General features: G+C 66.7%; 218 protein-coding genes, 3 tRNA genes, 1 rRNA gene and 1 pseudogene (1 of these 223 running past the window's edge). 124 read left to right on the forward strand and 99 right to left on the reverse strand.

What is annotated here, in order from left to right; genetic code table 11:
• The first annotated feature begins 193 nt into the window (after positions 1-193).
• From WD430_RS12130 to WD430_RS12140, 3 genes are all read left to right on the forward strand, one after another.
• Positions 194-550: a hypothetical protein gene (locus tag WD430_RS12130; protein ID WP_339102707.1), complete on the forward strand. Its 357-nt coding sequence runs from the start codon at positions 194-196 to the stop codon at positions 548-550.
• Between the two features lie 62 nt (positions 551-612).
• Entirely contained in the window at positions 613-2,388 is a 1,776-nt protein-coding gene (locus WD430_RS12135; protein ID WP_339102708.1) for a ferredoxin--nitrite reductase, read from the forward strand.
• A gap of 188 nt (positions 2,389-2,576) precedes the next feature.
• Entirely contained in the window at positions 2,577-2,861 is a 285-nt protein-coding gene (locus tag WD430_RS12140) for a DUF6360 family protein (RefSeq protein ID WP_339102709.1), read from the forward strand.
• Between the two features lie 7 nt (positions 2,862-2,868).
• On the opposite strand, the gene rqcH is transcribed toward WD430_RS12140, so the two are convergent.
• Complete coding sequence (rqcH, locus tag WD430_RS12145) at positions 2,869-5,040, reverse strand: ribosome rescue protein RqcH (protein ID WP_339102710.1); 2,172 nt, start codon at positions 5,038-5,040, stop codon at positions 2,869-2,871.
• A 286-nt stretch (positions 5,041-5,326) separates the two neighbouring features.
• Here rqcH and WD430_RS12150 point away from each other — a divergent pair, with 286 nt between their 5' ends.
• Together WD430_RS12150 and WD430_RS12155 are read left to right on the forward strand one after the other, a co-directional pair.
• A complete protein-coding gene (locus WD430_RS12150; RefSeq protein ID WP_339102711.1) occupies positions 5,327-5,989 on the forward strand; it encodes a hypothetical protein in 663 nt (220 codons plus the stop codon).
• Positions 5,990-6,078: 89 nt separating this feature from the next.
• Positions 6,079-6,276, forward strand: a complete 198-nt coding sequence (locus WD430_RS12155) for a cold shock domain-containing protein (RefSeq protein ID WP_339102712.1) — start codon at positions 6,079-6,081, stop codon at positions 6,274-6,276.
• Between the two features lie 232 nt (positions 6,277-6,508).
• On the opposite strand, the gene WD430_RS12160 is transcribed toward WD430_RS12155, so the two are convergent.
• Together WD430_RS12160 and WD430_RS22615 are read right to left on the reverse strand one after the other, a co-directional pair.
• Positions 6,509-7,228: a DUF2270 domain-containing protein gene (locus WD430_RS12160; RefSeq protein ID WP_339102713.1), complete on the reverse strand. Its 720-nt coding sequence runs from the start codon at positions 7,226-7,228 to the stop codon at positions 6,509-6,511.
• Between the two features lie 194 nt (positions 7,229-7,422).
• Positions 7,423-7,698 (reverse strand): HalOD1 output domain-containing protein, encoded by a 276-nt coding sequence (locus tag WD430_RS22615; RefSeq protein WP_407067120.1) that lies wholly within the window; start codon positions 7,696-7,698, stop codon positions 7,423-7,425.
• A gap of 228 nt (positions 7,699-7,926) precedes the next feature.
• Between WD430_RS22615 and WD430_RS22620 the strand changes: the two genes are divergently transcribed.
• Positions 7,927-8,280: an Lrp/AsnC family transcriptional regulator gene (locus tag WD430_RS22620; RefSeq protein WP_407067145.1), complete on the forward strand. Its 354-nt coding sequence runs from the start codon at positions 7,927-7,929 to the stop codon at positions 8,278-8,280.
• Here WD430_RS22620 and WD430_RS12165 read toward each other — a convergent pair.
• Positions 8,250-8,558, reverse strand: coding sequence for a translation initiation factor eIF-1A (locus WD430_RS12165; RefSeq protein ID WP_083870274.1), 309 nt, complete (start codon positions 8,556-8,558; stop codon positions 8,250-8,252). The two genes, WD430_RS22620 and WD430_RS12165, sit on opposite strands and share 31 nt — an antisense overlap.
• A gap of 104 nt (positions 8,559-8,662) precedes the next feature.
• Positions 8,663-9,175, reverse strand: coding sequence for a YkgJ family cysteine cluster protein (locus WD430_RS12170; protein ID WP_339102714.1), 513 nt, complete (start codon positions 9,173-9,175; stop codon positions 8,663-8,665).
• A 249-nt stretch (positions 9,176-9,424) separates the two neighbouring features.
• On the opposite strand from WD430_RS12170, the gene WD430_RS12175 reads away from it, so the two are divergent.
• Positions 9,425-9,673 (forward strand): hypothetical protein, encoded by a 249-nt coding sequence (locus WD430_RS12175; protein ID WP_339102715.1) that lies wholly within the window; start codon positions 9,425-9,427, stop codon positions 9,671-9,673.
• A gap of 31 nt (positions 9,674-9,704) precedes the next feature.
• Here the strand turns inward: WD430_RS12175 and WD430_RS12180 are convergent, their stop codons facing one another.
• Positions 9,705-10,730, reverse strand: coding sequence for an amidohydrolase family protein (locus WD430_RS12180; RefSeq protein ID WP_339102716.1), 1,026 nt, complete (start codon positions 10,728-10,730; stop codon positions 9,705-9,707).
• Positions 10,731-10,851: 121 nt separating this feature from the next.
• Here WD430_RS12180 and WD430_RS12185 point away from each other — a divergent pair, with 121 nt between their 5' ends.
• Entirely contained in the window at positions 10,852-11,403 is a 552-nt protein-coding gene (locus tag WD430_RS12185) for a nucleoside-triphosphatase (RefSeq protein WP_339102717.1), read from the forward strand.
• Positions 11,404-11,621: 218 nt separating this feature from the next.
• Here the strand turns inward: WD430_RS12185 and WD430_RS12190 are convergent, their stop codons facing one another.
• Together WD430_RS12190 and WD430_RS12195 are read right to left on the reverse strand one after the other, a co-directional pair.
• Positions 11,622-11,834 carry a hypothetical protein gene (locus tag WD430_RS12190; RefSeq protein WP_339102718.1) on the reverse strand — a complete coding sequence of 71 codons (213 nt, stop codon included), beginning with the start codon at positions 11,832-11,834 and terminating at the stop codon, positions 11,622-11,624.
• A gap of 128 nt (positions 11,835-11,962) precedes the next feature.
• Positions 11,963-12,385 carry a hypothetical protein gene (locus WD430_RS12195; RefSeq protein WP_339102719.1) on the reverse strand — a complete coding sequence of 141 codons (423 nt, stop codon included), beginning with the start codon at positions 12,383-12,385 and terminating at the stop codon, positions 11,963-11,965.
• 211 nt (positions 12,386-12,596) lie between these two features.
• Between WD430_RS12195 and WD430_RS12200 the strand changes: the two genes are divergently transcribed.
• Positions 12,597-13,319, forward strand: a complete 723-nt coding sequence (locus WD430_RS12200) for a ZIP family metal transporter (protein WP_193366259.1) — start codon at positions 12,597-12,599, stop codon at positions 13,317-13,319.
• A 128-nt stretch (positions 13,320-13,447) separates the two neighbouring features.
• On the opposite strand, the gene WD430_RS12205 is transcribed toward WD430_RS12200, so the two are convergent.
• The 7 genes from WD430_RS12205 to WD430_RS12235 form a co-directional block, all read right to left on the reverse strand.
• Positions 13,448-14,215, reverse strand: a complete 768-nt coding sequence (locus tag WD430_RS12205) for an adenosylcobinamide amidohydrolase (RefSeq protein ID WP_339102720.1) — start codon at positions 14,213-14,215, stop codon at positions 13,448-13,450.
• Positions 14,212-15,309, reverse strand: coding sequence for a threonine-phosphate decarboxylase (locus WD430_RS12210; RefSeq protein ID WP_339102721.1), 1,098 nt, complete (start codon positions 15,307-15,309; stop codon positions 14,212-14,214). Before WD430_RS12210 ends, WD430_RS12205 begins: the two co-directional genes overlap by 4 nt.
• The gene (cobT, locus tag WD430_RS12215) at positions 15,306-16,376 is read right to left on the reverse strand and encodes a nicotinate mononucleotide-dependent phosphoribosyltransferase CobT (RefSeq protein ID WP_339102722.1); all 1,071 of its coding nucleotides are present in this window, start codon (positions 16,374-16,376) and stop codon (positions 15,306-15,308) included. The genes WD430_RS12210 and cobT overlap by 4 nt, the downstream gene beginning before the upstream one ends.
• 1 nt (position 16,377) lies before the next feature.
• Positions 16,378-17,022 (reverse strand): NTP transferase domain-containing protein, encoded by a 645-nt coding sequence (locus WD430_RS12220; protein WP_339105818.1) that lies wholly within the window; start codon positions 17,020-17,022, stop codon positions 16,378-16,380.
• A complete protein-coding gene (gene cobS / locus WD430_RS12225; RefSeq protein ID WP_339102723.1) occupies positions 17,022-17,783 on the reverse strand; it encodes an adenosylcobinamide-GDP ribazoletransferase in 762 nt (253 codons plus the stop codon). Before cobS ends, WD430_RS12220 begins: the two co-directional genes overlap by 1 nt.
• Positions 17,780-18,931 (reverse strand): CobD/CbiB family cobalamin biosynthesis protein, encoded by a 1,152-nt coding sequence (locus WD430_RS12230; RefSeq protein WP_339102724.1) that lies wholly within the window; start codon positions 18,929-18,931, stop codon positions 17,780-17,782. The genes cobS and WD430_RS12230 overlap by 4 nt, the downstream gene beginning before the upstream one ends.
• A gap of 67 nt (positions 18,932-18,998) precedes the next feature.
• On the reverse strand, positions 18,999-19,679 hold the full coding sequence (locus tag WD430_RS12235) for an HAD family hydrolase (protein WP_339102725.1): 681 nt from the start codon (positions 19,677-19,679) through the stop codon (positions 18,999-19,001).
• A 112-nt stretch (positions 19,680-19,791) separates the two neighbouring features.
• Between WD430_RS12235 and WD430_RS12240 the strand changes: the two genes are divergently transcribed.
• A complete protein-coding gene (locus WD430_RS12240) occupies positions 19,792-20,448 on the forward strand; it encodes a helix-turn-helix domain-containing protein (RefSeq protein ID WP_339102726.1) in 657 nt (218 codons plus the stop codon).
• A gap of 18 nt (positions 20,449-20,466) precedes the next feature.
• Here the strand turns inward: WD430_RS12240 and WD430_RS12245 are convergent, their stop codons facing one another.
• Both WD430_RS12245 and WD430_RS12250 read right to left on the reverse strand, forming a co-directional pair.
• Complete coding sequence (locus tag WD430_RS12245) at positions 20,467-21,078, reverse strand: translation initiation factor IF-2 subunit beta (protein WP_339102727.1); 612 nt, start codon at positions 21,076-21,078, stop codon at positions 20,467-20,469.
• Positions 21,079-21,183: 105 nt separating this feature from the next.
• On the reverse strand, positions 21,184-21,570 hold the full coding sequence (locus WD430_RS12250; RefSeq protein ID WP_339102728.1) for a hypothetical protein: 387 nt from the start codon (positions 21,568-21,570) through the stop codon (positions 21,184-21,186).
• Positions 21,571-21,730: 160 nt separating this feature from the next.
• Between WD430_RS12250 and WD430_RS12255 the strand changes: the two genes are divergently transcribed.
• From WD430_RS12255 to WD430_RS12270, 4 genes are all read left to right on the forward strand, one after another.
• On the forward strand, positions 21,731-21,907 hold the full coding sequence (locus WD430_RS12255) for a hypothetical protein (RefSeq protein ID WP_339102729.1): 177 nt from the start codon (positions 21,731-21,733) through the stop codon (positions 21,905-21,907).
• Positions 21,908-22,016: 109 nt separating this feature from the next.
• The gene (locus WD430_RS12260; RefSeq protein WP_339102730.1) at positions 22,017-25,223 is read left to right on the forward strand and encodes a PAS domain S-box protein; all 3,207 of its coding nucleotides are present in this window, start codon (positions 22,017-22,019) and stop codon (positions 25,221-25,223) included.
• A 149-nt stretch (positions 25,224-25,372) separates the two neighbouring features.
• Positions 25,373-29,149 carry a PAS domain S-box protein gene (locus tag WD430_RS12265; RefSeq protein ID WP_339102731.1) on the forward strand — a complete coding sequence of 1,259 codons (3,777 nt, stop codon included), beginning with the start codon at positions 25,373-25,375 and terminating at the stop codon, positions 29,147-29,149.
• A 208-nt stretch (positions 29,150-29,357) separates the two neighbouring features.
• Positions 29,358-30,407 carry a glycoside hydrolase family 88 protein gene (locus tag WD430_RS12270; protein ID WP_339102732.1) on the forward strand — a complete coding sequence of 350 codons (1,050 nt, stop codon included), beginning with the start codon at positions 29,358-29,360 and terminating at the stop codon, positions 30,405-30,407.
• Between the two features lie 137 nt (positions 30,408-30,544).
• Here the strand turns inward: WD430_RS12270 and aroE are convergent, their stop codons facing one another.
• The 3 genes from aroE to WD430_RS12285 form a co-directional block, all read right to left on the reverse strand.
• Entirely contained in the window at positions 30,545-31,345 is an 801-nt protein-coding gene (gene aroE, locus WD430_RS12275; RefSeq protein WP_339102733.1) for a shikimate dehydrogenase, read from the reverse strand.
• A gap of 165 nt (positions 31,346-31,510) precedes the next feature.
• The gene (locus tag WD430_RS12280) at positions 31,511-31,786 is read right to left on the reverse strand and encodes a PIN domain-containing protein (RefSeq protein WP_339102734.1); all 276 of its coding nucleotides are present in this window, start codon (positions 31,784-31,786) and stop codon (positions 31,511-31,513) included.
• Between the two features lie 214 nt (positions 31,787-32,000).
• Positions 32,001-32,074 (reverse strand) — tRNA-Tyr (locus WD430_RS12285).
• 194 nt (positions 32,075-32,268) lie between these two features.
• Between WD430_RS12285 and WD430_RS12290 the strand changes: the two genes are divergently transcribed.
• The 3 genes from WD430_RS12290 (at position 32,269) to ftsZ (ending at position 34,446) form a co-directional block, all read left to right on the forward strand.
• The gene (locus tag WD430_RS12290; protein ID WP_339102735.1) at positions 32,269-32,874 is read left to right on the forward strand and encodes a double zinc ribbon domain-containing protein; all 606 of its coding nucleotides are present in this window, start codon (positions 32,269-32,271) and stop codon (positions 32,872-32,874) included.
• Between the two features lie 196 nt (positions 32,875-33,070).
• Positions 33,071-33,250 (forward strand): ribbon-helix-helix domain-containing protein, encoded by a 180-nt coding sequence (locus WD430_RS12295; RefSeq protein WP_008894261.1) that lies wholly within the window; start codon positions 33,071-33,073, stop codon positions 33,248-33,250.
• A gap of 2 nt (positions 33,251-33,252) precedes the next feature.
• Positions 33,253-34,446, forward strand: a complete 1,194-nt coding sequence (gene ftsZ, locus WD430_RS12300) for a cell division protein FtsZ (protein WP_339102736.1) — start codon at positions 33,253-33,255, stop codon at positions 34,444-34,446.
• A 287-nt stretch (positions 34,447-34,733) separates the two neighbouring features.
• Here the strand turns inward: ftsZ and ncsA are convergent, their stop codons facing one another.
• The gene (gene ncsA / locus WD430_RS12305; RefSeq protein WP_339102737.1) at positions 34,734-35,693 is read right to left on the reverse strand and encodes a tRNA 2-thiolation protein NcsA; all 960 of its coding nucleotides are present in this window, start codon (positions 35,691-35,693) and stop codon (positions 34,734-34,736) included.
• Between the two features lie 348 nt (positions 35,694-36,041).
• On the opposite strand from ncsA, the gene WD430_RS12310 reads away from it, so the two are divergent.
• Positions 36,042-36,935, forward strand: a complete 894-nt coding sequence (locus WD430_RS12310; RefSeq protein ID WP_339102738.1) for a HAMP domain-containing sensor histidine kinase — start codon at positions 36,042-36,044, stop codon at positions 36,933-36,935.
• 86 nt (positions 36,936-37,021) lie between these two features.
• Here WD430_RS12310 and WD430_RS12315 read toward each other — a convergent pair whose 3' ends face one another.
• Positions 37,022-37,762: an alpha/beta fold hydrolase gene (locus WD430_RS12315; protein ID WP_339102739.1), complete on the reverse strand. Its 741-nt coding sequence runs from the start codon at positions 37,760-37,762 to the stop codon at positions 37,022-37,024.
• A 141-nt stretch (positions 37,763-37,903) separates the two neighbouring features.
• Here WD430_RS12315 and WD430_RS12320 point away from each other — a divergent pair, with 141 nt between their 5' ends.
• From WD430_RS12320 to WD430_RS12330, 3 genes are all read left to right on the forward strand, one after another.
• Positions 37,904-38,569, forward strand: coding sequence for a hypothetical protein (locus WD430_RS12320; protein ID WP_339102740.1), 666 nt, complete (start codon positions 37,904-37,906; stop codon positions 38,567-38,569).
• A gap of 430 nt (positions 38,570-38,999) precedes the next feature.
• The gene (locus WD430_RS12325) at positions 39,000-39,206 is read left to right on the forward strand and encodes a DUF2196 domain-containing protein (RefSeq protein WP_012943957.1); all 207 of its coding nucleotides are present in this window, start codon (positions 39,000-39,002) and stop codon (positions 39,204-39,206) included.
• A gap of 127 nt (positions 39,207-39,333) precedes the next feature.
• Positions 39,334-40,194 carry a YhjD/YihY/BrkB family envelope integrity protein gene (locus WD430_RS12330; RefSeq protein WP_339102741.1) on the forward strand — a complete coding sequence of 287 codons (861 nt, stop codon included), beginning with the start codon at positions 39,334-39,336 and terminating at the stop codon, positions 40,192-40,194.
• 98 nt (positions 40,195-40,292) lie between these two features.
• Here the strand turns inward: WD430_RS12330 and WD430_RS12335 are convergent, their stop codons facing one another.
• Together WD430_RS12335 and WD430_RS12340 are read right to left on the reverse strand one after the other, a co-directional pair.
• Entirely contained in the window at positions 40,293-40,499 is a 207-nt protein-coding gene (locus WD430_RS12335; protein ID WP_339102742.1) for a hypothetical protein, read from the reverse strand.
• Positions 40,500-40,646: 147 nt separating this feature from the next.
• Positions 40,647-41,309: an ERCC4 domain-containing protein gene (locus tag WD430_RS12340; RefSeq protein WP_339102743.1), complete on the reverse strand. Its 663-nt coding sequence runs from the start codon at positions 41,307-41,309 to the stop codon at positions 40,647-40,649.
• Between the two features lie 109 nt (positions 41,310-41,418).
• On the opposite strand from WD430_RS12340, the gene WD430_RS12345 reads away from it, so the two are divergent.
• The 4 genes from WD430_RS12345 to WD430_RS12360 all read left to right on the forward strand — a co-directional run bounded on the left by WD430_RS12345 (position 41,419) and on the right by WD430_RS12360 (position 46,894).
• Positions 41,419-44,400 carry a bacterio-opsin activator domain-containing protein gene (locus WD430_RS12345; protein WP_339102744.1) on the forward strand — a complete coding sequence of 994 codons (2,982 nt, stop codon included), beginning with the start codon at positions 41,419-41,421 and terminating at the stop codon, positions 44,398-44,400.
• 91 nt (positions 44,401-44,491) lie between these two features.
• Complete coding sequence (locus WD430_RS12350; RefSeq protein ID WP_339102745.1) at positions 44,492-44,632, forward strand: rubrerythrin-like domain-containing protein; 141 nt, start codon at positions 44,492-44,494, stop codon at positions 44,630-44,632.
• 17 nt (positions 44,633-44,649) lie between these two features.
• Positions 44,650-45,975: a glutamate dehydrogenase GdhB gene (gene gdhB, locus WD430_RS12355; protein WP_339102746.1), complete on the forward strand. Its 1,326-nt coding sequence runs from the start codon at positions 44,650-44,652 to the stop codon at positions 45,973-45,975.
• 121 nt (positions 45,976-46,096) lie between these two features.
• The gene (locus tag WD430_RS12360; protein ID WP_339102747.1) at positions 46,097-46,894 is read left to right on the forward strand and encodes a TraB domain-containing protein; all 798 of its coding nucleotides are present in this window, start codon (positions 46,097-46,099) and stop codon (positions 46,892-46,894) included.
• 9 nt (positions 46,895-46,903) lie between these two features.
• Here WD430_RS12360 and WD430_RS12365 read toward each other — a convergent pair whose 3' ends face one another.
• Complete coding sequence (locus WD430_RS12365) at positions 46,904-47,533, reverse strand: phosphoribosyltransferase family protein (RefSeq protein WP_339102748.1); 630 nt, start codon at positions 47,531-47,533, stop codon at positions 46,904-46,906.
• Positions 47,534-47,864: 331 nt separating this feature from the next.
• Here WD430_RS12365 and WD430_RS12370 point away from each other — a divergent pair, with 331 nt between their 5' ends.
• The 3 genes from WD430_RS12370 to WD430_RS12380 all read left to right on the forward strand — a co-directional run bounded on the left by WD430_RS12370 (position 47,865) and on the right by WD430_RS12380 (position 49,821).
• Positions 47,865-48,638: an NAD(P)H-hydrate dehydratase gene (locus WD430_RS12370; protein ID WP_339102749.1), complete on the forward strand. Its 774-nt coding sequence runs from the start codon at positions 47,865-47,867 to the stop codon at positions 48,636-48,638.
• Between the two features lie 72 nt (positions 48,639-48,710).
• Complete coding sequence (locus WD430_RS12375; protein ID WP_339102750.1) at positions 48,711-49,406, forward strand: class I SAM-dependent methyltransferase; 696 nt, start codon at positions 48,711-48,713, stop codon at positions 49,404-49,406.
• 136 nt (positions 49,407-49,542) lie between these two features.
• Entirely contained in the window at positions 49,543-49,821 is a 279-nt protein-coding gene (locus WD430_RS12380) for a hypothetical protein (RefSeq protein WP_339102751.1), read from the forward strand.
• Positions 49,822-49,881: 60 nt separating this feature from the next.
• On the opposite strand, the gene WD430_RS12385 is transcribed toward WD430_RS12380, so the two are convergent.
• Positions 49,882-50,718 (reverse strand): biotin/lipoate A/B protein ligase family protein, encoded by an 837-nt coding sequence (locus tag WD430_RS12385; RefSeq protein ID WP_339102752.1) that lies wholly within the window; start codon positions 50,716-50,718, stop codon positions 49,882-49,884.
• 363 nt (positions 50,719-51,081) lie between these two features.
• Between WD430_RS12385 and WD430_RS12390 the strand changes: the two genes are divergently transcribed.
• Both WD430_RS12390 and rrf read left to right on the forward strand, forming a co-directional pair.
• Complete coding sequence (locus WD430_RS12390) at positions 51,082-51,993, forward strand: RIO1 family regulatory kinase/ATPase (RefSeq protein ID WP_339102753.1); 912 nt, start codon at positions 51,082-51,084, stop codon at positions 51,991-51,993.
• 569 nt (positions 51,994-52,562) lie between these two features.
• A 5S ribosomal RNA gene (gene rrf, locus WD430_RS12395) occupies positions 52,563-52,684 on the forward strand.
• A gap of 408 nt (positions 52,685-53,092) precedes the next feature.
• Here rrf and WD430_RS12400 read toward each other — a convergent pair.
• Positions 53,093-53,956, reverse strand: coding sequence for a helix-turn-helix domain-containing protein (locus WD430_RS12400; protein ID WP_339102754.1), 864 nt, complete (start codon positions 53,954-53,956; stop codon positions 53,093-53,095).
• Between the two features lie 257 nt (positions 53,957-54,213).
• On the opposite strand from WD430_RS12400, the gene WD430_RS12405 reads away from it, so the two are divergent.
• Both WD430_RS12405 and WD430_RS12410 read left to right on the forward strand, forming a co-directional pair.
• The gene (locus WD430_RS12405) at positions 54,214-54,747 is read left to right on the forward strand and encodes a hypothetical protein (protein ID WP_339102755.1); all 534 of its coding nucleotides are present in this window, start codon (positions 54,214-54,216) and stop codon (positions 54,745-54,747) included.
• A 208-nt stretch (positions 54,748-54,955) separates the two neighbouring features.
• Positions 54,956-55,546, forward strand: coding sequence for a 50S ribosomal protein L15e (locus WD430_RS12410; RefSeq protein WP_339102756.1), 591 nt, complete (start codon positions 54,956-54,958; stop codon positions 55,544-55,546).
• Between the two features lie 112 nt (positions 55,547-55,658).
• Here the strand turns inward: WD430_RS12410 and WD430_RS12415 are convergent, their stop codons facing one another.
• On the reverse strand, positions 55,659-57,197 hold the full coding sequence (locus WD430_RS12415) for a S8 family serine peptidase (protein ID WP_339102757.1): 1,539 nt from the start codon (positions 57,195-57,197) through the stop codon (positions 55,659-55,661).
• Between the two features lie 356 nt (positions 57,198-57,553).
• On the opposite strand from WD430_RS12415, the gene pdhA reads away from it, so the two are divergent.
• Entirely contained in the window at positions 57,554-59,665 is a 2,112-nt protein-coding gene (gene pdhA, locus WD430_RS12420; RefSeq protein ID WP_339102758.1) for a pyruvate dehydrogenase (acetyl-transferring) E1 component subunit alpha, read from the forward strand.
• Between the two features lie 61 nt (positions 59,666-59,726).
• Positions 59,727-60,161: a universal stress protein gene (locus WD430_RS12425; protein WP_339102759.1), complete on the forward strand. Its 435-nt coding sequence runs from the start codon at positions 59,727-59,729 to the stop codon at positions 60,159-60,161.
• 106 nt (positions 60,162-60,267) lie between these two features.
• Here the strand turns inward: WD430_RS12425 and glmS are convergent, their stop codons facing one another.
• The 3 genes from glmS to WD430_RS12440 form a co-directional block, all read right to left on the reverse strand.
• Complete coding sequence (glmS, locus tag WD430_RS12430) at positions 60,268-60,717, reverse strand: methylaspartate mutase subunit S (RefSeq protein ID WP_339102760.1); 450 nt, start codon at positions 60,715-60,717, stop codon at positions 60,268-60,270.
• A 169-nt stretch (positions 60,718-60,886) separates the two neighbouring features.
• Entirely contained in the window at positions 60,887-61,597 is a 711-nt protein-coding gene (locus tag WD430_RS12435; protein WP_339102761.1) for a phosphoribosyltransferase family protein, read from the reverse strand.
• 104 nt (positions 61,598-61,701) lie between these two features.
• Positions 61,702-62,427, reverse strand: coding sequence for a helix-turn-helix domain-containing protein (locus tag WD430_RS12440; protein ID WP_339102762.1), 726 nt, complete (start codon positions 62,425-62,427; stop codon positions 61,702-61,704).
• 183 nt (positions 62,428-62,610) lie between these two features.
• Here WD430_RS12440 and WD430_RS12445 point away from each other — a divergent pair, with 183 nt between their 5' ends.
• Entirely contained in the window at positions 62,611-63,231 is a 621-nt protein-coding gene (locus WD430_RS12445; RefSeq protein ID WP_339102763.1) for a PEMT/PEM2 methyltransferase family protein, read from the forward strand.
• Positions 63,232-63,237: 6 nt separating this feature from the next.
• Here the strand turns inward: WD430_RS12445 and thrS are convergent, their stop codons facing one another.
• Positions 63,238-65,193: a threonine--tRNA ligase gene (gene thrS / locus WD430_RS12450; RefSeq protein WP_339102764.1), complete on the reverse strand. Its 1,956-nt coding sequence runs from the start codon at positions 65,191-65,193 to the stop codon at positions 63,238-63,240.
• A gap of 306 nt (positions 65,194-65,499) precedes the next feature.
• On the opposite strand from thrS, the gene WD430_RS12455 reads away from it, so the two are divergent.
• The gene (locus tag WD430_RS12455) at positions 65,500-66,234 is read left to right on the forward strand and encodes an HAD family hydrolase (protein WP_339102765.1); all 735 of its coding nucleotides are present in this window, start codon (positions 65,500-65,502) and stop codon (positions 66,232-66,234) included.
• Positions 66,231-66,863 (forward strand): class II aldolase/adducin family protein, encoded by a 633-nt coding sequence (locus tag WD430_RS12460; RefSeq protein WP_339102766.1) that lies wholly within the window; start codon positions 66,231-66,233, stop codon positions 66,861-66,863. The genes WD430_RS12455 and WD430_RS12460 overlap by 4 nt, the downstream gene beginning before the upstream one ends.
• 26 nt (positions 66,864-66,889) lie before the next feature.
• Here the strand turns inward: WD430_RS12460 and pyrE are convergent, their stop codons facing one another.
• Positions 66,890-67,417 (reverse strand): orotate phosphoribosyltransferase, encoded by a 528-nt coding sequence (pyrE, locus tag WD430_RS12465; RefSeq protein WP_339102767.1) that lies wholly within the window; start codon positions 67,415-67,417, stop codon positions 66,890-66,892.
• Between the two features lie 114 nt (positions 67,418-67,531).
• Here pyrE and WD430_RS12470 point away from each other — a divergent pair, with 114 nt between their 5' ends.
• The 3 genes from WD430_RS12470 to aglJ all read left to right on the forward strand — a co-directional run bounded on the left by WD430_RS12470 (position 67,532) and on the right by aglJ (position 71,214).
• A complete protein-coding gene (locus tag WD430_RS12470) occupies positions 67,532-68,488 on the forward strand; it encodes an alpha/beta hydrolase (protein WP_339102768.1) in 957 nt (318 codons plus the stop codon).
• A gap of 283 nt (positions 68,489-68,771) precedes the next feature.
• A complete protein-coding gene (aglM, locus tag WD430_RS12475) occupies positions 68,772-70,061 on the forward strand; it encodes a UDP-glucose 6-dehydrogenase AglM (RefSeq protein WP_339102769.1) in 1,290 nt (429 codons plus the stop codon).
• Between the two features lie 130 nt (positions 70,062-70,191).
• Positions 70,192-71,214 carry an S-layer glycoprotein N-glycosyltransferase AglJ gene (gene aglJ, locus WD430_RS12480; RefSeq protein WP_339102770.1) on the forward strand — a complete coding sequence of 341 codons (1,023 nt, stop codon included), beginning with the start codon at positions 70,192-70,194 and terminating at the stop codon, positions 71,212-71,214.
• Positions 71,215-71,220: 6 nt separating this feature from the next.
• Here the strand turns inward: aglJ and WD430_RS12485 are convergent, their stop codons facing one another.
• Entirely contained in the window at positions 71,221-71,550 is a 330-nt protein-coding gene (locus WD430_RS12485; protein WP_339102771.1) for a hypothetical protein, read from the reverse strand.
• A gap of 214 nt (positions 71,551-71,764) precedes the next feature.
• Here WD430_RS12485 and WD430_RS12490 point away from each other — a divergent pair, with 214 nt between their 5' ends.
• A complete protein-coding gene (locus tag WD430_RS12490; protein ID WP_008894315.1) occupies positions 71,765-71,974 on the forward strand; it encodes a ribbon-helix-helix domain-containing protein in 210 nt (69 codons plus the stop codon).
• 440 nt (positions 71,975-72,414) lie between these two features.
• Here the strand turns inward: WD430_RS12490 and WD430_RS12495 are convergent, their stop codons facing one another.
• Positions 72,415-72,840, reverse strand: coding sequence for a hypothetical protein (locus tag WD430_RS12495; protein WP_339102772.1), 426 nt, complete (start codon positions 72,838-72,840; stop codon positions 72,415-72,417).
• 149 nt (positions 72,841-72,989) lie between these two features.
• A complete protein-coding gene (locus WD430_RS12500; RefSeq protein ID WP_339102773.1) occupies positions 72,990-73,673 on the reverse strand; it encodes a hypothetical protein in 684 nt (227 codons plus the stop codon).
• 73 nt (positions 73,674-73,746) lie between these two features.
• On the opposite strand from WD430_RS12500, the gene WD430_RS12505 reads away from it, so the two are divergent.
• A complete protein-coding gene (locus WD430_RS12505; protein ID WP_339102774.1) occupies positions 73,747-74,430 on the forward strand; it encodes a VOC family protein in 684 nt (227 codons plus the stop codon).
• A 35-nt stretch (positions 74,431-74,465) separates the two neighbouring features.
• Here the strand turns inward: WD430_RS12505 and WD430_RS12510 are convergent, their stop codons facing one another.
• Positions 74,466-76,073 carry an ATP-binding protein gene (locus WD430_RS12510; protein WP_339102775.1) on the reverse strand — a complete coding sequence of 536 codons (1,608 nt, stop codon included), beginning with the start codon at positions 76,071-76,073 and terminating at the stop codon, positions 74,466-74,468.
• Between the two features lie 226 nt (positions 76,074-76,299).
• Between WD430_RS12510 and WD430_RS12515 the strand changes: the two genes are divergently transcribed.
• Entirely contained in the window at positions 76,300-76,797 is a 498-nt protein-coding gene (locus tag WD430_RS12515) for a DUF892 family protein (protein ID WP_339102776.1), read from the forward strand.
• Between the two features lie 48 nt (positions 76,798-76,845).
• On the opposite strand, the gene WD430_RS12520 is transcribed toward WD430_RS12515, so the two are convergent.
• Together WD430_RS12520 and WD430_RS12525 are read right to left on the reverse strand one after the other, a co-directional pair.
• Positions 76,846-77,136 carry a DUF5779 family protein gene (locus WD430_RS12520; protein ID WP_339102777.1) on the reverse strand — a complete coding sequence of 97 codons (291 nt, stop codon included), beginning with the start codon at positions 77,134-77,136 and terminating at the stop codon, positions 76,846-76,848.
• Between the two features lie 227 nt (positions 77,137-77,363).
• Positions 77,364-77,819: a ferritin-like domain-containing protein gene (locus tag WD430_RS12525; RefSeq protein WP_339102778.1), complete on the reverse strand. Its 456-nt coding sequence runs from the start codon at positions 77,817-77,819 to the stop codon at positions 77,364-77,366.
• A gap of 503 nt (positions 77,820-78,322) precedes the next feature.
• On the opposite strand from WD430_RS12525, the gene WD430_RS12530 reads away from it, so the two are divergent.
• The 8 genes from WD430_RS12530 (at position 78,323) to WD430_RS12565 (ending at position 86,844) form a co-directional block, all read left to right on the forward strand.
• On the forward strand, positions 78,323-79,531 hold the full coding sequence (locus WD430_RS12530; RefSeq protein ID WP_339105819.1) for a 2-isopropylmalate synthase: 1,209 nt from the start codon (positions 78,323-78,325) through the stop codon (positions 79,529-79,531).
• A gap of 347 nt (positions 79,532-79,878) precedes the next feature.
• Positions 79,879-81,699 carry a biosynthetic-type acetolactate synthase large subunit gene (ilvB, locus tag WD430_RS12535; protein ID WP_339102779.1) on the forward strand — a complete coding sequence of 607 codons (1,821 nt, stop codon included), beginning with the start codon at positions 79,879-79,881 and terminating at the stop codon, positions 81,697-81,699.
• Positions 81,696-82,361 carry an acetolactate synthase small subunit gene (gene ilvN, locus WD430_RS12540; RefSeq protein WP_339102780.1) on the forward strand — a complete coding sequence of 222 codons (666 nt, stop codon included), beginning with the start codon at positions 81,696-81,698 and terminating at the stop codon, positions 82,359-82,361. Before ilvB ends, ilvN begins: the two co-directional genes overlap by 4 nt.
• On the forward strand, positions 82,354-83,412 hold the full coding sequence (ilvC, locus tag WD430_RS12545) for a ketol-acid reductoisomerase (RefSeq protein WP_339102781.1): 1,059 nt from the start codon (positions 82,354-82,356) through the stop codon (positions 83,410-83,412). The genes ilvN and ilvC overlap by 8 nt, the downstream gene beginning before the upstream one ends.
• A gap of 13 nt (positions 83,413-83,425) precedes the next feature.
• Positions 83,426-83,692, forward strand: a complete 267-nt coding sequence (locus WD430_RS12550; RefSeq protein ID WP_339102782.1) for a hypothetical protein — start codon at positions 83,426-83,428, stop codon at positions 83,690-83,692.
• Positions 83,689-85,110: a 3-isopropylmalate dehydratase large subunit gene (gene leuC, locus WD430_RS12555; protein ID WP_339102783.1), complete on the forward strand. Its 1,422-nt coding sequence runs from the start codon at positions 83,689-83,691 to the stop codon at positions 85,108-85,110. The genes WD430_RS12550 and leuC overlap by 4 nt, the downstream gene beginning before the upstream one ends.
• A complete protein-coding gene (gene leuD / locus WD430_RS12560) occupies positions 85,107-85,742 on the forward strand; it encodes a 3-isopropylmalate dehydratase small subunit (RefSeq protein ID WP_339102784.1) in 636 nt (211 codons plus the stop codon). Before leuC ends, leuD begins: the two co-directional genes overlap by 4 nt.
• 187 nt (positions 85,743-85,929) lie before the next feature.
• On the forward strand, positions 85,930-86,844 hold the full coding sequence (locus WD430_RS12565; RefSeq protein WP_339102785.1) for an EamA family transporter: 915 nt from the start codon (positions 85,930-85,932) through the stop codon (positions 86,842-86,844).
• 61 nt (positions 86,845-86,905) lie between these two features.
• Here the strand turns inward: WD430_RS12565 and WD430_RS12570 are convergent, their stop codons facing one another.
• Complete coding sequence (locus WD430_RS12570) at positions 86,906-89,650, reverse strand: glycoside hydrolase family 3 N-terminal domain-containing protein (RefSeq protein WP_339102786.1); 2,745 nt, start codon at positions 89,648-89,650, stop codon at positions 86,906-86,908.
• Positions 89,651-89,941: 291 nt separating this feature from the next.
• Here WD430_RS12570 and leuB point away from each other — a divergent pair, with 291 nt between their 5' ends.
• From leuB to WD430_RS12615, 9 genes are all read left to right on the forward strand, one after another.
• On the forward strand, positions 89,942-90,922 hold the full coding sequence (gene leuB, locus WD430_RS12575) for a 3-isopropylmalate dehydrogenase (protein ID WP_339102787.1): 981 nt from the start codon (positions 89,942-89,944) through the stop codon (positions 90,920-90,922).
• Positions 90,923-91,206: 284 nt separating this feature from the next.
• Positions 91,207-91,980 carry an HTH-type transcriptional regulator GlpR gene (gene glpR, locus WD430_RS12580; protein WP_339102788.1) on the forward strand — a complete coding sequence of 258 codons (774 nt, stop codon included), beginning with the start codon at positions 91,207-91,209 and terminating at the stop codon, positions 91,978-91,980.
• A complete protein-coding gene (gene pfkB / locus WD430_RS12585; RefSeq protein ID WP_339102789.1) occupies positions 91,970-92,878 on the forward strand; it encodes a 1-phosphofructokinase in 909 nt (302 codons plus the stop codon). The genes glpR and pfkB overlap by 11 nt, the downstream gene beginning before the upstream one ends.
• Positions 92,879-92,989: 111 nt before the next feature.
• Complete coding sequence (locus WD430_RS12590; protein WP_339102790.1) at positions 92,990-94,168, forward strand: PTS fructose transporter subunit IIC; 1,179 nt, start codon at positions 92,990-92,992, stop codon at positions 94,166-94,168.
• A gap of 45 nt (positions 94,169-94,213) precedes the next feature.
• Positions 94,214-94,684, forward strand: a complete 471-nt coding sequence (locus tag WD430_RS12595; protein ID WP_339102791.1) for a fructose PTS transporter subunit IIA — start codon at positions 94,214-94,216, stop codon at positions 94,682-94,684.
• A complete protein-coding gene (ptsH1, locus tag WD430_RS12600) occupies positions 94,684-94,968 on the forward strand; it encodes a phosphocarrier protein HPr (protein WP_339102792.1) in 285 nt (94 codons plus the stop codon). The genes WD430_RS12595 and ptsH1 overlap by 1 nt, the downstream gene beginning before the upstream one ends.
• A gap of 4 nt (positions 94,969-94,972) precedes the next feature.
• Positions 94,973-96,694, forward strand: a complete 1,722-nt coding sequence (ptsP, locus tag WD430_RS12605; RefSeq protein ID WP_339102793.1) for a phosphoenolpyruvate--protein phosphotransferase — start codon at positions 94,973-94,975, stop codon at positions 96,692-96,694.
• Entirely contained in the window at positions 96,691-97,149 is a 459-nt protein-coding gene (locus WD430_RS12610) for a PTS fructose transporter subunit IIB (protein WP_339102794.1), read from the forward strand. Before ptsP ends, WD430_RS12610 begins: the two co-directional genes overlap by 4 nt.
• A gap of 107 nt (positions 97,150-97,256) precedes the next feature.
• Positions 97,257-98,342, forward strand: coding sequence for an alpha/beta hydrolase (locus WD430_RS12615; protein ID WP_339102795.1), 1,086 nt, complete (start codon positions 97,257-97,259; stop codon positions 98,340-98,342).
• A gap of 24 nt (positions 98,343-98,366) precedes the next feature.
• On the opposite strand, the gene WD430_RS12620 is transcribed toward WD430_RS12615, so the two are convergent.
• The 4 genes from WD430_RS12620 to WD430_RS12635 form a co-directional block, all read right to left on the reverse strand.
• Positions 98,367-99,221 (reverse strand): hypothetical protein, encoded by an 855-nt coding sequence (locus WD430_RS12620; protein ID WP_339102796.1) that lies wholly within the window; start codon positions 99,219-99,221, stop codon positions 98,367-98,369.
• Between the two features lie 675 nt (positions 99,222-99,896).
• The gene (locus WD430_RS12625) at positions 99,897-101,123 is read right to left on the reverse strand and encodes an MFS transporter (protein WP_339102797.1); all 1,227 of its coding nucleotides are present in this window, start codon (positions 101,121-101,123) and stop codon (positions 99,897-99,899) included.
• Positions 101,124-101,410: 287 nt separating this feature from the next.
• Entirely contained in the window at positions 101,411-101,926 is a 516-nt protein-coding gene (locus WD430_RS12630) for a universal stress protein (RefSeq protein WP_339102798.1), read from the reverse strand.
• 136 nt (positions 101,927-102,062) lie between these two features.
• Positions 102,063-104,162, reverse strand: coding sequence for a glycoside hydrolase family 3 C-terminal domain-containing protein (locus WD430_RS12635; protein ID WP_339102799.1), 2,100 nt, complete (start codon positions 104,160-104,162; stop codon positions 102,063-102,065).
• Between the two features lie 260 nt (positions 104,163-104,422).
• On the opposite strand from WD430_RS12635, the gene WD430_RS12640 reads away from it, so the two are divergent.
• Both WD430_RS12640 and WD430_RS12645 read left to right on the forward strand, forming a co-directional pair.
• Positions 104,423-104,785: a hypothetical protein gene (locus WD430_RS12640; RefSeq protein WP_339102800.1), complete on the forward strand. Its 363-nt coding sequence runs from the start codon at positions 104,423-104,425 to the stop codon at positions 104,783-104,785.
• Positions 104,786-105,560: 775 nt separating this feature from the next.
• Complete coding sequence (locus WD430_RS12645; RefSeq protein WP_339102801.1) at positions 105,561-107,816, forward strand: glycoside hydrolase family 3 N-terminal domain-containing protein; 2,256 nt, start codon at positions 105,561-105,563, stop codon at positions 107,814-107,816.
• Between the two features lie 24 nt (positions 107,817-107,840).
• Here WD430_RS12645 and dph5 read toward each other — a convergent pair whose 3' ends face one another.
• The 3 genes from dph5 to WD430_RS12660 form a co-directional block, all read right to left on the reverse strand.
• A complete protein-coding gene (dph5, locus tag WD430_RS12650; RefSeq protein WP_339102802.1) occupies positions 107,841-108,629 on the reverse strand; it encodes a diphthine synthase in 789 nt (262 codons plus the stop codon).
• Positions 108,630-108,695: 66 nt separating this feature from the next.
• A complete protein-coding gene (locus WD430_RS12655) occupies positions 108,696-108,899 on the reverse strand; it encodes a hypothetical protein (protein WP_339105846.1) in 204 nt (67 codons plus the stop codon).
• A gap of 90 nt (positions 108,900-108,989) precedes the next feature.
• Positions 108,990-109,448 carry a Rieske (2Fe-2S) protein gene (locus tag WD430_RS12660; protein WP_339102803.1) on the reverse strand — a complete coding sequence of 153 codons (459 nt, stop codon included), beginning with the start codon at positions 109,446-109,448 and terminating at the stop codon, positions 108,990-108,992.
• A gap of 126 nt (positions 109,449-109,574) precedes the next feature.
• On the opposite strand from WD430_RS12660, the gene WD430_RS12665 reads away from it, so the two are divergent.
• Together WD430_RS12665 and WD430_RS12670 are read left to right on the forward strand one after the other, a co-directional pair.
• The gene (locus tag WD430_RS12665; protein ID WP_339102804.1) at positions 109,575-110,555 is read left to right on the forward strand and encodes a class I SAM-dependent methyltransferase family protein; all 981 of its coding nucleotides are present in this window, start codon (positions 109,575-109,577) and stop codon (positions 110,553-110,555) included.
• 94 nt (positions 110,556-110,649) lie between these two features.
• Positions 110,650-110,723, forward strand: a tRNA-Thr gene (locus WD430_RS12670).
• Between the two features lie 352 nt (positions 110,724-111,075).
• On the opposite strand, the gene WD430_RS12675 is transcribed toward WD430_RS12670, so the two are convergent.
• Positions 111,076-111,840 (reverse strand): ABC transporter permease, encoded by a 765-nt coding sequence (locus WD430_RS12675; protein ID WP_339102805.1) that lies wholly within the window; start codon positions 111,838-111,840, stop codon positions 111,076-111,078.
• Positions 111,841-111,965: 125 nt separating this feature from the next.
• Here WD430_RS12675 and WD430_RS12680 point away from each other — a divergent pair, with 125 nt between their 5' ends.
• From WD430_RS12680 to WD430_RS12710, 7 genes are all read left to right on the forward strand, one after another.
• Positions 111,966-112,352, forward strand: coding sequence for a ribbon-helix-helix protein, CopG family (locus WD430_RS12680; RefSeq protein ID WP_339102806.1), 387 nt, complete (start codon positions 111,966-111,968; stop codon positions 112,350-112,352).
• Between the two features lie 434 nt (positions 112,353-112,786).
• Positions 112,787-113,311 (forward strand): Lrp/AsnC family transcriptional regulator, encoded by a 525-nt coding sequence (locus WD430_RS12685; RefSeq protein WP_339102807.1) that lies wholly within the window; start codon positions 112,787-112,789, stop codon positions 113,309-113,311.
• 157 nt (positions 113,312-113,468) lie between these two features.
• A complete protein-coding gene (locus tag WD430_RS12690) occupies positions 113,469-113,609 on the forward strand; it encodes a hypothetical protein (protein ID WP_339102808.1) in 141 nt (46 codons plus the stop codon).
• A 652-nt stretch (positions 113,610-114,261) separates the two neighbouring features.
• The gene (locus WD430_RS12695) at positions 114,262-114,480 is read left to right on the forward strand and encodes a MarR family transcriptional regulator (protein ID WP_339102809.1); all 219 of its coding nucleotides are present in this window, start codon (positions 114,262-114,264) and stop codon (positions 114,478-114,480) included.
• Complete coding sequence (locus WD430_RS12700) at positions 114,467-115,078, forward strand: HTH domain-containing protein (RefSeq protein ID WP_339102810.1); 612 nt, start codon at positions 114,467-114,469, stop codon at positions 115,076-115,078. The genes WD430_RS12695 and WD430_RS12700 overlap by 14 nt, the downstream gene beginning before the upstream one ends.
• A complete protein-coding gene (gene fabG / locus WD430_RS12705) occupies positions 115,075-115,875 on the forward strand; it encodes a 3-oxoacyl-ACP reductase FabG (protein ID WP_339102811.1) in 801 nt (266 codons plus the stop codon). The genes WD430_RS12700 and fabG overlap by 4 nt, the downstream gene beginning before the upstream one ends.
• 386 nt (positions 115,876-116,261) lie before the next feature.
• Complete coding sequence (locus WD430_RS12710) at positions 116,262-117,683, forward strand: FAD-dependent oxidoreductase (RefSeq protein ID WP_339102812.1); 1,422 nt, start codon at positions 116,262-116,264, stop codon at positions 117,681-117,683.
• A gap of 93 nt (positions 117,684-117,776) precedes the next feature.
• On the opposite strand, the gene WD430_RS12715 is transcribed toward WD430_RS12710, so the two are convergent.
• The 3 genes from WD430_RS12715 to WD430_RS12725 all read right to left on the reverse strand — a co-directional run bounded on the left by WD430_RS12715 (position 117,777) and on the right by WD430_RS12725 (position 119,880).
• Entirely contained in the window at positions 117,777-118,304 is a 528-nt protein-coding gene (locus WD430_RS12715) for a helix-turn-helix domain-containing protein (RefSeq protein WP_339102813.1), read from the reverse strand.
• 194 nt (positions 118,305-118,498) lie between these two features.
• Positions 118,499-118,855, reverse strand: a complete 357-nt coding sequence (locus tag WD430_RS12720; protein ID WP_339102814.1) for a DsrE family protein — start codon at positions 118,853-118,855, stop codon at positions 118,499-118,501.
• A gap of 443 nt (positions 118,856-119,298) precedes the next feature.
• Entirely contained in the window at positions 119,299-119,880 is a 582-nt protein-coding gene (locus WD430_RS12725; protein WP_339102815.1) for a carbonic anhydrase, read from the reverse strand.
• A gap of 299 nt (positions 119,881-120,179) precedes the next feature.
• On the opposite strand from WD430_RS12725, the gene WD430_RS12730 reads away from it, so the two are divergent.
• Both WD430_RS12730 and WD430_RS12735 read left to right on the forward strand, forming a co-directional pair.
• Complete coding sequence (locus tag WD430_RS12730) at positions 120,180-120,485, forward strand: putative quinol monooxygenase (protein ID WP_339102816.1); 306 nt, start codon at positions 120,180-120,182, stop codon at positions 120,483-120,485.
• Between the two features lie 379 nt (positions 120,486-120,864).
• Positions 120,865-122,733, forward strand: coding sequence for a glycoside hydrolase family 15 protein (locus WD430_RS12735; RefSeq protein WP_339102817.1), 1,869 nt, complete (start codon positions 120,865-120,867; stop codon positions 122,731-122,733).
• Here the strand turns inward: WD430_RS12735 and WD430_RS12740 are convergent, their stop codons facing one another.
• The 6 genes from WD430_RS12740 to WD430_RS12765 form a co-directional block, all read right to left on the reverse strand.
• On the reverse strand, positions 122,734-124,167 hold the full coding sequence (locus WD430_RS12740; protein WP_339102818.1) for a hypothetical protein: 1,434 nt from the start codon (positions 124,165-124,167) through the stop codon (positions 122,734-122,736). It abuts the gene before it with no gap.
• 292 nt (positions 124,168-124,459) lie between these two features.
• Positions 124,460-124,816: a hypothetical protein gene (locus WD430_RS12745; protein WP_339102819.1), complete on the reverse strand. Its 357-nt coding sequence runs from the start codon at positions 124,814-124,816 to the stop codon at positions 124,460-124,462.
• A 92-nt stretch (positions 124,817-124,908) separates the two neighbouring features.
• Entirely contained in the window at positions 124,909-126,387 is a 1,479-nt protein-coding gene (locus tag WD430_RS12750) for a dihydrolipoyl dehydrogenase (protein ID WP_339102820.1), read from the reverse strand.
• A 155-nt stretch (positions 126,388-126,542) separates the two neighbouring features.
• Positions 126,543-127,247 (reverse strand): energy-coupling factor transporter transmembrane component T, encoded by a 705-nt coding sequence (locus WD430_RS12755; RefSeq protein WP_339102821.1) that lies wholly within the window; start codon positions 127,245-127,247, stop codon positions 126,543-126,545.
• A 100-nt stretch (positions 127,248-127,347) separates the two neighbouring features.
• Entirely contained in the window at positions 127,348-128,052 is a 705-nt protein-coding gene (locus tag WD430_RS12760; protein WP_339102822.1) for an ABC transporter ATP-binding protein, read from the reverse strand.
• 40 nt (positions 128,053-128,092) lie between these two features.
• The gene (locus WD430_RS12765; protein WP_339102823.1) at positions 128,093-128,680 is read right to left on the reverse strand and encodes a biotin transporter BioY; all 588 of its coding nucleotides are present in this window, start codon (positions 128,678-128,680) and stop codon (positions 128,093-128,095) included.
• 502 nt (positions 128,681-129,182) lie between these two features.
• On the opposite strand from WD430_RS12765, the gene WD430_RS12770 reads away from it, so the two are divergent.
• Positions 129,183-133,628 (forward strand): lamin tail domain-containing protein, encoded by a 4,446-nt coding sequence (locus WD430_RS12770; RefSeq protein ID WP_339102824.1) that lies wholly within the window; start codon positions 129,183-129,185, stop codon positions 133,626-133,628.
• A gap of 103 nt (positions 133,629-133,731) precedes the next feature.
• On the opposite strand, the gene WD430_RS12775 is transcribed toward WD430_RS12770, so the two are convergent.
• A complete protein-coding gene (locus tag WD430_RS12775) occupies positions 133,732-134,022 on the reverse strand; it encodes a hypothetical protein (RefSeq protein WP_339102825.1) in 291 nt (96 codons plus the stop codon).
• A 124-nt stretch (positions 134,023-134,146) separates the two neighbouring features.
• Here WD430_RS12775 and WD430_RS12780 point away from each other — a divergent pair, with 124 nt between their 5' ends.
• Positions 134,147-134,290 carry a hypothetical protein gene (locus WD430_RS12780; RefSeq protein WP_339102826.1) on the forward strand — a complete coding sequence of 48 codons (144 nt, stop codon included), beginning with the start codon at positions 134,147-134,149 and terminating at the stop codon, positions 134,288-134,290.
• 38 nt (positions 134,291-134,328) lie between these two features.
• Here WD430_RS12780 and WD430_RS12785 read toward each other — a convergent pair whose 3' ends face one another.
• A complete protein-coding gene (locus WD430_RS12785; RefSeq protein ID WP_339102827.1) occupies positions 134,329-134,799 on the reverse strand; it encodes a DUF5799 family protein in 471 nt (156 codons plus the stop codon).
• A gap of 198 nt (positions 134,800-134,997) precedes the next feature.
• Between WD430_RS12785 and WD430_RS12790 the strand changes: the two genes are divergently transcribed.
• On the forward strand, positions 134,998-135,171 hold the full coding sequence (locus WD430_RS12790; protein WP_339102828.1) for a hypothetical protein: 174 nt from the start codon (positions 134,998-135,000) through the stop codon (positions 135,169-135,171).
• A gap of 38 nt (positions 135,172-135,209) precedes the next feature.
• Here WD430_RS12790 and WD430_RS12795 read toward each other — a convergent pair whose 3' ends face one another.
• The 4 genes from WD430_RS12795 to WD430_RS12810 all read right to left on the reverse strand — a co-directional run bounded on the left by WD430_RS12795 (position 135,210) and on the right by WD430_RS12810 (position 138,094).
• On the reverse strand, positions 135,210-135,710 hold the full coding sequence (locus tag WD430_RS12795) for a gamma carbonic anhydrase family protein (protein ID WP_339102829.1): 501 nt from the start codon (positions 135,708-135,710) through the stop codon (positions 135,210-135,212).
• Between the two features lie 307 nt (positions 135,711-136,017).
• Entirely contained in the window at positions 136,018-136,359 is a 342-nt protein-coding gene (locus WD430_RS12800) for a DUF3006 domain-containing protein (RefSeq protein ID WP_339102830.1), read from the reverse strand.
• Complete coding sequence (locus WD430_RS12805; RefSeq protein ID WP_339102831.1) at positions 136,356-137,489, reverse strand: MBL fold metallo-hydrolase; 1,134 nt, start codon at positions 137,487-137,489, stop codon at positions 136,356-136,358. The genes WD430_RS12800 and WD430_RS12805 overlap by 4 nt, the downstream gene beginning before the upstream one ends.
• A gap of 209 nt (positions 137,490-137,698) precedes the next feature.
• A complete protein-coding gene (locus WD430_RS12810) occupies positions 137,699-138,094 on the reverse strand; it encodes an OsmC family protein (protein WP_339102832.1) in 396 nt (131 codons plus the stop codon).
• A gap of 248 nt (positions 138,095-138,342) precedes the next feature.
• On the opposite strand from WD430_RS12810, the gene WD430_RS12815 reads away from it, so the two are divergent.
• Positions 138,343-138,939, forward strand: coding sequence for a metal-dependent hydrolase (locus WD430_RS12815; protein ID WP_339102833.1), 597 nt, complete (start codon positions 138,343-138,345; stop codon positions 138,937-138,939).
• Between the two features lie 85 nt (positions 138,940-139,024).
• On the opposite strand, the gene WD430_RS12820 is transcribed toward WD430_RS12815, so the two are convergent.
• On the reverse strand, positions 139,025-139,747 hold the full coding sequence (locus WD430_RS12820; protein ID WP_339102834.1) for a metal-dependent hydrolase: 723 nt from the start codon (positions 139,745-139,747) through the stop codon (positions 139,025-139,027).
• Positions 139,748-139,905: 158 nt separating this feature from the next.
• On the opposite strand from WD430_RS12820, the gene WD430_RS12825 reads away from it, so the two are divergent.
• From WD430_RS12825 to WD430_RS12855, 7 genes are all read left to right on the forward strand, one after another.
• Positions 139,906-140,169: a hypothetical protein gene (locus WD430_RS12825; RefSeq protein ID WP_339102835.1), complete on the forward strand. Its 264-nt coding sequence runs from the start codon at positions 139,906-139,908 to the stop codon at positions 140,167-140,169.
• Positions 140,170-140,246: 77 nt separating this feature from the next.
• Positions 140,247-142,454: an OB-fold nucleic acid binding domain-containing protein gene (locus WD430_RS12830; RefSeq protein ID WP_339102836.1), complete on the forward strand. Its 2,208-nt coding sequence runs from the start codon at positions 140,247-140,249 to the stop codon at positions 142,452-142,454.
• A gap of 295 nt (positions 142,455-142,749) precedes the next feature.
• A complete protein-coding gene (locus WD430_RS12835) occupies positions 142,750-143,235 on the forward strand; it encodes an SHOCT domain-containing protein (protein WP_339102837.1) in 486 nt (161 codons plus the stop codon).
• A 163-nt stretch (positions 143,236-143,398) separates the two neighbouring features.
• Entirely contained in the window at positions 143,399-143,617 is a 219-nt protein-coding gene (locus WD430_RS12840; RefSeq protein ID WP_339102838.1) for a HalOD1 output domain-containing protein, read from the forward strand.
• A 133-nt stretch (positions 143,618-143,750) separates the two neighbouring features.
• Positions 143,751-144,662 carry a hypothetical protein gene (locus tag WD430_RS12845; RefSeq protein WP_339102839.1) on the forward strand — a complete coding sequence of 304 codons (912 nt, stop codon included), beginning with the start codon at positions 143,751-143,753 and terminating at the stop codon, positions 144,660-144,662.
• Positions 144,663-145,655: 993 nt separating this feature from the next.
• Positions 145,656-146,000, forward strand: a complete 345-nt coding sequence (locus tag WD430_RS12850) for a hypothetical protein (protein WP_339102840.1) — start codon at positions 145,656-145,658, stop codon at positions 145,998-146,000.
• A gap of 365 nt (positions 146,001-146,365) precedes the next feature.
• Positions 146,366-146,626, forward strand: a complete 261-nt coding sequence (locus tag WD430_RS12855) for a hypothetical protein (protein WP_339102841.1) — start codon at positions 146,366-146,368, stop codon at positions 146,624-146,626.
• 182 nt (positions 146,627-146,808) lie between these two features.
• Here WD430_RS12855 and mnhG read toward each other — a convergent pair whose 3' ends face one another.
• The 12 genes from mnhG to WD430_RS12915 form a co-directional block, all read right to left on the reverse strand.
• Positions 146,809-147,174 (reverse strand): monovalent cation/H(+) antiporter subunit G, encoded by a 366-nt coding sequence (gene mnhG / locus WD430_RS12860; RefSeq protein WP_339105820.1) that lies wholly within the window; start codon positions 147,172-147,174, stop codon positions 146,809-146,811.
• A 2-nt stretch (positions 147,175-147,176) separates the two neighbouring features.
• Positions 147,177-147,470, reverse strand: a complete 294-nt coding sequence (locus WD430_RS12865; protein WP_339102842.1) for a cation:proton antiporter — start codon at positions 147,468-147,470, stop codon at positions 147,177-147,179.
• Positions 147,463-148,068, reverse strand: coding sequence for a Na+/H+ antiporter subunit E (locus WD430_RS12870; RefSeq protein WP_339102843.1), 606 nt, complete (start codon positions 148,066-148,068; stop codon positions 147,463-147,465). Before WD430_RS12870 ends, WD430_RS12865 begins: the two co-directional genes overlap by 8 nt.
• Positions 148,068-149,762, reverse strand: coding sequence for a proton-conducting transporter membrane subunit (locus tag WD430_RS12875; RefSeq protein WP_339105821.1), 1,695 nt, complete (start codon positions 149,760-149,762; stop codon positions 148,068-148,070). Before WD430_RS12875 ends, WD430_RS12870 begins: the two co-directional genes overlap by 1 nt.
• A gap of 23 nt (positions 149,763-149,785) precedes the next feature.
• Complete coding sequence (locus tag WD430_RS12880; RefSeq protein ID WP_339102844.1) at positions 149,786-150,139, reverse strand: sodium:proton antiporter; 354 nt, start codon at positions 150,137-150,139, stop codon at positions 149,786-149,788.
• Positions 150,136-150,600: an MnhB domain-containing protein gene (locus WD430_RS12885; protein WP_339102845.1), complete on the reverse strand. Its 465-nt coding sequence runs from the start codon at positions 150,598-150,600 to the stop codon at positions 150,136-150,138. The genes WD430_RS12880 and WD430_RS12885 overlap by 4 nt, the downstream gene beginning before the upstream one ends.
• The gene (mbhE, locus tag WD430_RS12890) at positions 150,597-152,957 is read right to left on the reverse strand and encodes a hydrogen gas-evolving membrane-bound hydrogenase subunit E (protein WP_339102846.1); all 2,361 of its coding nucleotides are present in this window, start codon (positions 152,955-152,957) and stop codon (positions 150,597-150,599) included. Before mbhE ends, WD430_RS12885 begins: the two co-directional genes overlap by 4 nt.
• Before the next feature lie 238 nt (positions 152,958-153,195).
• Positions 153,196-153,528 (reverse strand): hypothetical protein, encoded by a 333-nt coding sequence (locus tag WD430_RS12895; protein WP_339102847.1) that lies wholly within the window; start codon positions 153,526-153,528, stop codon positions 153,196-153,198.
• Between the two features lie 71 nt (positions 153,529-153,599).
• A complete protein-coding gene (gene tenA / locus WD430_RS12900; protein WP_339102848.1) occupies positions 153,600-154,259 on the reverse strand; it encodes a thiaminase II in 660 nt (219 codons plus the stop codon).
• A 435-nt stretch (positions 154,260-154,694) separates the two neighbouring features.
• Positions 154,695-156,356: a tRNA uridine(34) 5-carboxymethylaminomethyl modification radical SAM/GNAT enzyme Elp3 gene (locus WD430_RS12905; protein ID WP_339102849.1), complete on the reverse strand. Its 1,662-nt coding sequence runs from the start codon at positions 156,354-156,356 to the stop codon at positions 154,695-154,697.
• Positions 156,357-156,540: 184 nt separating this feature from the next.
• Complete coding sequence (locus tag WD430_RS12910; protein WP_008894235.1) at positions 156,541-156,738, reverse strand: cold-shock protein; 198 nt, start codon at positions 156,736-156,738, stop codon at positions 156,541-156,543.
• A gap of 179 nt (positions 156,739-156,917) precedes the next feature.
• Complete coding sequence (locus WD430_RS12915) at positions 156,918-158,789, reverse strand: formate/nitrite transporter family protein (protein WP_339102850.1); 1,872 nt, start codon at positions 158,787-158,789, stop codon at positions 156,918-156,920.
• Positions 158,790-158,932: 143 nt separating this feature from the next.
• Between WD430_RS12915 and WD430_RS12920 the strand changes: the two genes are divergently transcribed.
• The 4 genes from WD430_RS12920 (at position 158,933) to WD430_RS12935 (ending at position 162,647) form a co-directional block, all read left to right on the forward strand.
• Positions 158,933-160,429 carry a phytoene desaturase family protein gene (locus WD430_RS12920; RefSeq protein ID WP_339102851.1) on the forward strand — a complete coding sequence of 499 codons (1,497 nt, stop codon included), beginning with the start codon at positions 158,933-158,935 and terminating at the stop codon, positions 160,427-160,429.
• Positions 160,430-160,442: 13 nt separating this feature from the next.
• The gene (locus WD430_RS12925) at positions 160,443-161,315 is read left to right on the forward strand and encodes a prenyltransferase (protein WP_339102852.1); all 873 of its coding nucleotides are present in this window, start codon (positions 160,443-160,445) and stop codon (positions 161,313-161,315) included.
• On the forward strand, positions 161,308-162,264 hold the full coding sequence (gene cruF, locus WD430_RS12930; RefSeq protein WP_339102853.1) for a bisanhydrobacterioruberin hydratase: 957 nt from the start codon (positions 161,308-161,310) through the stop codon (positions 162,262-162,264). The genes WD430_RS12925 and cruF overlap by 8 nt, the downstream gene beginning before the upstream one ends.
• A 221-nt stretch (positions 162,265-162,485) precedes the next feature.
• Positions 162,486-162,647: a hypothetical protein gene (locus WD430_RS12935; RefSeq protein WP_339102854.1), complete on the forward strand. Its 162-nt coding sequence runs from the start codon at positions 162,486-162,488 to the stop codon at positions 162,645-162,647.
• Between the two features lie 33 nt (positions 162,648-162,680).
• On the opposite strand, the gene WD430_RS12940 is transcribed toward WD430_RS12935, so the two are convergent.
• The 3 genes from WD430_RS12940 to WD430_RS12950 form a co-directional block, all read right to left on the reverse strand.
• The gene (locus WD430_RS12940; RefSeq protein WP_339102855.1) at positions 162,681-162,833 is read right to left on the reverse strand and encodes a hypothetical protein; all 153 of its coding nucleotides are present in this window, start codon (positions 162,831-162,833) and stop codon (positions 162,681-162,683) included.
• Between the two features lie 82 nt (positions 162,834-162,915).
• Positions 162,916-163,866, reverse strand: coding sequence for a phytoene/squalene synthase family protein (locus WD430_RS12945; RefSeq protein WP_339102856.1), 951 nt, complete (start codon positions 163,864-163,866; stop codon positions 162,916-162,918).
• 129 nt (positions 163,867-163,995) lie between these two features.
• Positions 163,996-165,651, reverse strand: coding sequence for a bacterio-opsin activator domain-containing protein (locus WD430_RS12950; RefSeq protein ID WP_339102857.1), 1,656 nt, complete (start codon positions 165,649-165,651; stop codon positions 163,996-163,998).
• 125 nt (positions 165,652-165,776) lie between these two features.
• Here WD430_RS12950 and WD430_RS12955 point away from each other — a divergent pair, with 125 nt between their 5' ends.
• From WD430_RS12955 to WD430_RS12970, 4 genes are read left to right on the forward strand one after another with little or no spacing between them, the layout of a single operon-like run.
• Positions 165,777-166,775 (forward strand): hypothetical protein, encoded by a 999-nt coding sequence (locus WD430_RS12955; RefSeq protein ID WP_339102858.1) that lies wholly within the window; start codon positions 165,777-165,779, stop codon positions 166,773-166,775.
• Positions 166,753-167,226, forward strand: coding sequence for a hypothetical protein (locus tag WD430_RS12960; protein ID WP_339102859.1), 474 nt, complete (start codon positions 166,753-166,755; stop codon positions 167,224-167,226). Before WD430_RS12955 ends, WD430_RS12960 begins: the two co-directional genes overlap by 23 nt.
• Positions 167,223-168,176 carry a hypothetical protein gene (locus WD430_RS12965; RefSeq protein ID WP_339102860.1) on the forward strand — a complete coding sequence of 318 codons (954 nt, stop codon included), beginning with the start codon at positions 167,223-167,225 and terminating at the stop codon, positions 168,174-168,176. The genes WD430_RS12960 and WD430_RS12965 overlap by 4 nt, the downstream gene beginning before the upstream one ends.
• Entirely contained in the window at positions 168,173-171,700 is a 3,528-nt protein-coding gene (locus WD430_RS12970; RefSeq protein WP_339102861.1) for a carboxypeptidase regulatory-like domain-containing protein, read from the forward strand. Before WD430_RS12965 ends, WD430_RS12970 begins: the two co-directional genes overlap by 4 nt.
• A gap of 72 nt (positions 171,701-171,772) precedes the next feature.
• Here WD430_RS12970 and WD430_RS12975 read toward each other — a convergent pair whose 3' ends face one another.
• On the reverse strand, positions 171,773-173,101 hold the full coding sequence (locus WD430_RS12975; RefSeq protein ID WP_339102862.1) for a PQQ-binding-like beta-propeller repeat protein: 1,329 nt from the start codon (positions 173,099-173,101) through the stop codon (positions 171,773-171,775).
• A gap of 165 nt (positions 173,102-173,266) precedes the next feature.
• Complete coding sequence (locus WD430_RS12980) at positions 173,267-174,499, reverse strand: TIGR00300 family protein (protein WP_339102863.1); 1,233 nt, start codon at positions 174,497-174,499, stop codon at positions 173,267-173,269.
• A 160-nt stretch (positions 174,500-174,659) separates the two neighbouring features.
• Here WD430_RS12980 and WD430_RS12985 point away from each other — a divergent pair, with 160 nt between their 5' ends.
• From WD430_RS12985 to msrB, 3 genes are all read left to right on the forward strand, one after another.
• Entirely contained in the window at positions 174,660-175,232 is a 573-nt protein-coding gene (locus tag WD430_RS12985) for an HTH domain-containing protein (RefSeq protein ID WP_339102864.1), read from the forward strand.
• 206 nt (positions 175,233-175,438) lie between these two features.
• On the forward strand, positions 175,439-175,600 hold the full coding sequence (locus tag WD430_RS12990; protein ID WP_339102865.1) for a hypothetical protein: 162 nt from the start codon (positions 175,439-175,441) through the stop codon (positions 175,598-175,600).
• A 105-nt stretch (positions 175,601-175,705) separates the two neighbouring features.
• Positions 175,706-176,143, forward strand: a complete 438-nt coding sequence (gene msrB, locus WD430_RS12995) for a peptide-methionine (R)-S-oxide reductase MsrB (RefSeq protein WP_339102866.1) — start codon at positions 175,706-175,708, stop codon at positions 176,141-176,143.
• A 60-nt stretch (positions 176,144-176,203) separates the two neighbouring features.
• Here the strand turns inward: msrB and WD430_RS13000 are convergent, their stop codons facing one another.
• The gene (locus WD430_RS13000) at positions 176,204-176,569 is read right to left on the reverse strand and encodes a hypothetical protein (RefSeq protein WP_339102867.1); all 366 of its coding nucleotides are present in this window, start codon (positions 176,567-176,569) and stop codon (positions 176,204-176,206) included.
• Positions 176,570-176,784: 215 nt separating this feature from the next.
• On the opposite strand from WD430_RS13000, the gene WD430_RS13005 reads away from it, so the two are divergent.
• From WD430_RS13005 to WD430_RS13020, 4 genes are all read left to right on the forward strand, one after another.
• Positions 176,785-177,312 (forward strand): winged helix-turn-helix transcriptional regulator, encoded by a 528-nt coding sequence (locus WD430_RS13005; protein ID WP_339102868.1) that lies wholly within the window; start codon positions 176,785-176,787, stop codon positions 177,310-177,312.
• A gap of 149 nt (positions 177,313-177,461) precedes the next feature.
• Entirely contained in the window at positions 177,462-178,391 is a 930-nt protein-coding gene (locus WD430_RS13010; protein WP_339102869.1) for a branched-chain amino acid transaminase, read from the forward strand.
• Between the two features lie 153 nt (positions 178,392-178,544).
• Positions 178,545-179,624 (forward strand): hypothetical protein, encoded by a 1,080-nt coding sequence (locus WD430_RS13015; RefSeq protein WP_339102870.1) that lies wholly within the window; start codon positions 178,545-178,547, stop codon positions 179,622-179,624.
• A gap of 71 nt (positions 179,625-179,695) precedes the next feature.
• Positions 179,696-180,400 (forward strand): phosphoglycerol geranylgeranyltransferase, encoded by a 705-nt coding sequence (locus WD430_RS13020; protein ID WP_339102871.1) that lies wholly within the window; start codon positions 179,696-179,698, stop codon positions 180,398-180,400.
• A gap of 24 nt (positions 180,401-180,424) precedes the next feature.
• On the opposite strand, the gene WD430_RS13025 is transcribed toward WD430_RS13020, so the two are convergent.
• The gene (locus tag WD430_RS13025; RefSeq protein ID WP_339102872.1) at positions 180,425-181,267 is read right to left on the reverse strand and encodes a Sir2 family NAD-dependent protein deacetylase; all 843 of its coding nucleotides are present in this window, start codon (positions 181,265-181,267) and stop codon (positions 180,425-180,427) included.
• Positions 181,268-181,469: 202 nt separating this feature from the next.
• On the opposite strand from WD430_RS13025, the gene aspS reads away from it, so the two are divergent.
• A complete protein-coding gene (aspS, locus tag WD430_RS13030; protein ID WP_339102873.1) occupies positions 181,470-182,774 on the forward strand; it encodes an aspartate--tRNA(Asn) ligase in 1,305 nt (434 codons plus the stop codon).
• A gap of 387 nt (positions 182,775-183,161) precedes the next feature.
• Here the strand turns inward: aspS and WD430_RS13035 are convergent, their stop codons facing one another.
• Entirely contained in the window at positions 183,162-184,043 is an 882-nt protein-coding gene (locus WD430_RS13035) for an alpha/beta hydrolase (RefSeq protein ID WP_339102874.1), read from the reverse strand.
• Between the two features lie 303 nt (positions 184,044-184,346).
• Here WD430_RS13035 and WD430_RS13040 point away from each other — a divergent pair, with 303 nt between their 5' ends.
• From WD430_RS13040 to WD430_RS13050, 3 genes are all read left to right on the forward strand, one after another.
• Positions 184,347-185,180, forward strand: coding sequence for a pantoate kinase (locus tag WD430_RS13040; protein WP_339102875.1), 834 nt, complete (start codon positions 184,347-184,349; stop codon positions 185,178-185,180).
• Positions 185,181-185,499: 319 nt separating this feature from the next.
• The gene (locus tag WD430_RS13045) at positions 185,500-188,406 is read left to right on the forward strand and encodes a DUF1508 domain-containing protein (protein ID WP_339102876.1); all 2,907 of its coding nucleotides are present in this window, start codon (positions 185,500-185,502) and stop codon (positions 188,404-188,406) included.
• 111 nt (positions 188,407-188,517) lie between these two features.
• Positions 188,518-189,174 carry a helix-turn-helix domain-containing protein gene (locus tag WD430_RS13050; RefSeq protein ID WP_339102877.1) on the forward strand — a complete coding sequence of 219 codons (657 nt, stop codon included), beginning with the start codon at positions 188,518-188,520 and terminating at the stop codon, positions 189,172-189,174.
• 345 nt (positions 189,175-189,519) lie between these two features.
• Here the strand turns inward: WD430_RS13050 and WD430_RS13055 are convergent, their stop codons facing one another.
• Complete coding sequence (locus WD430_RS13055; protein ID WP_339102878.1) at positions 189,520-190,218, reverse strand: methyltransferase domain-containing protein; 699 nt, start codon at positions 190,216-190,218, stop codon at positions 189,520-189,522.
• A gap of 170 nt (positions 190,219-190,388) precedes the next feature.
• On the opposite strand from WD430_RS13055, the gene WD430_RS13060 reads away from it, so the two are divergent.
• Positions 190,389-191,168 (forward strand): 4-phosphopantoate--beta-alanine ligase, encoded by a 780-nt coding sequence (locus tag WD430_RS13060; protein WP_339102879.1) that lies wholly within the window; start codon positions 190,389-190,391, stop codon positions 191,166-191,168.
• Between the two features lie 9 nt (positions 191,169-191,177).
• On the opposite strand, the gene WD430_RS13065 is transcribed toward WD430_RS13060, so the two are convergent.
• The gene (locus tag WD430_RS13065; protein WP_339102880.1) at positions 191,178-191,834 is read right to left on the reverse strand and encodes a hypothetical protein; all 657 of its coding nucleotides are present in this window, start codon (positions 191,832-191,834) and stop codon (positions 191,178-191,180) included.
• Between the two features lie 119 nt (positions 191,835-191,953).
• On the opposite strand from WD430_RS13065, the gene WD430_RS13070 reads away from it, so the two are divergent.
• Positions 191,954-192,241, forward strand: coding sequence for a HalOD1 output domain-containing protein (locus WD430_RS13070; protein WP_339102881.1), 288 nt, complete (start codon positions 191,954-191,956; stop codon positions 192,239-192,241).
• Between the two features lie 218 nt (positions 192,242-192,459).
• Positions 192,460-193,455, forward strand: a complete 996-nt coding sequence (locus WD430_RS13075) for a tyrosine--tRNA ligase (RefSeq protein ID WP_339102882.1) — start codon at positions 192,460-192,462, stop codon at positions 193,453-193,455.
• 28 nt (positions 193,456-193,483) lie between these two features.
• Here the strand turns inward: WD430_RS13075 and WD430_RS13080 are convergent, their stop codons facing one another.
• Positions 193,484-194,191: a bacterio-opsin activator domain-containing protein gene (locus WD430_RS13080; protein WP_339102883.1), complete on the reverse strand. Its 708-nt coding sequence runs from the start codon at positions 194,189-194,191 to the stop codon at positions 193,484-193,486.
• A gap of 144 nt (positions 194,192-194,335) precedes the next feature.
• Here WD430_RS13080 and WD430_RS13085 point away from each other — a divergent pair, with 144 nt between their 5' ends.
• Together WD430_RS13085 and WD430_RS13090 are read left to right on the forward strand one after the other, a co-directional pair.
• Entirely contained in the window at positions 194,336-195,475 is a 1,140-nt protein-coding gene (locus WD430_RS13085) for an acyl-CoA dehydrogenase family protein (RefSeq protein WP_339102884.1), read from the forward strand.
• Between the two features lie 365 nt (positions 195,476-195,840).
• The gene (locus tag WD430_RS13090; RefSeq protein WP_339102885.1) at positions 195,841-196,779 is read left to right on the forward strand and encodes a biotin--[acetyl-CoA-carboxylase] ligase; all 939 of its coding nucleotides are present in this window, start codon (positions 195,841-195,843) and stop codon (positions 196,777-196,779) included.
• 114 nt (positions 196,780-196,893) lie between these two features.
• Here the strand turns inward: WD430_RS13090 and WD430_RS13095 are convergent, their stop codons facing one another.
• Positions 196,894-197,373, reverse strand: coding sequence for a universal stress protein (locus WD430_RS13095; protein ID WP_339102886.1), 480 nt, complete (start codon positions 197,371-197,373; stop codon positions 196,894-196,896).
• 133 nt (positions 197,374-197,506) lie between these two features.
• Positions 197,507-198,538, reverse strand: a complete 1,032-nt coding sequence (locus WD430_RS13100; protein ID WP_339102887.1) for an amidohydrolase family protein — start codon at positions 198,536-198,538, stop codon at positions 197,507-197,509.
• Positions 198,539-198,778: 240 nt separating this feature from the next.
• Between WD430_RS13100 and katG the strand changes: the two genes are divergently transcribed.
• The 3 genes and pseudogenes from katG (at position 198,779) to WD430_RS13115 (ending at position 202,050) form a co-directional block, all read left to right on the forward strand.
• Positions 198,779-200,941 (forward strand): catalase/peroxidase HPI, encoded by a 2,163-nt coding sequence (gene katG, locus WD430_RS13105; RefSeq protein WP_339102888.1) that lies wholly within the window; start codon positions 198,779-198,781, stop codon positions 200,939-200,941.
• Between the two features lie 96 nt (positions 200,942-201,037).
• Positions 201,038-201,472: pseudogene (locus WD430_RS13110) on the forward strand (DNA protection protein DPS); the annotation flags it as partial.
• Positions 201,473-201,606: 134 nt separating this feature from the next.
• On the forward strand, positions 201,607-202,050 hold the full coding sequence (locus tag WD430_RS13115) for an SRPBCC domain-containing protein (protein WP_339102890.1): 444 nt from the start codon (positions 201,607-201,609) through the stop codon (positions 202,048-202,050).
• Between the two features lie 27 nt (positions 202,051-202,077).
• Here the strand turns inward: WD430_RS13115 and WD430_RS13120 are convergent, their stop codons facing one another.
• The gene (locus tag WD430_RS13120) at positions 202,078-202,731 is read right to left on the reverse strand and encodes an HAD-IA family hydrolase (protein ID WP_339102891.1); all 654 of its coding nucleotides are present in this window, start codon (positions 202,729-202,731) and stop codon (positions 202,078-202,080) included.
• Between the two features lie 257 nt (positions 202,732-202,988).
• On the opposite strand from WD430_RS13120, the gene WD430_RS13125 reads away from it, so the two are divergent.
• On the forward strand, positions 202,989-203,639 hold the full coding sequence (locus WD430_RS13125; RefSeq protein WP_339102892.1) for a DUF6735 family protein: 651 nt from the start codon (positions 202,989-202,991) through the stop codon (positions 203,637-203,639).
• Here the strand turns inward: WD430_RS13125 and WD430_RS13130 are convergent.
• Positions 203,636-205,423, reverse strand: a complete 1,788-nt coding sequence (locus tag WD430_RS13130; RefSeq protein WP_339102893.1) for a MutS-related protein — start codon at positions 205,421-205,423, stop codon at positions 203,636-203,638. The genes WD430_RS13125 and WD430_RS13130 overlap by 4 nt on opposite strands.
• A 111-nt stretch (positions 205,424-205,534) precedes the next feature.
• Positions 205,535-206,926, reverse strand: coding sequence for an SLC13 family permease (locus WD430_RS13135; protein WP_339102894.1), 1,392 nt, complete (start codon positions 206,924-206,926; stop codon positions 205,535-205,537).
• 506 nt (positions 206,927-207,432) lie between these two features.
• Here WD430_RS13135 and purF point away from each other — a divergent pair.
• Positions 207,433-208,905, forward strand: a complete 1,473-nt coding sequence (gene purF / locus WD430_RS13140; protein ID WP_339105822.1) for an amidophosphoribosyltransferase — start codon at positions 207,433-207,435, stop codon at positions 208,903-208,905.
• Between the two features lie 183 nt (positions 208,906-209,088).
• Here the strand turns inward: purF and WD430_RS13145 are convergent, their stop codons facing one another.
• Together WD430_RS13145 and WD430_RS13150 are read right to left on the reverse strand one after the other, a co-directional pair.
• Positions 209,089-209,652 (reverse strand): DUF420 domain-containing protein, encoded by a 564-nt coding sequence (locus WD430_RS13145; protein WP_339102895.1) that lies wholly within the window; start codon positions 209,650-209,652, stop codon positions 209,089-209,091.
• A 258-nt stretch (positions 209,653-209,910) separates the two neighbouring features.
• Positions 209,911-209,995, reverse strand: a tRNA-Leu gene (locus tag WD430_RS13150).
• A 146-nt stretch (positions 209,996-210,141) separates the two neighbouring features.
• On the opposite strand from WD430_RS13150, the gene WD430_RS13155 reads away from it, so the two are divergent.
• The 6 genes from WD430_RS13155 (at position 210,142) to WD430_RS13180 (ending at position 216,525) form a co-directional block, all read left to right on the forward strand.
• A complete protein-coding gene (locus tag WD430_RS13155; RefSeq protein ID WP_339102896.1) occupies positions 210,142-210,666 on the forward strand; it encodes a multiprotein-bridging factor 1 family protein in 525 nt (174 codons plus the stop codon).
• Between the two features lie 87 nt (positions 210,667-210,753).
• On the forward strand, positions 210,754-211,611 hold the full coding sequence (locus tag WD430_RS13160; protein ID WP_339102897.1) for an alanyl-tRNA editing protein: 858 nt from the start codon (positions 210,754-210,756) through the stop codon (positions 211,609-211,611).
• 147 nt (positions 211,612-211,758) lie between these two features.
• Entirely contained in the window at positions 211,759-212,997 is a 1,239-nt protein-coding gene (locus WD430_RS13165; protein ID WP_339102898.1) for a mandelate racemase/muconate lactonizing enzyme family protein, read from the forward strand.
• A gap of 376 nt (positions 212,998-213,373) precedes the next feature.
• The gene (locus WD430_RS13170) at positions 213,374-214,432 is read left to right on the forward strand and encodes a TrmB family transcriptional regulator sugar-binding domain-containing protein (protein WP_339102899.1); all 1,059 of its coding nucleotides are present in this window, start codon (positions 213,374-213,376) and stop codon (positions 214,430-214,432) included.
• 153 nt (positions 214,433-214,585) lie between these two features.
• Entirely contained in the window at positions 214,586-215,236 is a 651-nt protein-coding gene (locus WD430_RS13175; protein ID WP_339102900.1) for a bifunctional 4-hydroxy-2-oxoglutarate aldolase/2-dehydro-3-deoxy-phosphogluconate aldolase, read from the forward strand.
• Between the two features lie 122 nt (positions 215,237-215,358).
• On the forward strand, positions 215,359-216,525 hold the full coding sequence (locus WD430_RS13180; protein ID WP_339102901.1) for a trypsin-like peptidase domain-containing protein: 1,167 nt from the start codon (positions 215,359-215,361) through the stop codon (positions 216,523-216,525).
• Positions 216,526-216,682: 157 nt separating this feature from the next.
• On the opposite strand, the gene WD430_RS13185 is transcribed toward WD430_RS13180, so the two are convergent.
• Positions 216,683-216,880, reverse strand: a complete 198-nt coding sequence (locus WD430_RS13185) for a hypothetical protein (RefSeq protein WP_339102902.1) — start codon at positions 216,878-216,880, stop codon at positions 216,683-216,685.
• A gap of 131 nt (positions 216,881-217,011) precedes the next feature.
• Between WD430_RS13185 and WD430_RS13190 the strand changes: the two genes are divergently transcribed.
• Both WD430_RS13190 and WD430_RS13195 read left to right on the forward strand, forming a co-directional pair.
• A complete protein-coding gene (locus WD430_RS13190; protein ID WP_339102903.1) occupies positions 217,012-217,191 on the forward strand; it encodes a protein translocase SEC61 complex subunit gamma in 180 nt (59 codons plus the stop codon).
• Positions 217,191-217,628 carry a transcription elongation factor Spt5 gene (locus WD430_RS13195; protein WP_008894454.1) on the forward strand — a complete coding sequence of 146 codons (438 nt, stop codon included), beginning with the start codon at positions 217,191-217,193 and terminating at the stop codon, positions 217,626-217,628. Before WD430_RS13190 ends, WD430_RS13195 begins: the two co-directional genes overlap by 1 nt.
• A 200-nt stretch (positions 217,629-217,828) precedes the next feature.
• Here the strand turns inward: WD430_RS13195 and WD430_RS13200 are convergent, their stop codons facing one another.
• On the reverse strand, positions 217,829-218,116 hold the full coding sequence (locus WD430_RS13200; protein ID WP_339102904.1) for a hypothetical protein: 288 nt from the start codon (positions 218,114-218,116) through the stop codon (positions 217,829-217,831).
• A gap of 349 nt (positions 218,117-218,465) precedes the next feature.
• On the opposite strand from WD430_RS13200, the gene WD430_RS13205 reads away from it, so the two are divergent.
• Positions 218,466-219,236, forward strand: a complete 771-nt coding sequence (locus WD430_RS13205) for a PHP-associated domain-containing protein (RefSeq protein WP_339102905.1) — start codon at positions 218,466-218,468, stop codon at positions 219,234-219,236.
• Between the two features lie 89 nt (positions 219,237-219,325).
• Complete coding sequence (locus tag WD430_RS13210) at positions 219,326-219,535, forward strand: dodecin family protein (RefSeq protein WP_339102906.1); 210 nt, start codon at positions 219,326-219,328, stop codon at positions 219,533-219,535.
• A gap of 12 nt (positions 219,536-219,547) precedes the next feature.
• Here WD430_RS13210 and WD430_RS13215 read toward each other — a convergent pair whose 3' ends face one another.
• Genes WD430_RS13215 through WD430_RS13225 form a run of 3 tightly spaced genes read right to left on the reverse strand, consistent with a single transcriptional unit; the run spans position 219,548 to position 222,253 of the window.
• Positions 219,548-220,024 (reverse strand): Mut7-C RNAse domain-containing protein, encoded by a 477-nt coding sequence (locus WD430_RS13215; RefSeq protein WP_339102907.1) that lies wholly within the window; start codon positions 220,022-220,024, stop codon positions 219,548-219,550.
• Positions 220,025-220,060: 36 nt separating this feature from the next.
• The gene (gene polX, locus WD430_RS13220) at positions 220,061-221,812 is read right to left on the reverse strand and encodes a DNA polymerase/3'-5' exonuclease PolX (RefSeq protein ID WP_339102908.1); all 1,752 of its coding nucleotides are present in this window, start codon (positions 221,810-221,812) and stop codon (positions 220,061-220,063) included.
• The gene (locus tag WD430_RS13225) at positions 221,813-222,253 is read right to left on the reverse strand and encodes a DUF5788 family protein (protein ID WP_339102909.1); all 441 of its coding nucleotides are present in this window, start codon (positions 222,251-222,253) and stop codon (positions 221,813-221,815) included.
• Between the two features lie 264 nt (positions 222,254-222,517).
• On the opposite strand from WD430_RS13225, the gene WD430_RS13230 reads away from it, so the two are divergent.
• Positions 222,518-223,443: the 5' portion of a rhomboid family intramembrane serine protease gene (locus tag WD430_RS13230; RefSeq protein WP_339102910.1), read on the forward strand. Its footprint extends 4 nt past the window's final position; the window shows 926 of its 930 coding nt (coding positions 1-926); it begins with the start codon at positions 222,518-222,520; its stop codon lies off the right edge, out of view.

Genomic DNA, 223,443 nt, shown 5'->3' on the forward strand with positions numbered 1-223,443 from the left:
CGACACCGGCGACACGAAGTCGGATCGTTCTCTCCCGTCTGCCGCATAACAGAAAGAATAGCCGCTATCTCGGACCGCACCGTCGCCGTTGGATCGACCGCCGTCGCGTGATTTTCGTCCAGTCCGGCGTTCTCGAATCGGTAAGCGTTGCCCTGGCCGACGGATGGAGATCCGTCGCGACCCGATCGGTCGTATGACGATCGCACTGCGAACGCTCGACGACGGCGCGTGGATCAGCGTCAACGACAGCCGCGAGGTGAGCGTCAGCGACGTCTGGACCCTCTCTCGAGGCGTGTTCTGTGACTGTGAACCCGCGTACGTCCTCCTGGAGGGGTTCGTCGACGTCGGCGTTGACGGACCGATCGTGACCGTGGACGCCGTCGGACAGTGTCTCGAATGCGGCACTCGAGACTCGATCGATCGGTTACCCGTCGGTCGGATCGTCGATGGCGAGTTCGAACCGTACGATCCCGAGAGCGTCCAGTCGCTCGTCGAGCCCGACGCTGAGACGGGAGCGAACGATAGCGGCAACGATGTCCGAGAGACGTGAGCGCCGGGGAGAACTGACGGCAGACGGAGTTGCTTATACGTTCCCGCCATATAACGGACTCAATGGCAAGTGACGTCGAGCAGTGGAAGGACGAACTCTACGGAACCGATATTCGCGACGCGATAGAACGCTTCGCCGAGGAGGGATGGGAGTCCATCCCCGACGACGAACACGACGCCTGGTTCGAGCGGTTCAAGTGGTACGGCCTGTACCACCAGCGAGCCGGCCAGGAATCGTATTTCATGATGCGGATCGGTCCGCCGGGGGGCGTCCTCGAGCCCGGCCAGTTCCGACGCATCGTCGAAATCGCGGACGAGTTCTCCCGCGGGCCCGTCGAGAACCCCGAGTTCGGCAACGGCTGGCTCGACGTCACGACTCGTCAAGCGATCCAGCTCCACTGGATCCGTCTCGAGGACGTCCCCGAGATCTACGAGCGACTCGAGGACGTCGGTCTCTCGACGGTCCAGGCCTGCGGTGACTCCTGGCGGAACATCGTCGGCTGTCCGGTCGCCGGCAAGGACAAACACGAGCACGTCGACGCCGACTGGCTCGCGAACGAGCTCCACGACACGTACAAGCAGAACGAGGCCCACTCGAACCTCCCGCGCAAGTGGAAGGTGTCGGTGACGGGCTGTGACGAGGGCTGCGGACAGGGCGACATCAACGACCTCGCGTTCGAGCCCGCCGAGAAGGAGATCGACGGGGAGCGCGTGACGGGCTACAACGTCCGCGTCGGTGGCGGCCTCTCGCGCAACGAACCGCGCTTCGCACGCGACATCGACGTCTTCGCGACGCCCGAGCAGGCCGTCGACGTCGCCGGGGGTCTCTCGGCGCTGTTCCGCGACCACGGCGACCGGGAGGACCGATACAACGCGCGTATCAAGTTCCTCGTCGACGAGTGGGGGCCCGAGAAAGTGCGCGAGACGCTGCAGGAAGACTACGTCGACTTCGAACTCGAGACCGCGGGCGACGACCTTCGAGACTCGTACTCGTACAACGCGGGCGAGGCCGACGGCAAGCACGACCACGTCGGCGTTCACGAGCAGGTCGACGGCGACTACTACGTCGGACTGAACGTCCTCGTCGGTCGAATCGGCGTCGACGACGGCTACGCGATCGCCGACGCGGCGGAGGAGTACGGCTCGGGCGAGGTTCGCCTGACTCAGCGCCAGAACATCATCCTCACCGACGTGGCCGAGGAGAACGTCGACGACCTGCGCGCGGAACCGGTGCTCGAGGACTACAGTCCGGATCCCCACCCGTTCCAGCGCGGCTCCATCGCCTGTACGGGCACCGAGTTCTGTTCGCTCTCGATCGTCGAGACGAAGAACCGTCAGGTCCGCTTCGGCCGCTGGCTCACCGACAACGTCGAGCTCCCCGACGGCGTCGAGGACTTCCACATCCACCTCTCGGGCTGTACGGCGTCGTGTGCCCAGCCGCAGATCGCCGACGTCTCCCTGCGCGGGATGAAGACGCGAAAGAACGGTAACCCGGTCGAGGCGCTCGACATCGGACTCGGCGGCGGTCTCGGCGAAGAGCCCCAGTTCGCCTCGTGGGTCACCGAGCGCGTTCCGGCGGACGAAGTCCCCGGTGCGATCGCGAACCTGATCGAGAACTTCGCCGAGGCTCGCGACGGCGAGGAGAGCTTCCGGGAGTTCGTCGCCGCGCGCGACGACGAGGAACTCGCCGAGCTGGTCGAACCGGAGGAGACGGACTACGACGACCCGTACATGCACAACACGAAGCGAACGTGGTACCCCTACGCCGAGGACGACGAGCTCGACGAGAGTCCCGCGCCCGCTCGCGCCGACGGCACGCCGATCACGTCGGACGACTGACCGCGAATCCGACTCCCCGTTCGAACCCTCGTGGTACCGTTCTGCGGACCTCCATTCCCGTCTCGAGGAGCAGTATCGAGCGCCCTGGGAGTCACTGCAACCGAGACGCGTCGCCGACCGGCGTCCGCTCCGTACTCCGCCGGTCGACCGTCGAGTCGCCTAAGTGCGTTCGACGGCTCTCCGGAGACATGACCGATCGACTGATGAAAGTCAACGCTTACACGACGCTCGACCTCGTCGACGCCGTCGCGACGGGACGGGACTTCGAGACCGAGGCCTTTGCCGTCGCGAACGCGACTTCCGACAAGGAGAACCCCGATCGCGTCCGGTTGCAGTTCGAACTCGACAACATGACCGAGGAACACCTCCCCGCGCATATGGAAGCGCTCGAGTTGACGCCCGATCAGGCGCGGACGCTCGCGGCCGACCTCGAGAAACACGCGGATCGCGTCGAGGACGCGAGCAACGAATAGCGAACAGTCACTCCTCGCTGATCCGACTCCCGCCCGGCGGCATGAAGTGCTGGATGCGGTCTGGGCTGGCGATCTTCCGGACGAACGACTCGTCCTCGAACCGCTCGCGGAACCGCCGGTAGAGCCGCTTGGCCGCGTCGGCCTGCGCGTAGCGACCCGGCTCGAGGTCGATCGTCGTCTCCGCCTGGCCCTCGATGGCCGACGGCGGGCCGCCGATGACCCGGGTGTAGGGCTCGCACTGAATGCCGACCGCGACGCCGACCGGCGTGTCCCGGTAGTAGGTGCGGTCGCCGCGGACCGCGAACCCGCCCTTCTCCAGGTACTCGCCGCTCTCGGGGGTCTTGGTGACCTGGTCGGAATCGACGGCGTAGACGTCGCCGGCGTAGCGGCCGTCCTTCCAGACCGACGAGTAGGAGACCGCGAACTGCGCGGCCTCCTCGATGCTCGACTCCGGTAACTCGATGTCCGACGATGAGGCCTCGCTGGGATCGGTCGCCTTCAGCACGGTGACGGGACCGCCGTGGGCCTGCGTGTGGAGGACCTTGTCGCCGGGCTCTAAGTACTTCTTGACGAGTTCCTCGTTCTGGTCGGCGTTTCGTCCCCCGATCACGAGGTAGCCGTCGCTGGTGTGGAACCAGCGGAACCGGTCGAACCACGGCTCGTTCTCCCGGATCGGGACGGAGGGCTCCGAGAGCCAGTCGCGTTCCTCGCTCTCGTCGTCTTCGTCCTCGTCGCCCTCGTCGGCGGCGTCCTCGGCCTCCCACCGCTCCTGGCGCGCCTTGGCCTCCTCGAGATCATCTCGGGTGTCCTCGATGGCCGCCAGCGCGCCCTCCTTCTTCTCCTCGACGCGCTTGGCCTCGGTGTAGAGGCGGTCGGCGTTCTGCTCGACGCCCCGCTGGGCCACGAGGTCGATGCGCTCGCCGTCGATCTCGACGGTGACGATCCCCTCGCTGCCGTCGACGTCGACGACGGCCTCGGCGGCCGCGATGCCGCGGTCGGCCCCCTCCGCGAAGCGTTCCTCGATCTCGTCCCAGGGGCGATCCTGCGCGCGGGCCTCCTGGACCGTCGAGAGGATGTCGTCGACCAGCCCGTACTCGGCGTACAGCAGTTCCGCCTGCTCGCGGAGGGCGTCGGCCTCCTGCTCGAACCCCTCGATCGCCCCCTGCTGTTGCTCGATGATCCGCTCGTACTTGGCGATCTCCTCCTCGAAGTCGGGCCGCTGGGCGGTCGGATCGGTCTCCTCCTCGTCCTCGGCGAGCTCGAGCCGGTAGAAGTAGTCGTCCAGCGCCGCGAGGAAGGAGTCGTACGGCTCCGAGGCCAGTTCGACGTGCTCCTCGAGCGGGAACGGCGTCGCGTCGACGACCCGGTCGGGGCTCGAGTCCTCGTCCACGTCCTCATCGTCATCGCTGCCCTCGTCCCCGTCGTCCTCGTCCGCGACGTACAGCCGCGGATCGAAGTTCCCGTTTCGCAGGTCCAAGGCGAGCCGTTCGATGGCACCGTAGATGCGGTCGTAGACGTCCTCGTCGGCCTCGGCGATGTCCATCGCCTTCTCGACGCCGGCGCGGGTACAGATCTCCTCGGCGTAGAGCCCCCCGAAGTTGAGCTGGGTCGCTAGCGTCCGAACGACGTCGGTGTCTGAGTCTTCCATCTCGCGATCGAACGCCTCCCGGGAGACCGTCAGCGGGTTCGTCCGACTGTCCGGGAACTCGTAGCGCGAGCCCGGCACGACGGTCCGCGATTTGAGGCGGACGGTCTCGAGGCAGTCGATCACCTCGTACTCGCCGTCGGTGACGGCGACGTTCCCCTGGCCGAACAGTTCGACGATGATCCGGGTGGTGCCGTCGTCGCGCTCGAAGACGAACTCGAGGATGCGGTCGAACTCGTACTGTTCGACGCCCGCGAAGTCGGCCCCGGAGAGCCGGTTGCGGAGCATCATCGCGAACTGCGGCGGTCGGCCGGGGGCGTCGGGCACCCGCTCGGGGGCGACCGTGTGCGCCCGCTTGGTCTCGCCGACCTCGAGCAGCAACTCGACGCGGCCCCGGTCGAAGTCCCGCATCTTGAGCCGGACGAGATCGTCGCCGTAGAGATAGGCCTTGTCGACCTTGGCCCCCTCGTAGGCACCGAGTTCCCCGACGAGGGCGGCGAGGTCGACGCTGGTAAGCTCCCGCTTTGGATCCATACCCCAAACTGCCCGGCGCTGTCAAAAAGGAGTGTCGCTCCGCCCCGGTCGGCTCGCGCCCTCGCTGCGGTCGGAACCGGTCCGCGACGCGGGCGACGACCACCGTCGCCAACGTCCGTCGAAGGCGGTCAGAAAGCCTAATCCGCGCCGAGGCCCACCGTACGCCTATGTACGACAGCGTCGACGCGCGCCGTCGGGGCCGACGCCCGACCGCCGCGGCCGTTCGGCACCGCAGCGACGACCGACCCGTGGTCCCATGCGGATACCGGCCCGCCGGAGGTCGCCGATGAGTCAGCCGGGCCCGGACTCGAGCCCCGACCCCGACGACCGGCCGTGGGACGACGTCTCCCGGTTCCCCACGTTCGTCGACCACCTCGAGAACGAGGGAGCGTTCTCCGTCCGGGAGATCGTCGCCAGTCTGGACGCGGACATTCCCGTCGACGGCATCGTCTACCACGACCGGGGGATCCGCGTCCCCGGCTACGACGCGACGTTCGTCCACGAGCCCTCCCGCGGGCGGCCCGCCTTTAGCCTCGAGGTGGACACGGTCGGGCCGCGAAACGCGTGGGCCGTCTTCGACGCCCAGCTCGGCTGGGACCTCTACCTCCTGCAGACCGACGGCGTGGCGGCACTGGCCTGGGTCAGCGACGAGGAGTACAAGACCGAGGAGGCGACGCACTTCCGGACGAAACACGACGCGCTGGCCGCGGGCCGGTTCTCCTTCGGCGTCTTCTGCTACTCGGGCAGCGACTGGGACGAACGGGTCGCCCGGATCGAAGGCACGGACGCCCCCGCCTACCTCAAAAGCGACGACGGGACGCCGGTGATCCCTCAGAACCCCTCCGAGTTCTACGACTACATCGGCGCGAGCGCCACCGATCTTCGCCAGACCGGCGGCGGTGCGCCGCCCCACCTCGGGCTTCTGGAACTCGAGATCACGATCAACTGACCGAGAGAAACGGGCCCTCGGACCGCGACTCCCGTGGTATCACGACCCTCGGAACCCTTATTCGTGGGCTGACCCTACAATTGTTCGTAATGGCAAACGGCAAGGTTGATTTCTTCAACGACACAGGCGGCTACGGTTTCATCTCGACTGCGGACGCGGACGATGACGTGTTTTTCCACATGGAAGACGTCGGCGGCCCGGATCTGGAGGAAGGCGAGGAGATCGAATTCGACATCGAACAGGCCCCCAAGGGGCCCCGCGCGACGAACGTCGTCCGCAATAACTGATCGCGACGGCTTCGTCGCCAGCGGGCGACGCTGACTGTCGCTGTGCTTTTCTCGCGTTCCGTGCTGAGCGATCGCTCCGTGCGTTCGGTAGCGCGGTCGATACGGAATCGACCAGCGCCGACTCGAGACCCATGTCAGTAGATCGGAGAACGGGGTTCTTCTCAGTAGTCGGTAATACGGTTTATTCGTCCCATCTAGGAGTCACAATTCGCGTTCAGTATCGGGAACGGATTTATCCGTCTGTCTCTTTCCAGTCGTCCGGTTCCCCTTCGCGGAATTCACCCTTGGCATGGCGCTCGTGGGGCCAGAAGGTGACGCCCAGCAGTACGACGTAGAACACACCCACAACGGCAACCACAGCAATCCCGGGGATACTGGCGATTCCAGCGGTTGTCAGCCAGTCCTGGCGCGGCGCGAACGCTGTAATCCTGAAGACCCATGCGACCAAGAGGACACTGAGCAGAGCAAGGTACACACGCCGGAGCCGGTTTGCGAGCGCTTCGTATACCGAGACTTTCAGCGTCGGCCTGCGATAGTCCCTGCTCAGTTCCGCTCGCCAGTCGTGACTTTCAGTGCCTTGAGACGGATCGAGGGCGTTTGCGAATAAGTTCTCTTGGATGACTCGTGCGCGAGAGCGAAAGACGTCGTAGTCCCGGTACCGCCGTGCTTCGATGCCCAGAAAGACGGTGACGACAACGATCCCGATCAGCAAGAGATAGTGTGGGTTATCGGTACTCGAAAACCCCCACGTCAAGATCGCTGCCATCAGCGTCACCGCCCACGTCGTCGTCTCGTCGAGGCGCTGTCGCCACGTCCCCACTCGGTCTATCTCTCCGCGATAGGCGTGGGCCATCACCGAACCGAGTCCCGTACTGTCGTCGACCATTTCGCGGCCGATCTCCCGTTGGTCCGGTGCTGTTGGGTCGAACTCGTCGCTACTCGAATCGGTCATAGCGGAGAGACATCTCCTCGCTCCATAAGCAGTTGTGGTGACGGCGTAATCTGAATGTCATGTACTGGAGAACATCGAATAGTACGCATACGTAGTTGCCGTACGAGACAGGCAGTCAAGTAACCGATTCGAGGAGACAGATAGCGATCACAGCGATAAAAATGCACGCTTAGATATTCGGATAAAACTGACAGTTACTCCCGGTCTGCTGGTTGAAGTAGAAGAAACTTGCCTCTCTCAACGGTAATGTGGAAGTCGTTGAAGACGAATTTGACTGTCCCATTCCGTTGTGACTCACACAGCATATCCAACAGTTCAGGATCTATTGTCTCATACAACGGGGGCAACTCCCAAGGCTCACACTGTTTCAATGAGCTTACAGCGTGGATGGCTGCTCTACTCACGGATTCGTCTTCCGGAATTTCGTATTCCACCACCAAACGAGGTTCCGGATCTTGGGTTTCCATCATCAGGTACAGTGGCCGTACTCGGATAAATCCCGACTTTGAAATGTAATTGGTCGCTGGGTTAGCATCTCTGGTTGCCCTTCAGCGCAGATGAGGAAGTTATCGCAGCAGTTGGAGGAGAGAAAGAGCTGTCAGCAGAGGGAAGCAATCGAGTAGAAGTTCCGACTGGAACAGAAAATCCGCTTTCATGGGTTGTAACTCCGTGGAGCTGTGCGTGGAATGAGCGTAGACATGGGTTCGTCCGAACTGGATGACCGGAATCGGCAAATTCTCCATCTCCTCCAGCAGAACGCTCGCAGTATTAGTACCGAGAATATCGGTAGGCAGATCGGTATCGCGGCCCTTACTGTCCGAAACCGTCTCAAGAAGATGGAAGGTGCTGGGATCATTCGAGGCTATCATCCTGAAATCGACTACGATAACTGGTGCATCGAGATCGATCTCACTCGGTCGGGACTAGCTTTCGACGAGAACGGCCGTCATCCGCCGCGAACGCTGTCGCTCGAGGGCAGTAGTAATCGGCGAGAAATGCGATCAGTTCGAGTTACCGAGGTTCAATCGATGTGGCCTTCGCGACGCAGTTGATCTGCGTCCTGGCTGGTGTAGCGCCACTCGATCGTCGCCTTCTCGTCCTGCCAGTCCCAGGGTTCGGCGACGACGATGTCGTCTTGTTCGATCCACGTGCGGTATTTCATCCGACCGGGGATGCGGCCGAGGCGTTCCTCGCCGTCGGCACAGCGCAGTTGGACGTGGTTGCCACCGAGGTGTTCGGTCACGACGGCGAATACTTCATCGTTGTTGGGCATACGGAGGTTCCGGCGCCCGGATTCTTCTGTCACAACTGTACTACGGGCGGGAGACATTTAAAGGATTGGAGGGACGTGGTAACATCTGGCTCGATCGGACAGTGGGGACGCTAGACAGATAGCCGCGCCGACGCTCGCGATCGGCGAACGGCGACTGATGGCTACAGTTCCCGATCCGAATCCGGATTCTCGAGTTCCCACAGCAGTTCCGGCAGGAAGGCCTCGAGGTTGTCGATGACCCGTCGCTCGCTGACGTTCAGCCCCTCGCAGTGTTCGTGGGCCGAGTCGCGGATGTCGACGTGGAGGTCGCCGTCCTCGAGGAAGACCCCGAGCGGGAAGACCGAACATCGGGTCGGTTTCCAGTCCTCCTCGAGGTGGAGCGCACAGAGGCCGTCCTCCCGGAGGAAGGCGCAGGCACAACCGTCGTCGCTGACGTGGTCGTCCCGGTCTTTCTCCTCGCGGGTGACGAACTTCTCGCCGCGGAAGTCCGTCGTCGTCTCGGCGAGATTCGCCCGCTGGGCCAACTCGAGGAGGTCCTCGTCGTAGAGGAGCACGCCGTGGTGACAGCACCACGTGCAGTCGTCGACGCACTCGAAGGTAAGCTCCGGATCGAACTCGACGACGACCTCGCGGTCGGGATAGACCTCGACGCGTCGCCGCTGGTCAGCGCTCACGAGTCGGGGGAGGGGCCTCGTCTTCAAGTGCCTTTCTACCTGTTTTTCAGTTCCGCCCGGTGGCCGACGGATCGGCCTGCCTCGCACGCTCGACGGCGAGACCGCGCGCGGATCGTCTCAGAAACCGAACGACCGACCGCGGATCGACGATCGACTCGAGGACGTCGTCACTGAGCCGCACCGCTCGAGACCCCGACACAGGCACATGGAGGGCCGACGTATACCCCGATCCCCGGGCAACGAAGGGATATGTGCGCTAACCTCACCGTCGACGAGGAAGGGAAGCGAGTCGTCAACACGAACGGCGAGGAGATCGGCGTCATCGACGAGGTCGGTGCGGGGGTCGCGTACGTCGAACCCGGCGCGGAGATGAGCGATTCGATCAAGTCGCGGCTCCACCGCGACCGGGACGTCGCCGACGGTATGGAACGGTTCCAGCTCGACGAGGACTACATCGACGAGATCACCGGCGACGAAGTGCGGCTACAGCGGTTCTGAGCGGGCCGGGAACCGGCCGACTGTCGATTACTCATCCCTGCTCCAGCAGCCCCTCGAGGGTCCGGTAGCGAACGTTCGCCCGCGCCTCGGCCGAGAGGTCGAACCGATCGAACAGTCCGAGCTGTGGAACCGCCTGATCCGGATGGAGGTAGTCCGTCCCGAAGAGGAGTTTGTCGTGGTAGGTCTCGAGGAACGCCCGTCCGTACTCGGGATCGCGGGTGAGCGCGGTCCAGCCGGAGAGTCCCGAAATGTCGCCGTAGACGTTGTCGTATGCGCCGAGAAGCTCCGGAACCCGACCGCCGGGTTCGACCGGTCGTTCGGGGTACCGACCCAGATCCGCTTCCTCGACGTCCGCGGAGATGTGCGCCCACCAGCCGTGGGCGTGGCCGACGAAATCGACGTCGGGGAACGACGCCAGCACGTCCTCGAAGCGCGGCAGGCCGACCGCGTCGAGCATCGCCTTGTCGTCGAAGTGGAGGACGACCGGGAGCCCGTGGTCGGCACACAGTTCGTACAGCCGCTCGTGTCGCGCGTCGTCGACCGGCAAGCCGGCCTTCAGTTCGCCGAAGCCCCGCGCGCCCCGCTCGACGTAGCGCTCGAGCAGGTTCGTGACGGCCGAGAAGTCTTCCTCGTAGACCAGCGTCCGCGGGTCGACCGTACAGAAGGGAACGAGTCGATCGGGGTAGGCGGCGACCTGCTCGAGGATCCACCAACTCGGCGCCTGAACCGGATAGCTCTCGGGCGAATCGAGCGCCAGCACGACCGCGCGGTCGATGCCGACCGCGTCCATCCACGACACCAGGTCGTCCGCGTCCAGCGGATCCCTGTCGAGGGTCTCGGTGGGGATCAGATGTGTGTGGACGTCGAACAGCGGCTGTCCGCTGTCGGACTCTTCCTGGCTCGATCCCGCGTTCGGTTCCGTCTCGGCCGTCGCACTCGCCCCCGCGCCGATGGCGCCGGCGGCTCCGAGGAGTCCGGCGCTCGCCCTCGAGAGCACGCGTCGCCGGGACGCGCTCGTCATCGATCGCTCTCGGTCGCTCGCTCGCGCTCGAGGCATGCTATTACTCCCCACAATCAGGACAAAAACGGTACGGGGGACCGATCAGTCGGGCGACGGGTCGCGGAGGCTTTTAGTCCCGAGGCGGTCGAACGATCCGATTACGAACGTCGAAGTACCGATGTCGGACGCGACCACCGCCCTCGTCACCGGACCGCCCCGCAGCGGCAAGACGACCGCCCTCGAGCGGACCGTCTCGCGCCTGCGCGGGGACGGCTACACGGTCGGTGGACTCTCGAGCCCCGAACGCCGCGCGGACGGCCAGCGGGTCGGGTTCGATATCGTCGCTCTCGGGAGCGGTGAGCGTGCGCCGATGGCCCGCGTCGATTTCGTCGACGGTCCCAGCGTCGGCACCTACACCGTCGACGTCTCGGCCGTCGATCGTCTCGCCGGGAGGGCGCTGCCGCCGGCCGTCGACGACGCCGACTGCGTGGTGATCGACGAGATCGCGCCGATGCAACTCGAGAGCGACCGGTTCGTTCGGGAAACGAGGCGCGCCCTCGAGTCGTCGACGCCGGTGCTGGCCGCGATCAAACTGGACGCGACGGACGGATTCCTCGGCGCGGTGAAAAATCGGTCGGATACGGAGCGGTTCGTGATCGAGCCGGACGCGCGAGACGCGCTTCCCGAGACCCTCGCCGCGTGGGTCCGGTCCCGAATCCGGCCTCGATAGTCTATCGGCCCCAATCCCAATCTCAGTTCCTATTTCGAGCTCTCGTAGCGTGTGACGGCTGTTCCGCCGGACCGTGACAGGCGTTCCAGCGGAGCGGGTGACAGGGATGCCGCCGAACCGTGTGACAGGCGATTCGGCGGCGCGTGTGACAGGGGAACCGTCGGCGTCTGACAGGGACGCCGGCGGAACGCGTGCGTGTGCGAATTCAGCTACCGACGTTACTCCTCGATGACGAGGTACGTCCGGTCGAGGCGGTGCTCGAGCGAGACGTCGTCGGCGTCGACACTCGATTCGACGAACTCCTCGATGCCGGCGGCGTGGAGATCGGTGACGTCGATGCGACGTCGCTGGGGGTCGAACTCCAGCGCGGTGCCCTCGTCTCTGGTGGTCGGCTCGGATCGGTCATCGGTTCGGTCGACGATCAGTGCCATACGTATCGATGAGACGGAAAGTACGTTAAACCGATCCGCCCGGAGTGAAAGTGAAAGTGCAGGACAGCGGGAGTGTGACGTGGGATCTGTGGATTGACGTCGCGGCGATGGTGGCGCGAGTCTCCGGCCTACCCGAGGCGTTTGACGTCGACGCGGTGGGGTCCCGCGTCGGTCTCGAGTTCCACCGCGTCGACGATCGCCGCCTCCGCTCGCGCCTGCCAGTCCTCGACGGCCTCGGCGTGGCGCTTGCGGATCCGGTCCGTCTCGGACGGGTCGGCGTCCTCGAGTTCCCCCTCGAGGTCGGGGTAGTCGGCGACGACGTCGTCCGCGATGACGTCCCCGGGCGGGACGTGGACCGCGCCGGTCAGTTCGGTGTCGTCGCGCCGGTAGACGTGGATCCGCGCCCGCATCCGTCCGTGGAACGGCGGCGTCACCCGGAGCACGGCTGCGCCGGGGTTCTCCCGCGTGTACGCGTAGGCGTTGACCGCATCCTCGGCCGAGAGCGCGAGCGAGCGAATCGCCGTCGGATCGTCTTCAGTGTCCCCCGCCATTGCCCGTTCGTTAGGCTCGAGACGGGTAAAAGGTGTATATCGGTCGGACTCCGGGGTTCGAAACGGGCTCGAGGGTCGTCTGATGCGTCTCAATTATTTGCGCTATTGGAATCGCTCTCCCGTGCCCAGTCCCGTTTCGGGTAGCGGATACGGTATATCCAGGTCTCGTGGAAATAGCATTCAACTGTATCCAGACGCAAGCGGTAGTCAGATGGCTGGTACCCTGGTACAGGCCCTTTCGTACACGATGTTGGCGGTCGTCGCCGCGCTCATCGGCGGACTCGCGGCTGTCTACCGGACGCCGGGACCGCAAATGGAGAGTAACGTCCAGCACTTCGCGGCCGGCGTCGTGTTCGCCGCCGTCGCCGCCGAACTCCTCCCGGACGTCCATACGCGGGCTCCGACCGTGGTCATCGTCGGATTCGCGATCGGTGTCGCCACCATGCTCGGCATCCATCGCCTCAGCAAGTACGTCGAAAAGCGGGGCATCGGCGGAAAGATGGCGGGCGCCGCTGGTCTGCTGATCACCGTGAGTATCGACATGCTGATCGACGGCGTTCTGATCGGCGTGGCGTTCTTGGCGGAGGCGGCCACGGGCGTTCTCATCGCGGTGGCGCTCGCGATCGAGGTCCTCTTTCTCGGCGTGACCGGCGTCATCGCGCTCCCGGAGGAGACGAGCACGCCGAAGAAACTGGCCGTCCCCGCCGGGTTCGGGCTGCTACTGCTGAGCGGAGTGACCGCCGGCGTCCTCCTGTTCGACGGCGTTACGGGCACGCCGATCGCGCTCGTGCTCGCGTTCGGATCCGCCGCCCTCCTCTATCTGGTGACCGAGGAACTCCTCGTCAAAGCCCAGAAGGTCCCGGAGACGCCGACGTCGACGACGCTGTTCTTCGTCGGCTTCCTCCTCATCTTCCTCCTCGACATGCTACACTGAGGGTCTGCTGAGAGTCGAAAGACGAGGTTCTCCGTATTCGAGGGCACGAAACAACAGTCGTCGTGACTGATCGTCAACTCGGACGGTACACGACTACATAGTCGCGTGAGGCGACACTCGAGAATCGGCTATCGCTCCTCGAGCGTCGGTCGAAAGACCTCGGCCCGGACGTCCGTCGAGACGCCGTGGGTCGCGTCGGCGGCCGACTCGGGGAGGCTCTCGTCGCGGTCCGCGTAGCGGGCCCGCAGCGACGCGCGCACGGCCTCGCGGACGCAGGCTCGAGTCGCCGAGCCGACGTCGGTCCCGCTGCCAGAGAACGCGGTCCGTTCGCCGGTCGGATCGTGTCCGACGACGATCGCGTCCGTCGTAGTCCCCGGAAACCCGGTCTCGGCGAGCAGCGTCGCGGCCTTCGCCTCCGCGGCGACGGCGACCAGGTTCGCCAGCGCGCCGGGGGCGAGCGCCCGTGTCGTGCCGACGACGATATTGACGGTGCCGCGGCCCGGTGTCGCGTCGCCGTCCCCGGTCGTCGAGTCGGGGTCGACGGTACTCGAGTCCGAGTCGTCCTCCGGGTCCATCGGCAGCGCGGCCGGGTTCGAGATACCGGCGGTCGCGTAGGCGGTCACGGAGCCCCGCCGCGCGCCGCGGGCGTCGGCCTGCTCGACGCCGGTCAGGAGGGTCGGTCCGCCGGCGTCGAAGTCCGCGCGCTCGAGGCGCTCGTCGACGTACGCCTCGAGATCGGTCCGGTCCCAGCCGTCGGGGACGGTGACGTTGTAGGCGCAGTCCGCGGTCCGGCGGCCGCCGTTCCAGCCGGTCGAGAGCCACTCCGTCCCCGAGCGAGCCGCCCGGAGGACGCCGTCTCGACGCACGGCCTCGTACGCGGGGCCAGTCGCGGTCATCTCCGGCGGCGGTCATCCTCGGTGTCGGTGGTCTCGCGCCCGGCACCCGAGTCGTCGGATCCCGATCCGTCGGCGACGCCGAGGGCCGCGAGCAGTCGACCGTTCGCCGCGCGGTCCTTGACGGCGACGCGGACGTGCGAGTCGAGGCCGCGGAAGGTCCGCGCGTCGCGGATCGCGACGCCGTCCGCGCGGGCCGCGGCGATCACGCTGTCGACGTCCCGCTCGCCGACGTCACACAGCAGGTAGGGCGCGTCCGACGGCCGGACGTCGAACCGCGAGGCGAGCGCCTCTCGCATTCGCTCGCGCTCGCTGGCGACCCGCTCTCGCGTCTCGCGCACGAACGCGTCCTGTCGAAGACAGTACGCGCCGACCCGAGCCGCCGGCGTGCCCAGCGACCAGGCGCGGCGGGCCGTCTCGAGGGCCTCGCAGTGCTCGCCCGTCGCGACCGCGAACCCGGCCCGCAGCCCCGGCAGCCCGAACAGTTTGGTCAGCGAGCGGGCGACGATCACGTCCTCGGACTCGAGGCGGGCAGCCGACGGCAGGTCGGTAAAGCCCAGGAAGGCCTCGTCGACCAGCAGCGTCGTTCCCGTGGCTCCACAGCGGGTTGCGAACTCGGCCAGCGCGTCGGGATCGGCCGCGTCGCCCGTCGGATTGTTCGGCGTGCAGACGATCGCCAGCGCGCAGTCCTCGAGCACCTCCCTCTCTGCCTCGAGAATCCCGTCGTGCGGAACGAACCGCGGCGAAGCCCCTTGCAGGCGGACTTCGCGGGCGTACTCGCCGAAACTCGGAAACGGGACCAGCGCCTCGTCGCCGGCCTCGAGCGCGCTCTCCATCGTCAGTCGGATCGCGGCCAGGCCGCCGGGCGTCGGGATCACGCGCTCGGGGTCGCAGCCGACGAACGCCCCCGCGGCGGCCCGGAACTCGGGGTAATCGTCGTCCGGATACCGGCGGGAGTCCTCGAGGGCGTCCGCGTAGACCGCCTCGACGCCGTCGGGCGAGTACGGATTGGTGTTGGCCGAGAAGTCGATGACGTCACGGTCGGTCTCGCCGCCGTGCGGGACTCGCTCACCGGTGCGCATCGCGTCGGGGTTCACGGATCTCCCTCCGTCCGCGTCTCCGCTTCGGTCCGCGCCTCCGTTTCGGTCCCCGTTCGCGTCTCCGGTCCCGGTGCGCCGTCGGCGTCGATGCCGAGGCGAGCGCAGACGGCCTCGAGTCGATCCAGCACCTCGTCCGTCCGGCCGTCGGGGACCAGCGAGAGCGCGCCGCCCATCGCGACGCCTTCCTTGGCCTCGCCGGCGCAGTAGCGCGCCATTGCGACGTGGTCGCGCGCGTCGAAACCCGGGTCGGTGACCGTGAGGTCGCAGTTCAGGCGGTAACAGGCCTCGCCGAGTTGATCCCCCCGCTCGTCGGCGACGAACGAGGTGGTCGCGATCGACAGCGGATCGTCGACGCCGGCGTGGCGCAGGGCCGTCGCGACGGCCACCATCTGCGTGCCGCCGGCCAGCGTCACGTCGGCGCCCGACTCGAGCGCGCCGGCCGCGATTCCCGCGACGGTCGCCTGGACGGGGTCGCCGACCGCACGGACGGCCTCGAGCGGCGCCCCGGCGCAGTCGCCGGCCGCGAGGTCGCTCGCGGCGAGGGCCTCGTCGACGACCCGCCGCTTGCGTTCGATCGGGTTCTGCGGGAGCGACGAGGAGACGCCGGTCGGCACGCCCAGCGCGGTGAGCACGCCCAGCGCGGTCGTCGTGCCGCCCGGCACGGTCTCACCGATCAGGAGGTCGTCGTCGGGGAGGCTCGCGCCGAACGCGCGGGCGCGGTCGAAGATCGCTTCGGCGCCGGGGACGGCCTCGGGCTCACGAACGTCGGCACCGGGATCGACCTCGAGATCGACGGTGGGCGCACCGGTCGGCCGGGCGAGGCCGGCGTCGACCACGGTCGTATCGAAGCCGATTACCTCTCGCACCGCGCGGGTCACCGCGGCCGGCGTCGGACAGCCGTTCGGACTCACCGGCGTCACGGGAGCCGTCGTCGGCCTCCCGTACTCGAGGATCTCGACGTCCGCGGAGGGGGTGTGCTCCATCAGCTCCGGGGCGGCCCCGGCGGCGCTGATGCCCTCGATCAGGGCCGTCTCGGTCGTCCCGGCGGGGAGGATCACGCGCATCTCAGCGGACCTCCGTGGCCACCGCGGACAGCTTCGCTGTCGCGATGCGGGCGTCTTCGCGTCGATTCACGTTGATCGCGAGTCGCGGGTCGTAGTGTACGCGTGTCATGGATTCGTCCGAATCGCCGACTACGTTGACCCCGGTCGGCGCGAGGTGGTCGTCCGCCTCGAGCGTCGCGTCGACGCTGACGCCGAGGCGGCGCTTGAGTGCGACGGGGACGGCGACGGTCAGCGACGGGACAGCGCTCCCATCGCCGTCGCTGGCGTCGGTGGCGACGGCATCGATGCCGGAAGCGGCGTCGGCGGCACTGCCGTGAACCGCGAGCACTCGATCGATCGCGGCCTCCGCGAGCAACGGAACGTCGGCCGCGACGGTCAGGACCGGCGGCTCGAGTTCGGGTCGCTCGAGCAGTTCCACCAGGTCGGCCACGTAGCCGTCGCCGGCCGTCTCGACCGTCGCGACGCCGTCGGTCGCCTCGAGGTGTGCCCGCGTCTCGGGCGCGTTCGGCGAAACGGCGGCGTACACGGCGTCGGCGCGGCTCTCCTCGAGACCAGCGAGCACGCGGTCGACCATCGCGACCCCGTCGATCGGGTGCAGCGGTTTCTCGTGGGCGCTCTCGAGGCGGGTCCCCTTCCCGCCGCACATCACGACAGCGTCCACGCGATCACCCCCAGATGGATGCCGGCGACGCGGCCGATCTCGTTGGCCGCGCCGAAGATGTCGCCGTTGATGCCCCCGAGGTGTCGATCCGCCCAGTACCACGGGAGCGCGATCCCTCCGAGGGCCCCGCCGAGGGCGACCGCCGCCGTCGGACGCGGCCAGGTCAGCGCGGCGGCCGGGAGAGCGACCGCGGCGGGCGCGACGAACGAGCGGGAGTCGGATGCCGTCGTGAACTTGTTTCCCATCCCCTCGTAGCTCGCCGTTCCGAGACAGGCCATCGCGGCCATGCCGAGTTTCGTCCCGACTTCGGCGGCGACCGCGACGCCGATCGCGCGACGGGGAGGGAGTCCGGCGAGGGCGAGCCCCCCGAGCGCCAGCGCGACGACGACGAGGGAAACCGCCAGCAGCGCGCCGACGCCGGTCGTCGTGTCTTTCAGTACCTCACGACGGCGCTCGCGGTCGCCGTGGACGACGAGTGCGTCGCCCAGGTCCGCGACGCCGTCGAGGTGGTGGATCCCGAGGACGGCGTAGACGGCCAGCAGGTAGCCCAGCGCGACGGTCGGGGCCGGGAGCGCCCCGGCTGCGAGCAGGGGGACGGCGGCCAGCGCGCCCGCGACGTAGCCGACGACGGGGAACGTCGCCGGACTCGAGCGAAACGCCGCCCAGTCGCCGTCGCGGTGGCCGACCGGGAGCCGCGTCAGAAATCCCAGCGCGCCGCGGACGGCGGCGATTCCCCGCCCGATCACGCGGTCACCACCTCGAGGGTCGGGAGCGCCCCCATCGGCCAGGCGATCGCGTCGGTGAGGGACGCGACGCCCGCACCGAGCGCGACGCCGACGCCGGTCGTCGGATCCGTCGGAACCGGCTGTGGCCCCTGCGGCGGGCTCATCGCCGTCACGGCCGCCGCGAGGAGGACGGCGATGACAACCGCGACGACGGCGGCCCGGCCGACGACGGTGACGGCCCGCTCGCCGTCCGCGACGGTCGGCAGGTCGGCCCCGGGATTCAGGTCGTAGACGCCCACCTTGCGGAGTCGAACCGAGAGGACGCAGGCGAGGGTGGCCATGGGCCACCCGGAGTTGGGCGAGGGCGGGTCGCGCGCCCACTCGCCCGCCCGCCGGAGCGCGAGGGGATCGGCCCTGGCGACGGCGACGGTGACCGCGGCCAGCCGCGCGGGGAGCCACATCACGAGGTCATCGAGTCGCGCGCTCGCGGTGCCGTGGGGCTTCGCGGGGTAGCCGAGCATCGAGTCCAGCGTGTTGACGCCCTTGACCCACGCCGCGGCGGCCGCGGCGGCCGGCAGCGACAGCGGCGCGAGGACGGCGAAGGGAACGAGCGTCGCGACCAGCCCGTCCGCGAGGTTCTCGCCGGCGCTCTCGACCGCCGCGCTGCGGATCTCGGCCGCCGAGAGCGTCGACGTATCGCGACCGACGAGACCCCGAACCCGCTCGCGGGCCGTCTCGAGGCCGTCGTCGGCTCCGGGATCGGCAGCTGAATCGGTCTCGGCACCGTCCGGTCCGGCGGTCGCCGCGGCGGCCGTGGCGGTCGCAGTGGACGCAGTGGCGTCCACGACCGCCCGGGTCAACTCGAGCAGCGATCGCAGACTGGTCGTCAGGAAGAGGACGAGCCCGGCGGCGACGGCCCCGGCGAGCGGCGACAGGGCGCCCGCCAGCGCGACGGCGCCGCCCGCCACGACCGCGGGACACAGCGGCGCGAGAAGGGCAATTCCGACGCCGGCCAGTCGCTGCCCGCGCTCGGTGGCGGCCCACTCCCGGTCGAGCGCGCCGACCAGCCGGCCGAACCACGCGACCGGATGGAGCGCGTTCGGCGGCTCGCCGACCAGCAGATCGAGGCTGAAGGCCAGTCCGAGCAGCGCGAGCGTCGTCAGTAGCACGATCGTCCCTCCCGGCCCCGAGCGCGGGTCCGCGTTCCGTTCACGCCCTCAACGTTCCGCCGCGTAGTCATGGTTCCCGTGACTCCCCGTGGGATTCCCGCGACTCCCTGCCGGGTTCCTGTGACTCCTCGAGGGCCGACAGGCGGTCCGGGACCGACTCGAGCGGGTGGTCTTCGAGCAACAGCGCCGTTCCGCCGACGGCCTCGACGCCGCCGTCGGCCCGGGGGTCGTCGCCGACGTGGACGAGGTCGCCCGGGTCGACGCCGAGTCGGTCGGCGGTGAGCTCGAAGATTTCGGGCGCGGGCTTGCGCCAGCCGCAGCCGACGCTGGTCACGACGGCGTCGAAGTCGTCGCGCTCGAAGGCCGACCTGACGAGGGTGCGGCCGACCAGTTCGGGGACGCTGCAGTTCGAACAGATCGCGACGGGTCCCCGTTCCCGGGCGGCAGCGACCGCCTCGACGGCGCCCGGCCTGGTCTCGACCGTCGGGTCGAACGCCGCGACGACCGCGCGCCGGGCCGCGTTTCGCTCGTAGTCGACGCCGCGGCTCGCGAGCGCGCGCGAGACGTGGGCCGGCAGCGGTACCTCGGCGCCCTCGGGGGCGTCGACGTGGGCCTCGGCGTAGGCCTCGCCCCAGTCGTCGGGGACCGCGACGTCGCGGTCCGCGAGTTCCCGGGCGACGGCAGCGGCCGGGTCTGACGGTCTCTCGGCGGTCACGAGCGTTCCGAAGAGGTCGAACGATACTCCCACACGTACGTAACTAACGCAAACTGACTTTACTTTCGCGATCGGGAGAACGGACGGTCGGCCGTGGAAAAGATTTGTAACGGCTACGGTCAGGGTAGTGATCGAGGTTTCCCCGATGTCCAGACGACCCCCCTCCACCCCCCGATTCGTCCACCGCGTCCGGCGCACCGTCCGAGCGAGTCTCGATACGCTCCGCTCGCTGGTTCGTATTAGCCACCGCTCCGAGGCCGCCGACAGCGGGTCCCGGATCGACGACGATCCGCACCGCACCCAGCGCGACCAGCACGATCGAGTCGATCGATACGACCGAATCGACGAGCAGGGCCGAACCGACCGGTACGACCAAACCGATCGGCTCGGTCGATCCGATCGCGACCGCGGTACCGGGACGCGACTCGAGTCTCGCCCGGATCCGAATTCGCGTCCAGTCGAACCGCGCCCGAATCCGAGTTCGCGTCCGGGATCGAAAGCCGATCTGCTCGACCCCGACAACGGCCCCACGAGTTGCAGCGAGATCCTCGAGCACGGCTGTCTGCCGGCCCAGTACGTCCGGGCCGTCCTGGCCGAACACGGCGGCCGACTCAAACAGCGGCGCTTCGTCGACGAGTACGGCTGGTCGCCGTCGACCGTCAGCGAACTCCTCTCGACGCTCGAGGACGACGGCGCGATCGAACGCTATCGGATCGGGCGCGAGAAGGTGATTCGACTCCCCGACGAGGAGCGACGACCGGCTCCGATGGCGGGGGGCAGTCGCGAAAATAACGGTCGGTAACCGAACGGACGATCGCCCTCAGTCGAGGCGAGCGAACGCGAGGTTGCCGGAGATGTTCTTGATGTAGATGTCGACGACGTCGCCCTCCTCGGCGCCGGGGACGAAGATGGTGTACTCGCCCTTCTCGGCGACTCCGTCGCCCTTGCGGCCGGTGCCGGTGATCTCGACGGTGTAGGTCTTGCCCTCTTCGACGGCCTCCTGCTGTTGTTGCTGCTGGCTGCTCGTCGAGCGCTTGGTGACGGGGCGGAACGCACCGCAGGCGTCACAGCGCAGCATGGGCGTGCGGTCCTCGCGGACGAGTCGCGTGTCCGGCAGGCCACACTCCGAACAGAGAACGTACTCGTCGACGTAGGCGTCGACGGCCGCGTTGAAGTCCTGCTCGGAGAAGGTCCCGTTGTACCGGCCCCGGCCGTCCTCGAGTTTGCCGCTGGTACCCAGTTCGCGCTGGATGAACCGGTGGAGGTGTTCGTCGTCGCGCGAGAGCGTATCGGCGATGTCGCCGAGGTTCGTGAATCGGGTGAACGCGCCGTCCTTCTGGGGGACGGCGTCGGGGATCTGCAGTCGCTGTTCGTCGCCACCGATGTCCGGAACGTCGTCCATCGCTCGGTCGAGACTCGCTTCGTAATCCATACGCGAGAACAGGGGACCGTGACGTAAATCCGTTCTGCTATGACAATCAGGAGACGGCGCAGCGATGGCTCGAGCCCGGTTCGGACGCCGACGGCGTCGAATCGGCTACGGCGAGCCGCCGCCGCTCTCGCCGAGCGAGCCCCCCTTCTCCTCGTCGAGACTCGAGAGGTCGCGCTCGGCGTTGGCCTCGTTGGGACTGCCGGCCTCGCCGGTGACCTCGCCGTAGACCGCCTCGCGGACCTCCTCGGGGTCGTCGAACTGCTCGCCGGCCAGGCGATCGAAGACGCTGCCCAGCGACTCCGTCTCGTTCGGCATGTCGATCGCCTCGTTGGCGTACTCCGTGGCGAGCTCCTCGCTCGTGACCGGATACTCGATCTCGCCGAGGTCACGGCCGACCTCCTCGAGGATCGACTCGGTCGTCTCGGCCCGCCGTGATTTCCGCTGTTCGGCGCTGTCCTGTGCCCGGTCGCGGCTGGGACCGTCCTCGCTCATACGCCGTGCTATCGCCGGCCGGAGGAAAAACGACCGGCCGGCGATCGCCTGTGCCCGCCACCGATCGACGCCGATCCGTTGTCACAGCCGTAACAACAGTCCTGTCGTTACGACTGTTCTCACAGAGGATACTTGCGTTCTCTCTCGAGAGGGACGACGCATGTCTGAGGAGAACCGACGAACGATCGCGATGTGCGAGGAGTGCGGTGCCCTCTACGCGGCATTCGAGATCACCGACGGCGAGTTTCGGCCGATCGGACAACGCGACGGCTGTCAGTGCGGGTGTGTGGAGTTCACGCCCGTCGACGACGACGTTTCGGGGTTCTCGCTCGATTGAGTGGCGCGGACCGAGGCCGATCCCGACGACTCGGTGATCGCGACCCGACTCGCGGCCGGTTCTCCGCCGTACGTGGCACTTTTCCGATCGGAGCCGGTCTACTGGGTATATGAGTGACCGAGCGGCGGCCGCGGGCGGGGACTTCTGGGGCGACGCGGACGAGGACACTGCCCTCCGGCGCTACCGGACGCTGGTGAACACGATCGACGACGGCCTCTACCAGCTCGACGCCGACGGCGACTTCGTCGCGGTCAACGACGTGATCGTCGACCGGACGGGCTACGAGCGCGACGACCTGATCGGCGAGCACGTCTCGCTGATCCTCGACGCGGCGGACGTCTCGCGCATCGAACGCGCGATTCGCGAGGGGCTGTCCACCGGTGGAGACGCCGACGGCGTCTTCGAAGTGACGATCGAGACGGCCGACGGCGAGCGCGTGCCGACCGAGCTCCGAGTGAACCCGCTGCTCGAGGACGGCGACTTCCGCGGGACGGTCGGCGTCGCCCGCGACGTCACCGACCGGAAACGCAGCCGGGAGCGAGCGGAGACGGCGATGGAGTCCTACGAGACGATCACCACCGTTCTCGACGAGGCCGACGTGGGCGTCTTCGTCCTCGACGACTCGTTCGACGTCGCCTGGGCCGACGAGACCGCGGGCGAGTACTTCGGATTCGACCGTGACGCGGTCATCGGTCGCGACAAGCGCGAACTGGTCGAAGAGACGATCCGCCACCGCGTCGCCGACGGCGACGCGTTCGCCGACACCGTCCTCGCGACCTACGAGGACAACAGCTACGACGAGCGCTTCGACTGTCGCGTCACGGCCGGTCCGGAGGGGGAAGAGCGCTGGCTCGAGCATCGGAGCCGACCGATCGACTCCGGGCGGTACGCCGGCGGCCGGATCGAGCTCTACTACGACGTCACCGACCGGCACCGCCGGGCGATCCAGTTGCGGCGACTGAACGAAGCCGTCGGCGAGTGGCTCGAGGAGTCCTCGCGCGAGGCGGTGGCCGAGCGAGCCTCGGACCACCTCCGCGACATCCTCGGGATGACGCTCAACGGGATCTACCTCTACGACGCCGATGCGACGGCGCTTCGGCCCGCGAGCTGGACCGAGGCGACCGAGCGCCTGCTCGGCGACCTGCCGACGTTCGAGCCGAACGAGGGGATCGCCTGGCGCGTCTTCGAGTCCGGCGAGCCGGCGTTCCACGCCGACGTGAGCGCGGCGCCGGACGCGTACGATCCCGACACGCCGATCGGCAGCGAGATGATCCTGCCGATCGGGGACCACGGCGTCGCCTTGATCAGCTCCGAAGAGCGCGACGCCTTCGACGAGGGCGACCGGATGATCGCGCGGGTCGTCATCTCCAGTCTCGAGGCGACCTTCGACCGACTCCGCCACGAGCACCGCCTCGAGCGCGAACGGGACCTGACCGACCGGATCCTCGATACCATCCCCGCGGGCGGCCTCGTGCTGGACGCCGACGGGGAGATCACGCGGATCAACGACCGCGCCGCCGAACTCCTCGGGATCGAGGAGCCGGAGGCGTTCTCCCCGTGGGACGAGCCGATCTACGACGAGGACGGCCGGCGACTGTCGGCCGAGGAGTACCCGTCGTCCCGAGCGCTCGCGACGGGAGAACCGGTGTACGACCGCGTGTTGCAGATCGAACGCCCGGACGGGGACGGGACGCGCCGCTGGCTGTCGATCAACGCCGTCCCGATCACCGACGACGACGGCGCGATCGACCGCGTCGTCACCGCGGCGGAGGACGTCACCGACCTCAAGGAGCGCGAACGGGCGCTCGAGAGCGAACTGCGCGAGGTGTTCGGGCGGGTCTCGGACGCGTTCTACGCGGTCGACGAGGAGTACCGATTCACGCACGTCAACGAGCGCGCGGCGGAACTCCTCGACGTCACCGAGGACGAACTGCTCGGCCGGCGCCTCGACGACGTCTATCCGGAGACTGAGGAGCTGGAGCGGGTCCGGTCCCACTTCGACGAAGCGATGGAGACGCAGGAATCGGTCGGCCTCGAACACTACTCGGAACTCCTCGGGTTCTGGCTCGAGGCCACCATCTACCCCTCCGAGAGCGGCGTCTCGGTCTACTTCCGCGACGTCACCGAGCGCAAGGAGCGCGAGCAGGCGCTCCGGGAGAGCGAGGCGAAGTTCCGGACCCTCGCGGAGAACTTGGACGAGACCGTCTGGATGTCGACGCCCGACGCCGAGGAGATGGTGTACATCAATCCGGTCTACGAGGACGTCTGGGGCCGCAGTCGCGAGTCGCTCTACGACGAGCCGCGCTCGTTCCTCGAGGCGATCCACCCGGACGACCGAGAGCGGGTCCGGGAGGCCTACGCGGCCCTGCCCGAGACGACGTACGACGAGGAGTTCCGCGTCGTCCAGCCGGACGGCGACGTCCGGTGGGTCCACTCTCAGGCCGTTCCGGTCCGCAACGACGGCGAGATCGTCCGCATCGTCGGGATCGCGACCGACGTCACCGAACGCCGGGAGTACCGGCGCAGACTCGAGGAGTCCAACGAGCGCCTCCAGCAGTTCGCCTACGCCGTCTCCCACGACTTACAGGAGCCCCTGCGAATGATCACGAGCTACCTGCAACTGCTCGAGCGGCGGTACGAGGACGAACTGGACGAGGACGCCGCGGAGTTCATCGACTTCGCGGTCGACGGCGCCGACCGGATGAAGGCCATGATCGAGGGCCTGCTCGAGTACTCCCGCGTCGAGACGCGGGGCGATCCCCTCGAGCCGGTCGATCTCGAGCGGGTCGTCGACGAGGTCCTCGCGGACCTGCAGTTCAGGATCGAGGAGGAGAACGCCGAGATCTCGACCGAGCCCCTGCCCCGCGTCGAGGGCGACCCCGGCCAGTTGCGCCAGGTGTTCCAGAACCTGCTGGACAACGCCATCGAGTACAGCGGCGAGGAACCGCCGCGGATCCGTATCGAGGCCGAGCGACGCGAGGCGCGACACGCGCCCGCGGACGGTTCGACCGAGCAGCACCCGCGGGCGGACGGTATCGCCGCGGAGCGCGGCGACGAGTGGGTGATTTCGGTCGTCGACGAGGGGATCGGGATCGATCCCGACGACGCCGACCGCATCTTCGAGGTGTTCGAGCGGTTGCACACTCGGGAGGAACACGAGGGGACGGGGATCGGACTGGCGCTGTGCCAGCGGATCGTCGAGCGCCACGGCGGCGACATCTGGGTGGAGTCGGAACCCGGCGAGGGAGCGACGTTCTCGGTGACGCTACCGGCCGCCGCCGAGGCTAACGGCGACGAAACTGACGACGGCGAGTGAGCGCGCGGCGATCGGTTCGAAAGGGACCGACCACGCCGACACGAACGTCACGCGCGCCGGCAGAACGTCTCGGCGGGTCATCGAGGTCACCGCCGATGCGAGCGGCTCGCACGTGAAACTTATCCGACGCGACGGCCTTTTCAGATTATATGAGTGAACGAGTGGAGGCCTCTGACGCGGACTGGGGTGGGGAGGCAGAGGCCCTCCAGCAGTTTCGAACGCTGGTAGCGACCGTCGACGGCGGCGTCTACCGGCTCGACACTGACGGTCGGTTCGACGCGGTCGACGACGACTTCCGCGACCTGATCGGCTACGAGCGCGACGACCTCCGCGGCGAGCACGTGTCGCTCGTGCTCTCCGAGACCGATACCGAACGGCTCGAGGAGCGACTGGCCGAGCGACTCGCGACGGACGACCGGCGACTCGAGCCGTTCGACCTCGAGGTGACGGTCCGCACCGCCGGGGGCGAATCGATCCCGTGCGAGGTCCGGATCGGCCCGCTGACCGACGACGGCGAGTTGCGGGGGACCATCGGCGTCGTCCGGGACGTCAGCGAGCGGCGGCGTCGCCGACAGCGCGACCGCGAACTCGAACAGTACCGCGCGATCACGGAGGCGGCCAGCGACGTGATCGTCACGATCGACGCGGAGAGCACGGTTCGAACGGTCAACCCCGCGGTCGAGACCGTCTTCGGCTACGAGCCCGACGAGCTGATCGGCGAATCGCTGACGACGCTCATGCCCGACGGACTGGCCGACGAGCATCGCGAGGCGCTGACGCGGTATCTCGAGACCGGCGACCGGACGCTCGACTGGGAGTACGTCGAACTCCCGGGGGTTCGCGCCGACGGCACCGAGATCCCGCTGGGGGTCTCGTTCAGCGAGGTCGAGTACGATGGCGAGCGATACTTCACCGGCATCATCCGCGACATCTCCGAGCGAGAGGCCCGCGAACGGGAACTCCGACGGAAGGAGCGCCGGTACGAGGCGGTTTTCGAAGATCCGAACATCCTCGTCGGGCTGCTCGAGCCCGACGGCACGGTTCTCGACATCAACGGGACGGCGATGGAGTACATCGACGCCGATCTCGCGGACGTGACCGGCGAGCCGTTCTGGGAGACGCCGTGGTGGGGCGAGGGCGACGACGTCGGGGACGACGTGAAACGGTGGACCGAGCGGGCCGCGGCCGGCGAGTACGTCGACTTCGAGACCGACCTCACTCGCCCCGACGGGCAGGGATATACCCTGAGCGGTTACTTCAGACCCGTCACGAACGACGACGGCGAGGTCGTTTCGATCATCGTCTCCGATCGCGACGTCACCGAGCGCAAGGAACACGAGCGCGAACTCGAACTGTTCCGAACCCTGGTCGATCACTCCACCGACAGCGTGCTGGTGATCGACCCGGAGACGGGCCGGTTCCTCGACGTCAACGACACCGCCTGTGAGCGACGAGGCTACTCGGAGGCGGAATTTCTCGACCTCACGGTCCCCGATATCGAAACCGAAATCCCCGACCACGAGGCGTGGCGGTCGTTCGTCGAGGAGCTGCGCGCCGAACGCTTTCGCACCTTCGATGGCTCCCATCGGCGCAAGGACGGCTCCACCTACCCCGTGGAGGTCAACGCCTCCTACGTCGAACTGGATCAAGAGTACGTCTTCGCCGTCGCTCGCGACGTCACCGAGCGCCGCGCGTACGAGCGCAAGCTCGAGGAACGCGAGCGTCAGCTCTCGACGCTGATGGACAACGTCCCCGGGATGGTCTATCGCTGCGAGAACGAACCCGGCTGGCCGATGGAGTTCGTCAGCGACGCCTGCGAGGAGGTGACCGGCTACGACCCCGGCGCGCTCGAGCGCGGCGAGCTCAGCTGGGGCGAGGATATCATGCTCGATGCGGATCGACAGGGGCTGTGGGAGACCGTCCAGCAGGCGGCAGGCGAGTCGGAGACCTTCTCGGAAACGTACCGCATCGAGACCGCCGACGGCGAGCGGCGATGGGTCAGGGACTACGGCCGCGGCGTCGTCGACGACGGGGACCTCGTCATCGAGGGAATCATCGCCGACGTCACCGAGCGGAAGGAACGCGAGCGCGAACTCGAGCAGTACCGTCGGATCGTGGAGACGATCGACGAGGGGGTCTACGTCCTCGACGGCGACAACCGGTTCATCACGGTCAACGAGGCGTTCGCGTCGATGCTGGGGACCGACCGGGAGTCGCTGATCGGCGCCCACGCGTCGGTCGCGTTCGGCGAGGAGCAGGTCGCGAAGGGCGACGACCTCCAGCGGGAGATGCTCGCGGGCGAGACCGACGTCGCCGAACTCGAGGAACAACTCCTGACCGACGACGAGCCGATCCCGGTCGTGAGCCGGTTCCGGCCGCTGGCGATCGGCGACGACGTCGGTCGCGTCGGCGTCGCCCGCGACGTCACCGAACGCGAGGAGCGCAAGCGCGAACTCGAGCGGTACGCGGAGCAACTCGAGACCCTGTTCGACGTGCTGCCGGTCGGCGTCGTCGTCGCGGAGGCCGACGGCGAGATCGTCGAGGCCAACGACGTCGCCCACGAGATCTGGGGCGGCGACGTGTTCGACGCCGGCTCCGTCGACGAGTACGAGCGGTACCCGGTGCGGTGGGCCGACTCGGGCGAGCCGGTCGAACCCGAGGAGATGACGCTGGCGCGGGTCACCGCTGGCGAGGAGGTCACCGAGCCCGACGTCGTCGAGATCGAGGCCGTCGACGGCGAGCGCCGGATCGTCGAACTCGAGGGGATGCCGATCCGCGACGAGAACGGCGACGTGAGCCGCGGGGTCGTCACCGTGAGCGACGTCACCGAGCGCCGGGAGGCCCAGCGGCGGCTCGCGGAGTCCGAGCGGCTCTACCGGACGCTGGCCGAACGCTTCCCGAACGGAACGGTCGGCGTCTACGACCACGAGCTCCGATACACGCTGGCGGCGGGCGAGAAAGTGGGCGGTCCCGCGCCCAGCGCGGCCGAGGTCGAGGGGACGAGGATGCCGGACCTCTACCCCGACGACGCCGTGGACGACCTCGAGCCGCTGTTCCGGGCCGCCGTCGAGGACGGGGAGACCGGCAGCACCCGGACCGAAGTCGTCGGTCGCCACTGGAAGGTGTGGGCGACGCCGCTGCGGGACGCCGACGGGGAGATCTTCGCCGGCCTGAGCTACGCACAGGACATCACCGAACGGATCGAACGCGAGCGGCGGCTCGAGGAGCTGGTCGATCGACTCGAGGAGTCAAACGAGCGCCTCCAGCAGTTCGCCTACGCCGCCAGCCACGACCTGCAGGAACCGCTGCGGATGGTCTCGAGCTACCTGCAACTGCTCGAGAGCCGGTACGCGGACGAGCTCGACGACGACGCCGCGGAGTTCATCGACTACGCGGTCGACGGCGCCGAGCGAATGAAGGCCATGATCGATGGCTTGCTCGAGTACTCCCGCGTCGATACGCGGGGCGACCCCCTCGAGCCGATCGAACTGGACGACGTGCTCGAGGACGTCCTCGCGGACCTGCAGCTCACGATCGAAGAGCACGACGCCGAGATCCGCACCGAACCGTTGCCCCGCGTCGAGGGCGACGCCGACCAGTTGCGGCAAGTGTTCCAGAACCTGCTGGACAACGCCATCGAGTACAGCGGCGACGAGCCGCCGCGGATCGAGATCACCGCCGAACGACGCGGCGAGCGATGGACGGTTTCGGTCGCCGACGAGGGGATCGGCCTCGAGGCCGACGATCAAGAGCGGATCTTCGACGTCTTCCAGCGCCTCCACAGCCGCGAGGAACACGCCGGGACCGGGATCGGACTGGCGCTCTGTGAGCGCATCGTCGAGCGCCACGGCGGCGAGATCTGGGTGGAGTCCGAGCCCGGCGAGGGCTCGACGTTCGCGTTTACGCTGCCCGCGGTCGACGAGTGACGGCGCTCGCTCGCCGGCACTGCTCGAGACGCGTGGCCGCGTACGAGCGCCGGCATCGGTCGAACCGGCGTCGGCCAGTTCCGGCGCGTCGGGCCGCTGCCGTCGATCCTGCATCGCGTGCGGCCTGGTAGGAATAGGATTGGTACACGGTGACAGTCGCGGAAGCGATTCACACGGTCTTATATGTCATCGGATCTCACGGTACCGTATGCCTACCGAACGATCGCTGAACGAATTGCTTCCGAACGTCGCCTCGTACACGCTCGAACTCGATTTCGAGGAGTTCATCCAGGGCGAGCGGCCGATGGTCATCCGCGGCCTGCTCGCGACCGACGACGAGGAACACACCGAGATCGCCGAGGAGTACATCGACAAGGCGGTCCGCTCGCAGTCGACCAAGGGCCAGTTGGCCTACGGCTCGATCGACGTGGTCCCCGAGTGGGACGAACACCGGATCTTCCGTCCGGTCCCGGACGCCGGCGCGTTCGGCTACCTCGTCCTCGAGTCCTACGAGGACGACGGTCCCGAGTACTTCCTCGACGCCGCCCGGCGGCAGTTCGAGTACTTCCACGAGGACGCCCCCCGGAGCGAGGCCGGCGGCATCTCTCACCACATCGACGACACCGAGCTGTGGATCGACGCCGTCTACATGATGTGTCCGTTCATGGCCCGCTACGGCCAGCTCACCGACACGCCCGAGGCGGTCGAGGAGGCCGTCGACCAGATCCTCGTCCACCACGACCACCTCGTCGACCCCAAGTCCGACCTCTATCGGCACATCTGGCGCGAGACGCCGGACAGCTACCCCGACGGCTCGCTGTGGCTGCGCGGTAACGGTTGGATGGCCAACGGCATCCTCGACACGCTCGAGTACGTGCCCGAGGATCACCCCGAGCGCGACCGCCTGGAGGAGATCGTCACCGACCACCTCCTGAGCATGGCGGAGTACCAGGACCGCAGCGGCTTCTGGCACCATCTCATCGACGACCCGTCGATGTACCTCGAGACCTCCGGGACGATGCAGTACGCCTACGCCTTCACCGAGGCCGTCGACCGCGGACTGCTCGACGAGGAGTATCGAGAGCACGCCGAGCGGGCGATGAGCGCCGCCAAGACGGCGGTGACGGCCGACGGCGCGGTCCAGCGCAACGCCGCGATGCCGGGCGGCCCCGAGGCCCCGCAGGCGGTCAACCTCTACGGCCAGGGCTGGTTCCTGATCGCCGGGACGCGGCTCCAGGAGTCCGAAGACAGGGATTGAGAACCTAACTATCGGTTCCGAAACAGAATTGCTCGAAAGTCACTACACTGTCGTACAGCTATCGAGGCGCGAAGCGCCGGGCGGGTTACCGGAACCGAGCGGAGCGCCCCTCCGAGAACTCCGATCGAAAAGACGGGTTAGAGGTGCTCTCGGAGCGCCTCGTTCATCGTCTCGACCGGCGCGTCCTCACCCGTCCACATTTCGAAGGCCTCGACGCCCTGGAAGAGCAGCATCCAGGCCCCGCCGATCGTCTGGGCGCCGGCGGCCTGTGCGTCCTTCAGGAACCTGGTCTCGAGCGGCTTGTACACCGCGTCGAACGCCGTCAGATCCTCGTGCCAGGCGTCGGCCGGTGCGACCGACTCGTCGGACTCCAGACCGACGCTGGTGGCGTTGGCGACGACGTCCGCGTCGGCCATCAGGTCGGGGAGTTCGTCGAGTCCGTGCCCGCTCGCTCCGGGAACGTCGTCGGCGAGGTCGTGAGCCTTCTCGACAGTTCGGTTCGCGATCGAGACGGTGGCGCCCGCTTCCTCGAACCCGAACGCGATCGCTCGCGCGGCCCCGCCGGCGCCGACCACGACGGCGTCGGCGCCCTCGAGGTCGACGTCGTGGTGCTCGAACGCGCGGAGGGTTCCGGAGAGATCGTAGTTGTACCCCACCGGCCCGTCCTCGGTGAAATCGATCGTGTTGACCGCGCCGACGCGTCGCGCCCGATCGTCCGGCTCGACGAACTCGAACGCGTCGTGTTTGAACGGCAGCGTGACGGTCAGGCCGTCGATGCCGAGCGCCTCCGCGCCGCGGAAGGCCTCCTCGATCCGATCGGGATCGGCCTCGAAGGTGACGAACTCGGCGTCGAGCTCGCGCTCGCGAAACGCGGCTTGGTGCATCGGCGGTGACAACGAGTGCTCGACCGGGTTCCCGATAATGCCGTAAACGTCCATACGTATACCCCTCGAGACAGGTAAATAAATGATTACGATTCGATGCTCGTGGTACGCCGAGCTCGCGGCGCTGTCAAATTTGTACGGACGAGTCCGTCTGCACCGCTAGTCGCTCCCGACTTGTCGCCGTTCCCGTGCCACACCCGAGCACCTCGCGGACAGGGCTCACTCTTCCCGAAGCGTTACCTGCAGTGTGGACTCGAGCGCGTCCGTTTGAAAGGCCGAATCCGCGACGACGAGGTGATCGCCGGTCGAGCGGGCGGTCGCCGCGATCATCAAATCGCGAACGGCCATCCGGTCGCCATCGGTGCGGAGTTCGTCTCGCAGCCGAGCCGCCTCGAGCGCGATCTCCTCGCTGAACTCGAGGGAACGGACGCCGCCGAAGTGCTGTCGCTCTGCACGGAGATCGGTGTCGCCCCTGCCGAGCGCGTTTTGAGACACGTTCCGCTCAGAATTTGTGGTCGTCTCGAGAGGGATGAAATCGCAAGATTGCGGGTTATTCGGGGTCTGCTCGGAATCGACGAGGAAGGAAGTCCGCCCTCCCCGATTTGAACAGATGCCAGACGGTCGCGCTCACTGCGTTCGCGCGCTGCGACTGGCGTGTTCAAATCGTGGAGGGTAGATTTCTCACTGCTCACGTTGTTCGCAGAAGAAATCCGCCCTCCCCGATTTGAACGGGGGACAAGTCGATCTACAGTCGACTGCTCTACCAGTCTGAGCTAAGGGCGGTCGCATTTCAACGTAGTCGGCGAGGATCACATAAGGGTTATTATTCGCGTCGCCGAGTGACGCGTGTCTTACAGAAAATCGCCGTCCGACTGCGGGTCGGTTCCGACAAGTGGGACGATCTCGCTGGGAGTGATCTCCGGCTGACTAGCAGCATGATTGAAATAGGTGGCGTGTCAATACCAGTGTAACTCCGAATGAGTAAGATCACGTTCCGCGCCGACGACGACCTCGTCGACGAACTCGAGGCCCTCGAGATCTCCAAGAGCGAAGCGATGCGGGAGGCGCTGCGCTCGTATCTCGGGGCCGAAGAGCGAACGGAACGCGCGCCCGCGGACGGCGAGACGGGCGCGATCGACGACCTGATCCGCCAGCGCGTCGACGAGCGACTCGACGAACGCCTTCGCGAACTGGATCGCGATCGCGGGGGAGCACACGCGCGTGAGAAACGCCCCGAGGAGGTCACCGTCACGGTCTCGCTCGGGGACGACGCCCGCGACGATTCCGGACGCGGGATGTCCGACATCACGCGCGACGCGGAGCGTCGGACGAGCGCGCCGGTGACCGATGCCACACCGGACGACGACGAGCGACTGGCGACCGCGGACGATGCGGACGGGCAGTGCGGGCAGTGTGGCGAAGCGGTCGCAGACGATCACGTCTTCTGTCCCAACTGCGGCGAGAAGACCTCGCGACGACTGTTCTGCGAGTGCGGCGACGAGATCCGTTCGGACTGGTCGTTCTGTCCCGGCTGCGGTCGTCGGACGCCGGCAGCGGACGTCCTCGGTGACACTCCGTCGTAGCGACCTATGTAAGACACGGATAGTCGCGTCCGACGAAAGTTTTATTGTGTATGCCAGTATTCCACTTATTCGCGTAAGACGGTCGTCTTACAACGGTCGGCAAACGCCGAAAACCGCCCGATGTCGGGCGGCTCCGTGTAAGACACGTCGCGTCTGACAGGGGCGCGCGCCGTCTTACCCCAAGGGGAATACAACCATGGAGCGTGTGACACTGCGAATTCCGAAACAGCAGATCGAGGAGGTCGAACAACTGGTCGACTCGGGCGAGTTCCCGAACCGGAGCGAAGCGATCCGGTCGGCCGTCCGCGAGATGATCAACGAACAGAGCGACGGACCGAGCGAGCAGTCCGGTAAACACAACTGGGCCAAGGTGTAACGATGCAGGATATCGTTCAAGACGCACTCGAGAACGCCGAAGAGGAGTCCCGGGAGATGGAAGACATGGACGACGACGAGTTCGGCGACCCTCGAATCGTCATCGTCGGTGCGGGCGGTGCGGGTAACAACACCATCAACCGGCTGTACAACATCGGCGTCGACGGTGCCGACACCGTGGCGATCAACACGGACAAGCAGCACCTCAAGATGATCGAGGCCGACACGAAGATCCTGGTCGGCAAGTCGCTCACCAACGGACTCGGCGCTGGCGGCGATCCGTCGATGGGCGAGCGCGCGACCGAGATGGCCCAGAGCACGATCAAGGAAGTGCTCGGCGACGCGGACCTCGTGTTCGTGACCGCCGGGATGGGCGGCGGGACCGGGACCGGTGCCGCCCCCGTCGTCTCCAAGATCGCCAAGGAGCAGGGCGCGATCGTCGTCGGCATGGTCTCGACGCCGTTCAACGTCGAGCGCGCCCGCACGGTCAAGGCCGAGGAAGGCCTCGAGAAGCTCCGCGAGCAGGCCGACTCGATCATCGTGCTCGACAACAACCGACTGCTCGACTACGTTCCGAACCTCCCGATCGGCAAGGCGTTCTCGGTGATGGACCAGATCATCGCCGAGACCGTCAAGGGGATCTCGGAGACGATCACCCAGCCCTCGCTGATCAACCTGGACTACGCCGACATGTCGACGATCATGAACCAGGGCGGCGTCGCCGTCATGCTGGTCGGCGAGACCCAGGACAAGAACAAGACCGACGAGGTCGTCAAGGACGCGATGAACCACCCGCTGCTGGACGTCGACTATCGCGGCGCCTCCGGCGGGCTGGTCCACATCACCGGCGGCCCCGACCTCACGCTGAAAGAGGCCGAGGGGATCGCGGACAACATCACCGAGCGCCTCGAGGCCTCGGCGAACGTCATCTGGGGCGCCCGGATTCAGGACAACTACAAGGGCAAGGTGCGGGTCATGGCGATCATGACCGGCGTCCAGAGCGCACAGGTGCTCGGCCCGACCACCCAGAAACAGGCCGACAAGTCCCGCAAGAGCATCGAGGGGTTCAACGAGGCCGACTTCGACGCGAGCAACAACGTCGAGGAGGCGGGTGCACGAACGCGATCCGGAAACGCGCACAGCGACGGCGGCCGCGAAGAGGTCGAGAAACAGCACGGCGTCGACGTGATCCGGTAATCGCGACGCGCGCGATCCCGCTCGAATCGACACCGCTGTGACGGCATCGACACACCTGACACACCAGTCGCCGTCCGCGGCAGGCAGTCCGCGATACGACACACCACTACTCGCGGATCGATCGACGGATCGGATCCGTTTTTCAGCGTTCGTCTCGAGTCTCGACGCTAATCACGCGGCCGCATTTGTATGACTGGTAGTTTGTACCGCTGACAGACGCGTTTACGGCCGTATACGGGCGCGAAACTGCAAGCCGTAGCAGTCCCGAGTCTCGTACTCGAGTCGGCTCAGGCCAGCGACTCGAGCAGCGAGCACTTCCGACAGACCTCGCGGGTCGTCGTCGAGCCGCACTCGACGCACTCCCGGAGGTCGGCGCCGTCGTCGCCGCTGAACTCGTCTGCGGCGATCGAGGCCAGATCCTCGTAGCCCGCGAGAATGGAGTGGCGGGTGCCGGGATGGTTCTCCTCTAAGTCGTAGAGCAACTGCTGAATCTCGCCGCGGTAGGCCTCGCTGGCGTGGGGACACTCCGTGATGTGGGCCGGGAGGTCGTTGATGTGCGCGTAGAGAGCGACTTCCTTCTCGGGGACGTCCCGCAGCGGTTTCGCGCGCGGGACGAACTCCGCCTGGTCCTCGCGCTCGGAGAGGGCGCCGAGGCTGGCGTCGAAGTGTTTCGCGATCTGTTCGACGTCGCCCTCGAGGAAGTTCATCAGCGCCGTCTGGGCCTCGTCGTCTAAGTTGTGGCCGGTCAGCAGGAGATCGGCCTCGAGCTCTTCGGCGTAGTTCGAGAGCAGGTCCCGCCGGAAGACGCCGCAGTAGGCACAGGCGGCCATGTTTTCGGGATCGTCCTCGACGACGTCGTCCATCCGGACGCCGAACTCCTCCTCGTAGGAGACGAGTTCGTGGCGGATGTCGAGGTCGTCGGCGAGTTCGACGCAGGCCTCGACGGACTTGTCGCGGTAGCCCTCGATCCCCTCGTGGATCGTTAGCCCGACGAGTTCGATGCGCGGGTCCTCGGCGAACGTGTCGTGGAGGATCTGCGTGAGGACGACGCTGTCCTTGCCGCCGGAGAGGCCGATCACCCACGTCTGGGGGTTCTCGGGCGTCGCGTCTCGCGGGACCAGATCGTCCCGCCGCACGCGGCGGCGCACTCGCTTCTCGACCGACTCGCGGAAGTGATCCGCACAGAGGTGTGCCCCGGAGTAGGCGGCGTGCATGACCGCCTCCTCACCACACCGGTTACAGTCCATTAGCGGTCCGTTGTCGGCCGCCGCCCATCACGGTTTCGTTGACGGGAGGGTGATCGTGCTCGAGGCGCCGCGGTCGCGGTCGAACTCGAGCGTCGAGCCGAGGTCGCGGGCGCCATCGTCTGTTCGAACGCTCACGTCCGCGACGCATCGGCGTTCGCCCGCCGCTCCGACGGACGGCTTCGGCCCTTCGTGGCTCGAGCGGGTTGCCGATCAATCGGCTGCCGCCGCTGTCGATACCGCCGATTCGGCCGACGGCGACGGGGAAAGCCTTTTAATACTAGTGAGATAGTCACAAACACAGAAGAGTGAATCGCCGACGAGTGCCGTCGATATCAGTCCGGACACACAATGGTACCGAGGATCGGTCGACTCCGAAGCGCCGCCGGAATCGCGTTCACCTACCTTCTCGTCGGGGTGGCGTGGATCGTCGTTACCGACTACGTCGTCCTGGAGTTGGTCGGCGATCCGCAGGCGACGGCCCGACTACAGACCGCGAAGGGGTGGATCTTCGTCGTCGGATCGACCGGCCTGGTCTACGCGCTGGTGCGCTCGAATCAGCGACGCCACGACCGGACGACTGACCGACTCGAGCACGCGCTACAGCAGACGAGCGTCCTGCACCGACTCCTGCGGCACAACCTGCGGAACAACTGTAACGTCATCCGGGGCAACGCCGAACTCCTCGAGGCGAACGACGAGATCCCGGCGGAGGCCGACCCGTACCTCGCGGAGATCAAGTTTCAGACGGATCGACTGGTCGAACTCGGATCAAAGACGCGGTATCTCCGGGACGCCGTTCTCGACGGTGAGGAGGGGATTCGTCGTCTGAACCTCAGCGCGGCGATCGACGCCGTCGTCGAGTCCGCCCGCGACCGCCACCCGAACGCGACGATCGAGGTCGACCGACCCGAGAGCTGTCGCGTTCGGACGACGCCGAAGATCGAACGCGCGCTCCGGGAACTGCTCGACAACGCCGTCGAACACAGCGAGCGGGCCGAGCCCGCGGTCCGCATCGCGGTTCGGCGAACGGACGAGGGCGTCGACATCACCGTCACCGACGACGGACCCGGACTGCCACCGGTCGAGCGAACCGTCCTCGAGAACGGAATCGAGTCGCCGATGATCCACTCGGAGGGATTGGGCCTCTGGATCGTCCGGACGATCGTCGTCCAGACCGGCGGCAGCGTCGAACTGGTCGACGAATCCCCGGGCACGACCGTCGTGCTCTCGCTACCGGACTGAGCGAGCCCGAGAGCCCGGAGCGGTCATCGGTCCGTCGTTCGTTGTCCGTCGTCTGTCGTCCGTCGTCGTCGGCCGATCGCGCCCCCTCAGGCGGGGACCGGATCCGTCTCTTCTTCGGACTCGTCGTCCGCCTCGACGGCCTCGGCGCCGTCCGCGAGGGCGGCCAGCAGGATCTCGACGTAGCGCTCGCGGCTCGCGGAGGAGAACAGTTCGTGGCCGCCGTCGTAGAGCACGACGTGTTCGGCGGGGACGCGCTCGCCGATCGGACGCAGGCTGACGACCGGATCGCGAAGCGAGCAGAAGACGACCGCGTCGTGATCGATCGTCAGCAGTTCCTCCTGGGCGCGGCGCGTCTCGCGGACGAACGCCGGCGAGATCCAGTTCGGCGTCGTCTCGAGCTGGTGGTCGGTGGCCTCCTCGCCGATCGCCTCGCGGTCGAGCCCGCGCACCGGGATACAGGGCAGCGTCGTCGACAGCTTCGAGACGGCCTCGAGCAGCGGGTCGGGGAACGCCTCGCCGTACCCCCACCACGGGCTCAGGTAGACGTGGTTGTCCGCGCCGTCTAAGGCCTGGGCGACCAGCGCGCCCGCGCTGTGGCCGAGCAACTGGTACTCCTCTAAGTCGCGCACGTACTCCGCGATCGGCTCGAGCCAGTCGGCTTTGAAGTCGTCGATGTTCGTGGGGAGTTCGAAGGCGTGCACCCGGTAGCCGGCCTCGGTCAGTGTGCCGATGAGCCAGCTGACGTTCTCGTGGGTCCAGCGGTTGCCCCAGCCCATGACGAACACGAGTTCCTCGTCGCCGTCCTCGTTGAAGATCCGGTGTCGCATGGGATTCCGTTCGCCGGGAACCGATAAAAAAGGTGCTCTCCTGACACGTGAGCTCGTGACACGGGTCGGCGACCGGCGGGACAGCGCCGTATGGCACGCCCGAAGAAACCGTTTTGCGCCTCGAGTCCCCACGTACGCGTCATGAGTGGATTCCCCCGCCGCGACGCGGTCGACCGCCTCGAGGAACTCGTCGACACCGTCGCGAGCGAGCGCATGCCGGTCCCGGTCCGGGAGGTCTGGGCCTTCGGCGACGTCGCGCTCGGGCTCGACCCCGTCGAGCGACTGGACGTCTACGTGACGAAGGACGTGCTGATGCGCGACGACAGCGACGGCGATGGGATCGACGCCGACGCGATCGAAGACGAGTACGGCGTCGAAGGGATCGGGAAGTCGGTTCGCGCCGACTGGGCCGCCGAGCATCCCGACTCCCTGCGGGCCAACGCGAACGGCCACGCCGCCCCCGAACAGTGTCTCGCCGCCCACCTGCTGGGCGACGACGAGCCGATCCACCTCGAGGTCTGTAACTCGCCGTTCGAGGACAACGTCACCCAGCGGCTGCGCGGGGCGCAACTGCGCGAGGATTACACCCAGTTGCTCGACCCCCGCGGCGTCTGCCTCTGGGCCGAGGGAACGACGAGCGAGGAGGCCTTTCGCAAGCTGCGGGAGAGCGAGTTGGCGCTCCCGACGCTCTCGCAGGCCCTCGAGATGCTCGGGCTGGACGATGAGGAGGCCGAAGACGCCGCGCAGGAACTCCACGCGTGGCGCGAGCAACAGGACGGCGTGACCGTCCGCGGCGACGTCGTCTGAACTCGATCGATTGAGGGTTTCGTTCGAACTCGATCATCGCTCGGATCGATTGGAAGTGCGACTGGAGGATTGAACTTCGACTACTGTAGTGAACCGAACGAAACCGGACGGACGCTGCTACCCCACCGTGGCAACAGGGGATCGCCACTCCCTCCCCAGCCGATTCGCTCGTTCGCTCCGCTCACTCGCTCATCCCTCGCGCAGTTTCGTCGATCCATCCTCGCTTTCGCTCACGGTTCACTCCGTTCACTGTTCGCTTTTCGAGGTGCTCGCATGGCTCGCACCTCGCTCTGCTCGGCCCGATCGACAGCGCGCGCCACCGCTCGCCGGGTGTTCGGTCCGGCGTCGTCCATCGATCGATGCGCTCGAGCGCGCGGGTCAGACGACTGCAGGCACTACCCTTTTCGACGCGACCGACCCACCATCGCCTATGTCCAACGAACGACCGACAGCCGAGGAACTGCGCCAGGGCGTCACCGTCGAGATCGTGCAGGGCGATCAGGACGTCGAGTCGACGGACACGGAACCGATCGTCGGCGAGGTCGGAACTATCTACGGCGACGATCCCCAGGGGCCGGAGGTCGAACTGAAAAGCGGCGTCGTCGGCCACGTGCAGTCGATCCGCCACGACGAGTAACGCTCGAGTCCCCGTCGTCGCGATCCGTTTTCGTCGCGACCCGTTTTACCGCACTGTCCCCTGGTGTACTCCGTGGGACGCAGTCTGCCGGCCAAATCCATTTCCGACCGATCGTTGAGGACAGTACATGACCGACTCGAGCCACCTCGCGCTCGTTCGCGACGTCGTCGCGGTCGCCCACGAACGCCAGCTCAGCGTCACGGCCGCGGGACTGGCCTACCACGCGTTCAACACGCTCGTCCCGCTGGTCATCCTGACGCTGGTCGGCGTCTCGCTCGTCGACGGCCTCGAGCCATTGGTGTCGACGCTCGAGACCGCAGTCGGACTCGAGGGGACGGTGACCGGCGGCGGCCTCGAGGGGGCGATGGGCGGCAGCGGCGCCCGAACCCGCGCGGCGCTGCTGGCCGTGGCGGTCCTCCTCTGGAGCGCGTTCCGGTTGTTTCAGGCGATCAACAGCGCGTTCACTGACGTGTACGGCGCCCGGAGTGACGAGTCGTACGTGACGACGGCGGCGACGGTCACGCTCGTGACGGCCCTCTACACCGTCCTCGTGACGGCGACGATCGCGGTCGGCGTCGCACTGGTCACCGTCGTCGGCGTCAGCCTCTCGGTGGTCGTCGGCGGCGGCTGGACGGCGGCCGGCAGCACCCTCCTGCTGGCCGGCCTGCTGCTGGCGGTCTTCCTCCCGATGTACTACCTGTTCCCCCAGCCCGACGTCTCGGTCGGCGAGGTGCTTCCCGGGACGGCCTTCGCGGCGGTCTCCTGGACCGTCTTGGCCGTCGGCTTCCGGTTCTACGTCTCGGCCTCCGAGAGCGTCGCCCTGTTCGGGATCGCCGGCGCCGTCCTGTTGATCCTGACGTGGGTGTACCTGGGCGGGCTCTGTCTCCTGCTCGGGGCCGTCCTCAACGCCGTCCGCGCGGATCACGTCGACCCCGAAGAGGAGTGGGTCCCGATGGAGACGGCGTGGCCGGTCGATCGAACCGACTAGGCTCCAGCGATTCGGTTCGGCGTCGTCCGGTGCTTCTCACCCTCGAGTCCGACGGCTAGTGATAGTCGACTAGAGCCGGCGTCAAACCTCCGTAGCCGTCACGAGTCGGATCGACGCTCCTGCGATTCGTACCATCCTGCGGCGATCAGCGAGAGCACCAGCAGCGAGATGCCCGTGACGACACCGGAACCCACCCGGTCGCCGAGTCCGACGTCGACGAAGCCGCTGCTGGTCAGGACGGCACCGATCGCGATCACGGTCGCGCTACCGGTCAGTAGCAGTAAGCGATCTCGAAAACCAACCATCGCGTCAGTCCGTACCCAGTCGCTCGGGATAAGGGACCGGCCTGACGTTGAACGGTCCGTTCGACGCGTTAGAACGTCGCACACCGGTGGTTCCGACGCGATCGGTCCGCTCGAGCCTGCGCACCTGACCGCCGCTCGCTGCGCGCGTTAGTCCGGGCGTCCGTCGCTGCGAAACGCGGCGTCGATCGTCCGCGCCCGCGTCTCACCGATCCCCTCGATCTCCGTGAGGTCCTCGAGCGAGGCCTCGAGCAGCGCCTCGACGGTGGGGTACCGCTCGTAGAGCGTCGCGGCGAGTTCGGGACCGATCCCCTCGATACAGCCGTACATGCGCTTGGTCGTGGGTTCGCGGCGGCTCGCGACGGAGCCCACCGGAAGTCGGCGAGTCGAGGGTTCCTCGAGGTGCTTTCGGCCGAGCCGAATCGCGTAGTCGACGAGGTGCGCGCGGTCCGTACAGGGGACGACCGGCACCTCGTGGCGGGCCGTGATCGAGGCCATCGAGCCCCGGACCGACTCGGGGGAGACGGCCGTCCGCAGGGTCGCGAGGTCGGCGAAGTCGCCCTCGAGGAGGACGTAGGAGTGGTCGTAGGCGGCGGCCATGCGCTCGACCTGATCGGTGAGGTCAGACCCCGATCGCCCCATCGCACTGTTGACGTAGTCTCGCAGGGTCTTGCGTTCGATGCCGACGGAATCGATCGCGAGGTCGCCGGTCGACAGTCGGTCGACGACGACCTCCGTCACGTCGGGGTGGTCGCGGACCGCCTCGACGAGGCCCGCGGGCTCCCGATCGTCGACGGTGACGGCGACGCGCATACGCGGTCGAAGGGCCTCGAGACGGGTACGGATATCGGTTCGCCGGCGTCGTCTCGCGAACCGAACCGAAGCGATGGGTTCTATCCCTCCGAGCCCCTACACACGGCGAATGGATTCCGAAGGGATCGTCGACGGCGCGACGGTGCTCGTCGTCGACCCGACCGAGGGCGCCGCCGGGTCGCTCGCCGACTCGAGCAGCGCCGGACGCGCAGCACGAACCGGTCCCGAGGTACAGCGCGTCTCGAGCGCGACTGCGGCGCTCGAGGCCGTCGAAACGCAGTCCGCTGACTGCGTCGTCACCGCACAGGCGCTGTCGGACGAGACCGGCCTCGATCTCGTCGAACGGATTCGCGAGCGGGATCCCGACCTTCCGATCGTCCTCGCGCCTCGCGACGGGAACGGCGACGAGCGGCTCGCCGGCGAGGCGATCGCCGCGGGCGTCTCGGAGTACGTGCCGGCCGATTGCGCTGACTCGGACCTCGAGGCGGCCGTCGAACGGGCGATCGAGGCGGGCTGCGACCGGCGCGAGCGCCGCCAGCGCGCCCGCCAGTTCGGGGCAGTGTTCGATGATCCCGAGACGTACGTGTGGGTACTGGAGCCGGACGGACGGGTGAGTCGGGCCAACGAGACCGCACTCGAGGCGATCGGAGCGACGGACGCGGTCGAGTCACCGCCCGACGCCGACGTGCGCGGGCGGCCGTTCGCGGACCTGCCGCTGTGGCGCCGTCTGGAGGAGGACCGATCGACGATCCGGACTGCGGTCGAACGAGCGGCCGACGGGACGATCGTGCATCGGGAGGTAACCCTCGCGGTCGGCGGTCGGACGAACGGCGCCGGTTCCGGCGTCGAACTCGAGGACGACGAGGGCGGTAAGTCGCGGACGCTCGAGGTAACGGTCCGGCCCGTTCGCGACGAGTCGGGGACCGTCGTCTCCCTGCTCGCGCGGGCGAGCGACGTCACCGAGCGCGCCCGCCTCGAGCGCGAACTGCGCGAGTCGGAGGAGCTCCACCGGGTGACACTGAACAACATGACCGACACCGTCCTCATCACGGACGACGACGGGGCGTTCACCTACGTCTGTCCGAACGTCCACTTCATCTTCGGCTACACCGACGACGAGATCCACGAACTGGGCTCGATCGACGAACTCCTCGGCCCGGACCTCTTCGACCGCGAGGAACTGGAACGGGAGGGCGTCCTGACCAACATCGAGTGTACGGCGACCGACAGGGCCGGGCGGGAGCACACGCTGCTGGTCAACGTCCGCGAGGTGTCGATCCAGGGCGGGACGACCCTCTACAGCTGTCGCGACGTCACCACGCGCAAGCGCCGCGAGGAGGCCCTGACCGCCCTCCACCGGACCGCGCGCGAACTGCTCTACGCCGAGAGCGACCGCGAGATCGCCGACCGCGTGGCGGCCGACGCCGCCGACGTGCTCGGCCTCGAGGCCAGCGGCGTCTACCTCTTCGACGGCGACGAGAACGTCCTCGAGCCGGTCGCCGCCTCGCCGGGGATGAACCGCCTCCACGGACCGCTCTCGAGCCACCGGGTCGGCGAGGACAGCGTCTCGGGACGGGCCTTCGTCGACGGCGAGTCCCGCTTCTTCGCGGACGTCCGCGACGCCGAGGCGCTGGCGGATCCGACGACCGATATCAGGGGTGCGGCGGTCGTCCCGCTCGGCGACCACGGCGTCTTCCTCGCGGGGTCGTCGGAGATCGACGCGTTCGACGACGTCGACCGCGAACTGACCGACCTGCTGGCGGCGACGGCCGAGGCGGCGCTCGATCGGGTCGAACGGGAGCGGTCCCTCCGCGAGCGCGACCGGGAACTCAAGCGCCAGAACCGCCGGCTCACGCGGCTCGACCGGATCAACGAGATCATCCGCGAGATCGACGCGGCGCTGGTCCGGGCCGAGACCCGCGAGGAGATCGAGACCGCCGTCTGCGAGCGGCTGACCGCCGCCGACCGGTTCGCGTTCGCCTGGATCGGGACGACCGACGCGCCGGGCGAGCGACTCGAGCCGAGCACCCACGACGGGACCGGCCGCGGCCGGGACTACCTCGACGGCGTCTCGCTCTCGCTGGCCGAGGCGGCCGAACCCGCGGCCCGCGCGGCGGCCGACGGCGAGACGACGGTCGTCTCGAACGTCGCCGACCGGCTCCGCGAGGAGTCGTGGCGCTCGGAGGCCCTCGCGCGGGAGTACCAGTCCGTCGCGGGCGTGCCGCTGGCCTACGACGAGTTCACCTACGGCGTCCTGGCCGTCTACGCGGATCGACCCGACGCGTTCGACGAGGTCACGCGGAGCGTCCTCGCGGAACTCGGCGAGACGATCGCCTCCGCCATCGCCGCCGTCGAGCGCAAACGGGCGCTGCTGACGGACTCCCGGACCCGCCTCGAGTTCGACGTCGGCGACGACGGGTTCGTCTTCTCCCGGCTGGCCCGGCGGGCCGACTGCGTCCTCTCGTTCGACGGCGGCGTCCGCCTCCACGAGGACGGCGCCGCGGTGTTCGCGACCGTCGAGGGAGCCCCGGTAGATGCCGTCGCGGACGCGGCCGCCGACCTCGTGGCCGTCGAGGGCGCTCGAGCGGTCGGCGCCGGAGACGGCGGGGCGGACGCCGCGGACGACCGCGGCGGAACGGTCCTCCTCGAGCTGGCGCCGCCGTTTCTGGCGCTGCGCCTCGCGGATCACGGCGTCGTGCTCCGCAGCGTCGAAGCGTCACCGGACGGTGCGCGCGTCGTCGTCGACGTGCCGCCGACCGTCGACGCGGGCAACAGCGTCGATATCGTCTCCAACGCGTTCGCCGACGTCGAACTCCGCGCCAAGCGGACCGTCGAGCGAACGACCGCGCGCGACCTCCGGACCGAACTGCTCGAGCGACTCACCGAGCGGCAACTCGAGGTGGTCCAGTTGGCCTACTACGGCGGCTACTTCGAGTCACCTCGAGAGCAGTCGGGCGAGGAGATGGCCGACGCGCTCGGCATCTCCTCGGCCGCGTTCTACCGCCACGTCCGTGCCGTCCAGCGGAAACTCTTCGTGCTCCTGTTCGACGAACTCGGTCTACCGGCAAACACTGCGTCGGGGGTTGAATAGTGAACCCCAGTCGGTCGCCGACGCTAGCTATCCTACGGATATTCCTATCCTAATATCCTTATTATTCCTAAGTGCCGTGACCGACCTTTCCATGAAAGACGTTCCGTTCGACCCCGACGAGGAATCGACGTACGAGTGCTTCGACTGCGGGACCGTCGTCCGCGCGGCGACGGCGACGACCTGCCCCGATTGCGGCGGCGATCTGCGCAATCGAGGCACACCGATCGAATAACCTCGCCCTCGATTCACATGGCCTCGAATCAGCAGTCGACGGTACCCGCCGAGGAGCACCGCTCGGCCGACTCGACCGAACCCGAAACCGCCCTCGAGACCGCGCGCAGGCAACTCGAGCGGGCCGCGACCCACCTCGAGATCGACGACGCCGTCCTCGAGCGGCTCAAACACCCCGCGGCGGTCCACGAGGTGGCCGTTCCGCTCGAGCGCGACGACGGGAGCGTCGACGTCTTCACCGGCTACCGCGCCCAGCACGACAGCGTGCGCGGGCCGTACAAGGGCGGGCTCCGCTACCATCCCGAGGTCACGCGCGACGAGTGCGTCGGCCTCTCGATGTGGATGACCTGGAAGTGCGCCGTGATGGATATCCCCTTCGGGGGCGCGAAGGGCGGCGTCGTGGTCGATCCCAAGTCGCTCTCCGACGCCGAGACCGAACGGCTCACGCGCCGCTTCGCACAGGAGATCCGCGACGTGATCGGACCGACGACGGACATCCCGGCGCCCGACATGGGGACCGGGCCGGAGACGATGGCCTGGCTGATGGACGCCTACAGCATGCAGGAGGGCGAGACGATTCCGGGCGTCGTCACCGGGAAACCGCCCGTCGTCGGCGGCTCCCACGGCCGCGAGGAGGCGCCGGGCCGCAGCGTCGCCATCGTCACCCGGGAGACCTGCGACTACTACGGCTACCCGCTCGAGGACACGACCGTCGCCGTGCAGGGCTTCGGCAGCGTCGGCGCCAACGCGGCGCGCCTGCTCGAGGACTGGGGCGCGACCGTCGTCGCCGTCTCGGACGTCAACGGCGCGGTCTACGATCCCGACGGAATCGACGTCGCCGCCATCCCCTCCCACGACGAGGAGCCCGAGGCGGTCACCAGCTACGCGGCCGACCTCGATCCCGACGCCGACGTCGACCGACTCTCGAACGAGGAACTGCTGGAACTCGACGTCGACGTGCTGATCCCGGCGGCCGTCGGCAACGTCATCACCGCCGACAACGCCGACGCGATCGCGGCCGATATCGTCGTCGAGGGCGCCAACGGCCCGACCACGTTCGCCGCCGCCGCTATTCTCGAGGAGTGTGGGATCCACGTCGTCCCCGACATCCTCGCCAACGCCGGCGGCGTCACCGTCTCGTACTTCGAGTGGCTCCAGGACATCAACCGCCGCGCCTGGAGTCTCGAGCGCGTCCACGAGGAACTCGAGACCGAGATGGTCGACGCCTGGTCGGCCGTCCGCGACGTGGTCGAGGCGAAGGACCTGACGTGGCGCGACGCCGCCTACGTCGTCGCGCTCTCGCGGGTCGCCGAGGCCCACGAAGCGCGCGGGCTCTGGCCCTGAACGGCGCGCTCCTCGCTTCTCGGTTCCGCATCGACCTCCGTCGGCCGGCGACTCTCCCGCGGGGACCCCCGGCGCGGTCGGGTCACCGTTTCAAGGCCGTGGCGAGCGTACCACGACGAGCATGTCCGCCCAGGGAACCATCACGATCGTTCCGAGCGTCCACTTCTCGCCGACCCACCGGCGTCGAGTCCGGTCGACGATCCGCGAGACCGAGCCCGACGTCGTCGCCGTCGAACTCGACGAGCGGCGGTACGACCGCCTCGAGGAGCGAAGCGGCCGAAGCCCCCTCGAACTGGCCCGGGAGTTGCCGCCGGCGACGGCGGCGGCCTACACCGTTCTGCAGGCGATCCAGCGGACCGTCGTCCGGCTGTACGGGCTCGACCCCGGGCAGACCGACATGGAGGCGGCCGTCGAGACCGCGGCCGAACTGGAGCTCGACGTCGCGCTGATCGACGATCCGATCGCGGAGACGCTCTCCGCGCTCGCCGACCGCGTCGGACCGGAACTGCTCCCGAAACTGGTCGCCCGCACCCAGCGGATGGGGCCGGGCCAGCAGGCCCAACAGCTCGACCTGCTGACGACGTCGTTCGAGGAGATCACCAGCGGCGAGGACGTCCAGCCGGCGATCGAACAGATGCGGCTGCTCCTCCCGGAACTGACTGAGGTCATGATCGACCGCCGCGATCGATCGATGGGCCGGCGGCTCCACGCGCTCCGCCGCGAGGGTCACGACGTCGTCGCCGTCGTCGGCGCGGGCCACCATCTGGGCATCAAGCGGACGCTCGAGGACCTCGAGACGCGGGATCGCGAGTCGGAGGCCCTCGAGTCGGCGGCCGCCGAGACCCGGAACGTCGACGCCGACGCGGTCGTTCCGATCCGGTCGCCCACCCGGAGCGTCACCCGGATCCCGATCGAGTGACCGCCGCCGTCAGCGCTCGAGGTAGTCGATCGCCTCGCTGTCGCTGACCTGCCCGAACTCGCGGTAGAACTGGCCGACCGCGCGGAACGAGTCGGGCGTCTCGAGCGCGATCACCTCGTCGGCCTCGCGCTCGAGGTCGGCGACGCCGCTGGGCGATCCGACCGGGACCGCCAGGGCGACGGAGTCGGCGCCCGCCTCCCGTACCTGCCGGAGACAGGCCGTCGCGGTCGCCCCGGTCGCGACGCCGTCGTCGACGACGACGACGCGTTTCCCCTCGAGATCGGGCAGTCCCCGCCGATCTCGCGGCCGGTAGCGATCGGCCTTCTCGCGCGCGTTTTCGGCCTCCTCCTCGCGGACCTCCTCGAGGTACGCCTCCGAGACGTCGAGTCGGTCGAGGAGGTCGTCGTTGTACCAGACGCTGCCGTCGCTGGCCACCGCGCCGATCGCCAGTTCGGGGTTCTCCGGCGCGCCCAACTTCCGCGCGACCACCACGTCGAGGTCGGCCTCGAGCGCGTCCGCCACCGGCCGCGCGACGGGTAAGGCGCCGCGGGGAATCCCGAGGACGACGTCGGCCTCGAGGCCCCGGGACTCGAGTTCGGCGGCGAGCCGTTCGCCGGCGTCGGTTCTGTCGTCGAACATGGCCCTAGCTAGGACGGCCACATACTATGCCTTAGTGTGGCACACGACGGGATCGACGACGGTGAGGAGACCACCTGCGGTGGCGCGCGCTGAAGACGCACTCGAGTCTCTGCGAGAGTGCGTCGTCGACACCGTGCGAGGGATGAGCGAACAACGTGAGCGAATCGGCTGGGGAGGGTGTGGCAATTCCCCGTCGCCAGTCGTCGCAGAACGCTCGAGGGCGTGGTGTCGGATACCGATTCGAGTCCGGCACCGAACGCGATAGTCTCGTCCGTATAGAACCAGAATTCGCCTGCCGAACGGCTACCCGTCGCGGGTCTGGACCTGCGGTATGGGACGGCTCCAGCGAACGCTCTCGAACATCTCCGAGGAAGAGATCGACAACGGCCGGATCGGTATCGTCGCCGGCGCGATCGAGTACCCCAACCAGCCGGTGCTCGTCGGTCGCGCGGCGCTCCGAACGGGCTCCGACCACGTCCGGACGTTCGTCCCCGATCCGATCTACGAGATCGTCGCGGGTCAGGACCCGAACCTGCTGGTCGACCGCTACGCGGGCGAACAGTTCGAGGAGAGCGCCGTCGAACGCACCCGCGAGATGAGCGAGTGGGCCGATGCGCTCGTCATCGGCCCCGGGCTGGTCGACGCCGATCCCGAAGCCGTCTGCGAGGCGATCGACACCATCGACGTCCCGATGGTCGTCGACGCTCTCGCGCTCGAACCGTCGCTCGACGCCGACCTCTCGAACGCCGTGCTCACGCCGAGCAGCAAGGAGGTCGGACCGATCACCGACGAGTACGGCTCGCTCGAGGCGTTCTCGGAGGAGACCGGCGCCGTCGTCACCCTGACCGGCGATATCGACGAGATCGTCGCCGGCGGCGAGCGGCTCGAAAACGAGACGGGGACGTCGGCGATGACCGTCGCCGGGACCGGCGACACGATGGTCGGCATCGTCGCCTCGCTGCTCGGACAGGGGATGGACCGGCGCGAAGCGGCCGAACTGGGCGCGTGGATCCTCGGGAAGACCGGCGAACTCGCGACCGCCGACCACGGGCCGGGCGTCGTCGCGACCGACGTGATCGAGCGGATTCCGGACACGATCCGCTGAGGACCGCACGGATTCCGACTCCCCCCGCCACGGGAAAGCATTACTTCTCGCTCCGTCGTCACTTCGAGTGAGATGCCCGACTCGAGCGCCGAACCCGCGACGCGGACGGAACAGGAGCACCGCCACGAGATCGCCCACCCAGTCTTCGCCGCGTGCTACGATCTGTGTCCGGAACCCGAGGAACTCGAGGCCCAGCGCGCGTACCTGGCGCGCGACCTCTCCGGACGCGTGCTCGAACTGGGCTGTGGAACCGGCGACATGTTCCCGTACGTCGTCGACGGCGCCGCCGGCGACCGCGACGACCTTGAGTACCACGCGATCGAACCGGACCCGCACATGCGAAAGCGGGCGGCCGACGCCGCTCGCGATTCGGGACTCGCGGTCGATCTCCGGGACGCCCGCGCCGAGTCGCTGCCCTATCCCGACGAGAGCTTCGACGTCGTCCTCGCCGGCGTCGTCTTCTGTACGATTCAGGACCCCGACGCGGCCCTCGAGGAGGTCGCCCGCGTGCTGAAACCGGGCGGCGAGTTCCGCTTCCTCGAGCACGTCCGCGCCGACGGCTGGCGCGGGAGCGGGCAGAAACTGCTCGATCCGCTCTGGCAGCGCGCGGCGGGAGGCTGTCACCTCACCCGCGAGACGGTCGAACGCTTCGTCGGTCACGAGGCGCTGGCCGTCGAGGAGGTCGATCGCCTCGACGTCGGCGTCTTTCCGGCGACGCCAGTCGTCCGCGGGACGCTCCGCCGGCGACGGAACGGGGTTCTCGAGTAACGCACCGCTATCGGCCGCTCGAGACCCGAGAACGACACCTCGGCGGTCTCGATCGAATCCGACGTCCACAGACGGAACCGTTTCCCCGGAGTCTGCAGGTGGAACCGTTTCCCGCGCGTCCGTGGTAGGTGCAACTATGTCCGAACCGGATCGAGAGCCGACGGAGAAACCGACGACCTCCAAGGAGGAGGCCGAGTCGGAGACGAAGTCGATGACCCGCAACTGGATCGGGATCGCGGTCGTCTCGATCCTGGCGCTGTGGCTGCTCGTGCTCGGGGCGATGCAGGCGACGGGGCTGGTCGATATCCTCGCCCCGATCGCCGACTCCGGAGCCACGCAGTGGGGCGTGTTCTTCGCCATGGCGATCGTCCTGATCGTCCTCGCCGGCTGGAGCTGGAAGGCCATCGCCAACTGAGGGCCGCGGCCGACGCGGCGACCGATCCGCACTGTTTTGCGGCCCGTCCGTCTCTCGCAGTCACTCCCCGTCCGCTTCCAGCACCTCTCGGTTCCGAATCCACGCGTCCGCGCCGAACTTGCGATCGGCGAGGTCCCGGGCCGCCTCGACCTCGGCCTCTCGCCACGTCGATTCGTCGGCGTCACACCACTCCCCGAGCGCCGTCGCGAGCGTCTCGACGGCCTCCTCGCGGTCGATCCCCGCCTGTTCGCGGACGCTCGTCACGCGGTCGGTGAACGTCGCGGGCTCGAGATCGGTCTCGAAGACGCCGACGTGACGCTCGGCCTCGAGATCGTAACTGATCGAGCCGTGCTGGATGACGACGTCGCGCTGGCGGTACTGGGCGTTGCCGCTGATCTTCCCCGCGTCCGCGCCCGCGCTGGCCGGTGCGACCACGTCGTGGGCCGGGTTGATGTCCCGCAGGTAGCAGGAGGGCTGATAGATCGACGCCTGCTCGACCGCGGCGAAGTCGGCGTCGACGCCCATGCGCCGAAGGCCCTCGAGGACCGGCTCGCAGAACAGTTCGTAACAGTCCATCAAGTTACCGGGAACCTCGTCGGCGGGCGCGACGATCGTGTACGAGATGTCCGCGTACCGATCGTGGTAGATCCCGCCGCCGCCGGTCTGGCGACGGGTGACGTCGATCCCCTCGCGCTCGCAGTAGTCCCAGTCGACGGTGTCGGCGTCCTGGCGGTACCCCAGCGACAGCGTGCTCGGCTCCCACGAGTAGACTCGAACCGTCCGCAGGTCGTCCTCGAGAGCCGTTTGTGCCGCGATTTCCTCGGCGGCCATCTGGACGGCCCCTTCGCGGGGCTCGTCCCGAATCAGCCGCCACTCCCGATCGGCGAGGTCGTTCATACGCCATCGGTCGCCGGCGACCGTGTTAGTGGTTGCGACGGGAGGGACGGGGACTCGCGTCCGACGGCACGGGTCGAAGCCGCGGGGTCTGCTCACCTCTGCACTGGCCTCAGCGGCGTCCCGCTCGAGCAGGTCCGCATCTCGTCTCCTCGCCGCGCGAATCGGCTGCGCTCGAGCCGGTCTCGGCTGGAACACGTGCATTTGATATCGCGGTATCTGATTTATCCCATGGTGGTCTGCCGAGTATCCTTCTGGAGGATTTCGAACGGACGCTCGACTACGGGAACTGGACGACCGGGTTCTCGTACCATCCGGGAGCAGCACGTCACGACGTTTTTACGTACCCACCGGCTATCCCGGGCTATGGTGCGGAACGTCGCCGGGGAACTCCCGGAGCTCGAGGACGAGGACTTCTATCTCCTCTCGGGGGTCGAACAGGGGATGCGCTTCTCCGAGTGGGTCCAGCGGGAGAAGCTCCCGAAGTTCGCCAGCCTGACCGAAGAGGAGGTCGACTACCGCCTCGAGCGCTGTCTGAAACGCGGATTGATCGAGAAGAAGACGATCCAGTACGAGGGCTACACCCTCCAGTTCGAGGGCTACGACGCGCTCGCCCTGCGCGCGCTCGTCGAGCGCGACACCATCGGCGAGTTCGGCTCGCCGCTCGGCGTCGGCAAGGAGAGCGACGTCTACGAGGTGCGCTCGTACAAGCCCCTGGCCCTGAAGTACCACCGCGAGGGGTACACGAACTTCCGGGAGGTCCACAAGGAACGCGACTACACCTCGGAGAACGACCACGTCTCCTGGATGTACACCGCCCGGAAGGCCGCCGAGCGGGAACACGAGATCTTGGAGGAGCTCTACCCGGACGTCTCGGTGCCCCAGCCGATCGACCAGAACCGCCACGCCATCGTCATGGAGAAGATGGACGGCGTCGAACTCTCCCGGACGAGACTCGAGGCCGATCAGGTACTGGGCGTCCTCGATCTGCTCGTCTCCGAGATCGCCAACGCGCACGCGAACGGGTACGTCCACGCGGACATGAGCGAGTACAACGTCTTCGTCAACGAGGCGGGCGTGAAGATCTTCGACTGGCCCCAGGCCGTGCCGACCGACCACGAGAACGCCGGCGAGTTCCTCCGCCGGGATCTGACGAACATCGTGGGCTACTTCCGCCGAAAGTACCCCCAGCACGTTCCCGACGACATCGACAGCGACGACCTCGCCGATTCGATCGAGCGCGAGTCGTTCGAGACGATCACCGAGTTCGTCGCCTGACGACCGCGGTCGGGCTAGACCGTCGGAGACGCGGTACGCTCGAGCAGCGTCGTCGGGTTTCTTCCCGCAGTTCTCGTGTTCTCGTGAGCGTGTTCTGTGAGCGGCAGTTCCCAGTTGCGCGAGCCGCGCCGTACGCCGATTCTGTCGGTATCGCGATCGAATCCGGCTCGCTGGAGAGCGACAATCGGCCGATTCGGGCCCGGATAGACATGATTCGGTCGGTCGCACCCATCTTCGGAATGCCGTTCCGGCACGAGGCGATCTTGACTGATAAATTCCATATGAATATACAGAACATCGATTTCGCGAAACGATCCGTTTTGAGCCGAACGGAGTCACTACGGGACGAGAAGGAAGGCTAGCGTCAGCGTCTCGAGCGGCGCTCGAGTCGAGTTCTCCGACTGGCTCGAGCGATCCGTCCGTACAGGTTCGTGAGAAGCCGGAACGGACGGCGTTGCGCTGTGCGTTCGCGCGGCCGAAGATCGGAAGTGATAAAGTAGTCAACCCCGGATATCGACGTGAACACACCGACGCCGGCTGTACCGCGGTTCGATTCCGTGGGTCGGAATTACGGCGGCCACAGCGGTGGGGTTCCACCCGTACCCATCCCGAACACGGACGTTAAGCCCACCTGCGTTTCGGCGAGTACTGGAGTGCGCGAGCCTCTGGGAGACCCGATTCGCCGCCCCCACTCATCCTTCATTTCCACCGATACGCAGAGTCGCGTAGTTGGCCGGGCGTCGCTTGTAGCCAGTGCATTCCTTTTCTGTGGTTCGGCTCGAGAGACGGTACGTTCGAACCGTATCGCGATTCCGGAATCGTCGCTGACGGTGCTCCGAGTCGCTCGAGCGATCGGACCGGATCCAGAGCGGCGACGCGCTAGCGGTCGTCGTTGAGCGGCTCCAGCGGCGTGATCTGCACTCCGTGCTCGCCGGTCGAAACCGCGCCTCGATCTCGAAGACGTCGGCCAGTAGGTCTCGAGTGACGATCGTGTTCCGTCCCGTCGGCTGGAGGTGTCGTCCGAGCCCGTCTCGAGAGCGAAAATAGCGGAGTCGACGACCGGTCCGTCGATCGCGGTACGAGCGAGCCGGGAACCCTTCTACGCGGTCGGTTCGCCGTCGATCCGGTGTCGCTCGAGCGGGACCGCCGCGGACCGCTTCTCGCGGAAAAGGTCCGTCGCCCACTCGACGACGGCGGGGTCGGTACACCGGAGCACGTCGAATCCGCTCCCGTCGGCGATCGAGAGGAAGACGGTGTCGTCGGCGATATCGACGTTACAGGGGATCGTCCCGTCGGCGCTGTAGTAGACCGGCCGGTCGGTCCGGGCTTCGATTTCCCGCCACCGGTCGACGAGGTCCGGGTTCTCGAGCGCGACGGCGGTCGCGTTCCGGTCGAAGACGACCTCGCCGTCCGCCGCGTTACCGTCGGACAGGTCCTCGGAGAGGTCGTACATCGGGAGGGTCGCGAACGAACCGACGACGGCCCGGACGGTCGACGCTCGGCTGAGAGCATCGGTTACGACGCGCATTCCGGCCAGCGGATCGGCGCTGTCGGCGGCGACGAGGTCGGCGTCGGCCAGACGTCGGAGATCGAAGTCGAACCACGCCGTCGGAAGGGCGTCGATGATATCGGGATACCGCTGTCCGACGGCGATCGTCTCGAGGAGGCGGTCGAACTGGTCGTAGATGTCCCGGCCCGTGTTCGTGATCGTGTACCCGCCATCGGCGTGATCCCGTTCGACCCAGCCGCGGTCGGTCAGGTCCCCGAGGATTCGGCTCAGCGTCACCCGCGTCACGCTCGTCTCCGCCGACAACTCCTCGCGCGCGTGTCGCCCGTCCGCGAGCAACTCGAGGACGCGGACGCGGTGCTCCGAGCGCGCGAGAAACGCCGCTGCTTCGATAGCGTCGCTCGACGCGTTCGCCCCCACGCGAGACGGTGTGTCCGTCGGTACGTTCTCGCTCATTGTCGTCTCTCCCTATCACTCTCTTGTTTAGGCCTACCTAAAAACTGTCGTCTGGTGAGGCGGTACGAATCGATTCGGCTACGTGCTACCGACCGATTCATCGGTCGAGCGATTCACCGAGTCCGGAGAGGCGCCGCAGTTCCGATCGAATTCACCTGAAAGCGTGATGGGGAACCGACGAAATATCCGTTTGCGAGAACCTCGCACGAACGGACCGATGGTCGGTTTAATTACACCTGCGTTCGTACCCGTTATATATGGGTGAGAATAACACCCACGACCTCGACGGCGTCGGCGTCTGGGGTGGCGGCTTCACCGGCGGACTGGTCGGCGGCATCGCCATGGGGCTGGTCCTCCACCTCGGCGCGGGCCAGATCGAACTGCTCGGCGCGCTGATCGCCGACTCCGGAACGGCGGTCGGCGTCGGCTGGACGGTCCACATGATCCTCAGCGTCCTGTTCGGACTGACGTTCGCCGCCCTCGCCTCGCGGCGAACGGTCCAGGACCTGGTGGACTCGTTCAGCGACTACGTCGTCATCGGACTGGCGTTCGGGACCCTCCTCGGCCTCTTCGCCGGCGGGCTCCTGTTTCCGGTGGCGATGCAGCAGGCGGGCGTCGCGGCGTTGCCGCTGCCGTTCCTCCCCGTTCCGGGCGTCGCGGGGGAACTGGTCAGCGCGCTCCTGTTCGCGATCGGTCACCTCGTCTACGGCCTGGTCCTCGGTGCCGTGTTCGCGACGGTCAACGGCGTCGTCCCCGGCGGCGTCGGCGAGCACGTCCCGCTCGAGCGGTGATCGATCCGCGTCCGCCCCTCGTTTTTCGGCGCATCGTCGGCCCCGCAGTTCGAAGCCCTTATACTCGAGAGTTGGGAAGTGAAGGTAGACTCGCTGGGTCGCGGGCGCCAGCGGGCACCTGTACGGCACCGCCGCCACAGGTCGGGATGTGATCCGCGGGGACCGTCCCCGGTCGGGATTGAACCAGGAAACGCCCGCGGTGATACACATGGCAGAAAGCTTCTACTCCCACATCAAGGACGCATGGAAGGACCCCGGCGACGGCAAGCTCGGGGAACTGCAGTGGCAGCGAAAGCAGGAATGGCGCGACCAGGGCGCCATCGAGCGCATCGAGCGCCCGACCCGACTGGACAAGGCGCGCGAACTCGGCTACAAGGCCAAACAGGGCATTATCGTGGTCCGCGTGGCGGTCCGCAAGGGGACGGCCCGAAAGGAGCGGTTCACGGCCGGTCGCCGATCCAAGCGCCAGGGTGTCAACCGCATCGGGCGGCGCAAGAACATCCAGCGCATCGGCGAGGAGCGCGTCTCCCGGAAGTACCCCAATCTGCGGGTGCTCAACAGCTACTGGGTCGGCGAAGACGGCTCGCAGAAGTGGTTCGAAGCGATCCTCGTGGATCCGAACCACCCGGCGATCGAGAACGACGACGATCTCAACTGGATCTGCGACGACGACCACACGAACCGCGCGTTCCGCGGCCTCACCAACGCGGGCAAGGCCAACCGCGGCCTCAACAACCGCGGCAAGGGCGCCGAGAAGGTCCGTCCGTCCAACAACGGCGGACAGGGCCGCGCGAAGTAACGGCCGGTCGGCTTCGGCGATCCGAGCCTCGATTTTTCTGCGACTCGCCTCGAGAGCGACGGCCCCGCGAATCGACGAGCGACGCCGTACGCTGCCTATCGAGACCGATAGCTCACTGCTCGGCGGCGCTCGGCGCGATTTCGATCTCGTCGAACGTCGCGAAATCGCCGGTCTCGGCGCGTTCGACGGCCGCGTGGACGTCCACGTACCCCGCACCGACGGATTCCGCGGTGTACGACTCGCGTCGGCGCTCGTCCGCGGTCGCCTCGAGCGTCGCGAGCACGTCCGTCGGAGCGGGCGCCTCGCCGCCGTTTTCGATGGCGGCGTCGTACACCAGCGCGGCGCAGCCGGCGGTGACGGGACAGGACATACTGGTTCCGGACGCGGGACCGTAGTAGCGTTCGCCGTCCGGTTGGAGCACGTTTATGAGGTCGAACCGCTCGAGCGTACTCATCACGGCCTCGCCCTTGGCGGCGACGCCGTTGCGGTAGATCCCCAGCGGCCCGTCGATCTCGTCCGCGGAGGCGCCGTCGTGGAACGCGGCGAGGTTCTCGTAGGCCGTCGCGCGGTCGTAATTGGCCGCGTCGAACGAGCCGTCCCGCGGGCGACCGCGGGAGGAGAAGTCCGCGACCGCACCCTCGGCGTCGGTCGCCCCGACGCCCAGCACGTGTGGCGCCTTCGCGTACTGGTTCAGCGTTCCCCGATCGGGACCGTCGTTCCCCGCCGCGAACACCGAGAGGATCCCCTCCTCGTGAGCGTGCCACGTCGCGACGTTGAGGGGATCGTCGGGGAGGAACGGGCGGCCGATCTGTCCCGAGCCGTACGAGTTCGAGACGATCTGGATATCGTGCTCGCCCTCCCGCTGCCGGCGGATCAGATCGTCGTACGCGGCGACGGTGAACGCGATCGCCGGACCCGCGCTCGTCGAGTACATCGTCAGATCGACGTCGGGCGCCATTCCCGAGTACTCGCCGTCGCTCTTCGATCCGGTTCCGCCGATGCTTCCCGCACAGTGGGTGCCGTGACCGTTCACGTCGGTATCGACGGTGTCGACGTCCTGCCACCAGAGCGGTTCGTCCTGAATTCCCGGGACCCCTACGTACTGATAGTTCGCCTCGAGGTTCGGTTGCAGATCGGGGTGTCCGCCGCCGATCCCCGAGTCGATGACTGCGACGTGGACGTTCTCACCGGTGTAGGGCGTCTCGAGTCCCGAACCGGCCTGTACGGCGTCGGCGTTCGTGTCCTCGCGGGCGTCGTCGTTGTGAAACTCCAGGTCGTAGTTCGAGGAGACGTACCGCACCGGCTCCCAGTCGGCGACGGTCTCGACCAGCGACCCCGGCAGTTTGGCGTACCCGACGGGGAGGGTATCGAAGCCGATCGCGAACTCGACGTCGAGTTCCTCGAGGCGGACGACGGCCTCGGTGTCCTCGAAGACGATCACGACCTCCTGGAGGGCGTCGCTCTCGGGGTCGAGCGCGTCGTCGACGAGGGCGCCGCCGGCCTCGAACACGCCCTCGAGGGCCTCGCCGACGGACTCGCCGTCGACGGCCGCGCCGGTTCCGGAGAGCGCGACCGAACCGACGACACCGGTGCCGACGCTCTTGAGGACCGTCCGCCGCGTCGCTCGTTCGGTGGAATTTTCCTCAGCCATTGTCTTTCACGAATGCCTGAAGCATCTATTATCTAAGTAGTATAATACACAATAAAAAGGTATTGGAGATCTAACCTTCCGCGCGCTACGAGCGCCGTTCCGCAGGCAGGATCCGATCTGCGGCCCGGTCGGAAATCGAGTGGCAGCGCCCCGTGATTCTGGGGTATCGAGCACCGTCGGCGGATCGTCGACGCCGGCGGCGGTGGGTGGCCACGCCGGAGTCGATCGGCACGATATCTGTTCGGACGTTCCGAGACCGGCCGGCGATCGGCGAGGAACACGATACCCGCCGCGAGCACCGCGGAGCGTGCGATAGCCGACTCGAGCACTAAGTGGCCGTCCGTGGTACGGGGCGTATGCCACGATCGACGGTCGCTGATTTCTCGATCGAGCGCGTCCAGATCCTCGATCAGGACGGCCGCGTCGACGAGTCCATGGAGCCGGACCTCGAGGACGAGCGGTTGCTCGAGTGGTATCGGACGATGAAGCTGTCCCGTCGCCTCGACGAGCGGACGATCGCCCTCCAGCGCCGGGGCGAACTGGGGACCTTCGCGCCCGCGACGGGACAGGAGGCCGCGCAGGTCGGCAGTACCGGCGCGCTCGCCGGGGACGACTGGACGGTGCCGGCCTTTCGCGAGCACCCCTCGGCGCTGGCCCGGGGACTCTCGCCCCAGGGGATCTTCGAGTACGCGATGGGACTCGAGGAGGGCGCCGAACCGCCCGACGACGTGCCGATCATGCCGCCGTCGATCGCCGTGGGCTCCCAGCCGCTCCACGCCGCGGGGATCGGCTGGGCCGAGGCGATGAACGACAGCGACCGGGTCGCGCTGACCTACTTCGGTGACGGCGCGACCAGCGAGGGCGAGGTCTACGAGGCGATGAACCTCGCGGGCGTCTACGAGGCGCAGACGGTCTTCGTCTGCCAGAACAACCAGTACGCGATCTCGACGCCGCTGTCGAAGCAGACGCGGGCCGCGACGCTCGCCCAGAAGGCCGTCGCCGCGGGCATCGAACCGATTCAGGTCGACGGCAACGACGTGCTGGGCGTCTACGCGGTCACGAAGGAGGCCAGGGAGCGCGCCCTGCGGGGCGTCCCGACGCTGATCGAGGCGACGACCTACCGCCGGGAGATGCACACCACCGCGGACGACCCCTCCGTCTACCGCACGACCGAGGAAGAGGAGGAGTGGGAGCCGCTGGACCCAATCTTGCGGTTCGAGCAGTATCTCCGCGAGCGCGGCGTTCTCGACGACGAAACGGTCTCCTCGATCGAGGACGCGATCGAGACCGAACTCGAGGAGGCCCTCGAGGCGGCCCGCGAGACCGAGGCGAACGCCGATCCCGTCGACATGTTCGACACGGCCTACGCGGAACTCCCCGACTACCTCGAGCGCCAGCGGGAGGCGTTCACCGGCGACGCCGACGGCGAGATCGCGCCGCCTCGAGCGGCGGAGGGGACCCTCGGTGACGGCGGGACGGCGACCGAGTCGGGGGTCACGGAGGGCGTCGACCGACTGAACATGGTCGAGGCGATCCGCGAGACCCTGCACGCCGAACTGGACCGCGACGACGACGTGCTCGTCTACGGTCAGGACGTCGGCGTCGACGGCGGCGTCTTCCGGGCGACCCAGGGGCTGCTCGACGCCTTCCCGGGCCGCGTCCACGACGCGCCGGTCGCGGAGGCGGGCATCGTCGGTCTCGGCGTCGGCCTCGCGGCCGCGGGCTACCGACCGGTCGCGGAGATCCAGTTCGCCGGCTTCACCTTCCAGGCGTTCGATCAGATCCACCAGCACGTCTCGCGGCTCCGCAGTCGCTCGCGCGGCGAACTCTCGTGTCCGATGGTGATCCGCGCGCCGTACGGGCTGGGCGTGAAGGCCTTAGAGCACCACTCCGAGAGCTACGAAGCCGGCTACGCCCACGTTCCCGGACTGAAGATGGTGATCCCGTCGACCGCGCGGGACGCGGCCGGACTGCTTCGGTCGGCGATTCGCAGTCCGGATCCCGTCCTGTTCTTCGAGCCGATGGCGCTGTACCGGGCGGCCCGGCGACCCGTGCCCGCCGATCACGAGGTCCCGCTGGGCGAGGCCCGCGTCGTCGAGGAGGGCACGGACGTCACCGTCGTCACCTGGGGCGCGATGGTCCGCGAGGTCGAAGGCGCCATCGAGGAGAGCGAGGCGTCGGCCGACGTGATCGACCTGCGGACGATCAGTCCGATGGACACCGAGACGGTCCGCGAGTCGGTCCGGAAGACCGGCCGGTGCGTCGTCGTCCACGAGGCGCCGCGGACGGGCGGGTTCGGCGCCGAGGTCGCGGCCCGCATCTCCGACGAGGCGGTCTGGCACCTCGAGGCGCCGATCGAGCGCGTCGCCGGCTACGACGTCCCGGTGCCGCTGCCGGGCCGCGAGGAGGCGTACCGGCCCGACGAGGAGCGCATCCGGGAGACGATCGAGCGCGTCACGTCGTCGTAGGCACCGATTTCGGCCCGGCGGCGGCCCGACGTTTATTTCGCCGGACGGCGTAGTGGCGCCCATGATCGATCACGTTCTCGTTCCCGTCGACGACTCGAAGCAGTCGACCGAAGCCCTCGCGTTCGCCTGCGAGGAGTACCCCGACGCCCGTATCACGGCGCTGCACGTCCTCGATCCGGGCGACTTCTACGCCGCGACCGGGATCGAAGGCGGCGCCGTGGCGAACTACGACGAACTCCAGGAACACCACCAGGATCGCGCGGACGCGATCCTCGAGTCGGCGCGCGAACAGGCCGCCGAGCACGGCGTCGAGCTCGAGACGGACCACGTCGTCGGCGGCATCTCGCGGTCGATCGTCGACTACGCCGCCGACCACGACGTCGACCACATCGCGATCGGGAGCCACGGTCGCACGGGCGCGAGTCGGATCCTGCTTGGCAGCGTCGCCGAGAAGGTGGCCCGCCGCTCGCCCGTCCCGGTGACGATCGTCCGCTGAGCGATCGGGGGAGAACGACTCGAGTCGCGACGTTTCGAGCCGAGCGTCCGCCGTTGCAGTCGCTCCGCAGCGTAGCGAACGACGAAAACGGCGACTGGCGGTCGATTCAGGCGGAGACGGTCTGGCTCTCCCGCTCGGACTCCGCGGAGCGCATATCCAGATCGGCCCGCAGCGCCTCGATCGCGTCCTCGGGATCGGTCTCGGAGTCGAAGACGCGGTCGAACCCGAGCTCGCGGAAGAACGCGCGGGTCTCCTCGAAGTCGTCCTGACCGACGGCGAGGTTGCCGCCGATGTAGGTCGTGACGTCCTCGAGGCCGGCGTCGGCGAACCGCTCGTGGAAGCCCTGACAGTCCTGTTTGGCGTGACCGTAGAGCGATGAGACGAGTACGGCCGCGGCGTCGTGTTCGGTCGCGGCGTCGACGAACTCCGCTTGAGAGGTCTGAACGCCGAGGTTGACGACGTCGAATCCGGCCGCCTCGAACGCTTGTTCCAGGATGGTGATCCCGACGACGTGGGCGTCGGACCCGATCACGCCGAGGATGACTGTCTGCGTCATGGTCGTACCACCACAAACTGGCGGGAGCACAATAAACCTAATGATTAATCATGTGGTAGTGATTCACACGGTTTCCCTGCGGTGGGAGACGCTTCGGTCACCGACCGACGAATGCGGGACGCGGTCACCGAACGACGAACGGAACGACTCGAGACGACTGCGGAATCGCTCAGACCGTCGTGAGGGCGTCGACGGGTGCGTCGGTGTGGCTCCGGGCCCGCCGGATGCCGTTCTCGCCGGCCGCGATGAGCGCGAAGACGCCGGCGACGTCGGCGTCGGCGGTGTCGACGATGTCCAGCAGGAGCTCCTGGGTCTCGCCCGAGCGGATGAGGTCGTCGACGACCAGCACCGACTCGCCGGCGTCGATGGCCGACTCGGGGAGGTAGTAGGTGAGTTCGATCCCCGACTGGAGGCGCTCGCGGGCCTCGATGAACTCCTCGACGGCGGTCTCCTTGCGCTTCTTCGCGTACGCACAGCGCGTCCCGTAGTAGCTCGCGAGCGAGGCGGCCAGCGTGATCCCGTCGGTCGCCGCCGTGAGGACGACGTCGGGTCGATCGAAGTCGAACGCGTTGGCCACGACGGGCGCGACGAGGTCGAGAAACGACTGGTCGAAGACCGCTGCGCTGTTGTCGACGTATCCCTCGTCGTCGACCCGGATGCGAGCCTCGAGTTCGTCGGCCAGCGCCTCGCGACCGAGGTCCTCGACGACCTGGCGCGCGCGTTCGGTTCCCGGCAGCACGTGGCCGTTGACGTACCGGTTGAGATCGCCCGCCGGAAGCCCCGTCGTCTCGGCGAGTTCGTCGTAGGTTCGGGTCTCCTTCAGCATCCGCAACACGTCGACGGCCCGTAACTGGAGGGCTGCCTTCTCGGCTCTGTTCATGGTGAATATGCACGATTCTGCAAGTATGGGGGTTTCGATCGTATTCCGCGCTCGAGATAGCCACGTCCGTGATCAGCGGCCGCAAGTCGGTCGAACCGACCAGATCACTTCTGTTTCTCCGCATCGAGGGCGGTCGCGTTCGTCTCGTCCTCGAGGAGACCTCGCCCGCGCTGTCGGACGAGTCGCTGCATCACCCGCGCCTGCGCCTTCTGGAGGAGCGTTCCGGCCGTGCTCGCGGCACAGTTCAGCCGCTCGGCGACGGCCTCGAGTCCCGCCTCGCGCGGAACCGCGTAGTAGCCGACCTCGACCGCGGCCGCGACGGCCTCGAGCTGGCGCTCGGTGAGATCACCGGTCAGCGGCGCGTGCCGACGGTCGTACTCCCCGATCGCGCGGACGGTGACGTCGATCTCGTCGGGCAGCCCCTCGAGCATCGCCTGCAGGTCCTCGCCGGCGCCGACGACGGTCATGTAGAACGCGGCCTCGGAGTCGTAGATCACGGGCGGGACGATGACGAGATCGAGCGCGGCGAACGATTGCCGCCAGCGCACGTCTTCCTCGCGGGTCTCCTGGCAGATGTAGACGTAGAACGAGTCGCCGTCGATCGGCGTCAGGTCGTACCAGCGGACCGAATCGACGGCCTCGATGGCGTCGACGTACGCCTCGCGGTCTGCCTCGGCGTAGAACAGTTCGTACTCGCGGTCGCCCTCGGGGCCGAGGATGTTCCACGTGCGAAGTTCCTCGTAGCGGACCGCGTCTCCCTCGCGGATGAACCGTTGCATGGGATGGAGCATCCGGTCGGGCTGGCGGAGCCGGACGTCGAGGTACTTCATCGCGGTGTGTCGACGGCAGGACGGGGTAGCATATAAATCACCTAGTGTATCCGTGAGAAGCGACAGTGCGATCGTCGGCCGACGTAAGCGTATGATGATAGTCGATAGAGAACGGCTACCCGCAGTCGATCCGGTACAGTTGCAGACGCTCGAGTCGCTGACGGCGACGGCGGTGATGCACCGATGACCGACGGGCCGACGAGTGCCGTCTTCGTCGCGGGCGTGGGCCTCGCACTGGCGAACCTCGCGGGAATCGTCGCCAGCGCGTCGGGGCTGGTCTCGTACTGGCCGCCGGGCGAACGAGACTGGACCTACTACGTCCACTGGGGGATCTCGCACTCGCTCAACGTCGTCGTGCTCGCGCTCACGTACCTCAGCTGGAACAGTCTCGGCCTGCCCCGCGGCCCGTCGCTGGCCGTCGGCGCCGCCCTGTTCGTCGTCGGCTACGCGGTCGCCATCGCGGCCGGACTGGACCTCGGCGTCGAGGAGACGAAGGGACTGGCCGGCGACCTGCGAACCGGCGGCTGGTATCGCTACTCGAGAAATCCCCAGTACGTCGGCTACGTCGTCGCGACGGTCGGCTTCGCGTTGCTGGCGAACTCCGAGCTGGTCGCCGTCGTCTGCGTGATCTACTTGGGCTGGTGGCTCTCGCTGCCGTTCGCCGAGGAGCCGTGGCTGCGCGAGCGGTACGGCGAGGAGTACGAGCGATACGCCGAGCGCGTGCCGCGATTCGTGGGGAGACGGACCGTTCGCGCACTCGTCGGGAATCGGGCAGACGAAACGGCGGTCAGCGACGGCGGGTGACCGCGATCAGTCCTGCAGGAAGTCGGGCCGGGTCCGCTGCTCCTCGATTTCGTCCTCGAGGTGCTGTTTGAACTCCTCGATCTCGACGTCGTACTCCTGGTCCTCGAAGCGATCGCGGACGGAGATGTTGCCGTCTTCCTCCTCGTTGTCGCCGACGATGATCTGGTAGGGGACCCGATCGTCGTGGGCCGCGCGGATCTTCCGCTCCAAGGTGGAGTCGCGGCCGTCGACCTCGACGCGGAAGTCGTCGAACTCGTTGGCGACGCGGTGGGCGTAGCCGAGGTTGTCGTCGGAGATCGGCAGCACGCGGACCTGTTCGGGCGCGAGCCACAGCGGGAACCGACCCTCGTAGTGCTCGATGAGCATCATGAAGAACCGCTCGTAGCTGCCGTACAGCGCGCGGTGGATCATGACCGGGCGGTGCTCCTCGTTGTCCTCGCCGACGTAGTTCAGGTCGAACCGCTCGGGCATGTTGAAGTCGAGTTGGACCGTGGGGCCGTCCCACGAGCGACCGATGGCGTCCTCGAACGCGAAGTCGATCTTCGGCCCGTAGAACGCGCCGTCGCCCTCCTCGACCTCGTAGTCGTGGGCGCGGTTCTCGAGGACGTTCTCGAGTTGCTCCTCCGCGCGGTCCCAGATCTCGTCGGAGCCGACCGACTTCTCGGGCCGGGTGGCGAGGGCCATCTCGTAGTCGAGGTCGAACGTCTCGAGGACGTCGGTGATCATGTCCATGATCTCCTCGACCTCCTGTCTGATCTGGTCGGGCCGGATGAACAGGTGGCCGTCGTCGATCGTGAAGGCCCAGACCCGCGAGAGGCCCGACAGCTCGCCGCGTTGCTCCTTGCGGTAGACCTTCCCGTTCTCCGCGTAGCGAATGGGGAGGTCGCGGTACGACCAGGACTGGTCCTGGAAGATGGCGGCGTGGCCGGGACAGTTCATCGGCTTCAGGCCGAACTCGTCGTCGCCCACGTCGAAGATGAACATGTCGTCGGCGTAGTTCTCGTAGTGGCCCGAGCGGTGCCAGAGATCCGTCTTGAAGACGTGGGGCGTCTCGACGTAGTCGTAGCCCGCGTCCTCGTTGAGGCTCTCCACGAAGTCCTCGAGCTCCTTGAGGACGGTCTTCCCCGGCGGGTGATACAGCGGCAGTCCGGGGCCGGTGACGTCCTGAATCGAGAACAGGTTCATCTCCGATCCGATCCGACGATGATCGCGCTTCTCGGCTTCCTGTTTGCGCTCGAGGAACGCCTCGAGGTCGCTCTCGTCCTCGAAGGCGGTGCCGTAGATGCGCGTCTGCATCGTGTTCTCCTCGTCGCCGCGCCAGTAGGCGCCCGCGATTTCCAACAACTCGACGGCGCCGATCTCGCCCGTCGAGTCGACGTGCGGGCCGGCACAGAGGTCCTCCCACTCGCCCTGTTTGTAGAAGGAGACGGTGTCGTTCTCGTCGGCGAACTCCTCGAGCAGTTCGAGCTTGTAGGGCTCGCCCTCGAGGCGTCGTTCGGCCTCCTCGATCGAGACGTCCTCGCGCTCGATCTCGTAGTCCTCGGCGATGATCTCCTCGATCTCCGCTTCGATCTCCGCGAGGTCTTCCTCGTCGATCTCGAGGTTATCGAAGTCGTAGTAGAAGCCCTCGTCCGTCGGCGGGCCGATGGCGAGTTTGACCGCGTCCTCGTCGAACAGCCGCTCGACGGCCTGGGCGAGACAGTGGGCCGCGGAGTGGCGCATGACCTCGAGGTACTCGTCCGACTGGTCGGTGACGATCTCGAGTTCGACGCCGTCGTAAACCGGCTGCTCCTTGGCGACGAGTTCGCCGTCGAGTTTGCCGGCGACCGTGTCGCGGCCGAGGCCGGGACCGATCTCGTAGGCGCAGTCCTCGACGGTCGCGTCGGCGTCGACCTCGAGTTCGGATCCGTCGGGCAGTACGACCGTTATCTGTTCCTGTGACTGGGAATCTGATTCTGACATGGGTCTGGGTGTGGCTGTGGGTAGTGGTGTGGCTGTCGCTGATCTGGGAACTTCGGTGAGAAGTTCGGTCGGGCGTCCGCCGCGGCCGCTCGGCTGCGGGTCCGTTCCGACACAGCGAGCGGTAGGTGTGGGTTAGAAGCGGGCGTAAGCCCCTGTAAAGCGGACACCTACCATCGTGGATGCGAATTGTCTCGAGCGGGCTAAAAACCTTCTGATGGTGTGGCGGCCGGTCAGAACTGGTCGATCGGTTCCGTGGTCGACCGAAGCGACCGATACTCGTTTTTCGCTCCCCGTTGACGAGCGGATATGACCGTCAACGCGGTCCTCTTCGACCTCGATAACACGTTCTATCCCTACCCGCCGTGTCACCGGGCGGGGAGCGACGCCGCCCTCGAGACCGCTCGCGACCGCGGCTACGACGTCGATCGCGACTCCTTCGAGGCCCTGTACCGAGACGGGCGCCGCGAGGTGAAACGCGAACTCTCCGGCACGGCCGCCACGCACAACCGATTTTGCTACTTCAAACGCGCCCTCGAGCGGCGCGTCGGCGAGCCGCGGCCGGCCGACGCGCTCGCGCTCGGCGAGGCGTACTGGGAGGCGTACGTCGACGCGATAGCGCTCTTCCCCGGCGTGACGGAGACCCTCGAGACGCTGCGCGAACGGGGGATCGATGTCGGCGTCGTCACGAACCTCACGACGCGCGTGCAACTCGAGAAACTCGCCGCGCTGGGTCTCGAGGAGTCGATCGATCTGCTGTTGACCTCCGAGGAGACGGGCCGCGAGAAGCCCGGATCGGTGATGTTCACGCTCCCACTATCGCGGCTCGGGAGCCGCCCGTCGGAGGCGGTGATGGTCGGCGACGACATCGAGGCGGACGTCGCCGGCGCCAACGCGGTCGGCCTCGAGACGGTGTTGTTCGATCCCGACCTCGACACCGAGAGCGACGGCGACCCGGCGGGCGGCGTCGACCCGCTCGCGGGCGACCGCGAGCCCGACCACCGGATCGACGACTTCGCCGCGGTGCTGGAGGTGATCGAATGATCCTCGAGTCCGAGCGACGAGCGGTGGTCGATCACGCGCCGGAGCTGGCGGCGCTGACGCCCGGACGGACGGGGAACCTGAGCGTCCGCGACGGCGACGCCTTCGCCGTTACGCCGACCGGCGTCCCGTACGATAGTTTCGACGTCGAAGACGTGCCGGTCGTCGGCGTCGACGGCGAGCACCGCGAGGGGCGGATGGCGCCCAGCAGCGAAGTACCGATGCACGCCGCCATCTACCGGCGCGCGGACGTCGGGGCGATCGTCCACACCCACTCGCCGTGGGCGACGGCGATGGCCGTCGCGCGGGAGCCGCTGCCGCCGATCCACTACATGATCGTCGCCGTCGGCAAGCGGGTGCCGGTCGCCGAGTACGCGCCCTACGGGACCGACGACCTCGCCGCGAACGTCGTGGCGGCGATGGACGAGGCCGACGCGACGGCCGCACTGATCGAAAACCACGGGCTGGTCGTCACCGGTGCGGACCTCGAGACCGCCCTCGAGAACACCCACCACGTCGAGAGCCTCGCGCGCCTCTACCTCCAGACGCGCGCGGCCGGCCTCGAGCCGCGGACGCTGTCGGACGCGCAACTCGAGGCGGTCCTCGAGCGGTTCGAGTCCTACGGACAGTAACGGACGAAGGGGATGCCGATCGCGGCTCAGTCCCGGTCGGCCAACAGGTCGCTCGCGGTCACTAGCGCCTCCATCTCCACGCCGGCGTCCTCGACGTTCTCGCGGCCGCCCTCCTCGCGGTCGACGACGACCAGCGCGCGCTCGACGGTCGCGCCCGCCTCCCGCAGCGCCTCGACGGCCTCGACGAGGCTCGTCCCCGTCGTCACGATGTCCTCGACGACGACGACCTCCTCGCCGTCCTCGAGTCGGCCCTCGATCAGGTTGGCCGTCCCGTAGTCCTTGCGCTGTTTCCGTGCGATGACGTAGGGGACGCCGGCCGCGACGCTGGTCGCCGCGGCGAGGGGAACGCCGCCGAGTGCGACGCCGCCGAGTTTGTCGTCCGCGTCGAGTCGCTCGGCGAAGGCCGCGGCGATGGCCTCGAGACAGTCGGGATCGGTCTCGAAGAGGTACTTGTCGACGTAGTACTCGCTGGTGCCGCCGTGGGAGAGTTCGAACTCGCCGAACTTGACCGCCTCCGCCTCGCGCAGGGCCGCGATGAGTTCCTCGTTCGTCATTGCTCGAAGGGCCGCGCCGGACCGAAATAAGCGGTGTGGAACGGAGCGACGCCGAGCGCGCGTCGCGCTTCCGATGCGCGTACCTTTTTGTTTCGCCGACGACTGTTTCGCGATATGACACCGACCCGCGCGCCAGAGCCCCATCCGGACCTCAGACCGCTCCTCGAGATGCTCGACTCGCAGGAGGCACCGGCGCTGCACGAGCTGCCGGTCGAGGAGGCGCGCGCGGCGGTCGCCGACATGTTCGCCGACGACGGCGACCCGATCGCCGTCGAGTCGGTCGAGGATCGAACCATCGACGGCCCGGCCGGCGACCTTCCGATCCGCGTCTATCGGCCCGCGGGCGAGACGCCGCGGCCGACGATCTGCTTCTTCCACGGGGGCGGCTTCGTCGTCGGGAGCGTCGACGGCTACGACGAGACGTGTCGGAAACTCGCCGCCGAGACCGGATACACCGTCGCCAGCGTCGAGTACCGGCTGGCGCCCGAACACCCGTTTCCCGCCGCGCTCGAGGACTGCTACGCCGCACTGGAGTGGGCCGGCGAAGAGATCGAGACGCTGGGCGGCGACCGGGATCGCATCGTCCTCATGGGCGACAGCGCCGGCGGCAACCTCGCTGCGGCGACGGCCCTGCTGTCGCGCGACCGCGGCGGCGTCGAACCCGCACACCAGCTGCTGATCTATCCCATCACCGGCGATATCACCGAAACCGAGTCCTACGAGGAGAACGGCGAGGGCTTCCTCCTCGAGCGGGACACCATGGAGTGGTTCGACGAGTGTTACTTCGAGCGCGAGATCGACCGCGGGAACGTCTACGCCCGCCCGCGGCTGGCGGCCGACCTCTCGGACCTCCCGCCGGCGACGGTCGTCACCGCCGGCTTCGATCCGCTGCGCGACGACGGCGCGCGCTACGTCGACCGCCTCGAGGCCGACGGCGTTCCGGTCACACACTACCACTACGACGACATGATCCACGGCTTCTTCGAGCTGTTCACCGAGCCGGTCTCCCTCGAGCGGGCCCAGGAGGCCCACGAAGACGTCGCGCGAGCACTCGAGCGGGCGCTCGAGTGAGGAACCGATCGGTAGAACTTAGACCTGGACTCGAAACGAAGCGCTCTGCTATCGTTTGGGACGCTATCGGGCGGTTCACTATCGTGGCAACGCGGAATTGCCGCCCCCACCCAGCCGATTCGCTCGCGCAGTATTGTCGAGAGCCCTCGCTATCGCTCAGACACCCGACAGCGCGCCATCGCACGGCAGCCCCTCGGTCCGGAGTGGAACACTCCTGTGCAGACTGATCGATCGACCGTGTAAATCCAAAAGCATGTAACGACGGCCGAGAGTTCAATACAGCATGGACGTCTCTATCATCGGCAGCGGCTACGTCGGCACCACCATCGCCGCCTGCCTCGCCGACCTCGGCCACGACGTACTGAACGTCGAGATCGACGAGGACATCGTCGCGACGATCAACGCCGGGGAAGCGCCGATCCACGAGTCGGGCCTCGAGGAGCGCATCGCCGAGCACGCGGGGACGACCCTCCGTGCGACGACGGACTACGACGAGATCCGCGGGACGGACGTCACCTTCCTCTGTCTCCCGACGCCCCAGACCGACGACGGCGGCCTCGATCTGGCACCGATGCGGGCCGGGGCCGAATCGCTGGGGCGGACGCTCGCGGAGAAGGACGGCGACCACCTCGTGGTCGTCAAGAGCACGGTCCTTCCCAGCACTACGGAGGAGGTCGTCGGGCCGATCCTCGAGGAGGAGTCGGGCCGCCGAATCGGCGACGGACTCGAGATCGCGATGAACCCCGAGTTCCTGCGGATGAGCACGGCCGTCGAGGACTTCCTCGAGCCCGATAAGGTCGTGATCGGCGCCTCGAGCGAGGACGCCGCGGCGACCCTCCGGGAGCTCTACGCGCCCATTCTCGGGCGCGAGGAAACGGACCTCGTCGAGACCGATATCCGGGAAGCGGAACTCATCAAGTACGCCAACAACGCCTTCCTCGCGTCGAAGGTCTCGTTGGTCAACGAACTCGGGAACATCGCGAAGGAGTACGGCGCGGACGCCTACGAGGTGCTCGAAGCCGTCGGGCTCGACGACCGCATTTCCGACCGCTTCATGCGCTCCGGGCTGGGCTGGGGCGGCTCCTGTTTCCCGAAGGACGTCAACGCCCTGCGGGCCGGCGCCCGCGAGCAGGGGTACGACCCCGACCTGCTCGACGCCGTCGTCTCGGTCAACGACGAGCAACCCCGCCGGCTCGTCGCCCTGCTCGGCGAGCACGTTCCGCTCGAGGGGGCCCGCGTCGCGGTACTGGGGCTGTCGTTCAAGCCAGGCACCGACGACGTGCGCAAGTCCCGCGCGCTCGACGTGATCGAACACCTGCGCGAGCGCGGCGCCGAGGTCGTCGCCTACGACCCGGTCGCGATCGAGAACGTCCGGCCGGACTACCCCGAGATCGAGTACGCCGACTCCGCGGACGCGGCCCTCGAGGGGGCCGACGGCGCGGTCGTCGCGACCGACTGGCCGGAGTTCGACGACCTCGCGTTCGACGGGATGGCGAACCGGGTGCTGGTCGACGGCCGCCGGATCGACGTCGACCGAGACGCCCTCGAGGTTTACGAGGGGCTCACCTGGTAGCACCGATGCCGGAGTCGCTCGAGTCGGACCGGCGGACCGCGACGCGCGACGAGCCGTCTACGGTCGCCGTTATAACACGCGTATTACGCAATCAGTATCCTTTTGCGGCCGCGCACTGGAATGATCGTCGATGGGAAATGACGCGGTTCGCGCGGATGCGAGGCTCTCAAGCGGCGACGGTGAGGTCATCGCTATGAGCCCCGAGACGCGGGAGATCGCTCCCGACGAAGTTTGCGTTCTCATTCCGACCCTCGACGAGGCGGCGACGATCGGCGACGTCATCGACGGCTTTCGCGAACAGGGCTACACGAACGTGCTCGTCGCCGACGGCGGAAGCGACGACGGCACCCGGGAGATCGCCCGCGACCGCGGCGCCCACGTCTTCGTCCAGTCGGGCGAGGGGAAAGGCCAGGCCGTCCGCGAGGCCATCGAGTACGTCAACGTCCCCTACGTGGTGATGCTCGACGGCGACGGGACCTACGATCCCGCCGACGTCGACGCCATGATCGAGCCCCTCTCGCGGGGGTACGAGCACGTGATCGGCAACCGGTTCGCCGATATGGACGACGACGCGATGAAGGCGTTGAACGGCTTCGGCAACCGGATGATCAACCGCTCGTTCAGCGTCATTCACGGCGCCGACTACGAGGATATCCTCTCGGGGTACCGAGCGTTCACCGTCGACTCGTTCGACCGGCTCTCGATCGACTCGGACGGCTTCACCCTCGAGACGGAGCTCGCCGTCGAGTGCGTCAAACACGGCGTCGACACGACCGTCGTGCCGATCAGTTACGGCGCCCGCCCCGACGAGTCGGAAACGAACCTCCACCCGATCAGGGACGGCGGCACGATCATCCTCGCACTGTACTCGCTGGCCAAGACGAACAACCCGCTGTTTTACTTCGGCAGTTTCGGCGTCGGGGGAATCCTCCTGGGCGGTGCGATCGCGTCGTACGTCCTCTGGGAGTGGGTGCAGTATCAGATCGGCCACGAGATCATGGCGCTGGTCTCCGCGGCCGCGATCTTGCTGGGCGTCCAGTTGCTCATCTTCGGCGTCCTCTCGGATATGCTTCTCTCGCTCCACCGCGAGCAGCGGCGCCGTCTCGAGCAGATCACCCGCAAGAGCCGCGAGCGAGACGACGACGGACGATAGCGCGTCTCAAAAGGGCAACATCGAGCGGACCTGCTGGAAGACGCCGTTCGAGTTGTTCCGACGATACTCCTCGAACGGCCCGTGTAGAGCGTTCAACAGTTCCTGACGCGAGCGAAACTCCTCGGTGTCGACTTCCGCGAGCATCTCGCTCAGCGCGACGTCGTTTCCGTGGACGTTGTACGGAATCCGCTCGTGGCCGAGTTCGGCCGCGACGTCGTCTTTCGTTGCCGGAAACGTCAGGTCAGCGTCCTTGAGACGAGCGTCGACGGCTGCGATACCGAATTCGATACTCTCGGGTTCGTCGTCGTCTCCGCTCGAGGGTGGCCGGACTCCCATACGGTCGCGTAGCACGTCCGGCCGCAAAACCGCTACGAAGACGCCGGTGCAGTCGCGCTCTCAATCGCGACCGAACTCGCTGCTGAATCGGGGCAGAGCCGCGCTGCTGACCAGCGGCAGAGCCGCGCTCCTCATCCGCGGCAAGGCTCCGCTCCCGACTCGTCGCAAACGACGCTCCCGACACGCATTTGTCGCCGGCGATGAAGACACCTGTATGACCGAATATACCACGGTCTCGATCCCGAAGGATCTGGCAGACCGCGTCGAGGAGACGATCGACGGCACCAGCTTCCAGAGCACGAGCGATCTCGTCCGGTTCCTGCTCCGGAGCATCGTCATCCAGCACCAGAAGGAGGGCGAACTCACCGAAGCCGAGTTCGAAGAGATCACCGAACAGCTGCGCGGACTCGGCTATCTCGAGTAGCCCTCGTCGTCGCTCTCGAGTCTCGGGTTTCGCTCCTCGCGCCTCGAGCTTCGGATCTCGAGTCACGGCTGTTACGTCCACACGCCTCGAGACGTCGCGCCACCGCTCGCTCGGTAGTCCCTCGAGGGCGAACAGCACGAGACGGATCGTGGAACCGCGATTACCACTACCCCGTCAGAACAGGCACGGTTATTATCAGCTTCGAGGCGGTAGCTAGCGTCGGAGGTCGAAGACAGATGCCACACGTCCCGGACTTCCCATCGCCGTCGAACGACGACGATCGCGAGCCGGAGCGTCGAAGCATCATCGATCGAATAATCGGCAACGGACACGGGCCGACGAGCGCCGCACCGCGACCGGAACCGGTTCCGGCCTCGTTCTGGTAGCGGTCGCGGACCCGCGGAGCGTTCGGATTCGATTTTTCTCGCCGACTGTCGCAGCTACTCGGTCAGCGACTGGTCCGGCGGTCGCGCGTCGACGATCTCGAGGGGCTGGCGCTGACCGCGCCGATCGAAGGCGCCGAACGACCGCTCGTCGAGTTCCCACGGCGGGACGGCGACGAAGATCACTGCCGCGAGATCGTCCCGCTTTGTGACCTCGAGTTCCCGGAGCGGGTGCGAGACGAACTGGCCCTGCGCCTGGCGGGCCGGCGTCGTGAGGTTGACACCGAAGACGGCGTTGAGGGCGTTGTCGGGATCGGGAAGGAAGAAGTCCGTAAAGACCGGCGTCTCGGGCGACAGATCGGCCGTGGTCCCCTCGAGCTCGTCGGCGGGGGCGACCGAGACGCCGGTCGTCACGCGGTCCGGATCGGCGTCGCTGGCCAGATCGAGGAGAACGTCGACGAGCGCCCGCGTGATGTAGACCATGTATCCCTCGTAAGCACCGACCGTAGTTAGTTGTACGCCCCGCGGGCGTCCCGGTAACCGACGCTGAAACGCCGTGCAGTCGATCTACCCGCCGTGATCGGCCGGGAGAGCCCCGTCTCACGGAACGCTCGTACTTCGCTCGCACTCGCCTATATCGGGAGCAGCTGCCACGCCATCCCCGCGTACACCTGCGGCGCGCGCCGCCGGGCGTTCTCGAGGGCGTCCGCGAGCGCCGCCGGGGCGTCGGTCGCGATCCCGGGGCCGTGGCCGACGAGGATCCGCTCGGGCGAGAAGCCGCCCAGTTCCTCCCGCGGCGGGCGGAGTCGAGACACCGGGTGGACGCCGAGGCGTTCGTTCCCGGCGCGGAAGAACTCGGCCGTGCCGACCGACTCGGGGACGACGAGCGTGCCGTCGTCGGGATCGTAGAGGGCGACCTCCTTCCAGAAGCGATTGTCGACGATCGTGTGTGCCTCGAGGCCGCTGTCGGAGAGCTCGTCCGAAAAGCGAGCGACGGGCGCGTCGAGGTCCTCGGTGACGCCCTCGAAGATCTGCGGGAGATAGACCGGCACGTTGTGCCGGTCGGCGATCGCTTCGGCGTCGCGCGTGTGGCGATCGAGCAGGACGACGACTCCCCGTACGTCGCCGAATTCGGCGACCAGTTCGTCGAGGCCCGCGGTATCGACGGGATCGACGAGCCAGACGTCGCCGTCGCGCTCGAGGGCGTGGCTCGCGCGTTGCATCTCCTCGTCGGGATGGGCGATCCAGCCGACGCCGCCGTCGAATCGGTCGATCTCCCGGAACTCGGTCGCGCGCTCGTCGACCTTGAGTGGCATAGCGACGGCTACGGCCGCTGCGCGTAAAAGCGTAGGCAACGCCTCTATGTCGTCGCCCCGCGTACGTCCGGCCATGCTCACCGGGCTGTCCTGGCTCGCCCTCGAGGCGAAGTACCTCGAGCCGGCGCGGTCGTTCTACGAGGAGACGCTGGCACTGTCCTGCACCGAGGAGCGCGCGGAGGAATTCGTCTTCGCCGCCGGCGAGACGGACCTCGTGGTTCGCCGGCCCGAGGCCGTCCCGCGGGGCGGGCTGCACACCCACTACGCGTTCTCGATCCCCGACGACGAGTACGACGACTGGTGGGACCGCCTGAGCGCCCAGTACGACCTCGAGGAAGCCCAGTTCGGTCCCGCGAAGTCGCTGTACCTGTACGATCCCGACGGCAACTGCGTCGAACTCGGCCAGCAGGGCGTCGAGGGGCCCGGTATCGACGGCATCTTCGAGGTCGTCCTCGAGGTCGAGGACCTCGATCACGCGGAGTCGTTCTACGCCGCGCTGGGGTTCGAGACGGTCGACGACGGCGACGCCCGCAAACGGGTCCGAATGAACGGTCCGATGGCCCTGGAGCTCTGGGAGCCCCACCTCGGCATCGCCGACGCCCGCGGCGGCGTCCACGTCGATCTGGGGTTCGAGAGCACCGAACCGACCGCAGCGCTCGAGGCGGTCAGCGACCGCGTCAGTCACGTCGATCGCGTCGACGACGAGGAAGTCGTCGTCAGGGATCCCGACGGCCATTTCCTGACGTTCACGACGTAGGGACGTGAGACCGTCGTGCGAGCCGACAGCGACCGCTACGCTCGACTGTCTGGCGGTTCTTCGCTGTCGGCTCGAGGCGGGCGAGTCAGTTCCGACTCCCGGGCCTCGGTGCGCGGAAGCGTGAAGTAGAACGTCGCGCCCTCGCCGGGTTCGGAGTCGACCCAGATGTCGCCGCCGTGGCGTTCGATGATTCGCTGACACAGCGCCAGTCCGATGCCCGAGTCCGATCCCTCCGCTGACGTGTGGGCGGTTTCGAAGACGTCGAAGATCCGCTCGGACTGCTCGGAATCGAGGCCGATTCCCCGGTCGGCGACCGCGAACTGCCACTCGTCGTCCGTCCGTTCGACGCTCACGTCCACGCGCGGGGGCTCGTCCCCGCTGTACTTGAGCGCGTTCGAGACGAGATTTCTGAACACCTGCGCGAGCTGATCCGCGTCCGCAGTCACCGTCGGGAGGTCGTCGACGGTGATCGTCGCGTCGGTCTCCTCGATCCGCGGGCGGAGGTCCGTGAGAACGTCGTCGAGGACCCCTTCGGCGTCCGTCGGCTCCAGCGGGTCCCCGCGAGTGGTGACGCGCGAGTATTCGAGGAGGTTATCGATCATCGCTCGCATCCGGTCGGCGCCGTCGACCGCGTAGTCGATGAACTCCTCGGCGTCCTCGTCGAGGTCGTCCCGGTAGCGATCCTCCAGCAGCTGGAGGTAGCTCGAGACCATTCGCAGCGGTTCCTGCAGGTCGTGGGAGACGGCGTAGGCGAACTGCTCTAAGCGCTCGTTCGACGCCTCGAGCTGTTCGACGCTCTCCGCCAGCTCCTGTTGGGTCCGTCTGAGCTCCGTCACGTCGGTGTACAGCGCGAACGCCCGCTCGCCCTCCTTCCCGACTTCGTACGGGATCACGCGAAGCTTGTAGTGCCCTCGCCCGTCGGGTCGGTCGACGGTGACCTCTCCCTGATAGATCTCGTTCTCCGCGACGTGGGTCGCCACCGCCGCTTCCGTCTCCGTCTCCCGGAGCGGGACGACCTCGAACAGGTTCTTGCCCTGGGCGTCCGCGCTCGTGTGGTCGACGAGGTCCTCGAAGACGGTATTGGCGCGATCGATCGTCGGCTCGCCGTCCGTGTACTGGATATCCGCGGCCGCGGACGGCGCGTTCTGGAACAGCGACTCGAACCGCTGCTTCTCGGTCCGGATCTCGTCCTCGATCGACTCGAGTTCCCGCGTCGTCTCCTCGAGGTCGGCGATAGATCGTTTCCGGCGGGCGGTTTCGAAGCCGACGAGGACGCCGGCCGTTCCCCCGACGAGCGCCACGAAGATCGCCTGGAACAGGACCACGTCGAACTCGATCATCGCCTCCGGTACCAGATACTGATGCGACGCGTATCCCCCGGATGCCAGCCCCGCGAGTACGTACCCGGCAACGGTATAGCGACCGATGATGCCGGCCCCGTTCGGCGCGTCGACGTTCGCGAGCGCGTAGTAGCCGATGCAGCCGAACGCGATCGAGAGCGCGACCAGCGACCACTGTCCGAGTATGGTCAACGCTAACCGCGCTTCGTGAATCCACACGTGATACGCGGAGACGACAAGCGAGAAGACGAAAATCGTCGCGACGACCGCGGTTCCGAGCCAGCTCGGAAAACGCCAGTCCATACGATTGTTTGCCACCTGTATCAGTTATAAATTGGGACGAACGCCCCGCAGAGACTGTTTCACTCGGTTCCATGTCCCATACGAGCCGGATCCGTCGAATCCGCGGACCCCCGTCTCCGACGTCCGGAGCGCTCCGACGAGCGCGCCCGCTGCCGGTCGGACGCTCCCGCAGACTGCAAGCCCGCTATTTATCGAATCCAGTGCTGTCCCAACAAACGGATCGCTCATGAGCATCGACTCAACTGAAGACCTCTTCGTATCCGGCCTCAAGCACGCGTACCACACCGAACAACGCCTCGTCGACGCCCTCGACGAACTCGAGCAGACCTCCTCGAACGAGGAACTCAAGAGCGGGTTCGCCGAGCACCGCGAGGAAACGAAGACGCACATCGATCGCATCGAGCAGGTGTTCGAACAGCTCGACGCCGACGCCGAGGCGGAGGAAGACCCCGTCGTCGAGGGGATGATTCAGGCCCACGAGGAGTTCATGGATCAGGACCCGAGCGACGAGGCCTGCGACCGGTTCAACATCGCCGCCGGCCAGAAGTCCGAACACTACGAGATCGCCACCTACGGCAACCTCATCCCGATGGCCGACCAGCTCGGGATGGACGACGCAGCCGACATGTTGGAGGAGACGCTACGCGAGGAGCAGGACGAACTCGACAGTCTCTCCAAGATGGGCGAGGAGTTCGACTACGGCGAACTGGAAGCGTCGAACTGACGGCGTCGACCCGACCCGCGTGACCCGCGCTTTTTCTCGACCGCGAGACTACAGCCGATCCGTGTCCACGTCGACGCCCGGCGGCGTCACGAGCAGGAATCCGCGGAAGTGAACGAGGTTCCCGCCCGACTCCCTGATGTCGCGGGCGAAGCCGGCGGCCAGTTGGTTGACGTCGCCCTCGACGTTGAGGACGAGCACGTTCCCCTTCGAGACCGCCTCGAGCCACTCGTCGGCGGGCGTCGACCCGTCGAGCACCCCGAGGACGATACTGCCCTCGATCTCGAGTTCCTCGTCGATGTGTTCCTCGACGGTCCGGAGGTCGAGGTCGAAATCGCTCATAGGGGGTCGGTCGAACCGGGACGAGAAAAACGTTCGCCATCAACCTTTTACTCTGCGGTCTGTCGCGCTGGCGGCAGCATAGCTGCCCCACAGCGCACCGTCCCTCGGTAAAAGGTTGATCAAAAGCACGTCGTCACCCCCTCGCCGCGCCGGTGGCGCGGTTTCGAGGGTTCCTCGGCCCGCTCGCTCACTCCGTTCGCTCGCGGTGACTATCGAATACGGACGGATCAGTCCATCGGGAACTCCTTCTGGAATCCGCGGAACTCGGTGCGGTGGGCCTCCTCGTCGGTGAGGATCGTCACCGCCACGTCCTCCGTGACGGGGTCGTTCGCGTCGTCGGCGGCCTCGATCAGCGATCGATACGTCTCGATCGCGTCGTTCTCGGCCTCGAGGACGCCCTCGATGACCGACTGGACGTCGGTGGTGTCTTCGGGGGGTTGGAGACTGTGTTGCTTGGCTTCGAACTGCTCGGAGCCCGGCGGCGACTCGTCGAGTTGCTTCAGGCGCTCCCCGAGTATCCGCGCGTGGTCGAGTTCCTCCTGGATGTCCTCCTCTAAGCTCTCTTTGACCTCCTCGGCGTGGATCCCGTCCAGCACGATCGCGTTCGAGAGGTAGTTCATCACGGTCTCGAGTTCGTCGTTGTAGGCCTCCGTCAGGAGGTCCGTGATCTCGTCGGTCGTCATGCCGGCCGACCTACCACAGCGAGCGGTAAAGACCTGCTACGCGCGCCTGCATGACGCGTTTATGGACCCCCGACCGTTCGTCGCTGATCCACAGCGGTGCGCTGCGTTCGCCCGCACGATGCAACGCGACCGACGCACAGTTACGGACATAGACGAATGGGCGCTAATAGGTCGGTATAATCGAAATGTTCGTCTCGGTTCCGATCAGGAGAGCGAGTTCTACCCAACTGTCAACCGACGAGCGCGCGCCAGCGATTCTCGAGCGTCAACGACTCGCGATCGGGGTCGACTCGGGTCGATCGCGGTCTCGCTGGCTCCCGATCGAAGTATGATAATAGGAGGTAATAGGACGAGGAAGGCCGTTGATGTCTTGCGGTTTTCGACCCCCGTCCGTTGACGTGGGTTGTGATGACTTCACACTCGAGGGTCGAGACAGCGGTAGCTTTATATACCTCGTCGCCCGTCGAATTCAGATACAATGTCTTCACAAGACGATTCGTCCTCTGACACCAGTCAGGGGGGTCGAGTTCTTCCAGGGCACGTTAGATTCCACTGACGAAATAGAGTCAGCACGTGTCTTCGATACGACCCTCCGGGACGGCGAGCAGTCGCCCGGAACTTCGTTCTCCTACGACGACAAACGGCAGATCGCGTCCATCCTGGACGACATGGGAACCCACGTTATCGAGGCGGGCTTCCCGGTCAACTCGGACGCGGAATTCGAAGCCGTTCGCGATATCGCGTCGTCGACGCAAACGACGACCTGCGGGCTAGCCCGCGTCGTCGATGCGGACATCGAGGCCGCACTCGATTCGGGTGTCGAGATGGTGCACACGTTCGTCAGCACCAGCGACGTCCAGATCGAGGACTCGATGCACGCGACGCGAGACGAAGTCGTCGAACGCGCAGTCGAATCGGTCGAGCGCGTCACTGAGACGGGAACCACCTGCATGTTCTCGCCGATGGACGCGACGCGAACTGACGAGCAGTTCCTGATCGAGATCATCGAGGCCGTCAGCGAGGCCGGCGTCGACTGGATCAACATTCCGGACACCTGCGGCGTCGCCACGCCGACCCGGTTCCGGGCCATGATCGAGAAGGTCTGTGCCCACACCGACGCGCGGATCGACGTCCACACCCACGACGACTTCGGGCTGGCCACCGCCAACGCCTTGGCCGGCATCGAAGCGGGGGCCGATCAGGCGCAGGTCTCGGTCAACTCCATCGGCGAGCGCGCGGGCAACGCCGCCTACGAGGAGTTCGTGATGGCCGTCGAGTCGCTCTACCAGACCGACACGGGGATCGACACGACGCGCATCACCGAGCTCTCGAACGTCGTCGAGGAGAAGAGCGGGATGGCGACGCCGGGCAACAAGCCCGTCGTCGGCGACAACGCCTTCTCCCACGAGAGCGGCATCCACGCCGCCGGCGTCATCGAGAACTCCGACACCTTCGAGCCCGGCGTCATGACTCCGGAGATGGTCGGCGCCGAACGCCGCCTGATCCTGGGCAAACACACCGGCACCCACTCGGTACGGGAGCGCCTCGACGAACTGGGCTTCGAGCCCACCGACGAGCAGGTCCGGGCGGTCACCCGCCGAGTCAAGGACTTCGGCGCCGAAAAGCGCCGCGTCACCGTCGACGACTTAGAGCGCTTCGCCGAAGAGGCCGGCGTCGAGCGCGAGTCCGGAGAGGAGGAGGTGCGCGTCTAAGGGATGTCCTCCCCGTTTGCCACCCACCGCGAGCCCCTGCTGTCGCGCTCGAGCCGATCGACCAGCAAGACTTGCAAGCGCGCGAAAACTCGCAAGGGTTATGTCACTCGAGCGTCCTACGAGAACGATAATGACGGTCCGCGCTTCGCTGTCGGCTCGCAGTCCGGTCGACACCAGCGCGCTCGCTCCGATTCGTATTGTAGGGGCGCCGACGCCCCACCTCTAGTACCTCGTAGCTCCGGACCCGAATTCGTCGCATCGTTCTCACAGCGACAGCAAATCCAGCAGATGACAGCATACCCGACATCCACAGCGATCGACAGCCGCCACGCGGCGGGAGGTAATCGATGAGCGAACGCGCAGCAAAGGTCACACAGGCAGACGAGGAGGAACAGGCCGACGATCAGATCACTGACAGCGCGGCTCCGGACGCGGCCCAGGAGATCGACGCCGAGTCCGAGTCGGAAACGACGCCCGAGCCCGTCACCAGCGGTGCCGAGGCGGTCGTCCGCGCGCTCGAGAACGCGGGCGTCGAGCACGCCTTCGGCGTGCAGGGCGGGGCGATCATGCCCGTCTACGACGCCCTCTACGACTCGGACATCTACCACGTGACGATGGCCCACGAGCAGGGCGCGGCCCACGCGGCCGACGCCTACGGCATCGTCTCGGGGAAGCCGGGCATCTGCCTGGCGACCTCCGGACCGGGCGCGACCAACCTCGTCACGGGACTGGCGGACGCCGACATGGACTCGGATCCGCTCGTCGCCCTGACGGGGCAGGTTCCGACGGAGTTCGTCGGCAACGACGCCTTCCAGGAGACCGACACGACGGGCGTCACGACGCCGGTCACGAAGAACAACACCTTCGCGAGCGACTCGGATCGCGTCGGCAACGACGTCAGCGAGGCGTTCGCCCTCGCCAGCGAGGGTCGACCGGGCCCGACGCTGGTCGACCTGCCCAAGGACATCACCAACGGCGAGACCGACCGCGAGCCCGACGCGCCCGCGGTTCCCGACACCTACGAGGTCCAGGAGCGGGCCGACGAGGAGCTCGTCGACGCCGCGGCCGAGCGGCTCGAGAACTCGAACAGACCCGTCATGCTGCTCGGCGGCGGCGTCATCAAGGGCGAGGCCAGCGAGGCCTGCCGGGAGTTCGCCATCGAACACGAGATTCCGGTCATCACCACGATGCCCGGTCTCGGCGCGTTCCCCGAGGATCACGAGCTGTCGCTCGAGATGGCGGGGATGCACGGCACCGGCTACGCCAACATGGCGATCACCCACTGCGACACGCTGATCGGGATCGGGACTCGGTTCGACGACCGCCTGACCGGCGGGATCGAGACCTTCGCGCCCGACGCGGAGCTGATCCACGTCGACATCGATCCCGCGGAGATCTCGAAGAACATCCACGCGGACTACCCGCTGGTCGGCGACGCCGAAACCGTCGTCGAGCAGCTGGCCGCGGCCGTCGACGAGTCGCCCGAGGCGACGAAGTGGCGCGCTCAGTGCCAGCAGTGGAAGTCCGACTACTCGATGGCCTACGACGCGCCCGAGGACGAGCCGGTCCAGCCGGAGTTCGTCGTCGAAGCCTTGGACGAGGCGACCGACGACGACACCATCGTGACGACCGGCGTCGGCCAACACCAGATGTGGGCCTGCCAGTACTGGACGTTCACCGAGCCCCGCACGTGGGTCTCGAGTCACGGGCTCGGGACCATGGGCTACGGGCTGCCGGCGGCGATCGGCGCCCGGATCGCGGCCGACGACGATCAGGACGTCGTCTGTATCGACGGCGACGGCTCGTTCCTGATGACGATGCAGGGGCTCTCCGTGGCCGTTCGCGAGAATCTGGACATCACGGTCGCCGTGCTCAACAACGAGTACATCGGGATGGTCCGACAGTGGCAGGACGCCTTCTTCGAGGGCCGCCACTCCGCGTCGGACTACCACTGGATGCCCGAGTTCGACAAGCTGGCCGAGGCCTTCGGCGCGGCCGGCTTCCGCATCGACGACTACGACGAGGTCGCCGACACCATCGAGGACGCGCTGGCCTACGACGGCCCCTCGGTGATCGACGTCCACATCGATCCCGAGGCCAACGTCTTCCCGATGGTGCCAAGCGGCGGCGACAACGGACAGTTCGCACTGACGGAGGATCAGCTATGAAACGCGGATTAGAGGGCCCACCGCCGGAGGACCGACCGACCCCCGCGGGTCGACGCAACAAGCAGGGCATTCGCATCGACCCCGAGGTCGAAGCGACCCACGAGCCCCGGCGCACCGTCATCTCCGCGCTGGTCGAACACGAACCCGGCGTGCTCTCGGACGTCTCGGGACTGTTCTCGAGGCGGCAGTTCAACATCGAGAGCCTGACCGTCGGGCCGACGAAAGACGAGGACCGCGCGCGGATCACGGTCGTCGTCGAGGAGCCCGATCCCGGCATCGACCAGATCAAGAAACAGCTGCGAAAGCTGGTGCCGGTGATCTCGGTGCGCGAGCTCGAGCCCGACGCGATGCAGCGGGAGCTGGCGCTGATCAAGGTCGACGCCGACGATCCCGCACAGGTCCACGCCGTCGCGGACATGTACGACGCGACGACCGTCGACTCGAGTCCGGAAACGGCGACCTTCGAGATCACGGGCGCCCGCAAGAAGATCGAGGCCGCGGTCGAGACGTTCGGCCAGTTCGGCATCCGCGAGATCTCGCGGACCGGGACGACGGCGCTCGCTCGCGGCACCGAGGAGACCGCGGCGCCCGTGAGCGCGACGGAATCGGCCGCCGACGAGGCGAACCACGACGAACCATACCAGACAGCTGACGATGACTGACGAATTCACCACCGACATCTACTACGACGACGACGCAGACGTATCGACGCTCGACGACGAGACCGTGGCCGTGCTGGGCTACGGGAGCCAGGGCCACGCCCACGCGCTGAACCTCCACGACAGCGGCGTGGACGTGGTCGTCGGCCTGCGGGAGGGGTCGTCCTCGCGCTCGGCCGCCGAAGCCGACGGCCTCGAGGTCGCGACGCCGGCCGACGCCGTCGCCCAGGCCTCCTACGTCTCCGTGCTGGTCCCCGACACCGTTCAGGCCGACGTCTACGAGAACGACATCGAACCCAACCTCGAGGAAGGAGATACGCTCCAGTTCGCCCACGGGCTGAACATCCACTACAACCAGATCCAGCCCCCCGAGGGCGTCGACGTGACGATGGTCGCGCCGAAGAGCCCAGGCCACCTCGTCCGCCGCAACTACGAGAACGACGAGGGGACGCCCGGCCTGCTGGCGATATATCAGGACACGACCGGCGACGCCGAGGAGCGCGCCCTCGCGTACGCGAAGGGAATCGGCTGTACCCGCGCCGGCGTCATCGAGACGACGTTCCAGGAAGAGGTCGAGTCCGACCTCTTCGGCGAGCAGGCCGTCCTCTGTGGCGGCGTCACCTCGCTGGTCAAACACGGCTACGAGACGCTGGTCGACGCGGGCTACTCGCCCGAAATCGCCTACTTCGAGTGTCTCAACGAGCTCAAACTGATCGTCGACCTGATGTACGAAGGCGGGAACATGGAGATGTGGAACTCCGTCTCCGACACCGCCGAATACGGCGGTCTCACCCGCGGTGACCGGATCGTCGACGATTCGGTTCGGGAGAACATGGAAGAGGTCCTCGAGGAGGTCCAGAACGGCGAGTTCACGCGCGAGTGGATCGTCGAGAATCAGGCCGGTCGACCGAGCTACACCCAGCTTCGGAACGCCGAGCAGAACCACGACATCGAGGAGGTCGGTGAACGGCTGCGCGGCCTGTTCGCCTGGGCCGAGGAGGAAGCGGAAACGGAAGAAGAAGACGAGTCCGTCCAGGTGGAGGCGGACGACTGATCGACAACGACCAATGAGCAACAACGAACCGACGACAGACACGATGGCTGACGTCAGCCACACGAACCCCTACACCGGAGAGACGGTCGGGCGGCTGTTCAGTCGCGGTCCGACGGTCGCCACCGACGGTGGCCGAGACGCGACGGAGCCCACCGAACGCACAGACGACGAACCGAACGACACGATGGCGGACGTGGATCACACGCCGCCACAGGACGCCGAGGACGCGAACCGCGTCTTCGAGCGCGGACGGGACCACCCCGTAGAGGACGAGGAATGAGCGAGGGCACACTGTACGACAAGGTCTGGGATCGACACAAAGTTACGACGCTGCCGACCGGACAGGACCAACTGTTCATCGGCCTCCACCTCATCCACGAGGTGACGAGCCCGCAGGCGTTCGGGATGCTCCGCGAGCGCGACCTCGAGGTCGCCTACCCCGAACTGACCCACGCGACGGTCGACCACATCGTCCCGACGGCCGACCAGTCCCGGCCCTACGAGGAGGACGCGGCCGAGGAGATGATGGCCGAACTCGAGGAGAACGTCCGCGAGGCGGGCATCGAGTTCTCCGACCCGACGACGGGCGATCAGGGGATCGTCCACGTCATCGGACCGGAGCAGGGACTGACCCAGCCCGGCAAGACGATCGTCTGCGGGGACTCCCACACCTCCACCCACGGCGCCTTCGGCGCGCTCGCGTTCGGCATCGGGACCTCCCAGATCCGGGACGTGCTCGCGACGGGGACCGTCGCCATGGAGAAACAGAAGGTCCGCAAGATCCAGGTCGACGGCGAGCTCGGCGACGGCGTCGAGGCCAAGGACATCATCCTCGAGATCATCCGCCGACTCGGCACCGAGGGCGGCGTCGGCTACGTCTACGAGTACGCCGGCGAAGCCATCGAGTCGCTGGGTATGGAGGGTCGGATGTCGATCTGTAACATGTCCATCGAGGGCGGTGCCCGCGCGGGCTACGTCAATCCCGACGAGACCACCTACGAGTGGCTCGAGGAGACGGACTACTTCCAGGAGAACCCGGAGAAGTTCGAGGAACTCAAGCCGTACTGGGAGTCCATCCGCTCCGACGAGGACGCCGAGTACGACGACGTCGTTCACATCGACGCGAACGAACTCGAGCCGGTCGTCACCTGGGGGACCACGCCCGGACAGGGCGTCGGTGTCACCGACCCGATTCCGGCACCCGAAGACCTGCCCGAGGAGAAACAGGACACGGCCCGACGCGCCCAGGAACACATGCGCGTCGAGCCCGGCGACACGATGGAAGGCTACGACATCGACGTGGCCTTCCTCGGCTCCTGTACGAACGCCCGCCTGCCGGACCTGCGACGCGCCGCCCGGATCGTCGAGGGCCGAGAGGTCGCCGACGACGTCCGCGCGATGGTCGTCCCCGGCAGCCAGCGCGTCCAGGAGGCCGCCGAAGAGGAAGGGCTGAAGGACATCTTCGAGGAAGCCGGCTTCGAGTGGCGCAACGCCGGCTGTTCGATGTGTCTCGGCATGAACGAGGACCAACTCGAGGGCGACGAGGCCTGCGCCTCCTCCTCGAACCGGAACTTCGTCGGCCGCCAGGGCTCGAAGGACGGGCGGACCGTCCTGATGAACCCGCGGATGGTCGCCGCGGCGGCGATCACCGGCGAGGTCTCTGACGTGCGCGATCTGAAGGAGGTGAACCTGGCGTGAGCGACGAAGTCGAGATTCCGGAAGTGAACTACGTCTCCGGCTCGGGCGTCCCGATTCGGGGCAACGACATCGACACCGACCAGATCATCCCGGCGCGGTTCATGAAGGTCGTCACCTTCGACGGACTGGGCGAGTTCGCGTTCTTCGACGTCCGGTTCGACGACGACGACAACCCCAAGGACCACCCGATGAACGAGGAGCGCTTCCAGGACTCCTCGGTGATGGTCGTCAACAGCAACTTCGGCTGTGGCTCCTCGCGCGAGCACGCGCCCCAGGCCCTGATGCGCTGGGGCATCGACGCGATCATCGGCGAGAGCTTCGCCGAGATCTTCGCCGGCAACTGTCTGGCCCTCGGCATCCCGACCGTCACGGCCGACAGCGAGACGATCCAGGACCTGCAGGACTGGGTCGACGAGCACCCCGACGGCGAGATCGACATCGACGTCGAGGCCGAGGAGGTCACCTACGGCGGGCAGACGATCGACGTCACCGTCGACGACGCCCAGCGCAAGGCCCTCGTTGAGGGCGTCTGGGACACGACGGCGCTGATGAAGTCCAACGCCGGCGCGGTCGCCGAGTTGGCCCGGGAACTGCCGTACGTCGACGACGCGGCGATCCCCGAAGCCGAGTAACGCGCTCGAGGCGCTCGTTCGCCGTTTTTCCGTTTACGAAAACCGGACAGAGACGTCTCGACCGTCCGTTCGTCCGGCAGGGGTCCTCGCTCGAGCGTCCGAAGTCGAGCGATTCGCTATCATACCGGAAGCGGCAGACCCGTGCCGGCACCGCTACCGCTTTCGGCGCCAGTCCGCAACGTCAGGTATGTCTCGGAACCGCGATATCGCGATGTTTCTGTCCTTGGCCGTCCTGTGGGGATTCTCCTTTCCGGCGATTTCGGTCGGCCTCGAGTCGCTCCCGCCGTTGCTCTTCGCGGCGGCTCGGTACGATATCGCAGCGGTCCTGCTGCTGGCCGCGGCCGTCGTCCGGGTCGAGCGGTGGCGCCCGACCGCACGGAACGATCTGGCGGCCGTCGCGGGCGGCGGCGTCTTCCTCATCGCCGGCAACGGCCTCCTCTTCCTGGGCCAGCAGACGGTCCCCAGCGGCGTCGCCGCGATCCTGCAGGGACTGGTCCCGATCCTGACCGCGCTGTGGGCGATTCCGCTGCTGGGCGAGCGGCTCACGGGGCTCGGAGCCGTCGGCGCCGCCGTGGGCTTTCTCGGCGTCGGACTGGTCGTTCAGCCCGATCCCGGTAATCTACTGGCGGGCGACACCGCCGCGCGGCTGCTCATCGTCGGCCAGGTGTGCAGCGTCGCGCTCGGCGGCGTCCTCATCCAGCGGGCCGGCCCGACGCTCGAGCAGCTCCCGCTGGTCGGCTGGTCGATGCTCGTCGGGGGCCTCGTCCTGCACACCGTGAGCCTCGGTACCGGCGAGTCGCTCGGCGCCGCCGTGATCGGTCCCGTCTCGCTGACCGCCCTGCTCTACCTCGGCGTCTTCGCGACCGCCCTCGCCTTCATGCTCTACTTCACGATCCTCGAGGAACACGGCGCGTTCGAGGCGGCGCTGATCGGCTACCTGGTGCCGATCGTCGCGACGATCGCCGGCGTCGTCCTGCTCGACGAGTCGGTCGGCTCGCTGACGGTCGCCGGCTTCGCGCTGGTCGCCGTCGGCTTCGCCCTGCTCAAGCGCCGAACCATCGCCGACGCGGTGGGGCTCTCGAGCGGCGTCGGCAGTCCGTGACGCGTCGTCGCGTAGGGGCTCGTCGAGCGGACTCGCGTCGCTGATGCCGTAGCGGCGCCGCCTATCGGTCGTCAGTGGCTCCCGCGTCGGCGTCCGCGACGAATCGCCCGGCAGTCAGTATTCCGCCGATCGTTCCCGCGATTCCGGCCGGGACGCCGAAGCCGGGGGTGCCGTCGTCTGCACCGGTATCGCCGCCGGCTTCGTCCGTCTCGTTCGTCTCGTCCGTCTCGTTTGAATCCTCCTCGTCATCCACGCCGTCCTCGTCGTCCGTCCCGTCCGTTTCGTTCTCGGTGACGATCGCCAACTCGTCGTCGACCTCGAAGGAGCCCTCGAGACGGAGATCGCGAGACGATCGGCCGACGGCGACGTCGAAGGCTCCGGGTTCGACGACCCACTCGCCGTCGTCCGCGTCGTAGAACGCGAGATCGTCGCGGTCGACGCGGAGCGTCACTCGCTCGCTCTCGCCGGCGGTCACGGAGACCTTCTCGATCGCGGCGAGCTCTCGCTGCGGGCGGTCGACGCTCGCGTCGACGTCACTGACGTACAGCTGGACGGCCTCTCTCCCGTCGCAGTCGCCGTCGTTTGCGACGGTGAGGGAGACGTCGAGGCCGTCGTCGTCCGCCGCCAGCTCGAGGTCCGAGTACGCGAACTCGGCGTACGACTCGCCGTGGCCGAAGGGGAACAGCGGCTCGATGTCGCGTTCGTCGAAGTGACGGTAGCCGACGAAGACGCCCTCGTCGTAGTGCACCGTCCCGTCGACGCCGGGGTACGCCCGCGCGTCGTTGGGGACGACGTCGATCTCGCCCGGAAGGTAGTCCTCGAGGTCACGCGCGAACGTTACGGGCGACTTTCCGGACGGCGTCACGCGTCCGAACAGGAGGTTCGCGACGGCCGTTCCGGCCTCCTGACCGGGGAACCAGAGCTGGAGGATCGACGGGACCGAATCGACCCACGGCATCGCGACCGGCGATTCGGTGTTGAGGAGGACGACGGTCTCGTCGTTCGCGTCGGCGACCCGCTCGACGAGCGCGTTCTGGTTGCTCGGGAGCGCGAACTGCACGCGGTCGTCGCCGTAGGTGGTGTTCGACTGCGCGAGAACGACGGCCACGTCCGCGTCGCCGGCGGCCGCGACCGCGTCGTCGAGGGCGGCGGGCGGGTTCCACTCGAGCCGGACGGGCGAGCCGCCGACCGCTTCGACGCGGACGTCGTATTCGACCCCTTCCTCGAGGTCGACCGCGGTCCGGACGGTGTTCGGACCGGCGAACCCGCCGCCCAGGTTCTCCGTCACGACGTCACCGTCGACGAAGAGGGTACTCTCCCCCTGGCTGGTGAGCGCGAATCCGAACGAGCCCGACTCGGGTGCGGTTACCGTCCCTTCCCAGACGGCGGCCCCGGCGTCGCCGTCGAAGTCGACGGCCGAGACCGATCCGGTCTCGGTCGGTTCGCCGTCGACGTCGTCGCCGTCGTAGTACTCGGAGGCGAACCCGTCGTCGGCTTCGATGAGCTCTCGACGGTCCGTCTCGACGGCCGTCACGTCGACCTCCGTCCCGACGACCTCCTCGATCCCCGCGACGGGCCCGCGACGGCGGATAGCTGGGACGGCGTCGCTCCCGCCGACGCTGTTCTCGAACTCCTCCGGGGACGGCCCGACGAGCGCGATGTCGTCGATCTCGGCCTCGTCCAGCGGGAGGACGTCGTCCTCGTTTTGCAGGAGCACCGTCCCCTCCTCGGCCATCCGCTCGGCGAGGTCGAAGTGCTCGTCGGTCCCGTGGGCGGGCTCGCTCCCGATCCGGTCGCCCTCGAGCGCGCCGATTTCGGCCTGCGACCGCAGCGTGCGACGGACCATCTGGTCAACGACGGACTCGTCGAGGTCGCCGGCTTCCACGGCCTCGGCTAGCGTCTCTCCGAAGTACTCCGCGCTCGGCATCTCCACGTCCAGACCGGCCTCGGCGGCGTCGACCGTGCTGTGGGTGCCTCCCCAGTCCGAAACGACGAACCCGTCGAATCCCCACTCGTCTCTGAGCACGTCGGTCAGCAGTTTCGGGTGTTCCGAGGAGAACGTCCCGTTGATCCGGTTGTACGCCGGCATGACCGCACCGGCGTCCCCCTCCGTGACGCCGGCCTCGAACGGCGGGAGGTAGATCTCGCGGAGCGCCCGTTCGCCGACGCGCACGTCGTGTTCCGACGTCGAATAGTAGTCGTAGACGTCCCCCGTCGACCGCGTCTGGTTGTACGCGACGAAGTGTTTCAGCGTCGCGACGACCCCCTCCGACTGCACGGCGCCGGTGTACGCCGCGGCCATCCTCGAGGCGAGGTACGGGTCCTCGCCGTAGGTCTCGCCGGCGCGGCTGTGCAGCGGGACTCTGAAGGTATCCATCGACGGCCCGAGGAGCACCGAGACGTCGAGGGCCTTCGCCTCGCGGGCGATCGCTCTCCCCTCCGATTCGATCAGCGTCGGATCGAACGTCGACGCCGCCGCGATCGGATGCGGAAAGTCCGTCGCGGGCTCGGCGGCGACGACCCCGGTCGGCGAGTCCGCCATCCCCATTCCCGGGACGTCGAGCCGTTCGACGCCCTGCAGATAGCCGGCGATCCCCTCCGGACCGCCGTCGGCGCCATGGGTCCGACTCACCTTCTCCTCGAGCGTCATCTCCTCGACGATCGATGCTGGGTCGTCCTCACCGGCCGCGACACTCCCTGCACCGACCGTCCCGAATAACAGGCTCGTCGATGCCAGGGCGCCGGTTTTCAGTGCGGTTCGTCGGGTAAGTCGCGCGTCCGAACGCGATCGATCATCCTCCATCATAGTTCAACCGCGATCGTTTACAAGGATGTTAATAAAAATTCATGGTGGGTTGAGCATAGTTGACAATAGTCGCGGAGATATCGATCCGCTGCCGACATGATTTAAGGTAGCCGGGGAGTTATTTGACGGAAATCGCGGGTATCGGCGGCGGCCGAACGTCCGATATTCCGCGGGCCGCGGGTCGGGCGCGCGGTGGCCGAGTCGGGGACGCCCGCCGGAGCACCGATCGCCGGCGGTCTCCCGGGTCGCGGTATCGATACCCTCTTTTCGGCCGGCCAGAGACTATCTGTCATGACTCACGAAATCGCCGTCATCCCGGGCGACGGAATCGGGCAGGAAGTCACCCCCGCCGCGGTCGAAGTCCTCGAGGCCCTCGAGATCGACTTCGAGTTCGTCGAGGCGGACGCGGGCGACGCAGTGAAGGAGGAGACGGGCGAGGCGCTCCCCCAGGAGACCTACGATCTGGCGGCGTCGGCCGACGCGACGCTGTTCGGCGCGGCCGGCGAGACCGCGGCCGACGTGATCCTGCCGCTCCGGACGGCGGTCGACTCGTTCGTCAACATTCGACCCGCCAAGGCGTACCCGGGTATCGACGCCGTCCGACCCGAGACGGATCTGGTCTTCCTCCGCGAGAACACGGAGGGCGTCTACTCGGGAATCGAGGACCGACTGACTCGGGACGTCTCGACGCTCACTCGCGTCGTCACCGAGTCCGCTTCGGAGCGACTCGCCGAGTTCGCCTGCGACTACGTCTCGGGCGACGAGCACGACGGCTTCACGATCGCCCACAAGGCCAACGTCATGCGCGAGACGGACGGCCTCTTCCGCGACACCGTCAAATCCGTCGCCGACGAGAACGGCGTCGAGACCGACGAGGTGCTGATGGACGCCTTCGCGACGCGGGTCTGTCTCGACCCCGAGCAGTTCGACGTCGTCGTCTGCCCGAACCTCGCGGGCGACGTGCTCTCCGATCTGGCCGCGGGCCTCGTCGGCGGTCTCGGCCTCCTGCCCTCGGCCAACGTCGGCCCCGAGCGCGGCCTGTTCGAACCCGTCCACGGCACCGCGCCCGACATCGCCGGCGAGGGCGTCGCGAACCCGGCCGCGACGATCATCTCCGCCGCGATGCTGCTCGAGTATCTCGGCTACGACGAGGAGAGCGAGGCCGTCCACGCTGCCGTCGAGGACACGCTCGAGAACGGCCCCCGGACGCCGGATCTGGGCGGCGACGCCTCGACCGAGGACGTGACCGAGGCGATCATCGAACGACTCTAGCGGCGACGCGGACGGATCCGATCGTCCCGACCGACAAATCGATCAGATTCGATCAGAGTCCGGCATATTCTTACTCGGGTGCGAATTAGTCGTTCGGAACTGGCGTCGATCAGGGATTTTTTGGCCGTACGATCGAGCTACCGGTCGCGATTCGAGGCCTAGGGCGATCCGAACTTCCGCCTTCGAGTTAAATACTCTCTATCTACGCAGAAACAAACGGCTATTACAGCATAAACAAATAAAACCGTGCAGAACGCAGAGAGATCCGAAGACCAGCCAGGCACATGTTACCCGAACAGCGCAAACGGACGATCGTCGAGCTCGTGTCGGACCGGGACGGCTGCTCCGTCGAGGAACTGGCCGCCGAACTCGACGTCTCGAAGGCGACGATCCGGCGGGACCTGGACGATCTCGAGGAGGAACGCCTCGTCGAGCGGTCCCACGGCGGCGCCGTCCCGGTGACGGCGGTCGGACGCGAGGAGACGTACGTCCAGAAGGAAGTCCAGAACCTCGAGGCGAAGGCCGCGATCGGCGAGCGCGCCGCGACCGAGATCCACGACGGCCAGGTCGTCTTCTTCGATTCGGGGACGACGACGATGCAGGTCGCGAAGCGATCGCCGGCCGACACGGCGTTCATTCCGGTGACGAACTCGCCGCTGCTGGCCCTCGAGCTCGGGAAGAACGCCGACGACGTCAAACTCACCGGCGGGACGCTTCGCCACCGGACGCGGGCGCTCGTCGGCCCGAGCGCGGAGGCGTTCATGGACCGGACGAACTTCGATCTGCTCTTTCTGGGGACCAACGGCGTCACCGGCGACGGGAGTCTGACGACGCCGAACGAGGACGAAGCCCGAATGAAGGAGCTGATGGTCGAGGGGGCCGAGCGGGTCGTCCTCGTCACGGACGAGACCAAGTTCGGCGAACAGAGCTTTATCCAGTTCGCGTCGCTCGACGACGTGGACGTGCTGGTGACCGACGCCGAGCCGACCGGCGAGGTCGCGGAGGCCTGTGCGGCGGCCGACGTGACCGTCGGCGTGGAGGTGCCGGATGATCGCTAGCGTGACGCTCAACCCCGCGGTCGACTACACGGTCGAACTCTCCGAACCGCTGACCGACGGGGCCGTCGCCCGCTCCGACGAGCACCGCTACGACGCGGGCGGGAAGGGGATCAACGTCTCGAAGTACCTGAGCGAACTCGGCATCGAGACCGTCGCGACCGGCGTCGCCGGCGGCTTCCTCGGTCGCTTCCTCCTCGAGCGACTCTCCGCGACGGCGATCGAGGCCGACTTCGTCGAGATCGACGGCGAGACGCGGCTCAACACCACGCTCCTCGGCCCCGACGGCGAGTACAAGATCAACCAGAACGGTCCCCGGATCGCCTCGCCGGCGATCGAGGAGATCGTCGACACGCTCCGGGAACACGACCCCGAGACGGTCGTGATCGCCGGCAGCCTGCCGCCGGGGACCGGTCCCGAGACGATCGACCGCGTGGCCGCGGCCGGCCCCTGGGAGACGGTCGTCGACGTCGGCGGAGCGACCCTCGCCGACCTCGAGGCCGAGTACGCGCTCTGCAAACCCAATCACGAGGAGCTCGCGGCGGCGACGGGATGGCGAGTGGACGACGTGCAATCGGCGATCGCGGCCGCTGAGGAGCTTCAGACGGCCGGGTTCGACCGCGTCGTCGCCTCGCTGGGCGCCGACGGCGCGATCATGGCGACGCCCGACCGGACGCTGCACGCGCCGGCGGCGGACGTCGAGGTGGTCGACACCGTGGGCGCGGGAGACGCCCTCCTGTCGGGCGTGCTCGCCGCTCGCGCCCGTCAGGAGTCGGACGCGGTCGCGCTCAGATCGGGCGTCGCCGTCGCCTCCCGCGTGGTCTCGGTGTCGGGGACGCGAGCGCCGCCGTTTACGGGATTCCGGGACGAACGCGAGTCGATCAGCGTCTCCGCGTACTGACTGCTACCCCGAATATCCGATCGTAACTATGTTTCGAATACGTTCGATCTAAAACAAACATATTCGAAACCACTTTTGCAGGCGCTGTCGAAGGACTTCGGCAGAGATAGCATGGAAAACGATGTAGAATCACGACTCCGCGCCCATCTCCTCTCGGTCAAGGAGGACCTGATGACGGGCGTGTCGTTCATGATCCCGTTCGTGACGATCGGCGGGATCTTCCTCGCGCTCGCGTTCATGGTCGCGGAATTACCGGGAACGGCCGGTAGTACCGAGACGGTGTTCGAGGAGACGGGCTCGCTCGCGTGGTACCTGGCCCAGATCGGCGACCTCGGGCTGACGATCATGATCCCCGTGCTGGGCGGTTACATCGCGTACGCGGTCGCGGACAAACCCGGACTCGCACCCGGCTTCATCCTCTCGTGGGTGATCCAGCAGGAAGCGGTCATCGAGGCCGCCGGGCTGGTCATCGGCTTCGAGGCCGACGGGGCGGTCGCCGGCTTCCTCGGGGCGATCGTCGCCGGCCTGCTCGCGGGCTACGTCGCCCGCTGGATGAAGGGCTGGTCGGTGCCGTCGGTCGTCGCACAGATGATGCCGATCCTCATCATCCCCGTCTTCACGACGCTACTGCTCGCCCCGGTCGTCATCCTCGGTCTCGGGGTCCCGATCGCCATCCTCGACGACGCGCTGACGTCCGCGCTCGAGGGCATGCAGGGGTCGAACGCCCTCCTGCTCGGGGCGATCCTCGGCGGGATGATGGCGGTCGACATGGGCGGCCCGATCAACAAGGTCGCCTACGTGTTCGGGACCGTCCTCGTCGCGGACCAGATCTTCGCGCCGATGGCCGCCGTGATGATCGGCGGGATGGTCCCACCGCTGGGCCTCGCGCTCTCGAACTTCATCGCGCCCGAGAAGTACTCCGCGGAGATGTACGAGAACGCGAAGGCGGCCGTTCCGCTCGGCCTCGCGTTCATCACGGAGGGGGCGATCCCCTACGCCGCCGCCGATCCGCTCCGGGTCATCCCGTCGGCCGTCCTCGGCAGCGCGACGGCCGGCGCGGCCGCGCTCTGGTTCGGCGTGACGATGCCGGCGCCCCACGGCGGTCTCTTCGTCGTGATCCTCTCGAACAGCGCGCTGCTGTTCCTCGCCTGCATCGCGCTCGGTACGATCGTCACGGCGACGGTCGCCACGCTGATCAAGCCCGACTACCACGAGCGCGTCGCCGGCGCCGAACCCGCGAAGTCCGCGACCGACGCGAGCCAGACGAACGCAGGACAGACGAACGACTGACTACCCGACGCGATCCCCACCGTTCAACACCATAGCGATCATACCATGACTGTGTCCGAACCCGCAATCGACGCCGTACTGACCCGCGAACTGATCACGCTCGAGGAACCGCCCGCAGAGAAGGCGGCCGCGATCGAGTTCCTGCTCGACCTCGCGGTCGACGCCGGCCGCGTCGACGACCGCGAGGCGGCCCTCGAGGCACTACTCGCCCGCGAGGAGGAGACGACGACCGGCGTCGGCATGGGAATCGGCATCCCGCACGCGAAGACCGACGCGGTCGCCGAGCCGACGATCGCCTTCGCCCGCTCCTCGGCCGGCATCGACTTCGACGCGATGGACGACCAGCCGGCGACGCTGCTGTTCATGCTGCTCGTCCCCGCCGAGGGCGGTGAGGACCACCTCGAACTCCTGAGTTCGCTCTCGCGGGCCCTGATGCACGACGACGTCCGCGAGCGCCTCCACGAGGCCGAGTCGAAGGCGGCGATCGAGGAGACGATCACGGAGGCGGTCGCGTGATGGAGCGCACCGTCACCGTGGTCCCCGAGGACGGGCTCCACGCGCGACCGGCCGCGAAGTTCGTCGAAACGGCGACCGAGTTCGACGCCGACGTGCGGGTCGCCCCGACCGACGGGGACGCGGTCGACGCGGCGAGCATGCTGGCCGTGACCAGCCTCGGCGTCGCCAGCGGCGAGGACGTCCGGCTGATCGCCGAGGGCGACGACGCCGAGGCGGCGCTCGACGACCTCGAGGAACTGCTCTCGACGCCCGAGACCGAGTCCGAAGCCGAACCGGAGACCTGAACCGATGGCCGCCAACGAGTCCGCACCGCGATCGCACGAGGGAACCGGCGTCACGCCGCTGTCCGGCGTCGGCAGCGCCGTCTGGTACGATCCGAACGCCGACCTCGAACTCGAGGCGCCGCCGGCGGCCGAGGCCGTCGATCCGGACGCCGAACGCGAGCGGTTCGCGGACGCCCGCGACCGCGCCCGAGCGGAACTCGAGCGCGAGCGCGAGCGGACCGCCGAGCGCGTCGGCGAGGAGGAGGCCGCGGTGTTCGACGCCCACAAGCAGTTCGTCGACGATCCGCAGATCACCGACGGCGTGGAGGCGGCCATCGACGACGGCCTGCCCGCCGAACACGCGGTCGAGGACGCCTTCGAGGACCCCATCGCGCAGTTCGAGGGGATGGACGGCCGGATGGCCGAGCGCGCCGACGATCTCCGCGACGTCCGGGACCGACTGCTGCGGCTGCTCACCGACGCGGATCGCGTCGACCTCGCCTCGCTGTCGACCGGCTCGATCCTGCTCGCCGAGCGGCTGACGCCCAGCGACACCGCCCAGCTCGATCCCGACCGCGTCGCCGGCTTCGCGACGGTCGAGGGCGGCCGGACCTCTCACGCCGCGATCTTCGCCCGTTCGCTGGGGATCCCCGCCGTCGTCGGCGTCGGCGACGACCTCGAGTCGATCGACGGCGGCGCCGACGTGCTGGTCGACGGGGAGGACGGCGCGGTGATCGCCGATCCGACGCCCGACCAGCGCGAACGCGCGGCCGGCGGCCGCGACGTCGACGTTCGCGAGGAGCCGGTCGAGACGGCCGACGGACGCTCCGTCGAGGTCGCCGCCAACGTCGGCACCCTCGCGGAACTCGAGGGCGCCGTCGCGCAGGGCGCGGACGGGATCGGCCTCTTCCGAACCGAGTTCCTCTTTCTCGACCGCGAGGCGCCGCCCGACGAGGACGAGCAGTTCGAGGTCTACCGCGAGGCGCTCGCGGCGTTTCCCGAGGGCCGAGTCGTCGTGCGGACGCTCGACGTCGGCGGCGACAAACCGATCCCCTACCTCGAGACCCCCGACGCGGAGAACCCGTTCCTCGGCCAGCGAGGGATCCGACGCTCGCTCGGCCCGGACGCCGACCTCTTCGAGACGCAGCTCCGTGCACTGTTGCGGGCGGCCGCCGCCGAGCCGGGGACCCTCTCGGTGATGTTCCCGATGGTGGCGACCGTGCCGGAGCTCGAGGCGGCCCTCGAGACGGTCGAGAGCGTCGCCGCCGACCTCGACTCGGCGGGCGTCGAGTACGAGACGCCGGAACTGGGCGTGATGATCGAGACGCCCAGCGCCGCCTTTACGGCCGAGGAACTGGCCGAGCGCGTCGACTTCCTCAGCATCGGCACGAACGACCTCACCCAGTACGTGATGGCCGCCGCCCGGGAGAACGAGCGCGTCGCCGACCTCCGCGATCCCTGCGAGCCGGCGGTCCTCCGCGCGATCGAGCGCACCGTCGCGGCCGCGGCGGCCGGCGACGCCTGGGTCGGCATGTGCGGCGAGATGGCCGGCGACCCCGACCTGACGCCGCTGCTGGTCGGGCTGGGGCTCGACGAACTCAGCATGAGCGCCGTGACGATCCCCGAAGTGAAGGCCGCGATCGCCGACCTCGAGACCGACGACGCCGAGTCGCTCGCGAACCGGGCGACGGACGCGGCCACGAGAACGACCGTTTCCGAGCACGTCAACACCACCACAGACCAATGAAATTCGTCGCAGTAACGTCCTGTCCGACGGGTATCGCACACAGCCAGATGGCGGCCGAAAACTTGGAACAGACCGCGACCGATCTCGGCCACGAGATCGACGTCGAGGTCCAGGGCGCCATGGGCCAGGAGAACGAGCTCTCGAGCGACGCGATCGCCGAGGCGGACGCGGTGATCATCGCCGCGGACACGTCGGTGAACCGGGACCGCTTCGAGGGCAAACCCCTCGTCAAGGCGCCGGTGAAAGACGCCGTCAACGACGTCGAGAGCCTCATCGAGCGAGCGATCGCGGAAGCCGACGGCGGGAGTGCGGCCTCGACCGCCGAATCGACCCAGCCGACGGCGTCGACCGACGCGAGCGATTCCGGCGCCGAGTCGACCGAGTCCGGGACCCCCCGTCGCGGCGGCGATCCCTCGAAGGGACTGTTCGCCAGACTCAAGCGACTCCTCTCCTGAGCGGGGCCGAGCTGTCGGTCAGTCGCCGTCGTTCGTTTCGACGATCCGCCGCGGGGACGGCTTCTGCAACACCGACACCTATCACACTCGCCGTGATATCCCGGCTCATGCCTCGAGACGACACCCTCACCGGTATCGAATCGCACGTCGCCGACACCGACCGCCTCGAGACCCACTACCTCGAGACGGCGACCCCGAACGGGGTCGCCGAGGCCGACGGAACCGTCGTCTTCATCCACGGGAACGTCTCCTCGTCGCGGTTCTTCGAGGACGTGATGACGGACCTACCGTCCGGATATCACGCCATCGCACCGGATCTGCGGGGGTACGGCGATTCGGAGGCGAAAGGGGTCGATGCGACTAACGGCCTCGGAGACTTCGAGGGGGACCTCCGCGCGCTGTTTTCGGAACTCGACCTCGCCGACCCCCTGACGCTGGTCGGCTGGTCGAACGGCGGCGGCGTCGCGATGCGATACGCGATCGATAACCCCGACGCGGTCGCGAACCTCGTCCTGGTCAACCCGCTCTCGCCGTACGGCTTCGGCGGGACGAGAGACGAGGAGGGAACGCCGTGTTTCGACGACTACGCCGGCTCCGGCGGCGGGCTGGGCAACGAGGAGTTCGTCGCCGGACTCGCCGAACGGGACCGCGGCGAGGAGGGACAGTCCTCGCCGCGGAAGGTCCTGCGGACGTTCTACGTCGATCCGAGCTACGTCTTCGACGAGGAGCGCGAGGAGTCGTATCTGACGGGGATGCTCGATACCGTCACCGGCGACGAGAACTACCCCGGCGACGCGACCGAGAGCGAGAACTGGCCCGGCGTCGCGCCCGGCGAGAACGGCGTGAACAACGCCATTTCGCCGAAGTACTGCTCACTCGAGGAGATCACCGACATCGATCCGGAGGAGAAACCGCCCGTCCTGTGGATCCGCGGCGACTCGGACCAGATCGTCTCCAACGAGTCCGTCTTCGACGTCGGGACGCTCGGCCGAATGGGGCAGATTCCCGACTGGCCCGGCGAGGACGTCTTCCCGCCCCAGCCGATGGTCGACCAGACCCGCGCCGTCCTCGAGGACTACGCCGATTCGGGCGGCGAGTTCGAGGAGGTCGTCTTCGGGAACACCGGGCACGCGCCCCACGTCGAAGTGCCCGGGGACTTCCGCGACGAACTCGAGGGCGTTCTGGAGGGGTAACGGCGGGGAGTCGAGCGGATCCGTCTAGGCTTCCGCCTCCGCTTCCACTCCGTCGGCTTCCGCTTCGTCCGCTTCCGCCTCGTCGCGTTCGCTGCGCATCGTCCGGAGCGTCGAGAGGCCGCGTTTTCGGGTGACCCCCTTCGAGAGGCGGACGCCGTCGAAGGTCCCCGCCCAGGATTCCTCGCTCACGCCGAGATGGTCCATGTAGTAGGCGAAGGCGCCGAGCCACGCCAGGACGGCCGAGAGGACGAGAAACGAGAGCACCGAGACGACCGTCGACGGGCCGACGGCGCCGGCGGTGATCCCGGCGGTAACGTAGACGAGCGCGGCGATCACCATGAGAACGGTGATCGTCGCGAACATGTCGTTGACGGCCGTCACTCGCGCGTTGTACTCGATCCAGCGGCCGTAGCTGCGGAGCAGGCGCTCCTCGAACGGCGCCGTCTCGGCTCGCGCCTCGGGGGCGACTCGAGCCGACGCGAGCCCGACCTCGACGGCGTCGGTGTCGATACCGCCCCGGAGGTTCGACGCGGTATAGGTCACCCCGGCGAGCCCCGTCGAGACCAGCAGGAGCACCCCGCCCGCGATCGTAAAGAGGTTCACGAAGGCCATGACGTGGATATCGGTCTGGAAGACGATCGAGCCGCCGGTGACGACGAGCCCGATCAACAGGAGGTTCGCCTTCAGGATCTCGATGGCCTTGGCGTCGATCTCCTGGAAGCGCTCGACCTGATAGTCGAAGGTCCGCTGGAGCTCCTCGCGGGCCACGGCGACCGTCTCCGCGTCCAGTTCCCCACCGTCGCGATTCGCATCGGTCGTCGGAACGCCGATCGCTCCCTCGGGCTCGTCCGATCCGTCCGTCCCCTCCCGACCGCTCATGGGACAGGGCATCCACCGGAACCCTAAATAGTCACGCGTTCCCGCTCGGTTCGTCTCGCACTCCCGCGATTCGTTCCGTCGGGCTCGAGAACGCAGTCAGACCGACGCGTTCTGACCGCGCTCGTCGACTCCAGCAGCGGCTAGGAAATTATGCTAAGTCGCGTATGTGTAGACAATACTAACGGATTACTATCATAAATGGGTGCCAGTATTCGATACCTCGAAGAACCTCTTGTGATTCCATTCACGCTCGAGCGCTCTGACCGATCCGTACCCGAATTGTGCGACGGAAAGCGGTTTGACGGCCGCAACGATGGCATAGCGGAACGGATAGATCTTCGGAACTCAGTCGCGATCGGTCGGTTCTGTTCGACTTGCTCGTCGTCGATTGAAACCGGAATAGAGGGGCTGGGGCGCCAGGTAAGGGCGTTCCGTCCGTTTTCGATTGCGGGGAGCTGAGAGTTTAGCCGCGACTGACGATCCCAGCGCTCGGCGAACCAGCGTCGAGTAATCTGAATAGATCGTATCGTATTCGAATGATAGTATAGGATCTATCATATCGTGCACTATTTGTCACTCAATCGGCCGATGCGTGATCGCGATGTGAACGCGAGCGACGCCACCGAAGACCGGAGAACGGACCGCGGTCGACCGTCGACCTCGCTGATTCCGGAATCAGTCGTTCGGCTGCGTCGCGGACGGCGCGTCCGGCGTCGCGCGCCGTCGCAACGCGACGAAAGCGAACAGGGCCATCAGCGCGAACCCGAGGACGCCGATCGCCAGCAGCGCCTGTCCGGTTCCCAGCCGCGAGATCAGCGGCTCGGCCGCGATCGGCGAGACGAACATACCGAGGAACTGCGTCGTCGTGACGCCGCTGAGGGCCCGTCCGCGGTACCGTTCGGTGACCCGCGCCGCCACCCAGTAGTTTATCGTCGGCGTGAGCAGTATGAGCCCGGCGCCCGCGATGACGATCCCGACGACGATGATCCAGTAACTCTCGGTCACGCTGGCGACGACGAACCCGATCCCGGCTGCGGCGAAGATACCGGCGATGATCCCGATGGGACTGAACCGCTCGCGGAGGCGATCGAAGTTCAGCGACACGAGGCCGGCGACGACCGAGACGATCGCGATCGCGATCCCGGTCATCGTGCCGCCGACCGACGTCACGGTCTGCAGGTAGAACGGGATCTCGACGTTGATCTGGTTGTATCCGATCATGCCGATGAACATTGTCAGGTAGACCCCGGTCAGGAACGCGAGCGGCAGTTCGGCGAGAATCTCCCGCAGTTCGGCGACCGACGGCAGCGAGGAATCGCTCGCGGTGTCGACCTCCGGTTCGTCGACGAAGCGGACGACGAGCGGAAGCATGAGGAGCGCGACGAGGTACGTGAGAAAGACGATCCGCCAGTTGAAGTCGGCCAGAACCCCGCCGGCGACCATGGCGACTGCGGCGCCGAACGGCATCATGGCTCCCTGCCAGCCCATCACGGTCTCCCGACGCTTGCCCGAGAAGTAGTCCGCGATGAGCGTCGTGACGCTGACCATGATCCCGGCGACGGCGATACCGAGGAAGACCCGGGTCCCGAGGATCAGGTACAGCGAATCGAGGAAGTAGGCCGAACTGGGCCCGATTCCGTAGATGATCATCGAGACGATCAGAACGCGCTTTCGCCCGTAGCGGTCGACGAGCACGCCGATGATCGGCGCGAAGATGGCGATGATCAGCCCGGTCAGCGTACTGACGAGCTGGGCGAGGACGCCGGCGTTAGACACCGACGAGAACGCCGCTTCGATCGCCGGTAACACCGGATTGACGATGCCACCGGAGAGCGCGGGCAACGTCGCCGCCAACAGGAGCGTCGCGATCGTCGCCCACGGCGTCGCATCTCGGTTCGTCATGACCGCATCACTCCGTCAGGTAGCGTCCAGCCGATCGATTGCGCGTCAGGTCGTTCCGAGTCGCTCCGACGGCGAACCGGTCGTCCGTTTGAACAGCTATTCGATCCGATAGCAATCGCTTCAGTAGTCGTATCTGACATTGTTGGATCCCCCGTGTGCCTGGTACTCTATCCCAGCGTGTAGAAAACAATTAACATTAACTATAGTAAAGCATTACGGTTGCGGAGAACCGATCCGTTAGCTGCGTGTCCCAGGCAGTGCCGTTCGATCCGTCCGTGCGCAGCCCCTCAGTCGTCGCGAACGAACGTGACCGGACACGGCGCCGAGAGCAAGACGTCCTGCGCGACGCTCCCGAAGACGACTTTGTCCGTCGGCGACCGGTGTCGGCCGCCGATAACGATCCGGCCGGCGTCGATTTCGGTCGCGAGCGTGACGATCGTGTCTCCGGGCTCACCGACGACACCGCGTACCTCGGCCGTGACGCCGGCGTTCTCGAGACGATCGACGGCGGCCCGGACGGTTCGGTGTCGGGCGACGACATCGTCGACGTCGCCCTCCGCGTCGCCGATTTCGGAGCGATTCAGGACGTCGTCGTACTCGTCGTCCGAGAGTACGTACGGTCGGTGTCGTCCGGCGATCGGGAACGCGCTCTCCGAGGTCGGCGTCGCTTCCTCCGGAATCGCGTGTGCGACCGTCACGGTCGCATCGGCCGGTTCGGCGATCTCGATTGCGGCGGCCGTCAACTGTTCGATGCGGGCCTCGTCGCGATCACTGACCGCGAGGAGTATCCGTTCCAGTGGCACGGACCGTCGTACTCAGTTCGACGGCAAAAGGGTACGCTTGGTCACAAACGATGCCGCAGAGAGGGATGTCGGATCAGTGCGGACGTCGCGTCGCGGAGAGCGACGCCGAACTGTGGCCGGGAGTCGGGACTCGAGACTACACGTCCACGTCGAACGTCGCCCGCACGTCCCGCGAGGAACGGCCGACGAGAACGGTGTTCGTTCCCTCCGCGACCGTCCAGCCGTCGCTCTCGTCGTAGTACGCGAAGTCGTCGCGCTCGACCGAGACGCGGACCGTCGTCTCCTCGTCGGCCTCGAGCGAGACCGTCTCGAAGCCGACGAGCTCGCGCTCGGGCGTCGGAACCGGTGCGGCCGATCTGTCGGCGTACACCTGAACGACCTCCGTGCCGGCTCGCTCGCTCGTATTGCGGAGGTCGACGGCGACCTCGAATCCGTCGGCGGTCTCGCTGAGAGTCGCGTCGTCGTACTCGACGGACGCGTACGACAGGCCGTGTCCGAACGGGAACAGCGGGTCGACGTCGTGCTCGTCGAAGTAGCGGTAGCCGACGAAGACGCCCTCGTCGTACCTGGCCACTCCGTCCACGCCGGGGAACGCTTCCGCCTCGGCCGTCGGGTAGTCCGCGGGCGAGCGACCGAACGTGACCGGGAGCCGACCGCCCGGATCGGCGTCGCCGTACAGGACGGCCGCCAGCGCCTCGCCGTCGGCCTGACCCGGATACCAGGTCTCGAGGACGGCGTCGACCGACTCGAGCCACGGCATCTCCACGGGACCGCTGGTTCGGAGGACGACGACGGTCCGGTCGGCGACGTCGGCGACGGCCGAGACGAGTTCGTTCTGGTCGCCGGGGAGTTCGATGTGCTCGCGGTCTTTGAACTCCGTGGCGTCGTCCTGGGCGACGATCACCGCGCAATCGGCGTCGTCGGCGGCCGCCACCGCGTCGTCGATGCTCGCGCTCGCGTCCGCGCCGTCGTCGCTCTGCCCGTCCCCGTCGTCGAAGAACGACGATTCGACGATCGGGGGCACGCCGCGTTCGAACGCGAGGTCGGCCGCTCGCTCGGCCAGCCCCTCGCGCGGACTGGTCTCGGTGATCGGCGTCACCTCCGAGGAGCCGCCGCCGCCCAGCTTGGCGGCGTCGGCGTTGGGACCGATCAGCGCGATCGAGTCGGACTCCTCGAGGGGCAACGCGCCGTCGTTGGTCAACATAACGGTCCCCTCGACCGCGATGTCGCGGGCCAGACGGCGATGTTCCGGCGTGTCGAGTTCGCCTTCGCGCGCGTCGTCGTCGAAGCGTCCGACCGACTCCATCAGCTTCAGGAGGCGCTCGATCTTCTCGTCGAGAACCGCCTCGTCGACCTCGCCGGCCTCGACTGCCTCTCGGAGCGGCTCGCCGAAGTAGGCCGGCACGTCCGGGAGGGGCGGCAGTTCTCCGCCCTCGTCGTCGGGCGCGTCTATCTCGTCCGCGGTCTCGCCCGGCAGATACGCCTCGAGTTCGACGCCCGGCATCTCGATGTCGAGGCCGGCCAGCGCCGCGTCGACGGTGCTCCGGGTGCCCCACCAGTCGGAGACGACCGCGCCGTCGAACTCCCACTCGTCTTTCAGCACGTCCGAGAGGAGTCGCTCGTGATCGCTCATGTGAACGCCGTTGACGCGATTGTACGCGGTCATCAGCGACGAGACGTCGGCCTCTTCGACCGCCGCCCGGAACGCCGGCAGGTAGATCTCGTGCAGCGCCCGCTCGCTCAGTTCGGCGCTCACCTCGTAGCGGTTCGTCTCCTGGTTGTTCGCGACGTAGTGTTTGACCATCGCCGCGACGCCCGCGGACTCGATTCCCTCGATGGTCCCGACGCCCATCCGGGCAGTGAGTCGCGGATCTTCGCTGTAGTATTCGAAGTTCCGGCCGCCCTGCGGCGTCCGAACGATGTTGACTCCCGGACCGAGCACGACGTCCTGATCGTGGGCGGCCGCTTCCCGACCGAGTGCGGTGCCGAACCGCCGGGCCAGGTCTGGGTTCCACGAGGACGCGAGTGCGATCGACGAGGGGAACGCGGTCGCCGCTTCGCCCATCGCTCGCACGCCGAGGGGGCCGTCGACCATCGTCAGCGGCGGGATGCCGACCCGGTCGTTGCCGGGCACGTAGCCGGTCGCCTTCCCGTCCGGATCGAGCGATCCGTGGACGAGTTCGATCTTCTCTTCGAGCGTGAGCTCGTCGACGAGTGACGTACGCTGAGACTCCATTCCTATCGCTCCTCCGTGTGGTGCATACAGTACGTACGGAATCGATTCATGATTTATAATACTACGTCCTCCGGGAAATATCTCCCGTTCGCTCCGGGACGCGATCGCGGACACCGAAGCGACACCGTTCACGCGTTGTTCCCCGTGGACGCAACCTATTTGGATCGTCACGATAACACTGTATTGATGGTACAACGAGCAGTACTCGAGTTCCGAGCGCGTTTCGGGCAGCGACGGGCCGACCGGAGAGGTGGGCGAGCGTGACTGACGACGATCCCGACCGATCGACCCCGGACGACGGTTCCGAGTCGACCGACGCGGAGTACGCGAAGTTCTGGGTGAACACGGAGGACGACGAGTACGAGCCCGTCGACGTCACCAACGTCAAAGAGGAGTGGGAGAACCTCACGATCTATCTGCCCGAGGAACTCCGCGACGAGATCGAACTGGCCTTTCGGGAGACCAGCTACGAGTGCATGCGCGCCGAGAACTACGATCTCCAGAAACTGCGCGACTTCTATCCGCTGTTGATGGTGCTCGGACTCGAGAGTCTCGAAGGTATTGAAGGTACTGACATCACCGATATCCTCGCCTACAGCGCCGCCGAATACGAGTTCGAGTGAACTCGAGCGGCTCCCGACGCGGCGTCGATCCCGGCCGTAGCGACACCGTCTCAGCTAGTCCCGCGATCCGCCACAGAGTCTTACGAGCGTATGTTTGTAAATTACAGTACGCTCGTCGTCGATGGGACACCGAGACGGATCTGTGAGTACTGAACGAAATACTCTCAATACCGCGGTGGTCAGCCCGATCTCGCGGCGGACCGTCGTCGAGGCTGTCCGATTATTATCTGATATACGCTTATATCGGGAAAGATATGATATCTAAACGTTATTTACTAGCTTAGATCCCAAAGCGGGGACAGATGGGAGTATACTCCGCAATAAGGAGATAATAGAAAGCACTCCCGTTTACTACCTGCGTATTTATATTTTCGATATAGAAGTGAAATAATAGTCTACTGGCGTCTGAACGATGATATATGCTCTTAGATCGGGTTTTAGTGGGCTCCATCAACTACAACTATTTGTATTCTGAGTATATCGATCTACTCTATCTTATCTTACTATTATTCACTGGGGTGGCACCGATGAAGCGCGGGTTCGCCACTTGCCCGTGGCTGGTGTCGGACCGACGACGTCGACGGGCCGGTATCGATCGCGATGAGTCAGCGGCGAGGGTGGTCCGCTCGGAACTGGCGAGACCGACCCTCCGCTTCGGGCTCATCGACGGACCGCGTCGGAGACTCTCGAGGACGCGCGACACTGCGTATCGTTCCACTGCGCCGGTAACGCGTGCCAACAACTGTTAATAGGCGACTCACGAACGTGCGCTCGAATGGTCGACGAGGGGACTCCGACGTACGAAGACAGCGACGCGTCCATCGACGAGCGAGTCACTGCGCTGCTCGAGCGGATGACGCTCGCGGAGAAGACGGGACAGTTGACCGGCGTCTTCTCTTCCGACGCGCGTGCCGACCCCTACGGGAGTCACACGCTCAAGGACCTCGAGTCGCTCGTGCGCGAGCGGGGAATCGGGTGGGTCACGCCGTTCGCGACCGGCTTCTCGAGGCACAACAGTCCGGCCGTCGTGCCGCGGATCGCGAACCGGTTGCAGCGGATCGCCCGCGAGGAGACCAGGCTCGGAATTCCGCTGCTCGTTCCGGTCGACGCGGTCCACGGGCACGCGAACGTGGCGGGGGCGACCGTCTTCCCGCACAACCTCGGCATGGCGGCGACGTGGAGCCCGGACCTGGTCCGGCGGGCCGCCCGCGTGACGGCGACCGAGATGCGCGCGACCGGCGCGACGGTCAACTACTCGCCCAACGCGGACGTCGCCAGGGAGCCGCGGTGGGGGCGCACCTACGAGACCTACGGCGAGGCTGCCCACCTCGTCGGCGACCTGGCGAGCGCGGAGATCGAGGGACTGCAGGGCGGCGACGGCGCCGGGCTCGCGGACCCGACGGCGGTCGCGGCGACCGCCAAGCACTTCCCGGCCTACAGCACTCCTCGGCGGGGCGAGGACGCGGCCCCGAACGACGTCTCGATGAGCACGCTCCGCCGCGTGTTCGTCCCGCCGTTCGAGCGCGCGATCGACGCCGGTGCGACCGCAGTGATGCCGTCGTACAGCTCCGTCGACGGCGAGCCGATCCACGGGTCGCGGCGCTTCCTGACGGGGCTGCTGCGCGAGGACCTCGGCTTCGACGGACTCGTCCTCTCGGACTGGCACGGCGTCGCCTTCCTCCACGGCCAACACGGGACCGCGCCGTCGCTGCGGGACGCGGTCGACCAGGCGACGCGGGCGGGGCTCGACGTGGCATCGATCGGCGGCCGGGAGTACGCGGACCTGCTGGTCGACCTGGTCGAGGACGGCGCGATCGACGAGGCGCGACTCGACGAGAGCGTCCGCCGAGTCCTCGAACTCAAGTTCCGGCTCGGGCTGTTCGACGACCCCTACGTGAACCCGAGCGAGGGCCGAACCGTGGTCGGGCGGGACGCCCACAGAGACCTGTCGCTGGCGTGTGCGCGCGAATCGATCGTCCTCCTGCAGAACGACGGTGAGACGTTGCCGTTCGGCGACGGCGTCGACGAACTGTTGGTGACGGGACCGAACGCCGACTCCCTCGACGCCCTCTGTGGCGGCTGGACCGTCGCCGGCCTCTCGGCCGACCACGGGACGACGGTCCGCGACGGTCTCGAGACGGTCACCGACGCGGCGACGACGGTCGAATTCGAGCGGGGCGCGTCGATCGGAGCGACCACTGATTCGGACCTCGACGCGGCAGCGGACGCCGCGTCGACCGCGGACGCGGCCGTCGTCGCGCTCGGCGAGAACTGGTACGTCCACGAGTTCGGGCCCGAATCCGTGACGGGGCCGACCGACGAGTTCCCGACGCGGAGCCGGCTCGAACTCCCGCGGGCGCAGACGCGACTGCTCGAGCGCGTCGCCGAGACGGGAACGCCGACCGCGCTGGTCGTCGTCGCCGGACGGCCCGTGGCGATTCCCGAGGAGTCACGGCTCGCCGACGCCGTAGTGATGGGGTTCTATCCGGGGTACGAAGGCGGCCGAGCGATCGCCGACGTCCTCGTCGGCGAGACGAACCCCGCCGGGAGACTGCCGATCTCGATGCCGAAATCGGTCGGCCACCTACCGACGGTTCACGACCACGCTCCGTCTCCGCGGCCGCTCGGCGAGGACGCCCACCCGCCCGCGTACGATCCGCTGTTCGCGTTCGGGCACGGACTGAGCTACACCGAGTTCGAGTACGAATCGATCTCCTGTGCGACCGATCGCCTCGACCCCGCGGACGATCTCGAGGTGTCGGTGACCGTCGCGAACCGCGGCGACCGCGCCGGCACGGAGGTCGTCCAGGTCTACCTCCGCGACGTCGTCAGCTCCCGGGTGACGCCGGTTCGAGAACTGGTCGGATTCGAACGACTCTCGATCGAACCCGGCGAGCGGCGGGACGCGACGGTGACGCTCACCCCGTCCGATCTGGGCGTCGTTCACTCGGACGGGACGACCGCCGTCGAACCGGGCCGATTCGAGGTGACGAGCGGGGGACGCTCGCTCGAGTTCACCGTCACGGACTGAGCCGAGCCGACCGCTCGCACCGACTCAGACGATCTCGAGCGCGTCTCGATCGGCGCCGGCGAGTTCGACCAGGGCGTCGGCCTCGAGCGGGTGACACTCGCCGGGAACGACGAGCAGGTGCAGCGGATCGCCGAACTCCCGCTCGGCGAGTTCCGACATGGTTCCGGCTGCGACGAGCGGGTCGGGGCTGCCCGCGCGGGCGACGACGACGCCGACGAGGTCCGGGTACTCCGCCGCGAGGAGTTCGGCGCCGACGTCGGCGGTCATGTACTCGTCCTCGTCGGTCAGTTCGTGTCCGACCTTGATATCGAGGTAAACGACCGTGTGGTGGCCGTCCTCCCGGTTCGCGTCGATGGTGTCCGTGACGCTGGCGGGGAGGCCGTCCGCGCCGTGGGCGTACGGGAACGGGAGGGTCGTCGCCTTCCCGAAGCGGTAGTTCTGGAGCCCGGTCAGGGAACTGGCGGCCGTCTGGGCCGTGACGCCGTGGACTACCCGCGTCTCGATCCCGCGGTCGTGGGCCCGCAGGCGCAGATCGACGTGGGTCGTCGAGATCATCGTATCGCCCGCGGTCAGAAAGACCACGTCCTCGCTCTCGGCGGCCTCGAGGATGTTGTCGGGGTGCTGTTCGACGCCCGCGCGGTCGCGGACCTCGATTTCGACGTCGTGGGCGGACTCGAGGTCGTCGACGGTCGCGCCGAGCAGCTTGCTGGTGTAGAACTCGGCGTAGGCGCGGTCGGCGTTCCGGAGGGCGTCCCGGCCCTCGACGGTGATCGACTGTTCGTCGTAGAGGCCGAGGCCGATGAAGGTGAGCATGGGCGCTCGTAGTATCAGCGTCCGGAATACGCTTTCGAGACGGCGATCGTCGATCGCGACGTCCGCTCAACGGAGCCGTCGGTACGCCCGCAGGAGCAGCGACGCGACCGTTCCGATGCCGGGGATCCGCGAGGAGAGGGCGGCCGCGACGAGGAGCACCAGGCCGCTCCCGCGGTGGCCCTTCGAGAACTCCCGTACCGCGTCTATCAGGGTCGTCACGACGCCGACCTTCTTCATCAGTCCCGATCGATCGCCTGTTGTCGACGACATGGTATCGGGCTGGACGACGCTCGCGACGGGGAAAATACGGCGGGTTGCGCCTGCCACGCAGCGGGCGGATGCGCTCCTACTGACTGGGCTTCAAAAGCCGATGTGGGACGTCGAGGCGGGACCATCGTCACCCTCGTTGTCGTCGATCCCGCCCTCGCCGACGAACGTGAACTCGTCGTCGGTGAGCACGACCCTGCCGTCGTCTCGCACCGAGATCTCGACCGACGGGAGCGTCGTGTCGGCGGCCTCGCCGTTGTCGCAGTAGCCCGAACAGGAATCGAACATCGAGCCGTGTTTCGGACAGATAATCTGGCCGTCGCGCATCGGGACGCCGCGACCCGTATCGAAGCGCTGGGCTTCGTGCGTACAGCGGTTGATCCACGCCTCGACGCCGCCGTCGGTCGCCGGCCGACCGCTCGTCGAGCCGTGCTCGCCGCTGTCCTCGCAGGGAACGAGAATCACTTCGTCCAGTTCGCCGTACCGGTCCCGCACCGTGAACAGCCACGATCCCTCCTCGCGGACCGTCTCCGCGGTCGTCAGCTCTCGCATACCGACCAGTACCGGCGGCGACCTGAAAACCTTCACTCCGACGGTCGCGGCTCGAGTCTCGATCGACGGCGTCCGGCGGCGCGGCGAAACGTCAGCGTTACGGCGACTCGTCGGCTTCGTCCGGGTATGGAAGTGCCGTGCGTCCGCGTGCCGCGCGAGGAGGGGGAAGCCACGCGTCAGCGACTCGCGGACGCGGACCTGATCGACGACGAGTACGAACTGACCGTCGACGACGGCAGTCTCTATCTCCCGGTCACCGATCCCGACGCGGTTCCCGAGGGGTTCGCGGTCGTCGCCCGACCGCTCGAGGAACGCGAGACGCAGACGACGCCCGCCGACCTGCTCGGCTTCGAGCCGTCCTACGAACGCCTGGGCCGCGCGGCGCTGCTCGACGAGGACGACGACGGGCGCGCACGCGAGATCGCCGACGCGATCGTCGCGTCGGATCTGCCCCTCGAGACGGTCCTGAACAAGCAGTCGAAGGTGAAAGGGGAGACGCGGATCCGCGACTGGGCCCTGCTGGCCGGCGAGAACACGGAGGTCGTCCACCGCGAGTACGGCTGCGAGTTCCTGCTGGACCTCGCGGAGGTGTACTTCTCGCCGCGACTCGCGACCGAGCGCAACCGAGTCGTCGAACAGGTGACCGCGGGCGAGCGCGCCTTCGACATGTTCGCCGGCGTCGGCCCGTTCGTGATCCCCGTCGCGAAACGCGGCGCGGACTGCGTCGGCGTCGACGTCAACGACGCGGCGATCGACTACCTGCGAGAGAACGCGCGCCGCAACGGCGTCGAAGACAGGGTGACGGCGATCCGTGATGACGTCCGCGAGGTAGCGCCCGAGTACGAGGGCTGGGCCGACCGTATCGTGATGAACCTCCCCCACAGCGCCGACGAGTTCCTCGAGGCCGCCGTCACCGTCGCGGGCGACGACTGCGTGCTCCACTACTACGACATCCAGCACGAGGACGACCCGTTCGGCCCGGGCGAGCGGGCGATCCGCGAGGCCGCCGAACCGGCGTACGACGTTTCAGTGGAGACGGAACGGGTCGTTCGCTCCTACGCGCCCCACGAACTGAACGTCTGTCTGGACGTTCGACTCGAGCGCTGACTCGAAGGTACGGGAGTCAGTCCCACGAGAAGATCGATTCGCAACCCTTATGGCTGGTATCGGCCCTACGAATAAACGCGCACTCCGAAGGTGTGCCGGTGTAGCTCAGACTGGCAGAGCGAATCCTTCGTAAGGATTAGGTCGAGGGTTCAAATCCCTCCACCGGCTTTTTGCTGCGAACAACACGTGAGCAGCAACAGCCGTCGAGGGATTTGAATCAGGGAGAGCTTCGCTCTCCCAGTGGTCCTCACAATCCCCCCACCGGCTTGTCTTCTGCGACGAGCGTCACGTGCGGAGCGACGCACGTCTTCTCCACTGGCTTTCTTCCTTCGGTTCAGTTCGGATTCCGATATCCACCACAGTCGAACCCTCGTCGGCGAACGTCTCGGCACTGCCAGTTGCTCCTCTCGAGTGCGCGGTACGTCCCGCATGCTGCGGTTTTGAGAATACGTTCAGCGAGTATCGCGACGAACGAACGCGGACTGACGCCGGAGAGTACGGTGGTCGGGATCGGGAGTTCTCAGAGGACCCCAATGATGAACGCCAGCCCCATGCTCACCAGCACCGTCGCTGTCAGCAACGGTAGGTACGGCGTGTATCGCTCGACCGTTTCGCGGTGGCGTTCATAGCCCGCGATCAAGAGGAGCGTCGGAATGAGGATTGCGATGATAACTACCAGCGAGTAAACCAGCATCAATTCCACGCAGTAGGCCGTCCCCGTACAGATCGCCAGAATTTGAATCGGCTCCTCGTGGGCAAAGCCCAGAAGGAGGGCGGTCGTCCCGAGGGCCATCAATCCCCGGTCAGCGTCTTCGTCGCTCAAATGGCGATGTCCGCCGCTGAACAGTCGCTCCCGTATCCGAGTCAGTATCCCGCGCTGGGAGGGGGCTCCCGAACGGCCGTAGTCGCGTGAACGATCGTGTTCGTGCGTGTGCGTATGGGCGTGCTCGCGGTGAGACCCGTCGTGAGCGTGATCGCGTGCCGTTCCGTGCCCGCCGGTCCGATACTCGTGAATTCCCAGTAGAACGAGTAGCGTTCCTGCGAGATATCGCATCCACGGGCCTTCGGCGAACGCAGCGAAGCGACTGAACCAAAAGTACGCCAGTACCAGTACGACGCTACTAATCAGATGTCCGACCCCGAGAATGAGGCCCGCTACCGTCCCGTAGAGCCACGTCGGCGAGCGATTCAACCCGTAGGTCGCAGCGATCGGCCACCCGTGGTCCGGGAGCACGCCGTGGACGAATCCGATCGTAACGACACCCGCAACGAGGCCGATATCCATACGGAATTCTCCGGAGAGACGGCACAAAAATGCTGTTAGCACCGATTGGCGGGAATCGTAATACCCAGTCAGCGTGACAAACCACAGCGCCCATTCGTTCACCCCGCTAACTCCGGTGTAAACAGATGCGTACCAGTTTCAATATTCCGGATGACTTGCTCGCGGAGTTCGATCAGACGTGGCAGACTGAGGGCTTCGACTCTCGCTCGCGAGCAGTCCGGGAAGCGATGCAGGAGTATATCGAGGCCCATATCGAACTCGAAACGGTCTCGGGTGACGTGACTGCTGCACTCGCGTTCGATTATCAGCACGAGCGCGTAATCCGCGAGCTCCACGACGTTCAACACGACTTTCAGGACGTGATTACGACGACAAGCCACACGCACGAAGGGGATTGGTGTCTGGAAACGGTTTTCTGTCGCGGCGAGGCGGCTCGAGTTCGCAAACTCGCGTATCGACTCCGCGATTTTGACGCTGTGGGGCAGGTGAAAGTCCTGTTACTTCGGTCTTGAATAGACCCGTCGTTCCCGTTCAGAGTGATCGGTCGCCGGTGTGAACGATCGCTCGATGGGATTTTCGGAACCGCTTCCACCGCGTCGTGAACGGCCAGAGTGAGGAGGTTGAACGCATTCCAGAGCGCTGACGGGGTCGGAAGCGGGTCGTCTCGGTCGAAGACGACGGAACCGGTATCGGACTCGCGTTCTGTGAGCGGATCGTCGAACCACACGAGGGGAAAGATGAGTCGAAAGCGAACCGAACAGCGGCTCGACGTTCACGGTTCCGCTGTCGCCGGCCGAGTGACACGCAAAGCCTCCAGATACTGCCGTCTCCGAACCCGGTACCCGTCGCATCCCGTGACAGCGACCGCGTTCGGACGGCGGACTCGAGGAATCCAAACCCGCGTGAAGGCAGAGACCACAAGGCACGTCGGATCGTTGCACGGTTTATGTGTGCGTCGTCGGAATACACCCCGCTCGACGAGACCGACCGCGAAATCCTCCAGATCCTGCAGCGTGACGCGCGCAACAAGACGGCGGTCGCGATCGGAGAGCAAATCGGCGTTTCGGACGGGACCGTTCGAAACCGGATCGGCAACCTCGAGCAGCGAGGGATCATCGAGGGCTACGTTCCGATCATCAACTACGAAGAAGCCGGCTATCAACTCGAGATCCGTATCACGTGTACGTCCCGGATCGTCAACCGGCAGGAATTGGCGGACGAGGCGCTCCAGATAGAGGGTGTGGTCGAAGTGCAAGAGTTGATGACCGGTCGAGAGAACATCGAGGTGACGGCGGTCGCCCCGAAACACGACGACGTAACGCGCGTCGCACAGACGCTCGACGAACTCGGCCTCCAGGTGGAGAGCGAAGAACTCATTCGACACCACTACTTTCGACCGTTCAACCACTTCGGGACCGAATCCGTAGTCGACGACGAAGGTGAGGCCGACGCAGACCACGAACTCTCCTGACCGACTCGCTCAGTGCCGGTTTTGATACGCGTAACCCAATGCGATTTAGATAACCGAATCCGAATGCGCTTAGATAATCGGAATGGATGGCCCAAATCGATGAGATAATAGAATCGTACAGAAAGAGTTTATAACGGCTGAACGGATTGATGGTGGTATGGAACGTCGCCAGCACTCGCTTATGCGGACCATCGTACATCCGGGCCACTCGGTTGCCGTCGAAAGCGACGAGGCTGTTCGGGCTTCCGAGGGGACTACCGACGAGTTCGCGGAGATCGAACCAGCGACGGCCGACTGATCGGTAGTCGTATGAACACGTACATCGAGTGTGACGAGTGCGGATTCGTGCTCCTCTCGGAAAGCGCTTCCAGTCCGCTCCCGAAGCGGGTCGATTCGTGCCCGGGCTGCGGTGGAACGAGTTTTCGATTCACCGCGGACTGAGCGCCAGTCCGGCGGCACCCGTGGCCGGAATACCGATACGATGCGACTCGAGTGAGTGTCTCTGTGCCTATTTGCGTCACGTTCGTGCGCCATCGAACACTAAACACCAAACTTGTTTGGGATTACAATCTTCCCGATCGGGGGTCTAGAAGTGATCGCCGGCGATCCGGACGGAAAATCCGGGTTCGCTCATCACGACTGGCCGCTCGCAGCGGTCACTCGTGGACATCATCCACTTCTGACCGATCAGTGACGCGACCCCTGCGTCGAGAGCGATCGCTCCCGTCTCGAGTCGTCGGTTCGTCTCCGGGTGTTCGTCTCCGATACCCCCTCTATCGCTCCATCAAGGTTTTGATAAATTAGCCGAACGCGCGAAATCATGTCACTTTCGAGATGGTGCCATTACCTGTGAATAATGATTAGAAATACCGCCGGCTGCGCCCGGTCTGTGGTGTGTGAGACCGCATCTCAATTACCTTTATATCTCGGTTCGTTGGCGTCGTCCATGGATGATGTCCACGAGCGAACACCAGCCGACAGTACCGGAGGAAATCGACGCGCCGCAGACTAAACTCGTCTATCTCTCACTTCTGGTACTCGAAGAGGCGACGGTGTCCGAACTCCAGCGACTGCTCGGATTATCGAAACTTACGCTCCTCCCGATTCTCCGATCGCTCGTCGCAGACGACCGCGTTCGGTCCACGGAGGTCGGATATGCCTGTCGGTGAGTTCGAATCCCCCTTCGCGCCGATCGTCGATACCGATCCGGACGCGAGTCTCCGGATCGACTGTTACGTCCGTGCGACCGTTCCGCCGGCCATCACGGCGACCATCGACGAGGTCGTCGAACGGCTCCGGACTCTCGACGAACGCGACGTGATCGACGACCATCGAGTGACCCACTGGCCGCCCGAGTACCGCTCGGCCACCGACTCGACCGGTGAAAACGGATCGTCCCGCGACGAACTCGTCGCCGAGTTCGAACGCTGGGCCGCCCGTAACGGCCACTCGCTCGAGCCGGCCTTCCGTCGGCAGGCGGTTCCGCCGTCACCGCTCGACGTCGGGGCCGACGAACCGCGGGAGCGAGTCCGGGTTCCGGTCATCGCACTGGCGATCACCGAGGACGACGCGGCGCCCGCGGACGCCGTCGAAGCGGACGCGGCGTCGCTTCGGGGCGTCGTCCCGTACACGGAACGGCCGTCGGCGGAGCGTTCGCGGACGTACACCGTCAACGATCTGCTCGCGACCGTCGAAACGAGCGCGGACGCCTCTCGCCCGGAGACGCGCCAGCGCGAGGGGCCGACACCGGTGGAGGGGCGCCAATGAGCGCGGAGACGACCAACCGGCCGGCCGACCTCGAACTCCCGGCCCGCCAGCCGCTCGCGGGGCGAACGTGTCTGGTGACCGGCGGCTCGCGCGGGATCGGACGCGGCATCGCTCGCGAGCTCGGTCGGTACGGCGCGACCGTGATCGTCAACTACCGGTCCTCGGAGGCCGACGCCCACGCGGTCGCCGACGCGATCACCGAGGCCGACACCGACGGGACGGCCCATCCGGTGCAGGCCGACGTCACCGATCGCGACGCGGTCGACGAGATGCGCGAGGCGGTCGTCGACGCGTTCGGCTCGATCGACGTCCTCGTCAACAACGCGGGAATCACCGCCGATCGCACGTTCGCGAACATGACCGCCGAGGACTGGCACCGCGTCGTCGACGTCTCGCTCAACGGCGCGTTCAACTGCACGAAGGCGTTCTACGACGACCTCGCGGCCACCGACGACGGCCGGATCATCAGCGTCTCGAGCGTGATCGGCAAACAGGGCAACGTCGGCCAGGCCAACTACGCCGCGGCCAAGAGCGGTCTCTTCGGCTTTACCCGGTCGCTCGCGCTCGAGCTGGCCGGGACTGGAACGACGGCGAACTGCATCGCGCCCGGCTTCACGCGGACGGAGATGGTCGAAGCGCTCCCCGAGGACGTTCGGGACGACCTGCGCGGGGACATCCCGCTCGAGCGGTTCGCGACCGTCGAGGAGATCGCCGGGCTCGTCCGCTATCTCGCTCGCGAGGAGTCCGGGTACATTACCGGCGAAGTGATCGACGTCAACGGCGGCATCGACCTCTGAGCGGCGGGTCGGTATCGGATCGGTTGCTCTGGTGGGTGGCCGTCCGATCCCGACGACCGATCGCCGACCGGACGGCGATCCCCGCGGCCCGTGCCTCGATGACCGCGGGGCAGTACCGCCGTTCCCGTTGCAACCCGGCGAACCGCGATGTCACCCCGCGACCGCGACGGCCGCACACCGGAGCTACCGGTGCAGTCGGAGCTAGCGCAGGCCCCTTCAAAGCGCTTGAGAGCGTGTGCACGAGGGCTGCACAGTCGCGGCGATCGGCCGTCCGAGCGCGAGTCTGCTGTCGAACTCCCGAGCACCGCTACTGGCGGGGACCGCTGTGGAGCGCGAGACGGGATTCATCGGCACTTATTACAACGCGGACGATGGTCTAGCGGTCCATGACGGACACCTTTGTGATCGTCGGCGGCGACGCGGCGGGAATGGCCGCGGCGAGCAAGGCTCGACGCGAGGACTCCGACCTCGAGATCGTCGTCTTCGAGAAGGGGGAGTGGGTCTCCTACGGCGCCTGCGGGCTGCCCTACTACGTCAAAGGCGAGATCCAGTCGCTCGAGGCGCTGGTCTCGGTCACGCCCGAGGAGTTCCGCGAGGAACGCGACATCGATCTCCGGACCGGTCACGAGGTCGTCGCGATCGATCCCGACGACCGGACGGTCACCGCCGTACGCGACGGCGACGAGGTCGTCCAGTCGTACGATCACCTGCTGCTCGCGACGGGCGCGGAGTCGATCGTCCCGCCGATCGACGGCGTCGATCTCGAGGGCGTCTACACGCTCGGGTCGATGAGCGACGGGAAGGAACTCCGGGAGTACGTCGCGCGAGCGCGGGACAGCGAGGACCTCCAGCAGGCCGACCGGGGGCCGGCCTGTCGGTACCTCGAGGACTGTACCGGCCCGGTCGGCGTCGTCGGCGGCGGCTATATCGGCATCGAGATGGCCGAGGCGCTGGCGGCGAACGGATTCGAGGTCCACCTGTTTCAGCGCAGCGACCGCGTCCTGACGGGGTTCAGCGAGGCGACCAGCGAGGCGGTGGCCGACCACCTCCGCGACCGCGAGGTCGTCGTCCACCTCGGCAGCGAGGTGCGGGAACTCGCGGACGACGGCGACGGTACCGTCGAGGCGGTCGTCACTGCGGCCGATCGAGTACCGGTCGAGGCGGCGTTGATCGGCACCGGCGTGCGACCGCGGACGGGTCTCGCCGAGGACGCCGGGATCGAACTGGGACCGACGGGCGCAATCGCGGCCGACGCCTATCGGGAGACGAACGTCCCCGACGTCTACGCCGCGGGCGACTGCGCGGAGGCGACCCACGTCGTGACGGGCGAATCGACCTACGTCCCGCTGGCGCTGACGGCCAACCGACACGGCCGCGCGGTGGGACAGACCGTCACCGGAACGCCAACGGAGGGCGGCGGCGTCGCCGGCACGGCCGCCGTCAAGGCCTTCGACGTCGAGGCGGCCCGGACCGGTATCCTCGATCGCGACGAGGCCCGCGAGGCCGGGTTCGATCCGGTCAGCGAGACGATCACGGCGAAGTCCCGCGCGGGCTACTATCCCGACGGCGGCGACGTGACCGTCACGCTGACCGCCGACCGCGATTCGGGGCGCGTGCTCGGCGCCAGCCTCGTCAGCGAGTACGGCGAGGGCGCCGTCCACCGGAGTCACGCGGTCGTCGGCGCCCTCGAGGCGAGTGCCACCGTCTTCGAACTGGAGAACTACGACCTCGCGTACGCCCCGCCGTTCAACACGACGTGGGATCCCGTGCTCGTCGCCGCGAAGGTCCTCGGCGGGGAACTGCGGTGACGCGCCGGAGAAGCGGCGGTGGTCGCCCGAGAGAGTCAGTAACAGTGAATCCGTGCCTTCGAGTGGCGGTCGTTCGCTGCCGTCGCGGAGACGTCACTCGTCTCCTTCGACGATGACCGGACCGCGATCGCTCTCGTCCGTTCCCCCGACCAGTCGCTCGATCTTGTCCTCGCTCAAGTCGTCGATGACGTCCACGGCGTCGCTCATCCACGTGTACAGCCCGAGTTTGAACTGTCGACGGACCGCGTCCGCCGATCGGTGCGAGTAGACGTTCACCCGGCCGCCGTTCGAGAGCACGCGGGAGCGCTTCTCGATCATCCCCAGATCGACCAGGTGGTTGAGGTGGCGGGTGACGACGCTTCGGTCTCGATCGACCAGCCCCGTGAGTTCGTCGACCGTGAGCTCGTCCTCGGACATCAGGTGTCGACAGACCTCGAGCTCCGTCTCGGAGATATCGAACACGGCCCGCATGAGATGCGTTTCGTCGGGCGATTCGACGGGAACCCTGTCCTCGACCTCGTCCATCGAATCCCCGCAACAGGTCGGCGCCGCCGACGCCAGCTGATACTCGCCGCACGACTGGCAGGTGTAGACGGCGGGTTCGGGCTCGGGAGATGCCATCGGTCTCGATACATCGCCCCCGAAGTAAAGCCTTTCAACCGCCGCTGAGTGGAGCGGCGGAACGTCGCTCCGACCGATACGTTCCGTCGATTCGCCCGTCTCATGCGGTCGGTATCGGTGACTGGCTCCCCGTTTTCAGCGAACGTTTGCTACCTGCCCACAGTCAACAGGGGATCGATAGAGCACGAGCGGTCTCAGAACGTGATGACCTCGTACCCGTCGTCGACGAGCGTTCGAACGCTCGGATGTCCCTCGTTCTCGTCGATGCGCACGACCCCGGCGTTTTCCACGGCCTCGTCGGCCCCGAACGCGCCGGCGCAGTAGTCGCAGACGGCCACTTCGTCGTGAACCGACCGATAGAGATCGTGGTAGTCGTGGTCCTCGTCCTCGAGCGCTTCGATCCACCGCGTACCGGCGCCATCGAAGATCAGCGCCAGATCGTCGCCGGCCGTCTCGGCGAACTCCCTGGCCGCCTCGAGGCCGTTGACCATCCGACCGGTGTCGGCGTGCGATTCGGTGCCCGCGAGGATGATTACTGCTGCGTCGACCATTTCCTCTCTGCCTATTGCGTGGCGGCATAAAACGGGACGGCGGGAGTGTGCGCGCGGTGCCGAACGGCCTGAACGTGACCGTCTCGAGGGACTTCACGGGATCCGCCGGCGACCGACTTCCGAGAGCGGTATCGCGCGTTCCGTCCGCGAGCCGTCGATCCGTCGGTGGTGCCGGGACTCGCCCTTCTCGACCGTCGATTCCGTCGTCCCGCGCCTCCTCATCTCGATGGGTCGTGGAGTCAGTACCGGTCGGTCTCCCTTCCGTTCGTAATCAAATACGCGACGATCGACCGGGATTAGTCTCTAAGTCCGGTGAAGAGGAGAGTCATCGCTACGATCGTATCGTGATCGTAGCGCCGTCCCGAAGACAGAGGCGGATTCAGCGCGGTTCGAGGCTTCGCTCTAGTGGTCTTCGGAGACGGAAATCGGAGCGGAGTTGTTCGTTATTCCGAGACACGCGTATTGACTTGCTCGGATACTCGTTCACCGGGACGGCGGAGAGCGCCGCTTTCGACTTCGTAGACGTACCCGTGGACGGCGACCTCGTCGGGGATGAGCGGATGGTCCTCGAGGTAGTCGATCTGGGCCCGGCACGCCTCGTCGATGTCGTCGGTCATCGAGACCCACTCGGCGATCGAGGCGTCGCCGATATCCAAACCGGGAAGTGCGGGATTGAGATCGATATCGTCGAGACTCCCGCCGGCGGCGGCCTCGAGCCCGTCGACGACGGCCTCGTCGGGTGCGCTCATCATGCCGCAATCGGTGTGATTGACGACGATGATCTCCGTCGTGTCGAAGAAGTTCGTCGTCAGCGCGGCGCTCCGGACGACGTCGTCGGTCACTTTCCCGCCGGCGTTTCGGAAGATCTGGGCGTCGCCGAGGGAAATTCCGAGCGCTTCTTCGATCGGAATTCGTTCGTCCATGCACGCGATGACCAGCAGCTGCTTGTCCGTGGGGATCCCGTGCCGGCGGCGGCGCGCCCAGTCGTCCCGCCGATCGACTCGCTCTTCGATCGATTCGAACACCTGTCCGGATTCCGGCTCGGAGCGGTCAATCGGGTCCCCATACGGTATGTGTTACACTATATCACCCATCACGGTTGGCGTTACGGCAACCACCGCCACCACATCACCGAGGGGAATGTCCCGCTGAGTGAACAGCGGTCGTTTCGGAGGCCCCAATCGGTCGCGATCCGCGTCCATCCGACCCTCCCGGAAGTCGTCACCTCCGCGGCAGGCGGAGCACACAATCCACCGATCACGTAATGTGCGACCGGTGCACGACCGGGACAGAACTTTGTGGCTCGTCGGTCGAGGTGAGTGCGATGCTCGTTATCCACGCGACGTTTCCGATCGATCCGGATCGACGCGACGAGGCCCTCGAACTCGTCGAAGAGTTGGCCGAAGACTCCCGTGAGGAAGACGGCGTCGTCGACTATCGGGTCGCGACGGACGTCGGGGATCCGAACGTGTTTCGATTCTTCGAACGATACGAGGACGAAGCCGCCTTCGGTTCGCACGCGGAGACCGACCACTTCGAGGCGTTCGAGGCGGCGCTCCCGGATCTGCTCTCGGGCGAACCGGACGTCACCCGATTCGACGTCGAGTCGGCGTCGTCAGTCGAACTGTGACCGCCGAGACGCGTCGCTCTCGCTCCCGATCGGGATCCGTAGCCGCGACGGACTCGTTACGCTCTCCCGGCCGTGACAGCGGCCAGGTTCCCGGATCGGGTTCCCGAACACCGGCACGGTCGTCGGCCGGATGAAAGCGGGATGCCGATCCTCGGCTGTTCCCGCGAGGATCGGCCGGCGTGCTCTTTTCCACCGGCCTCCGCCGCCCTCGAGTACGAACCCGAATTCGTTTGGTCGTTATCGAACAGTGTATTCAGGCATCGATCGAGCGTTTCACGCTATGCGCGGGCCGCTTTTTTCCCGCTAGTACCCGAACGATGCGGTATGTGCAACGGGTCACCTGTCGGTTCCGCCGCCGTCCGCACCGCGGGTGATATCGATGGCTGAACCTGACGCGTATCCGCCGATCGAATCCTACGGCGTCGTCGGAAACCTCGAGACCTGTGCGCTCGTCGGGCCGAACGGATCGATCGACTGGTTCCCGTTCCCCCACCTCGAGTCGCCGAGCGTCCTCGCGGCGGTCCTCGACGCCGAGCGCGGCGGGCGGTTCCGGATCGCCCCGACCGATTCGTTCGAGACGGACCGGCGGTACGTCGACGACACGAACGTCCTCGAGACGGCCTTCGACACCGACGACGGGATCGTGACGGTAACTGACTTCCTGCCGCCGGCCGGCCGAACCGACCACCCGAAGAAGGTCCTCTACCGCAAGCTCGCCTGCGCGGACGGAACCGTCGACCTCGAAGTCGACCTCGAGCCTCGATTCGATTACGGGCGCGCGGAGACGTCGATCGAGTCCGTCGAGAAGGGCGTCCTCGCCGAGGGCGACGAGGAACGGACGCTGCTCGAGAGCCCGATCGACCTCGAGATCGAAGAGGGCCGAATCACCGGCCAGCTCTCGCTCGAGGCCGGCGAGACGGCGTGGTTCCTGCTCCGGTGTACGGGCGCCGAAGAGGCGAACACGGACCCCGAGGCCGCGCTCGAGGAGACGCTCGAGTTCTGGACCGACTGGGCGCACAGCTGTGGTCCGGGAGACGACTGTGCCTTCGAGGGGCCGTGGCACGACGTCGTCGTTCGCTCCGAACTCGTCCTCAAACTCCTCACGCACGCCGAGTCGGGGGCCATCGCCGCCGCGCCGACGACCTCGCTGCCGGAGGACATCGGCGGCGTTCGGAACTGGGACTACCGATTCAACTGGCTGCGCGACGCCGGCTTCACCGTGCAGGCGCTGATGAACCTCGGCACCGTCGAGGAGGCCACCGACTACTTCGACTGGTTCATGGATCTCTGTCAGGCCGACGATCCGGCGGCGATCCAGCCGCTGTACGGCCTTCACGGCGATTCCGATCTCGAGGAGCGGGAACTGGAGCACTTCGAGGGCTATCGCGGCTCCCGTCCCGTCCGGATCGGGAACGAGGCCGCCGATCAGCGCCAACACGACACCTACGGGGAACTCCTGTTGGCCGTCGACGAGATGCACCGGCACGGGCGGGAACTGGACGCCGACGAGTGGGATCGGATCCGCGATATCGTCGAGTACGTCCGCGAGATCTGGGACGAACCCGATGCGGGCATCTGGGAGGTCCGCGGCGGGAACGACCACTTCGTCTTCTCGAAAGTGATGTGCTGGGCCGCCCTCGATCGGGGGATCGCCATCGCGACCGACGGCGACCACGACGCGCCGCTCGAGGACTGGCGGGAGGGCCGCGAGCGGATCAGGGACGACGTCCTCGAGAACGGCTACGACGAGGACGTCGGCGCGTTCGTCCAGTCCTACGGGTCGGACGCGCTCGACGCGACGGGACTGTTGCTTCCGCTCGTCGGCTTCCTCCCCTTCGACGACGATCGCGTGCGGGGAACGATCGACGCGACCGAGGCGACGCTGGTCGAGGACGAGGTGTTCGTCCGGCGGTACGACGGCGACGACGGGCTCCCGGGCGACGAGGGCGCGTTCGTCCTCTGCTCGTGCTGGCTCGTCGACGCGCTCGCGCTCTCCGGGCGCATCGAGGAGGCGCAGTCGCGGTTCGAGACGCTGCTCGAGTACCTGAACCCCCTCGGTCTGGTCGCCGAAGAAATCGATCCCGAAACGGGTGCCCACCTCGGGAACTTCCCGCAGGCGTTCAGTCACATCGGGATCGTCAACAGCGCCCTCTATCTCGGCTATATGCGAGGCCACGAGACGCCCGGTCCGGCGCCGATGGGGATTCGCCTCGGCGAGCCGATCGGGCTCCCGAGCGAGATCCCCTAGTCAGCCCTCGATTTCGATTCCGCCCCGCATGCTCCGGGGATGGACCTGACAGTAGTACTCGCTCATCTCCTCGCTGGCGGTGAACGTCACTGACTGCGTGGCCCCCTGTTCGCGGACGAGTTCGGACGCGAGGAGGTCCTCCCCGTTCGCGTCCTCGATCGCGAAGTTGTGCTGGAGCCCGTCGCCGTTCTCCCAGACGAGCGCGCACTCGGTTCCCGCCTCGAGTTGCAGCGTCGGGTTCGCCTCGCCCGCGATGGCGTCGGGCGCCGCGCCCTGCCACGCCGACGCCTCGCCGATCAACTGGAAGTCGGCGTCTCCGCCCGCTGATTCCGCGGCGTCCGACGCCTCCCCCTCGGCCTGTCCGGGGAACTCCCAGTCGTCGAACGGCCCCGCGACGATCTCGTCCTGTTCCCACATCGCGTGGATGAACGGCTGGGTCTCGCCGTTCGGCAGTTCCATCGCGGTCGGCACTGGGTCGTAGACGGGGCCATCGGGGGTCGGCCTGATCGGTAGGACGACGCCGTGGGTGTGGTGGACCTGCCCCGCGATCGTCCCGTCCGGCGCGAGCGGCAGCTCCTCGTCTACGGCCATGCGGTATCGCTCGTCGCGGACCGTCTGGGTCGTCATGAAGTGGATGACGCGGAACCCGTCCTCGGTGGCCAACTCACCGTTGACGTGGACGTTACCGACGCCCCACGACGCGCCGTAGGTGTACACTCGGGGAAACAGCGGCGATCCGGTCCCCGTGATCCCGTGGAGCCAGCCGCCCGACAGCACGCCACCGCCCGTCTCGTAGCCCGGAATCGGTGGTTGCACGACGTGGTCGTGGTCGATTTCGTACTCGTTGCCCGCCGGATCGGTGAACTGCGCCTCGATGGTGACCGCGTCGGACGTATCGCCCGGCTCCCCGGGGAGGTCGTACGGCTGTCGGTCCCCGTAGGTGACCTCGAACGCGCCGCTGGTCACCTCGGCCTCGTCGCTGTACAGCGTCGGTTCGGTGAACGTCTCCCGGGCGATTCCGTCGGACGCTTCGATCGGTTCGCGGGCCGCCTCGGGCGCCGCGACCAGCGGCGGGAGGTCCTGCAGGAGCTGCGGGATCGCCTCGTCGAGCGGTTCCGGCAGTCCCTTCGCCCGTTCGATGCGCGCCTCGAGCAGGTCAGTCCCTCGCCGCGGATTATCGGGCGTTCCGAACACCTGCGGGCTCAGTCGCCGCTCGCCAGGCAGCACCCAGTAGACGGCGTTGCCCGGCTCCTGTCGCACCGTGACGTCGCGACCCGTGTCGGCGGTTCCGTCGCTCTCAGTCTGCTGACCGACCGTCGATCTGTTCGATGCCGCCCCGACGCCGCTCACGAGCGCACCGAGGGTCGTCGCGCCGCCGGCCGCGAGCACCGATCGCCGCGCCACGCTATCGTTCGACGCGTTCTCTCTCGTCATTTGTTACCACACCTAGTCCGTGGGAATCGGCGGAATGAAAGGGACGAATCGTTGTGGCACGGCAAGCGCTCACTCCCGTAAGGCTTTAGACGGAGTTTCGCGCGAGCGGGCGACCTAAGTCGCGATTGGAACGACTAATCCGATCTTATCGGTTCGAACGTCGGTGGGATCGACGTTCCGGGAGACGGTTCAGAACGCGACGAACAGTGACGATGGCGTCGAACGAACGTCGATCCGCGCCCGTCGCGCTGGACCGAAGTGCGCCCCGAAAACGGTGCCCTCGATGGCGGCGTCAGTACGTGATGATCTCGTAGTCGTCGTCGACGAGCGACCGTATACTGGGATGGCCGTCGTTCTCGTCGATGCGCACGAGGCCCGCGTCCTCGACTGCGTCGTCGGCATCGAACGCACCGGCGCAGTAGTCACAGACGGCGGCTTCGTCCTGGACGGACTGATAGAGGTCGTGGTAGTCGTGGTCCTCGTCCTCGAGTTCTTCGACCCACTGCGTGCCGGCGCCGTCGAAGATGAGCTCGAGTTCGTCCGCCTCGTTGTCGGCGAACTCCTTGGCCGCCTCGAGGCCGTTGACCAGTCGACCGGTGTCCGAGTGCGATTCGGTGCCCGCGAGAATAACGATGGCTGCGTTTACCATTGCACCTGAACGCAGGCCACCTGCGCGTAAAACGGGCCGGCGACCGTGTGCGTGCAGTGCAATATCGCCGCCGGTACCGCGTACCGCTCCGTCTAGTGGTCGTGATTGTGATCGTGATCGTGACCGCCGCGGGTGAACTGCCCCGAGAACGCCCGCTGGACGACCTCCGAGAGCGCGGGGTGGATATGGACCGACTCGCGGATGTCGCGGACCGTCCCCGAGCCGGCCGTCATCGCGACGACGACCTCCTCGATCAGGTTCGACGCGTCGGGACCGACGATGTGACAGCCCAGGATCTCGCCCTCGAGGGAGACGAGCGGCTTGACGACCCCCTCCGCCTTCATCGCGCTCCCGCGTGCGGTGTCCCCGTATCGGTAGGTCCGCTTGGCGTACTCGCGGTCGGCGGCCCGCAGTTCCCGTTCGGTCGCACCGACGCCGGCCACCTCGGGCGAGGAGAAGACGGCGAAGGGAATCGCCGAGTAGTCGACCGGCTCGAGGTCGTCGCCGAAGAGATTGCGCGCGACGGCCTGCGCTTCGTGATTGGCGTTGTGTTTGAGGAGGTACTCGCCGACGATGTCACCCAGCGCCCAGACGCCCTCGGCGCTCGTCCGCAGGTACTCGTCGGTCTCGACGAACCCCAGGTCGTCGGTCTCGATCCCCGCCGCGTCGACGTTCAGCGTGTCGGTGTTCGGCACGCGCCCGGTGGCGACGAGCAGTTCGTCGCCGGTGACGGTGACGCGCTCGGCCGTCCCCTCCCCGCTCTCGGGCTCCGGATACGGGGTCGGCTCTGCTTCCGATTCCGGTTCGGCGTCGGGATACGGTCGCGCTTCGACGGTCACCTCGCCGTCCGATTCCGAGACCGCGGTCGCCTCGCACCCCGTGTACACGTCGAACCGATCGGCGAAGCGGTCGGTGAATTCGGCGGCCACCTCCTCGTCGGCGTCGGGCAACAGGTACGGTCGCCGCCCGATCACCGAGACGTCACTGCCGAACGTCCCGAAGAACTGGCCCAGTTCCGCGGCGATGTAGCCGCCGCCGATCACGACGAGGTGGTCGGGTCGCTCCTCGAGCTGCAGCGCCTCGCGGCTGGTGAGGTAGTCGACGTCCTCGAGGCCGTCGACCGCCGGGACGCCGGGCCGAGTCCCGGCCGCGACGAGGACCGTCTCCGCGGTCAGGCGCTGCCCACCGTGGTCGTCGCCCGAGAGTTCGATCGTTCGGTCGTCGACGAACCGACCCTCCGCCTGATAGAGATCGTGCCGCGAGGACGACTCGAGCCCCCGGCGGATCGATTCGGAACTCTCCTCCACGTCCTCGTTGACCTCGCGGACGATCTCCTCGAAGGCGACGTCCTCGACCGACGCCTCGATGCCGAACTCCTCGGCGCGCTCGACGGTCTCGAGGACCTCCGCGCGGTACAGCAGCTGCTTCGAGGGGATACAGCCGCGGTTGAGGCAGGTGCCCCCGAGCCGTCCCTTCTCGACGACGGCGACCGACTGCCCGCGCTGGGCGGCCGCGTTCGCGACGTCGAGTCCCGACCCCGAACCGATGACCAGGAAATCGTACTCCTCCATGTCTCGGAGTGGGGCTCCGGTCGTAATGAAGGGCCGGCCGGAATGCACGGAGAATGCACACGCAGTCGGACCTCGACTGAGCGTGCGTCGTGTCGCTAGCGCATCGAACCGGTCGCGGAGAGGGTCGCCGAGACCGAGGCCGACACGCTCGAGCACTACACCAGCGCCGAGAGCGCGAGGGCGACGGCGACGCCGAAGACGGGGTAGTCCAGCCGCGAGAGCGACAGCGCGGGCAGCGTCGGATTCCAGGCGAAACACCGCGCCTGCATGGCGAGCGCGAGGCGATCGGCCCGGTCGAACGCCCGCGAGAGACCGAGCAGTCCCAGCGTGCTCGCCCGCTCGGTCGCGCTGCGCTCGTCGCCCAGCCGCGCCGCCATCGCGTCGCGGATCGTCCGCAGGTCCGCCTGCAACACCGGGAGAAAGCGGAAGACGAGCGCGACGCCGACGCCGAGCAGCTGGCCGGGCTTCCCGGGGATCGTCCGCTGGATCGCGGCTCGAGAGTCCCGGACCGTCGTCGAGCGGACGTACGCCGCGCTGACGAGCAAGACGAGCAGGACGCGGTAGCTCGCCCGCGCGGAGGCGAGGCCGTCCGCGGGGTCGATCCAGGGCGGACCGAACGTGAGCGCCGCGAGCACCGGCGCGAGCGCGAGAAAGCCCAGTGCAAAGCGATAGGCGGAGAGCGTCTCGAGCAGCGGGACTCGAGCGGCGAGCAGGATCGCCGCGGTGACGGCGGTGAGCGCGACCAGCGCCCGTGGGCTCGTGTGGGCCAGCGCGGTCGCGGCGAACCCGAACTGGACGGCCAGCTTCGAGCGGGGATCGAGCCGGTGGGCGAGCGTGTCGTCGGGATCGTAGCTGAGCATCGTCGGTAGCGGTGGCGGTTGCGATGGCGGTGACGGCGACGGCGATCGTCGTCGATAGCGGTAGCAGTGGCAGTGGCGGTGATCGTCGCTCTGCGGGCGGTCAGACGTCCGGCACTCGAACCTCGAGGGCCGACAGCGCCTCGAGCGCGCGGTCGGGCGCGTCGTCGACGGCGACCGCGCCGTCCCGCATGGCGACGATGCGGTCGGCCGGGTCGAGCACGTCCCGGAGGTCGTGAGTCGCGAGCAGGATTCCGGTCCCTTCCCCGGACAGCGCCTCGAGTCGCGAGAGGACCGATCGTCGAGCGGGATCGTCGAGCCCGGTGAACGGTTCGTCCAGGACGAGATGGGTCGGTTCCATCGCGAGCGCGCCGGCGATGGCGACGCGGGACTGCTCGCCCCCCGAGAGCGCGTCGATCCGCTCGTCGCCGCGGCCGGTCATGTTCACGGCCTCGAGCGCGTCCGCCACGCGGCGGTCGATCTCGTCGCGCTCGAGGCCGAGGTTCTCCGGGCCGAAGGCGACGTCGGCGCCGATCGTCGCGGCGACGAACTGGTCGCGCGGGTGCTGGAAGACCATGCCGACGCGCGAGCGGGCGGCGACGAGGTCCTCGGTGACCGGTGTGCCGTCGACCAGCACCGCGCCCGAGTCGGGCGTCACCAGCCCGTTGCAGTGGCGCAGCAGGGTCGTCTTGCCGCTCCCGTTGGCGCCCGCGAGGACGACGAACTCGCCGTCGTCGATGGTCAGCGAGACGTCCTCGAGGACCGGGACCTCGTCGAAGGCGTAGGTGACGGACCGAAACTCGATCATCGCGCCCTCGCTGACGGGGTCGACGGCGTCGCTCGAGCGATCACGATCCGACCGGCTCGAGTCGCCCGCTCTTCACGATCGCGATCGCGGCGGCCATCTTGACCAGTTCGGCGGGGACGAACGAGAGCGCGTAGACGGTGATCGCCTCCCAGGGCTCGAGGGCCTGGAGCCAGGCCGCGTAGGCCGTCCCCATGGCGTAGATGAGGATCGTCCCGGCGACGAGCGCGCCGACGACGATCGGCAGGGGGACGTCGGCGGGGTTCTGGAGGTCGGTGCCCCGGTGAACGACGGCGCCGATCAGCGCCGCCGCGAGCGGGTACGACCAGAGGTAGCCCGCGGTGTTTCCGACGAGGGGGCCGAACCCAGCCTCCATCCCCGAGAAGATCGGGAGTCCGGCCGCACCGGCGGTCAGATAGCAGAGCATCGAGATCGCTCCCCAGACCGGCCCCAGCACGAGGCCGGCGAGGAAGACGAACAGCACTTGTAGCGTGATCGGCGCTGGCGAGAACGGGTACGGGATCGTCACGAATATCGACGCCCCGACCAGCGCCGCCAGCACCGCCGCGCGAGCGAACTGGCGGACGACGTCCCCCTCGACGAGATCGACGGACTCTCGGTTCGTTGCCATACCACACCGATTCTCGTAAACCAAGTTCAACACTTCGGTTTCCGAGACGGGGCCGATCCGCTGTCGTCTCCGCGGAGCGGGACGGATGCCGATCGGGCGGGAGGAGCCGAAACAGTCCGCTTCCTATTTGGAAACAGACACTCCGAGCTGGATCCGTCGCGATCGCGGGCGAAGCGCGTCCGAAATACCCGCCCCGTCGAGAGCGCCGCTCCGGCGGAATACGCCCCGCTCGAGGCGGAGTAATCGTGGATTGTATTCGATTCCTAACCGAAACGACCCGCGGGCCTTATGCGCTCTTTCGCTCCCGTGATAGAAAGCTGATGTCATCCGTACGTAGGCGGTTCGGACCACGGCGCGATCGGGAACCGAGACGAAGCCAGCGATCGACTCGCGAACGGTGGGGACGCGACGGTCGCACGGACCGTTCGAACCGCGATCGCCGCTCGGACCGGTGGGAGCGCAATCGCCGCTCGAGGGGACGGGGCGGCGGGAGCGTCGAGCCATGAATCGGCGTCGAGGAGCGGCCGTTGCAGTGCTCGCCGTCGCCGCGCTGCTGGTCACGAGCGCGGTGGCGCTGCCGCTGCTCGGCGGCGGTGTCGTCCCGTTCGAGGGCAGCGAGAGCGCTCCCGGCGGGGGAGACGGCGAAACGACGGATATCGCCGCTGCAGACAGTGTAGCCGCCAGCCAAGACGATGGCAGCGGAAGTACGGATTCCACCGCCGCGGACGCGGCGGATCGAGAACCCGTGCGTGCGAGCCAGTCGGCCGCGGACGGCGAGTTAGTGTCGTTCGACGCTGCGACGGAATCGGCCACGACCGACGCGGAGGCGACCGCCGACGCTGACGCGAGCGCCTCGCTCGCACAGGAACAGACGACGGCCGTCGAGGCCGGCGTCGACGAGGGGATGGAACTGGCCCAGCAGCAGGGCGTCGAGGTGACCCAGGAACAGCGCGCGGCGGCCGTCGAGGCCGCCAGTCAGTCGGTCGCCCAGCACCAAGCGGCCGACGCCGAGCAGATTCAGGCCGCGACGGCCGGCGCGGTCCACGGCTCGCTGATCCAGTCCCAGGACGCCGAGATCGAACAGCTCCAGTCCGCGATCGGCGGCGCGACCGACGGCGCGCTCGCCCAGTCGCAGACGGTCTCGGCGAGCCAGATGCAGAGCGCGACGTGGGGGGCGACCCACGGCGCCCTCGCGCAGAAACAGCACGCCGACGTCGACCAGATTCAGGTCGCCACGCGCGGGGCCGCAGCGGGGGCGTGCCGGGAAGCGGGCGATAGCGACGTTCGGGACCCCCCGAAGACCCAGGAGGCCGCGCAGGGGGCGGCCTACGGCGTCCTCGAGCAGTATCAGAAGATCACCGTCGAACAGCGCCAGCGGATCACGCTCGAGCACGTCCAGCACGCGGCGGCCGGCGCGTCCGCGGGCGCACTCGAGGGGAGCACCGCGGCGGCCCTCGAGGGCGAACAGGGCCAGGAGATCACCGTCGAACAGCGCCAGCGCGTGAACATCAAGCAGGTGCAGAAGGCCGCCACGGGCGCCGCGAAGGGCGCGCTCGTCCAGCGTCAGGAGGTCACCGTCGAGCAGACCCAGGCCGCGGCCCGCGGGGCGGGCAGGGGTTCGCTGACGCAGCTCCAGACCGTCAGCGTCGAACAGGTCCAGCGGATCTCGATCAGCCAGATCCAGGAGGCCTCCTTCGGCGCGGCCAAGGGCTCGATTTACCGGAGCCAGTCGGCCACGGTCGAGCAGATTCAGGCGGCGGCCGACGGGGCCGCGGGCGGCGTGCTGGTTCAGCACCAGGAGATTTCGATCAGCCAGATCCAGTACGCCGCGGTCGGCGCGTCCCAGGGAGCGATCGAGTCGGCGGTCCAGTACCAGATCGCCGATATTCAGCAGATTCAGGCCGCCGCGTTCGGCGCCGGCGAGGGGTCGGTGCTCCAGCAGCAGGTCGTCGATATCACGCAGGTCCAGCGGCTGGCGTCCGGCGGTGCCAGCGGCGCGCTGAGCCAGTATCAGTCGGCGACCGTCGAGCAGATCCAGATCGCCGCCAGCGGCGCCACGCAGGAGACGGCCCGCGTCGTCCAGTACCAGCGGATCAGCGTCACGCAACTGCAGGTCCTGACCCAGGAGACCGCGTCCGACGCCACCGCGTACGCGGTCCAGCAGGAGATCGACGATATCACCGAAATCAGGCAGTACGTCGAGGACGCGGCCGAGGATCGCGCCGACGAGATCGACGAACTCGAGGGAACGGCGTCGATTACGTTCGCCGACCGGGAAGGCGACGGCGAGACGGTCGCCGTCGACGAGGTCGACCTCTCGGAGGGCGGCTTTGTCGCGATCTACGCGGCCGACGCCGTCGCCGATCCGGGCGCCGTTCTCGGGACCTCGAGCGCCCTCGAGGCCGGGACCCACTCCGACGTCGAGATCGACCTCGAGGAGCCGATCGAGGAGGACCAGCCCCTCACCGCAGTGGTCCACCACGATACGAACGACGACGGAACGTTCGAGTACGGCGATACCGACGGGGCGGAGGACGTCCCGTACGTCACCGACGCCGGCGTGCCGGTGCTCGATACGGCGTTCGTCTCGGTCGGCGACGAAGTACAGGGACCGCAGGAACCGGCCGAGCCGAACGCGACGCTCTCAGTGAGCGATCAGACCGGCGACGGCGAGACCCTGACCGTCGACGAAGCGAGCGCGACCGTCGACTACACCGTAACGGCGACGGCCAATGAGTCGACGGCCGAGAGCCAGTCCTTCGAGGCCAACGAGACGGTGACGGACCTCGAACTCGACCTCGAGCCGCCGCTCGAGGCAAATGCGACGGTCGACGTGGCCGTCATCGACGAGAACGGGACACCTCTCGAGAACGAGACGGTCGAGTACGCGGTCGACGGGGCGGGCGACGATGTCGCCGACAACGCTGACGAGGCCGAGGGAATGCTCGCGGTCACGGACTACGAAATCGACGTCGGCGAGGGTAACGCCGGAGACGAATACGTCACGATACAGAATAACGGCGACATCGCGATCGATCTCTCCGGCTGGACCATGCAGGATCGCTTCGAAGACGGCGTCGTCGATTCGCTCGGCTGGGAGCCATTGACGTTCCCGGATGGCTTCGTCCTCGAGCCCGGTGAGGAAGTAACGATCGTAACAGGTCCAGGCAACGACACCGCTGATACGCTCTACTGGGGCCACGAGTCGCCAGTCTGGAATACCTCCAGCGACGAGGTCATCGTTCTCGACGAAGACGAAGATGTCGCCCTGCAGGAACAGATCGAAGCCGACCAGCCGAACGAATCGGCGGCCACGCTCAACGTGTCGGATCAGACGGGCGACGGCGAGACGCTCGTCGTCGACGAGGCGAACGCGACCGTCGACTACCGGGTCACCGCGACCGACGAGAACGGCACGCAACGCGGGGAGAGCGATCTCTTCGAGGCCAACGAGACCGCCGAACTCGAGTCGCTCGACCTCGAGCCGCCGCTCTCCGAGAACGCGACGCTCGAGGTCGCCGTCACTGACGAGAACGACACGGCACTGGCGAACGAATCCGTCGAGTACACGGTCGACGGCGATCCGGCGACGTTCGAGGCGACGTTCCCCAGTTGTTCGCAGGCCGAGGTGACCGGTTCCTTCGAGGAGGGCGACACGATCATCGTCGGGACCGCGTTCTACGAGAGCGGCGGCTTCGGCAACTCGATGGGCGAGTACGCCGTCACCGTCGGCGAGGACGTCCCGGCGCCGTTCGAGGGGACGCTCACCTACGAGACCGGTGACGACTTCACCGTCGCCGAGACGGCCGACGGCGCGACCGTCACGGTCCCCGAGGGCGATACGGGCGCCGTGATCACCGGCTTCGCGTCGCCCGACGCGACGCCGGGATCGATCGACCACCCGAACCCCAATGCGAGCGAGTGCCTCGAGGAGATCCGACCCGAACGGCCGAACGTCAGCGTCGCGGAGACGACGCCGACCGCGGACGGCATCGCGGTCACCTTCGCGTACGAGAACCCGAACAACGAATCGCTGGTGGTCGGCAGCGAGTTCGTCGAGGGGACGACCGCCGACGAGCCGCCGTCGGAACTCGAGCCCGGCAACGACTCGTTCACCGTCGACTGGACTCCCGAAAACGACAGCGAACGACTCGTCTGGGAGGTCGACATGAGCAACTACGACTACGAGGAGCCGCTGACTGCCGAAACGCCGCCGGCAGGCGAGATCGATTCGACCGAACCCGCCGCGTTCAACGTCTCGATCACGGAGGCGAACGGTTCGGTCGAAGCGGGCGAGCCCCTCGAGGTCGACGCCGCGATCGAGAACACCGGCGGAGAGAACGGCACGCAGGACGTTCAACTGGCGATCGACGGCTCGGTCGTCAACGAGACGCCCGTCTCGCTCGAGCCCGGCGCGTCGGAATCGGTCACGTTGACGGCCGACACGACCGACCTCGAGCCCGGCGACTACCCGGTCACGGTCTCGAGCGAGAACGAGACCGCTGAGACGACCGTGACGATCGAGGAAGCCGAGCCCGCGGAGACGCCGACCGGCACGGAGTCGACGACCGACGGACCAGCGGACGCGGAACCGACTGAGGAGGGGCCGTCGGAAGCGGAGCCAGCCGAGGAGGAACCAGCTGAGGAGGCGCCGACGGAAGCACCTGCCGAACCGTCAACGGAGGAACCGACCACGTCTGAAGACAACGTCTCGTCGGAATCGACGGATTCGGCCTCGACGACGAACGGTTCCGAGTCCGACCCGCTGGCACCCGAGACGTCGCCGGAAACGGACACAGCGGCGGAGGAATCATCGACAGAATCCGAACCGGAAGCGCCGACGGAACCGGAGACGACCGAATCGCCCGCCGGAGCGGACGAGCCGTCCGTCTCCGATGAATCCGGTTCGGGAGCCGACGCGAACGACTCCGCGGTCGCTACGGAGTAACGACGGCAGGACGGAAGCGGAGCGCTACCGATGCGTTCGTCGTCTTCGAAAAACACCTCGAGTCGATCGCGATCGATCGGCGACTCGAGCGCAGTGGTCGCGGTTAGTGCTGGTGGCCGGTCGCTTCGCCGTAGGTCACGCCGAAGCGCTCCTCGAACAGGTCCATGATGCGGGCTTCCTGGGCCTCGAGTTCCTCGTCCGCCTCCTCGCCGTGGTGGACGATGTGGTGTGCGCGGCTGGCGAAGGACAGCAGGGTGACGTCGCCGACCGTCTCGGCGTCGGTCTGGTCGCCTTCCGCGACGAGGTCGAGGAGTCCGCTGGGGACCGTGACTTCGTCTGTCGTGCCGTCGTCGGCGCTGATCTCGAAGGTCGTCGTGTCGACTTCCTCGGTCATACCCCTACCGTAGTGAACTGTCCCTAAAGATGCTGTGGCTTGTATCGCAGCGGGACGGGGCCTCATGCTCCGGGTCCCTCCCTACCCCGTGGCGTTTTTGCTGATCGCCGTCGAAGCGTCTCGTATGCCATCCGTCGAACTCGAGGAGGAGACGATCGAGCGACTGGATGCCCTGCGCGTCGACGACGAGTCCTACGACGAGCTCGTGAACGAACTCATCAACATCTACGAGACGAGCGAGTACACGCTCTTTCACGCCGGCGACTGATCGGGCCGCGACCGGCGCTCGATCCGATCGTCCCGCCGCTACTCGTCCGCGGCGGCCTTCCGAACCGACTGCCACCGTCCCTCGGACTCGAGGTGGGACTGGAGTTCCTCGGCGTACTCCTGGGCGAGCCGCTCGGCCGCGCGTCGCTTTTCGGCGTGGTCGTCACCGCCGTCGTCGCCCAGCCCGAGGGCGCCCATGATCGAGTCGAAGACGCCGCCGCTCGAGGAGCCGTCCTGATTGCCCGCGCCCGGACCCGGACCGCCCATTGCGCCCATGCCGCCGCTGGGAACGTTCTCGAGTTCGGGGATGACCTGCTCGACCTGCTCGGTATCGGCGACGAGCCGCGCGCTGTCGGGATCGTCGGGGTCTTCGATCTCGAACTCCGTGGCGGTCATGATCAGGCTCCACTGCTGGTTGGAAAACTGCGAGTCCGCGATCCGCGAGGAGAACTGCTGATCGACGGTCATGCGGGCACCGACGATCCGGTCCGTCCACGGTGAGTCGCTCATGGCTCTCGCTTGGGACGGCGGCTGTATCAGCGTTTTCATCGGGTTCGCGCTCGGGTCACCGGGAGACCTCGGACGACACCGTTCGTCGCCTGCGTCGTCCGTGGTCCCGCTCACGGCGAGCATCCGCTACGACGAGCGTCCAGTACGGAGATAGAACTATGGCGTGCGGGCGGCCACGTCAGGTGAAGAGCACGTAGCATGGATCAGCTCACAGCACACCGTCTCAAGTTGGCGGTCGGGATCGCGATCCTCGCCGGCGGATTGCTCTGGATTGCGGTCGACGGACGAACGACGAGGAACACCTTCGTGGTCATCTGCGGTATAGGAACGCTCGTCGAGGAGCAGTACCGGTGGAGCAAAGCTGGCTCGTAGCTGACTCTCGGGACGGACGGTCCTCGAGTCCGACCCGCTCAGTCGAGTCGCTCGGCCGTTTCGGCGTACCGCCGCGAGAGTTCGACGTATCGGTCGGCCGTCGCCTCGAGGTGGGGGTCGTCGATCTCGGTCTTCGGCTCGGCGGGCGCGCCGGCGACGAGCGTCGAGGGCGGAATCTCGGTCCCCTCGGTGACGACGCTGCCGGCCGCGACGACGGCGCCCTCGCCGACGCGGGCGCCGTCGAGGACGGTCGCGTTCATCCCGACCAGGGCGCGCTCGGCGACGGTCGCGTCGTGGACGATCGCGCTGTGACCGACCGTCGAGTAGGGCTCGAGTGCGGCGTCCTCGTGGAGCACGGCGTTGTCCTGGACGTTGGCGCCCTCGCCGACGACGATCCGTCCGTGATCGCCCCGCAGCGTCGTGTTCGGCCAGACGCTCGCCTCCGCCTCGACGACGACGTCGCCGATGACGACCGCGGCCTCGTCGACGTACGCCGAGTCGGCGACCCGCGGTTCCGTTCCGTCGAACGATCGTAACATGCTCGCGTCTGCTTCGAGCAGCGCCTTGAACCTACTCATCGGCGGGGAGACCGTATCGCGGCCCGCTCGTCAGGGGCGGACGAAGTACGATCACGACGTTCGGAACGTTCAGTCCCAACGTATTTTGGCGTCACTGCTATTTACAACTCGGATGAAGAGGTAACTGCAGCGGCATTCACTCCCGATCGAAGGCACCCCGCTGCTGTGTCATCCCACACATCCCGAACCACCAGTGGGGGTTTTCACCCCCGACACCTGCCTTCGTTCCATCTCTCCGACCACACTCACCCGAGAGCGCCGCGCTCGACTACTCGTCTGAGAGGCGCTCGGAGAGTCGATCGAATCGATCCTGCGCCTCGTTCCGTCGGTCCCGCTCGAGCGACGGGCGATAGCTCACCGACTCGAGGTCATCGCCTGCCTCGAAGCGGTCGTCGTCCGCCTCGAGACTGTTATCGTCGTCCGCCTCGAGACTGCCGTCGTCGTCCGCGAGTTCGACGTCGAAGACGGCGCCCTCGTGCCGGCCGTCCTCGGGGAGTCGCCCGACGTCGAGGACGCGCTCGTCGACCACCGTTCCGTCGTCCTCGAGCAGGAGCACGGCCGTCTCGCCGTCGACGATGCGGTCGAGGACCGCGGTGTAGTGCTCGGTCATCGCGCGGGGATACGCGGCGCGGCACTATCAACCACCGGTGCGGGCGGGTGTCCGAGCGACGCGTGCGGCTGGATCGATACCGGCTGCTCGGGCGACGACGATCGCTCGGACGGCGACGGCTGCCCGGGCGCCGCTTCCGACAGCGATTCGGCGTCCGACGTCGACTGAGCCCCCTTCTTTCGCTCGAGCAGCGCCGCCGGATCGGTCGGCCCCTCGGTCTCGGTCGTCACCGCGACGTCTTCGCCGTCGGTCTCGAGGACGACGTCGCCGTGGACGCCGGTCCAGTAGGTCTCGACGTCGCGGTCGGTGAGGGCCGCGAGCACCTCGTCGTGGGGATGGCCGTACTGGGAGTCGAGCGCGCTCGAGATCACCGCGATCTCGGGGTCGACGGCGTCGAGGAACGGCTCGCTCGAGGAGGTCGAGGAACCGTGATGACCGGCCTGATAGGCGTCGGCCGCGAGGGCGTCGCCGCGCTCGTCGACCAGTCGCCGCTCGGTCCCGTCCTCGATGTCACCTGTCGTCAGATACGAGAACTCCCCGTACTCGACGCTGAGAACGGTGCTGTAGGCGTCGATGTTGCCCTCGTCGTCGTCGGGCGGGTTCAGCACGGTCGCGTCGACCGACTCGTCCTCGAGGGGCAACCGATCGCCCGCGGCGACCTCGAAGAGCCTGACGTCGTGGTCCTCGATCGCGTCGAGGTAGCGCTCGTACGTGGCGCTCGTGGACGCGACGCCGGGATCGTAGACCGCGCCGACGCCCTCGCCGCGCTCCTCGAAGTGCTCGATGACGGCCGCGTGACCGCCGACGTGGTCGGCGTGGCCGTGGGTCGTGACGAGGTGGTCGATCCGGTCGATGCCCTCGTCCTCGAGGTGCTCGATGACGCCCCGTCCGTCGGCCTGCCAGGTGCCCGTATCGATCAGCACCGTCTCGCCGGCGGGCGTGACCAGCAGCGTCGAGTCGCCCTGTCCCACGTCGATGTGGTGGATCTCGAGGTCGCCGTCGACGTCGTCGGTGTCATCGCCGTCGCCGGGGTCCTCGGATCCGTCGCTCGGAACGAACCCGACGAGACACCCCGACAGAACGAGTAGTCCGACGACTGACACGGCTACGAGACCGCGGTGGCGTCGCATACCCGCTCCGACGACCCCGCGGCGTATGGTGGTTCGGATCGTTCGGCCGCCGCTACTATCGCTCTCGGAAACGTATCGCGTACACGAGGTGACACGCTGCGTCCCTCGAGCGGACGTCGTTTCGGATGTGAGTCGGAATCGACGTTCGAACGGTCGAACCGACAGAAGAATCGCGGATTCGATATCGAGACTGCTCGTTTCGCGGCCCGTTAGACGGCGTCGCCCTCGAAACTCGTCTCCGCGTGGAGACTGTCCTTCAGCGCGTCGTGGACCTTGCAGAGCTCGAAGGCGCGCTCGATGACCTCCTCGCCGGTGTCCTCGTCGACGTCGCCCTCGACGCGGATGTCGAACTGGACCGACTCGAGTTTGTCGTCGTCGTTCAGATCGCCGGTGATGTCGATCTCGATCTTGCCGAGGTCGCCGGCGTCGCGCTGTTGCGCGCCGACGCGCAGCGCCGGTACGTAACAGGAGCCGTACGCGGCCAGCAGCGCCTCGAGCGTGTCCGGCGCGTCCTCGCCGTTGGCGTCGATCGTCGTTTCGAAGTCGCGGATCTCGTTCGTCGCACTGTATCCCTCCTCGGAGACGGTGGTGACCTGCTTCGCCATAGCACTCGAGTCGTCCACGGGCGGTGCTGTAAACGTTTGGTGGTGCGATCGCCGGGACGGCGATCGCGAACCCGCGTTTCGAGCGCGGGCCGCCGATCGGACGGTCGCGTGGCGGTCGGGTCTCGGCACCCTGCGTTTGCAGCGCGATCCGATTTATCAGTTCCCGCGAAAGATTCGCGGACGAACGATGGTCAGTTCCGATACGCGACCGGCGAACGAGCACGACGGTATCGTCCCTCCGAGTACCGATGGTTGACGTCACCGGTCACTTCGGCATGGCGCTGCTGTTCGCCGCACCGGCGTGGATGCTCTGGGGCCGGCGAGGGGCGCTCGGATTCACGGCGTTTACGCTGGTGACGGCGATGCTCCCGGACGTCGATCTGGTCCTGCAGGGCTACCTCCCGATCACCCACCACGGCGTGACGCATACCCTGCTGTTCGTCGGGGTGACGAGCGCCCTCGTCGGGACGGTCGCCGCCCGGTATCTCACCGACTGGTTCAACGACTATCGCCGCATTCGGAGCACCCACATCACGGCCGAAACGGTGTTCGTCTTCGCGACGGCGGGACTGATCACCGGCGGCGTCAGCCATCTGTTCGCGGACGTCCTCTCCGCGCCCGATATCGCGGCGCCGCTCTCGCCGTTCTGGCCGGTCTATTCGGAACCGGTGATCGTCGACGTGATTTACTACGACTCGCCGGTCTGGAACTTCGGACTGCTCGCCGTCGCCGTCGGCCTCCATCTGGTGCTGGCCCGATACGAACGCTATCCGCTCGAGACGCGCTACCGAATCGGCGGCCGCTCCGAGGGCGATACCCAATACGGCGCGAGCGGTAACGATTGAAGGGCGCGGCACCGGTCACCGTCCCGAAAAGATCGATTCGCGGTGATCGACGGTCTCGTCGCCGGCCGACGCGCCGGCACTCACCTCAGATCTCGTACGTCTCGTCGCCCTCGAGCGCGACGACCTCGGCGTCGCTGCCGGTGCCCGCGACCTCGCTCTCGAACTCCTCGGGATCCTGCTCGATCGGCGGGAAGGTATCGTAGTGTTGGGGAAGGGCGACGTCGACGTCGAGCCAGTCGACGGCGATGGCGGCCTGCTGGGGCCCCATCGTGAAGTGGTCGCCGATCGGGACCGCGGCGACGTCGGGCTCGAGATACGGGCCGATGACCTCGCGCATCTCGGTCATCAGCGAGGTGTCACCGGCGTCGTAGAAGGCCGTCGACTCCTCGTCTTCGACCTGCGTCGGTTTCGTGTCCGAGACGACAAAGCCGGCGGGCATCCCGCCGCTTTTGTCGTTCTCGGTCATGATCCCGTTTGTGTGGTCGGCACGGACCATCGTGACGTACGCGTCGCCGCACTCGACGGTGCCGCCGAGGTTCATCCCCATCCCGCCGACGGCGTCCTCGAAGCCGAACTCGTCCTCGCAGTAGGAGACGAGCTCCGGCGTCGCGACCAGCGTCGCGTCGGAGAACTCGCCGGCGTGGGCGATGTGGTCGGCGTGGCCGTGCGTCAGCAACACGTAGTCGGGCGCGTCGATGTCGGCCGGCTCGAGGTCCGTCTTCGGATTGTCGAAGAACGGATCGATCAGCAGCTCCGTCTCCCCTACGGTGACGTGCCACGTCGAGTGGCCGTGCCAGGTGACTTGCATTGCGTGCGACCGATTGGGTCGAATGCAACTTAAAGGTGGTCGAGCCGGTCGGTTTCGGATCGTCGATCGGCGAATCGAACCGCCGAACACCGAACACCGCGCGACCGCGCCGCCGTTCAATGCCGTGCGGTTTTTTAGCCGGGGCTCGTACGGCGACTATGCTCTCACTGACGCTCGAGGACTTCATGGTAGAGCTGAACGACGGATCGATCAAGAACGTCGGTCCGGCGAACAAGTCGGCGACGGTCAAGATGTTCGACGTCGAGTCCGCCGAGGCGCGGGAGTTCGGCGACAAGCGCGTCAAACTCGTCTTCGAGGACGAGGACGGCAGCGAGGTGCAGGTCTCGCTGTTCCCCGAGGACGTTCGCAAGCTCGCGAGCGACATCGAAACGCTCGAGGAGGAGTCCCCGGCCTTCGACTGAGACCGGTCGGTAGCGGTCGCCGAGTACCGAACGCATTTCGACAACCGTTTTAGGACGAAACCGCTTGGTTCGAGTAGATGGGTAACTGTATCATCTGTGGCACAGCTGTCGACGGTGAAATCTGCGAGAGTCACGAGGAGGACGCGGTCTTCGAATTTCGCGGCACGTCCGCCTCGGAACTCACCCCCGGTCGCTACTACCGGGGCGTCGTCGACGGCTACGCCGACTTCGGTGTCTTCGTCGACATCGGAGACCACGTAACCGGTCTGTTGCATAGAAGCGAACTCGATCGACGACTGGAGAGCCTCGACTGGGAGTCCGGCGACGAGGTCTTCGTCCAGGTGCTCGACGTTCGAGACAACGGCAACGTCGACCTCGGCTGGTCGATCCGCCAGCGCGAACGCGAGTTCCGCGGGCACCTGATCGACACGGGCAGCGACGAGGTCCGTCCCGAGGAGCTCGAGGACGACACCGATTCCGGATCAGCCGCCGATTCCGGGTCCGAACCCGAGTCCGGGTCCGAATCCGACACCGACGCGGGAGCCGAATCCGGCACCGATACCGAATCGGAACCGAGCGAGGATCCCGCCGCCGGCGACCTGCAGGCGGCCGCCGACGACACGGGGCCGTCCGACGACACCGGCGCGCCGAACGCGAGCGAAACCGTCGCTGCCGGCAGCGGCGGCGTCGCTACCGAGACGGCCGCGACCGGCTCGACGGCGGCGACCGACGACGCGGCCGACGCCGAACCCGAGGCCGAACCGGCGCTCAAGCGCACGACGGTCGAGGCCATCGAGAACCAGGTCGGCAGCGTCGTTCGCCTCGAGGGCGAGATCACCGGCGTCCGCCAGACCAGCGGTCCGACCGTCTTCGAGCTCCGCGACGAGACGGCCACCGTCGAGTGCGCCGCGTTCGAGGAGGCCGGCGTCCGCGCCTACCCCGACGTCGACGTCGACGACGTCGTCGCGCTCGAGGGCGAAGTCGAGCGCCACCACGGCGACCTCCAGATCGAAACGGAGACCCTCGACGTCCTCGAGGGCGAGGACCGCGAGGCCGTTCGCGACCGCCTCGAGGAGTCCATCGAACGCGAGGCCCGACCGGCCGAGATCGACCTGCTGGCCGACCACGACGCCGTCGCCGCCGTCGAGGACGGACTCTCCGACGCCGCGACCGCGATCCGACGCGCCGTCGTCGAGGCCCGCCCGGTCGTCGTCCGTCACGGCGCGACCGCCGACGGCTACGTCGCCGGCGCCGCCATCGAACGGGCCGTCCTCCCGCTGATCCGCGAGAAGCACACCCGCGAGGACGCGGAGTACCACTACTTCGAGCGACGCCCGCTCGACGGCCGCGTCTACGACATGGACGCCGCCACCAGCGACGTCACCTCGATGCTCGAGGCCCGCGACCGCCACGGCGAGCAACTGCCGCTGGTGGTCGTCGTCGACGCCGGCTCGACCGAGGAGTCGATCGACGGCTACGACCTGCTCTCGCTGTACGACGCCGAGACGGTCGTCATCGACGACAGCCGCGCCGACGAGGAGATCACCGACGCCGTCTCGGTGGCCGTCGCGCCGTCGCTGACCGGTGCCGACGTCACCGACCTCACGTCGACGGCGCTCGCCGCGAACGTCGCCGCCCACGTCAACGGCGACGTCCGCGACGACCTCGTCCACCTCCCCGCGGTCAGCTACTGGGACGACACCCCCGAGGCGTACGTCGACCTCGCGACCGAGGCCGGTTACGACGAGACCGCGGTCTCGGACCGGCGGGAAGCCGTCGCCCTCGAGGCCTTCTACCAGTCGTACAAGGACAAGCGCGAACTCGTCATCGACCTGCTGTTCGGCGACGAGGAGACGGGTCGAAACGGCGATCTGGCCGCCCACGTCTCCGAGCAGTTCCGGGCGAAACTCGGAACCGAACTCGAGACGGCCCGGGAGAACTTAGAGACCGAGGACGTCGACGGTGTCACCGTCGCCGTGCTCGACACCGACGCGTTCACGCATCGGTACAACTTCCCGACGACGACGCTGCTGCTCGACGCGCTCCACCGTCGACAGCGCGACGAGGGGCCGTTCGTGACCCTCGGCGTCGGCGACGACGAACTGCACGTCCGCGCGACCGAGTCGCTGAACGTCCGCGCGCTCGGTGCCGCGATCGACGACGCGGTGCCCAACGCGGGGGTCAGCGTCGTCGGCGGTCAGGACGGTCACGTGGAGTTCCTGCCCGGTGAACGCGACGCCGTTCGCGAGGCCGCACTCGAGGCGCTCGGCGAGACGCTCGCGTAACACGCGCACTTCTCCGCTGTCTCCGACGGTCCGTAGCGGCGGCGCCGTTTCTGGCCCCAGTACTGTGAGAACAAGCGTTCTGCTATCGTGGCAACAGGGAATAGCCACACCCTCCCCAGCCGATTCGCTCACTCACTGCGTTCGTTCGCTCATCCCTCGCACGACGTCATCGACCGGCCTCGCGTTCGCTCGGCCGGTCGATAGCGCGCGCCATCGCATACGTTGTGTCACTCAGCCTCAGCCGGGAATCTCTCGGACCGATAACGTATTTCCGGTACCGATCGAATGGACGCGTATGGACGGGAGCGAGGGGACCACTCGCGGGCGTACCGGGGACGATCTGGGGACGCGACTCCGCGAGAACGCGGTCGGCATCGCGTCGATGCTCGTGACGGGGATCTGGCTCGCCGGGTTGCTCACCGGCCAATCGTGGTGGCTCCCCGTGCTGATCGTCGGCTACGCCGCCGTCATCCCGATCGTCGCGACCCTGTTCGGCGACGAGGAGGATCGCCGCGAGTGGGCCGACGAGTACACGACGGCCGAGACGAGCGCCGAATCGGCCGCGGACACTGCGGATACGGACGCTCGAGACGCCCTCGAGACCCTCCGCGAGCGCTACGCCGCCGGCGAGTTGACCGACGACCAGTTCGAGCGCAAACTCGAGCGGTTGCTGGAAACGGGAACGCTCGAGGACGCCGACGAGTGGGTCCGAGACCGCGAACGCGGCCACGACCGCGATCGAGGAACGGACAGAGAGAGCGACCTCGAATACGAGCGCTGATGCGACTCTCGCAGTGATATAGCACTCTCTTTATTCGGAAGAACACGCGAAATCCGATATCGGGGCGGGGAGAAGAATCACGAACGATCACAGACCCGCACCTTTGATCATCGTCTACTTTCATTCGCGCAGCGCTTATAAACAAGAGCAGCGAAGGACTGCTATGGGGAATCTCATCCAGCGTTCACAAACACAATTCGTTACCGAGATTGTGACGAGAGTGTCCGAGATGGAAGGGACCGACCCTCTGGACTTGCCACCGCTCTACGACAGTATCGATCCCGAGGCGCTCGACCGGCTCGCCGATTCGAGTGATATCCGATTCGAATACGCGGGATACAGTATCGCGATTGAGAACGGAACGATCGCTATCGATCAATAAGCACACACAGTTACCGTTCAATACAGGGGGCACAGAGATCGTTCGTAATCGGAGGATCAAATCCTGATACGGAGAGAAGGTGGAGAGAGGCACCACACCTTTTCCGGCCGACCAGTAAAGTCCCAATCAACGAATGGACGACCGATTCAGTCGATGGTTGCTCCTCTCAGGGGATCGGTTCAGCGTCGCCACTGGGATACTCTTCGCCATGGCTGTGGTGGTGCTTATCCCTCTCTTCTCTCGGTTCGCCATCCGCAATCTCACGCCGGTGATCTATATCGCAAGCGCACTGGTCGGGGGGAATATCACGCTCATCACCCTTGTGGTCGCGATCAACCAAGTGATTCTCTCCCAGGAACTGAAGTCACCGGGGTCGCTCCGAGACGAGATCGACCAATCAGACGACTATCGGCAGGCAGCACTTGACCAGCCGGCACCACCGACCGATCCAGCCGACTTCCTGCAACAGCTCCTTCAGCAGACCCAAGAACGCGCCAGTTCGCTCGCGGACTTTCTCCCTGACTCGAGCAGTGAACCGGATACCCACCTTATCGATGAGCTACCGAAGGAATGTGACCAAATCGGCGAGGAACTCGGAACGGGATCGGATAAGCTCTCTTCGGTGATCGTTCCCCTCCTCGGTATCGAATACGCGACCCACATTCACGAATGTCATCAGCTTGAATCGGCTTACGAGGGGGATGAGCATGACCAGTTGCTCTCCACGCTCGATGCCTTGAGCGCGGATTTGAAGAATCTCGATATCGCTCGACAGTACTTTACGACCGCGTTCATGAAGGAGGAACTCGCACAGCTCTCTCGCTCGCTCCTGTATGTCGGTGTGCTGGCGATTTCGCTCCCAGTCGCGTTACTCATCCAGCTCGCTACCTTTCCCACGGCGGCTGCCCCTATGCCAATGCTACTCGTTTTCACACTCCTGACGGCTGTGGTTGGTCTCATCCCTCTTGCGCTCCTGATAGCGTTTATTCTCCGGGTAGCAACAGTGGCCCAGCATATCGCGTCAATCACCCCGTTCATGACGTAGCGACAACCGCGACTGGGATCGATTTCGTCGCCGTACGGGAGGACGAGGGAGTTGTATCACGCTTACCAAGAGAGAAGACATCAGATTGTTAATAGCACGGCTTTCGATCAGTAAGCAGGTGTAGTGATTTCCAATCTCGAGTTCCGAAACAACGTGGCGGGCACTACCATCATAATCGACGAGTCGATCGGCGACCAGCTGTCAGGCTCCTCGCGATAATTCTGGATCGACGTCTTCGTAGTGCACGCTAAACTCTGTCAGTGAGACGGCCTCGAGCAGGTTGTCGCGGCGATCGTTTAGAGGTATCACTGCCGCTGGTCGCGGCTTCCACTAAAAAGTCTCGGTGATCCTCTACAGGGGCACGTGAAAACGCCGGGGATGGCCGGCGTCGGAGCCCCCCTCCGACTGGTCAATGGGTGAATCGGGGAGGGGGTGGCGACCGAGGATGCAGTGTCAGATGGATGGGTGACGGTGGAACGATCCTCGATCAGTGGCGGGCGTTTCCGAATGTCTCAGTTCGGACGGAACGAGTGGGAACGGCTCTCTTCCGTTCGCCCGCCGACTGGTGCTTCCAACCATTGGCAATTAAGTCTGTTGGCTCATTGACTTGATCCCGCGCGGCCCTTTCCGAGACGGTCAATACGCGCGATTTCTGAACTCGAGTGTAATCCGTCACCATCCTACTCGCAATGCTGCGTAGGGATACTGCCCGATTCGATCACTCAGATTCGCACGTTCCCGTGAGAACAATCGGCAAAAGACGCCACTATCAGATTACGGGTATAGCATCTGTGGCCTCGAGTCGGTCGCAAGGAGAGGTACAGAGGCCGCTGCAGATATCGAACCGAACCGCTGCAGATATCGAACCGAACCGCTGCAGAGTTGCGTTCGGTGCCCGATTTAACCGGCATCCTTGAATGTGCAAGTGAAACCGGAAATACTACAACGCACTGAGACCACAAAATATTCAACAGATTGCGCAATTGGCATCATATGTATACTATAATGATAGGACTATTCAACAGAGGTGCGACCGGTGAACGCGAGACGACCGAAGTCATTGATGCTGGGGAACTCTCGTTCGATGAGGCTGGCCTCGAGACACCCGCTGAGTTCATCGGGTACGAAGGAAGTCTCGTCGTGAAACTGCCGTCATATCACAAACTGGTAACCGATATTGGAGCGATCGATGAAGAGACGAAACTTGCGAATACCTTCCCGGATACTCCCGACTTCGTGACGCGGCAGTATTGTCCAACCGGATACGTTCAGATCTATCCGAAAGGCGAACAACCGCGTCAATACCGTGTTCTCGATGAGCGAAACGGGGATGAGTGACGAGAGTACATGACTCCGATTCAATCGGATCGAGTTAATGGGGCGTTCTCTCTTTAAGTGGTTCTGATCACAAGGTGAAGCTATGACGGAAGGACGCCGTTCTCCTCCTCAGTATCCTTACCTCCGAGAGAGTTAGCTTAGCAGTAGTTGGAAAGACGATTTCTTTCTTCAAAGTTGGTCAGGAAACCCGCGCTCAGTACAGGTGAGGGATGTACCGCTCCGAATTGTAACCTCTCCGTTTTCTATCAGGAATAGTGTCCTGGATACAAATGCTAAATTCAGCGCGTATATCGAGTCGATTCGAAAATCAAGGATAAAATAATGGGTGGTGAAAACTTATTAGTTATGATACAATTGGATGTAATATGGACGCAGAAGGCGGTGGAATATCTGGACTCGGAAGCGAGAGTACGGAATACGAGTCGGAGTCTTCAGAGGAAGTCCTCCAGTCGATGGGATACAGACATAGTGAAGCCGAAATAGACAGGACGAATGGGAACTCTACAGGTTCTTGGACTGAAGTCCTCCAGCAAGTCATGATCCTGGCACTGGTAGGATTCCTCGGGGTTTCCTTCGCGTACTTCCTCCTAACAGGGATATTAGCTATCTTTGGTGTGAACGTCTAGTCGCCGTTCAGTACGTCGGTAATCTCGTCCCCGTCTCGATGAAGGTGACGCGCTCGTAGCTACCGCCTCCTGTTCATCCCATTGCATAGTCAGAGACGTTGTCTGCGCATCCCTAGTTACCGGGTCGAACGCTTCATTCTCACACCGAGTTCCGGATACCAAAACCGTGTGACAAACGACCGTTAATCGTCGGACTGCTCGGTGCGCTCGGATCGATCGGATCGGTCGACGGCACCGGGATCGGGCCAGGTGACGCTACCCTCGAAGAGGACGCCGATCTTCTCGGCGGCGCGGGCGATCATGTGGGCGCCGGTCGGGACCGTCAGGAAGAGGAAGACGATCCCGATGAGCGCGGTCAGCCCCTCGTTGCCGGGGCCGAACTGGACGAAGCCGGCGAGGAAGATCGCCGCCGTACCCAGCGTCGTCGGCTTGCTCGTCGCGTGCATTCGGTTGTAGACGTTCGGCAGGCGGAGCATGCCGATAGTGCCGACCGCCAGGAAGAAGACGCCGACGACGATCAGTCCGATGACCAGCCACGCTCGGATCATCATCAGTCGATCACCTCCCCCTCGGTGACGAACTTGGCGCCGGCGACCGTCGCGATGAAGCCGATGATCGCGAGCACCAGACTGACCGTGATGAAGAGGCCGCGGTCGGTCTGGACGGCGAAGAGGACGGCGATAGCGACGACGTTCGTCGCGATAGCGTCCAGCGCGACGACCCGGTCGGGGTTCGTCGGCCCGCGGATGACGCGGTAGCTACAGAGCACGCAGAGGGCGCTGACCACGATCAGCGCCCCGCGAACGACGGCGTCGAGCAGCGCCGGATCGGCGGCTTCACTCATCGTCCTCACCTCCGCGTTCGTGGCCGGGCCTCCTGTCTCTTTCCCCGCCGGAGACGACGATCCGCGGTGCCGGGTCGTCGGGCGAGGCGTCCTCGTCGAACATCTCGAGGGCGTAATCCTCCCACCGCCGGATCGGCGCGACGATCGCCTCGGGATCGCGGCCGTCGACGGCGTGGACGTACAGCGAGTTAGTCTCCTCGTCGTGGTCCAGCGTGACCGTCCCGGGCGTGATCGTGATGCTGTTGGCGATGGTCGTGACCGCCAGATCGGTTTCGACCCGCAGCGGCACGAGGATCACCTCCGGTTGGATCGGCATCCCGGGCGAGAGCACTCGGTAAGCGACGTCCAGGTTCGCGCGGACGATTTCCCAGAGGAAGGTCGCCAGATAGAGCCCGGCGGCGGGAAGCGCACGCACGCCTCGGGCGACGTCGACCCGCTCGATGTACAGCCGTCGGAAGACGAACGCCGTCGGGAGGCCGACGACCAGCCCGAAGAGGAACTGGCCGAAGAGCGCCGACGGCGACAGCGACGGTCCGCCGACGAAAATCCAGAGGACGGCGAAGACGACGCCGGCCAGCGGCCAGGTCTTGATCCGCATCAGTGCTCACCCCCCTCGAGTTCGCCCGGTTCGACGGGATCGACGGCCTCGATGTACGCCTCGCTGTCCAGCGCGGCCGACGCGGCGGCGTCGGCGAACTCGTAGACGGGTTCGAAGCCGACGCCGACCGCGACGATGGCCGTCGCGAGGGCGAGGACGACGCCGACCTGCACGGCGTCGACGGACGCCGCCTCGACGGCGTCGGTCTGGGCCCCCCAGAAGCTCCGGTTCCACGTCCGCGTCGCGTAGGCGATGGTCAACAGGGAGCCGACCAGCAGGAGGACGAGCAGCGGCGCCGACTCGGCTCGAGCCGCCGCGTCGAAGACGAGGAACTTGCCGAAGAAGCCCGACAGCGGCGGGATGCCGACGAGCGCGAGCGAGCCGACGAAGAAGCCGATCGCCAGCGGCGGGGACCGCCCCGCCAGCCCGCCGAGATCTGAGAGCCGGCTCGTTCCGGTCGCCGATCGGATGGCGCCGACCGCCAGGAACAGCAGTCCCTTCGCCAGCGTGTGGTTGAGCGCGTACACCAGCGTGGCGACGATCGCGAGGTGGCGCAACTCGGCGCTCGCGGTCGTCGCCGCGATGGCGACCGGGAGGGCGATGAAGCCGACTTGCCCGATGCTCGAGTAGGCGAAGACGCCCTCGATGGAGTCCCGGCCGACGGCGCCGATCCCGCCGACGAGGATGCTGGCTGCGGCCATGACGAACAGGACCGCGCCGATGAACGCGAGCGGAGAGTCGCCCGCGATGACGGTTCCGACGCCCGGCGCGGCGAGTTCGACCGGGACGTCCGCGTCGGCGAGGACGGTAAACGAGAGTCGGATGATCGCGTAAATGCCGACCTTCTTGGTCGCGCCGGCCAGCAGCGCGCTGATCTGTGGCGGTGCGGCCCGGTAGGCCGTCGGGATCCAGAACTGGAAGGGGACCAGCCCGGCCTTGATCGCGAACACCGACAGCAACAGGGCGAAGAGACCGACGACCGGCGCGGGCTCGAGCCCGTAGGCTCCGGGGTCGGCGAGTCGCTGCGAGAGATCGGCCATGTTCAGGGTCCCCGTCGTCGCGTAGATACCGCCGACGCCCAGCAGGAAGACGGCGCTCGCGAGCAGGTTCAACGCGACGTACCAGAAGGCCGCGCGGGTGTGCTGGGGGCCGCCGTAGTAGGCGACGAAGATGTAGCTGGCCATCAGCATCACCTCGAACCAGACGAACAGGTTGAACAGATCGCCGGTGAGGAAGGCACCGGTGACGCCCAGCGCCAGGAAGTGAAACAGCGGGAAGTAGTAGCTGCGCCGGTCGATCTCGGGCAGCACGCGCGTCGAGAAGACCAGCGACGCGATCCCGAGGATCGCGACCATCGTCAGCATGAACGCGGAGAGGCCGTCGACGACGAGCGTGATTCCGAACGGCGCCGGCCAGTCGCCGACCTGGTAAGTCGCGACTCCCGGCGCGTCGGGCGCGAGGACGACGTACCAGTCGATCGCCGCGACGACGACCGCGTAGGCCGCGCCGCCCGCGAGGCTCACGCCGATTCGGAGCCGCGGCCACCGGCCGAGCAGCAGGCTCCCGACGGCCGCGACGAGCACGACGAGCATCGGCGCGATCACCAGTTCCGATTCGGAGCCGACCGGCAGCGCCGCGAGCGGCGTCGTCGGCTCGATTCCCGCACCCGTTGCCAGCGTCGACTCGAGTCGCATCATTGTCGGTAGGAGCGGCGTCGTCATTCGCGATCACCCAGCTCGGAGACGTCGAGCGTGTCGTGTTCCTCGTAGACTCGATACGACAGCACGAGCGCGAAGGCGGTCATCCCGAACCCGATGACGATCGCGGTCAGCACGAGCGCCTGGACCAGCGGATCGGCCGTCTCGGGGACGTGGTCGCCGTGGCCCGCGAGGATCGGGACCGAGTCGGCGGTCCCCGCCGCGATGCCGCCCATCGACAGCAGGTAGACGTTCGCGGCCTGACTGATGATTGCCAGCCCCCAGACGACCCGGATCAGATCCCGTCGGAGCAACAGGAACGTCCCGAGCGCGAAGAGCGCGCCGACCACGGCCGCGAGGACGACGGCAGTCATTCGGCTCCCACCACCGAGAGGATCGTCAGGAGGCCACCGACCACGACGCAGTAGACCCCGAAGTCGAAGGCCAGCGCGCTGGCGATCTCGACGTGGCCGTAGATCGGGACGTGCTCGAAGATGACGAACGTCTGGGTCAGGAACGGCAGGCCGAACAGCAGCGGCACCAGGCCGCTCAGGACCGCGATCGCCAGCCCGTACTCGAAGAGCCGGCGGTAGGCCACGACGACGCGGTCCCTCGAGGGCTCCTTGCCGGGGTCGACGTCGCGACCGAGCACCCCGCGCTCTAAGAAGTCGAGTCCGAACGCGAGGTAGATGACCGCGAAGGCCGTCGTCGTGAGGACGCCGCCGATGAAGCCGCCGCCGGGGAGGTTGTGGCCCTCGACGAACAGCGAGATCGAGACGACGAGGATGATCGGGACGACCACGCGAGCGGTCGTGCGCATGACGACGGTCGTCACTCGTCGTCACCTCCCGACCGCATCACGATCAGCGTCAGGATCGAGATCGCGGCCATCGCGACCACGACGAGTTCGCCCATCGTGTCGAACCCGCGGAAGTCCACGAGGGTCACGTTGACGATGTTGGTTCCGCCGCCCTCCGGGACGGCCTGTTCGGCGTAGACGCGGGCGATATCCGTCCTCCCCTCGGGCCGGGCGTCGGTCGTGACGAGCACCGTGATGAAGGCGGTCGCGCCGACGGCCAGCGAGACGACGGCGTCGCGGGCGTACTTGCCGAGGCTGATCTCGTAGTACTCGGGGATCTCCTCGATCACCAGCAGGAAGATCAGCAGCACGAGCGTCTCGACGACCAGCTGGGTCAACGCGAGATCGGGCGCGCTCGCGAGGATGTAGAAGATGGCGATCATGAACCCGAGGATCGACAGCGTGAGGATGCCGGCGATGTGTGACTCCGAGCGTACGACCGCGAGTCCCGCGACGACCGCGACGAGCAGGACGAGCGCGACCGCGGGTGTGGCGTCGAAATCGATGAGCTCCGACGAGGCGACGGTGCCGGCCGCGGCGAAGCCCGCGAGCGCCAGTCCGCAGGTCCCCAGTAGCGTCCACGTCGCGTACGTCCGGAGCAGTCCGTTGTGGATTCGGTCGCCGATCCGGGCGCCGCCGCCGGTGAGGTTACCGACGACGGCGTCGTACCACCAGTTCGCGGCGATCGGCGGAGCCGCGGCCAGCGCCGCGTTAATTCCGCCGTGGATCCGGCCGTAGAACGGGTACGCGGCCAGTCCGAGCGCGATCGTGACCGCGCTCATTCCGACCGGAGTGGAGTAGCTAGTCGGAAGCTCGACGTGCATCTCGTGGTGCTCGAGAGCGGTCGCGTCGAGGCCCGACTGGACGATGACGTCGACGGCGAGCTGCGGTTCGACGCTGACGACGGCGGCCAGCACCGCCAGCACGCCCGGCGCGATGACCAGTGTGGTCGACGGGCGGTGGATGTGGCCGAGCTCTTCGGGTCGGTCGCCGAAGAACAGCGAGAGAAAGCGCAGCGAGTAGAGGACGGTGAAGACGCTCCCGAAGACGGCGACGGCGGGGTAGAGCCAACCCAGCGCGCCGATGTCGTGGTGGTGACTCGCCTCGACGGCCGCCTCGAACAGCAGTTCCTTCGAGTAGAAACCGTTGAACGGCGGAATACCGGCCATACTCAGCGCGACGATCACCGTGATGATCGCCGTGATCGGGAGGTCCTGCCGGAGGCCGCCGAGCTTGTCGATGTTGCGGGTGCCGGCCTCGTGGGCGACGATCCCGGCCACGAGGAAGAGCGTCGCTTTGAACAGCGCATGATTGAGGAGGTGGAAGACGCCGGTCTCGGCGCCGTAGATCGACGTGAAACCGAAACCGGCGACCATCAGCCCGAGGTGACTCGCCGTCGAGTAGGCCAGCAGTTCCTTGATATCCGTCGCGGCGACGGCCATGACCGCACAGACGGTCATCGTCGTCAGGCCGAGCGTCGCGAACAGGAACAGCCACTCCTCGCCGACGAGGATGGGCCGCATGCGGCCGATGAAGTAGACGCCGACCTTCACCATCGTCGCGGAGTGGAGGAAGGCCGAGACGGGCGTCGGCGCTGCCATCGCGTTGGGCAGCCAGAAGTGCAGGGGCACCTGCGCCGACTTGGTCCCCGCACCGATCGCGAGCAGGCCGAGGACCGGGAGGAACAGTCCCCGCTCGCGAAGCCCCTCGGCTATCGCCTCGGGGTTCTCGAGCATCGCGGCGAGGTTGAATGCGGCGTCGGTACCGACGACGTCGCCGGCGACGACCGACAGCAGGAGCAGCCCCACGAGCAGGAAGAGCCCGCCGCCGACGGTGATGAACATCGCCATCCGGGCGGCGTACTTCGAGGAGTCGTCGGCCGTGTAGTGGCCGATCAGGACGAACGAACAGAGGCTGGTGAGCTCCCAGAAGAGAAAGATCGCGATCAGGTCGGCCGCCAGCGCGACGCCGACGATCGATCCCATGAAGGCGAGCAACGCGGTGTAGAAACGGGTGAGATGGGGTTCCCCGTGCATGTACGCCGGCGAGTAGAGGAAGATGAGCGTCCCGATCCCGCAGGCTAACATCGCGAACAGCAGTCCCCAGCCGTCGAGATAGAAGCGCAGGGCGATATCGAGCGACGGGACCCACTCGAGGCCGACGGTCCCCTCGGTGCCGCGCTGGCTCGCCAGCAGGAGGAAACTCGCCAGCGCGACCGCTACGCCGGCGTAGCCGGTCCGCTCGCCGAGGAGGCGGTACAGGACGGGCGTACAGACAGCGGCGATAAATGGAAGGGCGACGGCAGCCAGCACTACCGACAACTCTGGCGGCATCTAGTTTTGATAATCTACCGAGACGGCGTACTTAAATCGTCGCCTTTCGGTTCCTATTCCGGCAGTCGGCAGTGGAATTGACGGCCGACGGGGCTGGAATCGCGAATCGGTCGGTGATAGCGAACCGATCGGCGAGCGAGAGTCGGTCGGCGAGCGGAACTGACCGGTAACAGGGTCGGTCGACGTGATCGCACGAGGCGACCGAGGTCCGTGGCGAGTCGACGGCAGTGGGAGCCGATTACCAGCGTTCGATGCGGTACGGCCCGTCGACCGTCTCGAACCGGTCGACGCCGAGCACTCGATCCGTTTCCCGAAGGGCCCGCCGCGTGGCCGCCGCGGCCGCGGTCGCGTCGTCGACGTGGAGCGTCAGTCGACAGTCGATCGCGACCGACAGTCCGTCGTCGCCCGCGTCGACCGCGCCGAGTTCCCTGACGTCGGCGTAGCGGACGATCGCGAGCGACTCGAGGACGTCCTGGGCGGCGACGGCCAGTTCGCCGCCGCGCTCGAGCGGGACGTCGACCCGGAGCCTCGCTTCCGCGATGAGTTCGGTGACGGTATCGCGCTCGATCATTGCTATCGGCGATTGGGTTGCCATCGATATGTTCGCAGCGGTCCCGGTGCTCCTCTCGGTCGCGTTCGCGGTCACAGCTCCCAGCCCTCACGGGTGTATGCCATCTCCCAGAATCGGTACTCGAGTTTGGCGCTCGTCAGGAACGCCTCGCGCATCGCGTCGCGTTCGCCCGGATACCGCTCGCCGCAGTCGTCGACGAACTCCCGACACCAGGCGGTGGCCTCGCGGAAGTCCTCGCCCGTGTACAACTCGATGAACGGCGTGTACCGGTGCTCCTCGTCGGCGAGGGCGGCCATGTGCTCCGCGACGTCGAGATACCCCTGCATGCACGGGTACAGCGCCGCGGCGATCTCGGCGATCGACCCTTGGTACGCGGTCCGCACGAGGAAGTCCGTGTAGGCGTGGCAGGTCGGCGCCTTCTCGACGGCCTCGAGTTCCTCACGAGAGATGCCGTAGTCGGCGGCGAACTCCCGGTGGAGGTCCATCTCGTGGTCCAGGACCTCGTGGGCGACGCCCAACAGGCGGGTCATCGTCGCCTCGTCGCGGGCTTTCGCGCCTGCGATCGAGAACACTCGCGCGTAATCGAGGAGATACCGGTAGTCCTGTCTTACCCAGTGTTCGAACGCCGCTTCGTCGAGGGTTCCCGCCGCGAGTTCGCGAACGAACGGGTGTGCTTTCTGTGCCGCCCAGACGTCCGCTCCCGCCTCGAGTAACCGATCGCTGAAAGCCATCTCGAGTCGTCGTTGACGGGCGGCAGATGTTTATAACTCTGTGGTACAAGCATCTGATATTCGTGGAGATCAGTTGGACTGTCCTCGTGCTCGATCGGTAGAACCGTCACGAGACGGTCGTCTCGAGGGGATGTCGAGAGGAAAAACACGCCGGCGATGGGTCGCTCGGTGGGGGACGAGCGGTTCGGGGAGCATCGCCGACGTGCCGGGTGAGAGGCAACTCGGTGTGCCGCTGTCGGTCTGGGGAGTGTTGACAACGGTGCCGACGATCGTCGGCATCTAATACTCCGTTGCGGGACATCATAAATTTTCTGTGTCAGTCGGATTATTTTATTGCGGTGCGGAACACGGCCCTCGGGGAGACGCGAGCGGTTCACCGACGGTATCGCATCCGAATCGCGAGTAACTGGGGGTAAAGGGAGTCGGGGATCGGTTTCAGAGCCGTTTGCTGACGTACGGACCGTCCTGATGGTAGCCGAGTTTCTCCCGGTAGTACTCCCGGGCGCCGATCCCGGAGATGACGCTGACCTTGTCGTAGCCGGCGTCGGCGGCGAGTTCCTCGGCCCGCTCCATGAGGCGGCGGCCGTAGCCCTTGTGCTGGTGTTGGTCCAGTTCGCCGTCGCTGCCCACCGAGACCTCGCTACCGTAGACGTGCAGTTCGCGGACGAGCGCGGCGTTCTCGAGTTCCGGCCGCACCGGATCGTTGGGGAAGCGCAGACGGCAGAAGCCGACGAGGAGGTCCCGCTCGAAGTCCTCGAAGGAGATGAAGTGTTCCGTGCCGCCGCAGGCGTCGTAGGTCATCACGTCGAGTTCGACGTTCTCGGGCGTCTCGTCGTTCATCCCGGCCTCGCGACAGCGGATGCACTCGCAGGACCAGTCGTGGTCCTCCATCCGCTTGCGGGCGAGCTGTCGGAGGTTGGACTTCCAGACGCCGGCGTCGATGAAGTCCGCCGGAATGTCCCGCTGGACGCGCTGGAGGCGCGTGTATCGCGGGATCATGTCCTTGATCTCGGCGACGAGTTCGGCGGCCTCCTCGTTGTCGAGCGGGTCGTACTCCCCTTTGTGCCACCAGTCGTAGGTCGCCGTCCCGCGGACGATCAGCGTCGGGTAGATCTTGAGGTAGTCGGGTTTCCACTCCTCCTGCTCGAAGATTCGTCGGAAGTCCTCGAGACACATCTCCTTGCTCATCCCGGGCTGGCCGGGCATCATGTGGAAGCCGACCTTGAACGCCGAGTCCCGCAGGCGCTGGTTGGCCTCCATCGACTCCTGGACGCCGTGGCCGCGGTGCATCTCCCGGTTGATCCGCTCGTAGGTGGTCTGGACGCCGACCTCGACCTTCGTCCCGCCGAGATCGAGCATGCGATCGATCTGCTCGGGGTCACACCAGTCGGGCTTGGTCTCGAACGTGGTGCCAATGTTGCGGACGTCCGCGGTCTCGTTTTCCGCGATGACGTCCTCGAGGTACTTCCACTCGTACTCCTCGGGGTCCTGTGCGAAGCTGACCCCCTCGGCGGGTTCGGGCTCCTTGTCGACGTCGTAGTCGTTCATCGCCTCGAGGGCGCGCTTGACGAACCACTCCTGGTAGTCGTGGCTCCGGGCGGTCATGGTGCCGCCCATCAGGATGAGTTCGACCTTGTCGACGGGGTGGCCGATCTCCCGCAACTGCTCCAAGCGCAGCCGAACCTGTCCGTAGGGGTCGTAATCGTTCTGGACCCCGCGGGCGGCCGCGGGCTCCTCGCCCGTGTAGCTCTGCGAGGAGGAGAACTCCGAGTCGGGGCCGCCGGGACAGTAGAGGCACTTCCCGTGGGGACACCGCTCGGGCGAGGTCATGATCGCGACCGGCGAGACGCCCGACGCGGTGCGGACGGGCTTGCGCTGGAGGACCGTCTCGAGATCCTCGCGGTACTCCTGGGGCGCGTAATCGAGCAGCTCGGAGTTCTTCGGCACCTTCGGCGCCGAATGTTCCGAACAGGCCTCGAGTTTGGCCTTCTCGACCTCGTCGCGCTCGATCTCGCCGTTGACGATCCGCTCGACGAGCGTCTCACAGACCCGCTCGAACGCTTCAGTTTCGGTCGGTTCGGGCGTCTCGGTACTCACTACACGCCTTTCGTCGCCGTTCGTGAATAAGCGTGTCGGACTCGCGAGTCTCCGCTCGAGCGCATCTCTCGCATCTCGGTCACCGATGTGCCTCGAGACGAGGTGAGCGATCGCTGGGGGGTGTGAAATACGCGAAAATCGGGACCGCCGATCAGAGCCGCCGCGTGGCGGCAGTGACGTCGGACTAGTTGTTGCGGACGACGTTCGTCGCGCGAGGGCCCTTGGGGGCCTGTTCGATATCGAATTCGATCTCCTCGCCTTCTTCCAGGTCCGGGCCGCCGACGTCTTCCATGTGGAAAAACACGTCATCGTCCGCGTCCTCAGTCGAGATGAAACCGTAGCCGCCTGTGTCGTTGAAGAAATCAACGTTACCGTTTGCCATTACAAACAACTGTAGGATCGAGACCCGGATAAGGGTTCCGAGGGTCGTGATATCACGGTCGCGGCTCGCTGTGCTTCCGCAACCGCCACGCTCGAGCCCATCGTCAACCGGTGTGCTCGAGTCCGTCGACGGAAGTCGACAGTCGATTTCGGTCGCTCGAAGAACGGCGGGTCGGTCGATTATCGACCGAACAGTCGTCTGAAGACGCTCCGTCCGCTCGGACGCTCCGCGAGCATCACCGAGCAGTCGACGTCGTTGACGACGTCCAGGTGGAGCGAACTGGTCACGAGCCGCGAGAGCAGGCCGCGCTCGGTCGCGCCGAGCAGGATCGTCGTGTGGTCTTCGGCCGCGCGACAGATCGCGCCCTCGACGTCGCCGGAGTCGTCGACGAGAATCTCGGCCTCGTGGAGGTCGTGGTCGATGGCCCACTCCTCTAAGAACTCCTCACCGGCCCGGCGCTCGTCGGGGCCGTCGACGACGTGCAGCAGCGAGACGTCGGCGCCGGCGGTGTCGCTGAGCGTCTTCGCGACCTCGGCGCTCAGGTCCGAGTCCGGACCGCCGGCCGTCGGCAGCAGGATCCGCGAGGTGTCCAGCCCGCGGTTCTTGACGACGAGGAAGTCACACGGGAGTTGGCTGGTCAACTCGCTGATGGGGCGCTCGGCGCGCGCGGCGTCCCACAGGTTGTTGTCGCCCCAGCCCATCACCACGAGGTCGGCGTGTTCGCGGACGGCGGTGTCGAAGATCTCCTCGAACGAGCGGTGCGTGACGATCGTCGAGATCTCGCTGTCGATGTCGTAGTCGTCGATGGAACCGGTGATGTCCTCGAGCAGCGCCTCGGATTCGTCGACGATCCGGGCGCGCTGTCTGTCGCTGCCGACCGCCGACGGTCGGTCGGGGGTCTGGACGACGTGGACGACGTGGAGGATCGCCGACTCGTGTCTGTTCGCCAGCGTCGCGGCGAGTTCGACGAGCCGCGACTCGGTCCGCGGGTTCGCGATCGGAACGACCACCCGGAACGTGTCGTCGTCGGCGGGTGCGGTCGTCTCGCCGGTATCGATCAGGGGGACGTACGATCGCCCGGCGAAGCTTCCGAACAGCCACTCCTGGATCGAGAGGCGCCGTTCGATCCCCTCGAAGCGGGCGGACTCGAGGCGCTCCTCGCTGGTCTGGAACCAGTTGACGACGGTGACCAGCAGGATGCCGCCGATGGTGTTGCCCAGCGCCACCGGGAGGACGAAATGGAACACACCGGTATAGAGGGAGAGTTCGCCGAGGAAGACGGCGAAGGCCATCTCCGTGAAGGAGGTGACGACGTGGAAGAGGTTCCCGATGGGGATCGCGAGGAAGGCCATGTAGACGATCAGAATTCTGGCGACCGTCTCGCGGGCGGCGTACTCCACCCAGACGACGCCGGCGACGATCAGGCCGGCGAAGGCCGCTTTGAAGAACAGGTCTAACCACGCGGTCTCCGGACCGTGGGTGCCGAGATACAGCGCAGCGTCGAACGCGTCGGCGGAGAGCACGCCGCCCCACGCGAGCACGGCGGCGCCGATCGCGCCGCCGGTGAAGTTGCCGGCGAGGACGATCGTCCAGTGACGCAGCAGTGCGGGGACGCTGGCGATCCGCTCTAACGTCAGCGCGACCGGCGGCAGCGTGTTCTCCGTGTAGAGCTGGTAGCCGCCGATGATGATGTAGATGAACCCGAGCGGGTACAGCAGCGCGCTCAGGATCGGATGGCCGCCGGTCGCCCCGTACAGCGAGGCGTACAGCAGGACCGTGATCGTGATCGCGAAGCCGGCGGCGATCCCGCTGAAGAACAGTTCGCGGCTGCCGGAGGTGACCTCCTCGTCGGCCGCCGCGACGATCCGCTGAAAGACTTCGTCGGAGGAGAACCGGTCGCGAACGACCGATCCGGCCGCCGGTGCTCCGCTTCGGGAGCGGTCGACGGCCTCGCGGACCCGCTCTGCCTCCTCGTCGCGATTAGGCGGTGGTGCCTCCTCCTGATCGGAGTGGTTCGTCTCCACCCGATCCGGACGGTCGTGATCGCTCATTGTCGGGACCGAATCACGGGATCAACTAAGCGTTTGGCTTTGAGACGCGGCGAGTCAGCAGGTGTCAAACGGGAGACCGAAACCGCGGGACCCTACATGGGTATGACCTACGTTTATCACCGTGCCGACACTCACGTTGGGGTATGCAATCGCTGGCCGGTGAGTCGGTCGTCGTGGTCGGGGCCGGGATCGGCGGCCTCGCGACGGCCTGTTACCTCGCCGACGCGGGCGCCGACGTGCGAGTCGTCGAGAAGAACGAGCAGGTCGGCGGTCGAGCGAGTCGCCTCGAGGTCGACGGCTTCCGGTTCGACATGGGGCCGTCGTGGTACCTGATGCCCGACGTCTTCGAGCGGTTCTTCGCCGACTTCGATCGGACGCCGTCGGACTACTACGAGCTGACGCATCTCGACCCACATTATCGTATTTACTTTAAAGACGGAGATCGGGTCGACGTCACGCCGGACCTCGAGCGAACGAAGGCCGTCTTCGACGAGTACGAGGCGGGTACGGGGGAAGCCCTAGAGCGCTACCTCGAGAAGTCGAAGGAGAACTACGAGGTCGGGATGGAACACTTCGTCTACGAGGATCGCACTCGCCTGCGCGACTACATCGATCCCGACGTGGCCCGACAGGCGCGCGGGCTGTCCCTGCTGGGGTCGATGCAGGGCCACGTCGAGGAGTACTTCGACCACCCGAAGCTCCAGCAGATCATGCAGTACACGCTGGTGTTCCTCGGCGGCTCGCCGACGAACACGCCGGCGCTCTATAATCTGATGAGCCACGTCGATTTCAACCTCGGCGTCTGGTATCCCGACGGCGGGATCGCCGCCGTCGTCGACGGCATCGCGCGACTCGGTCGGGAACTGGGCGTCGAGTACGACACCGATCGGCCGGTGACGGCGATCAAGGGCCGCGAGGGCGCGTTCCTCGTCGAGACGCCGGACGGTCCGATTCGATCGGATCTGGTCGTCAGCAACGCCGACTACGCCCACACCGAACAGGAGCTCTTACAGCCCGAACAGCGCGGCTACGACGCCGACTACTGGGAGAAGCGCACCTACGCTCCCTCCGCGTTCCTGCTGTACCTCGGCGTCGAGGGCGACGTCGACGAACTCGCCCACCACACGCTGGTCCTTCCGACGGACTGGCAGGACCACTTCGATCAGATCTTCGAGGATCCCCAGTGGCCAGACGACCCGGCGTACTACCTCTGTGTCCCCTCGAAGACGGACGAGGACGTCGCTCCCGACGGCCACAGCGCGCTGTTCGTCCTCGTCCCCATCGCGCCCGGCCTCGAGGACACCCCCGAAATCCGCGACGAGTACCGCGAGAGGATCCTCGCGGACATCGCCGACAACACCGGGACCGATCTGCGCGATCGGATCGTCCTCGAGGAGCGGTTCTGCATCGAGGACTTCGCCGACCGGTACAACAGCTACGATGGGACCGCGCTCGGCCTGGCTCACACGCTCCGGCAAACGGCGCTGTTCCGCCCGCCCCACCGCGCCAAGGGGGTCGACGGGCTCTACCTCGTCGGCGGCGACACGACGCCCGGGATCGGCGTCCCCATGTGTCTCATCAGCGGCGAACTGACCGCCGAAAAGGTCCTCGAGGACTACGGGCGGCCGGAGCGCCGGTGATCGTTTCGCAGCAATGACCGCGAACTCGGCGGCCGCGAGCGACGGACGCCGCCGCGATCAGTTCCGGTATCTGTTGACCCTCTCGCGGCCCCGGTTCTGGCTCTACCTCGCCGGGCCGGTGCTGGTTGGCGTCGCCTACGCCGCCGACAGCGTCGGCGAGCTACTCACACCCAGCGCAGTCGTCCTGTTCGCCTACTTCCTCCTCCCGGCGAACGTCTTCCTCTACGGGATCAACGACATCTACGACCGCGAGATCGACGCGGCGAATCCCAAGAAATCGGAGCAGGAGGCTCGGTACCGCGGCCAGCGGATCGTTCCCGTCGTCGTGACCGTCTGCGCTCTCTTGCCGCTGGCGATCCTCCCGCTCGTCCCGTCCGCGGCGTGGCCGTGGCTCGCGGTCTTCCTCGTCCTCGGGGCGGCCTACAGCGCGCCGCCGGTCCGGTTCAAGACGACGCCGCTGCTGGACTCGGTCTCGAACGGGCTCTACATCGCTCCGGGTGCGGCCGCCTACGCCGCCGTCGCGGGGAGTCAGCCGCCCGTTCTCGCCGTCCTCGGCGGTTGGCTGTGGGCGATGGGGATGCACACCTTCTCCGCGATTCCCGACATCGACCCCGACCGGGAGACCGGCATTCGGACGACCGCGACGGTGCTCGGCGAGCGCCGGACCTACGCCTACTGCGGCGCCTGTTGGCTCGCGGCCGCGGCCGCGTTCGCCGCGCTCGACCTCCGGTTGGGGGCGCTCATGCTCGTCTACCCCGGCCTCGTCGCGGCGATCGTCACCTCGAGCGTCGCGGTCGATCGCGCGTACTGGTGGTTCCCGGCGATCAACACGGTCGTCGGCGCGGCGCTGACGATGGGCGGGCTCTGGAGGCTGCTCTATGGGTGATTCGGACGCTCCGTCGGGCACGGAGACCGAGGCCGAGGCCGATGCCGATGCCGCTGCCGCCGAAACCGGCACCGATGCCACCGCCGTCGAGACCGCTGACCGCCGAGCAGCGATTCAGCGGCGACTCGAGTCGCTGATCCGCGAGAATCGATTCACGATCGCGGTCGTCTTCCCGGTCGTCGGCGCGGTGACGCTGGTCGCGAGCGCCGAGGGGCTGTTCCCGGACCCGCTCGCGTTCAACCCGCTGTTGATCCTGTTCGGGACGCTGGTGATGCGCTCGCCGCTGGTCGTCGGCCTGCTCCCGCGGGTCGACCGGCGAGCGCTGGGCTGTCTGGGACTCCTGACGGTCTACACGTACGCGATCGAACTGGTCGGCGTGCGAACCGACTGGCCGTACGGGGCCTTCGAGTACGGGATCCGACTCGGGCCGATGCTGTTCGACGAGATCCCGCTCGCGCTCCCGGTGTTTTTCGTCCCGCTGGTTCTGAACGCCTATCTGCTGACGCTGCTGGTCCTCGACGGCCGGGGCGCGAACCCGCTCGTCAGGCTCCCGACCGCGGTCGCCGCCGTGATCGCCGTCGACCTCGTCCTCGACCCGGCCGCCGTCGCCATCGGTTTCTGGGCGTACGTCCCGCCGGGCGGCTACTACGGCGTCCCCGCCTCGAACTACGTCGGATGGCTCCTCTCGGGGACCGTCGCCGTCGTCCTCGTCGATCTCGCGTTCGACCGCGCGGCGCTGCTCGAGCGCGTCCGCACCTGTGAGTTCCTCCTCGACGATCTGGTGAGTTTCGTCTTGCTCTGGGGGGCGATCAACGTCCTCTACGGGAACTGGCTGGCCGCCGGCGTCGCCGGCCTGTTCTGTCTCGGCCTGTTCCGGACCGACCGCTACGACCGCGAGCTGCTCCTGACGGCGCTCCCCGCGGGTGTCGGGGAGGATCGCAACTCGTGAGCCGCGGTGTTCGGACGACGTCCGTCGGCGCGAGAATCGCGCGACGGCCGGGACAGGCGACGACGGTCTTCCGTCCGCTGAGGTCGCCATATCACCACGCCCGACGGCAACTGAGAACGTCGTACGCCGATCGGCGTTGGCCGCTGCCGCCGGCCGCGGCGAGCCGTCGAGAGCGAACGCGCTTGCTCGAGGTTTTTCACTCGCGTGCCCGTACTGTCCGTATGGCGACCAAGGCGCCGGTCGAGTGTCCGCTCTGTCGAACCGAACTCGAGGGCGATCGGAACCTCGAGGACCATCTCGTCAGCGATCACACGAAACAGCGGTTAGCGCGGTTCGTCGTCGCTGAAACCGAGGCACTGAACGCGAAGGACGTCTCGGAGTGAGCGCCGACCGCGGCCGTTCGACGCCGATGCAAGTCAGACGAACAGGCCGGTAATGAAACTCCCGAACAGGAGCAACAGGAGGACCGCGGCCAACGTGAGCGTCAGCCAGATACCGAGACCGACCGCGGTCCGGCGAGCGTTCTCTCGGTCGATGTCGACGGGGTCGTGCGAGTCGGTGGTGGACATACGCGATTCCCTACGTCCCGATGGACAACAACGGGAAATCCATTATATCGAGGGCATTGAAAAGCGGCCGCCGAGTTCGGCGTCACTGCGTCGGGACGCGACCGCCGTGTCCGGACTCGCGTCGATCGCGATCGCGGACGGGGACGGCGGAGACGCGGCGGAAGACGGCCTCCGGATCGCGGTTCCGATGCCAGTGCCAGCGAGTCTTCACGAGACACCACAGCTTTCGCGCCGTCGAGAGCGACGGCTCTCGACCGAGCACGTCGTAGTCCTGCGCCCGAATGAGGGTGTGGTGTTCCGCGTAGAGGACGGCCGCGAGCAGGACGGGGAGTTGGCAGTCTGCGGGGAGATAGCGGATACCAGCGACGCCCTCGCGGTAGAGTTCCTCGGTCCGTTTGAGCTCCGCCGCCATCGCCGCTGCGAACGACTCGGAGTACTCGAGGCGTTCGATCTGGGCGTCCGAAACGCCGTGTTTGCGGAGCCTCTCCTGTGGCAGGTAGATCCGATCGCGCTCGACGACGTCCTCGCGGACGTCCCGCAGGAAGTTCGTCATCTGGAACGCCTCGCCGAGTTTGACGGCGTGAGGGAGCGCGGCCTCGCGCTCGTCGGGATCCATGATCGCCGTCATCATCACGCCGACGGCGGCCGCCGAACCGCGCATGTACGTCTCGAGGTCGTCGTAGGTCTCGTAGCGGTCGGTATCGATGTCCGACTGCATCGCGTCGACGAACGACTCGATCTCGTCGTCCGCGATGCCGTACTCCCGCCGGAGTTCGTCGAACGCCTCGAGAACGGGTCCGTCGGGATCGGCTTTCCCGAGGGCCTGGGCTCGGAGCGACTCGAGCTCGGCGCGCTGCTGGTCGGGCGGAACGCCGTCGGCGTCGTCGACGATCTCGTCGGCGATCCGGAAGAACCCGTAGAGGACGTGGGTCGCGTGGCGAACCCGTTCCGGGAGGAACTTCGTCGCCAGATAGAACGTCTTTCCCGTTCGCTGCTGGATCGCCTTTCCCGCGTCGATGTGTGCTTGCTGCATGCTCTCTCTTCTGACCCTCCCCGTCGTGGGATGTAACGGATACGACAGGAGCATATAAAATAGCTACCCCTACCTAGTGGGGTCGTCGTCTGCTCGCAGGCGAAGTCCGCTCGCATGGTCCGCGGAACTTCATTCCGCGCTATCGAACAGTTCGTCCAGCAGTTTCCGCTGTGCGGTCCGGAGGTGCTGGTGGAACGTCGACCGGGAGATCCCCATCGACTGGGCGAGTTCCTCGCCGGAGACGTTTCGCGGCCATTCGAAGTAGTCGGCGTAGTAAGCCTTCCGCAGCGCCGTCTGCTGGCGATCGGTCAGCGACGACTCCAGTCGCGCCATCACGTCTTCCGGCGTTCGTCTGGGGCGATCGGTCTCGCGGTAGCTGATCAACTCGACCGCGTCGTATCGCCGCTCGAGCAGGTCGTAGACCGAGCGTGCAACCTGCCCGTTCGGGAGGTCGGCGGTGAGATCGACGATCGCGTCGTCGGCAGCGGTCTGGCGATCGGTCTGCGTGACGCCGGCCCTGGTCTCGAACCGTCGAACCGTCGCCCCGTGATCGGAGAGCGTCCGCAGAATGCCGTCGTCGACGGCGGTCTCGAGGAGCGTCCCGCCGTCGTACGTCGAGAGGACTCTGACGTCGGAAACGCCGTCGATCGCCGCCGCGTCCGGGGCACCGTCGACGGCTCGGTCGGCGTGGAAAAACGCGATCGGCGTCCCGTCCTCGTCGTCGGTCAGTCCCCGATAGGTGACCGTCGCCTCGAGTTCGGTCGCCAGCGCCGCGACGAACAGTTCGGGGTCCGCGATCGCGAGCTCGAGTTCGACGACGGCGTCGGTCGTCAACATCCGCCGCACCTCGATCGCGTTCATCGCGGTCGAGATCGTTCCGGCCAGCGAGTCGAGAACGAGCAGTTCGCGCTCCACGAAGACGTCCGGGGCGTCGGCGAACACCACGAGGACGCCGTACGTGACGTCGCCGTAGGTAAGCGGCAGTGCGGCGACCGACTGGAACTGCTCCCCGGCGCCCGTCGGCCACCAGCGTCTCGCGTCGTCGAACGATTCGAGGTCTTGAACCACTTGTGCGTCACCGTCCGCAAGCGCCCGGACGGCGGGGTGGCTCTCGTCCGACCCGAGGACGAGATCACCGTCCTCGAGGGGGACGTCGTCGGCGCCGGCCCACTCGCGCGGCGAGAGGCGACGGTTCGTGACGTCGACGCGACCGATCCAGGCGAGCACGTACGGTTCGGTATCGGTGAGACGCGAACAGACCGCGCGTTCGATCTCCTCGCGGGTCGTCGCGCCGACGGCGGCGTCGGTGATGTCCCGGAGCAGGCCGTCGACGCGCTCGAGGACGTGCTCGAGCGTCCGGTGTTCCTCCCGGAGTTCCGCGGCGGTCTCCTCGGCGGCGATTTCGGCCAGTTTGCGCTCGGTGATCTCGAGGTGGACCACCGAGACGCGGAGCTCTCCGCCGATGTGAAATCGCTTCGCCCACATCAGGAACCACTGCTTTCGCTCGGGGGAGTGACAGGGGTACTCCATCGTGAAGGTCTCCCGCTCGCCGTCGATGAGCGCCTCGAGGCCTTCGACCGCCCGTCTGGCGTACTCGTCGGTATCCGCGTCTGTCCTCGCCGTCTCGATGTAGTTGACGCCGACGTGGTCCGTCCGATGATCGTCGGGACCGAACGCCTGCCAGGATTCGTTGGTCAGCAGGATCTCCCCGTCCTCGTCGAGGACCGCGACGGTGATGGGGAGCGTCTCGAGGGCGGCGTCGGCGAGTGTCTTCCCGGCGTCCATCGGATACCGATTCGGGCTTGAGCCCCAAATGAACTCGGGCCCGAGGAGACACCGCGATCGCGCGAAAAGTAATTGATTTCGGATCCGTCTCCGGGTTTAAATACGATCACGAGCCAGCAGCGGCTATGGACTGGGAAGCACCCGTCGACGCCTGGTACGTGTGGCTGGGCGCCAGTATCGTCAGCCTCGCCATCGCCGGCGTCGTCCTCGCCTTGCCGACGGGACCGCCGCCCGACGCCGAGGGCGCGACGAACGCGATCGAAGAGACGACCGCGAGCAGCTACGAAGCGGCGTCGACTCTTGACCACAACGCTGATACGATTAGAATCGACGGGAAGACGGTCGCGCTGCGCAACGAACACGGGACCAGTCGCTCGAGTCTCAGGTACGGACAGGTCGTCGTCGTCAACGGCGACGAGCGACTCGAGCGACTCGTCCACGGCGAATCGTTCGAGACGGTGTTCGAATCGGAACTCGAGGACGAAGGCACGAACGCGGCGGCCGCGTTCATGGATCGCGTCGCCGACGCCGACGAGAACAACTCCGGCGAGTGGCTGACCGCATCGGACGAGCTAACCGTTCGTCAGGTCGCCGTCGAACCCGACGAACGGGCGAAATTGCACGCCAGTGGAGTCGATCACGATCGATCGGTGAAAGCTGGACTGTATTACCGTCCGGAACAGTTGTCGATCGATCCTCGTGACGTCGACGAAGGGACGACGGTTACGTACACTGTCACAGGAGAAGTTCCCGTCGAAGCAACCGACCGAGTGCCTGCTGTGTATTCGACCGGCGGGTACGAGGCGGAGCGAACGGTTACTCACGGCGACTCCGGAACCGTACGAATAGACCTCGGTTCTCATATAACGGACGGGAGCGAACTGAATCGATCGCGGTTTTCCGATATCGACGGATCGAGCGAGGATTTCTGGGCCGGTGTCTATCCGCTCACCGTAACTGCCGAGCTCGACTCGCAAACGTGTGAAACGACCCTTCTCAACCGGTTCGATTCCGGGTATATTTGTTCGCCTGTTACCGCCACCGACGAGCGCGCGGCCGAACTGGACTGGGTCGAACGAAACGACGAGACGGAACAGTATCATGTCACGCTCGTGGTCGTCTAGAGGACAGACGGAGCCGGTGGCGGCGCTCATCGCTGTCACGGCGATGGTGATCGCGCTCGCGCTATACAGCGGGTTCCTCACCGAGGTCCTCACGGACCGTACCGACCGCTCGCCCGAGGAGGCCGCGATCGATCGCATCTGGGAGGACGTCTCCCACGGCGGCACCTTTGCAGCCCATCGGCCGACCGGCCTGGACGACGTCGAACCGGACTCGCTTCCGCAGGGACAGAACGCCTATGTCGAGGTCACTGCGGTGACCGACGACGGCGATCGAACGGTCGTCGCGACGGAACAGTTCGGAACGGACGGAACGCCGGTCGGCGACCCGGAGGGGCCGCCCGCCGACGACTCCGGGATCGAGATCGGCGTCGCGGAACGGCCCGTTCCCGTCGAAGTCGCCCCCGGTGACGTCCGCGGCGGCACCCTTCGCGTGGAGGTGTGGGCGCCGTGAGATCGGACCGCGCCGTCAGCACCGTGCTCGACGTCGCGTTCGCACTGCTACTGGTCAGCGCGAGCGTCCTGCTGGTCGGACTCTATCTCGCCGCCACCGACGACCCGCTCGAGGAAACGCGGGCGGACCGAACCGCCGAAACGCTCAGCGGGTCGACGGTCGCCGTCAGCTACGATCTCGAGGCGATCACGGAGAGCGACCGCTACGAGGAACCGGAGACCGTCGACGGCTACGAACGGACGACCTACGGCTCCGCGACCGGTCTGCTCGCTGACGCAGCGGTCACGAACGCGACGATCGGCGACGGCCGATTGATCCGGTACGCCGATTCGTTCGCCGATAGCGTCGCCGCCAGCGTCAACGGCCGGTTCACCGGTTCGAACCGCAACGTCCACGTCGTCGCCAGCTGGCGCCCCTACGAGGACGCCTCGATCGCGGGAGAGGTGACCGCCGGACAGCGGCCCCCGCCGACCGCGGATACGACCGCCGCGACGACGACCGCCTCGAGCGGAACGCCCGCTCTCGAGAGTTCGGAACTGGCGGCGGCGTACGCCGACGAGGGAGATATCGACGCGCTCGCCGAACCGATCGCCCGCTCGATCGTCCGCGGCTACTTCCCGCCCGAGCGAACGCAACTGGCTCTCGAGCGGCGGGGCCTCGATCGGGCCGTCGCGACGACGCACTACCTCGAACTGGCCGATCGTCTCGATCCGGATCACGACCTCGGGCGAGACGACGGTCCGCTGCGGCGATCTGACGCCCGGGCCGACGACGCCAACGAGGTGCTGATCGCGGGCCTCACCGAACTGATCGCCGACGACCTCGAGTCGGGACCGATCGGGTCGGAACTCGACGCGATCGGTGACGACGAGGCCGAACTGGAAGCGTTCTTCGAGGACACCATCGCCCCTGGCGACGTCTATATTACGACATATACGTGGGAAGCATGACAGGAAAACAGTCACGAACGGCAACGGTATCGATCGACGATCGCGCTCGCGTTCCCTTCGCGATAATCGGGGTGTTGATGCTGGTGACCAGCGTCATGATCGTCGGCGTCCTCCAGACGCGCGGCGGACCCGAGACGGAGATCGACGAAACGCTCGCGATGGACCGGACGGAAGCGGCCGTCCAGAGCGAACTCCGCGGTGCCGTCATCGATGCGACGCAGCAGGCCGCGGCCCAACCGGTAACGACGTCCGAACTCGACGCACTCCAAGGCAACCAGACCGAGACGTTCGAGACGTATCTCGAGTTGTTGATCTACCTCGAGGTCCAGGAGTCGCTCCCGTCTGCCGGGCAGACGACCGGCGACGTCGAGACGACGATTTCCATCGGCGGAGACGTTCCCGATGACCCCGACCGCGCGGTCAGCGTCGCCGACGACCGGATCGACGTCACGGAACGCACGGACGGCGACGGCCTGCTCGAGGTGACGCTCGATCGAGTGACGATCACGCTCGAGGAGGGCGACCGCGTCATCAGCGAGCGGACGGTGGACGACCTCACAGTTACCGTCGGGACGCCGATCCTCGAACTCCAGGAGAAGACCGAGGACTACGAGAACATGTTGAACGAGGGCTTTCTCGAGGGTGAGACCACCGAGTTCGAAAACCTGGCCCAGAAGACGGCCATGCGGCTCTACCCGATGGCGTATTTCAAGTCGTTCATCAATCGGATGGACGAAGGAATTGGTGACGAAGATTTGGGCCAAGGATGGACATTCGACGAAATCCTCGAGAACAACCATACGGAAGTGATGGCGAACGACGCCATCTTCGGCGTTCAGGAGGAAGTCTTCGGCGAGGACGCCGTTGACCCGTACGCGGACAGAGTGATGCGTCCGGCGTGGGGGTGTTTTGCGGCGGATATGATCGAGACGATGGCCGGTGACGACGGTAACGACGGTGACGAGCAGAACGACGACGGGTATCAGGCGACAGTGTCTGTCACGGATGGATCAGGTGATGGAATCCACGATGCGACCGTGTTCGTCGACGGAGCAAAGCGAGGAACGACAGCGCCCGGTAACGAGGTCTCGTTTGAACTCGCAGAGAACGGGACGCACTCGGTCGTCGTGATCGCGGATGACTACGAGCGATTCGAGCGGAGTATCCGCTTTTCCGAGCGGGATTCCCGGGAAACGGTCGTACTTCGGCGAGCCGCCGATCGAACGATCGACGTCTACGGCCCGTCAGGAAAGCCGATCGACGGAGCCGACGTCAACGTCTGGTCGGACGACGAACTCGTGTACGCGAAGACCGACGCCAGTGGAACGATCGATCTCGGTGCGCTCGATATCGACGATCGAGGGGAACTCACAGTCGAAATATTTGCGGACGGATACACGGACGCCTCGAAAACGGTTGAAATCGATCGATCCTACAACGCTGTCCTGACGACGGAAGACGCGTCAGCTGGCGAACTCGAGGACAGTGCGGGACTGCGCAGCTATTTCGGGGATAATTCGAGCCTCAAAGACACGGTTTGTAAGGACTTCCGTGAGTACCTCTTCGGCGATAGAGACGGTGACCTCCCCGACGCTCCTTCGACGACGGAAGTTATCGGCGGAATGTTCGGTGAGATGAGTCCGCTGACGCGGAATGAAGCGGTCGAACCGAACGATCTGGCCGATATCGCCTACTACGAGATGATCGGCATCGGGGACCTCTCGACGGTGTTGGACGACCTTCCCAGTGCGATGAATCCTGATGATATCGAGGAGCCGATCAGTTATACTGAGGCGTTCGATCCGAAAATCGGAAACGGTGATTTCATCGACGAGATCTACGATGTGGACGTCGATCGATCGACTGAGGTGTCGTTCGAGTCGCTTCCCGCGAACAGGAGCAACTCGTTTGCTGACTACGAGTACAATCGTTCGGAGTACGATTCCGGCGGGGTCACCGACATCGACGTCTCGTTGTCACAGGACTGGCGGTCTAGCAAGGGAGAGTTCGATGATCGAGATCTCCACAGTCTCACAATCGATGCCGATGTCGAAATTCAGGAGACATCGGTCTTCGAGAACGTGACGGAGAACGGAACCGATACGAAAACCATCACTCGATCTCCCGAAACGCTCTCGGTCTCGCTCGAGGTCGACATCGATGCGGATCTCGTCGACGATCTCAGGATCGATCGGAGCGATATCGAGGACGCTTTCGAGGCCGGGACGGGATACCCGGAACGGGGCGATATTACCGGCCTCTCTGATCCAGCCAACTTCGAGCACGTCGTGATCGATTCGCTCGAAACGGTACTCAAAGTGGATTCCCTCGATCCGGACGGTGATCTCGAGTCCCAACTCGAAGCCGATCTCAACGAGTCGATCTCCGTCTCGAGTATTCCGTCCACGAATGACAGTGGCGATGGGGCGGTATCCGTCGCATCGGATATTCGATTCGGAGTCAACGGGGCGGGCTCTGCAAGTTACGACTTCGAGGATCTCGAAGCCAGCTCCGATCTCGACAGAGCCGAACTCAAAGAGTGGCTCGAAGATGACCTCTATCTGGTCAACGCGTACGTCAAGAAAGAGACGAAGGCGATCGAGCAGCCGCGGGTCGAGTTTCTGCGCAGCCCATCGCCGTTCAGGAAGCTAAACGACGAGATCAAAGACGTCGAAGACGAACTCGTGGAAACGGAGTCGTACGACAACGTTCCGGACCTCGTTCGAATGGCGGTGCGAAAGGCGTACTTCGATACGCTCACCGGTCGTATCGATGAGATGGCCGACTTCCACGAGGAAACGGTCGGTGAGGTCGACGATGCCATGTCTACGAGCGATGGCGCGCTCGACGACTCCCTCGATGTCGTCCAGGAGGTTTTCGCTGGTGACGTCCAGACGGGAAGCGGAAACCTCGAGGGGTCGGACCTCATGGGCGACATGGAGTTCGACGTTTCCGGTTCGCCGACGTACATGGACCTCGAGACGGTCAACGACGACGAGGTACCGTCGGTTCGACCGCCGAATGCCACAGTTATGGACACCGATGTCGACGGTGAACACGCTGCACTTGGGGTCAAATACGGGCAGCGACTGCCGACACCGGGACTTCCGCTGGTTCCATGGCCACCGATGCTGTACGTCCTGCAGGTAAACAGCTACAACGTCGATATTCAGGGCGAGTACTCCCGCTTCGAAGTGAGTGCAACGGCGGGCGATCCAGTTGACGGCGAGGGAACGACGTACGTCCGTGATCAGATGGACGTCAAAGTCGACCTCGGCGGTAACGCTCCACAGAAGATCGGTGAGGTCGAACCGATCGAGTTCGATACCTCACTCGAGATTCTGATCGCCATGCCAGGAATGATGCCGATGAAATCGGGTGCGCCGCCGAACACCGGTGATCCGCCATTTGACGGACCACCGAGTTTTAGTAACCTGATCAAAAATCTCGGTGACAAGGATCTGATACTTGGATATACGGGCGAAAGTAGAAAATACGATGGTACTGGTCCTCTCAAAAGCTAGGTAGCATTCGTTTTCAGTTGGATCTACCATTTGTCGATAGATAGAGGGGAACTACCATCTAACTGAAAACCGTCAAACCGTTTCAAGGGCACCAATAACGCTATAGTTACCAGCAATACAATAGATAACAGAATCCTCAAGAACTGCATATCCCTGAATCATTCCTCGTGCCATATCTTGATGGGCACGAACATCAAAGGACCATCGTTGCTCTCCAGTTTCAGGGTCAACTGCGTTCAACTCCACATATCCATAGCCTCGCCAGACATAGAGTGTGTCTTCTGAAACAAATATTCGGCGTCCAGTCGGTCCAGAAGCAAGCATATCCGAATTCCACGTTGAGGGCTCTTTGCTTGTCGCTAATTCTCTTGTAAGTACTGCAGGTTGATCGAATACGCCTGCAGAGTAGATAATCCCATTTGCGATGGTCGGGGCACGACCAGCGACGACGGACTCATCATCGTCTTCGTTATAGACGACTATGGACTCTCCCTCTCCTGTCTCTCCGTCGATTGCCAGAACTGTATCGAGTTCGTGCGTATAAACCGTTCCATCACGTACGAGTAGCTCATTTCCGGAACTGACGTTCTCCGAGGGCGAATACGTCCACAGAATCTCACTTGTCTCGATGTCAGCAGCTATGATTTCGTAATCGTACCCATTGTTCGCCTCCTGGGATGCATACAGAATTCCATTATCTCCGATTGCGATATCTTGCGTAGAACTAGTATCTTTTTCCCAAATTGTCGCTTTCTCGTCAATATCGATGGCGTACAGTTTTCCACCGCTGTGAACGTATACAATACCGTCGTAAACTCGAATATCGCCGGAGGACAACGAATTGAGTTCGACCGTCCAGAGTACCTCTCCTCGGTCAGGATCGAGTGCATAGAAGGTCTCAGTGAGAAAATACACGGCATCATCGGTCACCGCTGGCGTCGTCGGCTCCCACTGGGGGTTCGGCGGTGTATCCGATGGAAGTTCCGCCTCGTAACTCCATTCGAGGTCACCACTTTCGAGATCAATCGCGTGTAGCGTTGACGTTTCGTCGGCGACGTACACGAAGCCGTGTCCGACAACGGGGCCCGAAACTGCTCCGTCGTCTATTTCGACCGTCCACCCTTCCTCGAGCGGCCCATCGGGACCGCTCCACTCGTCGGTAGCCATCCCATTGCTCGCGGAGAACCGCGCCATCGGCCACGATCCACCGCTCGAGGCGGTCTGAACACTTCCAGTCCCGTTTTCGTCAGCGGTTTCGCCGTTGCCGCTGGATTCAGTGGTTCCGTTCTCGTCGTCTGAATCGTTGCTACCCGTACAGCCGGACAGGCCGGTAATCCCGACCGATGCGCCGCCACAGGCTGCGAGCCATCGTCGACGCGTCGATGTCGATCGTCGATCCATCGTGTAATACTAATATATAATTCAACTAACTAAGTCTATCGAAATAGCTGTTAGTATTGACCGATAGTAACCCGATTCGATGAGAGTCTCACCAGTGGGCGTCATCGGCGGGTTATCGCCCGAGTTCGGATCGGCGGTCCGCGAGAACGAGCGACCGGTCGCGAATCACTCCACCAGTTCCTCGGCGAGCATCGGGATGAAGGTCCCGATGTCGGTGACCATGCCGATGGCCTGCGCGCTGCCCCGATCCAACAGCTGGGTGACGGTGGCGGGGTTGATGTCGACGCAGACGGTCTTGGTCGTCGAGGGCAGACAGTTGCCGACGGCGACCGAGTGCAGCAGCGTCGCGAGCATGAGCACGATATCGGCCTCCTGGGCCTGTTCGCGGATCGCGTTCTGTGCCTTGATCGAGTCGGTGATCGTGTCCGGCAGCGGGCCGTCGTCGCGGATCGACCCCGCGAGGACGTAGGGGACGTCGTTGCGCACGCACTCGTACATGACGCCGTCGTCGACGACGCCTTCGGCGACGGCTTCCTCGATCCCGCCGAGACGGGCGATCTCGCTGATCGTGTAGATGTGGTGTTTGTGGCCCTTTCGCGGGTGCTCGAGGCTCTCGGTGTCGACGCCCAGCGAGGTGCCGTAGAGGTCGCGCTCCAGGTCGTGGACGGCGAAGCCGTTGCCGGCCGAAAGCGCGTCGATATAGCCCGCGCGGACGAGCTCCGCGAGCGCGTCGCGACCCCCGGAGTGGACGATCGCCGGGCCGCAGACGACGAGGACGTTGCCGTCGTTCGCCCGGACCTCGCGCATCTCGTCGGCGATCTCCTCGATTAGCGACGCCGAGGGACGCTCGCTCGAGACGCCGCCCTGCATGAAGCCGAAGGAGCCGCTGCCGTTGCGGGGGCGTTCCGGCGGTTCGACGCGGATTCCGGTCTCGCCGGTGACGACGAGATCGCCCTCCTCGACGGCGTTCAGAACCTTCGTGTAGACGCGCGGATCCTCGCCGTTCTCGCCCGATTCCACCACGAGGGTACAATCCATCTCGACGTCCTCGACCTCGACCCACTCTCCGTCGACCCGGACGAACGTCGGGTGGTTGGTCGTCGAGTAGAAGTCGACGGGGACGACGCCGTCCTCGGGAGCCTCCTCGAGCGTCGCGTCGCGCGGATCGGCGACGGTCGCTCCCTGCTGGTTGAGTTCGTGGAGGATCGCCCGCAGATCCGCTTCGGTCTCGGCCATCACCCGCATCCGGCAGTACGTCTCCGCGTGTTTGTGGCGGCCGACTTCGAACTCCTCGACCTCGAACTCGCCGCCCATGTCCATCACGACCCCGAAACAGTGGCCCATCGTTCCCGAGTCGATGATGTGTCCCTCGAGTTCGACGGTTCGCGAAACGGTCATCGGTGCAGCGTTGGCAGTCGGGGACCGTGAATGTGTGCGTTCTGCCATCGGCCGGTCGACCGCGGCAGTCGGCAGTCTCCACAGCCGCCTCCGGCATTATTTCAGGGAAAGTGATGACTCAGACAATACTTTTGTGTATATCTGTGGACGAATCAGATACGTGTCGAACCCCACTACAACACCGACGACAATCGAACTTTGGATCCGATCGTTCGCCCCCGCGAGCGCCGGCCCGACGCAGGAACGCGCCCTCGAGCGACTCGCCGAACTCGAGTCGCACGCGCCGATCGAGTCGGTCGAGGTGAGCGTCTGGGGCAAGGAAGTCGAGGTCGATCGACCCGAGCGAGCGATGCGAATTCCCCAGCTCTGTCGGATCGAACGCCGCCTCGAGGCCTTCGAGAACTGGGCGGCCCGCACGGGACGCCGGCTCGAGCCGTTCTTTCGGAATACGCACGTCGAGTCGTCGATCACGGGCGAATCCCACGACGTCTGGCGGCTCCCGACCGTCGCGGTCGCGGAGTTCGACGGCGACGAACTCCTCCACGTCGCACCCTGCCGCGACGACGATCGGACGATCGACGTCGCCGACCGCCTCGAGGCGCTCCTCGACGACGCGGGGGCATCGCTGACCGTCGACGAGGGGTCGAGTGACGGGTTGACCGACCGATCGTCGGAGCGAGCGACCGACTACGGGCAGAGCCGCGTCGATCCGGAACTGTCCCGTTCCGACTGATTCCGCCGGCTGTCGAACCGGGTCGACTGGTCGCCGAACTGATCAGCTAAGCGCTGAACCGTGTCGAACACCGTCGCGATCGGCGCACGCTCGATACACGTTCGAATCAGGTGGGGGTCGAACGATACTGCTAGTCGTGTTCCGATCGGTGACTGTCAGCGCGACCGTGAACAACTTCTATGCTACCGTGTCGCATAGATCGATCCATGGCGAGTAACTCGACCACTCTCGGCCTGTCTCGGTGTCGCAACTGCGGGTTCGAAGCGCCCGGCGGCGACGACGCGTGGCGTCGCATCGAGGTCCCGAAACTGGGACGCATGACCCAGTGTCCCGACTGTGAGAGTACCGACGTCATCACGAGTCGGTGAACGGCGACCGACGAACCGCCAACGATGAACCGCGACCGATGAACCCGACTCGAGAGGCGCCGTCGGAACGCACAGACTCTTGGGTGTCTCTCCCCTAGTACGCCTATGGAACACGATACGAGCGATCAGCCTCGAGACGACGGTGCCGACGGCGATCTCCCCGACAGCGACGCCGAGTGGCGCGACCGCCTGAGCGAGGAGGAGTATCGCATCCTGCGCGAGGCCGGTACCGAACCGCCGTTCAGCGGCGAGTACGTCGACCACAAGGACGACGGCACGTACGCTTGTGCGGGCTGCGGCGCCGAACTGTTCGACGCCGACACGAAGTTCGAGTCCGGTTGCGGCTGGCCCAGCTTCTACGACGTCGACGACGACCGCGTCGAGACCCGGCAGGACAACAGCCACGGGATGCGCCGCACCGAGGTCCTGTGTGCCAACTGCGGCGGCCACCTCGGCCACGTCTTCGAGGACGGCCCCGACCCTACGGGTCAACGCTACTGCATCAATTCGGTGGCGCTCGAGTTCGAGGACGAGGACGAATAGCGAGCCGTCACGCACCACCGGTCGAACGGTCGCTGCGGGGGAGCGATGGGTGACTCGAGGCTAGTCGTCGGAGCCGGACGACGGTCGTTCGCGGTTCGTCTCGGTGTCGGCCATCGGCCCGCTTCGGTAGACCGCATAGAGGACGAGCACGGCGATCGTGAAGTCGAACCCGTGTTCGACGAGGTGATGGACCGTCATGGGGACCACGCCGAACACGGTCCCGAGCCCGACGACGGACCGCACCACGAGCAGTCCGAGCACGGCCGTGATCAACAGATACCGGGTCGAACGCCGCCTCGAGTACGCGACGATCCCGCAACAGAAGAGGACCGTCGTCCCGACGGCGGCCAGCACGATCACGACCAGCAGAACCGGCGCCAGTTGCGGATCCAGCCACGGGATGTCGAAGGGGCTCGTATGTTCCATCCGCGATACGCTAGCTGCGCGGGAGAGCTACCTATGCGCTTCGGTCGTTCACCGACTCGTCCGAGATCGGTCCACTGCGACTGACGGACACCGACGGGTCGTATGACCCGTTCTCACCTGCCGGGAACGAGCGGAAGGCGTTATCCGGTCTTGGTCGCTAGTCGAGGGTAGCAGCCCCGCTACCGGGGCATCGATCCACGACGACCACGTCCACAATGAGCGAGACACGACGACAGATCAGGGCACACGTCCGGGCCAACGCCGGAATTCACTTCAACGAACTCGTCCGGGAGTCGGCGTACGCGCCGGGACAGATCCAGTATCACGTCCGTCGGCTGATCGACGCCGACGAACTCGTCCGCGAGGAACTCTACGGGCAGACCCACTACTACCCCCCGCAGTACGACGAGTGGGAACGCGCCGCGCTGGCGCTGTTCCGGCGCGAGACGACCCGCGAGATCGTCCTCTTTCTGATCGAGCGCGGCTCGTGCCGACCGGCCGCGGTCGCGGACGCCCTCGACATCGCCCGGAGCACCCTCGAGTACCACCTCGACAACCTGGTCGAGTGCGACATCGTCGAGAAGGAGTACGGGGACCGGAACCGCGTCACGCTCTCGCTGGCCCGGCCCGACCGAACCGCGCCGCTGCTCTCGGAGATCTCGCCGACGGTTCCGGACCGGCTGGTCGACCGGTTCACCCGGCTCGTCGACGGCCTGCTCGAGGACGCCTCCGGATCGCGATAACCGGCGCGAAGTCGCGGGCGGGCGTCGACTCGCGGCCGCCGGCGATCACTTCCTCGAGCGAAGTTTGGTGCGGGACGGTCCGTCTCCTCTCGTCGATCGCCCCCGAAAATCGCGAACACTTAGTACGGTGGCTTCAAACACTCTCGATCATGGGATTCGACGAGATGGACGTCGATACGATCTGGATGGACGGCGAGTTCGTCGACTGGGACGACGCGCAGGTCCACGTGCTGACGCACGGACTTCACTACGGCAGCGGCGTCTTCGAGGGCGCACGGTGTTACGACACCGCTGAGGGCCCCGCGATCTTCCGCTGGGAGGAACACCTCGAGCGGCTCTTCCAGTCCGCCAAGCCCTACGAGATGGACATCGACTACACGAAGGAGGAGCTCACCGAGGCGACGAAGGAACTCATCCAGCGCCAGGACCTCGAGTCCTGTTACATCCGGCCGATCGCCTTCTACGGCTACAACTCGCTGGGCGTGAGTCCGAAGGACTGTCCGACCAAGACCGCCATCGCGGTCTGGCCGTGGGGCGCGTATCTGGGCGAGGAGGCCTTAGAGGAGGGGATCGAGGTCATGATCTCCTCGTGGCGGAAACACGCCTCGAGCCAGATCCCGACGAACGCGAAGACGACGGGACTGTACGTCAACAGCATGCTCGCCGGTGAGGAAGCCCGCCGGAACGGCTTCGCCGAGGCGATCGTCCTCAACAAGGAGGGCAACGTCGCCGAAGGCCCCGGCGAGAACATCTTCCTCGTGCGCGACGACGAGATCTACACGCCCGGACTCTCGGAGTCGATCCTCGACGGTATCACCCGCGACACCGTGATCGAGATCGCCGAGGACCTCGGCTACACGGTCCACGACAACGTCTCGATCTCCCGGGGCGAACTCAACACGGCCGACGAGCTGTTCTTCACCGGCTCCGCGGCCGAGGTCACGCCCATCCGGAAGGTCGACAACGTCGTCATCGGCGACGGCTCCCGCGGCCCCGTCACCGAGGACATTCAGTCGCGGTTCTTCGACGTCGTCGAACGAGAGACCGACGAGTACGACGAGTGGTTCGACTACGTTTGAACTGATCGGCTCCCCGCCGTTGCGGTCGTCTGCGGTCTCTCCGCTTTCCTCGAGTCTCTACTGTCGACCGCACCTCGAGCCCCCGCTGTCGAAGCCATATCGAAGCTGTATCGAAGCCGAACCCTCTTGCCGTCGGCCCGCCAGCACCGAGCTATGTGCGCTGAACGCGTCCGGTTCGAGTCGGTCGACGTCCGCGACGTCGGGTCACTCGTCTGTGAGGAGCTGGCGGTCTCGTCGGCGTTTCGATCGTGGCTGCTCGAGCGACTCGATCTCTCCCTGCTCGAGTCGGGGACGCTCGTTTGCGTGCGGGACGCGATCGACGATCACGAGACGACCGATCCGACGCGGGACCCGATCGGCGTCGAACTCGGCCTCGAGAGCGACGACGAGCGGCATCTGATCGTCGTTACGGCGGCACGTGGCGACGGTGACGCGCCACCGCTCTCGGCCGCCGTCCGCGAGCGAATTCGGGCCCGCCGTGACCGTGCCCTCGGAGCCGAGTGGGACGACTGTCGGACGGTCCTGCTCGCGCCCGCCGACGCCATCGAGACCGCAGACGACACGCAGTCGGCGGTCGACGCGACGCTCTCGCTCGAGTCGCTTCGTGACCGTCTGGCTGCACGCGATACCGACCGCGGCGACTACCGGGCGGCGCTGGTGGCGGCCGCGATCGAGGGAGGGGCCCGAGCGTCGGACGGTCGGGCCGCAGCCCACGATCGGACGCGAGCGGTCGTCGATCGGTACGAGTCGTTCGTGGCCGAGCGCGAACCGGCCCTCGAGATCGAAGCCGATCCGACTCTCGATCCCGATCTCGAGAGCGGCGGAGCCGAAACGTCGCCGACCGCCGCGACGCTGGCGATCGAGTCTCCGTCGTTCGGCGACGAGCACCGCCTCGTTCACGACCTCGAGGCCGGAACCGTCGAGCTCCGAATCCCCGGAGCGGCGGATCACCTCCGGTCGTTCGCCGCCCGGTACGCGTCCGTCCTCTCGCCGGCCACGAGCCTGCTCACGGACGGCGACGCGCTCGTGCTTCGGCGATCGGTGCCGGCGATCGATCTCGAGGGCGGGAGCGGCGACGGCAGCGTCGGGGGCGAGGGCAGCGGCGGAGACGAGGACGGCGATGCGTTCGCCGACGACGATTCGGCCGTCGACGGCGACGCGCTCGAGGGCGCCCTCGAGGCGATCCGCGACCTTCTGGCGGTCTCCGAACGGGTTCGGGACGGGCGAGCGTGAGTCCGACGGGGCCAGATCCGGAGAGCGGGCGTTTCGTAGCGTTTTTGCCGGTTGTCGGGAAACGACGCGGTATGACTACCTGCCCCTGGGACGACTGGAACCATATTCTCAAGATCGACCCGGACAAGGAGCTCCCCGAGGGCGTCACCTACGGAGACCTCTGTGCGACCGGTACCGACGCCATCGAGGTCGGCGGCACCATGGGAATCACCGAGGAGAACATGGAAGCCGTCGTCGACGCCTGCGCCGAACACGACGTGCCGCTCTATCAGGAGCCCTCGAGCCCCGACGTCGTCATCGACAACCGGGCGCTCGAGGGGTATCTCATCCCCACCGTCTTCAACGCCGGCTCGCCGTTCTGGATCACGGGCGCCCACAAGGAGTGGGTGCGGACCGACGACGACATGGACTGGGACCGGACCTGGACGGAGGCCTACATCGTGATGAACCCGGAGGCCGACGTCGCGGCGTACACCGAGGCCGACTGCGACCTCGGTCCGGACGACGTCGCCGCCTACGCCGAGGTCGCCGAACGGATGTTCGGTCAGGAGATCGTCTACCTCGAGTACTCCGGGACGTTCGGCGACGAGGACGTCGTCGAAGCGGCCGGCGAAGCGACCGACGAGACGACCCTGTTCTACGGCGGCGGTATCCACGACTACGACTCGGCCGCGACGATGGCCCGGCACGCCGACGTGATCGTCGTCGGTGACCTCGCTCACGAGGAAGGTGTCGAGGCCGTCCGCGAGACGGTCGAGGCAGCGCAGGACGTCTGATTCGGTTCGGTCCCGACTCGAACATCATTCTGCGACGAGTTCGCGAAGCCGCGGCAGCACCTCGGTCACGTCCTCGCGACGGACCACGTCGGCCGCGTCGTCGACCGGCGTCGACTCGAGGTTGACGATACCGAGAGTGGCTCCCGTCGACGCCGCCTGTCGAGGCAGCGAGGCGGCCGGCTCGACGACCAACGAGGAGCCGATCGCGAGGAACACGTCGCTCTCGCGGGCTAACGACCGCGCGCGCTGGATGACCGCGCCCGGAAGCTGTTCGCCGAAGAGGACGACGTCGGGTTTGAAGACGCCGCTGCACTCGCAGGTCGGCGGGAGTTCGCCGTCGGCGGCGCGCTCGAAGATCGGATCGCCGTCCCTTCGCCGCCCGCAGTCCGTACAGCGGACGCGCCGGGCGTTGCCGTGTAGCTCGAGGAGCGTCGTGTCGTCGGCCGCGGCCTCGGCGTTCGATTCCGCGGCTCCGTCCGTTCGATTGCCGCCGGTCCCGTCGGCGTCCTCGCTCGAGTCCCCGGAAACCGCGGCGGCGGCCTGCGCGTGTAACCCGTCGGTGTTCTGCGTGAGAATCGCCTCGAGGTGACCGTCCCGCCCCATCGCGGCCAGCGCCTCGTGGGCTGCGTTGGGCTCGTACTCCTCGTCGAACATCTCCCGCTGGAGGTCGACGCGGTCGTCCCAGAACCCCTCCGGATCGCTCCGAAACCGGCCGTAGGTGAACTGCCCCTCGTCGAACTGCTCCCAGACGCCGTCGTCGCCGCGGAACGTCGGCACGCCCGAGGGCGCGGAGATGCCCGCGCCGGTGAAGGCGACGACGGTGTCTGCGCTCCGGATCTCGTCGGCGAGTGACTCGAGGTCGTCCATATCGAACGATCGGGACGGATCGTGAAAATTCGTCGCGATGCGAACGACTGCAACCGCACGACTCGAGGGCGATCGGACCCGATCGTTCGCTCGAGGGGGCTTCGACGGCCCGTCCTCGAGCGAACGGACGAGCGTGAGAGTCCCGCGAACCGAACGGCCGCGAACGATTGCGCTTAAGTTGCGGCGACCGGAATCGAGGTGTATGCAGGACCGAACCTACACTGCTGACGCCGAGCCGGGCGACGACGTCACCGTCGCCGGCTGGGTCCACGAGATCCGCGACCTCGGCGGAATCGCCTTCCTGATTCTCCGCGATACGTCGGGCAAGATCCAGATCAAGTTCGAGAAGGACGAAATGGACGACGACCTCGTCGAGACGGGACTGGACGTCTCCCGCGAGAGCGTCGTCACGGTCTCGGGCGCCGTCGAAGAGGAGCCCCGCGCGCCGACGGGCGTCGAGGTCACGCCCGAGTCCGTCGAGGTCGTCGCCCCCGCCGACCCCGAACTGCCGCTGGACCCGTCGGGGAAGGTCGACGCTGACCTCTCGACGCGACTCGACAACCGGACGCTCGACCTCCGGAAGGAAGAGGTCCAGGCCATCTTCGAGATCCGCTCGGAGATCCTGCGCGCCGTCCGCGAGCAGTTCCGCGAGTTCCGCTGTACGGAGATCAACACGCCGAAGATCGTCGCCACCGGGACCGAGGGCGGGACCGAACTGTTCCCGATCACCTACTTCGGCGAGGAGGCCTTCATGAACCAGTCGCCGCAGCTGTTCAAGCAGCTCATCGCTGGCTCGAACGTCGAGCGCGTCTTCGAGATCGGCCCGATCTTCCGCGCGGAAGAGCACAACACGCCGCGGCACCTGAACGAGGCGACCTCGATCGACTTCGAGGGCGCGTTCTGCGACCATCAGGACGCCATGGACGTCGTCGAGGGCGTCGTCAAAGCCGCCTACGAAGCCATCGAGGAGAACTGCAGCGAGCAGCTCGAGGCGCTCGGCCTCGAGGACGAGTTCGCGGTGCCCGACGAGGCGTTCCCCCGCATCAGCTACGAGGAGGCCATCGAGCGCATCAACGCGACGGGCGAACTCGACGAGCAACTCGTCTGGGGCGACGACCTCTCGACGCCGGCCGAGGAGGCCCTCGGACAGGACGTCGGCGGCCACTACTTCATCACCGACTGGCCGAGCGAGATCAAGCCGTTCTACATCAAGGACCACGACGACGACCCCGAGCTCTCGACCGGTTTCGACCTGATGCACCCGCGGATGGAACTGGTCTCGGGCGGCCAGCGCGAACACCGCCACGAGAAGCTCATCGAGGGCTTCGAACAGCAGGGCCTCGACCCCGACCAGTTCGAGTACTACACGAAGATGTTCAAGTACGGCATGCCGCCCCACGCCGGCTTCGGCCTCGGCGGCGAGCGCCTGATCATGACGATTCTCGGACTGGACAACATCCGAGAAGCCGTTCTCTTCCCGCGAGACCGGCAGCGACTCAGTCCGTAGGACTGGTCGCTGTTCGTCGAGCGGGAGCTCGTGGGACCGTTAGTCCCACGGTGTTCCCGCGAGATCGTCAACGTCTGAGCCCGTAGGCGAAGACGTTGAGAGCCGGCGAGACTCGAGCGACACGAGAGTCTCGCGTGACCGACAGCGTCTGTCGCCGTAGGCGACGACGCAACTGTCGGGCAGGAACTCGTTGGGCGAGCAACTGCGTCCAACGGTGTTTGCAGGCATCGCCGACACTTATCGCCGTATGCGGCTACGTAACCCGGTAGTCACACCGCTATCGGATCGGAAACGAGTGGGTGGGCTATCGAGACGGGAACGGCGGTACGCCGCGAAAAAACGAGACGGGTGCTCGGAACCGCAGTTCACGGCGGGCGCTGTCAACCGTTAGAACCAGCCCCAGCCGTCGTCTCCGCCGTCGTCGCCGTCGTTATTATCGTTACAGGAACCACTGTTGATAGCGCCGGCGAGGTCGCTACCGACCATCGAGTCGCCCAGATACGAGAGGTGGCTGCCGACGCTGACGGTGACGTCGACGTCCGTGTAGTTCGGGGCGGGATCGCAGCCGGCTCCCTCGGTTCCGAGGGCCGTGTCACCGAAGCCGCCGTAGGCGCCGCCGACCGTCGAGTCGTTGTTCGAGTGGTAGTTGCGGACCTCGCAGGCGTTGTCCAGACCGGCGTTCCACGGACTGCCACAGACTTCCGAGCCGTCGGCGGCCGCGCCCAGCGGAGCGACGGTCTCGATCTGGTAGCCGCTGCTGAGTTTGGTCGCGGTCCAGAGGACACAGCGGCCGCCCAGCGAGTGGCCGACCAGTCGGACGTTGCCGCCGCCGCTATCGTAGAACTCCTCGATGAGACCAGCCGTGACCTCGCCGACGTTCTCGGTGTCGGCTTCCGCGCCGACGAAGTTGAAGCTCGTCGCGGGCCACTCGATGGCGACCGTCTCGTCGGGCGAATAGCCGCCCGACTCGAGGGAGCGCTCGACGCTCGAGGCCTGACTCGAGACGGTGGTGTCGCCGAACCAGCCGTGGACGAACACGAGCAGTTCGTCCGTGACCGGGAGGCTGCCGTCGGCGCTCCAACCGACCAGGCCGTCGTTGATTTCGATGACGTCGGGACCGAGGACCTGTGCCGACGCCGAACCGGACGCGGCGGCCAGTCCGGTGCCACCGACGACCGACGTTCCGGCCGCCTTCAGTAGCGTTCGGCGACTCGTAGCGGTCCGATCATCGGTCGATTGCGATCGTTCTAGAGTGGTGTCATCCGACATCGTCCATTCAGTACATTTTAGATGATATACTTAATTCTAACTTCTAGCACTAAACATAAATTACTGTAGGCAGTGTATTAGAGTCACGTTACTCGACGCGTTCGAGTTCGAAACGCCACGCGATAGCGGGACGGTTCGCTCTCGAGAACGGGCGACCGCCGCGTCCAGTAGCAGTTCGACGGCGAACGTGCGAGCGGTGCGACGAGGGTCCGCCGTCGAGTGACCGAGGCTCCGGATCCGAGTGGGGCCGTGGAAATGACCGAATCTACAACGTTATATCGTCCGAGTCGTAATCGGGGGGCAATGCGCGAGGAGGCGACGGCGTTCGTACCGGGGCACATCACGGGCTTTTTCAGCGCTCACCCAGACGACGATCCGACCGAAGCGGGCTCTCGAGGCGCGGGAGTGACGCTTACGGACGGCGTCGAGGTGACGGTCGAACCGACTGACGAGGGGGCGTCGACGATCGTCCTCGACGGGACGGAACTCGAGATCGAAGCCGTCGAGACCGTCCTCGAGACGCTCGAGGTCACCGCCCGCGTCGAGGCAGAGTCGGAGCTGCCGCTGGGATCGGGCTTCGGCGTCTCCGGCGCGATGGCGCTGGGGACGGCGCTGGCGGCCAATCGCGTGTTCGATCGCAAACTCTCCTGGAACGAACTCGTGACGATCGCCCACGGGGCGGAGGTACAGGCCGGGACGGGACTGGGCGACGTGGTCGCGCAGGCCCACGGCGGCGTCCCGATCCGACTCGAGCCGGGCGGGCCGCAGGTGAACGAGCTGGACGCGATCCCCTCGCGGGCGCGCGTCGAGTACGTGACGTTCGGGGAGCTCTCGACGGCCGACGTCCTCTCGGGCGAGACCGACCAGCTCTCGGCGGCCGGCACGCAGGCGCTCTCGAGGGTCGTCGAGGAGCCGACGCTGCTCTCCTTTATGTACGCCTCGCGGCTGTTCGCCCGCGAAGCGGAGCTGTTGACCGAGCGCGTCGCGCGGACGATCGGCGACGTCACGGCGGTCGACGGCCAGGCCTCGATGGCGATGCTCGGCGAGACCGTCTTCGCGTTCGGCACGGGGCTCTCCGACGCCGGGTACGAGCCGACCGTCTGTGCGACTCATCCGGCGGGCGCGATGCTGAAGTAACCGCTGTCGGTTAAGTATCGAACCGGTATCCCAGATAGCGGAAGGTTCTCCGGCGAGTCGCCGATCTCCGACGGCATCGACTCGAATCGGGATCCGTTCGTCGATAGCCGAGTACAGTCTGCTGTTCTGTCCGGAAATACGAGGAGATGTGGGCGTTCCTGGACGCTTTGCGCGGTAAGCGTCTGCAGTAGCGTATCGTTAGCGCTTCCGATGAGACTGTCGGACAGACACAACGTGTTTCGTTAGTAACGTATCAGTGATCGGTTTCATGGCCGGAGCTTTATTATGATGGGTTTCAGTTATCTGTTCAAGATTAAGAATGTCTTCAGCGAGTGAAATTCACCGAAGCTTGTTTCGGCTGTACGAACACTACGTCGGTGAACCCGACTCGAGCAAGGACGTCTACGGTTACTGGGTGTTCATCGCGGGCTACCTGCTCGGGGCGGCCGGCATTTTCACCTACGTCGTCGGCTACGCCGGCAGCGCGGGCTCCTATACCCTGATCAGGATCTCCGGCGTGACCGCGGCGACGGGGCTGGCGCTCTGTCTGTTCGGCATCGTTCTCATGCTCCCGGTACGCAGGATCGGGATCTACGCGAGCGCGCTCGGACTCCTCGTCGCGCTGGGCGGCGTCGTCTTCTTCGGCTGGGCCTACCCCTACAACTGGCGGGAACTCGGCACCGACTACAGCGTTCAGGTCATCTCCGTCTACACGCTCGGGATCGGCCTCATCGCGGGCGTCACCGCGCTCGTCCCGATTCTGACGGGCCAGAAGGGGATGTTCGTCGAGGAGGAGGGCGCGACCGACGATCCGGAGATCATGACCGGCGACGCGATGGAGGGCGCCCAGTTCGCCGTCTTCCGTGACGAGGACGGCGACTGGCAGTGGCACGTGCTCCACCTCGAGGCGCTGGCGGCGAGCAACGACAGCGCGGTCACGCGACCGGAGGCGACCGAGAGCATCGAGCGCGTCCAGTCCCAGATCAGTTCCGCGGGGCTGATGGAACTGACGACCTCCGCGTTCCGACTCTACGAGGACCGCGACGGCACCTGGCAGTGGACGCTGGCCCGCGACGACGGCAGCGTCGTCGGCGCCAGCACCGGCGAGTTCGCCGAGCGCGACGACGCCGAGAACTCGGTCAGCTTCCTCAAGGACCGCGGTCCCGAGGCGGACGTCATCGAGATCGAGGGCGCGGCCTTCACCTACGAGGAACGCCGCGACCGGTGGTACTGGCAACTGGTCGACGACGATCGGACGCCGCTGGCCTCGAGCGATACCGGCTACCGGAGCCAGGAGACCGCCGAGGAGGCCGCCCAGACGTTCGCCGAGCGGTTCGATCGGGCGCGGCTGCTCGACGTCGAGCACGTCGGCGTCGAACTCGTCGAGCGCGCCGGCGACTGGACGTGGCGGTTCGTCGACGACCGCGACGAGGTCGTCGCCACCGCCTCCGACGCCTACGACTCCCGACGGGACGCCGAGGCGGCCGCCGAAGCGCTGCTCCCCGCACTCGAGTCGGCCGCCGTCACGGTCGCCGGGGAGCCGACCTACGAGCTCTACCAGTCGGGCTCGCAGTGGCGCTGGCGGCTCGTCGACGAGTCCGAGCACGTCGTCGCTCGGAGCCCCGACGAGGCGACCGCCCGCGGAGCCGTCGAGGCGAGCGCCGATCGGTTCGGCGACCACGCTCGCGACGCCGACGTCGTGGAGATCGACGACGCGGAGTACGAGGTCTACCCCGCCGAGAGCGAGCCCGCTGCCGCCGAGGACGACGGGGACGACCTCCCGGCGACGGTCGACGAGGCGATGGCCGACGGGGGGACCGAGCTCGAGTTCGACGACGCAACCCGATCCGAGACCGGCCCCGACTGGAACTGGCGGCTCGTCACGGAGGACCGCGACGTCGTCGCGGCGAGCACCGAGCCCCATCCCGACGCGGAGTCGGCGACCGACGCCATCGAGCGCGTTCGCCAGCAGGCCAGCGAGGCCGACCTCATCGAGTTCGAACACGCCGCGTTCCAGGTCTACGAGGCCGACGACAGCGAGTGGCGCTGGCGGCTCATCGACGAGGACGGCAACGTGCTGGCCGACAGCGGCGAGGAGCACACCTCCCGCGGCGAGGCCGCCGAGGCGATGATGACGCTCAAGGAGCAGGCGCCCGACGCCGAACTGCTCGAGATCGAGACCGCGGCGTTCGAACTGTTCGTCAACGAGGACGACGAGTGGGGCTGGCGGCTCATCGACGAGGCCGGCAAACTCGTCGCCGAGGACCCCGCGACCCACCCCACCCGCGGCGCCGCCCGACAGGCGATGAACCGCCTGCTCGAGCACCTCGATTCGGACGTTCGGACGATGGATCGGGCGATGTTCCAGACCTACGCGGCCGAGGACTGGCAGTGGCGGTTCGTACTCTCGACGGGCGAGACCGTCGCGGAGGCCGGCGCGGCCCACCCGACCCGGGACGAACTCGTGGACGCTCTGGACGACGTCCGCGAGTCGGCCGCGACGGCCCAGCGCCACGCGATCGGCGAGGTCGCCGTCCAGCTCTACGATAGCGGCGGCTGGCACTGGCGACTGCTCGATCGCGACCGCGAGGAACTCGCCGACTCGAGGGTCACCTACGACGACCGCGACGGCGCGGTCGGCGGCGTCGAATCGCTGCAGGCCCACGTCGGCGACGCGCCGATCTTCGCCATCGAGGACGCCGCGATCCGGCTGGACCGCGACGACGGCTGGTCGTGGGAACTCGTCGACCGCGAGCGCGAGGTGATCGCGAGCGCGGTCGGTGCGGGTGCGTCCAAGGCCGCCGTCCTCGACGATATCGAGGCCGTGCGCCAGCTGGCGCCGATGGCCGGCCGCGTCGACTTCGACGTCGCCTCGTTCGAACTCGTCGCCGACGAGGACGACCACTGGCAGTGGCGGCTCATCGACGAGGACGGCCGCACCATCGCGACCGGCACCGAGAGCCACGACTCCACCGAGGCCGCCCGCGCGGCCCTCGAGGACGTCCGCGAGCTGATCGCCGACGCGAGCATCCTCGAGATCGACAGCGTCTCGTTCGAACTCCACACGGCCGACGACGGGGAGGGCTGGGTCTGGCAGCTCATCGACGAGTACGGGACGACGATGGCCGAGAGCACTCAGACCTACGAGAACCGCACCGAGGCCCGCGAGGCGATGAACGACGTGAAGGCCCACGCGCCCGAGGGCTGGATCACCTTCACGGAGTGACCGCCGCGCGGTCGATTCGATCCGCCCGCTGACCGCCGCTCGTTTTCGCCGCTTCGGATCCGATCTAGTGGCGCTCGGACGTTTATGTGCCCCGAGCGCGATCCTCGAGGCATGAAATCGATGGGGATCGAACTGGAATACGCCCTCGAGGCGCTCCCGCCGCTGCACGCGGGCATCTGCGAATCGCCCGACATCGATCGGGAGATCATCGTCGGGGGACGGGCGATCGACGGGATCGAGACGATCACGTCGTTCGTCTACGGGGATTCCGAGGCCTACGCGTCGCTGCTCGAGGACCTCGAGGCCGTCCGCGAGTACGATATCACGACCACGGACGACGGCTTCTTCTGCTATCTCCGGCGGGACCTCGGCGCGGACGGACTGTCGCTGTTGAACGCGCTCGCACAGGAGACCGTCGTGGTCGTACCGCCGATCGAGGTCGGGTCGGATCGAACGATTCGCCTGACCCTCGTCGGTCACCCATCCGCGCTCACCACCGTCGTTGAAGAGGTTCCCGACGGAATCCGACTGGACGTCCAGTGGGTGAGCGACGAGGTGACGGTCTCCGGGCCGGCCGTGACCGAGCGACAGACGGCGGCCCTGCGGACGGCCCGCGACGTCGGCTACTACGAGATCCCCCGGGAAGCGGGGATCGAGACCGTCGCCGCCGAACTCGACTGCGCCGTCTCGACGGCGTCGGAACTCCTCCGGCGCGGCGAAGCGAACGCGGTCGAGCGCGCCCTCGAGGGCGATCGGTCGTCGCGATAGGGTCGGAGAGTGAGCGGCCCGAAACGGGCTACTCGAGGGGTTGTAGTGGAACGGAAGCGTTCTGCTATCGCGGCAACAGGGTGTCGCCACGTCCTCCCCAGCCGATTTCTGCTCACGGGCGCGAAGCGCCCGTTCGTACGGTTCGCGGAACCTTCGGTTCCGCGCTAACGCTCACTCGTATCCTCGTTCGCTCATCCACTGGAAGACGTTCTGCGTCTTCCAACCCCTCGCACGGCCTCGTCGACTGGCCTCGCAGTCACTCGGCCAGTCGACAGCGCGCGCCACCGCACGACGGATGGGTGACTGGTGATGAGGGAACCGTGCGCTCACGTACTGATACCCGGGTCACGCAGCGTCGCGCTTCTCGCAGACGGCCGTGTAGGCGGTGCCAGCGAGGTGCGTGTCGACGATTTCGCAGCGATCGAAGACGGCCTCGAGCGATCCGACCACGTCGCCGTCGGGGTTCCAGTTCGCGTACCAGCGGAGGAACCGCCGGATGAGGGGATTCAGGACGCGGAGGGGACCGCTCGGGGCCGGTCGAACGTCGACGACGGCGAACCGCGTACCGGGGCGCAGCGACCGGGAGACCGTCTCCACGGTGCGGCGGACGTCGGGCATGACCGAGAGCGAGAGCGTCGCCAGCGCCGCGTCGAACGGCTCGTCGAACGCGGTCCTCGCGGCGTCGGCTCGACGCAGTTCGACGTTCTCCCAGCCGTGAGCCGCGATCCGATTCCGGGCGTTCTCGAGCATTTCCGGGCTGTAGTCGACGGCGACGAGTTCGCCCTCCGCGCCGATATCGCGTCGAACCCGCTCGAAGTTGACGCCCGGGCCGCAGCCGATCTCGAGGACGCGGTCGCCCGCCTGCAACTCGAGGAGATCGATCGCCGCCTCGCGGATCGGTTCGAAGTCCCGCTCGCTCATCCCGTACCAGTCGCTCCAGCGGTCCCAGACCGCGCGACTGCGCTCGAGGTGGGCTTCGTACTGGTCGTCCGCCGGCGTCGTCGCGTCGCGTCCGGAGTCGCGCCCGTCGCGTTCCGTGGCCATATTCGCAATTCGGCCGAGACGGGAGAGTAGCTTCACGCGAAACCTATCGCCCATTTATGACCCCTCAGTTGGCTCCGGCGGACCGACCGGCTCCGATCGCGCTCGTCGCGTCACGGCGAAAGCGCCGAGCGATCGGACCGTTTTTTATCGACTACCCCCAGTGACCGACCGTGACAGACTACGACACCGTCTCCGCGGAGGTCGACCACGAGGAGGAGATCCCGGAGGACCATCCGCGATACCAGGATCTGCTCACCCGCCACCGGATCGAGAAGGGCGTCGAGAAGGGCATCACCCACCTGCAGGGGATGCACGCCGAGGGCCGAGGCAGCGCCTTCGACTACTTACTCGGCGAGGAGACGATTCCCAGCGCCGACGCGGCCGAACGCGCCGCTGCGGCTCACCTGCTGCTGGCCGACCGACCCGTGCTCTCGATCAACGGGAACGTCGCCGCGCTCGTCCCCGAGGAGATGGCCGCCCTCGCCGACGCGACCGGCGCCGATCTCGAGGTCAACCTCTTCAACCGCACCGAGGAACGGATCGAAGCGATCGCCGACCATCTCCGCGACCACGGCGCCGGGGACGTCAAGGGGCTCGAGGCCGACGCGCGCATCCCGAATCTGGATCACCAGCGCGCGAAAGTCGACGAGGACGGGATCTACGCGGCCGACGTCGTGCTCGTCCCCCTCGAGGACGGCGACCGCGCCGAGGCGTTAGACGAGATGGGCAAGACCGAGATCGTGATCGACCTCAACCCGCTCTCGCGGTCGCCGCAGGTCGCCGACGTTCCGATCGTCGACAACATCATCCGTGCAGTTCCGAACATGACCGAACACGCCCGCGACCTCGCGGACGCCGACGAGTCGGAGCTCGAGGCGATCGTCGAGGCGTTCGACCGCGAGGCCGCTCTCGAGGAGGCGGAGGAGCGAATCCGGTCGGGCGAGTTGTGAGGTACGGGCTCAGAATTCGTCCGTTATCGCGGGTGAGACGGCGTCGCGTGCGTCGTCGCGGTCGATAACGTAGCTTCGCTCCGCACTGATACCGGGAAGTCGCGACTTCAGTTCGGCGATGCGTTCTTCGACGCGGTAGTACGACAGCGAGAGGTACTCGCTGGCCGCCCGCGACAGCGAGTCGTCGATCTCGTAGGCGATCCCGTCGGAGCCGTTGAGACACCGCCGCTCGTAGTCGACGAGCCACTTTCGGGCCATCGCGACGCCCGTCTCGGCGTCGTAGCCCCGGGCGACGTAGTGTTTGTAGGGATGGCGGATCCACGAGTACTCCCAGTGGGCGTAGACGTCGACCTTCTCGGCGTCCTCGATCGCGTGGAGCACGACGTGGAGCTGCTCGTCGGCCAGCGGCGACGGCCGCCAGACCCACGATCCCTCCGAGGTGTTGCCGTCGAATCGGACCTTCAGCGACGCGATCGGATTTCGCGAGAAGCCGAGCTCGGCGAGGAGCGACTCGAGGCGGGCCTCCGAACAGTGGGCCGTGAGCACGTACTCGTCGGCCGTGGTGTGGCTGACGGCGTAACCGCCGAACGTTCCCGCGAACAGGTAGTGGAGCTGCGGCAGGAGGCTCCGGCGAACGGCGTTGACAGCGTCCTCTTTGTACGTCATGCGATCGGACGGGCTACGCGAGCCAGCGGGAAGTGTATTCGGGACGGCAGCGGGTTCCACGCTCGGGCCTGCCACAGCCGGTAGAACTGTTACTATCGTTCCCATCGACGGTGGGACCGATGCCCGGCCCGACCGATCTACCCGACGACGACGTCGTCACGCGCCGAACCCTCGACACCACGCGAGACGCCCCAGCGATCGGACTCGTAGAGATCGTCGCCGACCTCGAGGAGACCGACGCGATGGAGCTCACGCCGATCTACGATCGGGCCGACGATCTGATCGACGACCTCTTCGGGACGCCGCCCGGCGCCGACGCCGACGCGAGACTCGAGTTCACCTACCAGGGATATCGGATCGCCGTCGAGCAGGACGGAACCGTCGTGATTCGAGAGCCATCGGCGTAACCGTCGCCGCGATTCGATAGCGACGCGATCGCACTCGTCGAACGACGGCCCCGAACGAGACCGTAGCTGACTCCCGATTTCCCGCCGATGCGACGGCCGGCCGTCTCGCAGGACGGCCCGCGACCGGGTCGAGACAGTCGTCGAGCCGTTCCGTCTCCCTCACTCGAGTCGGAGTTCGTTTCAGGGGGTATAAATTGCTCCTCCGATACCCTCCACACATGGATACCTACGACCTGATCACGCGAAACGCCGAGGAGGTCGTCACCGACGAGGAGGTCCGCGACCTCGCGGACGATCCCGCGGGCAAGCGCGCCTACGTCGGCTACGAGCCCTCCGGCGTGCTCCATCTCGGCCATCTGCTGACGGCGAACAAACTCATCGATCTCCAGGAGGCCGGCATGGAGGTCGTCGTCCTGCTGGCGGACGTCCACGCCTACCTCAACGGGAAGGGAACCTTCGAGGAGATCCGCGAGACCGCCGAGCGGATGAAAGCCCAGTTCGTCGCCTACGGGCTCGACGAGGACAACACCGAGTTCGTCTACGGCTCCGAGTTCCAACTCGACGAGGAGTACACCCTGGACCTCCACGAACTCGAGCTCTCGACCACGATGAACCGCGCTCAGCGCGCCATGGCCGAGATTCAGGGCGACGAGACGGCGAAGGTGAGTCACCTCGTCTACCCGCTGATGCAGACCTTGGACATCGAGTACCTCGATCTCGATCTCGCGGTCGGCGGGCTCGACCAGCGCAAGGTCCACATGCTCGCTCGCGAGAAGCTGCCCGAAGTCGACTACGAGGTCCGACCCGCCCTCCACACGCCCATCGTCGCCGACCTCACCAGCGGCGAGGGGAAGATGTCCTCGAGCGAGGGGATCACCATCTCGATGGAGGACTCGACCGAGGAGCTCGAGGAGAAGGTCAACTCGGCGTACTGCCCGCCGACCCGCGATCCGGAGCCGGACGACGACGGCACCGAGCGCGAGAACCCCGTCCTCGAGCTGTTCGAGTACCACGTCTTCCCGCGATTCGACGAGATCGTCGTCGAACGCCCCGAGAAGTACGGCGGCGACCTGACCTACGAGGCCTACGAGTCGCTGGCCGCGGACCTCGAGTCCGGCGAACTCCACCCCGCCGACGCGAAGGGAACGCTGGCGAGCTACCTGGACGAACTGATCGCGCCGGGCCGCGAGAAGCTCCGCGAGCTTCGAGAGTAGGCGGGTCGATCACGTCTCGAGTCCAGAGCTACTCGACGAACACGTTCTCGTCGTCGGTATCGAGGAGCGAACTGAAGATCTTTCCTTCGGCGGTCCGGAGATGCTGCGAGAAGGTGGCCGGCGCGATCCCCAGTTCGGCGGCGAGTTCGCTGGCCTCGTGCTTCCGCGGCCAGTCGTAGAAGCCGTTCATGTAGGCCGTCAGAAACACCTCTCGCTGCCTGTCGGTGAGCGTCTCGACGACTGACTGCGTGAAGTCGTGTCGCGTAAAGAGCGGCGTCGATCGCCCCCGATCGCGACGGTCGTCGACGGTCACCGTCGGATGCTCCCGTTCGAACCGGTCGACGAGTTCGGCGGCGGCCGACTGCGAGGCGACCTCCGCGACGACCCGCCCGTCACCGCCGTCGGCCTCGACGGTCCGCGGGATCGCGCCGAAATCGACGACGGTAGCCGCGACGCAGCCGTCGCGAAGGTGAAGCCGTACCCGTCCGCCGTCGTCGTGTCGGGCGACGAGGTCCGCGTCGACCGCCTCGGTGTCGTCGATCGGGTCCAGTATCCGCTCCGGCGGGGCGTCCTCGACGGTGAAGTACTCGACGTACCCGCCGTCCGAGTGAGGGAAGATCACCTCGAGCCCGAGCCGGCAGCTCGCCGCCCGCGACACGTCGACGAACGGATACGACGGATCGTCGACGCGGAACTCGACTTCGACGACCGGTTTCTCGCTGTGACTTCGGCTCATCTCCCGTGGGCATTCGCGGGCCTGGTACGGTTCCCTTTCGCAGTCCATAGCAGGGGCTTCTTTCGTCCGTCGCCGGCGTATTCGATACCGCTCGCCGCCTCCCTCACCGATGATTTGACGACCGTCGGCCTCGAGTACCGTGGTATGTCCTTCCATCTCGAGCCGGAGCGGGAAGCGATTCGCGACGCGGTCAGGGAGTTCGGCGAGAACGAGATCCGACCGATCGCCGCGGAGTACGAGGCCGAACAGCGGTATCCGGCGGAACTGCTCGCCGATGCCGCCGCCCTCGACTTCGTGGCACCCCACGTCCCCGAGGCGTACGGCGGCGCCGGAATGGACCCGATCTCGACCGCGATCGTCACCGAGGAACTGTGGCGGGCCGATCCCGGCGTCGGCGGCTCGATCGCCGCCGCGGACTTCGGCACCGGCATGCTCCTCGAGTACGGCGACGAGCGACTGTGCGAGGAGTGGCTGCCGGAGATCACCGCCGGCGAGACGCCGATCGCGACGGGCATCTCCGAGCCCGCCCACGGCTCGAACGTCGCGGGGATGGAGACGCGCGCGGAAAAAGACGGTGACGAGTGGGTCATCGACGGACAGAAGATGTGGATCACGAACGGCACGGTCGCCGACGTGGCGATCGTCATGGCCAAGACCTCGCCCGAGCGGGGTCACACCGGGATCACGGCGTTCCTGACGCCCACCGACGTCGACGGCTACGAGGCGACGCGCATCACGAACAAACTCGGGATTAAGGCTCAGGACACCGCCGAGATCGTCCTCGACGACATCCGCGTCCCCGAGGAAAACGTCGTCGGGGAGGTCGACCGCGGCTTCTACCAGTTGATGGAGTTCTTCGCGCCCGCCCGCGTCGACGTGGCCGCGCAGGCGACCGGTGTGGCGCAGGCCGCACTCGAGGAAGCGATCGACTACGCCACCGAGCGCGAGCAGTTCGACCGGAAGATCGCGGCGTTTCAGGCGATCCGGCACAAGATCGCGGAGATGGCGACGGGGATCGAGGCGGGACGGTCGCTCGCCTATCGCGCCGCGAGCGCCCTCGAGTCGGGCGACGACGCGACCGCGACGAGACTGGCCGCGATGGCGAAACTGTTCGCGAGCGAGACCGCCGTCGACGTCACCGACGAGGCGCTGCAGGTCCACGGAGGGGCGGGCTACGTCTCGGACCACCCGATCGAACGGTTCTATCGGGACGCTCGGATCACCAAGATCTACGACGGCACGAGCGAGATCCAGAAGAACGTCATCGCCGATCAGCTGCTGTAGTCCCGCCGGTCCGAAAAATCGGGATCAGAACTCGACCGACCCGATCGCTGTCTCGTCTCCGCACCGGCGACACTCGAAGGTCGTTCTGTATTCCTCGCACGGTTCGTGCACCTCCAGTCCACACGTCTCGCAGATCACGAGCTCCGCCTCCTCGACTCGGCGTCCGCAGGTCGTACAGCGCCGTCCGATTTTCATGGGTATTGTTAACTCACCACACTCCATTCGTAGCTCCGTGAACGGTCGGCAAAAGCCTACGGATTAGCCAGCGAGCCGGACTCTCATTCCACAGATACCGACGGTCGATCTCCCGCCGCAGCCGGCGTCGATCCCGCCGATTGAAGTGCGAGCGCGCCCCTCTCGAGGCCATGAACGAGACGCGACGGGCGATCCTCGAGGCGCTGTCCGACGGGCCGGTCTCCGGGCCGGAGCTGGCCGAGTCGCTGGACGTCTCGCGGGCGGCGGTCTGGAAACAGATCGACGGCCTCCGCGACGCCGGCTTCGAGATCGAGAGCGGACCGACCGGCTACGAACTGGTCGCCGTCGAGGCGTACACCGGGCCGGCCGTCGAGTTCGGGCTCGAGGCCCCGATTTCGGTCGACTACCACGAGACGATCGGGAGCACGAACGACCGCGCGCGCGAACTCGCCGCCGACGGGACCGCAGACGTGGCCGTACTGGCCGACGAGCAGACCGGCAGCCGCGGTCGACTGGAGCGCGAGTGGTCGTCACCGTCCGGTGGCGTCTGGATGAGCGTCGTCTCGCGGCCCGCGATCGCGCCCGCGCGAGCGCCGCTGTACACGCTCGCGGCCGCGGTCGCGACGGCGCGGGCGACCCGCGAGGTCGGCGTCGACGCCCGGATCAAGTGGCCCAACGACGTGGTCGTCCCGGTCGGAGACGAGGGCGACTACCGGAAGCTCGCGGGCGTCCTCACCGAGATGGAGGGCGAGACGGATCGGGTCGACTGGCTCGTCGTCGGTATCGGGGTCAACGCGAACGTCGACGCCGATCGGCTTCCGGAGGGAGCAACGAGTATTCGCGACGAGGCGGGCGACGTCGATCGCCGGCTGTTCGTCCAGCGACTCCTCGAGGAGTTCGACGACTATCGGAACGACCTCGAGGCCGTCGTCCCGGCGTGGCGGGACCTGACGCTGACGCTGGGCCAGCGCGTCAGGGTCGACCGGCCCGCGGGCGAAATCGTCGGCGAGGCGGTCGACGTCACCGATTCGGGGGCGCTCGTGGTCGAGACGGACGACGGGCGACGGACGGTCTCGGCGGGAGACTGCGAACACTTGCGGCCGGTCTGAGGGCCGCGTTCGGCCCGGAGTTTGCGGGTTGCTTCGAACTGCGGATCGCAGTCGCTCCGAGAATCGTGTCCGATCTGCGGGCCGTTCGACCGGTGTCCGCCGATCGAACTCGGTTCACTCGACGGCGACGCGTTTCCGGTCCCGGCGATCCCCCTCGTCGTCGGAGGGATCGACGTGAACCGCCAGTACCGGCACCGGCGCGCGGCGAACGACGCGTTCGGTGACGCTGCCCAGCAGGAGTCGGTCGATACCGGCCCGTCCGTGCGTTCCCATGACGACGAGGTCGCACTCCCCTGGCTGGGCCTGATCGACGATGACGCGGCTCGGCGATCCCTCGAGCACCGCCGTCTCGACATCGACGTCGGCCGGCGCGAGCTCCTCGACCCGACCGACCGCGCGCTCTCCGTCCTCGCGGAGGGCGCTGCCGATTCCCTCCAGTGCGGCTTCCATCGGGAGGCTTCCGTAGCCCGTGACGTCGACGACGTAGATCGCTCGCACCGTGGCGTCGTGGCTCCGGGCCAGATCGAACGCGTACTCGAGGGCGTGTTCGACCTCCGGCGAGCCGTCGGTCGGAACGAGGATACAGTCGTACATACGGTCTATGCTAACACACAACGAACCAGTATAATAGCGTTGTCGTGGTCCAGTCGAACGGTCACTCGAGTTGATAGCCGCGAGCGACGCGCGAAAACTGGAGTCAGCCGCGGTCGACGAGCGAAACGGCGAATCAGTCGTCTGCTGAACCGAAGACGACCTCACGAACGTCGTCGACGCCGGCCCGCCGGACCACGGCCCGGACCGGGTCGCGAGCGCCGGCGAGGTTGTGCGAGTCGCCGTCGAGGACCAGCAGTCGGGCCTCCCGTCCCGGTTCGACGAGTCCGCACTCGAGGTCGGCGATCTCGGCACCGTTGACCGTGGCCATCCGGAGGATCTCGGCGGCCGGCAGGTCGGAGAGTTTGGCGAGGAACTCCATCTCGCGGAACATCGACGGCGAGTTGAGCATCACGTTGTCCGTCCCGAGCGCGAGCGTCGTCCGCTCGTTCAGTTCCTCGTAGGGCGACAGCCCGACATCGGTGACGAGGTTCGAACGCGGACAGACGACGATCGGGACCTCCTGCTCGGCGACGCGCTCGAGATGGTCGGGCTCGGGGTGGACCATGTGGACAAGGAACTCCGGTTCCAGGTCGAGCGCGGGGTCGATGTCGCTGGCGTCGACCTCGCCCGCGTGGATGCCGAACGGTTTGCCCGCCTCGCGGGTCGCCTCCCGCTCTTCCGCGAAGTCGGCGTCGTTCGCCCCGCTGGCGCCGAAGCCGTCGCCGGCGTGCATCGCGTCGACCGTCTCGCGGCCGAAGGCGATCGGCTCGATTTCGAGCCCCTCCGCGGCCCGCTCTAAGGTCTCGACGCCCTCGACGCCGCCCTCGCGGAACTCGAGGCAGGCCGCGGTCCCCGCCTCCTGCATGAACTGCAGCGAGCGACGCATCGCCGCGGCGAGTTCGTCCTGCGAGGCCTGCCGCAGCAACCGGTGTTTCAGCCCGTCGGGCGGGGCGACCAGTTCCTCGAGCGAGAGGCCGCCGCCGGCCTCCTTCGCGATCGAGTCGCCGATGTGCGTGTGGGCGTTGACGAACGCCGGCAGGATGATGTCGTCGCTCTCGATGGCCGTCTCCTCGATCGCCTCGATCCGTCCCTCGTCGCCGATCACGACGCGTCCCTCGACGGGTTCGAACTCGGGCCCGCGAAGGATCGTCCCCGTTCGTTCCATAGGTACGTGTTCGCACCGCGCTCCTTCAACGGTTCGGGGTCGGCCGACTCGACCGCGAACGGTCACTGAACCCGACTGTCCGGCTCCGGGAACGTCCCATTTCCGCCGTTAGTACGGCTCAGACGGCTACTTTTCGTCCTAAATCGACCGTTCATTCGGACTCGGTAGAAATGTAAAGAAGAAATTCAAAATGTAATGTGTGAAACAGTATTAAGGGGGTAGATTCGGTCCTGTTATGCTATGACCTGGTCCAACCAAGACTGGTGGCCGGATCTGCTGAGAGTAGATATCCTCGACGATAACACCGTGGACGCCAGTCCGTACGGCGATGACTTCGACTACGCGGAGGCGTTCCAGCAACTCGATTACGAGGCGGTGAAAGCGGACATCGAGGACGTGATGACGACCTCTCGGGACTGGTGGCCGGCCGACTACGGACACTACGGGCCGCTGTTCATTCGGATGGCCTGGCACAGCGCGGGGACGTATCGCACGCTCGACGGCCGGGCTGGCGCGTCCGGCGGTCTCCAGCGCCTCCCGCCGGAGAGCAGTTGGCCGGACAACGTCAACCTCGACAAGGCCCGCCGCCTGCTCCAGCCGGTCAAGCGGAAGTACGGACGCAAGCTCTCGTGGGCCGACCTGATGGTCCTCGCCGGGAACGTCGCCCTCGAGTCGATGGGCTTCGAGACGTACGGCTTCGCCGGCGGCCGCGAGGACGCGTACAAGTCCAACGAGGCCGTCGAGTGGGGTCCCGAGACGGAGTGGGAGACGACCTCGCCCGAGCGCTACCGCGACGGAGAGGTCGGCGACCTCAAGGACCCGCTCGCGAACACCGTGATGGGGCTCATCTACGTGAACCCCGAGGGGCCGTACGGCGAACCGGACCTCGAGGGCTCCGCGAAGAACATCCGCGAGGAGTTCTCTCGCATGGCGATGACCGACGAGGAGACCGTGGCGCTCATCGCCGGCGGCCACACCTTCGGGAAGGTCCACGGCGCGGACGACCCCGACGAGAACCTCGGCCCCGAGCCCGAGGCGGCCCCCGTCGATCTGCAGGGCCTCGGCTGGCAACACGAAGGCAGCGAGGACAAGATCGGCGGACTCGACGTCATCTCGAGCGGTATCGAAGGGCCGTGGAACGCCTCGCCGATCCAGTGGGACACGGGCTACGTCGACAATCTGCTCGATCACGAGTGGGAGCCCCACAAGGGGCCCGGCAACGCGTGGCAGTGGCGGGCGAAAGACGAGGACGACCTCGAGGCCGCGCCGGACGCCCAGGACTCCTCGGACACCCAGCTACCGATGATGTTGACGACGGACGTCGCCCTGAAGCACGACCCCGACTACCGGGAGGTCCTAGAACGCTTCCAGGAGAACCCCAACGAGTTCCGGGAGTCGTTCGCGAAGGCGTGGTTCAAGCTCCTCCACCGCGACATGGGACCGCCCGAGCGGTACCTCGGGCCGGAGGTCCCCGAGGAGACGATGATCTGGCAGGATCCGGTCCCCGACGCCGACTACGAACTGATCGGCGAGGACGAGATCGACGAACTCGAGGCGGAGATCCTCGATTCGGACCTCACCGTCCCGCAACTGGTCAAGACCGCGTGGGCGTCGGCGTCGACGTACCGCGAGAGCGACAAGCGCGGCGGCGCGAACGGCGCGCGGATCCGCCTCGAACCCCAGAAGAACTGGGAGGTCAACGAGCCCGAGGAACTGGAGACGGTCCTTTTGACCTACGAGGACATTCAGGCCGAGTTCAAACTCTCCCGTGACGACGACGTACGGGTCTCGCTCGCCGACCTGATCGTGCTTGGGGGCAACGCGGCCATCGAGCAGGCAGCGGCCGAGGCCGGCTACGACGTGGACATTCCGTTCGACCCGGGCCGCACGGACGCCTCACAGGAGCAAACCGACGTCGAGTCCTTCGAGGCGCTCGAGCCGAAGGCCGAGGGCTTCCGGAACTACCTCGGTGGCGAGTACGACGACCTGTACGACTCGCCGGAGGCGCGGCTGGTAGACCACGCGCACCTCCTGACCCTGTCGGTACCCGAGATGACGGCGCTGGCCGGTGGCATGCGTTCGCTGGGTGCGACCTACGGGGATCGCAGCGCCTTTACCGACGAACCCGGCGTCCTGACGAACGATTTCTTCGCGAACCTGCTCGATATGGACTACGACTGGGAGCCGGTCTCGGAGGACAGGGAATACTTCGAAATCCGCGACCGCGACGGCGGCGACGTCGAGTGGGAGGCCACCCGCCTCGACCTCGTCTTCGGCTCGAACGCTCGGCTCCGAGCGCTCGCGGACGCCTACGGTGCCGACGACGGCGAGGAGGAGCTCGTCCATGATTTCGTGGACGCCTGGAAGAAGGTGATGACGCTCGATCGCTTCGACCTCGAGTGATTCCGGGTGCTACGGACTCGTCGTCCCAGGTGACCGGTGCTACCGACCCCAAAGCCGTCGATTTCGGGAAATAGTCCGTCCCGAAATTACCGGGGCGCCCGCCTCGAGGACCGCGCCCGCTTCGAACTGGTCGCGCCGCGGGTCTCCGAACTGGACGGCAGCCTGCCCGACGACAGCCGGGAGTTCGCCGATCGGGCGTCTTGTCCGGACGCCGAACTGCCGGTGCCCTACGAGACCGAGGGCCCGCGACTGGACGAGTTGACCGCCGAGAACGTCCTCGAGGTGCTGCACGAGGCCGAGCGCCGCGCGATTCGCACGTGGTCCGATATCCGCGACATGAGCCGCGGCGTCGATCCGCGCCCCTACGACATGGCCCAACGCGTCCTGCGAGAGGTGATCGAACACGAGGTCCGGTCCGTCGAACCCCTCTCGAAGGAACGGGACAACGAGATCGATCCGGCCGGCCACTTCGCCCGGGACGAACCCGGCGACGCGCCGTACTCGACGAACCGGCGGTTCACCGACAGCGCCTGGGCGGAGCGACTCGAGTCCGTCGCGAACGGTCCGCGCGGTCGCGTTTCCGCCGTTCGGAGCCGTCAGAACGCGTCGATGACCCGGCCAGCGACGGCGATACGGACATACTCCCTCGAGTGCTACTCGGTGGCATGAACCAGATCGAGGCGTTCGAGGAGATCGACGCCCCGCCCGACGTCGTCTGGGACGTCCTGATCGAGTTCGACGGCTATCCGGCGTTGAACCCGTTCGCCCGCGCCGTCGGAGGGTCGCTCCCGGGAGACGGCGGCCGGCGACTGCGGACCGACCCGTCGGACGGTCGCCGGACGACGCTCGGGCCCGCGATCGTCCGCGTCGAACCCGGACGGCGACTCGTCTGGCGCGACCGACTCGCCGTCCCCTTCGCCTTCGACGGCTACCGCGAGGTGCGTCTGGAGCCGACCGAGGACGGCCGGACCCTGCTACTCCACCGCGAGACGAACCGCGGCGCGCTCGTCCCGTTACTGTTCGATCGGGAGGCGCTCGAGCGCGGCTTCGAAGCGACGAACGCCGCCGTCAGGGACCGCGCCGAGCGTCGGGTCGCCGCCGTCGCGTAACGACCCGGGACCGTCTACGGGAACCGCCTACAGCAGCCGGGGAATCTCCTCGAGGCTCTCGATTTCGACCGTCGGCTCTCGCGGAAGCCCCACGCCCTCGACGTGGTCGCGCCGGAGGAACGCCGCGTCGATGCCGGCGGCGTCGGCCGCCTCCACGTCGACCCAGCTATCGCCGACGAACAGCGCCGTCTCGGCCCCGAGTTCCTCGAGCGCGAGTTCGAGGTAGTACGGCGTCGGCTTCTTGCGATCGATCCCCTTCACCGTCGGCTCGCGGCCGTACCAGACGTCGAACCAGTCGAGTTCGAAGTGGGAGACGATGTTGCCGATCGTCTCGTGCTGGTTGTTACTGACGATCGCCGTCGCGACCTCGAGGTCCCGGATCGCGTCGATATCGTCGTAGCACCGTTTCCGGCCGCCCTCGATCTCCTCGAGCTGGGCCGCGACGGCGGCGTGTTCGCGGGCCGTCCAGAGCTCGTCGGGGTCGACGTCGTGGGCGTCGGCGACCTCGCGCAGCGAGTCGACGCTCGGTCCCATCACGGTCCGGACGTGCTCGGACGGCGGGTCGACGACGCCGACCGCGGCGAAGGCGTCGTGCATCGCGTCGACGAGCACCTCGCGATCCGTCGGCGTCGTCAGGACGCCGTCGTTGTCGAAGACGACTGCATCGTAGGCTGGGTCCATTCGGGACCGTTCCGTACGGGCCGGCGGGATTTCGGTGTTGCGCTCGGGGTCGCCGTCTTCGATACGGCGCGCGAACGGTGCCCGGAGTGTGCGGAGATCGATATCCGCGAGCGCGGGAGCGTCGAGTTCAGGTCGGATCCGGACCGCAGGTTCAAGTACGGGCGGGCGACCAGCATCGGCGATGGGACTCCTGCTCACCGTCCCCAGTCGCTCGAGGCGCACAGACAGCCACTCGCCGCGCGGGCTCCCGGGGGCCGATGGGGCATAGAGCGCTCGTCGCCTACCGGCGACCGGACCGACGGTACGACCTCCGATACAGCCACTGGGGCGGCGAGGACGTCTCCCTCGGCGACCGGATCAGCGCCGAGACCCCGCTGGGCGACGGCGACGTCGACGGCGACCTGCTCGCGGAAGCGATCGACCGCGACCGGCTTCTGATCGAGTACCTCGATCCCTGCCGCTACGAGGCGCTCTACGTCGTCGAACCCGGCGGGGACTACCACGTCTCGGCCTATCGCGTCTGCTGGCTCGAGTGGCCCGGCGGGCGCGACGGGGATCGCGGCGCGATCGTCGCCGTCGAGAACGACGCCGCGGACCGCCGCGTGCGAACGTGGTTTCGCGCGACGAAGACGACGCTCGCCGACGTCGTCGAGATGGGCGTCCTCTCGTGGCGGGCGGCCCGCACCTACCTCGAGGCCAGGGTCTGTGAGGACGAGGACGGCGCGGTCTACACGTACGGCGCGTCGGACACCGACAGCGTCGACTACGCGCCGTCGTCCACCGAGTGGCTCGACGGAGACGGGCGTCGAGATTCCGCGCCTCGAGACGAGCGGTGGGGACCCGACGGTGGGCAAGAGCGAAACGAAGGGTGGAATCCGGACGAGGACGGCGAGGGGCGGGGCCGCTAGTCGCTCCCCGTCTCCGTCCAGCGGGCGTCGGCCAGCGTTCGCTGGACGACGTCGTTGCCGACCGCCTCCGCGAGCGTCTCGAAGCCCGCGCGTTCGCCGCGCTCGTCGGCGTTCGCGACGAGTCTCGAGACGATGAACTCCGGCGTCGACCGTCCGACCGTGTCGAAGCGGGGCTGGTAGTCGACCAGTAACTCGAGGTCGGGGTTCAGCCCCTCCGCGAAGATGCCGTCGACCCGTGCCGCCGGCGGCAGCGGCTCCAGGTCGTCCGCGAGGTGGGTGACGAACACGCCTAACGCCGCTCGGTCGACGGACAGCGTCACCAGGCCGTGCAGCAGGTCCGCCGCGCTGCCCGGCTCGGTGATCGCCTCGAACTCGTCGACCAGCATCAGGGTGCGGCCGCCGGCGGACAGCGGCGGCACGATCGACCGCAGCGTCGACTCGAGGACGCCCGCGTTGAAACTCGCGTGGCGGCGGTGGAAGACCAGCGAGTCGACGGGGGTCACCTCGGCCCGCTCGGCGGGAACGGGCAGCCCCATCATCGCCAGCAGGACGACCTGACACAGCGTCTCGAGCAGCGTCGTCTTCCCGCCGCTGTTGGCGCCGGTGAGCACCGAGACCCGCTCCTCGCCGGGGACCGCGTTCACGCCCGCCGGAACGTCGGTCACGCCGTGGTCGCCGAGCGCGTAGGTGACCGGCTGGACCGACTCGTCGTCGACGGCGGCGAGCGTGAGGTTTCGGGCGTTCACGACGGAGACGGCCGCGTCCGGAGTGTCGATAAAGGTCGGCCGCGTACAGTCGTACTCCAGGGCGAACCGCGCCAGCGAGAGGTGGAGAGCGATGTCGTCGACGGCGGAGACGGCCCGCTCGACGGCGTCGCCCGTCTCCTCGAGGGTCGCCTCGAGTTCGCTCGCGACCGTTCGCTCGCGTTCGTCGATCGCTTCGGTGAGGTCGCTCCGGAGGGTTCGCAGCGTGGCGCCGACGAAGTCCGTCGCGTCGGTCGCGTCCGTCGGCATCGCGTCGCGCACCCGGTCGACGGTCACCGCCGTCTCGGTCAGCAGGTGGTCCTCGAAGGCCTCGCGGAACCGGCCGACGTCGCGGACGCCGTCCGACCGCAGCTCCTCGATCAACTCGAGGGCGTTGGCGTCCATGTCCTCGACCGCGCCGAGCGCCTCCCGCAGGCGATCGAGCTCCTCGTCGGCGCCCTCGCGCACTCTCCCGCGGTCGTCGTCGAGCGCCGCGAGCGCCTCGGCGGCCTCCTCGAGTCGGTCCCGCTCGAGGTCGGCGATAGCGGCGAACGGTCCCGAGTCGACGCCGGCCTCGAGCAGGGCGAGCGCGGCCTCGACGGCGGCGCGCTCGCTCCCCGCGCGCTCGTCGTAGCGCTCGTAGGCCGCGAGAACGGCCTCGCGGTCGTCGGCCTCGAGTGCGGCCCAGGCGTCCCGGGCCGCGAGGACGTCGTCCAGTCGGTCCTCCATGGCCTCGCGGTCGGTCAGCGGTGTCAACACCCGAATCCGGTCGGCCGCGCGCTGCGTGACGGCGTGTTCGACCGCCAGATCGAGCAGCTCCTTGTACGCCGATCGGGCGTCGCTCGTCGCCAGCACGTCCATCCCATCGTCGCCCGTCGCCCGGCGAAGGATCCGCGTCGCCCGGCCGCGAGCGAGGCCGGCGTCCGCGAGCGCGCGCACGTCGCCGCTCTCGATCGCCTCGATCGCGCGCTCGTTGCCCAGTTCCTCGACCAGCGTTTCCCTCGTCTTCGGCCCGACGCCCCAGTACTCCTCGAGTCGCATACTCGTCGGATTCGAGGCGACCGTCTTGAACACTGTGCTGTGTCTCGAGTCGTCTCGCCGGTCCGAACCGGCGGGCCCTCGACTCGATCGCGGACCGTTCGTCGCCCGTCTCTAGTAGAAGAGGCTAAAGAGCCCGAACTGGACGGGGAGCAAGAGCAGGATCGTCGCGACCGAACAGGCGATCGTCGCGACGATCAACTCCCGCGTCCGGACGTCGCCCTCGTTCAGGATAACGATGAGGACCGCCGACTGGTAGGGGAAGAAGTACGAACTCAGCGCCATCGTTTCCGCGAGCAAGACGGGCGTGAACGGGAGTCCCGCCGCGTCGATATACGGGATCAGAATCGGCGTCAACACGCTCGCGACGGCCAGCCCCTCCATCAGGAAGGTCAGCGCGAACGTGATGAAGAAGACGGCGGCGAGGACGACTACGAGCGGCCCATCGGTCGGGACGAACTCGAGCAGCCGAGTCGCCGCGCTGTCGGTGAACCCGGTTCGGGTCAGCCCGTCGCCGATCGCGAACACCGCGGCGATGAAAAAGAGGATCGAGAAGTCGACGTCGCTCCCGACCGTCTCGAAGTCGGCGACGCCGAACTCCGGCAGGAACGCGAGGACGACGACGGCGACCGCGCCGACCACCGGATGGAAGCCGTGGACGAAGTCCGTCGCCCAGATCAGCGCACCGACGAGCAGGAACGCGAGCATCCGTCGCTGGGCCTCGGCGTCGGCCGCCCGCTCGTCTCCGGGCAGTTCGAAACTCGAGTCGGCCGCGGGCCGGAAGAGGGCGTAGACGATACCGATGACCAGTACCACGCGGAGAAACCCCATGACGGGGTACATGTGGAGCGACCACTCGGACCACGAGACGGTGTGGCCGGCGATCGACTCCGCGAACCCGGAAATGATGATGTTCGGCAGGTCCGCGGTCAGGATCCCCGCGGAGCCGTAGAACGTGGCGAACAGCGGACCGAGATAGAGGCCGACCCGCGCCCGCCGGGAGTCGAACAGTGAGCCGAGTTCCCGGAGGACGGGCGCGAGCGCGAGGATGCGAACGAGCGCCGACGGCACGAGGAAGGCAAGCGCGTGGGCACCGATCGAGAGCGCGAGCAACAGGCGACGGTACGCTCGGAGCGAGTCGCCGTCGGCCGCGTCGCCGATGCTTCTGGTCGCGATCCACCGTCCGACGCCGTTCGCGAGGCCGCTCCGGCGCGTCGCCTCGCCCATCAGTAACCCGAAACCGATGAGCCACGTCGCCGGCTTCTGGAACCCCGCGAGCGCGAGCTCCGTCGAGACGGTGACCGCGATCAGCCCGAGCGCGATCAGCCCCGTGTACGACGGCGGCACCGGCGTCAGGACCCAGAGGACGATACAGAAGAGCGTGATCGAGAGCATCGTCGCCGTCGACCCCGAGGCGAGCAGCCACGCCGCGACGGCGACGACGGCGGCGAGCGGGAACGCGACCGCCGGCGATCGCGCCACGTCGATCGCGTCCGATCCGTTCATTGAACAGTGTTCTCAGATGAGAGAGTAAAATTGCCGTGGTTTACTGACATCTCTACGTGCGAGTAGCATTCCCGTAGCGGAGACCGGTAGCCGATACGTCCTCCGGGGTCGCCCCGCCGCCTCGAGAACGCGTTACAGGGACGGGACGACTCGAGAACCCGCCTCACAGACGCGAGACCCACTCGAGCGTTCGAGAAACGCCGCCGTATCCGCCGACGACAGTGGAAGACCGTCACGTTCGTGGTGGCCGCCGCGGTCGCGGCCCGAGCGATCGTCGCGAACGGCCGAAACCGCCGTCGCTGACGGTCGGATCCCGGCCACCGCCCCGCGACACGATCGAGATGAGTCGTCGCCGTCGCATCGTTTCGCGAGAGGTATGCACGAATGTGCATATATTTTTGCCCGGTCGGGAGTCGATGAGGCACAAACACGGGGATTTTTATCGACTCGGCCCCCTACGGACGACCATGACTGATGGGCGGGGCGAGACTCCCCGGCGAACAGGGATGACCGAAAAGTGCGGCGTCGTCGGCGTCTCACTTGACGGTCGAGACGCGGCGCGACCGTTGTACTACGCGCTCTACGCACTCCAGCATCGCGGCCAGGAGTCTGCCGGAATCGTCACGCACGACGGCTTCCAGCAGCACAGCCACGTCGAAATGGGGCTCGTGGGGGACGTCTTCGACGAGGACGACCTCGACATGTTAAACGGCGCCGCGGGGATCGGTCACGTCCGGTATCCGACGGCCGGGTCGGTCGACTCCTGTTGCGCCCAGCCGTTCTCCGTCTCCTTCAAGAGCGGTTCGCTGGGCCTCTCGCACAACGGAAACCTCGTCAACGCCGACGAGATCCGCGACGAACTCGCCGGCGCGGGCCACGCCTTCACCAGCGACGGCGACACCGAGGTCATCGCTCACGATCTCGCGCGCAATCTCCTCGAGGAGGACCTCGTGCGCGCGGTCAAGCACACGATGCAGCGTATCCACGGCTCGTACTCGCTGACGATCAGCCACGACGACACCATTCTCGGCGTTCGCGACCCGCAGGGGAACCGGCCGCTCTGTATCGGGAAACTCGAGGACGGCTACATCCTCGCCTCGGAGTCGGCGGCGATCGACACGCTCGACGGCGAACTCGTCCGCGACGTGCGGCCGGGCGAACTCGTCGTCCTGCAGGACGACGGCCAGGGATTCGACAGTTACCAGCTCGTCGAGAAGGAGAACACGGCCCACTGCTTCTTCGAACACGTCTACTTCGCCCGGCCCGACAGCGTCATCGACGAGACGCTGGTCTACGAGGCCCGCCGGAACCTCGGGCGCAAGCTCTGGGCGGAGAGCGGCGTCGAGACCGACGTCGTGATGCCCGTTCCCGACTCCGGACGCGCCTTCGCCTCGGGCTACGCCGACGCCGCGAGCGAGACGACCGCCGACGGCGAGCCCCGCGATTCCGCGGACGAGGGCGTCGAGTTCGCCGAGGGGCTGATGAAGAACCGCTACGTCGGTCGGACGTTCATCATGCCCACTCAGGACGAGCGCGAACGAGCGGTCCGACTCAAGCTCAACCCCATCAAATCGACGATCGAGGGCAAGACCGTCACGGTCATCGACGACTCGATCGTCCGCGGGACGACCTCGACGCAACTGGTCCAACTGCTCAAGGACTGCGGCGCCGAGGAGGTCCACGTCCGGATCGGCGCCCCGGCGATCGTCGCCCCCTGTTACATGGGGATCGACATGGCCACCCGTGAGGAACTCATCGCGTCAGACAAGTCGACCGACGAGATCCGCGACGAGATCCAGGCCGACAGCCTCGCCTATCTCTCGACCGACGCCGTCGCCGACGTCCTCGGGAAAGAGCGACTCGACCTCTGTCTGGGCTGTGTCACCGGCGAGTACCCCTACGACATCGAGGGCGAGGAGACCGACCGCGACGTCTCCCGGCCGGATATCGGCGGCCAGCGGCTTCCAGCAGACGACTAGAACCAACCTTTTGCGCTGCGTGCGGTCGCTTCGCGACCGCACTCGGCAAAACGTTGATGAAAAGCACTCCTCCCTCCGTTCCGGTCCCTCTGGGACCTTCACATCGGTCGTCGGCCCGCTCGCTCGTTTCACTCGCTCGCGGATCTACCGGTGTCCTCGACCGATTCCTCGCCTATCGCTCTCTCAGTAGACCACGTGCAACAGCACGTAGACGACGATCCCCAGCGAGAAGGAGATCAGCCACAGGCTCGCAGCGACCCGGCCGACTCGAGCGTGGTTCGTCCGGTAGAGTTCGTCGATCGGATACGCGCCGGCGAGCAGCAGCGCGTAGTAGACCAGCGGCACGCAGACGATCGCGAGGAAGATGTGGATCGCGAGGACCGGATAGTAGACGAACTGTTTGATCGTTTCGGGACCGGGGAACGGCTGCGGGCCGCCGGTGGCGACCAGTCGGTAGAGGTAGAACGTCAGGAAGGCCGCGAACAGGAGGAACGAGGTGACCATAGCGACGCGGTGACGGCCGACGTTCCCGCGGCGGATCGCCCGCCAGCCGACCGTGATGGTCCCGATCGCCGTCACACTGATGAGCGCATTGAGTAGGGGGATCGACTCGAGGATCCACTCCGGCGCGGTCGGTACCGTCGACTGCGGGATGCGGCCGCCCGCGGCCGCGAAGACGATCGCGAGCGAGACGACGCTCAGGACGGCCGTCAGGATATTGACGCGCTCTCGAGGGACGTATTCCATATCTCGAGATTCGACTGTGCGGGGAAAGTGGTTACTGACTCTCGTTGGGGGCAGTGAATCTTGCGTCTGCGACGTCGTAGCACCTCACGAAGAGTCGCTCGTACACCTGTAGAACCGTCGGATAACGCTCTCGCTGTTTGGTGTAACGTTCCTCAGAAGTTATGCGTGGGTGATGTCCGCGAAGGGAAATCACCTGCATCGTTGCGCTCGGCGATTACATCGCCTCGCGTTTCGCGGCGCGGAGCGCCGCGCATGCGATGCGTGGGACCGGATTCGAACCGGCGGACCCCTACGGGACAGCGCCCTCAACGCTGCGCCGTTGGCCTGGCTTGGCTACCCACGCTCGCGGTGTCTTTGTCTTACTGCACTCAACCGTATCCATCGGTATTACAAAAGCCCTTTCTTTTTCTCCCGGCCTGCGCCGAGGTCACACGGGACTGAGTGCGTTCGAGGCGGTGATTTGAAATGCTCGAGTTGCCAAAAGGTACCATGGCTAAGTATTCGACCGGTTCGTCCTCCGGCGGCGGCGGGACGACCTGCGAACTCTGCGGTGCCGAGAGCGACTCGCTCCGACTGGCGACCGTCGCGGGCGCCGAACTCGAGGTCTGTCCGGACTGTGCGCCCCACGACGACACCCAGCAGCGCTCGGGGTCCAGTCGCGGCTCCCGAGACCAGGGGCAGAGCGACTCGAGCGACGAGCCGAATCGCAAGCAGAAGGCCGCCCAGAACGTCGCCAAGGCCAACCCGGTCTGGGACGGCGACTCCGAACACTGGGAGCGGGAGGGGACGAACTACGACGACGATCCGCTGCCGTATCTCGTCTCCGGCTACGGCGAGAAACTGGAGGCGGCGCGCCAGGACGCCGGCCTGCAGCGCGAGGAACTCGCCGAGGAACTCGGCGCGCGCGAGAAGGACCTCCTCGCAGTCGAACAGGGACGGGCGGCCCAGGACGGCGTCGGCGGCGGCCTGATCGAGGCCCTCGAGGAGCGACTGGACGTGACGCTGTCCGAGTGAGGCAGTCGCCGTTCGGAACGCGTACTCGCGATCCGGCAGACTATCTCGGCAAGCAGACTTTTCATAGCTGACGAGAGAGTGGACTCAATGACCGGACAACGGGCAGCCGGGGAGCCCTACACCACGCGGTTCGAAACCGAGGTGACGTCCATCGACGGTCGCACGGTCTGGCTCGAGACGAGCTACTTCTACGGCGCGAGCGACGGCCAGCCGGCCGACCGCGGCACCATCGGCGACGCAGCCGTCACCGACGTGCGACTGGTCGACGGCGAGCAGGTCCACGTGCTCGCCGAGGAGCCGTCGTTCAGGGTTGGCCAGCGGGTGCTCTGTTCGATCGACTGGTCGTTTCGCATGTACTGCATGCGCGCGCACACGGCCGGTCACGTCTGCTACGGCGCTGCCAGGCGTTGTCTCGAGTCCCCGGGGTACGCCGGCCTCGCGATCGGCGAGGAGACGGTCGGGGTCGACCTCGAGACGGCGCCGCTCGACGACGAGAAACTGATCGAACTCGACGAGTTGATCAATCGGACCGTCTGGGAGTCCAGGCCGGTCTCCTGGGAGAGCGTTCCCGTCGCGACGGCGCGCGAGCGCGGCGACGTCGTCTTCGACGAGGAGCGCTCCCGAACGGCCGTCGAAAAGGGCCGCGTCCGCGTCGTGACGATCGGCGACGAGAACGACACCGGCCACGGGATGACGAGCGGGAGCGCGGGAGAGCCCTGGGACGTCGCGGCCTGCGGCGGGACCCACGTCCGGAACACCCGCGAGGTCGGCCCCGTCACGGTGCTCGGCTGCTCGAGCCCCGCCGAGGGAATCCGCCGAATCGAGTTCGCCGTCGGCCCGCGGGCGATCGACCGACGGACCGCCGAGAAGCGGGCCGCCTTCGCCGCGACGTCGGCGCTGGACGTCGATCTCGAGGACGTCGGCGACGAACTCGAACGCGCCTGAGACCCGGCGACGCTTGCAGGCAGGGACGGGCGATCGTTGCAAGCACGGGCTTCTTTCCGCCGGATTTCGAATCGGTATGCAGTTACAACTCGCGGCTTGCTCACGGAAGGTAGAAACTATTACTATCTTCGAAGTGAATTTACAACCATGGGAGTCGATTACTCACAGCTACACGATCCGAACGCCGAGTACACGATGCGCGAACTCTCGGCAGAGACGATGGGTGTCACTCGCGAGCGCGGGGGCGGCCGCGACGTCGAGATCACGGACATCCAGACGACGATGGTCGACGGCAACTTCCCGTGGAACCTCGTGCGGATCTACACCGACGCGGGAATCGTCGGCACCGGCGAGGCCTACTGGGGCGCCGGCGTCCCGGAACTGATCGAGCGGATGACGCCGTTCCTCGTCGGCGAGAACCCGCTGGACATCGACCGCCTGACCGAGCACCTCGTCCAGAAGATGTCCGGCGAGGGCTCGATCGGCGGCGTCACCGTCACCGCGATCGCGGGCATCGAGGTCGCGCTGCACGATCTGGCGGGCAAGATCCTCGAGGTGCCGGCCTACCAGCTGCTGGGCGGGAAGTACCGCGACGAGATGCGGGTCTACTGCGACTGTCACACCGAGGACGAGGCCGATCCCGAGGCCTGCGCCGACGAGGCCGAACGCGTCGTCGAGGAGCTGGGCTACGACGCCCTGAAGTTCGACCTCGACGTCCCCTCGGGCCACGAGAAGGACCGCGCGAATCGCCACCTCCGCGAGCCCGAGATCGAGCACAAGGCCGAGATCGTCGAGCGGGTCACCGAGCGCGTCGGCGACCGCGCCGACGTCGCCTTCGACTGTCACTGGACGTTCTCCGGCGGCAGCGCGAAGCGCCTCGCGAAGCGCTTAGAGGACTACGACGTCTGGTGGCTCGAGGACCCCGTCCCGCCGGAGAACCACGACGTGCAGACGGAGGTCACGCAGTCGACGTCGACGCCGATCACCGTCGGCGAGAACGTCTACCGGAAACACGGCCAGCGCCGCCTGCTCGAGGAGCAGGCCGTCGATATCATCGCCCCGGACATGCCCAAGGTCGGTGGGATGCGCGAGACGCGAAAGATCGCCGATCTCGCGGACATGTACTACGTGCCCGTCGCGATGCACAACGTCTCCTCGCCCGTGGCGACGGTCGCCAGCGCCCACGTCGGCGCGGCGATCCCGAACTCGCTGGCCGTCGAGTACCACTCCTACGAGCTCGACTGGTGGGCGGACCTCGTCGAGGAAGACGTCATCGAGGACGGGTACATCGAGATCCCCGAGGAACCGGGGCTCGGCGTGACGCTCGATATGGACGCCGTCGAGGAGCACATGGTCGAGGGCGAGGAGTTGTTCGACGAGGCGTAAGCCGCGTCGAGCTCGGAAGGCGAGCATCGCGAGTCTTCCGTTGTTCGACGAGGCGTAAGCCGATGTCAAGTCAGCAAATCTTCGATTTGCGTTGTTTGACGAAGCGTAAGCCGACGACCCTCCCGTCCCGACCTGTCCTCGAGAGTAGCGACCGACGACCGACCCCGCCGCAACCGTGGTGTGCTATCGCACCGCGAGTTCGTCCTCCGGCCCGGAAGACGGCCTCTGGGCCGTCGGTTCCCACAGCGGCGAACTCTCGTCGCGCTCGGCGGCCGAACGATCGGCTCACGCCGTATCGATCGCGACCGAATCGATCCTGTGACCGGACCGAGCATATTTCACACTGACCGCGCAATCCGTGACGTACTGAACACACATGGACGACGACGAGCTCGCGGACCTGCTCGAGCGATTCGGCCTCTCGGAGACGGAGACCGACACCTATCTCGCGATCCTCGAACGCGGGGAGTCGAAAGCGAGTACCATCGCCGACGCCGCCGACGTCTCCAAGCGCTACGTCTATAGCATCAGCGAGGAACTCGAGGAGCGCGGGTTCGTCGAGGTCGACGACCACGCGGTGCCGACGGTGATCCGACCCGTCGAGCCCGAGACGGTCGTCGAGCGGCTCACGCGCAGCGTCGAGGAGATCGAACCGGAACTCGAGTCGCGGTTCACGGCGACGGAGCGCTCCGGCGAGCAGTTCGAGGTGATCAAGTCCCGACAGACAGTGATCAAGCGGATCGAGGACCTGCTGGTCGGCGCGCAGACGGAGGTGACGCTCTCCCTGCCCGCGGAGGTCCTCCCGCGGATCCGCTCGACGCTCGAGGCGACGGTCGACCGAGGAGTGCTCGTCCTCCTCCTGCTGGGCGCGACCGAGGGCGATCAGGACATCGCGTCGCTGGCCGGGACGGCCAGTACGGTCCGCACCTGGGACGCGCTCGTGCCGACGATGGTGACGGTCGACGGCCGCCACGGGCTGCTCGCGCCGAGCCAGATCCTGACGTCGTCCGGGAGCGACACGCGGGCGATCGCCATCTCCCAGGAGCAACTCGCTCCCGTTCTCGCCGGCTCGTTCCTGGCGAACTACTGGCCGACCGCGGAGGAACGATACGTCACGACGCCGAACGGGCTCCCTCGTACCTACGAGGGGTTCCGGAACGCCGTCTTCCAGATCGCGCTCCACCGCGCGACGGACACGCGCATCGAGGCGACGGTCACCGGCTCGCCGGTCGGCGACCGGGACCTCCCGTCGTCGCTCTCCGGCGAGGTCGTCGACGTCCGACAGAGCCTCGTCCGGCCGGTCTCCTCGACGATTCCAATCGAGAACGCGTTCGAACTCGAGGTCGACGGCGACCGATACACCGTCGGCGGTACCGGCGCGTTCCTCGAGGACTACGAGGCGGAGTCGGTCACTATTCGCGCGCTCGAGGAGTGACCGTCGCTCGATCCCTCCCCTGTCCCTCTTGTTTCGATCGTGAGTAAATTTCTTGCATCCGCGGCACGCACGTCTCGCTGTGATGGACCGTCTCACTAGCGGACGGATCGCGACCGAGTATCGAACGGTGACCGCGACGGGAGGGCTGGGCCGATGACCGACGAGCGAACCGTCAGGGAACGGATCGTCGAGAGCGGCGTCGTCGCGGTCCTCCGCGGCGTCGACGAGGACCGGATCGTTCCGGTCGCACGGGCGATGCACGACGCCGGCGTCGATGCGCTCGAGATCACGGCGGACGGGACGCGCGCGGCCGAGAAGATCGCGGCCGTCGACCGGGAGCTCGGGGACGACGCGGTCGTCGGCGCGGGGACCGTCCTCGACGCGTCGACCGCCCAGTCCGCGATCGACGCGGGCGCGTCGTTCGTCGTCTCGCCCCACACCGACCCGGACGTGGTGCGGACCTGCAACCGGCGCGGCGTCCTCGTCGCCCCCGGCGTCATGACGCCGACGGAGGCCGTGACGGCGATGGAGGCCGGCGCGGACCTCCTCAAGATGTTCCCCGCGTCGACGGTCGGGCCGGGTCACATCGGTGCGCTCGCGGGACCGCTGGGCGACGTCGACATTATTCCGACGGGCGGCGTCTCCCGGGACAACGTCGCGGACTTCTTCGACGCCGGCGCGGTGGCCGTCGGCGCCGGCGGCGCCATCGTCGACGACGAGGCGATCGCCGACGGCGATATGGATCGGGTTCGCGAGACGGCCGCCTCGTTCGTCGAGGCGGTCGAGGCGGCGCGAAGCGAGTAATCGACCGCCGGCGGTCTCGGCACCCTCGGGAGTTCCGACGCCGTCGATCGCCACTCACGCGCGAGCGACCGTCGTGGACGGCTGCTGCTGGTGGCCGTTTTATCCCGTTCGTCGGGGTGGCAATGGGCGTGACGCCAGATCCAGATCAGTGTACTCGCAGACGGATACTCGGCGCCGTCGGCGCGGCCGGGGCCGCAGCGGCGATCGGTCTCGGCGGTACCGGTGGCGGCACTGCACAGAACGAAACCAACGAGTCGAACGCGACGGTCGGACAGGACGACGGTCCCGCCGTCGACAGTCCGTACACGGAGACGTATCGCAACACCATCGATTCCGTGGTTCTGGTCACCGTCTCCGGCACGGGCGGTCTCGGCGGCGGCGGTGGCGGCCTCGGCACGGGGTTCGTCGTCGACGATCAGCACATCGTGACCAACAACCACGTCGTCCAGAACGCGAGCGAGGGCGGGATCGAAATCCAGTTCAGCAACCAGGAGTGGCGGACCGCGTCGGTCGTCGGCACCGACGGCTACAGCGATCTCGCCGTCCTGCGCGTCGACGACATGCCCGACGTCGCCACCGGGCTCTCGCTCTCGGAGTCCGAGCCCGTGATCGGACAGGAGGTGCTCGCGATCGGCAACCCCCTCGGGTTCGACGCGTCGGTCTCGCAGGGGATCGTCAGCGGAATCAACCGTTCGCTCCCCAGCCCCACCGGGTTCTCGATTCCGGCCGCGATCCAGACCGACGCGCCGATCAACCCCGGGAACAGCGGCGGGCCGCTGGTGGGCCTCGAGGGAGAGGTGCTCGGCGTGGTCTTCGCCGGGGCCGGCCAGACCATCGGCTTCGCGATCTCCGCGCGCCTCGCGAACCGGGTCGTCCCCGCGCTCATCGAGGACGGGACGTACGAGCACCCCTACATGGGCGTCGGGGTCCTCCCGGTCGGACCGGAGATCGCCGACGAGATCGGCCTCGAGGAGGCGAACGGCGTGCTGGTCGGCGAGGTCGTTCCGGACTCGCCCGCAGACGGCGTTCTCATGCCGGCCAGCGGCGCCAGTCCGAGCAGCGGCGACGTGATCATCGCCATCGACGGCGAGGAGATCCCGAATCAGGATCAGCTCTCGGCGTATCTCTCCCTCGAGACCTCGCCCGGCGACACGATCGAACTCGAGATCGTCCGCGACGGCGAGGAGCAGACCGTGGACCTGACACTCGAGGAGCGGCCGGACATCGAACAGCCCCGGACCACAGCGCCGAGCGGCCCGAGCGAACGACCGCCGACGAGGAACCCGTGATCGACTGGCGACGGCAATCGATGACTGAACTCGGCTCGGTTCGGGCGGCGTTCGTCGGCTGCTACGAGGAATCCCGTTGGGTGTCGCCGCGGTGAACTGATCGATACCTCGAGCGACGATCGAGCGTGACCGCAGCTCGAGTCGGGTCGGCCGCCCCTCAGGTTTCGGTTTCTTCGGCCTCTTCGAGGTCCTCGAGGTCCTCCGCGTCCTCGCGGGGAGCGTTCTGTTTGCCGAGGTCGTCGTCGCCCTCGTCGACCTGGTCGGGGTCCTGATCGACGCGTTCCATCTCGTCCTCGATTTCGGCCTCTCGTTCCGCCTCGTACTCGTTCGCGCGGTCGGAGTCGTCTTCGGCCATGACACTCGGAGTTCGCGCTCGAGCGGTTTGGTCGCCGGGCCGTCGAGTGCAACGTCAGAAGCTATCAGCGAACCGAATAGTCGGGAGACACGAAAGACAGATAAAAGACGCCGCGCTGTGAACGCATAGATATGGACGTTCCGTACGACCTGACCTCGTACGTTCGGGTGTTGAAGATGGCGACGACACCCACGACTGAGGAATTCCTCCAGGTATCGAAGATCGCTGGTGCAGGTGTGTTGCTCATCGGGTTGATGGGCTTCATCATCGGTGCGATTATGCTGTTCCTGACCGGCGGCGGTGGTTTCTGATGGGCATCTACGCCGTCAAGACCACGGCCAGTCAGGAGCGCACCGTCGCGGACATGATCATCAACCGCGAGGAGCCGGAGATCCACGCCGCGCTCGCGCCCGACTCCTTGACCTCGTACGTAATGGTCGAGGCCGAGGGGAACGCGGTGCTGAACCGCGTCCTCGAGGACATCCCCCATGCGCGGAGTATCGTTCCCGGAACCTCCGACATCTCGGAGGTCGAGCACTTCCTCTCGCCGAAGCCGGACGTCGAGGGGATCGCCGAGGGCGACATCGTCGAGCTCATCGCCGGCCCGTTCAAAGGCGAGAAGGCGCAGGTCCAGCGCATCGACGAGGGCAAGGATCAGGTTACGGTCGAACTGTACGAGGCGACGGTTCCGATTCCGGTGACGGTTCGGGGCGACCAGATTCGCGTGCTCGATTCCGACGAGCGGTAGCGAGTCGGTTCGCTCGGCGCGAACCCCTGGGTGAGCGCCGAGGACGTTTTGTACTAAATTTTGCGAGGAGCGGTAGCCGAACGTGGAGAGGCCGACAATCGCTGGTGTCGTTACAAGGAGTACCGGCGGAATCGCCGTTTCGGCTCGACTACGACGGCGAGACGGACGGTGCTGTCGCTCGAGTCCGAACTCCGGATCGACTACCGTTTGAGTTCCGTCGCGATCGCCTGCATATTCGCGACGTCCTCGATCTCCTCTAAGAGTTCCTCGCGTTTGCGGACGTCCTCGGAACTCGCGCCGTAAGCGCGGACGTACTCGGCGCGACTGTGTTCGGTGAAGGCGTGTCGAATCGCGAGGTAGCCGTCGGGAACGACGGTCCCGCAGACCTTACACTCCCGTCGTTCGTGTTCCGTCGCCTGATGGACAACGGTCGACTCGACCTCCTCGAACACCGCCCCGCAGCCGTCGATTCCGCATTCCCAGGCCATTCACTATCACTGATGTATCGATCGGCCGGCCTAATGATCCTTTCGCAGCCGGCGTCTCGAGTCGCGAGCCGTCCGACAGGGCGTCACCACTGGACAGCGAGACTCGGCTCTGCCCGCGACGAATCGTTCGCGACTCCGTTCGTTCGACGCCGACCGCGTCCGGCAGCTCGTCCGGAACACGGTTTCCAGCCCCGCTACGCGTTCTGTGAGTACGATACCGCATCGTTTCGCCCGCTGTACGTCGCCGGCGAGACGATCGCGATGTACGAGAGCGGGGACGCCATCGAGGTGACCGTCGCGTGGCCGGAAAATCAGAATTCATAACTCGACCGTCTCGAAAGAGGGTGACGTGAGCGAGCGAGCACCAGCGGAGACGCGAATCGACTGTCACGTGAAGGTGCTCGACGACCGGGTCGTCGAGCGAGCCATCGACGCCGGGCTCGACGCGATCGTCTACGCGCCCCACTTCACGCGCGTTCCCGAGATCCGCCGGGAAGCGGCCACGTACTCCACTGACCGGCTCCGCGTCATCCCCGGCCGCGAGGTGTTCACCGGGTCGTGGCACGAGCGGAAACACGTTCTCGCGATCGGTCTCGAGGAGCCGGTGCCGGATTTCATCCCGCTCGAGACGGCGATGGACGAGTTCGAGCGCCAGGACGCCGCCGTGCTGGCGCCCCACCCCGAGTTCGCGACCGTGGGCCTGACCGAGGCGGACCTGCGACGGTACGGGGATATCGTCGACGCCGTCGAAATCTTCAATCCGAAGCACTTCCCGTCGCACAATCGACGCGCCCGAGAAATCGCCGAGACGCTCGATATCGCGCCGTTTACGTCGTCGTACGCACACCTCCCGGGATCGGTCGGCGTCGCCCACACCGCGTTCGACGCGGCGATCGACTCCGAGGCAGATCTCGTCGAGGCGCTCGCGGACGACGTCTCCAGACGGGTCGTCTACCGCAACGGCGGTCGGCGATGGAAGACGATGGCCGCCGAACTCGCCCATCTCTGTTACGAGAACACCTGGGAGAAGGTCGACCGACTCTTCCTCTCGGGGACGGAGCCGACCCATCCCCACCACATCGCCTACGACGGTCGGTTCGACGACGTGTCCGTCTATTGAGCGGCCGAGTGCGGACCGCGGGTATTGTGGTGTGGTAGCATTGTCACGCCGAACCACTACGCCGCTGGACGGGGTTTTCTCCGATGACCATGGGAGACACAGTAAAGGTGATTCAGCTGACCGGTAACTCGACCGAATCGTGGGAGGACGCCGCACAGAACGCCCTCGACGACGCCGACGAGACGCTCGAGAACATCAGCGGGATCGAGATCGAGTCGCAGACGGCGGAGGTCGAGGGCGGAACGATCGAGGAGTACCGGACGACGCTGGACGTCGCCTTCGTCCTCGAGGGACGGTAGGGCGCGGTCGACCTACCCGCCGTCGTCCGGGTTCCCGTCGCTCCCGTCGATTTCCGAGAGCGTTCGTTCGACGCGGTCCCAGTGACTCCCCTGCCAGAAGTGCTGGTCACAGTCCCGACAGCGCCAGACGTCGGTCTCGGTGGAGTCGGGCGCGTACTCGGGCGTCGACGCCGTCGAGTCGACGCGCTCGAGGCGCCCGTTACAGCGCCCGCAAAACCTGGGTTCGTCGGCGAGCGTCAGGTCGATCCCCGCGTCAGCGAGTTCCGCCAGCTGCTCCTCGACGTCGCGCGACTCGAGCAGGATCGAGTCCGCGGCGCGGGCCGCGAGGGCGACGTCCCGCGTGAGCAGGGTTCGGTCCTCGTCTCGGGCGAGGGCGAGCAGCGCGTCGTCGGCCTCGAGTCCGCGATCGCCGGCGTAGACGGTGTCGTGGTCGCACATCCGAAGATAGGCGTCGAGGCCGCCGCACATGACGTCGAGGAGCAGGCGCATCGTGGTATCCGTAGAGCGCAGTGAGCCACCGAGCGGTCAGTGCAGGAACTCGCGCAGGTCCGCGAGGTCCCAGGTGTTGATCACGTCCGCGGGCTCGGCCCAGCCGCGCCGGGCCGTGTGGACGCCCCAGCGCATGTACTCGAGCGTCGACGGCTGGTGGGCGTCGGTGTTGATGGAAATCGGCGCGCCCTCATCGATGGCGGCCTGTACGGCGCTCCCCCAGAGATCGAGCCGCCGCGGATTCGAGTTGACCTCGAGAGCGGTGCCGTGTTCGGCCGCCGCCTCGCCGAGCGCGGTCGCGTCGAAGTCCAGCCCCGAGCGCTCGTTGAGCAGGCGGCCGCTGGGGTGGCCCAGCACGTCGATCGCCGGGTTCTCGACGGCATGGAGGAGCCGCTCGGTGGCCGTCTCGGCGTCCTGGCTCAGGGCGCTGTGGGTCGAGGCGACGATCACGTCCAGCGCCTCGACGACCTCTTCGGAGAGATCGATCTCGCCGTCGGCGTCGACGTTGGCCTCGATGCCCGCGAAGACCGCGATATCGCTGGCCGCGTCGACCTCGCGGATCGCCTCGACCTGTTCGAGGATTTCGGTGTCCGAGAGCCCCATGCCGCCGACGATACCGGGGCCCTCGGCGTGGTCGGCGACCGTGTAGTAGTCGTAGCCCATCTCGGCGGCGGCGTCGACCATCGCCTCGATGGTGGTGTTCCCGTCGGACCACTCGGTGTGGGTATGGAGGTCGCCGCGGACGTCCTCGCGCTCGAGGAGATCCGGTAGGGCGCCGCTCTCGGCGGCGTCGATCTCCCCGCGGTCCTCGCGGAGTTCGGGCGGGATCCACGGGAGGCCCAGCGCCTCGTACATTCCCTCTTCAGTCTCGCCGGCGACGCGGTCGCCGACGCGTTGGCCCGCCTCGTGGTCCTCGACGTCCGAGACGTCGAAGGCGCCGTACTCGTTCAGCTTCATCCCGCGGTCGATCGCGTAGTTGCGCAGGGAGACGTTGTGGTCCTTGCTGCCCGTGAAGTACTGTAGCGCTGAGCCGAACTCCTCGGGGACGACCACGCGCAGATCGACTCGGATCTCGCCGACGCGGATGCTGGCCTTCTCGGGCCCGGACTCGATCTCGCTGTCGACCGAGTCCCAGTCGACGAACGCCTCGACCACGGCCTCGCCGTCCTCGGTCGCGACGAGGGCGTCCACGTCGCCGATCGTCTCTCGCCACCGCCGGATCGAGCCGGCGACCTCGCAGCGCTCGACCGCGTCGATCGACTCGAGGAACGCGAGCACGTCGTCGGCGAGCGGCCGGGCCTCGCCCAGTAGCTGGCGCTGGCCGACCTCCCGCGCGAAGTCGATGTTCTCGCGGATGTTCTGCTCGGTCTTCGGACCGAATCCCTTCACTTCCTGAATCTCGCCCGCCTCAGCGGCCTCCTCGAGGTCGTCGAGCGTCTCGATCCCCAGTTCGCGGTAGAGCTTCCCCGCGGTCTTGGGGCCGACGCCCTCGATGCGCGTGATGTCGGCGATGTCGATCGGCAGCTCCGCGCGCAGCTCCTCGAGCTCCTCGATCTGCCCGGTTTCGACGTACTCGACGACCTTCGAGGCGATGGCGTCGCCGACGCCGTCGATCTCCGCTAAGATCTCCTCGTCGCCGGCCTCGACGCGGTCGGCGATCGGAACGGGATGAGCGGCGATGTTCTCGGCCGCGCGCCGGTACGCGCGAGGCTTGTACTCGACGTCGTCGGCCTCGAGCAGGTCGGCGAACTCCTCGAAGCGGCCGGCGATTTCGGCGTTGGTCGCCATCTACCGCCCCCTCCGCGACGCCTCGCCCTCGTCCTGACCGAGCGCCTTCTTCAGGAACGACATCCAGCGCTTGCGGTCCTGAGCCTTCTTGGCCTGCTGTTCGCGCTCTAGGTCCGTCGGACCGAGGCTCTCGAGGGCGTTTAACGCGCGATCGATGCCGATGATGCTCCCCGCGAGCTCCTCGCCCTCCTCGCGGGTGATGTCGCCCTCCTCGATGGCCTCGAGGCGCTCGATGCGCTCGCGGCGGAGGTTCCGTTTGGCCTGCTCGACGCGGTCGCGCTCGCCGGCGGGCACCGTCTCGCGGCGCTTGATCTCGAAGACGAAGGTTCGGAGGTCGATCTCCTCGCCCTGGATCGTGATCGTCTCCGGAATGTCCGCGCCGACGGTCGCGCCCTCGCGCTCGACCCGCTCGAGCAACTGCTTGCGCTCGTACTCTTGCACGCCTCGATATGGGGGTTCCGGGAGCAAAAATGTACAGTCCGACGCTCGCCGAAATCGGCGGCGGTGATGGACGGTCACCCGCGACGACCTCGAGAACACGTCATCGATCGAAACGGTGTGTACGTCGTGACTACCGCTCGATAACTACTGGTCAACTGATCGAAATGCCGGCATATGGGAGCGGAATGACGACCACGGCGTCCGGCGTTCGGTACGAGGAACGAACCCCAAATCCCTTAGCGGTGCCACACATACCCCCGGTCAATGGCCAAGTGCGACGTGTGTGGGAAAGACGAAAGCATGCCCTACAACTGTCGGCACTGCGGGGGCACCTTCTGTGCCGACCACCGGCTGCCGGAGAACCACGACTGTACCGGGCTCCAGGACTGGAACGACCCGCAGGGGGTCTTCGACAGCGGATTCGACGACAGCGTTAACGGTGGGGGAAGTACCTCTCGGGCCTCGAGTCTCACCGACAAGCTCCCGATAAACACGGGGGCGGGCGGGCCGCTGGCGTACTTCCGCGGGAACATGACCTACGCGTTCCTCGCGCTGATGTGGCTGACCTTCCTCGGCCAGTTGCTCGCGAGTCTAATCGGCGGTCCCGCACTCGAGTATTCGCTATTCGTGTTAACGTCGTGGAACGTCGAGTACGTCTGGACGTGGGTCACGTCGGTCTTCGCCCACGGCGATATCATGCATATCGTCTTCAACAGCATCGTGATATTCTTCTTCGGCCCGCTGGTCGAGCGGTACGTCGGCTCGAGGGAGTTCGCGGTCCTGTTCATCGTGAGCGGCGTCCTCGCCGGTCTCAGCCAGGTCGGCCTCGGCATTCTACAGGGATCGACCACTGCCGTGCTCGGCGCCAGCGGGGCCGCGCTCGCGATTATGGGCGTCCTGACGGTCCTGAACCCGAATCTAACGGTATACCTCTACTTCATCCTCCCCGTCCCGATCTGGGCCCTGACCGGGTTGACCGCGATAGCCAGCGTGTTCTTCATCGGCGTCGGCGGCGGTATCGGCGGCGGCATCGCCCACATGGCCCATCTGGTCGGTCTCCTTATCGGGCTGGGATACGGCGAGTACGTCAAACGGACCCAGAACGTCCGCACGCCGAGTCAGTTCCAGCTCGGCGGCGGCGGTCCCGGCGGCCCGGGTGGCCCGGGCGGTCCCGGCGGTCGCCGTCGGTT

The sequence above is a fragment of the Haloterrigena sp. KLK7 genome (assembly GCF_037914945.1).
Taxonomy (GTDB): Archaea; Halobacteriota; Halobacteria; order Halobacteriales; family Natrialbaceae; genus Haloterrigena; species Haloterrigena salinisoli.

Excerpts from the sequence above, each read along its gene's own strand:
- WD430_RS12350 (WP_339102745.1), top strand. The coding sequence starts at position 44,492 with ATGAAAGACGTTCCGTTCGACCCCGACGAGGAATCGACGTACGAGTGC.
- WD430_RS12330 (WP_339102741.1), top strand. The coding sequence starts at position 39,334 with ATGACCGACTCGAGCCACCTCGCGCTCGTTCGCGACGTCGTCGCGGTC.
- WD430_RS12180 (WP_339102716.1), bottom strand. The coding sequence starts at position 10,730 with ATGCCTCGAGCGCGAGCGAGCGACCGAGAGCGATCGATGACGAGCGCG.
- WD430_RS12760 (WP_339102822.1), bottom strand. The coding sequence starts at position 128,052 with ATGATCGAGTTTCGGTCCGTCACCTACGCCTTCGACGAGGTCCCGGTC.
- WD430_RS12135 (WP_339102708.1), top strand. The coding sequence starts at position 613 with ATGGCAAGTGACGTCGAGCAGTGGAAGGACGAACTCTACGGAACCGAT.
- WD430_RS12185 (WP_339102717.1), top strand. The coding sequence starts at position 10,852 with ATGTCGGACGCGACCACCGCCCTCGTCACCGGACCGCCCCGCAGCGGC.
- WD430_RS13045 (WP_339102876.1), top strand. The coding sequence starts at position 185,500 with ATGTCTTCAGCGAGTGAAATTCACCGAAGCTTGTTTCGGCTGTACGAA.
- ncsA (WP_339102737.1), bottom strand. The coding sequence starts at position 35,693 with ATGGACTGTAACCGGTGTGGTGAGGAGGCGGTCATGCACGCCGCCTAC.
- WD430_RS12245 (WP_339102727.1), bottom strand. The coding sequence starts at position 21,078 with ATGGATTACGAAGCGAGTCTCGACCGAGCGATGGACGACGTTCCGGAC.
- WD430_RS12945 (WP_339102856.1), bottom strand. The coding sequence starts at position 163,866 with ATGCAGCAAGCACACATCGACGCGGGAAAGGCGATCCAGCAGCGAACG.
- rqcH (WP_339102710.1), bottom strand. The coding sequence starts at position 5,040 with ATGGATCCAAAGCGGGAGCTTACCAGCGTCGACCTCGCCGCCCTCGTC.
- WD430_RS12795 (WP_339102829.1), bottom strand. The coding sequence starts at position 135,710 with ATGTTACGATCGTTCGACGGAACGGAACCGCGGGTCGCCGACTCGGCG.
- WD430_RS12845 (WP_339102839.1), top strand. The coding sequence starts at position 143,751 with ATGGACGACCGATTCAGTCGATGGTTGCTCCTCTCAGGGGATCGGTTC.
- WD430_RS12720 (WP_339102814.1), bottom strand. The coding sequence starts at position 118,855 with ATGGTCGACGCAGCAGTAATCATCCTCGCGGGCACCGAATCGCACGCC.
- WD430_RS12470 (WP_339102768.1), top strand. The coding sequence starts at position 67,532 with ATGACACCGACCCGCGCGCCAGAGCCCCATCCGGACCTCAGACCGCTC.
- WD430_RS13180 (WP_339102901.1), top strand. The coding sequence starts at position 215,359 with ATGGGCGTGACGCCAGATCCAGATCAGTGTACTCGCAGACGGATACTC.
- WD430_RS12950 (WP_339102857.1), bottom strand. The coding sequence starts at position 165,651 with ATGGACGCCGGGAAGACACTCGCCGACGCCGCCCTCGAGACGCTCCCC.
- WD430_RS12975 (WP_339102862.1), bottom strand. The coding sequence starts at position 173,101 with ATGGATCGACGATCGACATCGACGCGTCGACGATGGCTCGCAGCCTGT.
- aroE (WP_339102733.1), bottom strand. The coding sequence starts at position 31,345 with ATGGACGTTTACGGCATTATCGGGAACCCGGTCGAGCACTCGTTGTCA.
- WD430_RS13000 (WP_339102867.1), bottom strand. The coding sequence starts at position 176,569 with ATGGAACATACGAGCCCCTTCGACATCCCGTGGCTGGATCCGCAACTG.
- WD430_RS12620 (WP_339102796.1), bottom strand. The coding sequence starts at position 99,221 with ATGAGCGGTCGGGAGGGGACGGACGGATCGGACGAGCCCGAGGGAGCG.
- WD430_RS12140 (WP_339102709.1), top strand. The coding sequence starts at position 2,577 with ATGACCGATCGACTGATGAAAGTCAACGCTTACACGACGCTCGACCTC.
- WD430_RS12660 (WP_339102803.1), bottom strand. The coding sequence starts at position 109,448 with ATGCGAGAGCTGACGACCGCGGAGACGGTCCGCGAGGAGGGATCGTGG.
- WD430_RS13075 (WP_339102882.1), top strand. The coding sequence starts at position 192,460 with ATGGATACCTACGACCTGATCACGCGAAACGCCGAGGAGGTCGTCACC.
- WD430_RS12435 (WP_339102761.1), bottom strand. The coding sequence starts at position 61,597 with ATGAACAGAGCCGAGAAGGCAGCCCTCCAGTTACGGGCCGTCGACGTG.
- WD430_RS12570 (WP_339102786.1), bottom strand. The coding sequence starts at position 89,650 with ATGATGGAGGATGATCGATCGCGTTCGGACGCGCGACTTACCCGACGA.
- cruF (WP_339102853.1), top strand. The coding sequence starts at position 161,308 with ATGGGTGATTCGGACGCTCCGTCGGGCACGGAGACCGAGGCCGAGGCC.
- aglJ (WP_339102770.1), top strand. The coding sequence starts at position 70,192 with ATGGGAAATGACGCGGTTCGCGCGGATGCGAGGCTCTCAAGCGGCGAC.
- WD430_RS12645 (WP_339102801.1), top strand. The coding sequence starts at position 105,561 with ATGGTCGACGAGGGGACTCCGACGTACGAAGACAGCGACGCGTCCATC.
- WD430_RS13135 (WP_339102894.1), bottom strand. The coding sequence starts at position 206,926 with ATGAACGGATCGGACGCGATCGACGTGGCGCGATCGCCGGCGGTCGCG.
- WD430_RS12505 (WP_339102774.1), top strand. The coding sequence starts at position 73,747 with ATGCTCACCGGGCTGTCCTGGCTCGCCCTCGAGGCGAAGTACCTCGAG.
- WD430_RS13025 (WP_339102872.1), bottom strand. The coding sequence starts at position 181,267 with ATGGACGACCTCGAGTCACTCGCCGACGAGATCCGGAGCGCAGACACC.
- WD430_RS12520 (WP_339102777.1), bottom strand. The coding sequence starts at position 77,136 with ATGAGCGATTTCGACCTCGACCTCCGGACCGTCGAGGAACACATCGAC.
- WD430_RS12375 (WP_339102750.1), top strand. The coding sequence starts at position 48,711 with ATGCCCGACTCGAGCGCCGAACCCGCGACGCGGACGGAACAGGAGCAC.
- WD430_RS13100 (WP_339102887.1), bottom strand. The coding sequence starts at position 198,538 with ATGGAACGAACGGGGACGATCCTTCGCGGGCCCGAGTTCGAACCCGTC.
- WD430_RS12495 (WP_339102772.1), bottom strand. The coding sequence starts at position 72,840 with ATGGTCTACATCACGCGGGCGCTCGTCGACGTTCTCCTCGATCTGGCC.
- WD430_RS12155 (WP_339102712.1), top strand. The coding sequence starts at position 6,079 with ATGGCAAACGGCAAGGTTGATTTCTTCAACGACACAGGCGGCTACGGT.
- WD430_RS12200 (WP_193366259.1), top strand. The coding sequence starts at position 12,597 with ATGGCTGGTACCCTGGTACAGGCCCTTTCGTACACGATGTTGGCGGTC.
- WD430_RS12190 (WP_339102718.1), bottom strand. The coding sequence starts at position 11,834 with ATGGCACTGATCGTCGACCGAACCGATGACCGATCCGAGCCGACCACC.
- WD430_RS13050 (WP_339102877.1), top strand. The coding sequence starts at position 188,518 with ATGAAATCGATGGGGATCGAACTGGAATACGCCCTCGAGGCGCTCCCG.
- WD430_RS12745 (WP_339102819.1), bottom strand. The coding sequence starts at position 124,816 with ATGGTAAACGCAGCCATCGTTATTCTCGCGGGCACCGAATCGCACTCG.
- WD430_RS12240 (WP_339102726.1), top strand. The coding sequence starts at position 19,792 with ATGTCCAGACGACCCCCCTCCACCCCCCGATTCGTCCACCGCGTCCGG.
- WD430_RS13090 (WP_339102885.1), top strand. The coding sequence starts at position 195,841 with ATGAACGAGACGCGACGGGCGATCCTCGAGGCGCTGTCCGACGGGCCG.
- WD430_RS12770 (WP_339102824.1), top strand. The coding sequence starts at position 129,183 with ATGAATCGGCGTCGAGGAGCGGCCGTTGCAGTGCTCGCCGTCGCCGCG.
- WD430_RS13160 (WP_339102897.1), top strand. The coding sequence starts at position 210,754 with ATGACCGGACAACGGGCAGCCGGGGAGCCCTACACCACGCGGTTCGAA.
- WD430_RS13165 (WP_339102898.1), top strand. The coding sequence starts at position 211,759 with ATGGGAGTCGATTACTCACAGCTACACGATCCGAACGCCGAGTACACG.
- WD430_RS13070 (WP_339102881.1), top strand. The coding sequence starts at position 191,954 with ATGCCCGGCCCGACCGATCTACCCGACGACGACGTCGTCACGCGCCGA.
- WD430_RS12655 (WP_339105846.1), bottom strand. The coding sequence starts at position 108,899 with ATGTCGTCGACAACAGGCGATCGATCGGGACTGATGAAGAAGGTCGGC.
- WD430_RS13195 (WP_008894454.1), top strand. The coding sequence starts at position 217,191 with ATGGGCATCTACGCCGTCAAGACCACGGCCAGTCAGGAGCGCACCGTC.
- WD430_RS13015 (WP_339102870.1), top strand. The coding sequence starts at position 178,545 with ATGTGCGCTGAACGCGTCCGGTTCGAGTCGGTCGACGTCCGCGACGTC.
- WD430_RS12455 (WP_339102765.1), top strand. The coding sequence starts at position 65,500 with ATGACCGTCAACGCGGTCCTCTTCGACCTCGATAACACGTTCTATCCC.
- WD430_RS12635 (WP_339102799.1), bottom strand. The coding sequence starts at position 104,162 with ATGGAGTCTCAGCGTACGTCACTCGTCGACGAGCTCACGCTCGAAGAG.
- purF (WP_339105822.1), top strand. The coding sequence starts at position 207,433 with ATGACCGAAAAGTGCGGCGTCGTCGGCGTCTCACTTGACGGTCGAGAC.
- WD430_RS13175 (WP_339102900.1), top strand. The coding sequence starts at position 214,586 with ATGACCGACGAGCGAACCGTCAGGGAACGGATCGTCGAGAGCGGCGTC.
- WD430_RS12880 (WP_339102844.1), bottom strand. The coding sequence starts at position 150,139 with ATGACTGCCGTCGTCCTCGCGGCCGTGGTCGGCGCGCTCTTCGCGCTC.
- thrS (WP_339102764.1), bottom strand. The coding sequence starts at position 65,193 with ATGTCAGAATCAGATTCCCAGTCACAGGAACAGATAACGGTCGTACTG.
- WD430_RS12785 (WP_339102827.1), bottom strand. The coding sequence starts at position 134,799 with ATGAGCGACTCACCGTGGACGGACCGGATCGTCGGTGCCCGCATGACC.
- WD430_RS13085 (WP_339102884.1), top strand. The coding sequence starts at position 194,336 with ATGTCCTTCCATCTCGAGCCGGAGCGGGAAGCGATTCGCGACGCGGTC.
- WD430_RS12175 (WP_339102715.1), top strand. The coding sequence starts at position 9,425 with ATGTGCGCTAACCTCACCGTCGACGAGGAAGGGAAGCGAGTCGTCAAC.
- WD430_RS12870 (WP_339102843.1), bottom strand. The coding sequence starts at position 148,068 with ATGCGGATCAAGACCTGGCCGCTGGCCGGCGTCGTCTTCGCCGTCCTC.
- WD430_RS13055 (WP_339102878.1), bottom strand. The coding sequence starts at position 190,218 with ATGGCCACGGAACGCGACGGGCGCGACTCCGGACGCGACGCGACGACG.
- WD430_RS12875 (WP_339105821.1), bottom strand. The coding sequence starts at position 149,762 with ATGCGACTCGAGTCGACGCTGGCAACGGGTGCGGGAATCGAGCCGACG.
- WD430_RS12675 (WP_339102805.1), bottom strand. The coding sequence starts at position 111,840 with ATGGATATCGGCCTCGTTGCGGGTGTCGTTACGATCGGATTCGTCCAC.
- WD430_RS12250 (WP_339102728.1), bottom strand. The coding sequence starts at position 21,570 with ATGAGCGAGGACGGTCCCAGCCGCGACCGGGCACAGGACAGCGCCGAA.
- WD430_RS12980 (WP_339102863.1), bottom strand. The coding sequence starts at position 174,499 with ATGACCGTTTCGCGAACCGTCGAACTCGAGGGACACATCATCGACTCG.
- WD430_RS12400 (WP_339102754.1), bottom strand. The coding sequence starts at position 53,956 with ATGAGCGAGAACGTACCGACGGACACACCGTCTCGCGTGGGGGCGAAC.
- WD430_RS12850 (WP_339102840.1), top strand. The coding sequence starts at position 145,656 with ATGTATACTATAATGATAGGACTATTCAACAGAGGTGCGACCGGTGAA.
- WD430_RS12325 (WP_012943957.1), top strand. The coding sequence starts at position 39,000 with ATGTCCAACGAACGACCGACAGCCGAGGAACTGCGCCAGGGCGTCACC.
- WD430_RS12730 (WP_339102816.1), top strand. The coding sequence starts at position 120,180 with ATGCTCGTTATCCACGCGACGTTTCCGATCGATCCGGATCGACGCGAC.
- WD430_RS12810 (WP_339102832.1), bottom strand. The coding sequence starts at position 138,094 with ATGGCGAAGCAGGTCACCACCGTCTCCGAGGAGGGATACAGTGCGACG.
- WD430_RS12715 (WP_339102813.1), bottom strand. The coding sequence starts at position 118,304 with ATGGCATCTCCCGAGCCCGAACCCGCCGTCTACACCTGCCAGTCGTGC.
- WD430_RS12955 (WP_339102858.1), top strand. The coding sequence starts at position 165,777 with ATGGACTGGGAAGCACCCGTCGACGCCTGGTACGTGTGGCTGGGCGCC.
- WD430_RS12565 (WP_339102785.1), top strand. The coding sequence starts at position 85,930 with ATGTCTCGGAACCGCGATATCGCGATGTTTCTGTCCTTGGCCGTCCTG.
- WD430_RS12425 (WP_339102759.1), top strand. The coding sequence starts at position 59,727 with ATGATCGATCACGTTCTCGTTCCCGTCGACGACTCGAAGCAGTCGACC.
- WD430_RS12295 (WP_008894261.1), top strand. The coding sequence starts at position 33,071 with ATGGAGCGTGTGACACTGCGAATTCCGAAACAGCAGATCGAGGAGGTC.
- WD430_RS12615 (WP_339102795.1), top strand. The coding sequence starts at position 97,257 with ATGCCTCGAGACGACACCCTCACCGGTATCGAATCGCACGTCGCCGAC.
- WD430_RS12835 (WP_339102837.1), top strand. The coding sequence starts at position 142,750 with ATGGACGGGAGCGAGGGGACCACTCGCGGGCGTACCGGGGACGATCTG.
- WD430_RS12290 (WP_339102735.1), top strand. The coding sequence starts at position 32,269 with ATGAGTAAGATCACGTTCCGCGCCGACGACGACCTCGTCGACGAACTC.
- WD430_RS12800 (WP_339102830.1), bottom strand. The coding sequence starts at position 136,359 with ATGACCGAGCACTACACCGCGGTCCTCGACCGCATCGTCGACGGCGAG.
- tenA (WP_339102848.1), bottom strand. The coding sequence starts at position 154,259 with ATGGCTTTCAGCGATCGGTTACTCGAGGCGGGAGCGGACGTCTGGGCG.
- aglM (WP_339102769.1), top strand. The coding sequence starts at position 68,772 with ATGGACGTCTCTATCATCGGCAGCGGCTACGTCGGCACCACCATCGCC.
- WD430_RS12695 (WP_339102809.1), top strand. The coding sequence starts at position 114,262 with ATGATGTCCACGAGCGAACACCAGCCGACAGTACCGGAGGAAATCGAC.
- WD430_RS12510 (WP_339102775.1), bottom strand. The coding sequence starts at position 76,073 with ATGGACTGGCGTTTTCCGAGCTGGCTCGGAACCGCGGTCGTCGCGACG.
- WD430_RS13095 (WP_339102886.1), bottom strand. The coding sequence starts at position 197,373 with ATGTACGACTGTATCCTCGTTCCGACCGACGGCTCGCCGGAGGTCGAA.
- WD430_RS12920 (WP_339102851.1), top strand. The coding sequence starts at position 158,933 with ATGCAATCGCTGGCCGGTGAGTCGGTCGTCGTGGTCGGGGCCGGGATC.
- WD430_RS13010 (WP_339102869.1), top strand. The coding sequence starts at position 177,462 with ATGGGATTCGACGAGATGGACGTCGATACGATCTGGATGGACGGCGAG.
- WD430_RS12915 (WP_339102850.1), bottom strand. The coding sequence starts at position 158,789 with ATGAGCGATCACGACCGTCCGGATCGGGTGGAGACGAACCACTCCGAT.
- WD430_RS22615 (WP_407067120.1), bottom strand. The coding sequence starts at position 7,698 with ATGATGGAAACCCAAGATCCGGAACCTCGTTTGGTGGTGGAATACGAA.
- WD430_RS12445 (WP_339102763.1), top strand. The coding sequence starts at position 62,611 with ATGACCGACGGGCCGACGAGTGCCGTCTTCGTCGCGGGCGTGGGCCTC.
- WD430_RS13185 (WP_339102902.1), bottom strand. The coding sequence starts at position 216,880 with ATGGCCGAAGACGACTCCGACCGCGCGAACGAGTACGAGGCGGAACGA.
- mbhE (WP_339102846.1), bottom strand. The coding sequence starts at position 152,957 with ATGCCGCCAGAGTTGTCGGTAGTGCTGGCTGCCGTCGCCCTTCCATTT.
- WD430_RS12160 (WP_339102713.1), bottom strand. The coding sequence starts at position 7,228 with ATGACCGATTCGAGTAGCGACGAGTTCGACCCAACAGCACCGGACCAA.
- WD430_RS12830 (WP_339102836.1), top strand. The coding sequence starts at position 140,247 with ATGGGTAACTGTATCATCTGTGGCACAGCTGTCGACGGTGAAATCTGC.
- WD430_RS12610 (WP_339102794.1), top strand. The coding sequence starts at position 96,691 with ATGAAATTCGTCGCAGTAACGTCCTGTCCGACGGGTATCGCACACAGC.
- pdhA (WP_339102758.1), top strand. The coding sequence starts at position 57,554 with ATGCCACGATCGACGGTCGCTGATTTCTCGATCGAGCGCGTCCAGATC.
- dph5 (WP_339102802.1), bottom strand. The coding sequence starts at position 108,629 with ATGCTCACCTTCATCGGCCTCGGCCTCTACGACGAACAGTCGATCACC.
- WD430_RS13035 (WP_339102874.1), bottom strand. The coding sequence starts at position 184,043 with ATGTCGGATGACACCACTCTAGAACGATCGCAATCGACCGATGATCGG.
- WD430_RS12365 (WP_339102748.1), bottom strand. The coding sequence starts at position 47,533 with ATGTTCGACGACAGAACCGACGCCGGCGAACGGCTCGCCGCCGAACTC.
- WD430_RS13120 (WP_339102891.1), bottom strand. The coding sequence starts at position 202,731 with ATGGACCCAGCCTACGATGCAGTCGTCTTCGACAACGACGGCGTCCTG.
- gdhB (WP_339102746.1), top strand. The coding sequence starts at position 44,650 with ATGGCCTCGAATCAGCAGTCGACGGTACCCGCCGAGGAGCACCGCTCG.
- msrB (WP_339102866.1), top strand. The coding sequence starts at position 175,706 with ATGGAACACGATACGAGCGATCAGCCTCGAGACGACGGTGCCGACGGC.
- WD430_RS12195 (WP_339102719.1), bottom strand. The coding sequence starts at position 12,385 with ATGGCGGGGGACACTGAAGACGATCCGACGGCGATTCGCTCGCTCGCG.
- WD430_RS12790 (WP_339102828.1), top strand. The coding sequence starts at position 134,998 with ATGGATCAGCTCACAGCACACCGTCTCAAGTTGGCGGTCGGGATCGCG.
- polX (WP_339102908.1), bottom strand. The coding sequence starts at position 221,812 with ATGGCGACCAACGCCGAAATCGCCGGCCGCTTCGAGGAGTTCGCCGAC.
- WD430_RS12380 (WP_339102751.1), top strand. The coding sequence starts at position 49,543 with ATGTCCGAACCGGATCGAGAGCCGACGGAGAAACCGACGACCTCCAAG.
- ftsZ (WP_339102736.1), top strand. The coding sequence starts at position 33,253 with ATGCAGGATATCGTTCAAGACGCACTCGAGAACGCCGAAGAGGAGTCC.
- WD430_RS12255 (WP_339102729.1), top strand. The coding sequence starts at position 21,731 with ATGTCTGAGGAGAACCGACGAACGATCGCGATGTGCGAGGAGTGCGGT.
- WD430_RS13200 (WP_339102904.1), bottom strand. The coding sequence starts at position 218,116 with ATGGCCTGGGAATGCGGAATCGACGGCTGCGGGGCGGTGTTCGAGGAG.
- WD430_RS13130 (WP_339102893.1), bottom strand. The coding sequence starts at position 205,423 with ATGCGACTCGAGGAGTACTGGGGCGTCGGGCCGAAGACGAGGGAAACG.
- WD430_RS12335 (WP_339102742.1), bottom strand. The coding sequence starts at position 40,499 with ATGGTTGGTTTTCGAGATCGCTTACTGCTACTGACCGGTAGCGCGACC.
- WD430_RS12690 (WP_339102808.1), top strand. The coding sequence starts at position 113,469 with ATGGAACGTCGCCAGCACTCGCTTATGCGGACCATCGTACATCCGGGC.
- WD430_RS12700 (WP_339102810.1), top strand. The coding sequence starts at position 114,467 with ATGCCTGTCGGTGAGTTCGAATCCCCCTTCGCGCCGATCGTCGATACC.
- WD430_RS12935 (WP_339102854.1), top strand. The coding sequence starts at position 162,486 with ATGGCGACCAAGGCGCCGGTCGAGTGTCCGCTCTGTCGAACCGAACTC.
- WD430_RS12595 (WP_339102791.1), top strand. The coding sequence starts at position 94,214 with ATGACTGTGTCCGAACCCGCAATCGACGCCGTACTGACCCGCGAACTG.
- leuC (WP_339102783.1), top strand. The coding sequence starts at position 83,689 with ATGAGCGAGGGCACACTGTACGACAAGGTCTGGGATCGACACAAAGTT.
- WD430_RS12825 (WP_339102835.1), top strand. The coding sequence starts at position 139,906 with ATGCTCTCACTGACGCTCGAGGACTTCATGGTAGAGCTGAACGACGGA.
- WD430_RS12755 (WP_339102821.1), bottom strand. The coding sequence starts at position 127,247 with ATGCTCAGCTACGATCCCGACGACACGCTCGCCCACCGGCTCGATCCC.
- WD430_RS12390 (WP_339102753.1), top strand. The coding sequence starts at position 51,082 with ATGGTGCGGAACGTCGCCGGGGAACTCCCGGAGCTCGAGGACGAGGAC.
- aspS (WP_339102873.1), top strand. The coding sequence starts at position 181,470 with ATGCAGGACCGAACCTACACTGCTGACGCCGAGCCGGGCGACGACGTC.
- WD430_RS12360 (WP_339102747.1), top strand. The coding sequence starts at position 46,097 with ATGTCCGCCCAGGGAACCATCACGATCGTTCCGAGCGTCCACTTCTCG.
- WD430_RS12260 (WP_339102730.1), top strand. The coding sequence starts at position 22,017 with ATGAGTGACCGAGCGGCGGCCGCGGGCGGGGACTTCTGGGGCGACGCG.
- WD430_RS13115 (WP_339102890.1), top strand. The coding sequence starts at position 201,607 with ATGAACCAGATCGAGGCGTTCGAGGAGATCGACGCCCCGCCCGACGTC.
- WD430_RS13210 (WP_339102906.1), top strand. The coding sequence starts at position 219,326 with ATGGGAGACACAGTAAAGGTGATTCAGCTGACCGGTAACTCGACCGAA.
- ptsP (WP_339102793.1), top strand. The coding sequence starts at position 94,973 with ATGGCCGCCAACGAGTCCGCACCGCGATCGCACGAGGGAACCGGCGTC.
- WD430_RS12130 (WP_339102707.1), top strand. The coding sequence starts at position 194 with ATGACGATCGCACTGCGAACGCTCGACGACGGCGCGTGGATCAGCGTC.
- WD430_RS12990 (WP_339102865.1), top strand. The coding sequence starts at position 175,439 with ATGGCGAGTAACTCGACCACTCTCGGCCTGTCTCGGTGTCGCAACTGC.
- WD430_RS22620 (WP_407067145.1), top strand. The coding sequence starts at position 7,927 with ATGGGTTCGTCCGAACTGGATGACCGGAATCGGCAAATTCTCCATCTC.
- WD430_RS12970 (WP_339102861.1), top strand. The coding sequence starts at position 168,173 with ATGACAGGAAAACAGTCACGAACGGCAACGGTATCGATCGACGATCGC.
- glpR (WP_339102788.1), top strand. The coding sequence starts at position 91,207 with ATGTTACCCGAACAGCGCAAACGGACGATCGTCGAGCTCGTGTCGGAC.
- leuB (WP_339102787.1), top strand. The coding sequence starts at position 89,942 with ATGACTCACGAAATCGCCGTCATCCCGGGCGACGGAATCGGGCAGGAA.
- WD430_RS12775 (WP_339102825.1), bottom strand. The coding sequence starts at position 134,022 with ATGACCGAGGAAGTCGACACGACGACCTTCGAGATCAGCGCCGACGAC.
- WD430_RS12855 (WP_339102841.1), top strand. The coding sequence starts at position 146,366 with ATGGACGCAGAAGGCGGTGGAATATCTGGACTCGGAAGCGAGAGTACG.
- WD430_RS12740 (WP_339102818.1), bottom strand. The coding sequence starts at position 124,167 with ATGACGAGAGAGAACGCGTCGAACGATAGCGTGGCGCGGCGATCGGTG.
- WD430_RS12895 (WP_339102847.1), bottom strand. The coding sequence starts at position 153,528 with ATGATCGAGCGCGATACCGTCACCGAACTCATCGCGGAAGCGAGGCTC.
- WD430_RS12150 (WP_339102711.1), top strand. The coding sequence starts at position 5,327 with ATGAGTCAGCCGGGCCCGGACTCGAGCCCCGACCCCGACGACCGGCCG.
- WD430_RS12735 (WP_339102817.1), top strand. The coding sequence starts at position 120,865 with ATGGCTGAACCTGACGCGTATCCGCCGATCGAATCCTACGGCGTCGTC.
- WD430_RS13020 (WP_339102871.1), top strand. The coding sequence starts at position 179,696 with ATGACTACCTGCCCCTGGGACGACTGGAACCATATTCTCAAGATCGAC.
- glmS (WP_339102760.1), bottom strand. The coding sequence starts at position 60,717 with ATGACGCAGACAGTCATCCTCGGCGTGATCGGGTCCGACGCCCACGTC.
- pfkB (WP_339102789.1), top strand. The coding sequence starts at position 91,970 with ATGATCGCTAGCGTGACGCTCAACCCCGCGGTCGACTACACGGTCGAA.
- ilvN (WP_339102780.1), top strand. The coding sequence starts at position 81,696 with ATGAAACGCGGATTAGAGGGCCCACCGCCGGAGGACCGACCGACCCCC.
- WD430_RS12205 (WP_339102720.1), bottom strand. The coding sequence starts at position 14,215 with ATGACCGCGACTGGCCCCGCGTACGAGGCCGTGCGTCGAGACGGCGTC.
- WD430_RS13080 (WP_339102883.1), bottom strand. The coding sequence starts at position 194,191 with ATGAGCCGAAGTCACAGCGAGAAACCGGTCGTCGAAGTCGAGTTCCGC.
- mnhG (WP_339105820.1), bottom strand. The coding sequence starts at position 147,174 with ATGATCCGAGCGTGGCTGGTCATCGGACTGATCGTCGTCGGCGTCTTC.
- ilvB (WP_339102779.1), top strand. The coding sequence starts at position 79,879 with ATGAGCGAACGCGCAGCAAAGGTCACACAGGCAGACGAGGAGGAACAG.
- WD430_RS13155 (WP_339102896.1), top strand. The coding sequence starts at position 210,142 with ATGGCTAAGTATTCGACCGGTTCGTCCTCCGGCGGCGGCGGGACGACC.
- WD430_RS12865 (WP_339102842.1), bottom strand. The coding sequence starts at position 147,470 with ATGAGTGAAGCCGCCGATCCGGCGCTGCTCGACGCCGTCGTTCGCGGG.
- WD430_RS12340 (WP_339102743.1), bottom strand. The coding sequence starts at position 41,309 with ATGCGCGTCGCCGTCACCGTCGACGATCGGGAGCCCGCGGGCCTCGTC.
- WD430_RS12345 (WP_339102744.1), top strand. The coding sequence starts at position 41,419 with ATGGATTCCGAAGGGATCGTCGACGGCGCGACGGTGCTCGTCGTCGAC.
- WD430_RS12405 (WP_339102755.1), top strand. The coding sequence starts at position 54,214 with ATGGGTGAGAATAACACCCACGACCTCGACGGCGTCGGCGTCTGGGGT.
- WD430_RS12265 (WP_339102731.1), top strand. The coding sequence starts at position 25,373 with ATGAGTGAACGAGTGGAGGCCTCTGACGCGGACTGGGGTGGGGAGGCA.
- WD430_RS12910 (WP_008894235.1), bottom strand. The coding sequence starts at position 156,738 with ATGGCAAACGGTAACGTTGATTTCTTCAACGACACAGGCGGCTACGGT.
- ptsH1 (WP_339102792.1), top strand. The coding sequence starts at position 94,684 with ATGGAGCGCACCGTCACCGTGGTCCCCGAGGACGGGCTCCACGCGCGA.
- WD430_RS13145 (WP_339102895.1), bottom strand. The coding sequence starts at position 209,652 with ATGGAATACGTCCCTCGAGAGCGCGTCAATATCCTGACGGCCGTCCTG.
- cobT (WP_339102722.1), bottom strand. The coding sequence starts at position 16,376 with ATGCGCGTGATCCTCCCCGCCGGGACGACCGAGACGGCCCTGATCGAG.
- WD430_RS13215 (WP_339102907.1), bottom strand. The coding sequence starts at position 220,024 with ATGCGCCTGCTCCTCGACGTCATGTGCGGCGGCCTCGACGCCTATCTT.
- WD430_RS12665 (WP_339102804.1), top strand. The coding sequence starts at position 109,575 with ATGGAAGTGCCGTGCGTCCGCGTGCCGCGCGAGGAGGGGGAAGCCACG.
- WD430_RS12625 (WP_339102797.1), bottom strand. The coding sequence starts at position 101,123 with ATGACGAACCGAGATGCGACGCCGTGGGCGACGATCGCGACGCTCCTG.
- WD430_RS12820 (WP_339102834.1), bottom strand. The coding sequence starts at position 139,747 with ATGCAAGTCACCTGGCACGGCCACTCGACGTGGCACGTCACCGTAGGG.
- WD430_RS12500 (WP_339102773.1), bottom strand. The coding sequence starts at position 73,673 with ATGCCACTCAAGGTCGACGAGCGCGCGACCGAGTTCCGGGAGATCGAC.
- WD430_RS12460 (WP_339102766.1), top strand. The coding sequence starts at position 66,231 with ATGATCCTCGAGTCCGAGCGACGAGCGGTGGTCGATCACGCGCCGGAG.
- WD430_RS12310 (WP_339102738.1), top strand. The coding sequence starts at position 36,042 with ATGGTACCGAGGATCGGTCGACTCCGAAGCGCCGCCGGAATCGCGTTC.
- WD430_RS12415 (WP_339102757.1), bottom strand. The coding sequence starts at position 57,197 with ATGGCTGAGGAAAATTCCACCGAACGAGCGACGCGGCGGACGGTCCTC.
- WD430_RS13170 (WP_339102899.1), top strand. The coding sequence starts at position 213,374 with ATGGACGACGACGAGCTCGCGGACCTGCTCGAGCGATTCGGCCTCTCG.
- WD430_RS12940 (WP_339102855.1), bottom strand. The coding sequence starts at position 162,833 with ATGTCCACCACCGACTCGCACGACCCCGTCGACATCGACCGAGAGAAC.
- WD430_RS12485 (WP_339102771.1), bottom strand. The coding sequence starts at position 71,550 with ATGGGAGTCCGGCCACCCTCGAGCGGAGACGACGACGAACCCGAGAGT.
- WD430_RS12780 (WP_339102826.1), top strand. The coding sequence starts at position 134,147 with ATGCCATCCGTCGAACTCGAGGAGGAGACGATCGAGCGACTGGATGCC.
- WD430_RS13190 (WP_339102903.1), top strand. The coding sequence starts at position 217,012 with ATGGACGTTCCGTACGACCTGACCTCGTACGTTCGGGTGTTGAAGATG.
- WD430_RS12315 (WP_339102739.1), bottom strand. The coding sequence starts at position 37,762 with ATGCGACACCGGATCTTCAACGAGGACGGCGACGAGGAACTCGTGTTC.
- WD430_RS12765 (WP_339102823.1), bottom strand. The coding sequence starts at position 128,680 with ATGGCAACGAACCGAGAGTCCGTCGATCTCGTCGAGGGGGACGTCGTC.
- WD430_RS13125 (WP_339102892.1), top strand. The coding sequence starts at position 202,989 with ATGGGGCATAGAGCGCTCGTCGCCTACCGGCGACCGGACCGACGGTAC.
- WD430_RS12270 (WP_339102732.1), top strand. The coding sequence starts at position 29,358 with ATGCCTACCGAACGATCGCTGAACGAATTGCTTCCGAACGTCGCCTCG.
- fabG (WP_339102811.1), top strand. The coding sequence starts at position 115,075 with ATGAGCGCGGAGACGACCAACCGGCCGGCCGACCTCGAACTCCCGGCC.
- WD430_RS12385 (WP_339102752.1), bottom strand. The coding sequence starts at position 50,718 with ATGAACGACCTCGCCGATCGGGAGTGGCGGCTGATTCGGGACGAGCCC.
- WD430_RS12840 (WP_339102838.1), top strand. The coding sequence starts at position 143,399 with ATGGGGAATCTCATCCAGCGTTCACAAACACAATTCGTTACCGAGATT.
- WD430_RS12805 (WP_339102831.1), bottom strand. The coding sequence starts at position 137,489 with ATGCGACGCCACCGCGGTCTCGTAGCCGTGTCAGTCGTCGGACTACTC.
- WD430_RS13065 (WP_339102880.1), bottom strand. The coding sequence starts at position 191,834 with ATGACGTACAAAGAGGACGCTGTCAACGCCGTTCGCCGGAGCCTCCTG.
- WD430_RS12220 (WP_339105818.1), bottom strand. The coding sequence starts at position 17,022 with ATGTGCGGCGGGAAGGGGACCCGCCTCGAGAGCGCCCACGAGAAACCG.
- WD430_RS12410 (WP_339102756.1), top strand. The coding sequence starts at position 54,956 with ATGGCAGAAAGCTTCTACTCCCACATCAAGGACGCATGGAAGGACCCC.
- WD430_RS12490 (WP_008894315.1), top strand. The coding sequence starts at position 71,765 with ATGACCGAATATACCACGGTCTCGATCCCGAAGGATCTGGCAGACCGC.
- WD430_RS13005 (WP_339102868.1), top strand. The coding sequence starts at position 176,785 with ATGAGCGAGACACGACGACAGATCAGGGCACACGTCCGGGCCAACGCC.
- ilvC (WP_339102781.1), top strand. The coding sequence starts at position 82,354 with ATGACTGACGAATTCACCACCGACATCTACTACGACGACGACGCAGAC.
- katG (WP_339102888.1), top strand. The coding sequence starts at position 198,779 with ATGACCTGGTCCAACCAAGACTGGTGGCCGGATCTGCTGAGAGTAGAT.
- WD430_RS12515 (WP_339102776.1), top strand. The coding sequence starts at position 76,300 with ATGAGCATCGACTCAACTGAAGACCTCTTCGTATCCGGCCTCAAGCAC.
- WD430_RS12320 (WP_339102740.1), top strand. The coding sequence starts at position 37,904 with ATGAGTGGATTCCCCCGCCGCGACGCGGTCGACCGCCTCGAGGAACTC.
- WD430_RS12680 (WP_339102806.1), top strand. The coding sequence starts at position 111,966 with ATGCGTACCAGTTTCAATATTCCGGATGACTTGCTCGCGGAGTTCGAT.
- WD430_RS12710 (WP_339102812.1), top strand. The coding sequence starts at position 116,262 with ATGACGGACACCTTTGTGATCGTCGGCGGCGACGCGGCGGGAATGGCC.
- WD430_RS12550 (WP_339102782.1), top strand. The coding sequence starts at position 83,426 with ATGAGCAACAACGAACCGACGACAGACACGATGGCTGACGTCAGCCAC.
- WD430_RS12960 (WP_339102859.1), top strand. The coding sequence starts at position 166,753 with ATGTCACGCTCGTGGTCGTCTAGAGGACAGACGGAGCCGGTGGCGGCG.
- WD430_RS12925 (WP_339102852.1), top strand. The coding sequence starts at position 160,443 with ATGACCGCGAACTCGGCGGCCGCGAGCGACGGACGCCGCCGCGATCAG.
- WD430_RS12165 (WP_083870274.1), bottom strand. The coding sequence starts at position 8,558 with ATGTCTCCCGCCCGTAGTACAGTTGTGACAGAAGAATCCGGGCGCCGG.
- WD430_RS13040 (WP_339102875.1), top strand. The coding sequence starts at position 184,347 with ATGCGCGAGGAGGCGACGGCGTTCGTACCGGGGCACATCACGGGCTTT.
- WD430_RS12815 (WP_339102833.1), top strand. The coding sequence starts at position 138,343 with ATGGTTGACGTCACCGGTCACTTCGGCATGGCGCTGCTGTTCGCCGCA.
- WD430_RS12370 (WP_339102749.1), top strand. The coding sequence starts at position 47,865 with ATGGGACGGCTCCAGCGAACGCTCTCGAACATCTCCGAGGAAGAGATC.
- pyrE (WP_339102767.1), bottom strand. The coding sequence starts at position 67,417 with ATGACGAACGAGGAACTCATCGCGGCCCTGCGCGAGGCGGAGGCGGTC.
- WD430_RS12525 (WP_339102778.1), bottom strand. The coding sequence starts at position 77,819 with ATGACGACCGACGAGATCACGGACCTCCTGACGGAGGCCTACAACGAC.
- WD430_RS12685 (WP_339102807.1), top strand. The coding sequence starts at position 112,787 with ATGTGTGCGTCGTCGGAATACACCCCGCTCGACGAGACCGACCGCGAA.
- WD430_RS12440 (WP_339102762.1), bottom strand. The coding sequence starts at position 62,427 with ATGAAGTACCTCGACGTCCGGCTCCGCCAGCCCGACCGGATGCTCCAT.
- WD430_RS12590 (WP_339102790.1), top strand. The coding sequence starts at position 92,990 with ATGGAAAACGATGTAGAATCACGACTCCGCGCCCATCTCCTCTCGGTC.
- WD430_RS12750 (WP_339102820.1), bottom strand. The coding sequence starts at position 126,387 with ATGGAGGAGTACGATTTCCTGGTCATCGGTTCGGGGTCGGGACTCGAC.